The sequence below is a fragment of the Ruegeria sp. BF12 genome (genome assembly GCF_056538705.1).
In genome coordinates, this window is sequence record NZ_JBQFTP010000006.1 from 1 (window position 1) to 220,396 (window position 220,396).

A 220,396-nucleotide genomic window follows, 5' to 3' on the forward strand; every position below is an offset into this window, starting at 1 on the left:
CAGTCTCTCCTGAGCGTCTCAACCGTCTCTCCGGCCCGTCCCACCGTCTCCCCGGTGCGCCCCCAGCGCCTCAGCAGCGCCGGTGAAGGGGGTTCTAAGGATAACCGCATACCTCCGCAACCGAAAAATGACGTCTTGAACGATTTTTTTGCATTTTCCTAATTAGTTTAATGATTTCAAACAATTAAATAAGACCGATGACCACTTAGAAGCTCCAATTAGACCGCTCTCGGCCGAGGGCGCCTTTACCCTTACTGCGTCGCATTCAAGCCCCACGCTATATATAGTCCAACGCCCGCACTCGACCACAAGACTCAACCGAGTCGTCATTATCCCAATGAGTCGGATTTTGGGAAATTTCCGGTTCCGAGACGTGATTCAGGTTCACAGAGAAGACATCTCGTAACCCCGACTCTTGCGCATTCGCGCAGGATGCTGTGAGGTCGCCAATTAGAGATGCCCAGGCTTACCGCAATATGATATCCAAACACGCTGACACTTTTCCTCGCATTAGCACCGTTGGTTTTGACGGCCTTCTGATTTCCTTCGCCGATACGATGGCCGAACCGTCGAACCGTGCGGCGCTGGCTTTTCGCGGTGCAATCGATTCAGCCTCGTGGGACGGCATTCTCGAAACCTCCGCATCTCTGGCATCGGCCTATGTCCGGTTCGACCCGGACAAGTTAACCCACGCCGAGATCCGGGATCGCGTGCAGCGCCTATTGAAGCAACAAGACTGGTTTGAGGCATCACTGCCCTTGGGCCGCAGACTGTGGCGCGTCCCTACGGTTTATGGCGGTGAACTTGCGCCGCAACTGGATGAGGCCGCGGCAGCCGCAGGACTGGACCCGGCCGAGGCTGTAAGGCGCCTCGGTGAAACGAGGGTTCGCGTATTGACCATCGGCTTTGCGCCCGGTCAGCCGTATCTTGGCCCGCTTGGGCCGGAGTTCAACATTCCGCGGCTGAAGGAACTGACACCGATGGTGCCCGAGGGGGCTTTGGTTTTGGCCATTTCTCAATTCGTGCTGTTCTCGGGGCCCACGCCGACCGGATGGCGGCACGTGGGCCAAACGGCTTTTCGCTGTTTCCGTCCCGAGGCAGCGCAGAGTTTCGCGTTAAGACCGGGCGACGAGATGCAATTCCTGTCAGTGTCCCGCGACGAGTTGGAAGCCATCCGTGCCAATGACGCGGACGGATCAGGTGGGGCCACCTGCGAGGAGATCGTGTGATGAGCTTGATCGTCCACCGCATCGGTCCGGCTTGCACGATACAGGATCAGGGGCGCACCGGATATCTGGATCAAGGGCTTTCCCGTTCCGGGGCTGCAGATCTGCTCGCCTTGCATGAAGGCGCGGCGTTGTTGGGTCAAAGCCCCGAGCTTGCGGCGCTGGAGATGGCGGGCCTGGGTGGGGAGTTCGAGGCGACGCAACCGACGGGCATTGCCCTGACCGGCGCGACGATGCAGGCCAGCATTGACGGATCGCCAGTCGTTTGGAATGCGTCTCACCATATGGAAGCGGGGCAGCGGTTGACGATTGGCGCTGCGACGCGCGGGAACTATGGCTACCTGCATGTAGGCGGCGGAATTGCCTCGGAAGAATTCCTGGGGTCACGCTCGGCGCATTTGACGGCCAAAATTGGTCAGGCCGTTCAGGCCGGAGATACTTTGCCCGCCCACGGTGAACCCTGCACAACCGCCATGAAGCTTCCGCCCGATGACCGGTTTTCCGGCGGTGTTCTGCGTGTGGTCGCCAGCTTTCAGACCCCATTGTTCGACACGGACACTCTGAACCGCTTTACCCAGACCGAATTTCAGCGCGGCAGCAGAGCCAACCGAATGGGGATGCAGCTGGATAGTGATGGGAAAGGGTTCGCGGCCAAAGGGCAGCTGAACATATTGTCCGAAGTCATCACCCCTGGGGACATACAGATGACAGGCACAGGGAACCCGTTCATCCTGTTACCCGAATGCCAGACCACCGGCGGGTATCCTCGCATCGCGACCGTCCTGCCCTGCGACCTGCCGCGGGCGGCGCAGACACCGGTCGGCGTAAATGTCAGATTTCAGTTCGTGCCACTGGACGAAGCCACTGTGCTGCAAGCCGCCTACAAGGCAGAGCTGGCCAAGTTGCCCACGCGGATCGAACCATTGGTCCGTGACCCGCATGACATCCCGGACCTGTTGTCCTACCAATTGATAAGCGGAATGATCTCTGCCGCCGACTAAGGAGAGTTGCCGATGCCAAGCGTCGATCTGAATGCCGATATGGGAGAGAGCTTTGGCCCCTGGAATATGGGCGATGACGAAAGCCTGCTGAAGATCATCACTTCGGCCAATATCGCGTGCGGTTTCCACGCAGGGGACCCGGACGTCATGGCAAAGACAATGACTCTGGCCGCTGACAACGGTGTCGGCATAGGGGCACATCCCGGATTTCCAGACCTGCAGGGCTTTGGCCGGCGCAACATGAAAGTGCCGCACAATAGCCTGCGCAATCTCGTGCGTTATCAACTGGGCGCAGCCCAAGGTATGGCGGCAGCCGTCGGTACGAATTTACGGCATCTGAAACTGCATGGGGCGCTGGCTAATATGTGCTCGGTCGACATTGATATGGCGCGGGCCTGTTACCAGGGCGCTTTGGATGTCGACCCGGATATCATCATCATGGTTTTGGCTGTCACCAAACAGGAAGCGGCCGTACGCGACCTGGGATGCAAATGGGTCGGAGAGATTTTTGCCGACCGCGCCTATAACGACGACGGCACTCTGGTAGACCGCAGCCTGCCCGGCGCAATCATCCACGACCCGGAAGTCGCCGGACCCCGCATCCTGAACATGGTGCGAGAAGGCGCCATCATCACCGAAAGTGGGCAACGGCTGGACACATCCATCGACACAATTTGCCTTCACGGCGATGGCCCCACTGCAGTTCAAATTGCCCGTTCGGTCCGGGAGAACCTGATTGACGGCGGTGTCGAAGTGACAAAATTCACCCGTTAGACAGGCAATCGTAAGCTCAACGACCCACTTTCTTACTGTTGCCTGCACGGGATTCAGCCCCTAGCATGCCTGCAAGTGCATGTTCTGAATACCACAATTCCAAGCAACGCCATGCCGGATTGGTATGGGCAAGGAGGTTGGCCAATGTCTTTTGATCTGAAGTCTTACGAACCGCGCGGTGACAAGAAGAACTCGGAATTCTTCAACGAATACCTGCCGATGATCTATGAACGCCGCAACAGTTCGGGCGTGGCCGAACAGGTCGGCCCCATGAGGGCGATCGTGATACAGGTCGAGGCGGATGCGGTGTTCGACACCCTGCTCGAGCTTTATGTCATGACGCCCTATCGCCATACAGCCAGCTATCTGGGGCAGACCCACAGGTTTTCGGTGCTGCACTCACATGCCGACTATCCGGCAATGATCGTGATGGCACCGCTGAGCCCGACATTCGAGGACTTTATCCCTCGCATCAACCGCATGTACCCGCTGGCTCGAAACACGCCCCAGACCCGATATGTTGGAGAGGTGTTTGGCGCCAGGGACCTGAACACCCTCAGCAAAACGCTGGAAGATCAAAACATCCGGTTCGAGTATAAGGGCGACACTGAGAATCCATTCTACACGATGGAAGGGTTTCGCTTTACCACGCCGTCGGATTTCACGTGTAACCGGGTCGGCTATTCGACGCTGGACTTCAACGACCCCGATAGTTTGGGCCTTGGAGACCGGGTATTGTTGAGCGACGACGAACAGGCACGGCTGGATCAGGCGGCGGCGTTTGGGGCGGACAGCAAGATCGCACCCTTAATGCTGGGGATCGACCATCTGGCCACGCGGATTCTGGCGGGCGAGCGTGAGGACGCGATCCTCGAATTCCTGACAATGGTTCCTTATTATTTCTGGGGCGCGTACAACATCTTCGACATGAACTCGTCGACCAATGTGAACCGGAACGCGAATGTGGATGACGACAAGAAATCCCCTGCCAAGGTCTTCACCGCCAACAACACCCCATCCTTTGTGAACTCATTCGAACAGCTGCCCATGCCGACCGAGGATTTCGTGCGGAACTTTGGGCGCCGCCTGCATCATATGGCCGTCGAGATCCAGGACGGCGATCATGGCGCGGGCGAAAAGAACGTCGATTTCGTGGTCAACACGCTTAAGGACAAGGGCGTGCCGTTCCTGGCCCACGTGGTGGGTGAATGTAAGGACGACCCGAACCTCAAGCAGATTTTCTCGAAACACTCGAAATACACCCTGCTGATCACCGAGTATATCGAACGCTGCCACCACTATGACGGGTTCTTCACCAAGGACAACGTGGCGGCCCTGACTGCTGCGGCGGGTCAGGACGAACAGTACGAACACGGCCACGTCTTTGATTAAAAAAGGCTGCGAGTTGCCTCGCAGCCCAGATCCGTTCAGGAGAGTATGTCGAGCCTTATGACGGCCCGATCATGAAACAAGTGACGTTCCGGGCCTGAAGCCGGCGACAGGCCAGATCGGCCTGTTCACGGGTCATGCCCTGGAACGTCGCATCAAAGCCGCGCGAGCTTTGGTTCACCTTGCGCAGCGTGCCTTCCAGAGTGGTCATTTCCGATAGCGCGGTTTTCAGCAAAACCTTTTCCGCCTCATATCGGGTGGTATAGCGGCCCACATTGACGCCCCAGAGGCGTCCGCCTGATGTGGACAGTCGGGTTACAATCTCTTGTTCCGGCTCTGGTTGCGCTGCCGGGTCGGTTGAGGCCAGAACCAGGTCTTCCGGGCGTGCAGCCGGACGCGGTGCGTCCCCGTCGCCAGCCGGTTGGATGTCGGCGGCCGCAATGGCTGCGGCGATTCCATTCTGAATACGAGCACCGTTCTTGGCGGCGGTTTCCGCCACCGTGCCTGCCACCTGAACAGCTGCTCCCGGCCCGGGGCGTAGGACCGGCCGCAGGCTGTTCTTCGGTGCGCCGACCAGACTCGCGACTTTTACTGCGTCGCCCAGCCCTACATTTCCGGCATATGCCGGGCGCGCGGGTTTACGGATTGGCGCGCGCGACGGGGCGCGGCGGAATCCCATGTCCAGCAACTCTGCCACTTTGGCGTTGCGAGACGCACCGGATTGCCCGCCAAAAACCGTGGCGATGATGCGTTCGTCCTTACGCTTGGCCGATGCAACCAGGTTAAAGCCAGCGGCCCGCGTGTATCCGGTTTTGATTCCGTCCGCACCTTTGTAGGCAGCCAGAAGGCGACGATTTGTGTTGGGGACCGTCTTTATCCCTGCATGAGTCGATTGGCGCGAAAACAGGTTGTAATACTGCGGGTAATCATAAAGCAGATGCCGCCCCAGCGTGGTCATGTCCCGCGCGGTGGACAAATGGCCGGACTCGGTCAAGCCATGTGCGTTCTTGAAGGTCGTGCGGCTCATGCCCATTGCCTTGGCGGTACGTGTCATGCGGCGGGCGAATGCGGCCTCGGACCCGCTGATTGCAATCCCGATGGCCGTTGCCGCGTCATTTGCGGACTTCACCGCAGCCGCGCGGATCAGATAGCGGAACGCAATCGTCTGCCCGGTACGCAAGCCTAGTTTCGAGGGGGGTTCGGACGACGCCTTTTTTGTGATTCGAACCGGAGTGTCCAAGGTGATCTCGCCATTCCGCACCGCTTCGAACGCGATGTAGAGCGTCATCATCTTGGTCAGTGATGCCGGATGCAGCCTTGTGTCTGCGTTGCGCGAATGCAGAACCTCTCCGGTTCGTGCGTCGATGACCATCGCCGCATATGGTGCTGCTATCCCTTGCAACGGCGCAAAGGAGAGCAGCCACAAGAATGCTATAAGAAATAAGCCCATTCGGGCCGGAACTGTCCGCCGAACCTGCACGATCTTTGCCTCTGTCTACCTCTGGCCGCCGGGTTTTCCCGGTCAGCACCAATTTTGTTTTATTACCCTCAACGGTATCACAGAGACCCAATGAAATAAACCGAAAGCGTTCAATTTCGCTGTTTCGTTATTCCCCGCGCCGGACACCACATATGGGCCACAGGGCGCGGCGAACCACTAAATCCACAGGGTCGGCGCGCGGAAATCCCTGACCTCAAGTCGTTTTTCAAAAACTGCGGCCAATTGGCAACATCAACTCAGGCGCTGAACATACTCCGCCAGATCGCCCAAATCTCGAAGCTCTTTATAGCGTGGATGACCCGCCGGTATTTCGGCCTTCTCGATTTCCCAGACCAGCCCGTGCGGAACATAGACGCCCCAACACCCGGCCTGAATCGGGGCAACCACGTCGGATCGCATCGAATTGCCCACCATCATTGCAGTTTCCGGCCCCTCACCATGTCGCGCAAAGATATCGCGGTAGGTTTGTTCCGATTTCTCGGACACGATCTCGACCTCATCAAACAGATCGCCAAGGCCGGACTGCGCCAGCTTTCTTTCCTGATCGATCAGATCTCCCTTGGTGATCAGAATCACCCGATGCGTTTCCGCCACCGCCTCAACGGCGTCTCGCGCGTGCGGCAAAAGTTCAATCGGATGGGCCAGCATGTCCTGTCCGGCCTCGATCAATTGACGGATAACCGAGGATGGAACCCGGTCTTCGGTCACTTCGATCGCGGTTTCGATCATCGACAGAGTGAACCCTTTGATTCCGTACCCGTAGTGCCGAATATTGCGCTTTTCCGCCGCCAACAGCCGGTCCATCAGGTGGTCGCGATCGGCGTGATCAGCCAGCAATTCGGCGAAATGCGCTTGTGTCAGCTGGAAAAACCGTTCGTTATGCCATAAGGTATCATCCGCATCGAACCCAACCGTGGTCAGCGTTTTTTCCATTTCGATTACGTCCTGCTGGCTCTTTTCTCTGACCCCCTGCACGTTATATAACCGACCAGACAAACCGAAGCCTGAATCGGACAAAGGCGCGCAATGACTGAATACCAATGGATGATGTCTGACAAACCGGACGACGACGGTGACCCGTCGCTGTTGGTGCAGACGCGCCCCAAGACCAAGCGCCCGCCTTTGTACAAAGTGCTGCTGCTGAATGACGATTACACCCCAATGGAATTCGTGGTGCATGTGTTGGAGCGGTTCTTTGGCATGACCCATGCCGAGGCGTTTGAGATTATGCTGACTGTCCATAAAAAGGGCGTAGCCGTCGTAGGCGTCTTTAGCCACGAGATTGCCGAGACCAAAGTGGGCCAGGTCATGGATTTCGCCCGCAGACACCAGCACCCCCTGCAATGCACAATGGAACGTGAAGAGTAAGGTCATTGCGACCCTCTCTTGCGAAATTGCCGATGTCCCCTCGCCTAGACCTTGCCTTGCAAAGCGGCCTTGAGCTGTCGCAGCCACTGACCGTTTTGGGGCCGACGCTGGCCAGTGAACTGTCAACATTGCCACACGACACGCAGGTGGTGCAGCCGTTTAAGCCGTTTCACGACCACTTTGCCCAACAGGGTTTTGCGGCCACGCCGGAATCTCATGAGCCTTGTCAGGATGCCATCGTGATCCTACCTCGCGCCAAGGCTCTGGCGCGGAGCATGGTGTATCAGGCCTGTCAACGTGCAAGCGGGCAGATCATTATCGACGGGGCCAAAACCGATGGGGTGGACAGCCTGCTGAAAGACATCCGCAAACGCGTCGATGTCGAAGGGCCCATTGCCAAGGCGCATGGCAAGATCTTCTGGTTCCGATCCGCACCCGAAGCGTTTGCCGACTGGTCCGCGCCCGAAGTGCAGACCGTCGACGGATTTCGCACCGCGCCCGGTGTATTTTCTGCTGATGGAATCGATCCGGCTTCGGCGCTGTTGCTGAAATCACTGCCCGACAAGCTGGGTGCCCGGATCGCCGATCTGGGCGCAGGCTGGGGGTATCTGTCGGCCGGAGTGCTCAAGATAGCCAACCCACGCACACTGCACTTGGTCGAGGCTGACCACATCGCCCTGACCTGCGCACGCGCCAATCTGGCCGATACCTGTGCTCAGTTTCACTGGGCCGACGCCATTACCTGGACCGCGCCGGAACCGCTGGACACGGTGATCATGAACCCACCGTTTCATACCTCGCGCGCTGCCGACCCGGAATTGGGTCAGGGCTTTATCAAATCCGCCGCTCGAAACCTGACCCGCAGCGGCAACCTGTGGATGGTTGCTAACCGGCACCTGCCCTACGAGGTCACGCTGACCGAGAATTTTGCACAGGTTCACGAAGCGTCCGGCGACAATCGGTTCAAGGTGTTTCACGCCTCTCGCCCTCGACGGTGATCCCGGTTAATCTGCACCGCAAATCAGGAGGCAACGCATGTCCTTTTCCATCGCCGGCAAGACAGCCATCGTCACAGGCAGCGCCAACGGCGTCGGACTGGCAATCGGGCGCCATTTCGCGGAGGCAGGAGCCAACGTCATGTTCGCCGACATGGATGAAAAACGGCTGGCCGAAGAACTGGGCGAACAGGCGGACGACAGCAATATCAGGTTCTTCGCTGGCGATCTGCGGGAAAAGCTGACCATTGCGAACCTGCTGTCAGCTACGCTTGATGCCTTTGATCAGGTAGATATTTTGATCAATGGCGCACGACAGGTGATCCCGTCCGATCCGCTGGACACCGAGGATGACTCGGTCCGTTCGTTGCTTAACCAGAACCTAATGCCCGCCCTGCGTCTAAGCCAGGCGGTCGCCAAACGAATGATCAAACAGGCAGGTGACGATGACGAAGGCCCCGCCGGATCAATCATCAATTTGTCCTCGATTGCTGCGCGGCGTACGCACCCAGACCTGATGGCCTATTCCGTGTCCACGGCGGCACTGGATCAATTGACCCGATCGCTGGCAGTGGCTTTGGCCCCTAACCGAATTCGCGTCAACTCCATCGCGCTTGGATCGGTGATGAGTGCCTCGCTGCAGTCCACCTTGAAAGAGAACCGAGATTTTCGGGACGATATCGAAAAACACACACCACTCGCCCGGATCGCGGCTCCGAATGAACTGACCGAAACGGCGCAGTTCCTGGCCTCGGACGCCGCCGGGTTCATCACTGGCCAAATCCTGACAATTGACGGCGGCCGCACCCTGCTGGACCCCGTTGCAGCCCCTGCACACTAATCCCCATGTTTGATTCAGAAAAAGCAACCGCCGCCACCTGGTTCCGCCAATTGCGCGACGAAATCGTCACCGCCTTCGAGGCGCTTGAAGATACCCACAACACCGGGCCCTTCGCGGATGCCAAGCCCGGGCGGTTTGAGGTCAAGGAGACCAAACGCCAATCGGATGACGGCTCCGATGCGGGCGGCGGATTGATGTCTGTGATGCGCGGCGGACGGGTATTCGAAAAGGTCGGCGTCAATGTCTCGACCGTTTTCGGAACTCTTGGCGAACGCGCGCAGCATGCCATGGCGGCGCGCAAGGGTATCCCGGGGATGACGGAAGATCCGCGTTTCTGGGCCTCGGGCATTTCCCTTGTTGCGCATATGCGTAACCCGCATGTTCCAGCCGTTCACATGAATACCCGCATGTTCTGGACACCGCACGCATGGTGGTTCGGTGGTGGTTCAGATCTGAACCCGTGCATCGAATATGATGAGGACACGGCGCATTTCCACGCCACCCAAAAGGCGCATCTGGACCCGCATGGGTTAGGTCATTACCCCCGCCTGAAGGACTGGGCAGACGAGTACTTCTATATCCCGCACCGAAAGCGCGCCCGTGGCGTCGGCGGGATCTTTATGGATGACTATTGCACCGGAGACTGGGCAGCGGATTTCGCGCTGACTCAGGATATCGGCCGCGCGTTTCTGCCGGCCTTCCTGCCACTGGTCGAAAAACGCCGGGTGCAGGGCTTTGGAGAGGCCGAGAAAGACACGCAACTGGTGCACCGGGGCCTGTATGCGGAATACAACCTCGTTTACGATCGGGGCACGAAATTCGGGCTGGAAACCGGCCATGATCCGGATGCTGTACTGATGAGCCTGCCGCCATTGGCCAAATGGGTCTGATGACTTACCGGAAGCCAAAGTCCATGAAATTGTCCCAGCAATAACCTTGAGCGGACCCCGCAGACATGTTCTCGCCCACGCGTTTCACGGTGACCGAATAGCCCGGAGTGGTATCGACCCCTTCGGGCGGAGTTAAAGAGAACTGCACTGTGCGGGTCTGTTTTTCATAGGCACGGGTGATATAGATGCGCTGCGTTGCCTTGGTCCTGAGCGTGCGAATGGCAAAGTCGCCAATACCACACCAATAGGAAACCGGAGCGGACGACCCGCTAACAGAGACTTGGTAATCCCCATTTTTCAGTGGCGTGACGGTGGTTTGAAAAGCCGGATAAACACCAACACCAAACCCGATTCCCTGCGCGAATCCCGGCCACAGCATCACTGTTGCCACGGCGGCCATTTTCAAAACTCGCATAGTCGCAATACCCATTTTTTAAACAGAACTATCCAAAGATCATAGTCGGCCATTGGGCTGAGTAAAGCCGGGGCACATCGGTCTTGGATTTGACCATCAACGCCCCAGACTGTACCCACACGGCCAAAAAAGTATATTTCCGGGCAACAAGAAACTAAAATCCAGAGCTGTACTAGGCAGGGGATTGTATTGAGCAAAGCGTTTCCTAAAGACTGGTTTGACATCCCGCCCGAAAAATACGCGGATTTCGGTGCCATGTTCTATTTGGCGGGTCTGACCAAAGCCCATCAGAAACGCAGTCTCGCTCAGGTTCTTTATGCCTTCGAAACTCCGCTCCGGTTGGGGCAATACCACATCTTTCGGCAAAACGGCTTCCCACGCGGGTTCGTAACATTCGCTGGGCTCAGCGCAGAGGCAGAGTACAGATATGCGGTCGAGGAAAAACCTCTGACCGATAAAGACTTCACCAGTGGCAACTCATTCTGGATCGTAGATCTGGTTGCTCCGTTCGGACAAACCAATCAGATTGTAGATATGCTGAAGAAAAGCATCCCCCATCCGCGGGTTCGTACGAACCGGATGGACAGTGACATGTCGCGAAACCGGATCGTGGAATGGACCCGCGACGATGCGGGCGAAGTACACATGCAGTTGTATCGCAAGCAAGAGTTCGAGCGGATTCTGGCGGGAGAGGGCATGTAGAATGGTTTCAATCACTATCACTGGCGACACAACCGGCAATGTCACCGGCGACCCACCAAACCAGGAGACTGGCGACCTGGTTCTGGATAGCAACGTTACCATTCTTTCACAGGAATGGACTATCTCATCGCAACCAGCTTTCGGAACCGCCAGCATCCTTCCTAACGGAGAATGGACCTATACGGTCGACCCCACTTTCTTCGATAGTCTCGATTTTAACGAGACCGTCGAGGATACATTCACGGTTCAGGTAACGGGCGAATACAGTGGTTTTTTTGGGCCAGTAGGTTTCGTACGTGAGCAGAATATAACGATCACGATCGAAGGAGTCTGCTTTACAGCGGGTACCATAATCGACACAGAGGAAGGCGCGCGACGGATCGAGACCCTTTCGGTTGGCGACTATGTGCTTACCGAGGACAATGGCCCGCAACCGATCCGTTGGATCGAAAGCAGCGCCCTGCCCCCAGACCGGTTACGAGACAACCCCGCGATGCGTCCCGTTCGGATCAAATCGGGCAGCTTGGGAGCGGGGCGGCCAAAACGGGATCTGTTGGTGTCACAGCAACACCGCATTCTGGTCAGTGGGCCGAAAGTGGAGCTGCTGTTCGGCGCACCCGAAGCCTTGGTTGCGGCCAAGCATCTGTGTTCCTGGCCTGGTATCGCAATTGAAACCACAGACGATCCGGTCGAGTATTTTCACATCCTACTGGACAATCACGAGATACTGACGGCCGATGGAGCATTGGCCGAAAGCCTGTTTCTGGGTGAAGAATCCCTATACACCCTGTCATCAGACGCATTGCAGGAGCTTTCCGCCATCTTCCCCGACACACCTGCCCCAGACGGCATGGGTTTTGGACGCGCCGCCCGCCTGATCCTGCGTGAATTCGAGGTGCGTGCGCTGGCTTAGTGTCCGCCCAAGTGCCCGCCGACGTCCTGAGGCGCCAACGCAACCGTTTTGATAACCGCAAAACACGGTTTATCCGGGGCCAATCCCAGCGCGTCGACCGAACGCCGGGTAACACGCGCCAGAATGGTGCCAGCAGGCGTTTTCACCGACACAATCGCCCCCGGCCCCTCGCCCGCGCGGATTGTGTCGACGGTGCCCGGCAAAACGTTCAAGGCAGACAACCCTTCGGGGCGTTTGCTGGACAGGATGACCTCTTGCGCCGGAATACGGATGCGCAACTCTTCAGCAACCTCATGTGGAATGCGCGGCAGAAACAACTGGGCACCACCCGCGTCCAGTTCGGTCAGCCCGTCCGAATGGTGCTTGGCCACCCGAACCTGAAGCACAGCACCGACTGCCCGAACACCGGCCGGAGCGACCGATGGATCCGCCAGAACCTCCGAGGCAGGACCGTGCCTTAGCGCTTTGCCGTCCTGCAACGCCACAACCGACGTGGCCAGTCGCGCAACCTCGGCTGCCGAATGGGTGACGTAAAGAATCGGCACCGAGACTTCATCCCGCAACCGTTCGAAATAGGGCAAAATCTCAGCCTTTCGCGCGTCGTCCAAAGCTGCCAGCGGTTCATCCGCCAAGATCAGGCGCGGGCTGGCCAGAAGGGCGCGGCCAATGGCGACACGTTGCTTTTCGCCACCAGACAATCCCGCAGGACGGCGATCCAGAAGGTGCCCGATCCCCAGCATTTCGATCACCTTGTCCGGGTTTTCACGCCGCGCGCCCCTTGGCGCAAACCATTGCCCATAGAAAAGGTTCTGGCGAACGGTCAGATGCGGAAACAGACGGCCTTCCTGAAAGATGTAACCCAGTCGCCGTTTGTGCGGCGGCAACCAGAGGCCCCGATCCGTGTCGAACAGATCCCACCCGTCTACAGACACCCGCCCAGCCTTTGGCCTCAGCAGTCCGGCAACTGCGTTGACGACGGTTGTTTTTCCCGATCCCGAACGCCCGAACAGAACCGTCACGCCGGGAGGGGCGTCAAAGCTGAGATCCAGCTTGATGTCGGGCAGGTCATGCTGCAGGTGGACAGACAGGCTCATGATCCGGCCACCCGAGCCGCAACGCGCCTGCCGACGAACTCGGACAGTAATAACGCCCCCATGGCGATAACAATTGAGATCACAACCAGCCGGGTCGCCGCAGCTTCGCCACCCGGCACCTGCAGGAAAGCGTAGACGGCAGACGGCAACGTCTGGGTCTGGCCAGGTATGTTCGAGACAAATGTGATTGTGGCACCGAACTCTCCCATCGCCTTGGCAAAGGCAAGGATCGCACCCGCGATGACGCCGGGCAGGATCATGGGCAAGGTAACCGTAGCGAACACAAGCGGACGCGAGGCACCAAGCGTCGCGCCCGCTTGCTCAAGCTTGGGGTCGACGGCCTCAATAGACAGGCGGATAGCCCGCACCATAAGCGGGAAAGCCATAATCCCGGCAGCCAGCGCCGCCCCGGTCCAACGGAAAGCAACGACGATTCCGAATTCGGCTAGCAGCTTGCCCAACGGCCCCTGAATTCCGAAGGTCAGAAGCAGCAGATAACCGGTCACCACCGGCGGCAGAATCAAGGGCAAATGCACCAGCCCGTTCAACACCTGCCGACCTGGAAACCGCCAGCGGGCCAGCGCATAGGCAACGAACACTCCGAACGGCAATGTCACCAGGGTAGCCCAAAACGACACACGCAGCGACAGCTTCAGTGCTTCCAGCTCTGCAGGTCCCAGCCAACCCATGCAGTTACCCGTTCGGCAGGGCAAAACCCTGCTTTTCAAAAATGGCCCGGGCAACCTCAGATTGCAGATGTGTCAGAAAAACCTGCGCGTCCTGTGCGCCTACTTTCGTCACAGCCGCAGGGTAGACAATGGAAGGATGCAAATCTGATGGGAATTCCGCAACAACACGCACCCTGTCCTCGGCCTGCGCATCGGACCGATAAACGATCCCCAGCGGAGCGGCCCCCGCCGCAACAAGCGCAAGTGCTGCACGCACGTTGTCGGTCTGCGCGATCTGACCCTGCACGCCTTTCCACAGCCCCAGGCTTTCCAGCGCCGCCTTTCCGTAAATCCCGGCCGGAACAGCGTCGACCAGAGCCATAGCCAGATACCCTCCATCCAGTGCCGTGTTCAGATCGACCTCGGGGCTCATCTCGCCGAGATCCGAACGATCAGCGCCGCCGATGAGAACCAGCCCATTGCCCAGAAGGTCCACACGGGTGTCCGTGTCAATAAGGTCCTGTTCTTCCAGAACATCCATCCAGTCTTCATTGGCCGAGATGAACAGGTCCGCCGGAGCACCCAACTGAATCTGTCGTGCCAAAACAGACGAAGCCGCATATGAGACGATCACTTCGTGGCCCGTCTGCTGCTCGAAATTGGCGGCAACCTCGTCCAATGCGTTTTTCAGGCTGGCAGCGGCAAATACCAATATCCCCTCAGCCCCCGCGCGAAGCGGAGCCAGCGTCAATACGCCCAGGACCAGGGCCGCGATCAAAACTCGGCGCGCGTGGGACAGGATCTTTCTACTCCCAACCGGAAAGTTGCAGTCCCTCCGGGGATATCTGAGGCGGCAGGTGACACGCAAGCGACTTTGCAAACATCGGCAATGCTGAACTTGAGCCGAAAGCGCAGACCCCCGGTCAAACCGGGTTCAGGGATCATTTCAATCTCAAACAAAGAAATTGTGTCACACCCTCTTGCGCCCGGGCGCAGGCTTGGCTACATGCACCGTCACGGGTGATTAGCTCAGTTGGTAGAGCGCTTCGTTTACACCGAAGATGTCGGGAGTTCGAGTCTCTCATCACCCACCATTCTCCTCAGATGTATCGCAGGGCCTCGCGTCACACGGATTGCCACTTTGCAACCGATTGCAAGTCTGATGCAATAGTGCATAGTATTTTCACCATGAATTCACGTATCAGCCATACCCCGAACCGCGGGCGCCAATCATGAGTGTCACCTTAAAAGACGTCGCTGCATTGGCCGGTGTTTCGCGGTCTGCCGTTTCCAGAACATTCACCGAGGGTGCGTCCGTTTCAGCCAAAACACGGAGCAAGGTGGAAAAGGCCGCGCAAGAACTGGGGTATAGCCCGAATGCGCTGGCTTCTTCATTGACGACCGGCCGTACAAAGTTGATCGGGCTGATATCCAACAACTTCCACAACCCCATTTTCCTTGAGGTGTTCGACCAGTTCACTCGGGCTCTACAGGAACGGGGTCTGCGTCCCCTCATCGTGAATCTGACCGATGAAACGGAACCAGCCAACTCGGTTCGAATGCTGCGGCAATACTCGGTCGACGCCGCGATCGTTGCCTCGTCCACCCTGCCGCCCAGCTTTGCAAAAGCGTTCCACGACGCCGGAGTTCCTGTCGTGCACACGTTCGGACGCTCGGCCACGTCGCCAGAAGTCCACGTTGTGGGAATCGACAACGTCGAATGCGGTCGGATGGCAGCACGGGAACTACTGGCACGCGGGTATCGGCGCGTTGGGTATCTGGGCGGGCCCAAGGATGCGACCTCGTCCATGGATCGGTATCGCGGCTTCATGGAAGAGGTCGAGAAACATTCCGATCTCGAAGTGTCTCACTCTTTTGCAGGCGCGTATTCTTTCGAGGCCGGGCGCGAGGAAATGCTGAAGCTGTTAAAGGATGAACCGGCAGACGGGTACTTCTGCGGCGACGACATCCTGTCTATCGGGGCGCTATCCGCCCTGTCGGATCATGGCCTGAAGCCCGGCGAAGAAATCGGAATAATCGGCCTGAACGACATGGAAATGTCCCGCTGGGAGAGCGTGAATCTGACGACGATTCACCAGCCGATCAAGCAGATCATCACGTCTTCGGTCGATCTGGTCGAGGAAATGCTGAAAGACCCGCAGCGCTATCCTGAGGCACGGATCTTTCCCTGTCGCGTAATCGAGCGAGGCACGCTGCGGCCCCGCCCATAATCAACGAAACATCGGTGGGCGCGCGTCCGTCCAGGCGCCGTCGGCCTTGGACGAAGCGACCGCTGCATGGACCGCCGCAATCGAACGAACCCCATCGGATGGCGTTGGAAGACCGTCCCGGACCTCTCCTTGAATCGCGTCGGCCAGATCGCAATAGATGTTTGCAACTGCTAGCGGGAACCCTTCGGGATGCGCGATGGCGACACGGGACAGGCGCTGCGCTTCGTCGTGCAGCCCACCTTCGCCCTTTTCAATGATCTGCGTGCGGCCGCCAACGGGTGTGTGAATCAGCTGATTGGGTTGCTCGGACGCCCAGCGAAGACCACCAGTTTCACCAAACACCTGAATGTCAAAGCCGTGCTGACGCCCGATGGCCACGGAAGAGGTCCACAACCGGCCAACCGCGCCGCCTTCTGTGCGGAAGTTGATCATCGCATCATCTTCCAATTCACGGCTTGAGATGGTCGAAGCCATGTCGGCTGACAGGGTTTTCACCTCATCATCACTGATGAAGCTGGCCATGTGCAACGCGTGAATACCGCAGTCGGCGAACTGTCCCGATACACCCGCCATCGCCGGATCATAGCGCCAGCGGACGCGTGGATTGTCGGCGTCGGTTGCGTCGCCGTGGTGGCCGTGGCTGAAATTTGTCACAACCAGCCGGACTTTGCCGATTTCCCCGGCCCGCACCATTGCACGGGCCTGTCGGACCATCGGATAAGCGGAATAACAGTAGTTCACTGCACAAATCTTGCCCGAGGCTTCGGCCACGCGCACGATCTCTTCCCCTTCTTCCACTGTCATGGTCATGGGTTTTTCGCACAGCACGTTGAATCCGGCCTCAAGAAACGCCTTGGCGATCTCGAAATGAGTCGAGTTCGGCGTTGCAATCGTCACCAGATCAATCCGATCCGTGCGGTCTTTTTCGCCTGCCAGCATCTCTTGCCAGTCGCCATAGGCGCGGTCTGCCGCAACGCCCAGCCTTTGGGCATATTCGCGACCGACATCGGGCCGGTGATCCAGCGCACCGGCGGCGAATTCGAACATCCCGTCCGCCAATGCGCCCAATCGGTGCGCTGGTCCGATCTGGCTGCCTTCGCCACCACCAATCATTCCCCATTTCAACTTTGCCATGGTTCTCGTCTCTCTTAGGTGTATTCGTTTTTCAGTGTTCAGAGCCCGCTGACCTGTTGCCACTGGCGTTGCTCTGACGACTTCAAAGCCGCAGCTAGCACGCAGTTGACCTCATGCCCGTCGCGGAATGTGGGCCAGATCGCTTTTCCGGTATGGATGGCTTCAAGGAAGTCCTTGGCCTCAATGATGATCTGGTCCTGATATCCGGTCCCATGTCCGGGTCCCTGGCAGAACGGCTCATAATCCGGATGGGCCGGACCCGTCAGGATCTTGGTAAAGCCTCTTTCCGCCTCAGGCCCTTCGCAACGATAGAGCCACAGGGCATTCTGATCTTCCTGATCGAACCGGATGGCGCCTTTTGTACCTGATATTTCATAGGCATAGCCCATCTTTCGGCCCGTCGATATCCGGCTGACGTAAATGTTTCCCATCGCGCCACTGGCGAAGCGGCACATGATCTGGGCGTGGTCATCATTGGTCACCGGGCCGCCGGGACGCTCGTGGTGAACGGTTTCCACTTCGGCCATAACCTCGACAATCGGCCCGATCAGAGCCATGGCGCCATTGACCATATGCGGAGCCAGATCGCCAATCGTACCGTTGGCCATTCCGGTTGTGCGCCATGTGGCCGGAGCCTCAGGGTCTGCATAGAAATCCTCGGTATGCTCGCCGCGGAACCAGGTTATGTCCCCCAGCTCACCCTGCGCAATCAGCTGGCGCGCGAACTGGGTCGCCGGGGTACGCACATAGTTGAACCCGACCATGTTGGTGACACCGGCCGCCTCAGCCGCTGCAACCATGGCCTGACCGTCCTCCAGCGACGAACCAAGCGGCTTTTCACACAGGACTGGTTTGCCTAGCGCAAACGCCACCTCTGCGATCTGTCGATGCGTTGTTTGTGGCGAGGCAATCACCACAGCCTCGACCGCCGGGTCGTTGACCAGCACGCGCCAATCCTCGGTCGCGCGTCGGAAACCATAAGCCGCGCGATACCGCTCGGCGCTTTCCGGGCTGGACGCACAGATCATCTCAAGACGCGGTCGCAACGCAGTATTGAACACCGCGCCGACGGCAGACATCGCGACCGAATGAGCCTTGCCCATATAGCCGCCACCAACGATTCCAATTCCGATTTCAGGCATCTGTCACGGCTCCGAACAATGTATTTGCAACCGGTTGCAAAATCAGTATCGTGTGAATCGATTCAACGCAAGGACCAACGATCCTTGCCAGCCCCTTTTTGCCGGAGGTGACGACGTGAGCGCTTTGATAGACGGTATCAAAGGAAACCGGTTTGCGGTCTTTGGCCGTGCGGGCATGGACGTGTACGCAGACCCTGTTGGCGTCAAAAGCGAAGACGCCGACACGTTCCACGCCGATCTGGGTGGATCGTCTGCGAATATCTGCGCCGGGTTGGTCAAACTGGGCAGCCAGGCGTCGCTGATCACTTCGGTCTCAGATGACGCCGTAGGCCGGTTCTGCATGAACAAGCTGGCGCATTACGGCGTCGACACCTCTTACATCCGGGTCGTCGGTGGCGAATACCGTATGTCACTTGCCGTCTATGAAAGCCGGATCGAGAATTTCCAGAATGTTATCTATCGCAACGGTGCCGTCGACTTTCAGGTGACCGAGGGCGATATGGATAAGGTCGACTACGACAAGTTCTCGGCGGTGATCTCGGCCGGAACAGTGTTCGCCTCGGAACCGTCGCGCAGCGCCACGTTTCGCGCATTCGACAACGCCCGCAAGGCAGGCTTGCCGATCATATTCGACATCGACTACCGCCCCTACAGCTGGCCATCACCCGAAGTCGCAGCAGAGGTTCTATCGCGTGCGGGCGAGGCCAGCGACCTGATCGTCGGCAATGACGAAGAGTTCGGATTTATGGCCGGAGGCATCGAAAAGGGCTTGGACAAGGCAAAGGAACTGGCAGCAAAACCGGGGCGTATCGTCATCTACAAGATGGGCGAAAAAGGCGCAGTCACGTTGGTGGACGGACAGGAAATCGAAACCGGCATCTATCCGGTTACCGCCGTCAAACCCAATGGTGCTGGCGACAGCTTTATGGCTGGCCTGCTGGCCTCAATCGCCGCGGGCAGCCAGCTCAAAGACGCCGTCATGCGCGGCTCGGCCTGCGCATCAATTGTCGTATCAAAACCCGGGTGTGCCCCGGCCATGCCAACAATACCGGAACTGGACGCGTTTCTCGCCTCCCATCCCGGCCCTACGACATAGGAGACTCCCATGCATATCGCACCCTATGACAATCAGAACAAACCCATCGTCGATGCGGACGATCCCACGGTGCCGCTGAACTATTTCAACATCGTCAAACTGAAAAACGGCGAAGCGTTCGAGTATCAGGTGCCGGGTTATGAGACCTGCATCGTTCCCGCCACCGGCAGCGTCGATGTTGACGTCGAAGGGGTACACTTTGCCAAATTGGGCAACCGGGGCGAAGACGTTTGGGACGGCGACCCGGAAGGTGTTTACGTGCCGGTCGGTGCCAAGGTCCAACTGGTCTGCGTGTCAGATGAAACCGAAGTTTTCATTGCGGGCGCCAAGCACGACAAGGTGCTGGATCCGTTCGACGTGCGTGAACATGATTTGGTTCAATACGGCAGCGACGACACCAAAACTCATCGCAAGATCAAGCACATCCTCGGCCAGAAACAGCACGACAAGGTCGGTCGCCTGCTGGTCAGTGAGCTGTTCACCGTTGGTCAGGGCGGTTGGTCCGGCTTCCCTAGCCATAAGCACGACACCGACCGTCTGCCGGACGAAACCCGGCACGACGAGACCTATAACTTCCGCTTCAAACCCAACTGGGGGTCCGGCCTGCAGATGCTGCAGCGCGAGGACAACGAGCCAGGCGATGCGTATCACATCGTCGACGGCTCAACGATCTGCATCGACAAGGGATACCACCCCTGCTGCGTGTTGCCGGGGTACGAGATGTATTATTTCACCATCCTCGGCGGCCTGACGCAGCGCTCTCTGGTCCAGTTTTTCCAGCCCACCCATGCCTATCAGGTCGAAACGATCCCGGGCATCAAAGACATGATTGCCAAGTTCAAATGACCCTAGTCACTCTCAGAGACGTTCTGACCCCGGCATACGAACAAGGCTACGCCGTCGGGGGCCTCGTCACCCTTGGGTGGGAAGACATGCGAGCCTATGTGGCCGCAGCCGAGGCTGAAAACGCACCAGTGATCCTGCAGGCAGGCCCAAGCTGCCGCGAGCATACTCCGCTGCCCATTCTGGGTAAGATGTTTCGCCACCTGGCCGAGAACGCCTCGGTTCCGGTCGCGGCCCATCTGGACCACGGTTACACGTTCGAGGACTGCAAGATCGCGCTGGACAGCGGGTTCACATCGCTGATGTTCGACGGCTCGCGCAAGCCCCTGCAACAGAATATCGACGAAACCGCCGCCATTGCCGAAATGGCACATGCGGCCGGTATATCCTGCGAAGGCGAGATCGGGTTCGTGGGCTATTCCGGCGGTGAAGGGTCGAACGGGACCGATCCGTCCGAGGCCGCAAAGTTCGCCCGTGAAAGCGGCGTGGACGCAATGGCCATCTCGGTCGGCAACGTCCACCTACAGCAAAACAAAGAGGGCGGGCTGGACGAGGCTCGCATTGCAGAAATCGACGCCGCGACCGATGTGCCGCTGGTCATTCACGGCGGGTCTGGCGTGCCGGTAGAACAACGTAGCCGGTTGGCGCGCGAAACATCGATCTGCAAGTTCAACATCGGAACTGAGTTGCGTATGGCGTTTGGCAATGCCCTGCGCGAGGCGGTCAACCGAGATCCGGAACGGTTCGATCGCGTGACGATCCTGAAAGAAACCCATGACCCGGTTGAGGCCGCAGCCCGCATGGTGATCCGCGCCTTTGGAGCCCCGCCGCAAGGGTAAATCCTTGGGGCGGGATCGGTTTCGACTATCCGTCCCGCTCCATAATCCATTCGACTTCGGGGGCCGGGACGAACCGCCATTTCCGCAGCGGTCCGGCCATGACGTTCAGATAGTACATTTCGAACCCGTAAGGCGCACCGCAAGGGTGATGGCCGCGCGGGACAGTCACGACGTCTCCGTCCGAAACAGCCATGGTTTCATCCAGTTGGCCATCATCAGTGTAGACCCGCTGAATGCCAAAACCGTTGGCCGGGTTCAGACGGTGGTAATAGGTCTCTTCCAGATAGGTGATCCGGGGATAGTCGTCCTCGTCATGGCGGTGGCTTGGGTAGGACGACCAGTGACCGTTCGGCGTAAAGACTTCGGTCACGAGCAAACTGTCGGCGTAGTCCTCGGCTTCCATCGCAATGTTGTTGATGTAGCGCGTATTCACGCCCTTTCCCCGCTCGGTCAGGGTTATACCTTCCGGCCCGATCCGGCGCGCCTCGTGACCACCTTTGCCCGGCGCTGAACACACGGCGATCACACAATCGGTTTCGGCCACGGCCGTCCAGTCGGTGCCATTCGGAAAGTACAGGCAATGCGGCGGCGTCTTCTCGAACACATTCATCCGGTCACCCAGAACGCCCCAATCCTGCCCTGCTCCGGTGATCCTGGCCTTACCCTCGACCATGACCAGGATGACCTCACGATCACCGGTTACCTCACTGGCTGTGTCCCCCGGCTTCAGGTGGTAAAGACCGAAGCCGACATAGCGCCAGCCGGCGCTGGCCGGTGTAATGTCGTGCACCTTGCCCCGGGTTCCGAACGGTTTTTTCAGCAGGTCTGCCATGTGCATTCTCCTTATTGGGCGGGCCTGAATGGCCCACCGGGTCTTGAATTCAGGCAGCTTGCCTTGTTCGCAGGTCCGAGAGCGCCTCGGACAACCGCACCTCGGTCCAGCCTTCGGAAACGGCCCGACGCAGAATATCAGCCTGACTTTCCGGAGCGTTGCCATTGATCGGAGGATCTGTATCCAGATTGGTCGGGAAGGGGTAACCCTCTGCCGTGGCGGCAATGGCTGCGTCCAGCTCGGCTCCAGCCAGTTCACCACGCTGTTTCAACGCGACAAGCGAGGGGAAGACCGCCTCGGACATAGATCGCCGATCAACGGCTTCCATCGCGCGTCCAAAAGCGGATGAGATTTGCAACAGGTTGGCCATCCGGTCGATATCGACGCTGCGGTTTTCCCCCGCTGCGTGAAATAGCGCGGGGTTGAAAAAAACGGCATCTCCCTTATCCAGCGGCAACTGAATGCAGTTTTCTTCGAAATGGACCCGATGGCTCTCGTCGTGGAACGCAAGGTAGCCCGGCGGATACAATTGGGAAAACGGCAACAGCTTGGTTGGACCGCTTTCCACCGGCATGTCACAATGGGCAACGGCGCCTTGCAGCGTCAGTGATGCCGTAACCAGATGAGCCCGCGCAGGATAAAGCGCTGCCCTGTCCGCGCTCTGAAACCCCAGATGGTAATCCCTATGCGCCTGTTGCGCTTTACCGCCCGGACGCACCTGATTAATCTGAGCGGTGACCTGATAATTTGGCCCCAGCCACGCCTCACACGCCGCCGCGATCGCGGTGTTCCCGAAATAGAGCGCGAAACCTTCGGGGTCGCGTAGGCACTGCTTTTGCAGCGCATTCCAGATCCGGTCGTTCGCACCAGAGGCAGCAAAGTGATCACCTTCCCCGGCGCCGCTTTGACGTTCCTCTACGATGATCTGGCGAAAAACATCGCTTGCACGGTCGATTACGGATGTATCTGCGAACGCTCCCTTTAGCGCGATTACTCCGGCCGATTTGCCCAGAACACGGCCCCACTCCGCCAACAGAACTCTGCGCGAGCCTGCATCCTCCAGCGCGGGGCGCAACGCGTGCATGTCGTAAATCGGGACATTCTTCTTAATTGCGGCGGCATGTGGCACCGCCTCGGTTACCAGGCTCTGCGAGGTCAACACCTTGAATTCATCCAGATCACAGGATTCCCGGTCGAAATAACCGACGAAATCTAGTTCCTGACTTACCATGATACGTCTCCTATTTTCATGGCTTCGGTGTTGCCCCGCAGGGCTGGATGTTACGCTTGGACCTCCAATCCTGCTTTTGCGCAGACGTCGAGGATATGCTCGTAACCCTTCTTAGAATACTCGTGGGGCGGCGCCTTGGCGGGGTCCTGCTCGGCCTCGACGACGATCCAGCCGTCGTAATCCATGGATTTCAGGGCATTCGCTACCGCCTGAAAGTCGATGCAACCATCACCCGGAACTGTGAACGCACCTGCGACGACGGCGTCCAGAAAACTGAGGTCGTTTTCGCGCACATCCCGTACGACCGTCGGACGGATGTCCTTGAAATGAACATGATGTACCCGGTCCCCCCAACGGTTCAGGGTCGCCATGACATCGCCGCCGCCAAACAGCAGGTGGCCGGTGTCAAAGCACAGCTTTACCTCGGAGCCTGATCCTTCCATCACCCAGTTCACGTCATCTTCGGTTTCGATGATCGTGCCCATGTGGTGGTGGTAGGCCATTGTCATACCCTGATCACCCATCCATTTGGCCAACTCGGTAATCTTGGCGGCATAGGCCAAGATCTCGTCCCTGGACAGTTTGGGGCGGTTGTTGACCGGAGTACCGGCCTGCCCCTGAACGGTATTCGAACATTCGGCATAGACGATGCAGGGACTATTCAGTGCCACGAACTGCTCAACCTGCTCACGCACCGCTTCGCGTTCTGTGGCGAAGTCGTTGACCAGCGACGCGCCCGAGCACCACCCACCGCACAGCGCGATATCATTGCCTTCCAGATAGGCGCGCAACCCTTCAGTATCGCTGGGCATACGCTGCCCCCGCTCGACACCTACGTAACCGATCTCACGCGCCTCTTTCAGCGCCTGTTCCATGGTGTAAGCAGCCGTCAGATCCGGCAGATCATCATTCTGCCAGGCGATCGGAGAAATCCCGATTTTCACGCTCATTTCGTGTTTCTTTCCTTAATCGCCAGCTCATAGGCTGCGCGTTTTTCGTTCACTTCGGGGCGGATGCTGACTTCCGGAACGGCCACTTCCCACCACGTACCTCCGTATTCGGTCGAGGGGTACGGATCGGTGTCGATGACCACCACATAAGGCCCTTTGACATCGCCACGTTTAGAAAGCGCATCTTCGAGTTCGGCAATCGAGCTGACCTTGACCGAGGTCGCACCCATCGCCGCAGCGTGGGCCGCAAAATCGATGGCCGAGGGGTTCTCATGCACGGCATGATCCAGCAGGTTGTTAAACTCGGCTCCGCCGGTGCCCATCTGAAGACGGTTGATGCAGCCAAAGCCCCGGTTATCGGTGATAACCACGGTGAACGAGATGCCCATCATCGCCGCCGTCGCCATTTCCGAGTTCGCCATCATATAGGTGCCGTCGCCGGTAAAACAGATCACATCGCGATCCGGCTGCGCCATCTTGATGCCCATAGCGCCGGCAATTTCATAGCCCATACAGCTAAAGCCGTACTCCATGTGATAGGCGCCGGGACGCGGGGCTTTCCACAGCTTGTGCAGCTCTCCGGGCATGGTGCCCGCCGCGCACATGACGACAGTGTCATTGTTCGAAGCACGCTGAACTGCACCAACAACCTGCATATCTGTCGGCAATGCGTTCCCGTCGCCGGGGGCATCGGTCAACTTGTCGACCTTGCCGAACCAATCCGCTTTGGTCGTATCTGCAAAAGGATCGGCGCGGTATCCCTGCAAGGCCGCTCCCAGCTCCTCCAGCCCAACGCGGGCATCTGACTGCAGTGGCATCGCGCCGTGTTTTTCCGCGTCATAGGCAGCCGTATTCAGGCAGATCATCTCGCGTTCCGGGTTGGAAAACAGCCCCCAAGACCCGGTGGTGAAATCCTGCAAGCGCGAGCCAATGGCCAGCACCAGATCCGCTTCGGCACAGACCGAGTTGGCCGGTTCGCCACCGGTCACGCCGACGGGTCCAAGGTTCAGCGGATGATCCCATGCCAGCGCGGATTTGCCCGCCTGTGTCTCGGTAATCGGAATATTGTGCGTTTCCACGAAACTCTGCAGCGCGTCGGTTGCGCCCGAGTAATGCACCCCGCCCCCGGCCACGATGACCGGGCGCTTTGCCGCCTTGATGGCCGCCACGGCACGGGCCAACTCGCCCTCATCCGGACGGATACGGCGCTGATACCAGACACGCGGCTCAAAGAAGCTTTCAGGATAGTCATAGGCCTCGGCCTGTACGTCCTGACAAAAGGCTAAAGTCGCCGGCCCGCAATCAGCCGGGTCCGTCATGGTGCGGAACGCGCGCGGCAACGCGGTTAACAGGTGTTCGGGCCGCGAAATACGATCGAAGTACCGGCTGACGGGCTTGAAACAATCGTTGGCGCTGACCGTTCCATCGCCAAAGCTCTCGATTTGTTGCAGCACAGGATCAGGCCCACGCGTCGCAAAAACATCCCCAGGAATGATCAAAACCGGCAACCGGTTCACATGCGCCAGAGCGGCCGCCGTCACCATATTGGTCGCACCCGGCCCGATGGACGAAGTTACAGCCATAGCCCGCGTGCGTTGCATTTGCTTGGCATAGGCGATGGCAGAATGCGCCATGGTCTGTTCATTGTGGCCACGGTACGTCGGCAGGCTGTCCTTGACCGCGTGCAGCGCCTCGCCCAGCCCAGCCACGTTGCCGTGACCAAAAATAGCCCAGACACCTGCGATAAAGGGCTCTCCGGCCTCATTCATCTGCGCGCCCAGATAGCGGACCAGAGCTTGCGCTGCGGTCAGTCTGATAGTCTTGCCCATTGTGATCCCTTTCAACTTAAGGCCACCCCGGCCAGTCGGTTGAATTACAGTTTCTTCAATATGTCCGGTCCGCGCGGGAACGCGTCAGACCGTGCCGCCCAAAGACCCTTCCAGCTCGGCCAGTTCCTGACCACCTGCCATCAGATCCTGCAGTTCCTCGGGCGAGATTTCGCCGCGTTTGGCCGTGCCCAGCGTCTGGCCCCGGTTCAACACGGTAAAGCGATCGCCGACAGCCAGTGCGTGGCGTACGTTGTGACTGATGAATACCACGCCCACACCCTGACTGCGCACCTTGTCGATGGTCGCCAGAACGTTCGATGTCTGACGCACACCCAGCGCCGAAGTCGGCTCGTCCAGGATCAGGATTTTGGCGCCGAAATGCACCGCACGTGCAATCGCAACCGTCTGACGCTCACCACCGGACAAGGTCCCCACGGCCTGATCCGGCCCACGCAGGTTGATGCCCATCTTGCGCATCTCTTCCATGGTGATTTCGTCGGCCAGTTTCTTGTCGAAGAAGTTGATCCCGGCGACTTTGCGCGTGGGTTCATTGCCCATAAAGAAGTTCCGGCTGACACTCATCAGCGGGATCATCGCCAAGTGCTGGTGCACCGTCGCGATACCGGCTTCGATGGCATCGCGCGGGTCCTCGAAATGCATCGGTTTGTCTTCGAATATGATCTCACCCGAAGTCGGCTTATGCACCCCTGACATGGTCTTGATGAAAGTCGATTTGCCTGCACCATTGTCGCCCAGCAGGCAGTGACACTCCCCCGGTTTCAGATCAAAGCTGACCCCTGCCAGAGCGATCACCGAGCCAAAGTGCTTTTGGATGTCGATCATTTGAATGATCGGCTTCTGATTCTGAGCATCGCCATGATGGAATTTTGTATCTTCGGTCATCTCAGCGTTCTCCTGTGATGATGCGACGGATGTAGGTGTTCAGGATCACAGCACCCAGCAGGATCACGCCGAGGAACACCCGGAACAGAGAGCTTTCGACGCCGGCGAAGAACAGCCCCTGCTGCACCACACCAAAGATCAGCGCCCCGAGGGCCGCACCCAGCACCGAACCATACCCGCCGGTCAGCAACGCGCCACCGATCACCACGGCAATGATGGCCTCAAACTCTTTCAGCAGACCGCGATCCGCACCGGCCGAGCCAAACTCCATCACCTGACAGGTGGCGAAAACCGTTGCGCAGAAGGCCGTGAACATGAACATCAGGATTTTGACCCGGTTCACAGGAACACCTGAGTTCCTTGCGGCCTCGGCGTCTCCGCCCGAGGCAAAGATCCAGTTACCGAACTTGGTTTTGGTCAGCAGCACATGGCCAAAGATGATAATCAACAACGCCCAGATCAGCAGCATCGGAATCCCGTCGACCACAGGTTGGCCCTCGCGCGTGCCGCGTTCGAATGTTTCAATCAGGCCGTTGTCACCGAGCCAGACGAAAAAGCCCTGCCCAACCTTGCCGCCGAAAACCGACGCCAGCCAGTCGCCCTCGGCCACATCGCGGATGCCGCCGATGATGGTTTTCCGCTCGATCGTCTGGGGCAGGTAAATGGTGAAGCCGCGCAGAATGAACAGGAAAGCCAACGTCACGATAAAGCTGGGCAGGCCAGTGCGCACGACGATGTACCCGTTGACCGCCCCGATCGAGACGCAAAGTGCAAAGGTTACGATGATGGCCATCCAGACCGGCCAGCTGAGCGTGACCGAAAAGATTGCGATCATCATGCCGGCAAAGCCGATCATCGAACCAACGGACAAGTCGAACTCGCCTGCGATCATCAGCAAGCACGCACCAACGGCGATGATCATGAACTGTGCGGAAACCACGGACCAGTTCATCACGCCCTGTGCGGTGAACATGCCGCTGTCAAAGGCAAACAGCAGGAAAAACGTGAAGACTGCCACCGTGCCTACCATGCCGCCCAATTCCGGGCGGATCAGGGCTCGGCGCAGGGGTGAGATCTCTTTGATCCGCTCGTCGCCGCCACTTGCGGTTTGCGCTGACTCAGCCATTGTTGCCTCCTTCGCGCGTACTTCTGAATGCTTAAATCAGGGGGTGCGGACGCATGCAGGGCGTCCGCACCGTTATGAAGATCAGCGGTATTCGCCCGCGAATTCTTCGATCTTTTCCAACCCGTCTGCGGTCACGAAACCGGGGCCCGAGTTGATGTTGTTGCCCGGCAGAACGCCATACCGGTGGTAGTTGGCCATCACCACGACCGGCAGGTAGGCCTGCAGGAAGGGCTGCTGGTCGATGCCCCACTGGATCACGCCGCTTTTGATGCCTTTGACGATCTCGCCACCCAGGTCGAATGTGCCAAAATAGATGTCACCGGCCATGCCGTTTTCTTCCAGCGCCAGAATGGTCGGGTCGGCCGAGGTTGGGCCAAGCGTCAGAACGGCGTCGGTTTCAGGGTTGGCCGACAGGTAGGCCAGAACACGGTTCTTGATCTCCGCCGGGTCCTGACCTGCGTCGATCATCTGTTCACCCAGTTCGACACCCAGACCGTCTGCAAAACCCTGGCAACGCTCCTGGCTGGACGGCTGCACGATATAGTGGTTCACGCACAAGAATGACCCGATGCCGTCATCCTTGGCGCGCTGACCCGCTGCGAACCCGGCGTCATATTCCGGCTGACCCACATACATCAGCGCGCCAACTTCACGCGCCTTTTCCGGTGTGCCGGTGTTCATGATGATGACGTCGATCCCAGAGTCCACGGCCGCCTTGATCGGGCCTTCCAGAATGTCCGGGTCGGCCAAAGTTGTGATGATGCCGTTTGGCCCCGAAGCTGCAGCCTGATCAATGATCCGCGCCATGTCGGCAAGATCCCCGGTCGGCGGGTTGCGGTATTCGACCTCAACGCCCATCTGATCACCCGCCAACGCGATGCCGTTTTTGATGGTATTCCACCAGCTGTCGCTGTCCGGAGCGTGGCTGATCAGAATATACTTTTCGCCTTCTGCTGCCGCGCCAGTGGCGCCGGCGAACGCGACGGCGCTGGCCATCAGAACCCCTTTAACGAACGTTTTCATTTCCATTCCTCCCAATAGAACTGTCAATCGTATTGTCTGGGCGTCAGCCCCAGTCATTCGGCTCGGGCCGAATCTCCTCTGCCCCTAGGTAAACCGGGGCTTTCATTAGTTTCCGGAAATCCGATCATTTTGCAACCGGTTTCAAAACTTCATCCAATATGACCGGCCTTCCGGATTGCGATGACCGGGTCGCAGCCTCGGCCATCGCCAGCGCGGCAACACCGTCTTCCAGAGTGACCGGCATGTCTGAACCGGACTCGACAGCGTCAACAAATGCACTCCATTCCGCCCGATAGGCATTCATGTAGCGCTCCAGGAAGAAATAGGTCGGCTTGGCACCAACAACACCGTCGGCCGTGGACTTAACAACCGAGTTTTCCAGAACGTTATGCGCCTGGAGCAGTCCCTCTGACCCCAACAGTTCGACGCGCTGATCATATCCGTAAACTGCCCGTCGAGAGTTCTTGATGACCGCGATCCGACCATCCGCATAAGTCATTGTAACAACAGCCGTATCGACATCTCCAGCTTGACCAATCTCAGGATCGACAACGGAGGTTCCGACTGCCGAAATCACCGTAGGCAACTGCCCCATGAGATAGTTCGCCATATCGAAGTCATGGATCATCATATCCCGGAACAACCCGCCCGAGACCTTGACGTAGCTGACCGGAGGCGGCGCCGGGTCAAACGACGTGATCGACAGCAACTCAGCCTTGCCGATCTCATTGGCATTAAAGGATGCTTTCATCGCTGCAAAGTTAGGGTCGAACCGGCGGTTGAACCCGACCATGACCGGCCGACCCGTGTCCGACGCGACTTTCTGACAGGCGATGGCCCGTTCAAGGTCCAGATCGACAGGTTTCTCACACAGAACGGCCTTTCCGGCCCGAGTCGCGGCCTCGATAAGGTCAGAATGCGTGTCCGTAGGTGTGGCGATCAGAACCGCATCTATCGAGGAATCGGCTATGATGTCCTCGGAACCGCGCGTTTCGGCGTTGTATTCACCCGCCAGGCTTTCCGCAGCCTCTGAAACGGCATCGGAAACTGCGACCAGTTGGCTTTTGGAGTGCTCTGAAATGGCACGCGCATGCACACGACCGATACGTCCGGCCCCCAGTAGTCCAATCTTGAGCATACGGCTTCTCCGAATCCATTCTTTGCCGCGCAGAATGTTTCGCTTTGCAACCGGTTGCAAGAATTTTTTCACCAAGTTGGAAAATTAGCGAGTCACCGCCCCGATTACCTCGGGATGCCAAACGCACAGGTGCGCACCTGATACGGACCTTGGCCGTAACAAAACCAAAGGAATGCGTGAATTTTTCAGGCAATGGCGATCCCGGAAGAACAGTGCGTATTACTGGAATTCAACAGCTTAGCCTGTAAAACCCCTTGCCCCCTCCCCATTGATTTTCAATGATTTTTTTTGACCGTTGTAAAACTTTGTTTCTTTACTTTCCCGCTCTGCCGTTGCGAAAATCGTGTAGGTAATCATATCTGAAAAGAAGATTTTGAGGCAAAGCAGTATGGTTGAAGCAATTGTAAATTTCATTTTGGGTATTTTGGCCGATTCCGCGCTAGTGGCAGGAGTCTTAGCGGTTGTTGGGTTTCTGTTCAGAGAAGCAATCTCCAAATACCTTACTCAGGCAATCGAAAGCAAATTTTCCAGAAAATTGGAGGAAACCAAAGCCGAATTTAGGGCTAATGAGCGAAAGCTCGAGGGGGAGATCGCAGGTAAAGAAAGAGAACTCAGCCAAATAAATGATTTCCTAAGCTCGCTGAAATTGAGTCGCACAACTGCTATTCAAAACAAAAAAATGTTGGCCGCCGAAAGCACGTTCCAGGCATTGACGACACTGTCTTCCATGAGCATGGCCGTTGAAATGGTCAAAATCATGAAGTTGGATGTGATTGCAGTGGATGCCGATCGACCGGGAGTACAAAGTGCATTCCGTGAAATGACAGATTTGGTCGACAAGGATAACAAAAAACTGGCGTCTTTGGATGGTGAAGGCCTGATGTTACGAAAGCTTTACCTGGATCAAACCACTCAAGACAACTTTGATGCCTATCGCACGATAGTTACACACGCGTTCTTGACGCTGAAGTTTATCGCTATGGGCGCTCCGCATGACAGGTATCTTCTCTCCGATGCCCTCAGAAAGACAGTCACGAAGTTAGCTCCGGCGAGCAAAGACGGTTTTGAAAAGTATGGCCACGAATATGCTTTCTATTGGACCAACTTTTTTTATGATCGAACTCTACAAGGGCTGCGGGCGATTGCGAATGGTCTGGAGCAAGACGAAATGGATGCAGCTGCCGCGCGTGGCTTAGTTGTCGCAACGACTATTTCTCAGGGTGAAGCGCGGCAAAAACTGTTAGATATTGGGTTGCCCAAGCAGTACATTTCAGACGTTGAGCCAACGCCTGAGGTTCCTTGATAAAAGGATAAATGGAAGTCCCGAAGAGGCATATGAACTATAGCAGCCCTTTTTGCCGATCAAATGAGGATTGTGCGTGTTGGCGACGGCGAGCGGTCGGAACCCGTAGGATATCCGCTCCTGTTTGTCATCTCCAGGCCGCCAATGCGGTGGCGTCGGCGCAAGCTTCTCGCCACCTTCGGCCACCCTCCTTATTGCGAAATCTCCACGCCGATGGTCGAAGCGGTTTTTCTTTTGCAATACTCCAACACTGCGAGTGCGCTGGCAGCGCTGACAAAAAGTGGCTCAAGCTGCGGCGTGTTAGGATCAAAGTACCACTTCACGAGAACCATTCCCGCAATAATCCAATAACATATCTGGAGGCCATCCAGAAAAAAAACAAACCACTTGGACACCTCGATGGTTCTTTCGTTAAGGGTGATCATAGTTAACACCCGCATGACTCCGTACATGACTGCTATTGGGGTGATCATCCAATAAATTAGCCGCCCCCCCGGCTTTAGGTGACCAGCCATCGGCAAAATTTCCCAAATCAGCCAAACACCAAACATCAGGCCGATCAGAAACCACGCACCTCGCATTCCTACCTTACTCACAGACGCTTCTACTCCTTTTTGTGAACTTGGGCGGACAACTGCCCGCCCTACCAAAACTTCACACGGCTTCCCCGCTTTGTAGCGGGGTGATCACTCTTTTATCAGCAGTCCCCAGTCGATATTTGGATCATCCTTAACGACGATGTTGACCGAAGTGACATCCTTGCCAAGGGTAAACAGTCTGGAAGATACGACGCCCGTGAGTGTGTGCACCCCATCAAAATCCAAGAGGTGAACGTGGTCACCCACTTGCGGGAGCGCGGCCAACTCTTCGACCGTTGCCTCGTGTCGGTCAGCAAAAGAGCATGTTTCTCTGGGTCGAGCCGAGTCTGCTGCCCACTGCTGATAGAAAACTTGGTATTTCAATATGCTATCTCCTACTTGAGCTTGCGCGCAACGACAGCACTACCCTTCATTTCTGGTGTGCGCCATAGTGGAATTTCACAAATCCCTTTGCCTAAATTCCTTGGCGATCTGTCCCGGCCAGCGCAGCGGACTGTCCATCAAGACGGCGACAGCGAAGGCGATGATGAGCCAGGCCGGGTATTCATGCGTAACGACCGTTTCGATCCGCTCGGCCCGCACCTGACGTTCAGTGCGCTCCTGACGCACATCGCCTGTGACGTTTTTCACGGCCTGACGTTTGTCGGACTGCACACCCTGCACATTGTTCGCCCTGGCCTACACATTCGCGGCAACATTAGGCCTGACCCCCGTTAGTAAGTTCAGTAGCCACTTACAGCGGAAGTAGTTTGGCCAAATGACGGGTTAAGAGTTCAAAAACTGCGCTCAATAAGCCCAACTTAGAGCGGCTTTTCCCGATGCGGAACAATTGCGGAACATGTAGACCTATTTCGCTGAAAGTGTAAACTTTGTTACTTTTCAGATGGTTACACTTATTTTGGCGATCCCGGAAGGACTCGAACCCTCAACCTGCTGATTAGAAGTCAGCTGCTCTATCCAGTTGAGCTACGGGACCGCTGTGCCCTTCTTGCGGTTTTTATTCCCGGGGTTCAAGTGCCAAGCGCATGAAGGCGCTGTTCGGGTCGCTTTCATAACCGAATATCGGACCGCAATAGGAATAACCCAGACGCTCATAGAGTTTACGGGCGGCAGAGTATTCGGTCAGATGCTCTGCCCCCGTTTCCAGAATCAGGGCTGATACCCCCTCGGCGCGCGCGACGTCCGTCAGATGGTTCATCATCACTTGCGCCAACCCGCGTCCCCGGGCCCCAGACAGGATATGAACGGACTTCACTTCGGCCGTGCCATCGGGCAGAGCCTTCAACGCCCCACACCCAATGGGTTGCCCACTTTCATACATGGCCCAGAACCGAATCCCGTCTCCGGCCAGCGCATGGGCATCCATGGTGTGATTACTTTCCGCAGGTCCTGCCGTTTCGCTATGGGCAAAATGCGCCTCGACCACCGGGCGCAAATCATCCGCGGTCGGATCGGCCTCACGGATTTCGATCATTCAGTGCGTCCAGGGCGCGCGCCGGTCGGTGGCAAAGTTCTCGCCATAGCCACGCGCGCGCAGATTGGGTTTGCGCTTATGAGGCTCACTGACCTGAGCGTCGATGCCATTGTCCTTGGCATAGTCCAGCGCCTCTTCTTTGGTGTCGAATTTCAGGCGCACCTGAGTCTGTGTATCCGACGAAGACGTCCAGCCCATCAGCGGATCAACCTCACGCGCTGATGCGGGTGCGTATTCCAGAACCCACTTGCGGGTCTTGCCCATCCCCGAAGTCATCGCATTCCTTGCAGGCTGGTAAATCCGTGCGCGCATGTCGCCTCTCCATACTCACTTTGATGGGATTGTTTATGCGTCAGAGCGCGATCCGGAACAAGGTGGCAATTGTCGCGGCTGTTCACGCACCTGATGTCAGGAACTGTCATCAGGGCCGGTTATAGATTGCGAGACCCCACAATGAGGACAAGACGATGATCCACCACGAAAGAAGTTTGGAAATCGACGCTCGGCCCGACGCGCTGTGGGCCATCCTGAGCCGGTTCATGCATATCGACGAGTTTGCACCTCAGGTCGTTTCCGTAGACGCCTTGACGCACGGGGAAAACGGCATTGGGTCAATGCGGCGTTGCCACTTTGAAAACGGGACCTCTTTGGTTGAGGAAGTCACAGATTGGCATGTTGGCAAAGGCTATCGTGTCCGCTTGTCCGAGATGTCGGCTATGCCTTTGACTGAAGCATACGCAGCGATCGCCATTGAGCCACTTTCCGACTATCGCTCGCGTGTGATCTGGAGCATGGATTGCCAGATTATGTACGGTCCATTGGGCTGGATGATGGGGCAAACCCTGGTGAAAACCATGATGGGCCGGGTTCTGGATAGCAACCTGAAAGCTCTCGCCGAAAAGGCGCAAGCGGATGAAATCCCTTACATGCAGTTTGCCTACTACTGAAACTGAGTCTCCAGATCGGATCAGCCCTTGCAGTTGGACAAAATAAGAACAAATGTAGGGGCCTGACCCGGAGCCTGCCTATGCCCTACGCCCATTCCGACAAGACCCAACTGACCGCCGAAGACGTCCGCGCGCGCCTGAAACTCGAGGGCGGCAAGCAGTTCGTCATGCATACTGAGTTCGCCCCTGCAGGCGACCAGCCCACGGCGATCAAGGAACTCGCCGGAGGGGTTTTGGACGGCGAGCGCGATCAGGTTCTGCTGGGGGCGACCGGTACGGGTAAGACATTCACCATGGCTAAGGTGATCGAGGAAACCCAGCGCCCTGCCATCATCCTCGCGCCAAACAAGACACTCGCGGCGCAGCTGTATGGAGAGTTCAAGGGCTTCTTCCCGGAAAACTCGGTCGAATACTTCGTCTCGTACTATGACTACTATCAGCCCGAGGCCTATGTGCCGCGGTCGGACACGTATATCGAGAAAGAATCGCAGATCAACGAACAGATCGACCGGATGCGCCACTCGGCCACGCGGGCACTATTGGAACGCGATGACGTGATCATCGTGGCTTCGGTCTCGTGCATCTACGGTATCGGCTCGGTCGAAACCTACGGGGCAATGACCCAGGATCTGAAGGTCGGCAACGAATACGACCAGCGGCAGGTGATGGCCGATCTGGTCGCCCAGCAATACCGGCGCAACGATCAGGCGTTTCAACGTGGGTCGTTCCGGGTGCGGGGCGATTCCCTGGAAATCTGGCCCGCCCACCTTGAGGATCGCGCCTGGAAATTCTCGTTCTTCGGCGAAGAACTGGAACAGATCACCGAGTTCGACCCACTGACGGGCGAACGCGCCGCGACGATGGAGCAGGTGCGCGTTTACGCGAACTCGCACTACGTGACGCCGAAACCGACGATGCAGCAAGCGATCATCGGCATCAAAAAGGAACTGCGTATCCGGCTGGACCAACTGGTGGGCGAGGGCAAACTACTGGAGGCCCAACGTCTGGAACAGCGCACCAACTTTGACCTTGAGATGCTTGAGGCCACCGGCGTCTGCAACGGGATCGAGAACTACTCGCGCTATCTGACCGGGCGCGCTCCGGGTGAACCGCCCCCGACCCTATTCGAATTCATCCCTGACAATGCGATTGTTTTTGCCGACGAATCCCATGTCAGTGTCCCCCAGATCGGCGGCATGTACCGGGGCGACTATCGGCGTAAATTCACATTGGCCGAACACGGGTTCCGCCTGCCCTCCTGCATGGACAACCGCCCCCTGAAGTTCGAGGAATGGGACGCCATGCGCCCGCAATCGGTCTTTGTCTCGGCCACCCCGGCGAAGTGGGAGATCGAGCAGACCGGCGGTGTGTTCACCGAACAGGTGATCCGCCCCACTGGCCTCTTGGACCCCGAGGTCGAAATCCGACCCGTTTCGATGCAGGTGGACGATCTGCTGGACGAGGTGCGCAAAGTCGCCGCCGATGGCTATCGTACGCTGGTCACCACGCTGACTAAACGCATGGCCGAAGACCTGACCGAATACCTGCACGAACAGGGCATCAAGGTCCGCTACATGCACTCGGACATCGACACGCTGGAACGGATCGAAATCCTGCGCGACCTGCGGCTGGGGGCCTTCGACGTGCTGGTCGGGATCAACTTGCTGCGCGAGGGGCTCGACATCCCCGAATGCGGACTGGTCGCCATTCTGGACGCGGATAAAGAGGGCTTCCTGCGCTCGGAAACCTCGCTGATCCAGACCATCGGCCGCGCCGCGCGCAACGCCGATGGCCGGGTGATCATGTATGCCGACAAGATCACCGGCTCTATGGAACGCGCCCTGAACGAAACCAACCGCCGCCGGGCAAGGCAGATCGCCTATAACGAGGAGAACGGCATCACGCCTGCGACGGTGAAAAAGAATGTCGAGGATGTTCTGGCCGGTCTCTACGAAGGCGACGTCGACATGAACCGCGTCACCGCCACCATCGACAAACCGATGCACGGCGCGAACCTCGAAGCCCATCTGGACGGTCTGCGCGATCAGATGCGCAAAGCCGCCGAGAATCTGGAATTCGAAGAGGCCGCCAACATCCGCGATGAGATCAAACGTCTGGAAGCGGTCGATCTGGCCATCGCCGACGACCCCATGGCGCGCCAATGGGCGGTCGAGAAAGCCTCGGAAGACGCGGTGAAATCGCGCGGACGCTCAACGGCCGGCAGGCCGGGGCAGCGGGGTGGGAATGTGAAGAGGAGGAAGCGGTAGCTTGGTGTTGCCTTACGGGGATTGACAACCTTAAGAGGAAGTTCATTAGTGGCCGTCCAAGAAAAAGAGACGATAAACTTGTTGGATTTTAAAGACGAACTCCTACCCGACCTCCATTTTATGTTTGATCGGGCAATGGCTGAAGTATCTGAATTTGAAGAAAATATCTCCCCCGGGGACTTAAGCGCATCGGATGTTCTAAAATCCCATTTTTCGATTGTCGACTTTTTTTTTGAAACAAGGTGAAGGGGATGGCGTAGGTGGCTTCGGCCCCAAAGACGTAGGGCTTCTACTCTCAGCCCTAAGCCGGCAATTCGTCGGCTACAATGGTGAAACGAAGTGGAACACAATACCTGAAAAGGCAGCGACACTTTTGTATGGGCTCATTCAAAACCACCCATTCCACGATGCCAACAAGAGAACCGCGTATCTGAGCACTGTTCACTACTTGTACCAAAATGGGTTGATCATCACGGTCTCTGAAAAAGCTCTGGAAGACATGACCGTTAACGTTGCGAACGGCAAGCTCACTAAATTCCCAAGGTTTCGGGATTTGCAAAAAAAAGATGCCGATCCTGAAGTACGGTTCCTAGCGCATTGGTTAAGGCAAAATACTCGTAAAATCGATAGGCAACAGTACCTCATCACCTACCGCGAGTTGGACAAGATACTTAAACGATACGACGCTTGGCTGGAGAATCCGAACAACAACCAAATCAACGTTATGCGTTGGGAATGGGTAACCCAAAGACCCGGAACCTTCTTTCGGAAGGAAGTTAAAACAAAAGAAATTCGACGTGCTTGCGTCTTAGGGTTTCCCGGTTGGACCAAGCAAGTAGGTAAAGGAAGAATTCGACACGTTCGCGAAGCGCTTGGCCTGATGCCCGAGAACGGAATTGATTCACAGTCTTTTTTCAAAGACGTTGACGACATGAAAATTCTCATTGAGCTTTACGAAGGCGCGCTAAAACGGCTTGCTTTTCGATAAGCTGCAGCAACTCGCTATCGGGGTTTATGACCTTTGATTTATTGGTTTTTCTCTGTGCTGGTGAAATGAGAAACCATCCCAAATCCCAGTTTCACAAAGTATTTGCCACACACACTTCAAACTTGCAGCCCAGCGCCCTCTGCTTCACGTTTGAAATCACAAATTGTGATTCCAAACGGTTGCCATGACGAACCCCAACACCCTGCCCAGCACGCATGAGGTCCAAAGCGCCATTCACAGGGTGCTCGGTACCCGCGTGGTGCTGGCCGAGGATCTGGCGCAGTTTCTTTTGCAAAGAAAAGGGCGGGTCCATCCCCGCCCAAACCTTTACCCCTTATCCCAATGGGCAATCACATCGTATCCGACCGGTGAGGGCGGGCCTTCCATGAATTCGGCGAAATGGCCCCACAGTTCGGCCACTTTGGGCGCGTTTGCGTTCGAGGTTGCCTCGCTCTCGACGACTGAGATCACATAGCCCGAACCGTCCTCGTTCATCACGTTGGTAAAGCAGTGCATCCCGGGCATACCCATGATTTCGGATTTCAATGCATTCATCTTCGCCGTCGCCGCCTCCCGCGTACCGGGCTTCATTTTGTATTGAGTAATTCGCGCAAACATCACTTTCCTCCCTCGTCTGGCGAAATTGCCATGTAGCGGGCCGGAGCGGCCTCGCCGCGCGCACCCTAGCATGACAGCGCGAAATCTCGCATTGATACGAGGGATTTGTGGGCGTTTTCAACTAGACGCCTGACCGCATCCGGGCGGCTGACACTTCAAGGTTGCAGCCCAGCGCCCGCTGCTTCACTTTTGAAATCACAAATTGTGATTCCAGACGGTTGCCATGACGAACCCAAACACCCTGCCCAGCACACATGAGGTCCAAAGCGCCATCCACAGGGTGCGCGGTATCCGCGTGGTGCTGGCCGAGGATCTGGCGCAGTTTTATGGAAAGTCCGTCAGCGCCTTCAATCAGGCCGTGTCGCGCAACAAGGACCTGTTCGAGGGCTACCGCTTTCAGCTGACCGATGCTGAAGTCGCCGATTTGCAATCACAGAATGTGATCTCAAAACCCAAGGGTCGCGGCGGGCGGCGGGTCAATCCGTGGGTCTATACGGATTACGGTGTGGCCATCGCCTCGGCCCTGTTCAAGGACCCGCGCGCCATCAAGATCACAAGGATGATCACCGAAGCCTTCGTCGACGGCGCAAACGCTCTGGCTGAAACCCCGCGCAGCGTGCCGGAAATCCTGCCACCTGAGGACGCCCCTGCCCCGCTGCTGCCCAATGGCGATCAGCTGCGCAATTTGGCCGAAAACATCCTCGATTCCGGTCAACAGAGCCTTGTCGATTACATCGCCAACCCCACCACGAAACGGCAACAGGCGGTGGCGGTGATCATGAAAACCCTCGCCGAAACCGCAGGCGAAGAGGTGCGCACCCAGCATGAACGCCTGCGTCTGAATATCGCCCAGCGTCTGGCGACCGGAGATTACGCCAATGATGACGACCGCAAACGTCTGCTGGAGCTGCTGCAGGCGATGAAGGGTTAAACCCCCAGCTCGGCCCGCAACTTTTTGGTCAGCTTGGCCACGACCAGATCATAGGATGTCACGATGTGTTCACGCAGGGATGCGTCGGACATGCCGCGTTTCTCATGGACCTGCAGCCACTTCATCCCCCGCGAGGCCAGATAGGGCGCTGGGCGGATACCGGGTTCATCGCTGAGGACTTCAAACGCCAGATCGGTAGCCTTGAAGGTGAAGGCATCCTTCCCATCGTTCCAGCCGCAGATCGCGAACACTTTGCCACCCACTTTCCACACATCCGCATTTCCCCATTGGACAACATGGGTCGTTGCTGTGAGGCTGGCGCAGAATGTGTTGAACTCATTACGTGTCATGGACGTAACTGTGACGACCGGAGCAGAGTTAGGCAAGCACAGCATGTGCCATGATAGCCAACAACTTAGATTAGGGCCGCACGAATTTGGCTGTTCCAACCGTCCGCTGTCGCGGGGGCTCGGCCTGCTGCGGTGTTGCGACTTGAGGAGGGATGCCGCAGGCCACACCATCACCATCCGAGTCGTTGCGCGCGTGATATCCCGGCTCACCGTCCCGATACGGTCCCGGCACAAGGGATTCAGCCGCCTGGCAACCGGCCATTGCCACAAGGTGCAACAAGGCGTCCTCGCGTTTGAATTCAGATGTGCGCAGATAGACGCCGACCGCGATTCCTGCGGTTGAGATTGGCAGCATGAGGACCATCAGAATTATCCGAACGGGCGACAGTGCCCGTTTGCGCAATGCATCGGCACGCCGGTGCCGTGCCGCGGCTCTATTGCTTTTCCGTTGGGCAGTGGTCTCAGGATCTTTGGACGCCATGGTAGCCACTTACACGAGGTTTGTGGCGAAACCGAGACCTGAAAAACTGTGCGTTTGACATTGAGAGGGCTCGCGCATTGACCGCCATATGGTTAGGGTCCGGTCGTGTCTGCCCCAGAAGGGTATATTAGAAATGACCAAGACCGATCCTTACCGTCCCGTTGACAATACCGCCCGTGAAATGGCCCGTGACCTGATCGCAGGGGCAACGTACGGAGCCATGGCTGTTCTGCGCCCGGATACGGCACTGCCTTCGGTTTCACGTATCGCCCTGGCGACGGACGTACGTGGACTGCCAGTTACGTTGATCTCAACCCTGGCCGACCACACGCGCTCACTAAAGGCCAATTCAGCCTGTGCGCTACTGATCGGTGAGCCCGGCAGCGCGGGCGATCCGTTAACCCATCCCCGACTGACACTGCATGCCGACGCGCGATTTGTAGCGCGGGGGACTGACGACCATGATGCGCTACGCACACGCTACCTAAGCATCCGGCCCAAAGCCAAACTGTACGTGGATTTCACCGATTTCGGGTTCGTCACCTTTGACGTTTCCGACGCCGTTCTGAATGGCGGCTTTGGCAAGGCGTGGCGCCTTGCCCCAAGCGATATCTGGCCAGATCAACGTACGACGTGAACTGCGCAGGCGGCATGGCGAACCACGTGGTTCGCTGTGGATCCCAGCAACAAATCCTGCATACCCGGGCGGTGAGAGGCCATGATGATCAGGTCCGGTTTGTGCTCTTCCGCCCAATCGAGGATCGTACGGCCCGAATGCCCTTCGATCACGACACCCCTGGCGTTTGGCAGTTTTTCAGCAAGGCTGTCCAATTCGGTCTGCAACGCCTTACGGGCTTCGGTTAGATACTCGGGCGGCATGTAGGATATGGCGTAGTTCGGAATATGCTCGACCACGTGCAGCAACGTGACCTGCGCATCCGGTGTCGCGAGCACCTCGGCCAGTTTCAAAGGCCCTGAAATATCCCGTTCGGCATCAAAGGAAATGGGGACAAGAATGTTGTGATACATGACGCGCACCTCCGTTTTCACGTCATAAAATTGCACCAAGACAAACCGTTAGGCTTTGATCCAGATCACGACCCGCCAAACGTCTCGGCCACGTCGTACATCACCGGCTCGAAGCTTTTGCACAATTCGTTGATCTGACGGTTGCGGTCCCGCATTTCCGGGGTGCGCAACATGGCCAGGAAATCTTCGCGGCGCTGCCATTGCGAATAGTTGGCGATCCGGGTCTGAGCATCGTTCACATGCAGACCGGCAGAAACAAAGCCGGGTTGTTTCGAGATGAACTCAGCATAGGCGTCGGTCAACGCTTCAAGCAGGTCCTGACAGGTGCCGGGTGTCATTTCAAAGGTTGTAATAACTGTCTGGACGCTTGCATTCTTTGCGATCTTCGGCATCTGGATTCTCCTTTGTCTGTTACAAACTTAACATAGGTTTTGGAAAGGTCTTGCGTTTCCTTTGCATTTCAGCGGCATAGGTTTCTTACAGGAATTGAAAAAAATCCTAACGATCCGTTAACCAAGCTAACGGATGCTGCGCGCATGTGTCGGGCTGTCCCCATTCTGTTCTTGCTCTTGATGGCTTCTCCGGCCTGGCCCGGCGCGTGGTTGCGGGATAAGGGGACTGTTTTTGTTGCTGCTTCCCTGACGGCCTTCAAAGAACAGGGCGACGGTTACGACTATAAAACGTCTCTGTACGCCGAATGGGGGTTTCGGGACTACATCACCCTGGGTCTGGATGTCGAAGAACGTCGCGACCTGTACGGGCATGCCACGGTCTTTGCCCGCCTGCCCGTTGCCGATTTCAAAAGCGCAGGCCGCTTTGCGGCTGAAATTGCAATCGGAGCGCATCACCGCCAGATGCGCGTTGGGGCTTTGTACAAAGCGACCTTGTCGTATGGCAAAGGGTTTCAAACCGGGTGGGGCAACGGGTGGGTCGCCGTTGACGCTGCGTTGGAGTACCGAACGCACGAAGCCTTGTACCGCAAACTGGACATTACCGCAGGCCTGTCATCTGCGCGGTTGATGAACCCATTGCTGCAGATCGAAACCGCCTACCGGACAGGCCAACCTTTGCACTGGAGGATTAGGCCATCGGTCATGATTCGCGCGAAAGACAGCCCGACCACCTGGACACTTGGATTTGAGCGAAATGATGCCCGCGAAAACACGGGCATCAAACTGGCAATCTGGAACACTTTCTAAAGGAACTTTGCTGTCACAGCATCGTCGTTCAATACTCCATGCGCATGGTGGTCGACACAGAACCACTGACCGGTTGAGGCCATCGCAGTTGGATAGTTTCAGGATCAGAGCCCTGTTCCAAATCAACGTATGGAACTGTGTGAATTGTGTGTCCGTCCGTGTTTCGGAGCGGTCCCAATATGGTGATCGTATCACATCCGCGCGCCTTGCCGCCAAAGGGCAATCTACCCTGAGCGGAAATCACCCAGACCGAAGACGCCGATTCCTGGGCGCTTCGAATCCGCAACGGGTTTTCGACCTTTGCATCGATGCCGTTGAAGGTGTTGTTCTCAAAAATCACGTTCAGATGTGCGTAGTGGTTCAGGTCCGCAAAGGTGGTATCGACCCGCTCGGCCCGATCGATACGACCGCTGCTGGAACGAAACTTGTTGCCGGTAACGATCACACCATTCAAATAGTGCCCGGCACCATGTGGGCGGATGACGATCTGGCTGAACCACGGCGCTACTTCGCTGGCATAGAAGATGTTGTCCGAGATCGTCATCGAACTGAACGAATACCCGGAAGTATAGACCGGGTTTGCTTCCCGCTCGTTGGTCCATTCTACAAAGCAATTGTCGACATAGTTCTCTGATATGGTCGAACTATTATAGGTGGCTGTCATGATCAGCCCGGCGCTGCGGACGCCCTGCGGAATGCGATCCCCCTGGAAGAAGTGGTTGCCCAAGACTAGGTTGTTCGAGCCTGCCAGCACCGCAAAATGCAGGAAACGCACAGCGCGATTGTGGCGCAACTTGATGTCATTCGCATTGGCATTCAATGCAATGGAATTGCGATCGGGAACGTTCAAGGCTTCTTCGGTCGACAGAAACTGGCAGTTATCAATTAGCATCCCCTGACACCCGGTGCCGTGCGACGTGATACCGCGATCTTTCGGTCGGCTGATAAAGCAGTTCGTGACCGCGAATGTACTGCCCGACGGCGCAAGCCGGATCGCGCTGGAACGCCCGTTGCACTGGAATTCGATTTCTTCCATGCCAAATTTGCGCAACGTGCTGAAACCACTGAAATCCAGCAGGTATTTGAACGATTGGAAGGTGAAGGTCTGCGTACCCGCTGCATCGAAGAGCGGGTCGTTCAATGTGATCTCGCCAGCACCGACGTCCTTGGAACGCACATAGATTTCACGACCGACACCGTTGCCCTGTACCAGCGCTCCAACCGGGATGTTTGCGATGTTCTCCACATTGGTCAGCGTAGTCGAATTCGCCGGATCATACGTCGCCACCGAGGTGAAGGTTTCCGTGTCCCAGGCCGAGCTGCTTTTGACATCAAACTGCCCGTTGCGGATCACGCGCCGGGTCGAAAAACCGCCCTGTCGGTTAGGGACAGCAGCTGCCATGTCAATCGGCGCCGTGACCGAGATCTTTCGCCCGCCCATGTCCAGCGATTCATGGTCCGAATTGTTCAAAAGCGCCTGAAACGCCTTCTTGAACGCCAGCTCTTCATTTCCGAATGCGGCAATATAGGCTGGCAAATCAAAATTCTTGGTCAACAACAGCATTTTGTCGTCGGGCATTGTGATCGTGCCCTCAAAGTCCATCTCGGACGACATTGAGGTATTCTGCGCCAACAAATACGTGCCCTTGGGCACATAGATCCGGCGGCCGCTGGCGGCCTGATCCGCTGCTTCGAATGCAGCGGAATCGTCCACGACCCCATCCCCGATTGCACCATAGTCGCGCACATCGACGGTGCTGATCATTTCCCGCAGGAAGATACTGGTGACATCTGAAATCTCGATGTCATCGACACGAATGACCGAACCATTTGCGCCTTCGATGTTCAGGCCGAAATGCCCGTAAAGCGCCGCGACACCCCAGGGCATATCCACGCCCGAGCGTTTGCCAGTCCCCACAATGGCCTTGACTTCATGCACCGCGCCATAGCCCGAAAGCTGAGTGGCCGGCCCCTGATCGATCACGCCGGTCACTTGCTGGTCACCAGCTCCACCAGCCCAGGCCGCGACACGGACCTGAGGCAACGGTCCGCTGATTGCTTTTACGCGCGCCTTGATCTGCAGATAGCAGCCCGGGATCAGGGGCGTCTGCCCCATGTAACGCAATTTCTGCGTTGCCTGCACTTTCAGGATTTCAAGGCAACCGCTGAAATCCGGGTCCGCCGGAACATATGCTCCTGTGCCCGAGCCACCATAGGTGGGCGAACCCGGTGTTCCGTCGCCGCTGGACCAGACGTTCAAACCGTTCGCAAATGCGGGTGGCATGAAAACGATGCCGTCGGTGATTGCCTTGTTCATAGAAATCCCTTTCCCAATCGCGCAGCAGACCACCGCGCGCATAAACCCATTGCTCGGGGTCGCCCCGAACGCAAAAGCCTGAGTATCGAAGAGGGATTAACCGCCGCTCATACCACCGTGACGGTGGTGTTGCGTCACGCCGCCGGGTCCGAGTTACCCAGCAGTTGCACGCCATTGATCTTCCAGCCGTTCTGTTGTTGCACCATCTGATAGTCCAGGATGTGAACCTGCCCTTTGCCGTCGGTGATCATGACCTTTTGCCACAAGGCGCCTGCGACCTCGCGCAGTTCGAGAAAGCGAACCTCGGAAGGTCGCCAGACCATAGGATAGCCATTGCGGACCATGGCTCCAAAATTCTCGGGCGTCCGGAACAGGTTCTGGATGTTTGGGCTGGCGAAGGTAAAGGCTGTGACAAAGTCATCCGCCTTGAACGCCTGTATCTGCGCCGCAATGTTGGCTTCGATCTCATCACTCTGGGCAAACGCACCCGAGGCCAGTCCGGCGCTGAGTGATATGGCAAGCAGTAATCGACGCATGGGGCCACCTCCTGCTTAAAGGGTAGCCCCACACAGTATCGGGTCAAATCAGACCAGTTCTCCGGCCAGCGCCTTGTCAATCAACGCGATGGTTTCCGGCACGCCATACAGCGCGATAAAACCACCAAACCGCGGACCTTGCGACGCGCCCAGCAACACCTCGTAAAGTGCCGTGAACCAGCCACGCATAGGATCGAACCGCTCGCGCCCGATCGAATAGACCACCGATTGCAGCGCCTCATCCTCAATTGGGCCATCATAGACCTCAAGGGCGGCTTTGAGCGCTTCCAGAGCTTCACGTTCCTGATCGGTCGGCGCGCGGTGCTGGCGGGTGGGCTTCACAAAGTCGTTGAAGTACCGCACTGCAAAACCAGCCGCCTCATCCAGATCGGGATGCGTTTCCGGCGTGGCTTCGGGCGCGTACCGACGGATAAAGCCCCACAGAGCCTCTTTGTCCTCGGCCCCCGACACGGACGCCAGGTTCAAGAGCATTGCGAACGGTACGATCAGTGTAGATTCCGGAACGTTTCCGCCATGAATATGCCAGACCGGGTTGTTCAGTTGTGCTTTCAAATCCTGCCCCGGATACGCCCGCAATTGCTGATGATACTCATCATAGGCTTTCGGGATGACGTCGAAATGCATCCGCTTGGCCGTCTTGGGTTTCTGGTACATGAAATATGCCAGAGACTCGGTCGGCGCATAGGTCAGCCATTCGTCAATCGACACGCCATTGCCGGACGATTTCGAAATCTTCTGCCCGTTTTCATCCAGGAACAGTTCATACGAGAAATGCTCGGGCGCACGCCCGCCCAGCGCACGACAGATCGCGTCATAAATCTTTTCGTTGGTCGCGTGTTCCTTGCCATACATCTCGAAATCGACGCCCAGTGCCGCCCAGCGCGCACCGAAATCCGGTTTCCACTGCAGCTTCACGTTGCCGCCGGTGACAGGTAGCGTCCATTCCTTACCGTCTTCGTCGTCGAACGTGATCGTGTAGGTTTCGGCGCAGACCTTCTTCATCGGGACATAAAGAACACGGCCGGTCTCGGGGTGGATCGGCAGGAAAATCGAATAGGTCTGCTGACGCTCTTCGCGCAGACTTTTCAGCATGATGGCCATCACGTCATCATACCTTTCAACTGCCCGCTTCAGGATCTCGTCGAATTGACCCGAGCGATAGAAATCGCGCGCCGAATAGAATTCGTACTCGAACCCGAAAGTATCGAGGAACCGCCGCAGCATAGCGTTGTTATGCTCGCCAAAGCTGGGGTATTCGCCAAACGGGTCCGGCACCGAGGTCAATGGGCGCTGCAGATGCTCCTCCAGCACCTCGGGGTTCGGTACGTTGCTGGGCACTTTGCGCATTCCGTCCAGATCGTCCGAGAAACAGATCAGCTTGGTCGGGATATCCGACAGCGCCTCGAATGCGCGCTTGACCATTGTGGTCCGCGCGACCTCGCCAAAGGTTCCGATATGCGGCAGCCCCGACGGACCATAGCCAGTCTCGAACAGCACATATCCCTTTTCCGGAGCCGCTTTCTGATAGCGTTTGAGCAACCGGCGCGCCTCTTCAAAAGGCCAGGCCTTGGACGTCATAGCGGTTTCACGCAGTTCAGACATTTGATTTACAGCTCCATCGGGAAAAAACAGCGCCGATCACCTCATGCAACCGACCGACCCCTCCTATTGTGCCGGTGCAGCATGAGTCAATAAAGCGCGCTGTTTTTCCTGACGGGAAACCGCAATTGCGACGGTTCAGGCAGTCAACTGATCGAGTTTTGCCGCCCAGATAAAATCGTTTTCGCTGAGCCCACCTATTTCGTGCGTGGTCAGCTTAACATCCACATATCCCCACCCGAACGAGACATCAGGGTGATGCCCCTGTTGATCGGCAAGCCACGCGCAAAGGTTTGCAAGATAGGTGGCCTTTGCAAACCCTTTGAACTTGTAATGCCGGCTTAACATCTTTGCGTCCGCATCCAACGTCCAGTCTGATGAAAGTTCGGCCATGTGAGTGTTGGCCTCTTCGCGAGTCAAAGCCGGGACACCGCCGGAACAGGGCACACAGGTTCGATCCGATAGGCTGCAGGTTTCTCCTGAAAGTGTCATGATCCGTTCACTCCGCTGCGGTTGCTTTTTCCGGAAACTTGTTCGGCAGCAACCCAAGTGACTGCGCCTGACGAACATCTGCCAACAGGTCTCGCTCGGCGGCTGCAAACAGCTCCTCCGGCGAGTTTAGCACGAAATAACCCATCTGGTGCATGTCGATCCGATACGGCGTCCGCAGGATCGTCATGATATCAAACGGATCCCGATCAGGAACGTCGCATTCGACGGCATACACAAGCTCGGTCGGTGACGATGCAAGACCCGACCCAAGCGCTTTGATCTCACCATCCTGACGTCGCAGTCCGAATTCAATCGAGAACCAATACAGCCGGATCAGCCAGGAATAGTCTTTGTCACCGGCCTGGACCCCGGCCTTCCCGATAGCGTGACTGAAGGCCGCGAACCGAGGATCACTCAACAAAGGCGTGTGCCCGAAAATCTCATGAAAGATGTCCGGTTCCTCGATATAGTCGAAATCTTCGCGCGATCGGATAAAGGAAGCGGCAGGAAAAACCCGGTCTGCCAACATCCCGAAGAAGGTCTTGAACCCGATCAAAGCAGGAACCGGCTGAACTCGCCAACCGGTCATATCCAACAACCGCTCAGAGATGTCAGCGCAGGAGGGAACGCTCGTTTTTGGCAAATCCAGACGCGCCAGCCCATCCAGATAATCCCTGGCCATGTAGCGTTGAACATTCGCCTCCTGAGCAGCGTAGAGATCCGCCCAGACGGCATCCTCCTCTGGCGTGTATGCAATATGGCCGCGCTCATCGGCAACTTTGGCGACGTATTTGGTCGACTTGGGCATTACTTCTCCTCCTCAGGAAAAGTATAACCGCGCGCGCCGAGAATTTTGGTTTGGATTACCGGCACTTTCCCAGTAATTTGGCAAATATATATCATTGGATCACCTTTTATGAAACAAACCCTTCAACCCGCTGATATCGCCATATTGCAAGAGCTTCAGACCGATGGCCGGTTGTCCATGCAGGATCTCGCAGACCGCACCGGGCTGTCTGCCTCACAATGCTGGCGACGCGTGCGCGATCTGGAGGCCGCAAAAATAGTGTCGGGATACGCCGCGCAGGTGCGCGCCAAATCGGTTGGCCTGAACGCCATCGCCTATGTCCACGTGGCCCTCCGTGATCATCAGGAAGAAAGCATCAACGCCTTTCTCCGCCTGATCGAGACCGAGCCTCAGATCGTCGAATGCGCCTCGATCACCGGGGATCATGATTTCATTCTTAAGGTCTATGCCAAAACCCCCGAGGCGCTTGAGCATTTCATCATGCAGCGGCTATTAAAGTCGGGCCTTGTGCGTGACACACGCAGCAATTTCGTGCTGCGACAGACCAAAACACGAGGCCCTCTGCCCATTCTCTGACCGCAATCTAGGCAAAATCCGTTGAACCTGCCCGGCAGCCCTCCTATCGTGCGCTTTCAAAACAGCCCAATCAGGACGACACCATGACCGAACAAGTTCCACACCCGATGTCCCCGCAGGATTGCCTTGTTGCGATCATGGTTGCGGTATCCGCGTCTGATGAAACGATCCGCACGGCCGAGCTGGTCAAAATCGAAGGCGCCGTGAACATGCTGCCGGTTTTTGCCGAATACGATATCGACCGGACTCGCCGCGTTTCGCAAACCGTGTTCGATCTGTTCGAACAAGAGGACGGGTTGGACGCACTATTCGGATTGATCCGGGAGAACCTGCCGGAACGGCTGAACGAGACCGCCTATGCGCTGGCTTGTGACGTCGCTGCTGCAGACGGTTCCCTTGCTGAATCCGAGCTGCGACTGCTTGAAGAAATCCGTTACGAACTGAACATAGACCGGCTGCACGCCGCCGCGATCGAGCGTGGCGCTAGGGCACGCCACACAACCTGATCTCAGCTACCGGCCAACGATCCCCAGCGCTCGATCAGGGCGCGCTGCAACTTACGCGACCGATTGTTCCAGCTGCGCGCACCTTCCGGCCGCTCGCGATGCGCGCGCGGGATGGTCGCGCGGTGGTCGACATCGGCGGTAAAGATGGCAAACGCAAGGTCCGATCCGCCCGGTGTGGTGATAAACCCGCCCAGACCGGATACGAAATTCAGCGTGCCGGTCTTTGCATCCACCTTGATCGGGTGATCCTTGACCGGCCGCCCCTGACTGTCCGCTAGCGTGAATTTCTTCAGCAACGGCCGCAACGTGCCCGCCTTTTTCGCAGCGACCAGGGCCGTCACCAGATCGCCGGGCGCCATGCGGGATGCATCCCCCAGCCCCGAGTGATCCACCATCGCGATCCCTGTCACACCATAAGCCTCTAGCGCCCAACGATTCATCTCGGCCGCTGAATCAGCCAACGATTCCAACGTTGCGCCACGAGCGCGTGAGGCCGCCATACCGACCATTTCCGCCGTCAAATTGGTCGAATACTTCAACATGCCGCGTAGAATGCTATCCAACGGATCGCTTTGATGCAGCACAAGCACTGTTCCCTGCGGCGCTTCGCGTGTGACTTGCACCCGCCCCAGCACGATTCCGTTCGCGCGTGCCAGGGTTTTAAAGACATCGCCCGCGTACAGCGCAGGCTTGCGCACGGGCAACCACCGCGCACCGCCACTTCCCAACGCTCCTTTGGCCACCGTCCATCGGTCCTGCCGCGCGCTGGGTTCATATGTGTAGATCGGTAGCTTGCGGTTCTCGACGCGCATAGACGCCATATCGACCGAGGGCGTGTAACGCGAGCTGCGCGCATCCATGGTCACGTCGTAACGGGTGCCGTCGCGTTTCCATTCAAAATGCACACGGTTAAAATTCAGCGAAATGCCACTGATCGACGGGCTATAGCCCAAATGATCAGGTTGCCCCGGGTCGATGCTGAACACGTAGGGCAGCGCCCCCTCATAAACTTTGAACGCGCCCTGCACCTCGGCAATCCCAGCCTCGCGCAAGTTGGCCGCCATTGTGGCCAAGGCGTCCGTGTCCAGCAACGGATCACCACCGCCCACAAGGATCAGGTCGCCTTTGAGGATTCCGTTTTCGATGGGACCATCCGCCATCAGCGCCGTTTCGAACCGGTAGTCGGCACCAAGAACATCCAACGCATATAGCGCGGTCAACGCCTTGGCGACACTGGCCGGAGGTAATCCCTGACCGCCTCCGTACTCCTCGACCTGCGCACCAGTCTCAGCGTCGGCCACTGCGAACACCACCTCACCGCGCAGCCCTGCCGCCTGAACCAGCCGTTCGGCCCCAGAGGGCAGATCTCCGCGCAAATGCGGTCGCAGCGACACCAGAGGTGCCTCGGCCAAAACCACGCCGGGGATCAAAGCCGCCCCCAGCCCTCCTAGAAATCCACGTCGAGAAAACCGATCAGCCATGGGTCAAATAAAATCTCACAGATCAAATGCGCACAACCATTGATATGGATTATGCGCGCTTTGGGGCTATTCCGGCAACACCTTGCCGCCCCATCCGCCGCGCGCCCGGATCTGACTGGAGCTGACATCGACCATTGGCACGTTCACAAAACACCACGCCGGCGCCTCTGCCCTACCCAACAGGTGGCGCGCCTGCCCATCGATCCGGTACTTTCCGTACAACCGCGCCGCCGGGGACATCCGCGCCGAAATTCGGTCACCCGGCCGCGCGATCACGCCTACCGGTATGCTGTCCATTATCGTCCGCCAGTCTTTCCATTTGTGGAACTGTGCCAAATTGTCCGCGCCCATCAACCACACGAATTTCACCTGGGGGTACAGACGTCGCAATGCGACCAGAGTATCCGCCGTCGCGCGTGTCCCGGTTAGTGCTTCTATGTTGGTCACCTCGACCCGCGGATGCGAAATCATGCGCCTCGCCGCTTCCAGCCGCTGCTCCAACGGCGCAGGTCCTCGTGCCTTCAGCGGATTGCCCGGCGATACCAACCACCAGACGCGATCCAGCCCAAAGGCTTTCATCGCCTCAAGCGTCACATGCACATGGCCCCGATGCGGCGGATCAAAAGATCCACCGAAAAGCCCGATGACCTGCCCCGGCCGCGCATATGGAATGTCGTGTCGCTCCATTCCTCGCTGATGTTCAGAACTGTGCGGGGATGTCAATCAACAGGTTGCACCGAATCACCTAGCTGAACTCGTCCCGGCGTGACAACTTCGGCGCACCACCCGCCATGCCCGCGCACGGCGGAATAGCCGCCCTTACCCAGCGCTTCCTCCATCCGGCTGCACGGCGCGCAGATCACGGTAAATCGCAGAATGGCCCCACCCACCTGCACCTCACGCCCCTTGAGCGCCGCCAGATTGATCCCCGAAACCACCAGATTGCGCCGCAGGGTTTCCGGTGCTATCGACCCTTGCCCAAGATAAGAGCCAATCGCCGCCAGATGTTCCTGCTGCATCATAGTCACGGCCCGTTTGCCTGCGCGGCTGCGGTCACCTTCGAAGCCGTCGGGTGAAATCAGAGCGGTTTCAACCGACCGCATCTCTTCTCGCCGTGCTGGCCGTAGTGCGATCCAGTCAACACGACCCGGCTGCGCCCAACCAGCAATGAGATCTTTCAATGACATCAAAGGCTCCGAGATTTTCACACCTCCACTCATCTAGCAGTCTGACCGTTCCCGAGGCAGCCGCTAATAGTAGCGCTGATTGATTTGTGAATTGCAGCCAAACATGCGCCTGACCATACCCGAACCCAAAATCAAGCTCTACAAAGATGGGTTTGACGAGCACGACAAACTCTCACGCAAGCCCACCGGCGACAAACTGTCGGAACTGGTGGAGCGCATCGACGATCCATTGGTGATCGCTTTGGACGGAGCGTGGGGATCAGGAAAATCGTTGTTCCTAAAGTGTTGGGTTGGTGAACATCTGAAACGCGAAGAGAACACGACACAGACCGTCTATTTCGATGCGTTCAAGTATGACTATCTGGATGATCCGCTTGTTGCCTTGACCGGAGCAATTGCTGATCGGTTTCGAACACCAGAAAATCAACAGCATGTAGAAAGCGAAAAGCGGGCACAAAACCTTAAGAAGACTGCGTGGGCTGTAAGCAAGGCCGCGGGGCGAATTGGGCTATCTGCAGTCACTTTCGGTGCAACCGAAATTCTCAGCGATTTGGGTGATGAAATTGCTTCGGCCGTAGGCGAAGAAGCTAAGGCATTCCTCAACAAAGAAACCGGCAACGAACAAGCTGAGCATTTTTGGGACGCGCATAGAGCGAAAATGGCAGCGATGGAGGCCTTTCGTCTCGCACTGATCGAATTAACCGAACCCGAGACAAAAGATAGCGAGGAAAGACCCGCAAAGAAGCTTGTGATTATAGTAGACGAACTGGACCGCTGCCGCCCAGATTTTGCTCTTTCTTTACTGGAAGTTATCAAGCACTTCTTTAATGTCGATGGCGTTCACTTTATTTTGGGTGTTAACCTTAGCGAGTTACGAAACAGTGTGATTGCTCGGTATGGCAACAAATCCGATGCACAGACCTACCTGCAAAAATTCGTAACTTTGACGCTTCGCCTACCAGAAAAAAACACATATTTGCAGCCGATCCCGATTTGGGTCGAGCACTTTCAAAAAGCAAGCGAACAAATGCAGTTTCCCGATAGGGCAAAACCGCTGTTGGAACCCGTCGAAGTTATTCTAATAAGCTTAAGAATGGACAGGCCTGTTTCACTTCGGGACGCCGAAAGAGTTCTAACAACCTTAGCTACGATCCCAAGGCTTCAAGAGGGATTTAATGCCATATTCCTTGCCGGTTTAGCGACCATGGCAGTATTTAAGGTGTTCTTGCCGGAAACCTATTACCGATTTCGGGACAACGAAGACGCAAACTTTCGATACTTAGATTACTTTGACAAAGAAAAGATTTTAAGCACTCACACCGGTGGTCGTGTCGAGCTGACGTGGCGGGCCATCCAAGACTTCTCGACGTTGACCGAGGAAGATAAAACAACGATTAGGCAGACAGATTTTATGTATGGGGAAAACCTCATTAAAGATTTGCTAGCTAAAGTATCTAAAGACCTGCTCGAAACCTTTCAGTTTTATGATACTTGACGTCCATTGCCCCCACCCACCGCATCCGCTATCACACCGCCCAACTTGATTTCCCCGACCCAGAGGACGCGACATGGCCGCCTATCAATATGTCTACCACATGCAGGGTGTCTCCAAGACCTATCCCGGTGGCAAGAAGTGCTTTGAAAACATCCACCTCAGCTTTCTGCCCGGCGTAAAAATCGGTGTCGTCGGCGTCAACGGCGCCGGTAAATCCACGCTGATGAAGATCATGGCGGGCCTCGACACCGATTTCACTGGTGAGGCATGGGCGGCTGAGGGCGCCAAGGTCGGCTATCTGCCGCAGGAACCGCAGCTGGATGAATCGCTGACCGTCCGCGAAAACGTCATGCTGGGCGTGGCGGCGAAGAAGGCCAAGGTCGACCGGTTTAATGAGATCGCCATGGAGATCGCCGAAAACTACTCGGACGAGCTGATGGAGGAGATGACCACCCTGCAGGACGCCATCGACGCCGAGAACCTTTGGGACCTAGACAGCCAGATCGACGTTAGCATGGAGGCGCTGCGCTGCCCACCGGATGAGGCCAACATCGCCAACCTCTCAGGTGGTGAGAAACGCCGCGTGGCGCTCTGCAAACTGCTGCTCGAAGCGCCCGACATGCTGCTCTTGGACGAACCGACCAACCACCTGGACGCCGAGACCATCGCCTGGTTGCAACAGCACCTGATCGACTACAAGGGCACCATCCTGATCGTCACCCACGACCGCTATTTCCTGGATGACATCACCGGCTGGATTCTGGAACTCGACCGCGGCCGCGGTATTCCTTACGAGGGCAACTATTCCGCATGGCTGGAACAAAAGGCCAAACGGCTTGAGCAGGAAGCCCGCGAGGACAAGTCCAAGCAGAAGACCCTGCAACGTGAATTGGAATGGATGCGTCAGGGCCAGAAAGCCCGTCAGGCCAAATCCAAAGCCCGGATCAACGCCTATAACGAACTGGCCGAGCAGTCCGAGCGCGAAAAGCTGACCCGCGCCCAGATCGTCATCCCCAACGGCCAGCGCCTTGGTGGCAAGGTGATCGAGGTTGAGGGCCTATCGAAACACATGGGCGACAAGCAACTGATCGAAGGGCTGGACTTCGCCCTGCCCCCCGGCGGCATTGTCGGCGTCATCGGCCCGAACGGTGCCGGTAAATCGACCCTGTTCAAGATGCTGACTGGCCAAGAACAGCCCGACGGCGGCACCATCACGCTGGGCGACACGGTTGAGCTGTCTTATGTCGACCAGTCCCGCGACGACCTGAAAGACAACGACACCGTGTGGGAAGCGATCACCGGCGGCGCCGAGATAATCCAGCTGGGTGACGCGCAGGTCAATTCCCGCGCCTATTGCTCGTCCTTCAACTTCAAGGGCGGCGATCAGCAGAAGAAGGTCTCGCTGCTGTCAGGCGGTGAGCGCAACCGCGTCCACATGGCCCGTCTGCTGAAAGAGGGCGGCAACGTCCTGCTGCTCGACGAACCGACCAACGATTTGGACGTCGAAACCCTGCGCGCGCTGGAAGACGCGCTGGTCGATTTCGCTGGCTGCGCCGTGGTCATCTCGCACGACCGCTTCTTCCTCGACCGGATCTGCACGCATATTCTGGCCTTTGAGGGCGATGCCCATGTAGAGTGGTTCGAGGGCAACTTCGAAGATTACGAAGAGGACAAAAAGCGCCGTCTGGGACCGGACGCGCTGGAGCCCAAGCGGTTGAAGCATAAGAAATTTGCACGGTGAGCAATTGCGCCAACGATTCGGCAGTGAATTCTCCTTTTCGCAGTCTTGATACTTAAGAGCACAACTTGGAGTATTTTGCTTGCCGTCTAAGACTATCGCAAAAGCGCTGACATTCCTATTCTTAGCATCCTCGGGACGGGCGGAAACGTTGCTCGTTCCGGCGATTCCGGACGGTCTGGCGAATGCGACTGCGGTGTTTGACTCTTTAGTATTATATAACGGCGAGGCTGTAGGAAAATCCCCGCAGCTTTACTGGGGAGAAGTGCTTGGGAAGAGATTCATGGCACAGTTCGGAGCGCCGCCTGCCAAACGCATGTTTCCAATGACCATCGCGGTCGATGAGTTGCCTGAGCCGGTGGTTCACTTGCTCGCAAATACACTGACTGCAGATCATTGCTCAAAAGCTGAACTCAGTGGAATCAACGTTGACTGGGCGGATACTGCAATTCGTTTTGAGGGTGAACCGTTCGACGGTGGCTGGTCAGTGAAAACAGCGTGTAGAGAAAAGTTAGAATTGGAATGAGGGGCATGGGCTAGGAAATCCTTAACAAACTTCCCCTTGCCACATCCCCACCCCGATGCCATATCAATGGCGCTTACGTTTTTCTATTTCGACCCACTGTCCCCGATTCCGGCGCTCAGTCTATCGATCCAGACAACGACGCCGGGCTGCCGCAACACCGTGGGCAGCGCTAAACAGGAGACAACGGATATGCCCGCAGGCACCGTAAAATGGTTCAACACCACCAAAGGCTACGGCTTTATCGCACCCGAAGATGGCGGCAAGGACGTGTTCGTACACATCTCGTCCGTCGAGCGTTCGGGCCTGACCGGTCTGGCCGACAACCAGAAAGTCACATACGAGCTGCGCTCGGGTCGTGACGGCCGCGAAAGCGCGGACAATATCGAACTGGCATAAGTTCATGAAAGGGCAGAGGTTTCCTCTGCCCTTTTCTTTTTAGGCAGGGCACAGCTGCAACAGAAGTGTGTCCCCACGATTACATCACAAATCAGTTACTCTCCCCCAATGATTGACCAGATCGGTTATCATTCCGACACTGGTTTACGATTTTTCTGTTGTCCTCAAGAGAACCGATATGTTCACACGCCGCACTTTCCTTGCAGCTTCCGCAGTAGCGGGCCTGACGCCCGGCATCGCTCTGGCGAAGACGAAAGCTGTTGAATACGACCCCACACCGCAGTTTGTCCGGGTCAAAAAGCAGTTCCAGCCGGGACAGCTCCTCGTGGCACCCCGGTCGTTTTACCTCTACCTGATTACCGAACCTCGCAAGGCAATCCGGTACGGATGCGGCGTTGGAAAGGCCGGATTGGAGTTCACCGGCACGGCCACGATCGACGTCAAGAAAGAGTGGCCGACATGGCGGCCTACCGACGAGATGATCGAGCGGGAGCCGATCACCTATGCCCGATTCAAGGACAATGACTATGTCCAGCCCGGCGGAGATGATAACCCACTCGGAGCGCGTGCGCTGTACCTGTTTCAGAATGGCGTCGATACCTATTTCCGCATCCATGGAACAACGCAGCCGCAGACCATCGGACGCGCAGCCTCAAACGGGTGTATTCGAATGCTGAACGCGCATGTGATTGACCTTTACGCGCGGGTGCCGATCGGAACGGTTGTCACGGTGGTCTGACGCCCTCAGGGTCCGGACCAGTCGACGTCTGTCGCCTCTTCGATATGCAGCAATCCGTCAGGCCAGGGCAGTGTCAATGCCTTGGCCTGTTCTTCGGAACCGGTAAGCCAGGTCTGAACACCAGCGCGGTCCAGCAGGACTCCCATCCGGTGATGAATGGGTTCCACATCTGCATTCGGGGCGCATGTTACGGCAGCGAACTGGTCGACGTGCAGACCACCCGGAGCGTTCCATCTGTCGGTAATCGCCGCAAAGAACAGAGGTGAGCCATCTGCCGCTTTGATCCGCCACGCGGTTTTGCGGCGTTTGTCACCGGTCCACTCATACCACCCGTCCACCGGCACCACCGCGCGGCCAACGCCCTCGAAGGCCGTCTTGTCAAAGACAGTCTCGGATCGGGCATTGATGATGGTTTCCATCACGGGTCGCCCGCGGGCATTTACGCGGCCGACGGGGATCATACCCCAGCGCATTGGTTTAAACCCAGCCTCCGTCAGTACAATCACTTCCTGGCCTGGCTGTATGTTTCGACGCGGTGGTTGAGGGCCGATACCGTTCGGGATGTTCAGCATTTGGGCAATCTCGGACATGGGTCGTGTCAGGAAAAATCGCCCCGGCATTGCTCAATCCTGCCCGGCAGACGCATCGACCAGCTCCAATACAGAAGGGCCGAGCGCTTCTACGATCAGCGCGACACCTGCTTTGTTCGGGTGGATACCGTCAGGTTGCATGAAAGGCCTTACTGCGCTGGGATCACCGTTCGATTGTAACCCTTCGAAGAAGCTTTCCGCAAACAGCACCTGAAACTCTTGTGCTAACTCCGGGTACATCGCATCAAAGGCTTGTTTGTAATCGGTGCCATAGTTTCCCGGTGCCTGCATTCCGATCAACAGAACCTCAACATCAGCCATACGCGCAGTTTTGACGATTGTCTGCAGGTTGGCGCGCGATAGGGCTGGATCTATCCCCCTCAGCAGATCGTTCCCGCCCAGCGCCACGATCATTCCATCCACATCGGGCGTCAGTGTCCAGTCCACACGCGCAGCGCCACCGGCAGTTGTATCCCCGGAAACGCCGGCATTGATCAGGCGTACATCCGCACCCTGATCTTTCAGCCATTGATCCAACTGAGGGACAAAACCATCCTGTTCCGGTAGTCCGTAGCCCTGAGTGAGCGAATCTCCAAGTGCCGCAATGACCACTGGCTCCGCTGTGGCGGCAAAGCCGCAACACACAAACAGTACCGACATCAAGGCCTTGCGCATTTTGCGAACCGCTCCATATCCCAATTGACCGCCCCCTCTTGGAAAGATCTATGACGACACCTGTTCTTTCGCTTAAAAATGCCGCTTTGTCGCTGGATGGCAATGCTGGTCGGGTGAATATCCTGCATGACATTACCCTGACCGTGCAAAAGGGCGAAACGCTGGGGCTGGTCGGGCCGTCAGGATCGGGCAAATCCTCGCTATTGATGCTGATGGGCGGTTTGGAACAGGCGACCGGTGGCAAGATCACAGCCCTTGGTCACAACCTGACCGAAATGGACGAAGACGCTCTGGCGCGTTTCCGGCGCAACGCGATGGGGGTGGTGTTCCAGAATTTCCACCTGATCCCAACCATGACCGCGCTTGAAAACGTGGCCACACCGTTGGAACTGGCCGGACACAAGGATGCGTTTCAACGCGCCGAGGCCGAATTGGATGCTGTAGGCCTTTCCCACCGGCGCGACCACTACCCGGCGCAATTGTCGGGTGGCGAACAACAACGTGTGGCGCTTGCCCGCGCCGCGGCGCCGCGCCCGCAGATTTTGCTGGCGGACGAGCCCACAGGAAACCTCGACGAAGCGAACGGCGCGGCCATCGTGGATTTGCTGTTTGGCCTGCGCGACAGACACGGGGCCACGCTGGTTCTGGTGACGCACAGCCACAGCCTTGCTCGCAAATGCGACCGGGTGGTCCGGTTGCGGGATGGGCGTATCGCGGAAGAAACACATCAAGAGGCTGCGGAATGAGCCTCCGCCTCGCCGGGCGTCTGGCACGCCGGGAACTGCGTGGAGGGTTGCGCGGGTTTCGCGTTTTTCTGGCCTGTCTCGCGCTTGGTGTAGCCGCGATTGCCGCCGTTGGGTCAGTCCGCCATGCGATCCAGGCGGGTTTGACCAAGGAAGGCGCGGCCCTGCTGGGCGGGGACGCTCAATTGGAGTTCACCTACCGGTTCGCAACGGATGACGAACGCGCATGGATGGACCGGACCGGGACCGATGTGTCCGAGGTGGTTGATTTCCGGTCCATGGCTGTTTTCGAACAAGGCGCCGAAGCGCAACGCGCGCTCACCCAGGTCAAGTCGGTGGATGACACATACCCCTTGTTGGGATCACCCGTTCTTGAACCTGCAATGCCGCTTTCGGACGCACTGGGCACGCATCAGGGCCTTCCCGGGGCGATTATGGACCCGTCGCTGATTGATCGGCTTGGCCTTACGGTCGGAGATCGCTTTGCCCTCGGCACGCAGGAGTTCGTTTTGACGGCGGCTCTGATCCATGAACCGGACGGGGCCGCGGACGGTTTTGGACTGGGTCCGCGCACGCTGGTCAGAACTGAGGACTTGGAGGCATCGGGTTTGTTGGCACCGGGAACGTTGTTTTCCACGAAGTACCGGTTGAACCTGTCTTCGGACACCAATCTTGAACGCCTGTCGGTTGAGGCGCAGCAGAATTTTGATGGCACCGGCATGCGCTGGACCGATGCACGAAACGGCGCGCCGGGGATCGCGGAGTTTGTTGGACGGCTCAGCGCCTTTTTGGTGCTGGTTGGACTGTCCGGTCTGGCTGTCGGCGGCATCGGCGTATCTGCCGCTGTGCGCGCCTATTTGTCTCAGAAGACGGAAACCATTGCGACGCTGCGCACTTTGGGGGCAGACAAGGCGACTATTTTTCAGACCTATATGATCCAGATCGGTGTTTTGTCGGGGATCGGCATCCTGCTTGGCGTGGCCTTGGGCGGAGCTCTGCCCCTGTTGCTCGCACCGCTGATTGAAGCCAGCCTTCCGGTACCTGCTGTATTTTCGCTGTATCCTGCGCCTCTGGCAGAAGCCGCGCTTTACGGGCTGCTTACGGCCTTTCTGTTCACGCTCTGGCCTCTCGCCCGCACCGAAGAGGTGCGCGCAGCGACCTTGTTCCGCGACGCGCTGACTTCGGCCCAGGCGCTCCCCCGAGGCGTCTATGTCATTGCGACCGGAGCGGGCTTAATCCTGCTGGTCCTATCGGCCGCCTGGTTCAGCGGCTCGGCGCGTCTGACCCTCTGGACCGCCGGCGGGCTGGCAGGCGCGCTGCTGTTGCTGTCTGTTGCCGCCTTTGCGGTGCGCAGGCTAGCGCGCATAAGCACCCCATCGGCGCGCGGACGCCCGGCCCTGCGGTGGGCTTTGTCAGCCATTTCCGACCCGCGTGAAGGCGCTGCATCTGTCGTGCTGTCTTTGGGGCTTGGGCTTTCGGTCCTGGCCGTCGTCGGTCAGATTGACGGCACCCTGCGCAACGCAATTTCCGGAAATCTACCGGATGTCGCCCCCTCTTATTTCTTCGTCGACATACAAAAGGACCAGATGCCGGGCTTTTCCGAGCGTCTGACGTCCGACCCGGCAGTCAGCCGGATCGAAAGCGCGCCGATGCTGCGCGGGATCATCACACAGATCAACGGCCGACCCGCGCGCGAGGTAGCAGGCGACCACTGGGTTCTGGATGGTGACCGGGGTGTCACCTATTCGGTCCAACCGCCCGCAAACACGCGCATTACCGCCGGAGAATGGTGGGACGAAGACTATTCAGGCGCGCCGCAAGTAAGCTTTGCGGCCGAAGAAGCTGAGGAAATGGGTCTGAAACTTGGCGACCAGCTGACAGTCAACATATTGGGGCGGGACATAACCGCAGAACTTACGTCCTTGCGCGAGGTGGATTTCTCGAACGCTGGCATGGGCTTTATCATGTCATTGAACCCGTCGGCATTGGCCGGTGCTCCGCACAGCTTCATCGCGACGGTCTATGCCGAGGAACAGGCCGAAGCCGCGATACTGCGCGATTTGGCAGGGCAATTCCCCAACATAACCGCGATCCGGGTTCGCGACGCCATTGACCGTGTGTCCGGCCTGCTGGCAGGGATAGCGGCCGCCACCTCCTATGGCGCGGGCATTTCCCTGCTGACGGGTTTCCTGGTCCTGATCGGCGCAGCCGCCGCCGGAGAGCCCGCCCGCCGGTACGAAGCCGCGATCCTCAAGACACTCGGCGCGGATCGGCGTAGAATTCTGCTCAGCTTTGCGTTGCGCGCCCTATTTCTGGGCGCTGCCGCAGGTGGCGTTGCCCTGCTTACAGGCATTCTGGGGGGCTGGGCGGTAGCCACCTATATCTTCGACACCGGGTTTTCCGTCATCTGGACGTCCGCGATCGGTATCGTATTGGCAGGCATCATCGTGACGCTCGGCGCAGGGCTGATCTTTGCATTGCGCCCCTTAGCCGTTCGTCCTGCAACTATCCTGCGCGCCAGCGATTAAGCGACGCGCGCGCAGGCGACCGGTTGCAGGATTTGCAGCAGATGATCGTTGTCGCACACAAGGGCGTCCAGGGTGATCTCGTCCAGCGAGGCGTAGAACACCTCTGCCGCGTCCTGCAGCGCCAATCGCAGACGGCAGGCGTCCGTCAACGGGCATGTGTTGTCTGCATCCGCAAAACACTCGGCCAAGGGCAGATCGCCTTCGACATGACGGAACACCGACCCGATGCGTATCTGATCAGCCGACCGGCCAAGCATCATGCCACCATTGCGTCCGCGCTGGGTGCTGAGATAGCCTAGTTGGCTAAGCTGATTGATCACTTGGGCCAGATGGTTCTCGGAAATATTGCACACTTCGGCAATTTCAGATTTCGTGACCAACCTGTCCTGATGCGCCGCGCAGTACATCAGCAAGCGCACTGCAATGTTCGTTCGTTTGGTAATCCGCATAGGGGCCTCCCTAAAATCAAGATGCGACCTTATTGCATGTCCGGCAAAAAAGCGGTTTGACATACATCAATCGTCAGGAAAGGACCGAACGGCGCATGGCAGACCCCTATTTCTTTGGTTACGGCAGCCTCGTGAACCTTGCGACCCACGACTTTCCCGACGCGCGTCCAGCCCGGTTAAAAGGATGGCGGCGCGCCTGGCGGCATACCGACCTGCGCCCGGTTGCCTTTCTGACGGCCGTGCCGGACGCAGAGTCAGAGATCGAAGGCATGATCGCCCACGTCCCCAAAAACGACTGGGCCGCATTGGACGAGCGGGAATGGGCGTATGACCGGGTCCCCGCGACTCAGTCGGTTACACACCCGTTGAAGCATGAGGTCGAAATTGCCGTCTACGCGGTGCCGCACGGCCGCCACAACGCTCCGACCAATCGCCACCCGCTTTTGCTGAGTTACATCGACGTGGTCGTTCAAGGCTATCTCCGCGCGTTTGGCGAGGACGGAGCGGATCGTTTCTTTGCCACCACCGATGGTTGGGAATCCCCGATCCTGAACGACCGCGCCGAGCCCAGATACCCGCGCCACCAGCAGTTGAAACCGACCGAGGTCGAGTACGTGGATGACCGCCTCAACCGTATCGCTGCGCGGATCGTGCAGACGGCATAGAAAAAGGCGGGATCGTTTGACCCCGCCCTTCAGCTCAATATCATTGGACGCTTAGCCGCGCGCGCGGATCACCTGCAGCAATGGCAACAAGGTAGCCATCTCAGGCCCACGCTCCATACCGGTCAGCGCCTTGCGCAGCGGCATGAACAGGCCTTTGCCTTTACGGCCCGTGGCCTCTTTCACGGCGCTGGTCCATTTGCCCCAGGTTTCGCCATCGAACGGATCGTCGGGCAGCAGGGTCATTGCCTCGGCGATAAAGTCACGATCCTCATCCGCAATCAGAGGCTCGGCCCCGTCACGGCACAGCTCCCACCAGCCCTTGAGATCGGCCAGAGTGGTGATGTTCTCACGCGCCATCGCCCAGAACGACTCGGCCAGATCAGCTGGAACGCCCGCCTCTGCCACAGCCTCGGCCACATCGGCCAGCGGTAGGGACTGCAGGTGCTTCGCGGTCAGCGGGAACAGGTCCTGAACGTCAAACTTAGTCGGCGCCGCGCCAAAGCGGTTCACGTCGAAGCCTTCGATCAGTTCTGCCATGTCGGACCGCAGCTCGACCGGATCGGACGAGCCCAAACGTGCCATCAGGCTCAGCAGCGCCATTGGCTGCACGCCCTGTTCGCGCAGATCGCGTAGGGCCAGCGTGCCAAGACGTTTCGATAGCGCCTCACCTTGCGGGCCGGTCAGCAAGGAATGGTGGGCAAAACGCGGGCAGTTGCCGCCCAGCGCTTCGATGATCTGAATCTGCGTCGCGGTGTTGGTCACGTGATCCGAGCCACGCACCACATCCGTCACGCCCATCTCGGTATCGTCAACCACGGAGGCAATCGTATAGAGAACCTGACCGTCGCCGCGGATCAGCACAGGATCAGATACCGATGCGGCGTCGATCGAGATGTCGCCCAGAATGCCGTCATTCCATTCGATCCGCTCGTGATCCAGCTTGAAGCGCCAGACACCATTGCCACGCTCGGCGCGCAGGGCCTCTTTCTCAGCGTCCGACAGGTTCAGCGCAGCCCGGTCATAAACCGGCGGCTTGCCCATGTTCAATTGCTTCTTGCGCTTCAGGTCCAGCTCGGTTGGCGTCTCGAACGCCTCATAAAACCGACCCATCTCGCGCAGCTTGTCAGCGGCTTCGGCATAGCGGTCCAGTCGATCCGACTGCCGCTCAACCCGGTCCCAGTGCAGGCCCAGCCACTCCATATCCTGTTTGATGGCGTCGACATATTCTTCCTTCGACCGTTCAGGATCGGTGTCGTCGATGCGCAGGATGAACGTGCCGCCTGCTTTGCGGGCGATCAGATAGTTCATCAGGGCGGTGCGCAGGTTGCCCACATGGATGTAACCGGTGGGCGACGGGGCAAAACGGGTGGTTGTCATAGGTGTCTCCTGTTGGCGCGGCTCTTGTCACAAAGGCGCGTTTTTGTCCAGCAGGGGTTTCAGGTCGGCTCGACGGGCCAATGTTGGTTGAGGTCTTTCAACCCGGCTCGGATCAGTTCGGAAAGAACGTCCATATCGATATCCGCCAGCTTGTTCACGTAGAGACAGGATTTGCCCAGCTTGTGCTTGCCCAATCGGGACAGGATATCCCCGAAGTCCGCGTATCCGGGCATGATATAGATCGACAATGCCGTTTTGCGCGGGGAAAAGCCAGTTGCCAGAAAGTCGCCTTCGCGCCCGGTTTTGTACCGATAGTGGTAACGGCCGTACCCAACGATTGATGTCCCCCACATCACAGGTTCAAACCCGGTGGTTTTTCGAAACAGCAAGTTTAAAGCGCACGCATCTTCCGCTTTTTTCGCGGGCTGAACGGCAGAAAGAAAGCTGTCGACACTTTGTCCGGTAGGGACGGTCTTATTCACAGATCGCGACATAAACAAAAATTAACACGTAATGTTCATCCACGCAGCCCATTTGAAAGATGTATAAACTGGCAAGAGACTTGCGCTGACCTAACTCACCTATTGGTGTTCTGACAGGGAGAACCAAAATGACCATCAAAATGACACGCCGCGCAGCCCTAGGCACCGCGGCAGCTTTGCCGTTTGCCGCAGCCGCCGCACCGGTTCTGGCGGCCGGAACTGAGACCAAGGCAAACTCGACCATCGCCAAGTCCTTTAAGCTGGGCGATTTTACCGTAACCACTCTGCTGGATGGCAGCCTGCCCCGCGACGGAGCGCAGGAGATCTTTGGTGGTGGCGCTTCGGACGAAGACTTTGCGAAAGTGTCGGCGGATAACTTTATCACACCGGATGTCGCGCAATTCTTCTTTACCCCGACACTCGTCAACACCGGGTCAGAGCTGGTTCTGTTCGACACAGGGCTGGGACAAGGCGGTATCCAGGCAGCACTGGCGGATGCCGGTGTCACCCCGGATCAGATTAATGTTGTCGTCATCACCCATATGCATCCCGATCATATTGGCGGCATGACCACCAATGATGCGCCGACCTTCCCGAATGCGCGCTATGTGACAGCGTCTCCGGAATACGATTTCTGGGCAGCGCAGGACGCGGGCAATCGTGTCGGCGATCTGGTCGCAGCCAAGGTGACGCCGTTGGCCGAGAAAATGACCTTTGTGGAAGACGGTGGCGAAGTGGCATCCGGGATTACCGCTACTGCAGCTTACGGGCACACGCCGGGTCACACCGTCTATCACCTGGAAAGCAACGGTCAACGCCTGGTGCTGACAGCAGACCTAGCAAACCACTATGTCTGGTCCTTTGCCCATCCGGAATGGGAGGTTCGCTTTGACATGGACAAGGCCGCAGCCACCGCATCCCGCCGCAACGTCCTGGGTATGTTGGCGGCAGACAAAGTCCCGATGATCGGCTATCACATGCCGTTCCCGGCGGCTGGCTTTGTCGAGACACGCGGCGATGGGTTCCGCTTTGTCCCGGTCAGCTATCAGATGATGGGCTGATACATCAGTAACCCGCGTCCGGCCGTACTTTTGACCCATCCGTGAAACGGGACAGGCGAAAGGCGGCCGGATCTACGCATGGCGTGGTTCCACAAACCAGATCGGCCATCAATCGGCCCGCGCCGGGACCGATGCCAAAGCCGTGACCTGAAAATCCTGTGGCAATGAACATCCCCGGAATTTCATCGACGCCAGATACGACAGGGATTGCGTCTGGCGTGACGTCGATTAAACCTGCCCAACTTTGGACAATCTCAGCCTGATCAAGTGCCGGGAAACCTTTGCGTGCATGAGCCCAAGCTTGCCTCAGGGCCTTGGCAGAGGGCTCCGGATCGAGAACGCGGCAATGCTCGAACGGTGTTACGTCAGTGGGCAGCCACGAACGGTCCTGCCCTGCCTCCGCCGCCCAGCGTTTTGAGAACCTGAAACGCAGGGATCGCCATTCCTGTCGGAATGCCGGCAGAAACTGCAACCCGAGCCGGAAACTGTCCGGCACGATGTCCACTGTGTTTTCATGTCCCGACGCAATGGTATAGCCGCCATCGGCCCTCTTCCGTATCGCGAAATCGCTGGACCACAGGGCTGTTTCGGGTCCGTCCGCTGGCGAGGTGCGCAGAACCGTATTAAGCACCTTGAGCTGCGGTAGTTCGATCCCGGCATTCCCGGCAAACAAGCGAGACCACGCGCCGCCGGCCAGAACAACACGCTCACAGGCGACCCGGCCGCGCTCGGTAAACACACCCGCGATATGACCGGCCTGAACGTCCACGCTGCGCACCGCGCAGTTGGTGACCAAAGATGCACCCTTGTCACGCGCAGCCTCGGCGATTGCGGGGGCCGCCCATTGCGGCTCAGCCCTACCGTCCTGAGGCATAAACAGGGCACAGTCCAATTCAGTTCGGTTCCCGGGCAGCAGAGCCTCCAACTCAGCGCCTGACACCATCTTCGCACCGGTTTGCAACCCGTCCACGTGACACGCCCAGCGCTCCAAGTTTTTCTGATCTCGTGCGCCAGAGGCCCCGAATAATATACCAGAGCGTCTAAAGCCGGTCTTTCGGCCGATGCGGTGATCCAGGTTTTCCCAAATGTTCTGGGCCTCAAGAACCAATGGAATTTCACGCGGGTCACGCATACCCAAACGGACCCAGCCCCAATTCCTGGAACTCTGCTCGCCCGCAATCTGGCCCTTTTCGCACAAAAGAACGGACGCGCCCCGTTCTGACAGTTCCAGCGCGGTGGCGGCACCAATAATTCCCCCGCCGATAACAACGACATCAACAGCTTTGGGCAGGTGAAGATCAGGTTCTACGGGGGTTGGCTTTGGGCCGGGCATCTACCGCTCTTACTTCATTGCTCGGACCGCAATGAATGCCCGGTATCCGCCCTTAGGCAACACGTCAGACGACGTGAGTTTCACAATTTTCAGAAGCTGTGGCCATAGTGCCAGAATGGACCCGAACACTATTTGGCCAACTGAGTCGGGCCGTTATGCGGCACCGCACAGTTCAGCCCATTTTTGGCGCAGAGTGGCTGCAAGCCCAGCCTCATTGCCCGAGGTTTCTTCGTTCAAGCTTTCCTGTGAAGGTAGTTCCGGAAGAACCGAAGAGGTTGCCGGTTCGCGCTGCGTCTTTTGCGGCTCTGACGGCGCCTCGGCCCCCATCAGATCGGCAATCGCAGAATCGAGTTTGCTTTCGTTCAGTTCGCGTCCCTCAGACTCCATGGTTTTCCACGGCAATGGCGAGTGGAGAGACCTATCGTATTGCTCACGCATTTTCACACCAAATCGTTAACACAGACACCCAGCTACTGATGCGACACACGCGACCCGGAACAGGGGCACCGAGCCATTTCAAATGCGCCGCATCTGCCCCACTTGAGGCGGCAATTAAGCCAAAATGTGGCAGAAAAATGTCATACTTTCAAGCGCGTTGCGCCGCGGGCGGTCAATTCACAAAAGCATTGTACGCACATCAAAAACAATGCGCACACACAGGATCATTTTGCGAATTTCAGAAACTTAGAAAAACTCTGCGCTGCCGCGTCCGGATTCGGTTCAGGATCGGTCCCGCCAACGGTTTACGATCGGGTATCTGCGGTCCAGCCAGAACGCCCGCTTGGTCAGACGTGTCCCGGGCGCGGACTGAAAGCGTTTGTACTCGCTGATATAAATCAGGTGTTCAACGCGGCGGGCAACATCGGCGTCGAACCCGGCCGCTTCGCAATCAGCAATCGAACCGTCGCGGTCGACCAGAATTTCCAAAATGGCGTCCAGCTCGGGATAATCCGGAAGGCTATCGCTGTCCTTCTGATCTTCGCGCAGTTCGGCACTGGGTGGCTTGTCGATGACCGAAGGGCGGATCACCTCGCCTTCAGGGCCCATCATCCAGTCGCGGTGATTGGCGTTGCGCCAGCGGCAAGTTTCAAACACGCGAGTCTTGTACAGGTCCTTAATCGGGTTATAGCCGCCATTCATGTCGCCATAAATCGTGGCATACCCGACTGCGACCTCGGATTTGTTGCCCGTGGTCAGCAGCATCTCGCCGAATTTGTTGGAGATCGCCATCAACAGCAATCCGCGCAGGCGGGACTGGATGTTTTCCTCGGTCAAGTCCGCGTCACGCCCGGCGAACAGGCTGGCCAGAGTGTCGGTAACCGCCGCTCGGCTGTCCGAGATCGGCACGTAGTCGTAATGCACGCCCAGCGCCTTCGCGACAGCCTCAGCGTCATCCAACGAGGCCTGGCTAGTATACTCCGACGGCAGCATCACGCAGCGGACGTTTTCAGCGCCGATGGCATCCACGGCAATGGTTGCAACCAAAGCCGAATCCACGCCACCCGACAGCCCCAACAGTGCCTTTTTGAACCCGGTTTTACCCATATAGTCGCGCAGCGATTGGACCATTGCGCGATAGTCCTGCTCCCATTCATCGGGTTGCGGCACGATCTCGGTCGGCACAATGCGCCAGCCACCATCACCGCGTTCCAGGTCAATCTGAGTAACGGCCTCGTCGAAAACCGGCATCCGGAACGCCATTTCACCGCCGGGGTTGAGGCCAAACGTTGCCCCATCAAAAACCTGATCGTCCTGCCCGCCAACCATGTTCAGGTAGATCAGCGGCAAGCCGGTTTCGACCACACGGGCGACCATATGGTTCAGACGCACATCGTATTTATTGCGAAAGTAAGGCGAGCCATTCGGGATCAGCAGAAATTCTGCCCCGGTCTCTTCCAGCGTCTCTGCAACGTCCGGGTGCCAGCTATCTTCGCAGATCGGGCTGCCGATCCGGGAGTTCCCGACCGAGTAGGGCCCGCCCAGCGGCCCGGCATCATACAGGCGCACTTCATCGAACACTGTTTCATTCGGCAGGTGGTGCTTCAGAACCTTGCTGCCGATGCGGCCACCTTTGAGGATGAGGTAAGCATTAAAAAGATCACCGTTTTCCGCCCAGGGACCTCCAATGGCAATCGCCGGGCCATCCGCACATTGCGCCGCCAGGTTCTGAACCGCTGCCATGGCCGCCTGGTGAAACACCGGCTTCATTATCAGGTCCTGCGTATTGTAGCCGGTGATGAACATTTCCGGGAAAGCCACCAGATCAGCGCCAGCTTCTTTCCCTTGTTTCCAGGTCGCCAACGCCTTGGCCGCATTCCCTTCGATATCCCCAACAGTGGGGTTGAGTTGCGCCAGAGTGATGCGGAAACGGTTGGTCATGCTGCCCTCTTGCCCTCGTCAGTCCTATTGCCATTTAGCAGATCGCACCGCGAGTAAAAGGCAAATGCGGCAAAACACGTTGCTCTGTCCGCACGGGTATCTTAGTTTTGCGCGAACAGGTGACAACCGGGCAACGCAGGAACAACCATGAACGCTATCCGCATTTCTTTTGCCGCCACGGCGCTGGCTTTTCTGGCCGCATCCGCCTTTGCGCAGGACGGGCAGGTGATCGTTGCGGATGACGATGTCGGTGGTGTGTACGAAGGTACATTCCTGAACGGCCTGCGCCACGGCGAAGGCACCTATCGCTTGCCGAACGGGTTCGAATATGTCGGCGAGTGGGTCGAAGGCGAAATTCAGGGCAAGGGCATCGCGCGCTACGTCAATGGCTCGGTCTATGAGGGGATGTTCGCGCAGGGGCAACCCGAAGGTCAGGGCAAGATTATCTACCCGGATGGCGGCAGCTACGAAGGTGAATGGTCCAACGGCTCAATCAACGGAACCGGCGTCGCGACGTACTCGAACGGCGTCCGCTACGAAGGCAACTTCAAGGACGCGCGCTATCACGGCAAGGGTGTTCTGACCGATCCCAGCGGGTACAGCTACGATGGCGATTGGGTCGATGGCGTTAAGCATGGCAAAGGTAAAATCACCTCGGCGCAGGGCAGCGTTTACGAAGGCGACATCAAGGACGGAATGCGCGACGGACAGGGTACCCTGACTGTATCCGATGGAATGACATACACCGGCGATTGGTCCCAGGACAGCATGACCGGAAAAGGTCGCCTGTTGCAAGCCAATGGTGACCTCTACGAAGGCGATCTGATCGATGGTCGCCGACAGGGAAATGGCAAGGCCACCTATGCCAATGGCGCGACCTATGAAGGCGAGTATTTGGATGACCGCCGCCACGGCAAAGGGCGCTTTCTGGGGACCGACGGGTTTGACTACACCGGAGAATGGAAAGACGGGCAAATCGAAGGGCTGGGTGAGGTCACCTACCCCGACGGCGCGACCTATACCGGAGATTTCAGCGCGGATCTGCCTCATGGCAAGGGCGTCCAGACCTATCCAGACGGAACAGTCTACGACGGTGAATGGACCGCCGGTATCTTTGAAGGCAATGGCAAGGCCACCTACCCCAACGGTGTCGTTTACCAAGGGCAGTTCAGAAACGGGCTGAGCCATGGCACCGGCGTTCTGACCTTTGCAAATGGCTATCGTTACGAGGGCGATTGGGTTGAAGGCGCGCGCCAGGGCAAAGGCAAAGCCAACTTCCCTGATGGAACGGTCTATGAGGGCGACTTCAAAGACGGCCAGCGCCATGGTCAGGGAACCATAAAAACGCTGCGCGGCTTCACCTATACCGGTGCTTGGGCCGAAGGGAAGATCAGCGGTGAAGGGACCGCGACCTATGCCACCGGTGACGTTTATGAGGGAACCTTCCTGGATAACAAGCGGCACGGGAACGGCACAATGCGGTACGCGAATGGTCAGGAAGAAACCGGCGTTTGGGAAAACGGCGTCCTTCCGAGAGAAAACGTTACTGCACCTGAGGAAAACAACACCGAAAGCGAGCCGGAAACCCCGCCCTCTGACGGCTGACCTACTTCACCACGGTACCGGTCGACCGGCCCAGTCGAAAAACCCACCCGTATCGGCCGGACTCAGGGCCTTTGCTACAGCTAACAGGTGTTCCGCTGCTTCATCCGGCTCAACGGCCGGGTGCCGCCCCACATATTTTTCAGTGAAAGCTGTCTGTACCGTGCCCGGATGCAGGGCCACGCAAATTGATTGCTTGTGAGTTCGGGCCAGCTCAATCGCGGATGTCCGGACAATCTGGTTCACCGCTGCCTTGGACGCCCGATAGCTGATCCAACCTCCGAGGCGGTTGTCACCAATAGACCCGACACGAGCCGACAGAACAGCAAAAACCGACCGCCGGTCACGGGGCAACAGGCGCGCGGCGTGGCCCAAGACCAAAGCAGGACCTACGGCGTTTAACGCGAACTGATCCATCATCGCCTGTGCAGATACTGATTTGATGGTCTTTTCCGGCGGCGCTCCGTTGACCTCCAAAGCTCCGGACGCAATCAGGATCAAGTCAAAAGGCCCAGCCGTCTCTGTAAGCGTCTGGTTAACGTCCTCGGGGTTGGTCAGGTCAAAGCTGTCCTGCGATCTCGACAAGCGAGTGACCGCAACCGACTGCCGGTCGAGGTTTTCACTAATTGCGCCCCCTATTCCGCCCGATGCTCCGATGATGAGTGCAGTTTTCATACAGAATGAACTAGCCGCCGGGATGTCGCGATCAACGCCCGCACAAGAGAAAAGGAAACAGCGGCAAACGGAAGGTGCAAATTGGTTCTTTTCATTCCTGTCCCGCGATGTATAACCTCAATCCCATGATCAACCGCGCAGATATCCTTGTTGCCGACACCGCCATTCGCGGTGCGTCTCTGCGTGGCCTACTGATCCTAATCCGCCTCTGAGCGTGCCATCCGGCGCGCCCGCTCAGAGGAGGACGCCCGCGCGCCACAGGCTTTAGGACAGAAGAAGAAAGAGATTCCCATGAACAACGTGACCGACCAAGACCGTGTCTTGATCTTTGACACAACCCTGCGCGACGGCGAGCAAAGCCCCGGCGCGACCATGACCCATGACGAAAAGCTCGAGATTGCCGAGCTGCTGGACGACATGGGCGTCGATATCATCGAGGCCGGGTTCCCCATCGCATCCGAAGGTGATTTCAAGGCGGTATCCGAGATTGCCCAACGGTCGAAAAACAGCCGTATCTGTGGTCTGGCCCGCGCCAATTTCGCGGATATCGACCGCTGCTGGGAGGCTGTGAAACACGCAGGCAAAAGCCGGATTCACACCTTCATCGGCACATCGCCGCTGCACCGCGCCATTCCGAACCTCACACAGGATGAGATGGCCGAGAAAATCCACGAAACGGTCAGCCACGCCCGCAACCTGTGCGAAAACGTGCAGTGGTCGCCAATGGATGCGACCCGGACCGAGTGGGACTATCTGTGCCGCGTGATCGAGATCGCGATCAAGGCCGGTGCGACGACGATCAACATTCCTGACACCGTGGGCTACACGGCACCGATGGAGTCCGCCGACCTGATCAAACGCCTGATTGAAACGGTTCCGGGCGCGGATGAGGTGGTCTTCGCGACCCACTGCCATAACGACCTTGGCATGGCGACCGCGAACTCGCTGGCTGCGGTCGCGGGTGGTGCGCGTCAAATCGAATGCACCATTAACGGTCTGGGTGAACGCGCAGGCAACACCGCATTGGAAGAGGTTGTGATGGCGCTGCGCACGCGCAACGATATCATGCCGTGGAAAACGGGTATCGACACCACCAAGATCATGCATATCTCGCGGCGTGTCGCGACGGTGTCCGGCTTCAACGTGCAGTTCAACAAAGCGATCGTCGGCAAGAACGCGTTCGCGCATGAAAGCGGCATCCATCAGGACGGGATGCTGAAGAACCGCGAAAACTTTGAGATCATGCGCCCCGAAGATATCGGTCTGTCCGGCACCTCATTGCCCCTGGGCAAGCATTCGGGCCGCGCGGCGCTGCGCGACAAACTGAACACTCTGGGCTATGAGGTTGGCGACAACCAGCTCAAGGATATCTTCGTTCGGTTCAAGGAATTGGCTGACCGCAAGAAAGAAGTGTTCGACGACGACATCATCGCCCTGATGACGCTGGACGATGATGACGGCGACGATCACCTGCAGCTTGTATCCATGAAGGTCACCTGCGGCACCGTCGGCAAGGCCGAAGCCACGCTCGAAATGGAAGTGGACGGCAAAGAGGTCATCGCCACAGAATCCGGCGATGGCCCTGTCGATGCCGCGTTCCGCGCCATTCGCGTGGTGCATCCGAACACAGCACATCTGCAGCTGTATCAGGTTCATGCGGTAACTGCCGGAACGGACGCACAGGCCACGGTATCGGTACGACTGGAAGAAGACGGCATGATCGCAACCGGACAGTCCGCCAATACGGATACGGTCGTGGCCTCGGCCAAGGCGTATATCCACGCGCTGAATCGCCTGATCGTGCGCCGCGAAAAGGCCGGCCCCGGCGCAGATGCGCGCGAGATCAGCTACAAAGACCTGACCTAAACACACAGTGTTCAAAACAGACGGCCCGAGATTTCGGGCCGTTTTTTTGGTCAAGACGTAGGCTCTCAGGAAAGGCCTGCCTTCTCTAGCCCCTGAACCAGGTGCTGTACGGCATCTTCGGTGTCATAGTGCAGCGTGGCAATTAAATCCGCGATTTTGAACTCAGGATTTTCGGCATAAATAGCCCGAGCATACCTTTTTGCCTTATCCGAATTTCCCAGCCATCCGTGGCACGCGGCGACATAGGCGTTCTGAGCCAAGTCCAACAGTGGCAGACGGGCAAAGTCGTCCAGCGCCTGCTCATACTGTTTGGCGGTGAAGCGGGCGCGGCCCAGATGGCTCCAGAATCGCGCTGGGTGGTGGGGGTTGAGGCGCATCGCCTTCTGAATCCACTCGGCCCCTTCCTCGGGTCGGCCCACCCAGGTCAAAAGCTCGCCCATCTGGACCACAACCAGATCATAGTTCGGGTTCAAAGACAGGGCGCGTTCCTGATGATACCGGGCGCGCGCCAGCTTGTTGCGCAGGATTGCAACGGCGGCCATCAACCGATGCACGTCTGCGTCATTGTCATCCAGGGACGCGGCTTTGTGGATTGCCTCCTCACACTCTGCCAGCATCTCTTCCGGATCATCGCACCAGCCATATCCCCAGGCCTGCCCGCGGATACACCCGCTCCAGGCATGCGCATGCGCGTATTCGGGGTCCAGCTCGATCGCCCGGTCTATCAGATTGGTGGCCTCGGCATTATCCTCGCGCGTGCTGCGATGATGCAGGACTTTTGCCGCCAGAACACATTCATATGCCGCCAGGTTGGACGGCTGCTTTCGTGTCAAACCTTCTTGCTGCGATGCCTCAATACGTCCCGGCAGGGTGGCGACAACTGCCGATGTAACCTCATCCTGTATCGAGAATATGTCGTCCAGATCGCGGTCATATTTTTCGGCCCAGATATGCCCGTCACTCTGACTGTCGATCAACTGCACGGTCACTCGCAATCGGTTGCCAGCCTTGCGAACGCTGCCTTCGACGATGTACCGCGCGCCCAAAGCCTCGCCTACCTCGCGCAGGTTCACGGCCTGCCCCTTGTAGACAAAACTCGAATTGCGCGAGATCACAAACAGCTCGTGCCGACGGCTGAGTTCGGTCAGCAGATCTTCAGTCAGGCCGTCGACAAAGAACTCCTGCTCCGGGTCGCCGCTCATGTTCTCGAACGGCAAGACCGCAATCGAAGGTTTAACGACTTTGGTCGAACCCTCGCCCGCCACACTTTCATCTGCAGCCTCGGCCGGTGCGTCCAATTCGACGCGAAAGGCGCGTACAGGCTGGGTCAGATTCTTGAGCGAAAGATCCCCCAAATCCTGATAGCCCAAGTCCAGACGGTTGGTGACCTGATCATGAACGGTGCCGGAAATCAGCACCTCTCCGGCATTGGCGGATTGCTCAAGGCGGGCGGCCACGTTGACCCCGCTGCCAAAGATATCGTCGTCTTCAAAGATAATCTCATCAAGGTTGATGCCAATCCGGAATTGGATGCGCTGATCCTTTGGCACGTCGGCATTGCGGCGAAACATCCGGTTTTGGACCTCGACCGCACACAGAACGGCATCGCTGGCGCTGGGAAATTCGACCAGCATTCCGTCGCCCGTCGTTTTGATGATTTTGCCGCCGTTTTTTTCAATCGACGGATCAATGAGTTCGATCCGGTGTGTGCGCAGACGGGCAAGCGTGCCCTGCTCATCGGTTTCCATCAACCGGCTGTAACCAACCATATCGGCTGCCAAAACTGCGGCAAGTCGGCGATCCATCGCACCCCCCCTGCGGCAATTCTAGTGCCGGGCGGCACACCCTAACAAGGAAATTCGCGGATATGGGCGGTTCAGGCAGCTTGGCGAATGATGTCCATAGCCCCAGTTCGCTGCCTGAAAACCGAGTTATTCAGACAAATAAGCGCAGCCTTCGTCAGGCCGCCCCCATCGTGTGATCGAACTGTGAAAGCTCTACGGCCAGTAAAACAAGGTCAGGTCCGCTGGCTTTTCCGCCCCGACCAGCGAGTACTCATACACCGGCGAGTCGTTGAGGTCATTCATCCCCGACACCGCGTACCCCTCGGTCGGCATGTAATTTGCGTCATAGTTCAAGTCATAATCCCCGTTCTCGTCGTGAAAGGCGATTATGGCAAAGTAACCGCTATCGAGATCGGGGAAGTCGAACCGGAGCGGTGTCTCGGAAGCCGGAGCCTCAAGATAGCCGGCGGCCTTGGTGTAATCCATATTGTCAAACGCCGTCTGCTGGTCAAAGGCCATGACGATCACGTTGCCCTTGGTGCTGCGTGCGCCGTGCAGATTGACGGTCAGGCCCTCGTTTTGCGAAGCTCCGGTGGTCGAGGCTGCGGCGTCGTCAATGTTGGCACTAAAGCCCGAGGCGACCCAGGCCCCTCCGACGAACAGCCCTGCTGTCACGATGGCCGCGACGATGCGTTGTGTGTTGCTTGGCATCTTTTGCGCTCTTTCGTGCTACTCTGCTGGTTTACGTTGCTTACGGCTGTTCTTTGGCTGCCAGCCCGGTGGCCCGAAGAAGACACCCAGCTTGTTGCCGAACCCCGGCATGTTCCATACGTCCTTGAACAGGCGGGCAAAGCCATGAAGGAAGGCGACGAAGGGATTGATCGAGTCGATTGGCTTGACCAGACCATAGACCACCTTTTCGTTTTCCTCTTCAAAGGTTCCGAACATGCGATCCCAGATGATCAGGATGCCGGCATAGTTCTTGTCCAGATATTTGCGGTTGGACCCGTGGTGCACACGGTGATGCGAGGGCGTGTTGAAGATATACTCGATCGGGCGCCACAGCTTCTTGATCACCTCGGTATGCAGGGCCGTCTGATACAGCTGCACCAGCAGTTCCGCGACCAGAACCATGAACGGGTTGAAGCCCAGAAGAACCAGCGGCAGGTGGAAAAACAGCGGCCAGAAACCGTCCAGCGGACCATGGCGGTAGGCCACCGAGATATTGAAGAAGGGCGAGCTGTGGTGGACCGAGTGCGTGGCCCAGAGGAAGTTGATCCGGTGAAGAATCCGGTGCTCCCAATAGTAAGCAAGGTCCGCAAGGATCAGCACGATGATGAACGAGGCCCAGATGGTTGGTATGTCGAACACTGCGAATTGCGACGCCCAGACATAGGCACCGATGTAAAAACCGGCCAGCAGAACAAAGCTGATACCGATGAAGAAAACCAGCGTGATGAAATTGGTGACGGTGTCACCCATCATCTGCCAGTTCAGTTTTTTGACGACGGCATAGCGGATCAGCTCGAAGGCCAGAAAGGCCATGGCGAAGACGAAAAACCAGTCGTCGATCAAGGTTTCCCAGTAACTCAGATGAAAGTCACTGATATGGCGGCTTAGGAAGTCCATCGAAGCGTTCCGATTCCCGTTCTCTGTCACAGATGACAGTTTATTTACGGAGCCGCAGTCAGAATTCAAGGTCCCGTCTTTAAAAAACAGGGAATCTCCCGCAGTGTCATTACTGTCACAAGTGGTTTCATGCCGGACGACGCTACTGTTCGGAAAAGAAAACCCTTGAGCTCGTGGAAAATGTACCTGTGCAAGCTTAGGCAGACAGCCTGCCGAACAAGTTACGCAGCGTTCTGGCGGAATCGCTCAGACCATGGGGCGCGTTCACAATGAACATGCCGGATCCCACCATCCCGTGCCCCTTACGCGCGGCTGGGAACCGCACTTCGTGATGCAGAACCTTGGGAAATTCTCGCTTTGCCAATGCGTCGCGCATCGCCTGATGCCGCCCATTGGCCAGGATCGGATACCACAGCGCAATCACACCCACATTCCATTTTCGGTTCAATGAGGCGATGATACCAGGCAACCGGTCATAATCGGATTTGATCTCATAGCTTGGATCAATCAGCAAAACGCCTCGGCGCGGTGTCGGCGGCAGCAGGGATTGCGCCAGCTCAAAGCCATCCTGACGATAGGTTCGGGCATCGGTCGTGACCAATGCATCAGAAAGCGCGCGGTATTCCTGTGGATGCAACTCGGCCAGATGCATCCTGTCCTGCGGACGCAACAGGTTCGCTGCGATCAACGGTGACCCCGGATAGGCGGACTGGCCGTATCGCGCCTGAACGGCGGCAATGGCCCGGCTCAGCGGATGGTCCGCAGAAAACCAGTCTTCGGTCAATGCGCGTTCGATACCGGCTGCAGCTTCACCGGTCTGAACGGCCTGATCCGAGTCCAGATGGTACAGCCCGCGCCCCGAATGGGTTTCGATGTAGCTCAGCGGTTTGTCCTTCTTGGTCATATAAGCCAGCGTTTCCGCCAAAATTGCGTGCTTGTGGACGTCCGCGAGGTTACCAGCGTGGTAAATATGTTGATATGAGAGCATGTTGCCTTCTAAAGTCCCTACCAATTAAGGCGGAAAGGTGCTGATTGCCGTGGAATCAACCCTTTTACCGGGCGTGTTGGCACCCTATAAGTCATCCGTCCCGGAACCGTCGAGTCGCGGGCAGTAGAAAAAACCGACATACAGGATCAGGGGAAACATGGGGATCTTTGGCAATCTGGGCGGCCTGTTCACAGCGGACATGGCTATCGACCTTGGGACAGCGAACACGCTGGTTTACGTCAAGGGGCGCGGTGTGATCCTGTCTGAACCCTCTGTTGTCGCTTACCACGTCAAGGACGGTGTGAAAAAAGTTCTGGCCGTTGGTGAAGACGCCAAGCTGATGCTGGGGCGGACGCCGGGCTCGATCGAAGCCATCCGCCCAATGCGCGAAGGCGTGATCGCCGACTTTGATACTGCCGAAGAAATGATCAAGCACTTCATCCGCAAGGTGCACAAGCGCTCGACCTTCTCGAAACCCAAGATCATCGTCTGCGTCCCCCATGGCGCAACTCCGGTCGAAAAGCGGGCAATCCGTCAGTCGGTTCTGTCAGCAGGTGCGCGCCGCGCTGGCCTGATTGCCGAGCCGATTGCCGCTGCGATTGGCGCTGGCATGCCGATCACCGACCCGACCGGTAACATGGTCGTCGATATCGGCGGCGGCACCACCGAGGTCGCCGTTCTGTCACTGGGCGACATCGTTTACGCCCGCTCGGTTCGCGTCGGTGGAGACCGGATGGACGAAGCCATCATCTCGTACCTGCGCCGTCAGCAAAACCTGCTGGTCGGTGAATCCACCGCCGAACGGATCAAGACTACTATTGGCACCGCGCGTATGCCCGATGATGGACGCGGTCAGTCGATGCATATCCGCGGCCGCGACCTGCTGAACGGCGTGCCGAAGGAAATCGAGATCAGCCAAGCTCAGGTGGCCGAAGCCCTGTCCGAACCGGTGCAACAAATTTGCGAAGCAGTGATGACCGCGCTGGAAACCACTCCGCCCGATCTGGCTGCGGACATCGTGGACCGCGGCGTAATGCTGACCGGCGGCGGTGCGCTGTTGGGAGATCTGGACCTGGCGCTGCGCGAACAGACTGGTCTGGCCGTGTCGATTGCTGATGAAAGCCTGAATTGTGTGGCTTTGGGTACCGGCAAGGCGCTGGAATACGAAAAACAACTGCGCCACGCGATTGACTACGAAAGCTAAGGCGCGCACCCTTTAAGATATAGGGTAAATTCGGCACGAGCAGCACGGGAAGGTAACCTGTGGCAAAAGACCGATCACAGCGCGATGAATACACGACCCCCTTGCGCCGCTTGCTGCTGGGGATCGTTGTGTTGTGCCTGTTGGCCATCTTTCTAATATGGCGGATCGACAGTCCTCGTGTTGAACGCTTTCGCGCGCAGGTCGTGGACCGCGTCGTGCCGTCTATGGAATGGGCCATGGTTCCGGTCACGGCTGCCGTCAATCTGGTGCGCGACTTCCAAAGTTATCAACGGCTGAGCGCCCAGAACCAGGAGTTGCGCAGCGAATTGCGCATCATGCGCGCCTGGAAAGAGGCGGCCCTGCAGCTGGAACAGGAAAACGCCCGACTGCTAGACCTGAACAACGTGCGTCTGGACCCCCGCCTGACTTACATTACCGGCGTTGTGATGGCTGACAGCGGCTCGCCGTTTCGTCAGTCCGTCCTGCTGAACGTGGGTGAGCGTGACGGCATCCGCGACGGTTGGGCCACTATGGACGGGATCGGCGTCGTGGGCCGTATCTCGGGCGTTGGTCCGGATACGGCGCGGGTTATTCTGATGACGGATGCGTCCAGCGCTATTCCCGCAACGATTCAGCCCTCCGGTCAAACCGCCCTGATCGCTGGCGACAACACCCCCTCACCGTCGGTAGAGTTCCTTGAGAACCGTGAGCTCGTGCGACCGGGCGACCGCGTTGTGACTTCGGGTGACGGCGGTGTGTTTCCCGGCGGGCTGCTGATCGGACAGATCACCGAGGACCCCGGCGGGCGATTGCGGGTGCGTCTGTCGGCAGACTTTGAACGCCTCGAATTCCTACGGGTGCTGCGGTATCATTCCGCCCCAACAATTAACGATCCCGGCGGTATCGTAGGACCACGACAACCAGCGGCCGCCCTGACGCCGTCGGAGGTCGGCGATGGATAGGCAGGTCTCGCATCTTTGGATCAAGCGCAGTTTGTACCTGTTCCTGGCGGTGTTAATCATGTTCCTGCATCTTCTTCCGCTGGACACGCAACCGAATCGTTGGCCGTTTCCGGATTTACTGCTCGCTTTGACCTTCGCCTGGGTTCTGCGGCGACCGGAATATGTTCCAATCCTTTTGGTCGCGGCGGTCATGCTGATGGCCGACCTACTTCTTCAACGGCCACCCGGCCTGCTGGCGGCGCTGGTGGTTCTGGGAAGCGCATATCTGCGCTCAGCGGGCGCCGGAATGCGTGATGCGGGGTTTGTAACAGAGTGGACAACCGCCGCAGTCGTGATCACGGGGGTTTTTGTTTTGAACCGTGTTATTCTTGCTATTCTATCAGTACAGCAAGCGGCATTGGGTCCTGTGGTGATACAAGTGGTTCTGACAATTGCGGTGTATCCCTTGATCGTTCTTCTCAGCCAAAATGTTTTTGGCGTCCGACGCGTGTCGGTTGCTGACCCCAGTCCCGGAGGGGTGCGGGCATGAAACAACGCATCCCCAAGTCACGAGGTCTGGCCTATAAACGCCTGCCCCGCAGGGCCCTGATTTTGGGCGGGCTGCAGGCGGCCTTTATCGGCGGGCTGGCGGCTCGGATGCGCTTTATGCAGGTGGATCAGGCCGACGAATACCGCCTGCTGGCCGAGGAAAACCGCATCAACATTCGCCTGATCCCGCCGACACGCGGGCGCATCTACGACCGCAATGGGCAGATCATCGGTCAAAACACGCAATCCTATCGGATTGTAATGGTCCGCGAAGATGCAGGCGATGTTGACGAGGTGATTTCCAAACTCTCGGACCTGATCCCCTTGACGCAGGACGAGATCGACCGCGCCAAAGCTGAAATGCGCCGATCTGCGCCGTTCCTGCCGGTCACGTTGGCCGATCAGGTCACGTGGGAAGATATCTCGAAGGTCGCCGTAAATGCCCCGGCCCTGCCCGGTGTCACGCCCGAGGTGGGCACGGCTCGTCTGTACCCTAGGTACGAGGATTTCGCCCATGTAGTCGGCTATGTCGGCCCGGTCAGTGACTATGACCTCAGTCAGATCGAAGACCCCGAACCGGTATTGCGCATCCCCCGTTTCCAGATCGGCAAGGTTGGGCTTGAGGCCAAGCAAGAAATCACGCTGCGCGGCAAAGCGGGCGCTAAACGGGTCGAGGTTAACGCAACGGGCCGGGTGATGCGCGAGCTTGACCGGCAAGAGGGCGAGGCCGGCGCCGATCTGCAATTGTCGGTCGACGCCGATCTGCAGCAATACGCGCAGGCCCGGCTGGCCGGGGAAAGCGCTGCCGCCGTCGTAATCGACTGCGAAACCGGGGATATCCGGGCCATTAGCTCTGCCCCGAGTTTCGACCCAAACCTGTTCGTACGTGGGATATCGGTTGCCGATTACCGAACGCTAACGCAGGATAATTATCGCCCGCTGGCTAACAAGACCGTGCAAGGCACTTACCCGCCGGGCTCAACGTTCAAAATGATCACGGCGATGGCTGCGCTTGAGGCCGGAGTGGTTGCCCCCGGTAGCACCGTGTATTGCCCCGGCCACCTGAAAGTCGGTAGCCGCCGCTTCCACTGCTGGAAACGTGGCGGGCACGGTACGGTTGATCTGAATTTGTCGCTGAAACGCAGCTGCGATGTCTACTACTACGACGTGGCCCTGCGCACCGGAATCGACAAGATTTCCGACATGGCCCGCACCTTCGGACTGGGCGTGAAACACGATATCCCGATGTCAGCCGTTGCCGCCGGGTTGGCTCCGAACCAAGCGTGGAAGGAACGTGTTCACGGTGAAAGCTGGCTGGTCGGTGACACGGCGAACGCCTCTATCGGTCAGGGCTTCATGCTGGCCTCGCCCTTGCAACTTGCGGTTATGACGGCGCGGATCGCAACGGGGCGCGCGGTCAAGCCGCGTTTGGTTCGGTCCGTGAACGGGGTCGAGCAACCCTCGGGCGCCGGGAAGCCACTGGCGGTCAATCCGGCTAATCTGGACCACATCCGCAAAGCCATGTTCTCGGTTTCCAACGATCGGGGCGGCACCGCCTATCGCAGCCGCATCATAGCGGACGACCTGCGCATGGCTGGCAAAACCGGAACAAGTCAGGTGCGAAACATCACCAAGGCCGAACGCGCCGCTGGTGTGATCCGGAACGAGGACCTGCCCTGGGAACGCCGCGACCATGCGCTGTTCGTCAGCTTCGCGCCCTATGACAACCCAAAATACGCCGTGGCGGTGGTGGTGGAACACGGCGGTGGCGGCTCCAAGGCCGCAGCTCCGGTCGCGCGGGACATCATGTTGCAGGCGCTTTACAACGGCACCCCTCCGCTGGAGGCTTACCCGGTTGCCGATCGAGATCGCATAAAAGAACAACAGAAACGGCTTGAGGGCGACCGCCGCCCCAAAGCGCGTCCGACCGAGAAGGACCGCGCATGAGCTATCTTGAATACGCCGTCAAATCCACGCCAACGGGGTTTCGCAAGTTCCTGTACATGAACTGGCCACTGACGCTGTTGCTGATCAGCGTGGCCAGCGCCGGTTTCCTGATGCTGTATTCCGTGGCCGGCGGGTCGTGGATGCCTTGGGCCGAGCCGCAGATGGAACGGTTTGGACTGGGTCTGACCGTAATGTTCATCATCGCGCTGGTGCCGATCTGGTTCTGGCGCAACATGTCCGTCCTAGCCTATCTCGGCTCGATCGTTCTTCTGGTGTTTGTGGAACTGTTTGGCACCATCGGCATGGGGGCGCAGCGGTGGATTGACCTTGGCTTCATGAGGCTTCAGCCGTCCGAAGTCATGAAGGTCGCATTGGTCATGGTTCTGGCCGCCTATTATGACTGGCTGCCTTCGCACAAGACATCACGCCCGCTATGGGTTTTGATCCCGGTTGTCCTGATCCTGATCCCAACTGCCATGGTACTGAAACAACCAGACCTCGGCACTTCGATCCTGTTGTTGGCTGCGGGCGGAGGGCTGATGTTTCTGGCGGGTGTCCACTGGGCCTATTTCGCCGCCGTGATCGCGGCCGTGGTCGGCTTGATCGCGACCGTTTTCAACAGTCGCGGGACCGAGTGGCAATTGCTCAAGGATTACCAGTTCCGCCGCATCGACACTTTCCTTGATCCATCCACCGATCCGCTGGGGGCTGGTTATCACATTACGCAGTCCAAAATCGCGCTGGGATCAGGCGGCTGGAACGGGCGTGGGTTCATGCAGGGAACGCAGTCGCGCCTCAACTTTCTGCCGGAAAAGCACACCGACTTTATCTTCACCACACTGGCTGAGGAGTTCGGCTTTGTCGGCGGCATCACCCTGTTGACCCTTTATGGTCTGATCCTGATTTTCTGCCTGGTCACCGCCCTGTCGACCAAGGACCGGTTTTCGTCGCTGGTCACACTGGGCATCGCGCTGAACTTCTTCCTGTTCTTTGCCGTCAACATGTCGATGGTCATGGGCCTCGCCCCTGTTGTGGGTGTTCCGCTGCCGATGGTCAGCTATGGCGGCTCTGCCATGCTGGTTCTCATGGCTGCCTTTGGTATCGTTCAAAGCGCACATATCCATCGTCCCCGTTAATTTGAAAGGCCCCTCATGCCCGTGAACGTCCTGTTTTCCGCGCGCCCTGAACAATGGCCCGTGTACGAACCCTTGCTGTCCAAAGGCCTTTCCGAAGCGGGGCTGGATTTCCGTCTGGCAACTGAGTTCGAGCCTGATCAGGTCGATTACGTTGTTTACGCCCCCACCAGCGGTTTGCTGGATTTCTCACCCTATACACATCTGAAAGCGGTTCTCAGCCTTTGGGCCGGTGTCGAGAAGATTGCCGGCAACGAAACGCTGACTGTTCCATTGGCGCGGATGGTGGATCACGGGCTGATGCAAGGTATGACCGAATGGGTGGTCGGCCAGGTGCTGCGATATCATCTGGGTATGGACCGCTATATCACTGTACAAGATGGCGTCTGGACCCCCGACGCCCCGCCGTTGGCTACCGAACGAAATGTTTGTGTACTCGGATTGGGTGCGTTGGGTGAAGCGGCGGCGCGTGCCCTTGCCGCCCTCAACTTTCAGGTCACAGGTTGGAGTCGAACCGCAAAAGACATCCCCGGAGTGAGCTGCCTGCACGGTGCAGACGGCCTGCGCACCGCCTTGTCCAACGCCGAGATCGTGGTGCTGCTACTGCCAGATACTCCGGCGACCGTGAACGCGCTGAATGCGGGAACCTTGGCGTTGCTGCCCAAAGGCGCGCGGATCATCAACCCGGGACGGGGGCCGCTGATCGACGATGATGCACTGCTGGCCGCCTTGGATTCGGGCCAGATTGGCCATGCGACATTGGACGTGTTCCGCGTCGAGCCCCTGCCACCGGAACACCCGTATTGGGCGCATCCCAAAGTGACTGTCACGCCGCATATCGCATCAGAAACCCGCCCGGTAACCGCAGCGCAGGTTATTTGTCAGAACATCATCCGAGGTGAGAAGGGAAAGCCCTTTCTGCACCTCGTTGATCGAAATCTGGGCTACTGACCCGTCAGGCCGCGACCAAACCGCGGCCTTTCAACAGCGCCTCAACGCCCGGCAAACGGCCACGGAACGCCAGATACAGATCTTCGGCCTCGCGTGAGCCGCCGGTGGACAGTATATTCTCTTCCAGTGCTTTGGCACGGTCGGGGTCGAATGCTCCGCCAGCCTCTTCAAAGGCGGCAAAAGCGTCGGCGTCCATGACCTCGGACCACATGTAGCTGTAATAACCCGCACTATAACCGTCGCCTGCAAACACGTGTGCGAAATGCGGTGTGGCGTGGCGCATACCAATGGCCTGCGGCATCCCGATGCTGGTCAGAACCTCGGCCTGTTTAGCCATCGGATCGGCCGGCGCTGCGCTCTCGTGGAACGCCAAATCGACCAGAGCCGAGGCCACGTATTCCACCGTCTGGAACCCCTGATCAAAATTTGCAGCCTTCAGAACCTTCTTCAGCATCTCTTGAGGCATCGGCTCGCCGGTTTCGGCATGCGTGGCAAATTCGGCCAGCACTTCGGGCACTTCCAACCAGTGTTCATAAAGCTGACTGGGCAGTTCCACAAAATCGCGCGCAACGCTGGTGCCCGAGATGCTTTCATAGGTCACGTTAGACAACATCTGGTGCAATGCGTGACCGAATTCGTGGAACAAAGTCCGCGCATCATCATAGGACAGCAACGCCGGATCGCCCTTGGCGAAGTTGCAAACATTGATCACGATCGGCGCCTGCACCTTTGGAAACTTCGCCTGAGACCGCATCGCACTGCACCAAGCGCCCGAGCGCTTCGAACCACGCGCGAAGTAGTCCCCAATGAACACCGCGATATGTTGCCCGTTGCGTGTCACTTCCCAAGCCCGGCAGTCCGGATGATAGAGCGGCACGTCTAATGGCGCGAATTCCAACCCGAACAACCGGTTGGCACAAGCAAAAGACGCCTCAATCATGCGGTCCAACTGCAGGTAGGGTTTCAGTGCCGCCTCATCCAGATCATGTTCGGCTTTGCGGCGCTTTTCGGCGTAGTAGCGCCAGTCCCACGCCTCCAGCGGACCGTTGACGCCATCCTCCTGCATCATAGCGGTCAGGATTTCCGCATCGACATCAGCCCGCGCCTTTGCCGGCTGCCAAACCTGCAACAGCAGATCGCGAACGCGATCCGGCGTTCGGGCCATTTCGGTTTCCAGTTTGTAGTCGGCGAAACTGAAATACCCTAACAGCTTTGCGCGTTCCTCGCGCAGTTTGAGAATTTCAGCCGCAATCTCGCGGTTGTCCGTTTCCCCGCCATTGGCGCCCCGCGCAGTCCAGGCCCGATACGCTGTCTCACGCAGATCGCGGCGGGGTGAGAATTGCAGGAACGGTACGATCAGCGAACGGGACAAAGTCACCACAGGACCGTCCACGCCTTTCTCTTCCCCGGCGGCACGGGCCGCGCTTACGACGAAATCCGGCAGGCCCTCCAGGTCATCTTCGGACAGGTCCATGAACCAATCGCGTTCGTCGGCCAGCAGGTTCTGGGTGAAGGATGTCCCCAGTGAGGCCAAGCGCGCCTTGATCTCCTGCATGCGGGAATCCTCGTCCCCCTCAAGCGCGGAACCAGCGCGGACGAACCCGCGGTGGGTCAGCATAAGAACGCGCGCCTGCTCGTCGGTCAAACCCAGCTCATCCTTGCGAGACCACAAATCCGCAACACGGCGGAACAGTGCCTTGTTTGACGAAATCCCCGAGAAATGCGCCGACAGTTTAGGCGAGAACTCACGCTGCAGTTCTTCACGTTTGGGATTGCTGTCCGCCCCTGCGACCGTGAAAAAGACCGACAGCACCTTGTCCATCTGCTCTCCGGCGGCCTCAAGTGCCTCGATCGTGTTGGCGAAACTTGGCGGCTCGGCGTTGTCTGCAATCGCGTCGATCTGAGCGTTATGGGCTTGCATCGCCTGCTCTAGCGCGGGCGAGAAATCATCGTCCGAAATCTCAGCAAACGGTGCGATTTCAAACGGAGTGGTCCAGTCGGACAGGATCGGGTTGGTCATGCGGATCTCCTTTGCTGGTCAAGCTAGGGAGAGCGGGTGGAATGGTCCAGAGGTGGCGCCCTTGATGCGTCCAATTTCTCTTGCGCAATAGGACAGCCGCGCGCAGGGTCGCGACGAGGAGGACACAGGACATGAGTAAACCAAACCTAACCGCAGGGATCATGACCACCGCCATTCATGCAGGCGATCCGCCTGATGCCTCGACTAATGCATCCGCGCCGCCGATCCATATGAGTTCAACCTACGTTACCGAGGATTTGGCAGGGTTCTCTGCCCATGACCTGACACCCGACAGTCCCTATGTCTATTCTCGCTGGGCGAACCCGACCGTCGCGGGGCTAGAGGCAAAGATCGCCGCTTTACAGGGCACCGAAGCATGCCTTGCTACTGCCTCAGGCATGGCTGCGGCCTCGGCGATCTTTTTCACGTTTCTGTCCGCCGGGGATCATCTGATTGTTTCGGATGTGTCCTATGCCGGCGTTGCCGAACTGGCGCGTGAAACTCTGCCACGGATGGGCATTGCCGTGTCGGCCGTGAACATGTCCGACCTTGAGGCGGTCGCTGCTGCAATTCGACCCAACACACGATTGATCCATACTGAAACTCCGGTCAATCCGATCAACCGCCTGACGGACTTGGCCGAGATCTCAAAACTTGCGCGGCAGGCAAGTGCGCTGCTCAGTTGCGATGCAACGTTTGCCTCACTTTTGGGAATGGACACGGTCGGGCTGGGCGTCGACCTGACCATGCATTCGATCACCAAATACATCGGCGGCCACGGAGATGCTATTGGCGGTGCCGTGGCTGGCTCTGCCGAACTGGTGGCCAAAATGCGCGCCGAGGCGGCTATTCATCACGGCGGAATTCTGTCACCGTTCAATGCTTGGCTCATAGCGCGCGGCGCTTCGACCCTGCCGCTGCGCATGAAGGCGCACGAAGCCGGGGCTATGGCCGTCGCGGATTGGCTGGAGGCGGACCCGCGCGTGTCCCGAGTCATTTATCCTGGTCTCGCTTCGCATCCGCAGGCAGAATTGGCCCAGCGACAGATGTCGAACATGTCCGGGATGATTTCCTTTCAGGTCGGCAACGCGGCGGACGGTGAGCGCGTTGCCCAACAGATGATCGAACGCCTGAAAGTCATTCACTATGCAGTGTCATTGGGTCATCACCGCAGCCTGATCTTTTGGATGGGAACAGAAGGCCTCATGGAAACCTCGTTCAAACTGCAGGGCGCGCAGTTGGAAGACTATCGGCGTTATGCGGGGGATGGAATCTTCAGGCTGTCCGTCGGACTTGAGGATGCCGAAGATTTGATAGCCGATCTTGATTGCGCGTTGGGCTAAGTACTCCCGCCCCTGCAGCGCGCATCAAGGATGCGCCTTGGCAGAGTTGGGCCAAGCCGCGCGCAATTGCGCGCGGCGGTTGCCTTATTCCCCTGACGCACCGCAGATCGGGCAATCTGCACGTCGTGACAGCTTGATTTTGCGGCTCTCTCCGTAGAGGGCGTCATAGATCAACATCTCGCCACGCAGGGCCTGGCCAGCCCCCGTAATGACCTTGATCGCCTCAACGGCCATCATGGACCCCACCACGCCGGGCAGCGGGCCTATGACCCCGGCCTCAGCACAAGACGGGGCCAGACCAGGGGCCGGAGCTTCGGGAAAGATACACTGGTAGCAGGGTGCGCCATTGGTCGGGTCAAAGACACTTAGCTGCCCCTCCCATTGCGACAGCGCGCCCGAGATCAGCGGTTTGCCCAGTGCAACCGCGGTGCGGTTGGCCAAATAGCGAGTATCGAAATTGTCGGTGCCGTCCAGGATGAGGTCAAAATCGGCGAACAGATCCGCCGCAATCTCTTCAGTCAGACGGCGATGATAGGGCAGGACGACCACATTAGGATTCTGCGCCTCCATGGCCTGTTGGGCCGAGAACACCTTGGGCATGCCGATATCGGCGTCACGGTGGATCACCTGCCGTTGCAGGTTGGCGTTCTCGACAACATCGTCATCAATCACACCGATTGTACCGACGCCCGCCGCCGCCAGATACTGCAGCGCTGGCGCACCAAGCCCTCCGGCACCAATCACCAAAACGCGGGCCTTTTTCATCTTTTTTTGCCCCGGTCCGCCCAGCTCACGCAAGACGATATGACGGGCGTAACGCTCCAGTTCAGCCTCGGAGAACTTGTCGGACGGCATGGCGGGTTCCTCGGCAGGCGTTGGCGCGGCGCGGTTTCGCAACGCCTTGAGCATCCTGCCATAGATCAGAACCAGAACCGCGACACCACCCAGTATCAGCCACAGGGCTGCAGAGCCGCCGGTTGCTTCGCGCAGCGGGTGCCCATCCGGCAATGTCAGTTGAATAATCAACACGCCGACCAGCAAAACCCCTACCGAAACGGAACGGGCCGTCCGGGAAACCCCCGCCAGATATCCAATGCCCCACAGAGCGGCGGCGAGGATCAATACCAAAAACATCAGCCGCGTCCGGTCGAGCCGAAACCACCCGCACCGCGATCCGTGTTGCTCAGTGCTTCAACCGGCTCGAAAGTCGCCTGTACAACCGGCGCTACAACCAACTGCGCGATGCGCTCACCATGGGCAATCTCGAACGCCTCCTGACCCGCATTCAAAAGGATCACGCCCAACGGCCCACGATAATCGCTGTCGATTGTGCCGGGTGTATTGGGCAGTGTGATCCCATGTTTCAGGGCCAGTCCCGAGCGGGGCCGCACCTGCACCTCGTACCCATTGGGAATTTCTATCCTCAGGCCCGTGGGAACCAAAGCGCGTTGCCCCGGCTGCAATACAATAGAATCCCCACCCGGCAGGTTTGCGCGGACGTCAGCACCGGCCGCGCCCGTCGATTCGTAAGACGGCAAGGCAATGGCCGGATCAGCCCCCTCTTCGCGGATCACACGAATTGCTACCATCACTGTTCCTCTTGTTCAGCTTGTCAGAGCGTCGGCGATCTTCTGCGCCAGACGTTTGGCCACGGTATCCTTGCCCATCCGCGGCCATTTTTCGGCCCCATCGTCCGAGATCAGGATGACTGCGTTTTCGGATCCGCCCATGATGCCCGTTGCCGGGCTGACGTCATTTGCCACGATCCAGTCACAGCCCTTTCGGGCGCGTTTCGCGGTTGCATGCTCGACCACGTTGTCGGTTTCGGCTGCAAAGCCAACGACAAGCGATGGCCGTCCCTCCTCCAGCCTTGCTACCCTTTTCAGAATGTCCGGGTTCTCGGCAAACTCCAGAGTTGGCAGGCCATCGCGGCTTTTCTTCAGTTTCTTGTCTGAGGCAGTCGCCATACGCCAGTCTGCGACCGCTGCGGCAAAGACGCCGGCGTCGACGGGCAGTTCGGCATCCACCGCGTCAGACATTTGCCGCGCGGTTTCAACGCGGATGACCTGAACACCTTCGGGCGGAGGAACATCGGCGGGCCCGGTAACAAAGACCACATCAGCGCCCAGCGCTGACAACGCCCTTGCCACCGCTGCGCCTTGAGCGCCGGATGACCGGTTGGCGATGTACCGAACCGGGTCGATCGGTTCATGCGTCGGACCGGACGTGACCAAGATGCGCTTGCCTTTCAAAGGGCCGTCGCCAAGCTGTGACTCGACCGCCCCCAAAATCTCGAGCGGCTCTGACATCCGACCTGGGCCGTACTCGCCACAGGCCATGTCACCTTCGTTCGGGCCGACAAAACGGATGCCATCTGCTTGCAACTGCTTCAGATTGCGTTGCGTCGCTGGATGATCCCACATTCGGACATTCATGGCAGGTGCGCACAAAACCGGCGTATCGGTGGCCATGAGCAGGGTCGAGGCCAGATCGTTGGCCAGCCCGCCAGCCATCTTGCCCATCAGGTCCGCCGTCGCCGGGGCGACAACGATCAGGTCGGCCGAACGCGACAGCTGTATGTGCCCCATCTCGGCTTCATCCGTCAGATCGAACATATCGCGATAGACTTTTTCGCCCGCCAACGCTGAAACCGAAAGCGGCGTCACGAATTCCTCGGCCGCGCGCGTCAGAACAGGCGTCACAGTCGCGCCGCGTTCTTTGAGACGCCGGATCAGATCCAGAGATTTATAGGCCGCGATCCCTCCGCCGATGATCAAGAGAATGCGTTTCGATGCCAGCATGTTTTGCCCTTCCCGTCCCGGTCGGCCTGACATTAGGCAAGGCCAAGGGACAGTTCCAGCGGTTAATTCTGCGTCTCAAACGCCAGACACGGGTCTTCGCGCTCGATGCTTGGACTGTCAATCACGGCGTCAAACTCACCTTCAACGATCCCGTCTTCGGATTGACCCAGCACAAAGACATTCAAACCCGGGCTCATTCGGGACAGAAAGGTCGGGATACCCCGGTCCTTTCGGGCATGGCCGTTGCCTGTGATCACCGCAACAGGCCCGCCGGTTTCATCCGTCGCACGCAATATCGCCCGCGTCAGCACCGCGTCTCGCAATCTTTGAATCGCGACAAGCTGCGGCAGGGCACTCTCTGGTAACGCATTGCAATGAGCCGCCATTTGATCGGCCTCTCGCGCGGTCTGTTCCTCCTTCGGCAACGGAACCGTCAGGCCATACCGGGCCGCGTCTGCGCCCAAGGCGGTGGCAGCGCCGCGTTCCATTGCCGCCCGGGCCGCTGCTCGTGGAACCATCGCTCCGTAAACCGGTGCGTCCGAAGCCTGAAACACCGGGTAATACATGCTTAGTGGAGGCCATCCGGATTCAAGCCACTTCAGAATTCTTGAAAGCTCTTCCGGGTCGGAAACGGCCTTGTCCGCAAGACGCTGAGCACCCTCTTCGGTCACCATTTCCCAAACCACGGCTGACGGCCCGATCGCCTTCAGCGCTTCGGCCTGGATAACATGGTGCTGCGGGTTGTCGTGGATTTCGCCCAATATCACAACGTCCGCCGCGTTCATCGCGGTTAGCACATCGTCAGGTATCAGGTCATCGGCCCGGGCAGCGTTGGCCGTAACCACAAGTGTACAAAGCAGAATCGCAAGCTGTCTCATGCGATGAAGTGTTGCACCTCACGCGATTGAGCTTCAAGGTTCTTCCGCATTTTCACGAAGGCCGCGGCCTCAAGCTGACGGACGCGTTCCTTCGACAGGCCAAGTTCCTGTCCAAGACTCTCCAGTGTCCGCGCTGGTTCACGAAGCTTTCGTTCGCGTACAATAAACCGTTCCCGGTCGTTCAGCGCCTGCATCGCGGTCAGCAGCCATTCGCGCAATTGCTCGGTATCATGGCTGTTTTCGACCGCCTCGGCCGCCTGTTCACGTTCATCTTCAAGGGCATCGATCCATTCGCGCCCATCCTCGTCCGCCGATTGAACAGCATTCAATGAAAAATCCGACCCCGATAGGCGACCCTCCATCATTTCCACATCACGAAGTGGAACACCGATTTCCGCCGCGATCATCTGATGAAGCTGATGACGGTCCAGTTCCATTCCTTCGGTCGCAGCCTCACGCTCTAGCCGCGCCTGCACACGCCTCATGTTAAAAAACAGGGATTTCTGCGACGACGTCGAACCGGTCCGGACCATGGACCAGTTGCGCATGACGTAATCCTGAATGCTCGCCTTGATCCACCAGACAGCATAGGTCGAAAACCGCACACCACGATCAGGATCGAATTTGTCTGCGGCTTTCATCAAACCCAGCCCTGCTTCCTGGATCAGGTCATTCATCGGCGCGCCATAGCGTTTGAACTTGGCGGCCATTGAAATCGCCAGCCTCATATAAGCTGTAATCAGTCGGTGCAGGGCTTGTTCATCGCGGTCGTCCCGCCATGCGTATGCCAGTTGCAATTCGGTTTCCGCGTCCAGAAGCTCGGCCTTCATTGCCTTCCGGGACATCGAAAAATCGTTTGCGTTGTCCAGTGCCATGGAAATCTCCCCTTTTCACAGGCGCGAGCCGGGCTTGCTTTGCCGACATATGGTCGATACGCAGAACAAGACCGGGTGGATCACATGAAAGGTAATTATCGTGGGTCCGGATTTAACCTTTGTGCTGGGAGGCGCGGCCTCGGGCAAGTCGGCTTTCGCCGAGCAACTTGTTGTTTCGTCAGCAAAAAAGAAGACTTATCTCGCAACATCACAAGTGTTTGATGACGAGATGAAACAGAAGGTTCAGCGCCACATATCCCAACGCGGCGAAGGATGGAAAACCATCGAAGCCCCATATGACCTTGGCCCGGCACTGGCCAATCTGACGCCCGACGACGTTTGCCTGATCGACTGTGCGACCATGTGGCTGACAAATCACCTGTTGGCTGAAAGCGATCTGCAACAGGCGCAAGGCGCGCTTTTGCAATCCCTGCGCCTTTGTCGCGCGCAGGTCGTCGTCGTTTCGAACGAGGTGGGGCATGGTATTGTCCCGGATAACGCCCTGTCCCGTCAGTTTCGCGAGGCGCAGGGGCGGTTGAACATCGCTTTGGCAGCCGAGGCCGATTTGGTTGTTCAGGTAACTGCTGGCCTTCCATTGGTTTTGAAGGGGCGATTGGATTGACACGTTTGCATCTCGTACGCCACGGCCCGACCCACGCCAAAACCATGGTTGGCTGGTCCGATCTGCCCGCCGACCTGAGCGATCGCGACGCCGTTGCCCGATTGCACGATCACTTGCCTGCAAATGCCGTTGTCGTATCCTCTGACCTATGCCGCGCCGCCGATACCGCCACGGCCATTCAGGGCGCACGTCCGCGCCTTCCGCATTTGCCCGACCTGCGCGAGATCAACTTCGGCGCTTGGGAGTTGCGTGGTTTCAAAGAAATCGAGGCTGAAGACCCCGAGCTTGCCTTCTCCTACTGGGACAACCCCGGCGATGTACGACCCCCGAATGGGGAAAGCTGGAACGAGGTCCGAGCCCGCGTAGACACCGCCGTTGACCGGTTGATCGCACAGTACACCGGACACGACCTCGTGGTTGTTGCGCATTTTGGCGTGATCCTGACGCAAGTCCAACGGGCGCTCGATGTCGACGCGAACGAAGCGCTAAGCCACCGCATCGACAATCTCTCGGTCACCGAAATCACTCATCACGGTGCCCATTGGTCAGTTGGGCGGATCAATCACCTTCCGTGATGCAACCTCGCACAAATCACTGATTTACTGAACGGCGCAGCCACGCCATCGTTTAGTCATGACTTATGATTTGTTTATCGGAGACCGCCTGTTTTCCAGCTGGTCCATGCGCGGGTGGCTGATGCTCGAGAAGTTCGGCCTGCCCTATCGGTCCCACATGATCGGGCTGTATTCCGGCACCATGACCGAAGATATGAAACCCCTTGCCCCTGCCCGCCTCGTACCGGCGTTGCGGCTGCCTGACGGTACGGTCGTCGGTGAAAGCCTGGCGATGGCGGAAACTTTGGCCGAGTTGCATCCAGATGCTGGCATGTGGCCCTCAGATCCTGCGGCAAGGGCGACGGCAAGGTGGCTTTGCAGCGAAATGGTGGCCGGATTCACCGCATTGCGCGGCCAGTGCCCAATGCAGTTGAAGCACTGCTGGCAGGGGTTCGAACCATCACCGGAAACCCGGGCTGATTTGCAGCGGATTGAGACACTTTGGGCCCATGCGCGTGACATGTCCGGATCGGCATCAGGCCCCCTTTTCGGCACCTATTCGTTGGCGGACGTGTTTTATACACCAGTCGCGGCACGGATTATTGGCTACGGATTGCCGGTCTCTGACGCCAATCGCGAATACTGTCTTGAACTGCTGTCGGATACCCCGGTCCGCCAGTGGCGCGCGATGGGGCTGACGGTCCGCTACGACCCTTTCCCATACGCAGAAGACCTGCCGTCAGCCCGATGGCCAGTCGGCGGAATCTCAACGGCAAAGCCCGTTGAAGGCACGGAATCAATCAACGATACCTGCCCTTATTCCGGGAAGCCGGTCACAACCGTCCTTGAGTTGGATGGCCAACGCTGGGGGTTCTGCAACCGATTCTGCCGCGACAAAACCGTCGCAGACCCGGGTGCCTGGTCAAAATTCATGGACATGGTGGACGCTGTTAACGATTCTTAAACCGCAACTGTGGCAGCAACGACCTGTTAACCAAAAAGGTCGTTCATGGTCGCCCGCGCCCACACTGTTGCATTCCAAGGGGTCGATGCCCGCCCGGTCGAGGTGCAATGCGCCGTCTCGCCGGGCCTGCCTGCCTTTTCCATCGTTGGCCTGCCCGACAAAGCTGTGTCCGAGGCGCGGGATCGCGTGCGCAGCGCGCTGAGTTCGATGGCGATCGCCTTGCCGTCAAAACGGATCACGATCAACTTGTCTCCGGCGGATTTACCCAAGGAAGGCAGCCATTTCGACCTGCCTATCGCCGTTGCGTTACTGTCAGCGTTAGAGATCATCCCTGCTGACGCCGCCGAAGGCTCGGTATCGCTGGGCGAGTTGTCTTTGGATGGCTCATTGGTGCCAGTGGTTGGCGCCCTGCCCGCCGCAATGACCGCTGCAGCCGAGGATAGGGCTTTGCTCTGCCCACGCGCCTCCAGCGCCGAGGCGGCATGGGTCGATGCGACACAAGTGATCGGGGCCAGCTCATTAGGTGACGTCGTGCGGCATTTCTCAGGACAGTCTCCGCTGCCCGCCGCGCAACCCGGTGAAGTCAAACTTGAGCCCAGCTCGCGTGATCTGCGCGACGTAAAGGGGCAGGAGCGCGCCAAGCGTGCTTTGGAAATCGCCGCGGCCGGGCGGCACCACCTGATCATGATCGGCACGCCTGGTTCGGGCAAATCCATGCTGGCTGCCCGCCTGCCTGGAATTCTACCGCCTCTGACACCGGCCGAGGCGCTGGAAACCTCAATGATCCAATCTCTTTGCGGTCTATTGGACGAGGGTGGCATCAGCCGCAGCCGCCCATTTCGCGAACCGCACCACACCGCATCCATGGCCGCTATTGTCGGCGGTGGCCGGGGGGCGAAGCCGGGCGAGATTTCATTGGCCCATAACGGCGTTCTGTTCATGGACGAATTCCCCGAATTTCCCCGCACGGTTCTCGAAACCCTGCGCCAACCCATCGAAACCGGAGAAGTCATGGTCGCGCGTGCGAACGCGCATGTGAAGTACCCCTGCCGGTTCATGCTAGTGGCAGCCGCCAACCCCTGCAAATGCGGCTACCTGACCGACCCCGGACGCGCCTGCTCCCGCGCGCCTGTATGCGGAGAGGACTATCTGGGGCGTATATCCGGACCTCTGATGGACAGGTTTGATCTGCGGATCGAGGTGCCGCCGGTTGGATTTACCGATCTGGATTTACCGCCATCCGGTGACAGTTCGGCCACGGTGGCTGCACGCGTTGAACAAGCCCGCATAATTCAGGCCGAGCGGTTCCGCGAAACCCCTTCGACACGCCAAAACGCCGATGTCGAAGGCAAACAGCTGGAAGAAATCGCCGCTCCGGATGCCGAAGGCAAGGAACTGTTGCTGAGGGCCGCCAAACGCTTTGGCCTGTCGGCGCGGGCCTTTCACCGCATCTTGCGGGTCGCCCGTACGATCGCCGACTTGGACGGGGCACCGGATGTCCGGCGCCCTCATGTGGCCGAGGCGCTCAGCTTTCGCATCAGCGCCAAAGCTGCATCTTAGATTTTGGCTTCAATCGCCTGCCAGATTTTTTCGGCAATGTTCACACCGTTGAACCGTTCCAACTCCTGAATACCGGTTGGTGAGGTCACGTTGATCTCGGTCAGGTAATCCCCGATCACGTCAATTCCGACAAAAACCTGACCTTTTTCTTTCAGCAACGGTCCAATCGCAGCGCAGATTTCCAGATCGCGCTCGGACAGGTCAATTTTTTCCGGACGACCACCGACATGCATGTTCGAACGGGTCTCACCGGCGGCTGGCACGCGGTTGATCGCGCCTACGGCCTCACCGTCGACGAGAATGATACGTTTGTCGCCATTGCTGACATCCGGCAGAAATTTCTGAACGATCAGAGGCTCGCGCGAGAACCCGGTGAACAACTCATGCAACGAGGTCAGGTTGCGGTCATTAGCATCCAACCGGAAAACTCCGGCACCGCCATTGCCATAGAGCGGCTTGAGAATGACGTCGCCGTGCTTTTCCTTGAACACTTTGATGGTCTGCAGGTCGCGCGCAATTGTTGTCGGCGGGGTCAGGTCCGGGAAATCCAGAACCAGCAGCTTTTCAGGGTAGTTGCGTACCCAGAACGGGTCATTGACCACCAGAACCTGCCCCTTAAGGCGGTCCAACAGGTGGGTCGACGTGATATAGTGCATATCGAACGGAGGGTCCTGGCGCAGCCAGATCACATCAAACTCAGAAAGGTCCACTTCGCGCTCGGATCCAAGTTCGGCTGGATTACCTGCCACGCGCTGGACCTTCATGTCCTGACCACGCGCAGTGATCCGCCCTTCCTGATAGGCTAACTGATCCGGGCTGTAGAAAAACAGCGTGTGCCCACGCGCCTGTGCCTCTTCGGCCAGCCGGAATGAACTGTCGGCATTGATATCCACGGCCCCGATCGGGTCCATCTGAAAGGCGATTTTCATGGCGTGTCCCTCAGTTTCACGCCAGATACATGGCCCAGCAGGGCTGGGGGATCAATGGGGATCAGCCCAGATCGAACGCGTTTTCGATGATTTGAACGGTACCTGAGGCATCGACTAAAGCTGCGTCAAATCGCACATTCGTTAGTTGGCCGTTTGGTTCCGTCTTCAGGAACTGGGCGGCAGAGGCGCAAATCCTGTCCATTTGCCGCCGGTTGATCCGCCTTGCCGCCGCTTCAAAACTGCTGCTTTTCTTTACCTCGACGAAAACGACGCCCTCTGCATCGCGCGCAATCAGGTCGATCTCTCCGCCCGCCCCGCGCCAGCGTTGGTGAGCTATGGAAAAGCCTCGTCGTTCGTACTCTGCCGCGACCTGTTGCTCGGCCGCCTGCCCGGCATGATAAGAAACCGAGCTTCGAACGGATCGCGCGGTCATGTCATCCCTTTCCCAGCTTCAGAGCCTTCTGATAGATCGGACGACGCGGCAGCTTGAACATCTCTGACACCAGATCGGCCGCATCCCGAACCGAGTGGGTCTCCAAGGCTCGTTTCAAAGCCTCTTCTATGTCGGATTCGTTAACAGTTTCCGAATGCCCCCGGTCCACCAGCAGGACGATCTCGCCCTTGACGGTCTTCCCCTGCAACTCTGCGGCCAATTCCTCCAATGACCCTCGCCGGACCTCTTCGAACTTCTTGGTAAGCTCGCGGCACATCGCAGCCTGGCGGTTTTCACCCAGCACATCGGCCAGATCGGACAAACACGCCGCCACGCGCTTGGGCGACTCGTAAAAGACCAGAGTGCCCGGCACATCCCGCAACGCTTCGATCCGGGACCGGCGTGCGCCGGATGCGTTGGGCAGGAACCCGGCAAAAAAGAACGCATCCGTGGGCAACCCCGCCAGCGTCAGCGCCATCAGCGCCGCGGAAGGCCCCGGCGCACAAGTCACCATATAGCCCGCCTCGGCTGCTTGCCGTCCCAGATCATAACCCGGATCGGCGATCAGCGGCATTCCGGCCTCGGACGCATAAGCGACGGACTTCCCCTCGCTTAGCGCGTCCAGAATTTTCCCTCGCGCGCCCGCGCCACTGTGGTCGTGATAGGCCAAGATTCGGCGTCCATCCAAGGGCACGCCATGTATCTCCATCAACCGACGCAGGCTGCGCGTGTCTTCTGCAGCGATCACATCTGCTGACGCCAGCACGTCCAGCGCTCTGAGCGTGATATCGCGCGCCGTTCCAATCGGAGTGGCAATAAAATACAGGCCAGCGCCCAATCTTACTTTTTGGAAATTCAAAGCTGGACCCTCACAGCGTGACGTTTATTATCGCAACCTAACAGATTGGCGGCATCCCAAGTCGCCGGGACAGGGAGTTTTCATTTAGATGTTTACCGTTTGCAAGCCCGTTCGCAAGCTGGCGAAATCCGCCGCTATCTTGGCAACCGCCGCATTGCTGGCCGCGTGTGAGCCCGGTGGCCTGGGTGGAGGACCATCGATCAACACGTCCAAACCCGTTCCGGTCGCCCTGTTGGTGCCTGCGGGATCGGGAAATTCCGGTGATGCAGCATTGGCGCGGAGCCTTGAAAACGCGGCCCGCCTAGCCATGGCTGACTTGCAAAACGTACAGATCGACCTTCGCGTTTACGACACGAGGGGCAGCTCGAATACCGCTGCGACGGTTGCACAGCAGGCGGTTGCGGACGGTGCGAAGATTATTCTTGGACCGGTCTATGCACAGGCGGCAAACTCTGCCGGTCTGTCCGTCCTCAACAACAACGTCAACGTTCTGTCCTTCTCGAATAATACCAGCATCGCGGGCGGCAACGTCTTCGTTTTGGGTCCGACTTTCCAGAACACGGCCAACCGCCTGGTCAATTTCGCCGGATCACAGGGCAAGTCCGGTATGGTCATCGTCCACAGTAATGATGCCGCCGGTCAGCTTGGCCAGTCGGCGATTGCAAACGCACTTAGCAGCAGCCGCGTGAACAATGCAGGGACGGTCGGCTATGACCGTTCGCAGCAGGGCGTTATCAATTCCGTCCCGACAATCAAGGCGACCGTGGATTCCTCCGGCGCGGACTCGCTATTTTTGACGGCCACGACAGCAGGCGCGCTGCCGCTGTACACCCAATTGCTGCCCGAGGCGGGTGTTTCACCGGCAACAACCCAGTTCATCGGCCTGACACGTTGGGACATCCCGGCGCAAACGTTGGAGCTGCCCGGTGTACAGGGCGGCTGGTTCGCCCTGCCCGACCCGGCCAAAGCGCAAGCCTATCGTCAGCGGTACAACAACACCTATGGCGAGGCACCACATCCGATCAGCGGGCTGGCCTATGACGGCATCGCAGCAATTGCGGCTTTGGTCAGCCAGGGCAAATCCGATGCGCTGACCGCTTCAGCCCTGACACAGAACGCCGGGTTCCAGGGCGTCGGCGGTATTTTCCGCCTGCGGTCCGACGGCACGAACGAACGCGGTCTGGCCGTTGCCACGATCCAGAACAAACAGGTAGTAGTGATTGACTCCGCCCCTCAAAGCTTCTCCGGCGCCGGTTTCTGATCAGCCGGTGCTGATGCTCACCCCCAAGGGTGAGCTGATCTGCCCGGCCGATGAAATTTTCGATAGTAACGCCATCATGGCGCAGCTGTCGGAAGCCTTTAAAGACACACAGGACAATGGCGCACGGCGGAATGAGACCGTGCGCATTCTTCGTGACGCCCAAAAGGCTGGGCGCAAGGCTATTGCGGACGCGTTTGCCAAGCGCCCCTTTGACGCAAGGCCCCTGACCCGGTCGTACACCTATCTGACCGATGGGCTTGTTTGCACCGCCATGCAGGTGGCCAGCCTGCACCTGCATCCCCTGGCCACACCGACGCAGGGCGAAAGGATCGCTGTTCTGGCCGTCGGCGGGTATGGGCGCGGTGAGATGGCTCCGGCCTCAGACGTGGATCTGCTGTTTCTGACGCCTTATAAGATTACCGCCTGGGCCGAGAGCGTCATCGAATCCATGCTCTACATCCTTTGGGACTTGCGTCTGAAGGTGGGCCATTCGTCCCGAACCATCAAGGATTGCCTGCGTTTGGGTGCCGATGATTTCACCATCCGCACCGCCATGCTTGAGCAACGATACCTAGCCGGAGACGCCGCGCTTGCCGAAGAGCTGGATAACCGCCTGAAGACCGACCTGTTCAAAGGCAGCGAACGCCAGTTCATTGAGGCCAAGCTGCAGGAGCGCGACGAGCGCCACCACAAACAGGGCGAGCGCTATATGGTCGAGCCCAATGTAAAAGAGGGCAAAGGCGGGTTGCGCGATCTGCAGTCGCTCTATTGGATCGCAAAGTACATCTACGGCGTACAGGATGTGGCCGAACTGGTTCCGCTGGGCCTGTTTACCTCTGACGAATTCAATACTTTCTTGCAGGCCGAGGAGTTTCTGTGGGCCGTCCGATCACACCTTCATCTGGTGACCGGACGTGCGACAGAACAACTGACCTTTGACCTGCAGGTCGAGGTTGCCGACCGGATGGGCTATGAGGATCGGGCCGGACGCCGCGCGGTTGAAGTGTTCATGCAGCGCTATTTCCGCGAAGCCACAAAGGTTGGAGAGCTGACCCGAATATTCCTGACCAAGCTTGAAGCGGCTCATGTAAAGGGTGAAGCCCTGCTGGAACGAATCTTCCGGCGCCGGCCACGCGTTAAAGCGGGATACAGGGTCGTACACGGCCGCCTGGATGTGGCCGACCCGAAGAAGTTCCTTGCCGACAAACTGAACCTTTTGCGCCTATTCGATGAAGGGCTGCGTACCGGGATGCTGATCCATCCGGATGCAATGCGGCTGGTAACCGCCAACCTGAACCTGATCGACGAAGACATGCGCCACGACAAAGAGGCGCAGCGCATCTTTCTGGATCTGATGCTGAAGCACGGCAACCCGGAACGTGCCCTGCGTCGTATGAACGAACTGGGTGTATTGTCGGCGTTTCTACCCGAATTCGAACACATCGTGGCGATGATGCAGTTCAACATGTATCACAGCTATACGGTGGACGAACACACGATCCAGACCATCGTCAACCTGGCCCAGATTGAACGCGGCGAATTGGTCGAGTCACTGCCGTTGGCCTCATCAATCCTGAAGCGCGGAGTCAATCGCAAGGTTCTCTACGTCGCCCTGCTGCTGCACGATATCGCCAAGGGGCGGCCTGAAGATCATTCCATTCTGGGAGCGCAGATCGCGCGGAAAGTGGCGCCGCGTCTGGGTTTGAACAAATCCGATTCTGAAACTGTCGAGTGGCTGGTGCGGTATCACCTGTTGATGTCGGACATGGCACAGAAGCGTGATATCTCGGACCCGCGGACCGTGCGTGACTTTGCAAAAGCGGTGAAAACGGTCAAACGGCTGGATCTGCTGACGGTTCTGACGGTGTGTGACATTCGCGGTGTCGGCCCGAACACGTGGAACAACTGGAAAGCCACTTTGCTGCGGGCCTTGCACGCCGAAACCAAGCGGGCGCTGGAAACCGGTATGGAGGACCTCAACCGGGCCAACCGTGGCGCGGAAGCCAAAAAGGCGCTTCGCTCGGCATTGTCCGAATGGACCAAGGTCGATCTGAAGGCCGAGACAGGACGGCACTATGCACCCTACTGGCAGGGTCTGAACCTCTCGACACATATTGAGTTCGCGGAAATGCTGCGGGCGCTGGAACACAGCGGCGACCCCGGTGCGATGGAAATCCGTCTGCACCCGGACGAGGACCGTGACGCGACGCGCGCCTGCTTTGCGATGGCAGACCACCCTGGAATTTTCGCGCGCATCGCTGGCGCGCTCGCCTTGGTGGGCGCCAACGTGGTGGATGCCCGCAGCTATACCACCAAGGATGGCTATGTGACAGACGCATTCTGGATTCAGGATGCCGAAGGCCACCCGTTCGAAGCCAGCCGTCTGCCGCGCCTGACCCAGATGATCCACAAAACGCTCAAGGGTGAGGTCGTGGCGCGCGATGCCCTTAAATCGCGCGACAAGATCAAGAAGCGGGAACGCGCTTTCAACGTGCCGACGCATATCATCTTCGACAATGACGGATCAGAGATCTACACCATCATCGAGGTTGACACACGCGATCGTCCGGGCCTGTTGTATGACCTGACCAGAACGCTGGCGGCGGCCAATGTCTATATCGCCAACGCCGTAATCGCGACCTATGGCGAGCAGGTTGTCGATACCTTCTACGTCAAGGACATGTTCGGCCTGAAATACCACTCCGAAAGCAAGCAACGCGGTCTTGAGGCCAAGCTGCGCAAAGCCATCACCGAAGGGGCGGAGCGCGCGATCTCATGAAACAGATCCAGTTGTTTTCAGGCCTGTTTACGGTCGGATTCTGGACGCTCGCCAGCCGGATTTTGGGCTTTCTGCGAGAGATCCTACTGACCGCCTTTATTGGGCCCGGGCCAGTAATGGACGCCTTTGTCGCCGCGTTCCGCCTGCCCAACATGTTCCGCCGCTTCTTTGCCGAAGGCGCGTTCAACGCCGCGTTCGTGCCGATGTTTTCCAAACGTCTGGAAGGTGAGGAAAACGCGCAGGGATTCGCGCAGGACGCCTTTAACCTGCTGGCGGCAGCCGTAATGGCGTTGGTCGGGCTGGCGATGATCTTCATGCCGGGGCTGGTCTGGCTGACCGCAGAAGGGTTTTATGGCGACGAGCGGTTCGATATGGCCGTGGACTACGGGTATGTGGTTTTTCCCTACATCCTGTTCATGTCGCTGGCGGCCCTGTTTTCCGGCGTTCTGAACGCGACGGGCCGATTTGCCGCCGCCGCTGCCGCACCCGTGTTGCTGAACATCTTTGCCTGCACCGCCCTGATCGCAGGTGCACTATCCGGTGGCGAGGTGATCCGGTGGCTGATCGCCGTCATCCCACTGGCCGGAATCGCGCAGCTGGCGCTGGTTTGGGTCGCGACGGAACGTGCGGGCATCCGCATCCGACCGGGCATGCCGAAACTGAGCCCCGAAATGCGCCGCATGGTTCGCATCGCCGTGCCGGCAGCGTTGGCGATGGGTGTTACGCAAGTCAATTTGGTCGTTGGCCAATTGGTCGCCTCAAAGACAGAAAAAGCCGTTAGCTGGCTGTTCGCTGCTGACCGTCTGTACCAGCTGCCTTTGGGCGTTGTCGGCATCGCGGTGGGGATCGTCCTGCTGCCTGATCTGTCGCGCCGCCTCAGGGCCGATGATAAGGATGGTGCTCGCAATGCATACTCCCGCGCCGGGGAGTTCACACTGTTGCTGACCCTGCCGTCGACTGTGGCCTTCCTTATTATTCCCGTACCCTTGGTTTCTGTCCTGTTCGAACGCGGCCAATTCAGCGCCGAGGATACGACGGCCACGGCTCTGGCGGTGGCGGTCTACGGTATTGGCCTGCCTGCTTTCATGCTGCAAAAGCTGCTACAACCTCTGTTCTTTGCGCGCGAAGACACACGGTCGCCCTTTCGCTATGCCGTGGTTGCTATGGTCGTGAATGCCGGGCTGGCCTTTGGTTTGTATCCGCTGGTGGGATGGATCGCCCCGGCAATTGCGGCTTCGGCGGCGGGCTGGGCCATGGTCGCCCTATTGGCGATCGGAGCACGACGTTTCGGCGAAGAGGCGCGATTTGACGATCGGTTCAAGCGACGCGCATGGCGTATCGTTGCGGCTTCGTTGGGTATGGGTGCCGTACTCTATGCGGCCATTTATCTTTTTGGCTGGACCTTCCAGCTCCCCGGATGGCGCTATGTTGCGCTGTTTACCCTGATCGTCGTCGCCGCTGCATCCTATTTCATGCTGGGTCATCTCTTCAAAGCGTTCGAGGTGTCTGACTTTAGGAAGGCCTTGCGACGGTCCTGATCAGTCGCGGCGGATACGTCTGACGATCCGTGCCCATCCACCGGGCGCCAGGAAGAATGACAAGCCAAAACCGGTGGCAAAACCGCCGAGGTCTGCGACCCAGTCGGAGGTGCCGCCGAACAACAGCCCGAACAACAGCTGTATCCCCATCAGAACCGCAATCAGGCTGAAAGCGCGAGACTGATTTTCACCCACAAGCGACAGCTTGCGCCACAACAGCCATGTAAACGCGCCGATCAGGCCATAAACCGGGGGAAACCCTCCGACCAGCGGATAGTTCGGGTTCAGCAGAAGCGCGTAGACCAACGCTCCGCCGACGCCGGACAAAACGAAAATGATCAGCATCTGAAAGCCGCCAAACACTTCGGCCACCATTTTCCCCATGGCCAGAACAAAGACGCTGACGAACACTGCCTGGGTAAAGCTGCCCGAGACAAACGGGTAGGTCACGAAGCGGATCACATGCTCAAATGGCCAGCGCCCGTTCTCGATCATCCAGTGGAAAATGTCCGGGGAAAAAGAATAGTTCTGCAACGCGTCCAACCTCCACCCGACTGCCGTCGGCCCGCCGATCAGCCCGCGTGTGCCCAGCGTAAACGCCAATTCGATCCCCATGATGAACAACACCAACGCCACCACCACGGGCGGCAGAGGGTTCACGGCTGGTGTATAATGCTCACTGCTCATTGGGGTGGCCTTTCGCGGCTGTTGACGTCCCTTGACCTCATGGGTAAGCGACGGGGGCTTATTTTTCCAGACGGGAGTTCCCTTCGATGACCGAAACTCAATTCACGCCGCGCGTGTTTTCCGGCATCCAGCCTTCGGGAAACCTGCACCTTGGCAACTACCTGGGTGCGCTGAAGCGTTTTGTGGATATGCAGGGCGAAGACTACGAGACCATTTATTGCATGGTCGACCTGCACGCGATAACCGTCTGGCAAGACCCGTCGCGCTTGCGTGAAAAGACCCGCGAGGTTTGCGCGGGTTTCATCGCCGCCGGTCTGGACCCTGAAAAGTCCATCCTCTTCAACCAAAGCCAGGTGGCCGAACACACGCAGCTGGCGTGGATTTTCAACTGCGTCGCCCGCATGGGCTGGATGCAGCGGATGACGCAGTTCAAGGACAAGGCGGGCAAAAACGCGCAAAACGCCTCGCTGGGTCTGTTTGCTTATCCGGCGCTGATGGCCGCAGACATCCTGACCTACCACGCGACGCATGTGCCGGTGGGCGAGGATCAGAAACAGCATCTGGAACTGACCCGCGACATCGCGATCAAGTTCAACCATGACTACGGCGTGGATTTCTTCCCGGTGACCGAACCCGTCATCGGCGGCCCTGCGCCGCGCGTGATGAACCTGCGCGATGGTACGCGGAAAATGTCGTCCTCGGATCCGTCCGACATGACCCGGATCAACATGACCGACGATGCCGACGCAATCGCCAAGAAGATCCGCAAGGCAAAAACCGACCCCGACGCCCTGCCGTCCGAAGTTGACGGCCTGTCCGAACGCCCCGAGGCACGTAATCTGGTCAATATCTACGCCGCGCTCAGCGATCAGACGGCGGAGCAGGTACTGGCCGAGGTCGGCGGTAAGCAGTTCGGTGAGTTCAAACCGATGCTGGCCGAACTGGCCGTTGCCAAACTGTCCCCGATCTCGACCGAGATGGCCCGTTTGATGGGTGAACAGGCCGAGATTGACCGGATTCTTGCCCAAGGCGCGGAAAAAGCGCGCGCGATTGCCGCTCCGATCTTGCAACAGACCTACGAAATCGTGGGCATGGTTGGCGCGAAACACGGCTGATTGCGCTGGACCTTCCTGTGACGCCTTCCTAGGTTGCCCCAAGGGCAAAGGAGGGCGTCATGGCAGTTGGCAAAAATATCCGCACCTATTTCGATGGTCAGTGGCACAACGGGGACGCCCCCATCATGCGGGCGGCGGATCACGGCGCTTGGCTGGGATCCTCGGTTTTTGACGGGGCGCGATTCTTCGACGGGCTGACCCCTGATCTGGAGGCCCATTGCGAACGGGTTAACCGCTCGGCCGAAGCGCTCATGCTGACGCCGACAGTCACAACCGAGCAGATGGTTGAGATCGTCCGCGAAGGACTGGAAAGCTATCCCAAAGGCTCGGCAGTTTATATCCGGCCCATGTATTGGGGAATCGACGGCGATGCCACAGCCATTGTTCCTCAGCAGGACAGCACGGGCTTTGCTATCTGTCTGGAAGAAATTCCGATGGCCCCTGAAACGGCATCAGTCACACTGACTACCACCCGATTCCGCCGACCGGTTCTGGAATCAGCCGTCGTGAACGCCAAAGCCGGATGCCTTTACCCCAACAACGCGCGCATGCTGCAGGAGGCCCGTTCGAAAGGGTTCTCGAATGCTCTGGTTGCGGACGCTCTGGGCCACGTCGCGGAAACCGCCACCGCAAACATCTTCATGGTCCGCGACGGAGAGGTTTTCACACCTACTCCGAACGGCACATTCTTGGCGGGAATCACCCGCGCCCGCCATATCAAAAACCTGAGGGCCGACGGCGTGACGGTACACGAAGCCGTCCTCAGCTTTGAAGAATTTCACGAGGCAGACGAGGTGTTTATGACCGGCAACATGAACAAGATTACCCCGGTCACTGCCCTTGAGGACACACAATATCAGGTCGGACCGATTGCCCGTCGCGCACGTGAGCTGTATTGGGATTGGGCTGCAAGCAGGCAGTAGGCACGCACCGTGTTGCCAGCCCGCATCTGGTCGGGCATGATCCCCCTAAATACACGAGGACACCCATGCGTAAGTTTCTAGTCATTCTGGATGACAGTCGTGAATGCCTGAACGCGATGCGTTTCGCGGCAATGCGTGCAGCCCATACTGGTGGTGGAGTGACGATCCTGTCGGTCATCCCCCCGGATGAGTTCAATCACTGGATCGGTGTCGCCGAAGTGATGCGAGAAGAAGCGCGCGAGCGTATCCACGCCCATTACGAAGTTTTCGCCAAATGGATGCGCGACAAACAGAACGTTGATCCGGAACTGTCTATTCGTGAGGGTGAGCCCGTTCCGCAGATCATCGAACATGTTCAGTCCGACCCGGATATCGGCGTTCTTGTTCTGGGTGCGGGCATCGACAAAAAAGGCCCTGGCCCTCTTGTGACGCAACTGACCAAAAACTCGGGCAGCTTGCCGATTCCGATCACAATTGTGCCCGGGGATCTAAGCAAGGAAAAGCTGGAAGCCATCACCTGAGGCTTGGTCATGCAGCGCAGCATCCAGTTCTGGTTCGAATTCGCGTCGACTTACTCTTATCTCAGCGCTATGCGTATTGAGGAGGCTGCGGCAAGGCGGAACGTTGCGGTGGAATGGCATCCCTTTCTTTTGGGCCCCATTTTCGCGGCGCAGGGGTGGGACAACTCTCCGTTCAACATCTACCCTGCCAAAGGTCGCTATATGTGGAGGGACATGGAGCGCCTGACGGCCCAGCGCGGCCTGGTGTTTCGCCGACCCGAACAATTCCCGCAAAACGGCCTGAAAGCTGCTCGGCTGACGCTGGCCATTGAAGAACAGGAGCAAAAAGGCCGTTTTGTTCGCGCGGTCTACTCAGCCGAGTTCGCGAATGGTCAGGATGTTTCGGACGATTCAGTCCTGCGTGAATGTCTAAGCACCGCCGGTTTGCCAGAAAGCCTGATGGGCAAAACCAAAGACCCCGAGATCAAGTCCGCCTTGATTGAACAGACCAAAACCGCTCAGGCCAAAGACCTGTTCGGAGCACCCAGTTTTCTAGTCGGAGATGAGCTGTTTTGGGGAGACGATCGGTTGGACGATGCCCTCGAACTGGCTGCTGGAATTTAGAACCGTTCCAAATCTTGACTTATCAGGCCCGGACCCGCATATCAGGTACAACTGAAACGGAGCCGTGACATGTTCATCCAGACCGAATCCACGCCGAACCCCGCGACACTGAAATTCCTGCCCGGCCAGCCGGTGCTGGAAGCTGGTACTGCGGATTTCCCATCGGCTGAGGCCGGTGAGAAATCGCCGCTGGCCAAACGGATTTTTGCCGTCAACGGGGTAACTGGTGTTTTCCTCGGCAATGACTTCGTAACCGTCACCAAATCGGACGACGTACAGTGGGATCACATCAAACCCGCAATCCTTGGCGCCGTGATGGAGCATTACCAGTCCGGCCAACCGGTTATCGGCGCGGACGCAAACGCCGCGTCGGGTCATGCCGAACACACAGGCGAAGATGCAGAGGTTGTCAACCAGATCAAGGACTTGCTGGACAGCCGCGTCCGGCCGGCCGTTGCGCAGGATGGCGGTGACATCACATTCCACGGTTTTGACCGGGGCATCGTTTACCTGCACATGCAGGGGGCCTGCGCAGGCTGCCCCTCTTCGACCCTGACGCTCAAGATGGGCATCGAAAACCTGCTGCGTCACTACATCCCAGAGGTGACCGAGGTTCGCCCCGTTGCCGTCTGACCCGATCATTCTGGCGATTGACACATCGGCCGCGCATTGCGCGGCCGCTTTGCTGCGCGGCGACCAGATTCTCTCGTCCCGCGTCGAATCCATGTCGCGCGGTCAGGCCGAGCGTCTGATGCCTTTGTTGGAAGAGGTGCTGACCGAAGCAGGATGTACTTGGCGTGACTTGTCTGCAGTCGGTGTTGGCATCGGCCCCGGCAACTTTACGGGCATCCGGATCTCTGTTTCCGCAGCACGCGGGCTGGCTCTGGGCCTGGGAATTCCAGCTGTGGGCGTGTCCGGATTCGATGCTCTGGCCTTGGATACTGCGGATGCGTTGCCTGCAATCCGTGCTCCGCGCGAGCAGGTTTACGTCACGTTTCCCATCCAAGGCCCGGCCTTGATGCCACAGGCCGAGGCAGAATCACTCGGAACCCTGATCCTGAACGATGACCCGGATGCGCAGGTTCGAGCCATCGCCCGGATCGCCGCGCAGAGGTGGCAAACCTCGCCCGAGCGGCCTGCGCCGCTCTATGTCCGTCCGGCCGACGCCGCGCCGTCCAAAGACACCCCCCCTGTTTTGCTCGACGGATGACACCTCAGAACCTTGCCGAAACCCACGCAGCGGCGTTCACTCGATCGCGCCCTTGGACTGCGGAAGAGTTCGCCGATCTTCTGAGCAACAGATTCACGCATGTCGTTGGCAACGCTAAATCTTTCGCGCTGTTTCAGGTCATCGCCGATGAGGCGGAGTTGCTGACGATCGCCACACATCCCGATGCTCAGCGGCAGGGATTGGCCAGTAAGCGGATGCAGGAGTGGCATTCGCAAGCGAAGGCCCTTGGTGCGACCCGCTCCTTTCTGGACGTCGCGGCAGACAACCTGCCCGCGATTGCCTTGTACACCCGCTTCGGATACCGGTCCTGTGGATCGCGCAAGGGCTATTATCTTCGCGGAAACAATCAGAAAATTGATGCGATTTTGATGGATTTGCCGCTGGAGTGACCTACCGCCGCGTGTTTTTTTCGACCAGTTGGTCAAAATTCTGTTGACCACGGCGGTTGCAAACGGCCTTAATTCCCGCCATCACAACAGTTATGCTCGCTCACAGTGGGTGAACGGGGCTATCTTGGCCCCGACCGACAATAACAAACGGGAGTATGAAATGACCCTGATGAAATCTTTGATGGGCGCCGCCGCCGCTGTCGCACTGACCGCAGGTGCAGCCTTGGCCGAACCGGCCCTGATCTTTGACCTTGGTGGCAAGTTCGACAAGTCGTTCAACGAAGCCGCGCATAACGGCGCGCAGCGTTGGGCCGATGAAACTGGCGGCACCTACCGTGAGATCGAACTTCAGTCCGAAGCACAGCGCGAGCAGGCCCTGCGCCGCTTTGCCGAGGCTGGCGCCAACCCGATCATCACCATGGGTTTCGCAATGGCCGATCCGCTGTCCGCGGTTGCAGGTGACTATCCGGACACAAAGTTCGTCGCGGTTGACGTGAACTGGCTGGACGCGCCGAACATCCGTCAGGTCAGCTTTGCCGAGCATGAAGGCTCGTATCTGGTTGGCATGATGGCCGCGATGGCGTCCGAGTCGGGCACTGTTGGTTTCATCGGTGGCATGGACATCCCGCTGATCCGTCACTTTGGCTGCGGCTATGCGCAAGGCGCGAAGGCTGTGAACCCGGACGTCAATGTTGTTGCCAACATGACCGGCACCACTCCGGCCGCCTGGAACGACCCGGTAAAAGGTTCGGAACTGACCAAGGCCCAGATCAGCCAGGGCGCTGACGTGATTTATGCAGCCGCTGGCGGCACCGGCGTTGGCGTTTTGCAAACCGCAGCTGACGAAGGCATCCTGTCGATCGGCGTGGACAGCAACCAGAACCACCTGCACCCGGGCAAGGTTCTGACCTCGATGCTTAAGCGTGTGGATGTCGCAGTTTATGACGCGATGAAAGCAGGTGAAGGTCTTGAAACCGGCGTATTCGCCATGGGCCTGGCAGAAGACGGAGTTGGCGTTGCAATCGACGACAACAACCGCGAGCTGGTTGACCCCCAAATGGCGGACGCTGTTGAAGCTGCCCGCCGTGGCATCATCGATGGGGACATCTCTGTCGTCAGCTACTACGAGAACGACAGCTGCCCGGCACTGCAGTTCTGATATCGCGTGGGATGGGGGGCGGCCTCCATCCCACTTCCACTCTGCCGCATGAAGCGCAAATACTGCGCCGGCGGCCCTTCGGCAATTGAGGGCAAGATATGACCGTCCCCGCCATTGAGCTCAAAGGGATTTCCAAAGCCTTTGGGCCGGTTCAGGCCAACAAAGACATTTCCATCAGCGTCGCCCCCGGTACGATCCATGGGATCATCGGAGAAAACGGTGCGGGCAAGTCCACGCTGATGAGCATTCTCTACGGCTTTTACAAAGCCGACAAAGGCGAAATCTGGATCAACGGCACAAAAACCGACATCCCGGACAGTCAGGCGGCAATTGCCGCAGGCATCGGGATGGTGTTCCAGCACTTCAAGCTTGTTGAGAATTTCACCGTTCTGGAAAACATCGTTCTGGGCGCCGAGGATGGCGGGCTTTTGGCCCCGTCTCTGGCCAAAGCCCGCAAGGAACTGAAGGCGCTGGAAGAGGAGTACGAGCTGTTCGTGGACCCCGACAAGCGCATCGATGAAATTGGCGTTGGCATGCAGCAGCGTGTCGAAATCCTCAAGGCGCTGTATCGGCGGGCCGAGATCCTGATTCTGGACGAGCCCACCGGCGTTCTGACACCAGCCGAGGCGGATCAGCTGTTCCGGATTCTTGACCGTTTGCGCAGCGAAGGAAAGACAATCATCCTGATCACGCACAAGCTGCGCGAGATTATGGAATACACCGACACCGTGTCGGTGATGCGCCGCGGTCAGATGACGGCGACCGTCAAGACGGCAGAAACCAACCCGCAGGAACTGGCCGAGCTGATGGTTGGCCGCAAGGTCTTGCTACAGGTGGACAAAGTCCCTGCGCAGCCCGGCAAACCCATTCTGGAAATCGAGAACCTGCGCGTCATCGACGAGGCCGGTGTCGAGCGTGTCAAAGGCATCGATCTTACCGTGCGCGCAGGCGAAATCGTCGGCATCGCGGGTGTGGCCGGTAACGGCCAATCCGAGTTGCTGGAAGTTCTGGGCGGGATGCGTACCGGTCTTGGTTCGATCAAATTGAACGGCGAGCCGCTGGCCCTCAGCGGTCACGGCTCTGACGGTCAGGCCCGGCGTGCTCAGCATATCGCGCACGTGCCGGAAGATCGGCAGCGCGAAGGCCTGATCATGGACTTCCATGCCTGGGAGAACGTGGCCTTTGGCTATCACCGGGACCCAGCTTATAAGCGCGGCATCTTCATGGATAACGCTGCTCTGCGCGCCGACACCGAGCGCAAGATCGAAAAATTCGACGTCCGCCCGCCAGATGGCTGGCTGGCCGCCAAGAACTTTTCCGGCGGCAACCAGCAGAAGATCGTGGTCGCCCGCGAGATCGAGCGTAATCCGGACCTGCTGCTGGTCGGCCAACCGACGCGCGGCGTGGACATCGGTGCGATCGAGTTCATTCACAAACAGATCGTTGCCCTGCGTGACCAAGGCAAGGCAATCTTGCTGGTCTCGGTCGAGTTGGAAGAGATCTTCTCGCTGTCTGACCGGATCGCGGTGATGTTTGACGGACATATCATGGGTGAGCGTCTGCCCCATGAAACAGATGAAAAAGAACTGGGCCTGCTGATGGCCGGTGTTGCGGGAGAGGCCGCGTAACATGGAAAAAATGCCCAAATGGGCCGACGTCGTTCTGATCCCGCTGATCAGTCTGCTTTTGGCCGCTATTCTTTCTGCGCTGGTGATCCTCGCCATCGGCGAAAACCCGGTCGAGGCCGTGAACCTGATGGTCACGGGCGCGCTGGGGTCGACCTATGGCTGGGGCTATACGCTCTACTACGCGACCAACTTCATGTTCACCGGATTGGCCGTTGCCGTTGCCTTCCACGCCCGCCTGTTCAACATCGGTGGCGAAGGTCAGGCGATGCTGGGCGGTCTTGGTGTTGCCATGGTCTGTCTTTATGTACCCTGGCCGCATTGGAGCATTGCCCTGCTGGCCGCCTGTGCGGCATCCATGCTGTTCGGGGCCGCGTGGGCCGCGATCCCGGCCTATCTGCAGGCCAAACGCGGCAGCCATATTGTGATCACCACGATCATGTTCAACTTCATCGCCGCGGCCTTCCTGAACTACATGCTGGTCAATGTGATGCGCCCGCAAGGCTCGCAAGACCCGGCAACAGCCCGCTTCTCGGAAACGGTGCACTTGCCGACCTTCCAGTCAATGTTCTCGACCGCCGAGAATGTGGTCTTCCGTGGGGCACCGGCGAATATCTCGTTCTTTGTGGCGCTGCTTGCGTGCGTCGTAGTTTGGGCTCTGATCTGGCGGACCCGGCTGGGTTATGAAATCCGGGCCTATGGGCATTCGGAAACCGGTGCGGTCTATGCCGGGATTTCGCCCGTGCGTATCACCATCATCGCCATGCTGATCTCGGGCGCGCTGGCAGGCCTGATGGCCATCAACAACGTGATGGGTGAGGCGGAACGACTGGTTCTCAACTCGACGGAAGGTGCGGGTTTCATCGGGATTGCGGTGGCTTTGATGGGCCGTTCGCATCCGTTCGGTGTGTTCCTAGCCGCGATCCTGTTCGGGTTCCTTTATCAAGGCGGCGCCGAACTGGCTTTGTGGACGTCGATCCCACGCGAATTGATCGTCGTCATTCAGGCGCTGGTCATCCTCTTCACAGGAGCGCTGGATAACATGGTCCGGATGCCGCTTGAAAAGCTGTTCCTGGGTATGCGGAAGGGAGCCAAGTGATGGAGTTCTTCATAACGCTTATCCAGGTCCTCGATTCGACCATCCGTCTGGCAACACCTCTGCTGTTGGCCTGTCTGGCAGGTCTCTATTCGGAACGCGCAGGCATTTTCGACATCGGCCTTGAGGGCAAGATGCTGATGGCGGCCTTCTTTTCGGCCGCAGTCGCAGCAGTGACCGGCTCAGTTTGGCTGGGTCTTCTGGCAGGGATTGCGTCCTCACTGGTCCTTTCCGGGCTACATGGGCTGGCCTCGATTACCTTCCGGGGCAACCAGTTGATTTCGGGGGTCGCGATCAACTTCCTTGCGGCGGGTATGACTGTTCTGGTCGCTCAAAGCTGGTTCCAGCAAGGTGGCCGCACGCCATCCCTGTTCGGAGGCGGGCGCTTCGTTCCAATCGAGTTTCCCTTTGCCGAATCCCTGAGCGGCGTGCCGATCTTCGGGCCGATTTACTCCGAATTGCTCTCGGGGCATTCGATTCTGGTCTATGTCGCATTCCTGATGGTCCCAGCGACCTGGTGGATTTTGTTCCGGACCCGATTTGGCCTGCGTTTGCGCGCCGTGGGTGAAAACCCGGCCGCGGTCGACACGGCAGGTGTATCGGTCGTTGGTCTGCGCTATGCCGCCGTCGCTATCTGTGGCGTCTTGTGCGGTATCGCCGGTGCCTACCTGGCCACCGCGCTGCAAGCCGGGTTCGTCAAGGACATGACCGCTGGTCGTGGTTTCATCGCGCTGGCCGCGCTGATCTTTGCGAAATGGCGGCCGTGGCATGCCATGGGTGCCTGCCTGCTGTTCGGTTTGCTACAGGCGATTGCACTGCGGTTCCAGAACATCGATCTGGGCGGCGTAGTCATCCCGGTACAGGTTATGGACGCCCTGCCCTACATCCTGACGGTCGTCATTCTGGCCGGCTTCGTTGGCAAGGCCATCCCTCCGCGGGCCGGTGGCGAACCCTATGTAAAAGAACGCTGATAAGTCCAGTTTCGGACTCAGTTCAGTCCTGTTCGCTGCAGAGCGGCATGCAGAGTTGATTTTGCATGCCGCAACCGTTCTAAAGGGGTATGCATGTGCTTCCCTTTATAAACCACGACTCGGACCCAGCCCTAACCGGGCTGAGGGGACCGCATATGCGCCTCAAAAGTGGGGCAATCCAGGTTTTCCAGCCTTATCAAGCGGCTGGCACTGCGCCCAGCGCACCGATATTCGCCATGTGGCCGCGGGGCTTCACCACCGCACGTCGCATTAAATCTACACCACTTTGCCTTGGGGCGGACCACGTCACTCATCGTGATGGGCCGAGCCTCATCCAGTAGCTCGATATGCAAATTTACCTTCCTATCGCCGAAGTCTCAGTCAACGCCTTCCTGCTTTTGGGGCTTGGGGGGATGGTCGGCATTCTTTCGGGCATGTTCGGTGTCGGCGGAGGGTTCCTGATGACCCCCCTGCTGTTCTTCATCGGCATTCCACCAGCCGTCGCTGTTGCTACCGAAGCCAACCAGATCGTTGCATCTTCGTTCTCGGGGGTTCTGGCCCACTTCCGACGAAAGACGGTGGACCTGAAAATGGGGACGGTCTTATTGATAGGGGGCTTAACCGGGGCTGCGCTTGGGGTGGTGATATTCAACTATCTCAAAAGCCTTGGGCAGGTCGATCTGCTTGTCACGTTGTGCTACGTCGTATTCCTTGGTGTTGTCGGCGGCTTGATGTTCATCGAAAGCCTGAACGCCCTGCGCAAATCCAAGAAAGGTGTATCTGCACCGCCAAAACGTCGTCAGCGCGGCTGGGTGCACGCGATGCCGTTCAAGATGCGTTTTCGGACGTCGGGCCTGTATATTTCGGTCATTCCACCGGCATTGGTCGGCCTGTTCGTTGGTGTATTGTCGGCGATCATGGGCGTTGGCGGCGGTTTCATCATGGTCCCCGCGATGATCTACCTTTTGGGAATGCCGACCAAGGTTGTTGTTGGCACGTCCCTGTTCCAGATCATCTTTGTCACCGGCTTTACCACCATGCTGCACGCAACCACGAACTATACGGTCGATGTCGTTCTGGCTGTACTACTGCTGGTTGGCGGCGTTGTCGGCGCACAGATCGGAACAGTGATCGGTGCGCGTATGCCTGCCGAACAGTTGCGCGTGTTGCTGGCCGCGCTTGTTTTGGCCGTGTGCGGGAAACTGGCATTGGATCTTTTGCTTGAACCGTCCGAGCTTTACTCGCTTGGCACTGGCGGAGGGCACTGATCATGCTGAAACGCTTGCTTGTTTTGCTTGCTTTTTGCGCCAGCCCAGCACTTGCCGTTGACGAAGAGGTCGTGCTTGGCCTCAGCCAGGATCGCGTGGCGATTACGGCCAATTTCGACGGTTCTGAGATTCTGGTCTTTGGCGCTGTCAAACGCGAGGCGCCCATTCCGCCTGGACCGCCTCTTGAGGTGATCGTGGCAGTTGCCGGCCCGTCCAGCCCGATCACCGTTAGGCGAAAAGAGCGTAAGCTTGGCATCTGGGTTAATACGGACAGTGTTCTGGTCGACTTGGCCCCCAGTTTCTACGCAGTTGCGACCAGCGCGCCTTTGAATGAAATCCTGTCGGATACCGAAGACCTCCGCTATCGCATTTCCATCGAACGGGCCATCCGATCCGTTGGTGCAGCGATGAACATTCGCGGGGCGCAGGATTTTGCAGACGCCGTGGTTCGCATTCGCGAAGACGAAGGTCTGTATTCCATTCGCGAAGACACCGTGGCCGTCGATGAACAGACCCTGTTTCGCACATCGATTGAGATGCCGGCGGACCTGACCGAAGGGGAGTATGCGGCGCGCATCTTCCTGACCCGGGACGGTGAGGTCGTTTCGCAACTCGAGACCACCATCGATGTTCGCAAAGTGGGGCTCGAGCGGTTTTTGTACAACATGTCCCGCCAGCAACCGGTCTGGTATGGCCTGATGTCTCTGGTCATTGCCATCGCGGCTGGTTGGGGCGCGTCGACTGCGTTCCGGTTGCTGCGCGAGTAACTGATCGCTACCCGCGGCCGATATAGGGCATCGTCGTGGCCATCACGGTCATAAACTGAACATTGGCCTCCGGCGGCAAGTTAGCCATGTGCAGAACCGACCGCGCTGCGTCTTCAACGGCCATTGTCGGGTCGGGCACTTGCCCATCGGCAATGGCCGCGTCGACCAGCCCCTGGACCATCTGCGTGCGCGCATTGCCGATGTCGATCTGCCCGCAGGCAATGCCAAACGCGCGTCCGTCAAGGGACAAGCTGCGGGTCAGGCCCGTTATCGCGTGTTTGGTCGCCGAGTAGTGCACCGAGTTCGGGCGTGGCACATGCGCGGCAATCGAGCCGTTGTTGATGATACGCCCGCCTTGCGGTGACTGATGGCGCATGATCCGAAAAGCCTCGCGGGCACACAGGAACATACCGTTCAGGTTGACGTTGACGCTCTGATACCAATCGTCCAGTGCGATCTGGTCAATCGTGCCGCCCGGCGCGAAAATTCCGGCGTTGTTGAAAAGAATGTCCAGATTGCCAGCCTTTTCCTGAAAGGCACTGAAGGCAGTCGCGACCGCATCGGCATCGGTCACATCCGCGATCAAGGGTATTGCGTTGGATTGCCCCTCGGCCATTTTGTTCAACGTATCGGCTGAGCGCGCCAGAAGGCCAACAGTCCACCCTTCGTCCAGAAACAACTCTGCCGTAGCCCGTCCAATACCCGAACTTGCGCCAGTCACGATTATGGATGTCATGTTTCTTCTGCCTCCAATGTCAGCGATGCCGCCGGCACCGCGCGCAAATCATCCACACGCAGCGGATAGGTCGGCTTGGCCAGGCGGTTGCGCACCACCCAGATCAGTCGCTCCTGGGCACGTGTGATGGCCACATAGGCCAGACGCTTCCAGAGCGGCTGCCCGGCTTCTGTGCGGCCCATGCGGGCTGCGGCGTAGATGTCCGGGGCAAAGACTTGCACCGTATCCCATTGCGACCCCTGCGCCTTGTGAATGGTGACCGCCGCACCGTGCAGGAAAGTGGCCCCCATTCGGGCAGCAAAGGGAATGAAGGGCTCTTCCTCGTCCGGTTTTTCGATCTTGACGATGGATGCGGCGCTGACCTGAGGGTCTTCGGCCCCCATCACATGCAACCGTGAAAATCCCGGTTTGCGGCCTGGCCCCAGATAGATGACCTGAGCCCCCTTTATGAGCCCACGCGCCTCAAGGTCCAGTCGCTTTTTGCGGTGTTTCAAAGGCAGTTCGATGCCGTCGCAAATCAGCGGCTCGCCCTCCAGCAGTTCGGTATCGGGTGCGCTGTGCACGTTTCGGAAGGCCTGAATCAACCGAATGCGCGTCGCGTTGCGCCAGACAAGAACCGGGCTTCGGGCCATTAGGTCAACTTCGACCCGTTGGCCCCAGACAACCCGATGGTCCTGCCGGGCAGTCTGTTCGATCAGACGTTCGAAATCCTCGAACCCCATCTGAGGATCAGCCAACGCATGTGCGAGGTCCAGAATGGGGTTGTCTGCATCCTGCCGGTGGACGCGGTGCAGGATCTGCTTGCGCGGTTCCGGTAAGCTTTCAAACACCATGCTGCCCGACTGATTGACCGGAGCCAGCTGCGCAGGGTCACCAAACAGCAGCAGCGTCGGGAAAATCTCTTGCAGATCTTCGAACTGGCGATCATCCAACATCGAAGCCTCGTCCACAAACCCAATATCCAGCGGTTCGTCCCGTCGTTTCCAGCCGGTGATGAAGTCGGATCCACGCAGGCCAGCTGCCGCCAAAGCACCGGGAATGGATTTGTTGTTCTCATAAAACGCTGCCGCGCGATCCAGCGCTTCGTCGGTCAGACCTTCGATCTCCGGCCGCTCATCATTGCCTGCCAGCCATTCCGCGATCCGCTCGTACTCCGGGTCGTAGACGGGCGTATAGAGAATGCGGTGAATCGTCGTCGCCGGAACCCCGCGCAGCCGCAAAACGCTGGCGGCCTTGTTGGTAGGGGCAAGGATGGCGAGGCTGCGTTTCTCTTTGGCTTTGCGGCTTTCAAAGTCCCCGGACACAATCTGAACGCCGGTCTCCGCCAGGGCTTTGTAAAGTTCGGCCAGCAACAGAGTTTTACCAGACCCCGCCTTACCGATCACTGCCATCACACCGGACTTACCAGCCCCCGGCAGTTTCAGCAGGGCATCATCATCAAGGTCAACACCTGCGGACTTCAACATCTCTGAGATGTTGTCATAAGCGGCGGCCTGGTCGTCGGAAAAGGTCACGGGGGGCAAAGGCATGGCGCGACCCTACAAGGCCGCGCCGTCTATCGCCAGATACGGATTTCGGTTTTCGCGCGATCAGGCCGTCATGGCAAACCGATGCTGCCTGCCGACACCAAACGCCGTCTTGAACCACAGCCGTGACAATTCGCGCGGGATCCCGGCACGCTCAGCCACCCGATTGCAGTCATCCGCCGAATAAGGCCACAGCCCGACAGAGATCTGATCGCGCCCTGTCCCTTGCGTACCCAGCACTTTCGGAGACGACCCGATCAGACGGTAGATCCGAATCATGCGTGCATCGAATACACCCGCGATGTGGGTCAGACCGAACCCTTCCATCATTTCACCGCCGCTAAGCATAATGGCCCCGGCGGTATGGGGGCTTGCGGTGCGTGACAGGCAAAAGCGGGTCACTTCCCAGATCAACGGGCTGCAAATTGGGCTGCCCCCGTTCAGATGACCAAAGACCTCGTTAATCATAACTGGACCCGTCGTCGGCAGCACCCGCATAGAGCCTCCGTGGCTGCCATCCGTTTCCTCCCAAATGACATACAGCGGGTTCAGGTCATCGTATTGATCCCGCTCCTCTCCTTTTTCGTTCACGTGAACGTCCCAACCCAGCCGCGTTTTGAACTGGTCGGCGCGGTCCCGGAACATCCCTTCGGCCAATTTCGGAAATTTGTGCAATTCGTCCGCATAAACATAGCGCAACATGACTTTTCCCCTTGTCGTCCTGTGCAAGAACGAAGGGGGTACAAAGTTGTGGTTAATTTCCCGTTCGGAGGGCGCGCGTGCCTTAAACCACTATTAACCCTCGGCTTAACGCCGTGGCTATGGCGTGGGTCGTGTTTTGCGCACCGAGCTTGGCGCGAGCACTCTCGATATATACCCGCAGGGTATGCTCGGAGATCGACAGCGAATGAGCAACCTGCGCCCGGCTGTAACCCAGGGCGAGCAAGGTTATGGCATCCACTTCACGCGGGGACAATCCCCGTGAGGATTCGGGTTGGCGGTCACTTTCGAATTCCAATGCCTTACGGTTGAAGTAATGTGCAATCAGGATCAGCTCGCGCCCATGTGTTTCGATGAAACTCTGCCATGCTTCATCGTTGCAGGTATGATTCACCGTGAATAAGGCGAACTGACCATTCGGGCCGCGGATCGGAATCGAGTAACCTTGATTTCCGACCCCGTGTTCCAAAGCATCTTTCAGAAACGTCTTGGCAACTTTGCCCGACCAATCCAGCGTCTTCCAATCCACCGGGTGAAACCGCTGGAAACAGCCCAGAATAACCGGATCAATCCTGTGGTAGTTTCGTTCGAGGTATCGTTCCGCCCAAGTGTCGGGATAGGTGGTATAGCCGTATTGATCACCGGCCCCGTCAACCCAATGGTAAATGAGGTGTTCGATCTGCAGCCTGTCCCGCAGACGAATGGCAACATCGCTTAGCTGATCAAGCGTGCTGGTGTTTTCCAAGTCCTCCAGAACCTGGCTCATATCGAGTTTTGTTCCCATCCGCGGGCGCCCGAACCTCATTCTTTCTGGACGTGATCTCGGCTGCGGCGATCAGCTTGGTGTCATCCAACTGTTCGGCCAACGCGGTCAAACCGTTTTCAACAGCAAAGGCGCTGAGGTCCGACAGAACGTCCAGTATCCACTCATTTTGCGCCATCAGCGTCTCTCCGAAACGGTTAACGAAGGGTTAACACAACCATAGCATGTAAGTGTTTTTTTGGCCTATTCACTGGTTTCTACTCCCCAAAAACAGTGAGGGCGTCTGGGATAACCCACTGAAAATGCTAAATTTATACTTAAAATAGGATCGCCCGCGAACCGGTAACGCGATTCGCGGGCGATCTCGAAAAAAATAGGAATTGATTAGCCGCGCGCGGCCAGAACCTCTTCCAATGTGCGCATTCCAGTCTGCGGTGCCTGTACCAGAACCGACATGTTGCCCGGTTTATGTTCGTTACGCATCATCTTCATATGCGCTTCGGGCAGATCCTGCCAGGTGAACACTTCGGACATGCACGGGTCCAGACGACGCTCAACCATCAGCTGGTTTGCCGCCGAAGCTTGCTTGAGGTGCGCAAAATGCGAACCCTGCAGGCGCTTCTGGTGCATCCACATGTAACGCACGTCAAAGGTCAGGTTGTAGCCGGTGGTACCAGCGCAGATCACAACCATACCGCCTTTTTTCACAACGAAGGTCGAAACCGGGAAGGTACTTTCGCCCGGGTGCTCGAACACCATGTCGACGTTCACGCCTTTACCGGTGATATCCCAGATGGCTTTGCCGAACTTACGCGCTTCTTTGAACCACTCGGCATATTCCGGCGTGTTCACCGTGGGCAACTGACCCCAGCAGTTGAAGTCTTTGCGGTTCAGAACGCCCTTGGCGCCAAGCCCCATGACAAAGTCACGCTTGCTTTCATCCGAGATCACGCCGATCGCATTCGCGCCCGCGGTGTTGATCAGCTGGATCGCATAGGAGCCCAGACCACCCGATGCGCCCCAAACCAGAACGTTCTGGCCCGGCTTCAGATCGTGCGGCTCGTGGCCGAACAACATGCGGTACGCAGTCGCCAGCGTCAGCGTGTAGCAGGCGCTTTCTTCCCAAGTCAGGTGCTTGGGGCGCGGCATCAGCTGCTGTGCCTGAACATTGGTGAACTGCGCGAACGAACCGTCGGGGGTCTCGTAACCCCAGATACGCTGCGAATCCGAGTACATCGGGTCGCCGCCGTTACAGGCTTCATCGTCGCCGTCATCCTGGTTGCAGTGGATTACAACTTCGTCGCCGACTTTCCAGCGCTTCACCTTGTCGCCAACAGCCCAAACGATACCCGAGGCATCGGAACCGGCGATGTGGAAAGGCTGACCATGGCCATCAAACGGGCTGATCGGTTTGCCCAGCGAGGCCCAGACGCCATTGTAGTTGACGCCGGCCGCCATCACGAGAACCAGAACCTCATGGCTGTCCAGTTTCGGGACATCAACCACTTCCAGCTGCATGGCCGTGTTTGGTTCGCCGTGGCGTTCCTTGCGGATGGCCCATGCATACATTTGTTTCGGGACATATCCCATCGGGGGAATTTCACCCATCTCATAGAGGTCTTTTTCCGGTGCCTCGTACGACGCGATGCCGCTGTCGGTGTCCAGAGCCATGTTGGCCTCCTTTATTCAAAACCATTGCCGCGATGCAGAATCGCTTGCATTAACCGATGGAATATTGGCCTTCGGGAAATAATGCAACATATTTTGGCGCTATTTTGTAATTTTATGACCCAGCGGATGCAGAAATCTCCTTTGCGGTCGCAGCATCATCCCCACCTGAACTCAGCGGGGCCGAGGCCGCGTAGTACTGCAACAGATCAACCCTTTGGCCGGATTGAGAAATCTTCCCGGCATTTCGCTTGAGTATCCGTCTCTCGACCAGTTGGTCCATGGCATCCTTGATTGAGGTTCGATTTTCGTCGTCTGAAATTCCGTTGCGTCGCATGAGATCGGTAATCAGTTCTATGGCGTCGGCCTCGGCCATTTCTCCGTGCTCTTGCACCAGCCAACACGCAGCGGGTGCCGGAACCAGTGGGATTGCTTCACTGATCCGCGCCATCAGGTCTCGCGCCAAATCGGTCATCAAATCGCGCTTATGTGTCGCGCGAAATGCTTGCAGCGAAATTGGCTCGCCATATCTGACAGACGCCAAGCCGAAACGCTTGTAACGGCCAATAACGCGCCGCCAAATCTGTTTGAGAATCCACCGGGTGATCACGCCGATTCTGGCGCGAAACCGGCGCTCATTGCCAAGCGCAGCCCGAGTCAGGATCGTATCTTCCAACACCCGGTCATAATTCAGCGCCACCGGCACGAACACCACGTCGCGCCCGTCTTCCGTGGTTCCGTCGATTATGTACTTGAGCAGCCCAAGCTTCGGGCGCCCCAAACCACCCGTCAGGCTCAACCCGCCTTCGGGAAACATGGCCTGAGTGACGCCGGCTTCGGTTGCATGGCGCACATAACAGGACAGAACCTGCCGGTACAAATCGCTGCCCGACCTGCGGCGGATAAAGTATGCCCCCATCGCACGGATCAACCGGCTCAGTGGCCAGACACGGGCCCACTCGCCCACCGCATATGACAAGGCGGACTGTTCCGCGGCAAGATACGTGACCAACACGTAGTCCATGTTGCTGCGATGGTTCATGACAAAGACAACCGTTGCATCCGGATCAATGTTCTTGACCGCGCTTTCGTCCTGATAGCTGAGTCGCACATGATAGAACGCATTGCTCAACAACCGGGCTACGCGGATCGCAAAACTGAAATAGGCAACGGCCGAGAACGAGGGGACAATCTCGCGCGCGTAACGCCGGGCCATCTCGAACGCCACCGCCTCGGGGACCCCTGTTTCGCGCGCATGCTCTTGAACCGCCTGGCCCACTTGCGGGTCATAAATCAGGCGCTGGATCATGTCGTGACGGTGCGCCAGTTTGAATGGTTGTATCGGCCGCTGCAGCCGAGTGTTCAATTGTTTGACGGCCCGTTCCAGGCGGCGTCGAAAGAACCACCGCACTGATGGAAAAAGAAAATGCGAAGCCAGAGTGACCATGGCAAACACCACGATCAGCAAAAACAGCCAAAGCGGAAGTTCCACGGTCTGAGTCATGCACGCACCCTGCCACCAAATAGAATGGGCTACAATCTGAAGAACCAGATATGCCGCGACGCAGCGAATTGACATATCCCGAAAATTGCGCTTTAGAGGCCGAGAACGTAATTTTGTTGCCCACTCAACTCATGAGGCCCAGCTATGACGCAGACGCAGAAAGATCGCCCCTGGCTCATCCGAACCTATGCCGGTCATTCAACCGCCAAAGCGTCGAATGCACTTTATCGCGGGAACCTCGCAAAGGGTCAGACGGGTCTTTCCGTGGCGTTCGATCTGCCGACTCAGACCGGATATGACAGCGATCACACACTGGCGCGCGGTGAGGTCGGCAAAGTGGGCGTGCCAGTTTGCCATCTGGGCGACATGCGGGTGCTGTTTGACGAGATTCCTCTGGAACAGATGAACACGTCGATGACGATCAACGCGACAGCCCCTTGGCTGCTTGCCCTTTATATCGCCGTGGCAGAGGAACAAGGCGCGGATGTCTCCAAACTGCAGGGCACTGTTCAGAACGACCTGATCAAGGAGTACCTGAGCCGTGGCACCTATGTCTGCCCGCCGAAGCCGTCGCTGAAGATGATCGCGGACGTGGCCGAGTATTGCTATACTAACGTGCCGAAATGGAACCCGATGAACGTGTGTTCCTATCACCTGCAAGAGGCTGGCGCGACACCGGAACAGGAACTGGCTTATGCGCTGGCCACCGCCATCGCTGTGCTGGACGAGCTGCGCCCCCGTGTCCCTGCCGAGGATTTTCCGGCGCTCTGCGGGCGGATTTCGTTTTTTGTGAACGCAGGCATCCGGTTTGTCACCGAAATGTGCAAAATGCGCGCCTTTGTCGACCTTTGGGACGAAATCCTGCAAGAACGCTACGGCGTCGAGGACCCAAAGTTCCGCCGGTTCCGCTATGGCGTTCAGGTCAACTCGCTGGGCCTGACCGAGCAGCAGCCGGAGAACAACGTCTATCGCATCCTGATCGAAATGCTGGCTGTTACTTTGTCGAAAAAAGCACGCGCACGTGCGGTGCAGTTGCCTGCATGGAATGAAGCGCTCGGTTTGCCGCGCCCATGGGATCAGCAATGGTCCATGCGGATGCAGCAGATTCTGGCCTATGAAACCGACCTTTTGGAATACGGCGACTTGTTCGACGGCAACCCGGCCGTGGACGCCAAGGTTGAAGAACTGAAAGAGGGCGCGCGCGCCGAACTGGCCAACCTGGATTCCATGGGTGGCGCGGTTGCCTCTATCGAGTACATGAAATCCCGCCTGGTCGATTCGAATGCGGAACGCCTAAATCGAATCGAGCGGAATGAAACCGTTGTCGTTGGCGTAAACAAGTGGATCGAAGGCGAACCCTCGCCACTGCAAACCGACGATGGCGGCATCATGGTCGTTGACCCGGCCGTTGAGCAGGAACAGATCGACCGCCTCAATGAATGGCGCACCGATCGCGACGATGCAGCCGTCGCGGCTGCGCTGTCTGCACTGCGCGAAGCGGCGCAGACCGGAGCAAACGTCATGGAGCCCTCGATCGCGGCAGCCAAGGCTGGCGTCACCACCGGTGAGTGGGCCGAGGAAATGCGCAAGGTCTACGGCACCTATCGGGGACCGACAGGCGTATCCGGGTCGGTTTCAAACAAGACCGAAGGGTTGGATGACCTGCGCGCCGCCGTGGATGCGGTCAGCGACAAGCTGGGTCGCCGCCTGAAATTCCTGGTGGGGAAACCTGGTCTGGATGGTCACTCGAACGGCGCCGAACAGATCGCATTCCGCGCACGCGATTGCGGCATGGACATCAGTTATGAAGGCATCCGCCTGACGCCTGAGGAAATTGTGACTGCCGCTGCCGAAGACGATGCCCACGTGATTGGCCTGTCGATCCTGTCCGGAAGTCATATTCCGTTAGTGCAGGATGTCATGACCCGCCTGCGCGACGCAGGTCTGGACCATATCCCGGTCGTTGTCGGCGGTATCATTCCCGATGACGATGCGGCAAAACTCAAATCCATGGGTGTCGCGAAAATTTATACGCCCAAGAATTTTGAGTTGAATGCGATCATGGGCGACATTGTTACCCTGGTCGATCCTCAAAACCTCGCTGCTGAATAACAATTCGGCATTTTTTCTTCCTGTTTCTATCCCCTGAATAAAAGGGGATAGATAATCCCTTTCTTTGGAATTACGGTGTGCCATCGGGGACACCGTCAATTTACCAATGGAGAAGAATGGTGGGGACAAATCTTGAAAAACTGTCGCGCAAGGAATTGCTGGAATTACGCGATCAGGTCGAAAAAGCACTGGTAAACGCCGAAAAACGCGAACGGAAAGAAGCATTACAGGCCGCAGAAAAAGCGGCGGCGGAATTCGGGTTTTCTTTGTCAGAACTGGCAAAAGACTCACCGCTTTCCACCAAGGGCCAGAAATCAAATGCGAAATACCGCAATCCGGCTAATCCAAAACAAACATGGTCGGGTCGGGGACGTAAACCGCAATGGATTCACGATGCGTTGAAATCCGGCGCTGATATCTCGGATTTGGAAATCTGAGATCTAATTGGAACTGATCCCAAAATGACAATTCATATTGGCGCCGAAAAAGGCGATATCGCAGAAACAGTTCTTTTGCCCGGCGATCCTTACCGGGCAAAATGGGCGGCCGAAACGTTTTTGGAAGACGTAAAGCAGGTCAACGACGTGCGGGGCATGCTTGGCTTTACCGGAAACTGGAAAGGTAATCCCGTCACAATTCAGGGCAGCGGTATGGGAATGCCGTCCTTGTCGATTTACGTTAACGAGCTGATCCGGGATTTCGGAGCTAAAACGCTGATTCGCATCGGCTCTTGCGGCGGAATGCAAGACAGCGTCAATGTCCGAGATGTCATCCTTGCGATGACCTCGACCACGCTCAGCACGCCGTCACGCGGTATCATGAAAGAGCTGAATTTTGCGCCCTGTGCCGATTGGGGCCTGCTACAGGCCGCGGCTCAGGCTGCGGCTGCCAAAGGTACGCCAACCCATGTCGGCGGCATCTATTCGTCTGATGTGTTCTACGATGAGCGCCCCGACCTGAACGAGCAAATGGTGCGGCACGGCATTCTAGGGGTCGAGATGGAAGCTGCCGAGTTGTATATCCTCGCGGCACGCCACAAGTGCCGGGCACTGGCGGTTCTGACCGTTTCCGATCACTTGCTGACCGGAGAAGCGTTGCCCTCCTCTGAGCGCGAGCGCAGCTTTGGGGATATGGTTGAAATCGCCCTTCAGGCGGCCTTTCCAGCGTTGCAGTAAGATCGCGCAGGGTGGGAAACCACCCTGTCCACATCCTACTTGTCCTTCAGACAACGTTTTGGCGTGTCAGCTCCCTGTTGCTGCGCGCCGCAAAACGCACAGACCCAAACACCTTCTTTCCGGTGTTGCCGCCAGCGGCAATCGCGGGTCAATGTTGACGTGCGAGACCGCCACAAAAAGTAAACGAATACACCGCCAGCCAGGATGAGAAGCAAAATGGGCATGCCAAATGCATGGCCCATTATTATTGCTTACCGCAAGCCTAACGTCGCTTTAAGCAGCGTTTGCGTATTCGAACAGTTCTGCTTCGCGCTGATCTTCCATCGCCGCAGGGGCGGGCGAGTAGTAAGCCCAAGCTTGATTCAGCAGCTCCAGCGCTTCGGCAGGGCTTGTCTTGGATTGTGGTTCTTGATTTTGCATCGGAGCGGTTCCGTTTTCGGTAACATCACTCCTCCCTGATCAATAGATAGCTCGGATCGGGGGGCGTCGCATTGCATAAATTTGCAATCTCGGCATGCGCTCGCCGCAAGGCGGCAAGCGCATGATTTCAAATCGCTTTAGACTGCGCGATCGACCATCATTTTTTTGATTTCGGCAATCGCCTTGGCCGGGTTCAAGCCCTTTGGACAGGTCTTGGCGCAGTTCATGATCGTATGGCAGCGATAAAGTTTGAAGGGATCTTCCAACTCATCCAAACGCTCGCCCGTTGCTTCATCCCGGCTGTCGATGATCCAGCGATAGGCATGCAGCAGCGCTGCGGGGCCAAGGTAACGATCCCCGTTCCACCAATAGCTCGGGCACGAGGTCGAGCAGCTGGCGCACATTACACATTCATACAGACCATCCAGCTTTCTGCGATCCTCTATGGATTGCTTCCACTCTTTTGCGGGACGGTTCGTCTTGGTTTCCAGCCACGGCATGATGCTTGCATGCTGTGCATAAAAATGGGTCAGGTCGGGAATCAGGTCCTTAACCACCGGCATGTGTGGCAACGGATAGATCTTCACGTCTCCCTTGATCTCATCCATCCCGTAGATGCAGGCCAAGGTGTTGATCCCGTCGATATTCATCGCGCAGGATCCGCAGATCCCCTCGCGACAGGAGCGCCGGAACGTCAGCGTCGGGTCGATCTCATTCTTGATTTTGATCAGCGCATCCAGAACCATCGGGCCGCAGCTGTCCATATCGACAAAGTAGGTGTCTACGCGAGGGTTTTGGCCATCGTCCGGGTTCCAGCGATAAATCTGAAACTTGCGAACGTTGGTCGCGCCTTCAGGCTTGGGCCAGGTTTTTCCGGTCGTGATCCGGGAGTTCTTTGGCAGGGTGAGTTGTACCATTTCCGACCTCGCTAAAATCCCGCTAATAGATATACTCCGCAGCGCAGAAAGCCAACCTTTAACCTTGAAAACACCCAAGAAAATTAGGCAAATTCACCTTTACAATCCCGCTGAGCGCAAAGAACGTGCAGGCTTAGAGAATGGCAGGGTACAGGACCGCAAATGCCGACAAAAATCGTCAACATACCCTACGGAAAAAAGAACCCATATCAGGATATGATGTATTCGGCTTGCGGGCCGGAATTCAGCCTGACTGCTCCCCGAAATGCACCTCTTTCCGAGTTTGCGAAGGCTGACTTTCAGCCCGAGAACGGAATAATTCACATTCATTGGGACGACCGCCTGTTTCCTGAGCCAGAATTCGGGAGGCCCGAAACTTCATTCCATGCTGCTCGCATCGGCCTGAAGCAATACCAGGCAAATGGCGGCCGCCTGATCTGGACCATTCACAACCAGTTTGCGCATTCTGAAGAAGGAGAAACGATCCATTTTCGAGAAAACCGCCGGCAACTGGCGCAGATTGTCGATCTGATTCACGTCCACACTCCCCATGCCGGCCAACATATGGTTTCCGAATATGGTGCCGACCCGGACAAGCTGCGGCTGATCCCGCACCCCAGCTATTTGAGTGTTTACGAGCCGGCGGTGCAGACTCTGCAGCGGCCAATGGCCATTCGTGATCACACCCGGTTTTTGACTTTTGGCACTATGCGCAGCAGCCGTGAACTGGACAGGCTTCAGCATGCGTCTAAAAAGCTGACCAATCGCGGTTACGAATTTCACTTGTCGGTCGTTGGGAGGGTTTTTCCATCTGGGCGGCGATTGATGCGTCGCATGCAAGCGAATCCCAATATATCGGTCGTACCAGATCGTATTCCCGACGATAAAATTCCCAGCGTGTTTTCCCAGGCGCATGCCTACATGCTGCCGTCGACCACAACGTTTACTTCCGGCACAGCCATGCTGGCCCAGACTTTTGGCCTGCCGATAATTGGCCCCGACATCGAACCGCACAAGCAGACAACTCCGGAAGCTTGTCATGACCTGCTTTACCCAGTCGAAAATCCAAGAGGTTTGATCCGGACCATGATCCGAGTAATCGGAATGTCGGAAGAAGAACTTGCAGAAAAGAGGCAGGCGTGTCTCGATTTCGCTGAGAAACGGCACCCTGATCGGGTGTCCAATGACTTAAAGCGCGCCTTGTCGGAACTGGTTTGATTTCACTGAATTCTCACTCGACGGCTTAAATTGCGCGACCGGCAAAACAGTAGATTCACACAGAACCGCATGAGGTGAACCCGGTATTCTGCTGGTACTTCACCCGTTCGTTCGGAAAAAATGACGGGTATCAACCTGATCAATGAGGGATCTCGCTGCCTGCTGCAACATCTCTTCCCGCATTGGGTTTGACGCCATTTTAACTCTGATCATCGTCGTATTTCTCTTCGATGCCGTCGAAACTGACACAATCCTTTCAGTTTTTGCCCGTTTCGAAACGCTTGTTTTAATCAAGCTGCCAAAGAATGCAGGAAGGCCGCAGACAAGAAATCTGCGGCCTTCAGTTTTAGTCGATTAGCACACCGAGCACTCAATTTGCGTGAGGCTCAATCCAATGCTTCCGCTTTGTCAGAACGTCCGCGCCTTGGGAGCGATTTTCTTCAGGCTGATACCGCCTTCATCCTCGGTTGTCAGCGGATCAACAATGACCGGGCGATAGCTGAGCTCGACCTTGTTGCCATCAACGCGGGATACTGTGTGAACGCGCCAGTTTTCGTCGTCGCGCTCGGTGTAATCCTCATGCGCGTGGGCACCGCGGGATTCCTTGCGCGCTTCGGCACCAACAATGGTGGCCAGAGCACTCGGCATCAGGTTGGTCAGTTCCAGCGTTTCCATCAGGTCGCTGTTCCAGACCAACGAACGATCGCTGACTTTCAGATCGTCCATCTTGGCGGCGATCGCCGTCATTTTCTCGACGCCTTCAGCCATGGTCTTGGCAGTCCGGAAGACGGCGGCGTCTTCCTGCATGGTCCGCTGCATCTCAAGCCGCAGGTCGGCGGTCGCGATTGCGCCGCTGGCGTTGCGAACAGCGTCGAAGCGATCAAATGCCTTGTCGACCGAGGCCTGGTTCAGCACAGGGTTCGGTGCGTCGGCATCAACAACCTTACCGGCCCGGATCGCGGCCGCACGGCCAAACACCACGAGGTCGATCAGCGAGTTCGATCCCAGACGGTTCGCACCGTGCACCGAGGCGCAGCCAGCTTCACCCACAGCCATAAGGCCGGGAACCACGGCCGTCGGATTTTCGGGGGTTGGGTTCAGAACTTCGCCCCAATAGTTCGTCGGGATACCACCCATGTTGTAGTGAACAGTCGGCAGAACCGGGATCGGCTCTTTGGTGACGTCGACGCCCGCAAAAACGCGCGCCGATTCCGAAATACCCGGCAGACGTTCGGCAAGTGCTTCGGCCGGCAGGTGGCTGAGGTTCAGGTGGATGTGGTCACCGTTGTCACCATGCCCACGACCTTCGCGGATTTCCATGGTCATCGAACGAGAGACATAATCGCGGGGCGCAAGGTCCTTGTACTGGGGCGCGTAGCGCTCCATGAACCGTTCGCCTTCCGAGTTGGTCAGGTATCCGCCCTCACCCCGGGCACCTTCGGTGATCAGGCAGCCAGACCCGTAGATACCGGTCGGGTGGAACTGAACGAATTCCATGTCCTGCAGGGCCAGACCGGCGCGGGCTACCATGCCACCGCCGTCGCCAGTGCAGGTATGAGCCGAGGTGGCGCTGAAATAGGCTCGGCCATAACCGCCGGTCGCCAGCACCACCATCTTGGCGTTGAAGACATGCATTGTGCCGTCGTCCAGCTTCCAGCAGACGACACCCTGACACTGCCCGTCTTCGGACATGATCAGATCAATGGCGAAGTACTCGATGTAAAACTCGGCGTTGTTCTTCAGCGACTGACCATACAGCGTGTGCAGGATTGCGTGGCCAGTTCGGTCGGCAGCCGCGCAGGTCCGCTGTACCGCAGGACCTTCACCGAACTCGGTGGTGTGGCCGCCAAAGGGGCGCTGATAAATTTTGCCTTCTTCGGTCCGGCTGAAGGGCACGCCGTAGTGCTCCAGCTCGTAAACCGCCTTGGGCGCCTCACGCGCGAGGTACTCCATTGCGTCGGTGTCACCGAGCCAGTCCGAGCCCTTGACGGTGTCATACATGTGCCACTGCCAGTGGTCCGGACCCATGTTCGACAAGGACGCGGCGATACCGCCCTGTGCGGCAACGGTGTGTGATCGTGTCGGAAAAACCTTGGTTACACATGCCGTGCGCAAACCCTGCTCGGCCATGCCCAGAGTTGCCCGCAGACCTGCCCCGCCGGCACCTACGACGACCACGTCGTATTCATGCGTTTCGTATTCGTATGCAGCTGTCATTTATCTATTTCCTTACCGCGCGTTTCACAGAGCCAGCTTGATCAGGGCGAACAGCCCGGCAGCTATCAATGTGTAGCCAAACGCCGCGACGGCCATGAGGCTCAGCTTTTCTGCAACACCGTGGACATAGTCTTCGATCGCAACCTGCGTCTCACGTACCAGGTGGATGATGACGACGACCATTGTCAGTCCCGTCACAATCGCCGGGAAGGGACGGCTGTAATAGGCCAGAACTTCCTCGTAGGATCTGCCCAACCCGTTTGCGAAGACGAAAACAAACAGCGGTACAAGAAAGACAAGAGCCGCCGAGCTGACCATCATCTGCCAGTGGTGATGTGTGCCTTCTCCGCCGGCACCGGTTCCCTGCGCGCGTTTGCGGTCAGTGAGATAATTCATCGCCATTCTCCTTAAACCGCAATTGCCGTGATGAATGCGAGGACGGTTGCCAGCACCAACATGCCGATCCCCAGCTTTTCGGAGATCCGGACATCTACGCAATATCCCAGATCCCAGATCACGTGGCGCAAGCGGCCCAGCATGTGATAGAAGATCGCCCAGGTCGCGGCGAACATCACCAGATCACCCAACCAGCTTCTCATCAGCCCGTCGATGAAGTTGAATGCCGTCTCGGATGTTGCGGCTGCCAGGAACCACCAGACGACAAAGAATGCGATCACAAGTGACGCAATGCCGGTGATCCGCACAAGGATCGACGTCACCGAGGTCAGCTGCGGGCGATAGATCGTAAGATGAGGTGAAAGAGGGCGATTGCCCCGATTTACATCGGCCATGTTGGCTCCTTTACGGTTGGCTTCCGAAGGTTTTACCGTTTTTTGCGGTTCTGTCACGTGCTGCAGATGCAAAAAAGCCGATAATTGACGCAAAATGACGGATATTTGCAAATTGTGATCACACAAAATAAACACGTGATCACAAATACAATCCACCCCCAGGAATGTTAGCGCCTGCAGTTCCGAATCTGCAATGCGACTACTTTAATTCAGCGGTTTGCTGGGTCACTTCCCTCAACAATTTCTTACGAATACGTTCGGGATAGTCGGCGAATCCCGAGGCTGAAACGACAAAGGCACCCTCACCAACGATGACGTTTTCAAAGAAATACGCGGTCAGATCCGGTTCGCTTTCCTCGATTGCGATTGCGTTCACCGTCACCCCCCGCGTCCGCAGAATTCTGTGCACTTCCGATGGCTCGACCCCTTCGTTGGACACCCCATCGCCCGATATATCAATCAGGTGCCTTGTGCAGTGAGAGACCTCATCGAAGCTGGACATGGTCATTTCCAGCGCCTCGCCAATCGCAGTGGAGAAGTTGCGCCAGACCCTTGGATCGCGGGCCACTTTGTCGGCAAACTGATCAATCGCCTCGAAACTGTCGATACGCGTCCACGGGACCGTGACTTTTTGCCGAGACGACCCGGTCCATTGCACGAGCATCACGTGGGCCTGCCCACGCACAAGCGCCTCGGACACGATCGGATCGCGCAACCCGGCAGCAAGGCCGTCCATCTGGATCCGATATTCGGTGGAATCAACTGAGCCGGAAACATCCACGGCCAAGGCCAAAGCCAGATCGCACGCATAAGCAGGTGGCGTCAGGCAAAGGCAGGCAGCTATTGAGCGAAACAGGTCCATGAACGCAGCCTAGCACGATTGTCACTGGCTGCGTTCAAATGAATGTCAGCGCGGGCGTCAGATCGGCATCAAAGCCCAATAATCCAGATCAAGCAAAACGTTCGGCAGGTATCGACCTTCCTCGTTTTTAAGCTCGAATGGCTCTCCGCCCTTGGTGGCAACCAGCCGCAGTCGCACCGCGCCAACGCCCGGCACATTGGTTTCCGCTTTGTCCAGAACCTCGGACCAGGCCTTGATAGTGTCGCCCGAAAAGCAGGGGTTGGCGTGTGCGCCGCCGTTCAGGCCGACGATCATTTGCGCATTTGCCAGACCGTTGAACGACAGGGTCCGCGCCATTGAAATCACATGACCGCCATAGATCAGGCGACCATCCGGGCGGAAGGTCAGGTCGAAATGCACCTTGGCAGTGTTCTGCCACAAGCGTGTGGCTAGCATATGCTCGGCTTCTTCGACGGTGACGCCATCGACGTGATCAATGGTCTCTCCGATCTCGTAGTCGCCCCAGCGATGCGCGTCACCCGCCTGCGCATAGTCGTACTGCGAGAAATCGAGCCCCTCCGGCACCACCAGATCCTGTGGGGCCAATACTTTTTTCAACTCGGGCACAACGGTTTCGGGCGCAGGCGCATCCACTTCCGATTTCCGCACCATGACCCAGCGCACGTACTCGATAACAACCTCATCACGTTGGTTCAGACCGCGCGTACGGACCCAAACAACACCCGTCTTTCCGTTCGAGTTCTGTTTCAGGCCAATGACCTCGGATTCCGAGCGCAGCGTGTCGCCGGGATAGACCGGCTTAAGCCAGCGGCCCTCGGCATAGCCCAGATTGGCCACCGCATTCAGCGAGACATCTGGTACGGTCTTGCCAAACACGACATGAAACGCCGCCAGATCATCAATCGGGCTCTGCGGCAGACCACAATTCCGGGCGAACTCGTCCGAGGAGTAAAGCGCGTGTCGCGCTGGGTAGAGCGCATGGTACAGCGCCCGCTCGCCATTGGTCACCGTCCGCGGCACCGCATGGTGCAGGACCTGACCTATGGAGTAATCCTCGAAAAAGCGGCCCGGATTGGTTTTTGCCATTATTGCTGTCCCAGTTTCATGTCAGGTGAATAGTCGGCCTCGACCTCTTTGGTCACAGCCTGTGCGCAGCGCATCATGCGGCTGTTTTCGTCATAAGCGTAGGATGGGTCGCCATACAGCTCCCACCCTTTTGCCAGCGCATCTGACACTTTGTGGCAGAAAGCGGATGTGTCTTCCTCGGTCAACAGACGATAAAGTTTTGCCATGATGTCAAATCCTTACGAAGGGAACGGAGACGGACCGACCAACCCGTGAATGTATCCGATAACGCCCAGCAGCACGATCGAGGCCACAAAGAACATTGCGTCCTTGCCATAGGTTCCGGCTTCGCCGGGCGTCCAGTCGGGCTCGGCGCGGTTGATTGTGATCACCTCGACCACGGCCCAAGCCAGAAGGCCACCAAAGAGGATGATCGAGGCCAGATCGCCATTAACCAGCAAATGCGCGAAAGCCCACAACTTAAACCCGCCCAGCATTGGGTGGCGGACTTTGTTCAGCAATCGTCCTTTGGTTCCGGCGGGGCTCATCATGAAGATCGCGATCAACACCAGCAGGTTGTTGATGTGAATCATGAAGCTCGGCGGTGCCCAGACGTAGATGAAATCGGTCATACGATAACCGAAGATCATCAACAGGATCGACGCCACCAGCGCCAGCGCGACCGCGCCCTTGCCTGCGTCGCCCATTGCCGCGCGCTGCGCTGGCATCACGCGTTTGAACAGATGTGCGGCCCACCATAGTGCCACACCAAGAATGAGAAGAACAAAGCCCATGCTGGCTTACCCCGCTTGCAAAGCTGTAATCGCCTCCGCTTTTGCCAGAATTTCTCGGGCAGTTACAACGTGCAGGTTTTCAACGATTTTGCCGTCGACCACGGCAACGCCCTGCCCTTGCGCTTCGACCTCTTCGAACGCGGCGATCTGGCGGCGGGCCAGATCAATCTCAGTCTCGGAGGGCGCATAGGCTGCGTTGGTCACGTCGACCTGCGCGGGGTGGATCAACGTTTTGCCGTCAAAGCCCATGTCGCGGCCCTGCGCGCATTCGGCGGCCAGACCTTCAGCGTCTTTAAATGCATTATATACGCCGTCGACGATGATCAGCCCCTCGGCCTTCGCAGCCAGCAGGCACAGGCCCAACGAGGTCATCAGCGGCAGGCGATCCGGACGGAAGCGCGTTTGCAGTTCCTTGGCCAGATCGTTGGTTCCCATGACAAAGCCTGCCATTAACGGATGGGCGGCGATCTCGGCGGCGTTCAGCATCCCGCGCGGGGTTTCCATCATCGCCCAGATCGGCAGGTCTCTGGTAATGGCAGCCAACGCGTCCACATCCGCAGCAGAATTCACCTTAGGCAGCAGAACAACGTCGGCGTCCATCTCACGCACAGCCTCGGCATCGGCGCGGCCCCACTCGGTGTCCAGCCCGTTGATGCGGACAATCTTAACCCGCTCGCCATAGCCACCCGCAGCCAGAGCCGCCTTGAGCGTTTCACGCGCATTATCCTTTTCGTCAGCGGCCACCGCGTCTTCGAGGTCAAAGATGATTGCGTCCACAGGCAAAGAGCGGGCCTTATCCAGCGCCCGGTCTTTTGAACCGGGGATATACAAAACAGAGCGATAGGGGCGCTGGCGCGGGTCCATTGGCTTCTCCCAGAGAAATAAAGTTGCGCGGAATGGGGCATTTTTTGTCGGAAAGTTCAAGCGCAAAATCGCCGCATTGCAGCATTTACGACGCAACGTGCGCTCACTTAACCGAATTTCGGCCTCCGGTCTCCACCCTGATCGCAGGTGGAATCGGAAAGGTTCAGAGATGAAAAAGACGCTGTACAAGATGACAATGGGCCTGGGAATCATGGTTTTGGCCGCGCAACAGGTTCACGCTCGCAACTGTGCGCCGCGTCATGAGGTTGTAAAACGGCTGACCGAGACCTACGGCGAAACGCGTCAAGGTATGGGCATCGCACGCCAGGGCGCCGTGATGGAGGTCTACGCTTCGAAACAAAGTGGTAGCTGGACCATCACGGTGACGCTCCCCGACGGGATGACATGCCTTGTGGCATTGGGACAGACCTATCAAGCGATGGCTGAAGCCTTACCGGCAAATGTCTGATCAGGTCAGCGCGTCCCAGATCAGTTTGCTGCCAGTCAGGGTCAGCAGAACATAGGCAATGCCGAAGAACACGCGTTCGGGCAGCATGAAATGCGCCCGGACGCCCAGCCAGGCACCAAGAACTGCGAAGGGTGCCAACAATAGATCAGCCCACGCAGTGTGCCATGTGAACATGCCGAGATACGCATAGGGCACAAATTTCGCGATGTTGATGACCCAAAAGACCAGAACTGTACTGGCCTGAAACTCGGTTTTCGACAGGCGCTGCGACAGTAGATACACGGCGGCGGGCGGACCGCCCGCATGGCTGACAAAGCTGGTGAACCCGGCGACAAGGCCCGCAAACAACCCGGCAGGCGGCGGAAGGCGATTAGCAAAACCACGAACCCAGCCGTTAGTCTGGGCGACATGCCACACGACAAAACCTACTGAAATGCAGCCAATAAGCAGGCGCAGCAGATCGTCATCCGTGGCGCGGAACAACCACGCCCCCAGAACTACGCCCGGAATGGCACCCAGCATCAGAAGGCGTGAATCCGGCCAGCTCCAGCGTTTCCAGTAGGGTCCAAGGGTGGCGACATCGATCACCATGAGGATTGGCAACATCAGGGCAAGCGCCTGCCCGGGATCCAATATCAAAGCCAGAATCGAAGAGGACGCAAAGGCCACGCCCGAGCCAAACCCGCCCTTAGAGATACCAGCAAAGATCACCGCCGGGATCGCCACAGCAAAAAACATCAGGTTCAATTCGAACATGCGGCGTCCCGGTTTAGGCTTGTGTCACTGGCCGTTTAGCGCAATCAGACCGGCCTGCGCAAACTGTATGCGGTTGCATGCCGCGCCGCTGAACCCTTGCGCGAACGCCATTTACCGAATAGCACAACCGCGATTCCAATTCCGACCGGAGATTTTCCAAATGGCCAGACCCAAGATTGCGCTGATCGGCGCGGGGAACATCGGCGGCACGCTTGCGCACCTCGCAGCTGTCAAAGAACTGGGTGACGTTGTCCTGTTCGACATCGCAGACGGACTGCCGCAGGGCAAGGCGCTCGACATCGCTGAATCCGGCCCTTCGGAAGGGTTCGACGCCGCTATGTCCGGCACCAGTGACTATGCCGATATCGCAGGCGCGGACGTCTGCATCGTGACCGCTGGCGTAGCCCGCAAACCGGGCATGAGCCGCGATGACCTGCTGGGCATTAACCTGAAAGTCATGAAGTCGGTTGGCGAAGGCATCGCAGCCCACGCACCCGACGCGTTCGTGATCTGCATCACCAACCCGCTGGACGCGATGGTGTGGGCTCTGCGCGAATTCTCGGGCCTGCCGCACAACAAAGTCTGCGGCATGGCAGGCGTTCTGGACTCGGCTCGTTTCGCACACTTCCTGTCGGAAGAGTTCAACGTTTCTATGCGCGACGTCACCGCCTTCGTTCTGGGCGGCCACGGCGATACCATGGTTCCTTCGGTTCGTTACTCGACCGTTGCTGGTATCCCGCTGCCCGATCTGGTCGAGATGGGCTGGACCACGCAGGACAAGCTGGACGCTATCGTTCAGCGTACCCGTGACGGCGGCGCCGAGATCGTTGGCCTGCTGAAAACCGGTTCTGCCTACTACGCGCCTGCGACTTCGGCGATCGAAATGGCCGAAGCGTATCTGAAAGACCAGAAACGCGTTCTGCCTTGCGCCGCCTATTGCAGCGGCGAGCTGGGAGTCGACGGCCTCTATGTCGGCGTTCCAACCGTGATCGGCGCCGGTGGTGTTGAGCGTATCGTCGACATCAAGCTGAACGAAGACGAACAGGCTGGCTTCGACAACTCGGTCAACGCCGTTAAGGGCCTGATCGAAGCTTGCAAGGGCATCGACGCCTCTCTGGCCTGATCTACCTGTTGCCAAACAATGGAACCCGGTTCACCGTAAGGTGGGCTGGGTTTTGTTTTGGATAATTGCTATGTCGCCTCAGGGTTTTGTAATTGCTGCTAGCGGTGAGCAGTACATAGAAACCGCGGTTGAAGCAGCGGTGTCGCTGAAGGCTGCGATGCCCGATGTTCTGGTCGACCTGTTCACCGATATCGAAGGCGCACCCGGAACCGAAGTGTTCGACCAGACCCACTTGCTGGAGAAAAGTTGGTTCCGCCCCAAGTTCGAAAGCCTCGTGCGGTCACGGTTCGACAAAACGGTCTATCTGGATGCCGATGTCCGGTGCCTGGCCGATATGTCCGACATCTTCACTGTTCTCGACCGCTTCGACATTGCGATGGTGCACGATCCTCTGCGTAATTCACCGCATGCGCAACGCATTTGGAAAACCGCCCTGCCCAACGCCTTTCCGCATCTGAACGGTGGCCTCGTTGGTATTCAGGCGTCAGACAGCGTTCTGGAGTTTCTGAGCGACGTGCAGGAGACGATCATCGCCGAAGATCTGAATTCCGATCAGGCTCTGATCCGTGAGAAACTCTTCGACAGCGACCTTCGTCTGGCCGTTTTGCCTCCGGAATACAATTTCCTCGACTACCGGCAAGCCGAGATGTTCGGTTTTTTGCACAGCGCCCCGCGCCTGCTGCACCACTACAAATTTCACAGCCGACATGACAAACGTCTCGATAGCGCGCGCTCGGTTGTTGGACTGGTTGGGCCCGATCTCGAACGCCACTTGCGCGCGTTGATCGCGGCAGATGCCCAATTGACACCGGGAACGACGAAAAAGGTGCGCCCATTGGTCGACAAAGGCGTGCTGGGCAAGTTGCGTAAACTGATTATGGCGGTCAAAAAGGGAATCGTGCGCTTGCGACGCAGCTAGGATTTAGTTTAGCGCTAGCTGAAATCTGTCTTTATTCTAAAGGGCGTTGACCGCAACGAATCAAGAGACGGTCCCCTCACGCATTTTGTGATCACACGCGAAAAAACTGTGATCACAAACAGTGAAAATCTTCGTGAAATACCGCTCTCCTTTCAAAAAAGCCTTTAAACTTGCCCCCTACAAACCCCTATAACGGTTTAATCGTAGTCAGACAGGACAGTTTCGATGAACATTCACGAATATCAGGCCAAAGCGCTTCTTCGCAGCTATGGCGCTCCGGTCTCCGAAGGTCGCGCGGTTCTGCGCGCCGAGGAAGCCAAAACCGCAGCCGGTGAACTGGATGGCCCTCTGTGGGTTGTCAAAGCACAGATCCACGCAGGTGGCCGCGGCAAAGGCTCGTTCAAAGAGGCCGACGCCGGTGAAAAGGGCGGTGTCCGTCTGACGAAATCGGTCGAAGAGGCCGCCCAAGAAGCCAAGAAGATGCTGGGCCGCACTCTAGTCACCCATCAGACCGGCCCCGCAGGCAAGCAGGTTAACCGTATCTATATCGAGGCCGGTTCGGGTATCGAGCGCGAGCTGTACCTGGCTCTGCTGGTTGACCGCCAGACCAGCCGCATCTCGTTCGTGTGCTCGACCGAGGGCGGCATGGACATCGAAGAAGTGGCCGCAGCGACGCCCGAGAAAATCCTGTCCTTCTCGGTCGATCCCGCGACAGGCTATCAGCCCTATCACGGCCGCCGCATCGCGTTCTCGCTGGGTCTGGAAGGCGCGCAGGTCAAGCAATGCGTCAAACTGATGAGCCAGCTCTATGCAGCCTTCGTCGAGAAGGACATGGAAATGCTGGAGATCAACCCTCTGATCATTTCGGACAAGGGCGACCTCAAGGTGCTGGACGCCAAGGTCGGCTTTGACGGCAACGCGGTTTACCGCCACCCCGACATCGCCGAACTGCGCGACACGACCGAGGAAGACCCCAAGGAACTGGAAGCCAGCAAATACGACCTGAACTACATCGCGCTGGATGGTGAGATCGGCTGCATGGTCAACGGTGCGGGTCTTGCAATGGCGACGATGGACATCATCAAGCTGTATGGTGCCGAGCCTGCCAACTTCCTCGACGTGGGCGGCGGCGCCACCAAAGAGAAAGTGACCGAGGCGTTCAAGATCATCACCTCGGACCCACAGGTCAAAGGCATTCTGGTCAACATCTTCGGCGGCATCATGCGCTGTGACGTCATCGCCGAGGGCGTTGTCGCCGCGGTGAAAGAGGTCGGTCTCAAGGTTCCGCTGGTCGTGCGCCTGGAAGGCACAAATGTCGAGAAAGGCAAAGAGATCATCAACACCTCTGGCCTGGACGTGATCGCGGCGGACAACCTGAAAGACGGTGCCGAGAAGATCGTGAAGGCCGTGAAGGGCTAAGCCCAATTCCGTGGAGTGGGTTTCGCCCCACTATTCCGAAGAATTCTGGCAGGCCTTGGCCCGCCTAAAACAGGAGAACGCCAAATGGCAGTCCTCATCGACGAAAATACCAAAGTGATCTGTCAGGGCTTTACCGGCTCGCAGGGCACATTCCACAGCGAACAGGCCATCGCCTATGGCACCAAGATGGTTGGCGGTGTGACCCCAGGCAAAGGCGGGATGACCCATCTCGACCTACCCGTGTTCAACTCGGTTCACGAAGCCAAGCATGTGACCGAAGCCAACGCGAGCGTGATCTATGTGCCACCGCCCTTCGCAGCGGACTCGATCCTCGAAGCGATCGATGCCGAGATGGAAGTGATCGTCTGCATCACCGAAGGCATCCCGGTTCTGGACATGATGAAAGTGAAGCGCGCGCTGGAAGACAGCAAATCGCGCCTAATCGGCCCGAACTGCCCCGGTGTCATCACGCCCGACGCCTGCAAGATCGGCATCATGCCCGGCCACATCCACAAGCGCGGCTCGGTCGGCGTTGTCTCGCGCTCGGGTACCCTGACCTATGAGGCCGTCAAGCAGACCACCGATGTGGGTCTGGGCCAGTCCACCTGCGTCGGCATCGGTGGCGACCCGATCAAGGGCACCGAGCATATCGACGTGCTGGAATGGTTCCTGGCCGATGACGAAACCGAGTCGATCATCATGATCGGTGAAATCGGTGGCTCGGCCGAGGAAGAAGCCGCACAGTTCCTAGCGGATGAGGCCAAGAAGGGTCGCAAGAAGCCGACCGCCGGTTTCATCGCAGGCCGCACAGCCCCTCCGGGCCGCCGCATGGGCCACGCGGGCGCGATCGTCGCCGGTGGCAAAGGTGGTGCCGAGGACAAGATCGAAGCCATGCGCTCGGCTGGTATCGTCGTGGCCGAAAGCCCGGCGCAGCTGGGTGAGGCTGTGTTGGAAGCGATTGGGTAAACACTCAATGCCAAAGAGTACGCAAGCATTCAATTTGACGAGGGCAGCCTTTGGGTCGGCCTTTGGATGCTTGCGTACAGTTTTCTTTTCTGCATTTTTTTCAGCGTTGAGCAGCGTTGCAACGGCTGAAGAGTTTTCGCTATCCGAACTAGAAACCTTGATCGACCTTTGCGTCGATGAAACCGATCTAAACTTTGAAAATCGTCCCGGTCTGCGGTCGCTAGACAGCAACTCCAAGTTTTCGGAAGTGCTATTGGACGAAGCCGAGCAATTCGCTGAAACGAGTAAAGCAAAATTATTGTTTCCAGAGGTAAGATGGCTCTTTGATCCTGAAGTCAGCAACAGTCTTCGGGCAGATATTCCCGAAGCAATGGCCAGAAAACTCCAACTTGATCTGGCTTTGGAGTACAACCTCAAAAATGTTAGGCGGCAGATTGAAGCCCACGCCAAGCTGAAAAGCTCTAATTCGCGCGATGGAGAGTGGAATGACTTTGGCATCGTTGGAGGCAGCGCTTGGTGGTATTCGAAAGAGGTCTCCGTCATTTGGAAAGACAGCGGGTTTATTGTCCCCGGCTCAGTTTGCGAAATTTTTGGCGTACCTGCTCAAATTGCGCGAAAATTTGTGGATGGCACAGAATGGCGCTTCGAAACCGAGAACCGGGGGCCTTTCACCTTATATACCGCGACAAAGAAGGCGTTCGCTCCCACGTCTCGAACGCTTGTCAGGTTAATTACTGGTGTTGGGAAGAAGCACCGTCTTCCTTCAGCCATAGTTGCGGCGATAGAGATCGAACCGGGGTTCGCGTCGGAAACGGATTCGGGCGAATGGGTTATCATAGTATCGGACAGCAGATATCATGACCTTCTCTGACGCCATACGCACCTGTTTCTCCAAGTTCTTCACCTTCTCGGGTCGTGCCTCGCGGCCCGAATACTGGTTCTTTTTCCTGTTCATCGTGATCTGGAACATCATCGCCGGGATCATTGACTGGCAGTTTTTCACGCAAGTCTCGGTCAGCCCGAGCGATGAGGTGAAATCCGTCACTGCCACGTCCTCTGCGCCGGTGCAAAGCATCGTCGGCCTGATCGTCTTTTTCCCGCATCTGGCCGTCGCGTGGCGGCGGATGCATGATACCGGGCGCAGCGGGCTTTACGCTCTGTTGCCGATCCTGCTGATCGTCGGGGCCGCTGGTGTTCTGATCTTTGGCATTGGCCTTGCCTCCAGTTTTCAGCACGGCGGCAATCTGGACATCCTGTTCACCCGCGCCACTTTGCTGGTCGTCCTTCCGACACTGCTTGTTTTGTTTGTGTCGCCCCTCCTGGTTCTGTGGTGGCTGACCCGCCCCAGCCAACCAGGCACCAACCAATACGGTCCCAACCCACATGAGGTAGCCCAATGACCGAACATACGCCCAACTCTGCCTTTCATGCCTCAAGCTTTATGCAGGGGCACAATGCGGAATATCTGGAGCAGCTCTATGCCCAGTATACCAAGGACCCGAACGCGGTGGATGCCGCCTGGGTCGAATTCTTTCGGGCGATGGGTGACGCCACACCGGATGTGCAGCGCGAGGCTGAAGGGCCGTCCTGGGCGCGGAGCGACTGGCCTCCGATGCCAGCGGATGACCTGACGGGCGCGTTGACGGGCGAATGGGCCGAGATTGACGCCAAGGCGGCGGGCAAGAAGATCAAGGACAAAGCGGCGGACAAAGGCGTCGCGGTCAGCGAAGATCAGGTCAAACGCGCAGTGCTGGACAGCCTGCGGGCCCTGATGCTGATCCGGGCTTATCGGATCCGCGGCCATCTGGCCGCCAATCTGGATCCGCTGGGTATGCGCGCCGCCAGCACACACCCCGAGCTGGACCCCAAGACCTATGGCTTTACCGAAGCCGACATGGACCGGCCGATCTTTATCGACAACGTGCTGGGCTTACAGATGGCCAGTATGCGCCAGATCGTCGAGATCGTGAAGCGGACCTACTGCGGTACATTTGCGCTGCAATACATGCATATCTCTGATCCCGAACAGGCCGCGTGGCTGAAAGAGCGGATCGAAGGCTACGGCAAGGAAATCGCCTTCACCAAGGAAGGCCGCAAGGCGATCCTGAACAAGATGGTCGAGGCCGAAGGTTTCGAAAAGTTCCTGCACGTCAAATATATGGGCACCAAGCGGTTCGGTCTGGACGGCGGTGAGGCCCTGATCCCCGCGATGGAGCAGATCATCAAGCGCGGCGGCGCCTTGGGGATCAAGGACATCGTCATCGGGATGCCGCACCGGGGCCGTCTGAATATCCTGGCCAACGTGATGAGCAAACCTTACCGCGCGATCTTCAACGAATTCCAGGGCGGCAGCTTCAAGCCCGAGGATGTGGACGGGTCGGGCGACGTAAAATACCACCTTGGCGCGTCCAGCGATCGCGAATTCGACGGCAATAGCGTGCACCTATCTCTGACTGCGAACCCCTCGCACCTTGAGGCGGTGAACCCGGTGGTTCTGGGCAAGGTCCGCGCCAAGCAGGATCAGCTGAACGACACGGACCGTACCGCGGTGATGGGCATCCTGCTGCATGGCGACGCGGCCTTTGCCGGCCAAGGTGTAGTGGCCGAAGGCTTCGGCCTGTCGGGTTTGCGCGGTCACAAGACCGGTGGCACCATGCATATCGTGGTCAACAACCAGATCGGTTTCACCACCGCGCCGCACTTCTCGCGCTCCAGCCCGTATCCCACCGATATCGCGCTGATGGTCGAGGCACCGATCTTCCACGTGAACGGCGACGACCCCGAGGCCGTGGTCCACGCCGCCAAGGTCGCGACCGAGTTCCGTCAGAAGTTCCACAAGGACGTGGTCATCGACATCTTCTGCTATCGCCGGTTTGGTCACAACGAGGGCGACGAGCCCATGTTCACCAACCCGATCATGTACAAGAAGATCAAGACACATAAGACTACGCTGTCTCTGTACACCGAACGCCTGGTCAAGGATGGCCTGATTCCGGAAGGTGAGATCGAGGACATGAAAGCCGCCTTCCAAGCGCATCTGAACGATGAGTTCGAAGCCGGCAAGGATTACAAGCCCAATAAGGCCGACTGGCTGGACGGGCGCTGGTCGCATTTGGACAAGAACAAAGAAGAATACGTGCGCGGCGAAACCGCGATCACTCCTGACACTCTGGCCGAGATCGGCAAGGCTCTGACGCACGCGCCTGAGGACGTTGCCTTGCACAAGACTGTGGGTCGTCTGCTGGATCACAAGAAACAGATGTTCGACAACGGAAAGGGCTTTGACTGGGCGACCGGTGAAGCGCTGGCCTTTGGCTCTTTGCTGACCGAAGGCTTCCCGGTTCGCCTGTCCGGTCAGGACGCGACACGCGGCACGTTCAGCCAACGCCACTCGGGCTTTGTGCACCAGGAAAACGAAGAGCGGTATTACCCACTGAACAACATCCGCGAAGGTCAGTCGAAGTACGAAGTCATCGACTCGATGCTGTCCGAGTATGCAGTGTTGGGCTTCGAATACGGCTACTCACTGGCAGAACCCAATGCACTGACCCTGTGGGAGGCGCAGTTCGGCGACTTCGCCAACGGCGCACAGATCATGTTCGACCAGTTCATCAGTTCGGGCGAAAGCAAGTGGCTGCGGATGTCCGGTCTGGTCACCCTGCTGCCGCACGGTTTCGAAGGGCAAGGCCCCGAGCACAGCTCGGCCCGTCTGGAACGGTTCCTGCAGATGTGCGGTCAGGACAACTGGATCGTGGCAAACTGTACGACGCCTGCGAACTACTTCCACATCCTGCGCCGTCAGCTGCATCGCACGTTCCGTAAGCCGCTGATTCTGGTGACTCCAAAATCGCTGCTGCGTCACAAATTGGCGGTCAGCACGGCCGACGATTTTACCACCGGCTCCAGTTTCCACCGGGTGTTGTGGGATGACGCGCAAAAGGGCAATTCGGACACCAAGCTGGTCAAGGATGACAAGATCAAGCGCGTCGTAATGTGTTCCGGCAAGGTCTATTATGACCTTCTGGAAGAACGTGACGCACGTGGTATCGACGACGTCTATCTGCTGCGGATCGAGCAGTTTTATCCCTTCCCGGCGCATTCGCTGATCAACGAACTTGAACGTTTCAAGGGCGCAGAGATGATCTGGTGTCAGGAAGAACCCAAGAACCAGGGTGCCTGGACCTTTATCGAGCCGAACATCGAGTGGGTTCTGACGCGCATCGGTGCCAAGCATACACGGCCGCACTATGTCGGCCGCGCCACATCGGCTTCACCCGCGACGGGTCTGGCCAGCCAACACAAAGCCCAACAAGAAGCGCTGGTCGACGAAGCGCTGAGCATTGAAGGAAAATAATCGATGTCCATTGAAGTTCGAGTTCCCACGCTTGGCGAATCGGTCACCGAAGCCACGGTTGCGACATGGTTCAAGAAACCCGGCGACGCCGTTGCCGTGGACGAAATGCTCTGTGAGTTGGAGACCGACAAGGTCACCGTCGAAGTCCCCTCGCCCACCGCTGGCGTGATGGGCGAGATCGTCGCCGCCGAAGGTGAAACCGTTGGTGTTGATGCGCTGCTGGCGACCATTGCTGCTGGTGAAGGCGCCGCGCCCACCCCTGCAGCTGCCCCGGCCCCGGCGGCTGCGGCGGAACCAGCCGCCTCCGGCGGAAGTGTCGACGTTATGGTGCCTACGCTAGGCGAATCCGTGACCGAGGCCACCGTTTCAACATGGTTCAAGCAAGTTGGCGACAGCGTCGCGCAGGACGAAATGCTATGCGAACTGGAAACCGACAAGGTTTCGGTCGAAGTTCCTTCTCCGGCTGCGGGCGTACTGGCTGAAATCGTGGCACCCGAAGGAGCCACAGTGGATGCGACGGCCAAGCTGGCTGTCATCTCCGACGCGGCGGCAGGAGCAGCAGCGGCCCCGGCGGCCGCTTCAGCAGCACCGGCAACGGCGGCCAGCACCGGCAAGGACGTTGCCAACGCGCCGTCCGCCGAGAAAGCCATGGCAGAGGCTGGTCTTTCGGCAGATCAGGTTACCGGCACTGGTCGCGATGGCCGCATCATGAAAGAAGACGTGGCCCGCGCGGTTGCAACGGCAGCGGCCCCGGCGCCTGCTGCAGCAGCACCCGCGCCCGCCGCACCGACACCGCGCGCTCCGGTCGCGGCAGAAGATGCATCGCGTGAGGAACGCGTGCGCATGACCCGTCTGCGCCAGACCATCGCTAAGCGTCTGAAAGATGCTCAAAACACCGCCGCGATCCTGACCACCTATAACGAGGTGGACATGACTGAAGTGATGGCTTTGCGCAATCAGTACAAGGACCAGTTCGAGAAGAAGCACGGCGTCCGTCTGGGCTTTATGTCCTTCTTCACCAAGGCTTGCTGCCACGCGCTGAAAGAGGTTCCCGAGGTCAACGCTGAGATTGACGGCACCGACATCGTCTACAAGAACTTCGTACACATGGGCGTTGCTGCCGGTACACCGCAGGGTCTGGTGGTTCCCGTCATCCGTGACGCCGACAGCATGTCCTTTGCCGCCATCGAAAAAGCGATCGCCGAAAAGGGCAGACGTGCCCGCGACGGCAAATTGTCCATGGCGGAAATGCAGGGCGGCACCTTCACCATCTCGAACGGTGGTGTCTATGGCTCGCTGATGTCCTCGCCGATTCTGAACCCCCCGCAGTCGGGTATTCTGGGCATGCACAAGATTCAGGACCGTCCGATGGTCATCAATGGTGAGATCAAGATCCGCCCGATGATGTATCTGGCGCTGTCCTATGACCACCGGATCGTGGACGGCAAAGGCGCCGTGACGTTCCTTGTCCGTGTAAAAGAGGCGCTGGAAGACCCGCGCCGCTTGCTGATGGATCTGTAATCATGGCGACACATGTACTCTGGCAGGCCGATGTGGCCGATTTCGATGCCTGGCTGAAAGTGTTCCGCGAGGACAAGCCGATGAGAGAGGCCGCGGGCATCCGCGACCTCCACATCTGGAAAGACCCGGATCAGAAAGATCACGCGGTTGCCATGTTCGAAGTTGCGGATCTGGACCGGGCCCAGGACTTTATGGAGTCTGAAGAGCTGGCCATGCACCACGAACGCGGTGGTGTGGCGCATATCCAGGTCAAGGTACTTCAACCTGTTTGATATTGGGTTCTGCGCCCCGGCTGGGGGGCGCAGAACCTACTGGTAACCTGATGCCTTTGGCGAACTCAAAGGAACCCCCCGGATGAACACGGAATTGACCGTCTTGTCCCTTGCCGCATTGCTTTGGGTCGCACAATTCGTGGCCTATCTGGTTGCCGGGCATGGGAAGATTGACCTTGGTCATGCCATCGGCCCCCGCGATGTACCTTTTGACAAGCCGGGGGTTTCCGGACGCTTGCACCGCGCTCTTTGCAATCACACCGAAGGCTTGGTTCTTTTTGGAATTGCTGCGCTTGTTCTGACGGTTTCCGGCCAGTCGAATAGTTTCACCGCCACCTGCAGCTGGGTCTATCTGATTGCCCGGCTTCTCTACGCTCCCGCCTACGCATTCGGATGGACGCCTTGGCGGACCGTAATCTGGATCGTCGGACTGGCGGCTACCACTGCAATGCTGCTGGCTACGCTTCTTTGATTCCGTCGCCAGCATAGATTAACAAAATGGGGAACGGCCCCGGCGCAAATAAAAACTGTCGCCATCCCCGCAAACGATAAGGACCTGACATATGGCAAACTATGACGTTATCGTAATCGGATCCGGCCCCGGCGGCTATGTCTGCGCCATCCGTTGCGCTCAGCTGGGCCTGAAAACCGCCTGTGTCGAAGGACGTGACACGCTTGGCGGCACCTGCCTGAACGTGGGCTGCATCCCCTCAAAGGCACTGTTGCACGCGTCGCATCAGCTGCATGAGGCCGAGCATAACTTTGCCAAGATGGGCCTGAAAGGCAAAAGCCCCTCGGTCGATTGGAAGCAGATGCAGGCCTACAAGCAGGAAACGATCGACGGCAACACCAAGGGTATCGAATTCCTGTTCAAAAAGAACAAGATCGACTGGTTGAAGGGCTGGGGTTCGATTCCTGCCGCCGGTCAGGTCAAGGTGGGGGATGAGATCCACACTGCTAAGAACATCATCATCGCTTCCGGGTCCGAGCCGTCCTCACTGCCCGGTGTTGAAGTCGACGAAAAGGTCGTCGTGACCTCGACCGGTGCGCTGTCGCTGGGCAAGATCCCGAAGAAGATGGTGGTCATCGGCGCGGGCGTGATCGGGCTGGAACTGGGCTCAGTCTATCAGCGATTGGGGGCCGAGGTTACGGTGATCGAATTCCTCGACGCAATCACTCCGGGCATGGACCCCGAAGTGCAGAAGACCTTCCAGCGTATTCTCAAGAAGCAGGGCCTGAAATTCGTCATGGGCGCGGCGGTTCAAAAGACCGAGGCGACCAAGACAAAGGCAAAAGTGACTTACAAGCTGCGTAAAGATGACAGCGAGCATGTGATAGACGCCGATACCGTGCTGGTCGCAACGGGCCGCAAACCCTACTCGGACGGTCTGGGTCTTGAGGCTCTGGGCGTCGAGATGTCGCCGCGAGGTCAGATCAAGGTTGGTGCCGACTGGCAAACCAACGTTCCGGGTATCTATGCAATTGGTGACGTAATTGACGGCCCGATGCTCGCCCATAAGGCCGAAGATGAAGGTATGGCCGCAGCCGAGCAAGTGGCAGGCAAGCATGGCCATGTGAACTATGGCGTCATCCCGGGTGTGATCTACACGTGGCCCGAGGTCGCCAATGTCGGCGAAACCGAAGAGACGCTGAAAGAACAAGGCCGCGCCTACAAGGTCGGCAAGTTCATGTTCATGGGCAACGGCCGCGCCAAGGCGAACTTGATGACGGACGGGTTTGTGAAAATCCTGGCCGACAAAGAGACGGACCGCATTCTGGGCTGTCACATTATCGGCCCAGCTGCGGGTGAACTGATCCACGAGGTCTGTGTGGCAATGGAGTTCGGTGCCTCGGCCGAAGATCTGGCTCTGACCTGTCATGCCCACCCAACCTATTCCGAGGCCGTACGCGAGGCCGCTTTGGCCTGTGGTGATGGGCCAATCCACAGCTGATAAGTTGACCCCGGCGGCCTTCAGCTGGCCGGGGTCAACCACGCATCAAGATAGATTTCCAATCTGTCCTTAAAGCTCTGGGATTCGTGCAGGGCGCAAAATTTCAACGACATCGACTGAATGGCGAAAGCCTGAACGCCCTCGGCCAGCAGGTCGGTGGAAATGTCTTTGCGGACTTTGGCGGTTTCCAGCCAGCCGGCGACCATGCGCACGTAACGTTCAAAGCACTGCGCGATCGGACCCACTTCGACGATTGCCGCAGCGCCTGAATAGCGAATGATCAGGTCAAACACGTATCGCTCCGAAGTCATGAATGTATGGATTGGTTCCAGCGCGGTTGCGATTTCCGGTGCCGTATGCGGAACTGGCCCCTGCTCGACCTGGTCAAAGCAGGCAACCAGCTTTTCTCCAATCAGGCGCTCCATCAAAGCGTCCTTGTCGCGAAAATGCGCGAAGAAGGTACCTTTGGCGACACCTGCTGCCTGAACCACTTCTTCTACCCGAAGCGCCTGATAGCCGTTCTTACGAATAACGTCCTCTGCAGCTTCGATCAGACGTGCGCGCGTTTTGAGGGTTCGTTTTTGAATTGTCTTTTGCATACACCCTGTTCGCATATTTTTTGACCACGGTCAAATTTGATATTGACCGTGGTCATTTTTTTAGCCTACAAAATGACCACGGTCACTTTTAGGAGATTCCCGATGCAAACTAAGAAAATACTGATCCTCGACGGACACCCCGGCGAAACCAGCCTGTCCCGTACTTTTGCCGAAACCTATGCCGATGCCGCGCGACAAAAGGGGCATGATGTACGCATGATCCATCTGAGCGAATTGCAGTTCGACCATGACTTTGGTCAGGGCAACTACGAAGATTTCAAACCGCTGGAGCCGGTGTTGGAGCACGTGCTTCAGGACCTGGAATGGAGCGAACACCTGGTTCTGACAGCACCGATGTGGTGGGGTGGCCTGCCCGCCAAACTGAAAGGTTTGATCGACCGGACATTCATCCCCGGGCGAACCTTCGACACACGGAACACGACCAAGATCGGCTTTCCGGCACCAATGCTGACCGGGCGCACGGCCCGGGTCATCCTGACATCGGACACGCCCGGCTGGTTCATGCGTCTGATTTACCGGCAAGCTCTGATCCGGCAGGTTCGCGACCAGATTCTGGGATTTGTCGGCTTCAAACCAACGCGGTTCACCTATTTCGCAGGTGCCAGCTATCCAAAACCCGGCAGCGTGGAGCGTTGGATTTCAAAGGTGGCCAAGATCGGCGCTGCGGCGGCCTGATCGCGGTGCTTACCACATTGTCTTCTCGGCGCGCGCGCCCCATTCCCGATCATAGCGCGCGCCACCTTCCTCACCATCGGACGCCTCGGCAAGGATTTCACCCACGGTGGGCAGATGTTCCGTCTCATCCCCGCTCGTCCAGGTGCGCGCTCGCATCAGCGCGCGAGCGCATTGCGTGTAAACCTCAGAGATCTCTATGACGATGACAGTAGCCGGGCGTTTGCCCTGCTTTTCAAACCGGGCTCGCAAGGAATCGTCGGTAGTAACGCGAGCGGCTCCATTCAGGCGCACCACATTGTTCGAACCCGGCACCATGAACATCAGCGACACTCGCGGATCGCGCACGATATTCCGCAAGCTGTCCAGCCGGTTGTTTCCGCGCCAATCCGGCATCGCCAGCGTTTGCGGATCAAGCTCCAGAACAACCGGGCCGTCATCGCCGCGCGGGCTGCTATCAACGCCCTCGGGGCCCACGGTAGAAAGCACGCACAGACGCGAGGCCATAATCCATTTGCGATAAAGCGGCGTCAGATGCCGCGCCACCTTTCGCAGCGAAGGCGCACCGGGCTTGCCGTACAGAGCTTCGAGCGTTTCGATGTCCTTAACGAATTCCATCCGGATCAAACCCCACTTCGCGCATCAACTCATTGGACCGCGTTTCGATAACGTCTTCGAGGCGCCCAAGAAATGCATTCCGTGCGATCCCCGGTTCGATTGGATCCAAAAAATCGACGATCGCCAGACCGGGTTTGCGCATCACCCCCGTCCGGGGCCAGAACACACCGGCGTTTGTGGCAACAGGAACGCAGGGAAAACCCAACCCCTCGTACAGAACCGCAGTCCCGACCTTGTACGGTTTATTCACCCCGGGCGCGACGCGCGTACCCTGCGGATAAATCACCAACTGACCAGGTTCCGAAAACTCTTTGGCCACGTCCTTGACCATCTTGGCCACTGCTGCACCCTTTTTGCCGCGATCGACCGGAATGCAGCCAAGGCGGCGGGCATAGAGGCCGATGATCGGCGTCCACAGCAACTCCTTCTTCATGATGAATTTACCGTGTGGAATGGCGTCGAAGATCATGATGATATCGAGGAACGACTGATGCTTGGCTCCGATCACGACCTCGTCGACAGGTGCCGTTCCACGCACTTCGCATCGGATACCCACCATCCATCCAGCCATCCAGATCGTCGTGCGCGCATATGTCTTGCAGGCCTGCAAGGCCCCGCGTTTGTTGAACAACGCATAAGGAGCAAACACGATACCCAGTATCAGCATCCACGCATAAATCACGATCATGAAGATCAATGAGCGGACCCATTGGATCGCTGTAGCCATCAGGAAAGCTCCTTTAATTTACGCGCTGCGGCTGTCCATGTGGCCAAAAACGCCACCGCAGCCCCCAGCAGGGGTATCAGCGCAGGCAACAGCCAGCCACCCCCCTGAAATCCCAACCCGGTCAGAAAGCCGCCCTCTTCCGCGGCTTCGGGCAATAGCAAAACGCCGGTCATGCCGAACAGCACCCCAACCAGAGAGCCAAAGAACGCACGGTAGGTGAAACGACGTACAAATGCACTGGCGATAAAACGGTCACGGGCTCCGACAAGGCGCAGCACCTCGATAATCTGCGCGTTGGCGGCAAGGGATGCATTGGCGGCTAGCGTGATCATGGCCGCCGTTGCGCCACCGATCAGCAGAATGGACACCCAGCCCAACCGCCGCAGTGAGGTCGCCGCATCCACCAGCGGTTCGCGCCAGCGCGAATGGTCGTCCAGCACGGCCCCCGGCACCTCTGCCCCCAGTCGCAGGCGCAGACCTGCAGCATCCAGACCCGGCGCACCCTCTACGATTTCAATCAGTTGTGGAACCGGCAGCGTGTCCAAGGGCAGATCGGGACCAAACCACGGAGACAGCAGGGCGACCTGTTCTTCCGCGCTTAACGCGCGGGCCGAAGCGACACCGGGCGTTTGGGCCAGAACTGTCAGCGCGGCCTCGGTCTGGGCGGCAAGCTGTTCAGCTGGCGCATTGATACGCAGTGTGGCGGCCCCGGCCAGTTCCGATGCCCAGCGGTCCGCAAGACGGCCCGACGCCAATGACAACGCAAGCGCAAAAACGGCCAGAAACGCCATCGCGCCCGCCACGAATAATGTCAGTTGCGCCGTATAGCCCGACGGCGGCACAACCCTGTCGGCGCGCTTGTCCCGGGTTAGCATGCTGCGGATGGTTCCCTTGCTCATAGGTCCGCCCCCGCCAGTTGAATCTGGCGCTGCGAAATACGCAAGACGCGGGCCTGAACCTGACTTTTTGTGGCTCGGATCAGGCTGAGGTCATGGGTCGCGATCAACACGGTCTTACCCATCTTGTTCAGTTCGACCAGCAGCCGCAGAAGGCGCTGAGACATCTCCCAATCGACATTGCCGGTCGGTTCATCTGCCAACACAACGTCCGGTGACAGGATCACCGCACGCGCCAGCGCCGCGCGTTGACGTTCGCCGCCAGACAGCTCGGGTGGGAGCGCATCAAGCCGTGTGCCCAGCCCCACCCAGCTCAGCAACTCCAGCAGGTCCTCTTTCTGGGCGTTCTCACCTTTTCCTGAAACCATCAGCGGCAGAGAGACGTTTTCGGCCAGGGTCATGTGATCCAGGAAACGACAATCCTGATGCACGACCCCGATCCGGCGTCGCAGCAATGCCATCTGGTCGCGGTCAAGGCGCGCAATGTCCTGTTCAAAGGCATTCAACCGCCCCGACGTGGGCAACAACGCACCGTAGCACAGCTTGAGCAGAGTGGTCTTTCCCGCACCGGACGGCCCGGTCAGAAAGTGGAACGAACCCGGCTGCAACTGAAGCGACACATCGCTCAGCAATTCACCATCACCATAGGTGTAGCTGACGTTTTCCAGCTCGATCACAGGGCCCCCCGTTCTTGTTGCCGCTCTTCTTGCCCGAGCGCGGTCGTGGTTTCAATGCCTGCACCGGGTCGAATTGGTGACACTTGCCGTGTGAAACCGAAAACACCCTTTGCGGTCAGGTCTTAACGGAATATCATCCCTGAAAAAACTATTATCAGGTCGACACCCCGACCGGGAGGCAGCATGCGTCTTACTTGTCCGAATTGTGGCGCTCAGTACGAAGTACCAGACGAGGTCATTCCCGAGGAAGGCCGCGATGTGCAGTGTTCCAACTGCGAAAAGACCTGGTTCCAGGCAAAGCATCCCGAAACTGAGGCTGAACCGGTAAAAACGGAACCTGCAGCGCCAGTTGCTGAACCCGCGGAAAAGGCTGCAAAGCAGGAACCAGAAGAAAAGCCCGCTGAAGACCCCAAACCAGCGCCCGAGCCCGCCGAGGCATCCTCGACCGGGAATGTCGATCCCGCTGTCGCCAATATCCTCAAAGAGGAAGCCGAACGTGAGGCTGGCCTGCGCGCGCAAGAGGGCGGTAGCCTTGAGACGCAGACAGATTTGGCCCTGGACGCTCCGCCCGAAGCGGAAAAAGTCGCCAAGGACCTGATCGCCACAGAAACCGCCAAGGATTCAGGTCAGAAGGACGCGTTGCCGGATGTCGAGGCGATCAATTCCAGCCTGCGCAGCGACGAACCCATATCGGAAGTGGAAGAGGATGAGCCTCTGCCGCGTAAATCCGGAGGCTTCCGGCGCGGATTTCTTTTGGTCCTGATTATCGGTGTGGTCCTGTTTCTGATCTACGGCAATGCCCAAAAGATCTCCGAAGCGGTTCCGCAGGCCGATCCAGTGCTGAACAGCTATGTCTCGCTGGTCGATCAGGCGCGCGTCTGGCTTGAGACGCAGGCCGGTACCAGCACGACATCGAACTGACGGAAGCGATCAGAACCGCTCCAGCAAGCGTTTGAGGTATTCCAACTCGATCTGGGGGCGATCCGTTTCACCGGTACGGCGGCGGATTTCATCCAGCAATTCGCGCGCACGGCGATAGACGTCTTCGCCCTGCAGCAGGTTTTCATCGGTTGAGATTGACCCGTTCGCGCCCGGGCTGCGTCCCAGAGGGTCGCGGTTGTTGGCCTGCATATCGCCGTCCTGTGATCCCTGGCCCGGCTGGTTTTGCTGGTTTTGCGCCAGCGCTTCGCCCAATGAGCGCATACCTTCACGCAGGGCCTCCATCGCCTCGGATTGGCGGTCGATGGCTTCGGCCAGATCGTCACTTCGCAACGCCTCTTCGGCACCATCCATGGCCCGTCCCGCACGGTCCAGCGCGTCGCGTGCGGCATCACCTTCGGGGGTTCCGGCGCCAGGCAGACCTTGTTGCTGGCGGCTCAGCTCATCGCGCAAGGCCTGTTGGCGATCCGCCAGTGATCCCTGACCCTGCTGACCGCCACCGCCTTGTTCCGATCCCTGACCCTGATTGCCCTGTCCTTCATGGCTTTGCCCACGGCCCTGACCGCCCGAGCGCCCTTCGTTGCCCTGGCTTTCACCAGCCTGCGCACCGGGGTTGAACTGTTCCTGCAAGTCGCGGAACGCCTGATCGCTCAGACCCTGCTGTTCGCGCAGAGTTTCGGCCAACCCCTCCATCGCCTGCTGGCCTTCTGATTGCTGGCCCTGGCCCTGACCTTGGGTGACGCGCATGTTTTCCATCATCTGCTGGAACTCTTCCAGCGCCTGCTGCGCCTCGGCCATGCGACCCTGTTCCATCAGCTCTTGAATGCGGTCCATCATGCGTTGCAGATCATCCTGCGTCATCTGAATGGACTCGCCATTCTGGCCCTGTTGGTTCTCGTCGAATTCGCCGTTCTCCTGTGCCAGGCGCTGCAGTTGGCGCATATAGTCCTGCGTTGCCTCACGAAGTTCCTGCATCAGTTCGGCGATCTCTTCGTCACTTGCACCGTTCTTCATCGCTTCGGACAGACGTTCCTGCGCACGGCGCATCCGTTCAAGCGCATCCGCAAGCGTGCCGTCTTCGATCAGAACGCCAAGCTCCCACAGGGCTTCTGCGATCTCCGCCTGTTGCTCTGGCTTAAGGCCGTAGTCGTTGAACGTCTCCAACCGGCGCAGGATCACGCGCAGACGCAGATAGGCGGTATCGGAACGGAAAAGGTCTTCGGGCAGATGCGAAACCGCGCGCAGGATCTGAGCAACCCGAGTGGCGTTATCGCGCGTCCACAGAAGATCCCGGCGCTGTTCAATCACGGCCGCCGCCAGCGGGTCAAAGAAGCGACGTGCGGGCAGCGCGGTCATATAAGGTTCGGATTGCCCTTCCTGATCAGCGGCATCGCGAGTCAACAGGGTGATTTTTACAGGCAGATGCGCCCATGGGTGCTGAGAAAAGTCTTCGATCAGGTCCTCGCTGAAATCAGCCCGGTCGCCCGTAATGGGCATCGGCAGCTCGACCTCGATCACCTCGCGCGACTCAGGGGCGGTGGTCAGACCATAACGGCGGTCCACAGATGGCAGATCAAGCTCAATCAGTGCGGAACCGGACACAACGCCATAATCGTCGCTGGCGGCAAAGGGCAGTTTCATTTGTCCACCGGCTTCAGCCTCGGCCACACCGGCGACACCGACTTTAGGCGGCATATCCGCCATCACGTTCAGCGCCCAGTTGCGGCCGGATGGGCCATCGATCGTCAACTGCCCGGTCTGTTCGGCGACAAAGTCCTGTTCCGGCTGGGTCGCGCCATCAGTTCCCAGAGGCGTAATTGTTTCCGTCAGGCTGTGCGCGCCGACCTCGCCGTAGAACCGCAAAGTAATTCGGCTGCCTTGCGGGACCGTCAACGTCGGATCGGATTGATCAGCCAGATAGAGCGTCGGCAACCCGGTATATCTGGGTGGCTCGACCCAGCCTTCCCAGCTTGGCCCCTGCCCTGCCACTGCAGCGCCCGGAGTCATTTCAGCCACCGAACCAATCCGCCAGAACGAGCCGAACATCGCGGCGATCACCAACGCCAACAAAGCTGAATAGCGCAGTGCGTAAGGATCGCGACTGGCCAGCCGCAGGTCCGGTTTGACCGGTTCGGCCTTAGCGACACGCTGCGCCATTCGGTTCTGATGCGCATGCCACAATGCCACCGAATCCGCGTCCATCGCGCCGATGGCCTGTTCATCCATCAAGGCCTGAATGGGCCGCCCCGGAAGGGCCGCATCCAGCCGCATCAGCGCCTCGGCCCGCGTGGGGAAATGGAATCGCCTTGCGCCGACGAACAGCGCGGCGACCAAGCCCAACAGCGCCAACGCCCCGAAACCCCAAACGATTTCAACCCTGACTTCGTCCTGCAAGCCCAGCATCAAAGCCGCCAGAATTGCCATCAAAACCGAGAAAAACGGCCAAAATGCGCGCAAAACCTGCTCGGCCAGCATCCCTGCGTGCGTCAGCCACAGGGACAGTCTTGGGATCGGCAGGTTCTGTCTTGCGCTCAAGGCGGGCCTCCTGACCGGGCCCGCGCGCCTATCGCGTCAAAGCCACGTAGGTATGGTATCGCGGTTTATGATTTCGTCAAAGCTTGGGCGTTCACGAATAACTGCAAATTGATCCCCATGCACCAGAACCTCGGGGATCAGGGGGCGCGTGTTGTATTCGCTTGCCATCACCGCGCCATAGGCCCCGGCACTGCGGAAAGCGACCAGATCGCCTGGTTCCAGCGGTGGCATATTGCGTTGTTTGGCGAAGGTATCGCCGGTTTCGCAGACCGGACCCACAATGTCATAAGGCTGTTGTTCCGCGCCCGGTGCGGGTTCCTGCACGGCGACGATGTCGTGATGCGCCTCGTACATGGCAGGACGGATCAAGTCGTTCATCGCGCCGTCGAGGATCAGGAAATCGCGACCTTCGCCTGATTTCACATATATAACCTTGCTGACCATCAATCCGGCATTGCCGGCGATCAGACGGCCGGGTTCGATCTCGATCTCGCAATCCAGATGACCCAGCGTTTTCTTGATCAGCGCTCCGTACTCAACGGGCAGCGGCGGCGCATCATTCGAACGCGTGTAGGGAATCCCCAAACCGCCGCCCAGATCAAGTCGACGGATATTGTGCCCTTCTGAGCGCAGCTTTTCGGTCAGTTCGGCCACTTTGGTATAGGCCAGCTCGAACGGCTCCAGCTCAGTCAATTGTGAGCCGATATGGACGTCGATCCCGATCACTTCCAAACCCGGCAGGCTGGCAGCGTGGGCGTACACCTCGGACGCGCGGGCGATGGGGATGCCGAACTTGTTCTCGGACTTGCCGGTCGCGATCTTGGCGTGGGTCTTGGCATCCACGTCCGGGTTCACCCGCACGGTGATCGGGGCAACCACGCCCAGCTCCAAGGCAACGGCATTGATCACTTCCATCTCGGGCTCAGATTCCACGTTGAACTGGCGGATACCGCCAGTCAGCGCGGTGCGGATTTCGTCCGCCGTTTTGCCAACGCCCGAGAACACGATCTTTTCGCCAGGTACTCCGGCGGCCTTGGCGCGCAGGTATTCCCCACCCGACACCACATCCATCCCCGCGCCCGCCTGTGCGAGCGTTTTCAGGATCGCCTGATTGCTGGCCGCCTTCATCGCATAGCAGACAAGATGATCGGTGCCCTCCAGCGCATCGTCGAACAGCTGAAAGTGCCGCGACAACGTCGCGGTGGAATAGACATAGAACGGAGTTCCGACCGCGGCTGCGATTTCGGAAATCGGGACATCCTCGGCGTAAAGCGCGCCGTCGCGGTAGAGAAAGTGATCCATGACTGCGCGCTTAGACCAAAATGGCCTCGCGGATCAATGGATTCTGCGCGAGTCGCGGTGTTGCATCAGTTGGACGTTGAGACGCCAACGCGGCCATAGCCCGATACTTTGATGCCGGATCCGCTTGATGTGTCCGAAGGTTCAGGACTGGGTTTGTACGAAGGGTCGCAAGCCGCCAGAACAGCAAGGGAAAGAATCAGGCCGATGATTTTCATTTTTTGGTCTTCTTTTCAGAACTTGGCGCAACGCCGTTACGCCCGGTAAATGGGCATAACCACAGCGAAATGCAAATTTTCGATTACAGCCCCAGGAAAACGCCAAACCCGCCACGCTGCAGGCCCACGCCGACGCCGCCATAGGTGCCGCTGCTGCCGACACCGATATTGGCGCTCATCGAGGGCTGAATGGGTTCGCCATCCACACCGCACCCGGCCAGGGCAATCCCGGCCGAGATCAGAAGGACCACACGTAGTAATTGCATCACACCAGCGCCTTCCATCGCTCAATCTGGGCGCGGACCTGATCGGGTGCCGTGCCACCATAGGATTGGCGGGAGTTTACTGAATTTTCCACGGTAAGGACAGAATAGACATCATCGGTGATGTCCGCATGAACCGATTGCATGTCTTCCAGCGTCAGATCCGGCAGATCGCAGCCCTTGCTTTCGGCCATCGCCACCAATGATCCGGTGACATGGTGCGCATCGCGGAACGGCAGCCCCAGCACCCGCACCAGCCAGTCGGCCAGATCGGTCGCGGTCGAGAAACCCGAGCCCGCTGCCGCAGCAAGACTGTCGCGGTTGGCGGTCATGTCCTTAACCATGCCTTCCATCGCCGCCAGCGCCAGCATCCAGTTGTCGGCCGCATCAAAGACCTGTTCCTTGTCTTCCTGCATGTCCTTGGAATAGGCTAGCGGCAGGCCCTTCATTACCATCATCAGCGCGGTATTCGCACCGTAGATCCGGCCCACCTTGGCGCGGATCAGTTCCGCCGCATCGGGGTTTTTCTTCTGCGGCATGATCGACGACCCGGTTGAGAATCGATCGGATAGCGTCACAAACCGGAACTGGGCCGAGGACCAGATCACCAGTTCTTCGGCGAAGCGCGACAGGTGCACGGCACAGATCGAAGCCGTCGACAGGAACTCCAACGCAAAATCGCGGTCGCTGACCGCATCCAGCGAGTTCGCGGCGGGGCGGTCAAAGCCCAGCGCTTCGGCTGTCATCTGACGGTCGATTGGGAAAGACGTTCCGGCCAACGCCGCAGCACCCAACGGGGATTCGTTCATCCGAGCGCGAGCATCGCGGACGCGGCTCAGGTCACGACCAAACATCTCGACATAAGCCATCATGTGGTGGCCCCATGTCACCGGCTGCGCCGTCTGCAGGTGGGTAAAGCCAGGCATGACCCAATCGGCGCCTGCTTCGGCCTGCGCCAAAAGCGCGCGGATCAGGGCCAAAAGGCCTGATTCCGCCGCGTCCAACTGATCACGCACCCACAGTTTGAAATCGGTCGCAACCTGGTCATTCCGCGACCGACCTGTGTGCAAACGGCCTGCCGGCTCGCCAATGACCTCTTTTAGCCGCGCCTCGACATTCATATGGATGTCTTCCAGCGCGGTCGAAAACTGAAATTCTCCGTTCTGGATTTCTGACAAAACGGTGAGCAGCCCTTCCCGAATAGCCTGCGCATCACTATCAGTTATAACGCCTGTGGCCGCGAGCATGGCGGCATGGGCGCGCGAGCCTGCGATGTCCTGGGCTGCCATCCGCTGATCGAACCCGATCGAGGCATTGATCGCCTCCATGATCGCGTCTGGACCAGCGGCAAAGCGGCCGCCCCACATCTGGTTCGAGGATTGATCGGTCATGTTGGAAAACCCGGAGTTGATATGCGCCTATTTCGTCTGATCCCCCTTTATATGGCCCTTGCGCTGGGTGCAAACGCGGCTTTGGCCACGGATGCCGAAACTCTGGCCCCGCTGCGCGACGGCACACTGAAGCGGCTGATCCTGCACAAAGAGCCCAAACCCGTCGAAGCGGTAGATTTCCAGCTTGAAGATGATGGCGGCGTTGCGACGCTGGAGGATTACAAGGGTAAGTATGTCCTGCTGAACTTCTGGGCCACATGGTGCGCACCCTGCCGCAAGGAAATGCCTCAGATTGCGGAACTTCAGGAGGAATTCGGCGGCGACAAGTTCGAAGTTCTGACGCTGGCAACCGGGCGCAATTCGCCAGCCGGGATCAAGAAGTTCTTCGAGGAAAACGGCATCGACAACCTGCCGCGTCATCAGGACCCCAAATCGGCCGTCGCGCGGGAAATGGGTGTTATCGCCTTGCCCATCACGGTCATTCTGGACCCCGATGGCAATGAAATCGCACGCCTGATCGGCGACGCCGAGTGGAATTCGGACAGTGCCAAGGCAATCGTGGCGACCCTCGTGGGCGCTGAAAGCTAACCTACCAGCGAAACACGGCGAATGGTGGTATCCTCCTGGCGTTTTAACCAGGAGGATTTTTATGAGACGCTTGAGCGCTGTGGTCGTGCTGGCCAGCCTTTCTTTGATCGCTGCCGGATCTGCCGGGGCGAAAGATCTTCGCAAAGAAAATCAGTTTATGGAGGCTGTTGCCGGGAAAAAACTGGTCAGTGGCGACACCTGGCTGGTCATTACCCCTGACGGGAAAATTGACGGTGTTGGCCGCAACAATGCCAAGCGTACCGGTGCGTGGGTGTGGAACAAGAGGTTCTTTTGTCGAAACGTTGTGGTCGGTCAAAAGGCGTTTCCCCAAGACTGCCTGACAGTTTCGGTCGACGGCAACCAGATGCAGTTCAAAAGGAACAAGGGCAAAGGTGACGCCATTGTCTATACCGTCTCCAACTAAGGCGGCGGCACAGTTTCTTTTTTTGTGATACTCTGAAACCGGCCCCAACGGGCCGGTTTTCGTTTGCGACTTGAAGGAAGGGAGAGTGCGATGAAACCGGTAGTTCTGTTGATTGGGAAACTGCCCAATGTAATTGGAGATGTCGCGCGCCAACTGGATCACCTGCCGATTCAATGGCTTGGTGCGCACGATCAGGAAGAAGTCAGGCGACAATTGGACGAAGAACCACGCATTTCCTGTGCGATCATGGGCGCCGGACTTGACGACAAGGTCCGCGGAGAGATGGTGGGTATCATTGCGGCACGCAGGCCAGATATCTGCATCCACCTCAAGGATCGCGCCTCGGGCCCGGATGGGTTGGTGCCCTTTGTCCAGCGCGTTGTTCAGTATGAGATTTTGGACAGTCTCGAACATAGCTGACGCCACGCCACCTTTGACAGTTTGCCTGCTGCTTTGCACTCTGCCGGGCGGGAGGACGGAATGCCGCTTGAAATTCTATTGGTTCTGGTGGTCGGAGGTATCGCCGGGATAACAGTGATGTTGCATCTGACGGGCAAATCGCGCTTACGCGTGCTGACACCCGAAAGTGCGCGGTCGGAATGGCTGCGACACGCGCCCGATGACGCAGTCATCGACGTCACTGTTTCGCATGACGGTCATGCGGCATTGATCCGAACCGATGCCGGTAACGGGCTGCTGTGGTCTTTCGGCGCGGACACCGTCGCCCGGCACCTTCTGGATTTTGATTTGCTGGAGCATCCGCAAGGTTTTGAGGTTCAGTTCCACGAATTCGGAACGCCCAAAGCGATCATCCACCTCGACGAACTCGAACGCCGCCATTGGCAGCACCTGATGGAGCCCGCATGACGGACCAAGTGACTTTCCCGGACGCCGTGCAGTGGGCTGTCCCTTTCTTCATTGCTGCCATTCTGGCCGAGTTTCTGTGGATCGCCGTCAAAGGCAAAGGCGGGCGGTATGAGACGCGGGACGCCGTAACTTCTCTGATTATGGGCGCAGGCAACATCGCCTCGGGCTTTCTGCTGGGCTTTATCGCCTACGCGTTCTTCATGTGGCTATGGCAGATCACGCCTCTGAACCTGGGCACGTCGATCCCCGTCATCATCTTGTGCTTTGTACTGGACGATCTGCGCTATTACTGGGTGCATCGCTTTGGCCACCGGATCCGCTGGGTCTGGGCCAGCCATGTGAACCACCACAGTTCGCAGCATTACAACCTGACCACGGCGCTGCGGCAGACATGGACCTATACGTTCACATTCATGATGGTTGTCCGCGCGCCGTTGATTCTGTTGGGTTTTCACCCCGCGATGGTGCTATTCTGCGGTGGCCTGAACCTGATCTACCAGTTCTGGATCCACACCGAGGCCATTGGCAAGATGCCCCGCTGGTTCGAGGCTGTGATGAATACCCCCAGCCATCACCGCGCCCATCATGGTCGCAACGCCCGGTATCTGGACTGCAACTATGCCGGCGTGTTCATCATCTGGGACAAGATGTTCGGAACTTTTGTACCCGAACAGGAAGATGACCGCGTCGACTATGGCCTGGTACACAATATCGGCTCGTTCAACCCGCTGCGTGTGGCCTTCCACGAATGGGTCGGTATCTGGCATGATGCGACGCAGCCGGGTCTGACACTGCGTCAGCGGCTGGCCTATTGTTTTGCGCCTCCGGGCTACAGCCACGATGGCAGCAGGGACAATTCCAAGCAGATCAAAGCCAAGCATCTGGCCCGCCACCCCGAAGATCGCGGAACGCCCGGATTCGAGCAATGTGAGGCCAAACAGCCCAATACACAGGCAAAACAGGCCTGATCCCGCCGAGCCGTCCGACCCGATTCTTGAAATCCGGCCCTCACGCCCCATATCCACCCGATGTGCAAAGTGTGAGTAACCGGAGGCCCAGATGACCAGATTGACAACCCTGTCCACCGTTATGGGTCTGACTGGTATGGTGCTGGCCATGCTGACGGCTCTGGCCAGCGGCGCGGCTGCAATTGTCGCATTGGGCTTTGGCATGATGCTTTTAGGCTTCATGGGCGCAGTTGTCGGCGGGTTCGCCGCACTCGGACGAATTTGGGAAACATCCCGCTAATCCGACGCATCCACCTGCAACTGAGTTTGTCTTAACCGCAGATTCATACCTTTCCCCTGAAATCGTCACCGAACCGGCGACATATAGGGAAACGGGTTGCGCATGCGGAAAAAGGAACTGGCAGATTTGCCCGAAGGTGGGGACAGCCCGCTGAACGCGGCCGTCAAATCCCGCGACGCATCCACAGTCGATATGGCGACCGAGGCCGTAAAGCACAAACAGTGCAAACTGGCCTTCCAACCGGTCATGCAAGCCAACGCTCCACATGAGGTCGCCTTTTATGAGGGCTTCATACGCGTTCTCGACGAAACCGGTCGGGTCATCCCCGCGCGTGAGTTCATGCCGCAGCTGGAAAATACGCCCATCGGTCGCGAGCTGGACTGCGTAGCGCTTGAAATGGGTCTCCGCACACTCACCAAAAACCCGGACATTCGCCTGTCGATCAACATGTCTGCCCGCTCGATCGGGTATGCCCGCTGGTCGCGGGTTCTGGAACGGTTTCTGAAAAAGGACGCCGGAATAGGCGAAAGGCTTATTTTGGAAATCTCGGAAAGTTCGGCCATGACGGTGCCGGAATTGGTTATCGATTTCATGGATCGCCTGCAGCCGCGCGGCATCGCCTTTGCTCTGGACGACTTTGGCGCCAGCAATTTCAGCTTTCGCCACTTCCGCGAGTTTTTCTTTGATGCCGCCAAGATCGACGGCCAGTTCATCCACGGTATCAGCGAAAACCCGGACAATCAGGCTCTGGTCCGGGCTCTGATCGCCGTAGCGCGCGAATTCGAAATTCTTGTCACCGCCGAATCAGTCGAATCCCGACAGGATGCCGAATTCCTGATCGCCAACGGTGTAGACTGCCTGCAGGGCTTCCTGTTCGGCGCCCCAACTGTATCTGCCCCGTGGAAGGCGGAAAACCGCAAGCGTACAGCCAGTTAGAGTGAATTTCCCGGTCCACAACCCGCCTGAGACAAGCTGACCGTTGCTGCAACTGCAGCGTTGCGTTATTCCATGAGGAGTTGGAGCGGGGAACATGAGGCGCTCTTGCTATCACAGGGCTCTCTCTGTGCGATCCGCGCCGTCGAATATCCCGCAGGACCTTGACGGTAAAGGATTGTCTAAATGACCAACGTAGTAATCGCATCCGCCGCGCGTACCGGTGTCGGCAGCTTTGGCGGCTCGTTTGCAAACACACCCGCGCATGATCTGGGCGCCGCCGTGCTGGAGGCCGTGGTCGAACGCGCAGGCGTGGACAAGGGCGAAGTCAGCGAAACCATTATGGGCCAGGTGCTGACGGCCGCTCAGGGTCAGAACCCCGCCCGTCAGGCACATATCAATGCAGGTCTGCCGCAGGAAAGCGCGGCCTGGGGCATCAATCAGGTTTGCGGTTCGGGTCTGCGCGCTGTGGCTTTGGGCGCACAGCACATCCAGTTAGGCGATGCCGACATCGTCGCTGCGGGCGGTCAGGAAAACATGACGCTCTCGCCCCATGCCGCTGCTCTGCGCGCGGGTCACAAGATGGGCGACATGAAGTACATCGACACGATGATCCGCGACGGTTTGTGGGATGCATTCAACGGCTATCACATGGGCCAGACCGCCGAGAACGTCGCCGAGAAGTGGCAGATCAGCCGCGACATGCAGGACGAATTCGCCGTTGCATCGCAGAACAAAGCCGAAGCCGCACAAAAAGCCGGCAAATTCGCAGATGAGATCGTGCCCTTCACCATCAAAACCCGCAAGGGCGACATCGTGATGGACAGCGACGAATACATCCGCCACGGCGCGACCATCGAAGCAATGGGTAAACTGCGTCCGGCCTTCGCCAAGGACGGCTCGGTCACGGCCGCAAACGCTTCTGGCCTGAACGACGGCGCCGCGGCAACTTTGCTGATGTCCGCCGAGAACGCTGAAAAGCGCGGTATTGAACCTCTGGCCCGCATCGCATCTTACGCCACCGCCGGTCTGGACCCGTCGATTATGGGTGTTGGCCCGATCTACGCGTCGCGCAAAGCGCTGGAAAAAGCAGGTTGGTCGGTTGACGATCTGGATCTGGTTGAAGCCAACGAAGCCTTTGCAGCACAGGCCTGTGCTGTGAACAAGGACATGGGCTGGGACCCGTCGATCGTGAACGTGAACGGCGGCGCTATCGCCATCGGTCACCCGATTGGTGCTTCGGGTTGCCGCGTTCTGAACACGCTTCTGTTCGAAATGAAGCGCCGCGACGCTAAGAAAGGTCTGGCGACCCTCTGCATCGGTGGCGGCATGGGCGTTGCCCTGTGCGTGGAGCGCGACTAAGTGCTTTGACAACCAAATAGAAAAGGGCGTCCGCTGGGCGCCCTTTTTTGTTACATTGGGGTTCCACCCCTTAGATGCGACGATATTGCTAACTGGAATTTTTAGATTCATGACGAAACAATATTGCGCACGATCACCTCTCAAAGTAACAGCATTACCAAGACGACTTAAATTGGAGGATTCCTAAATGGCACGTACAGCACTCGTTACCGGCGGCTCCCGGGGCATCGGCGCAGCAATTTCCAAGGCGCTCAAGGCCGAAGGGTACAACGTTGCAGCCACCTATGCGGGGAACGACGAAGCCGCCGCGAAGTTCACCGAAGAGACCGGCATCGCGACCTACAAGTGGAACGTCGCCGACTATGACGAGTCCAAGGCCGGAATCGAAAAGGTTGAGGCCGAGGTGGGCCCGATCGACATCGTCGTGGCAAATGCCGGCATCACACGCGACGCGCCGTTCCACAAGATGACACCGGAACAGTGGCATCAGGTGATCGACACCAACCTGACCGGCGTGTTCAACACCGTGCACCCCGTCTGGAACGGCATGCGCGAGCGTAAGTTTGGCCGCGTCATCGTCATCAGCTCGATCAACGGTCAGAAAGGCCAGTTCGCGCAGGTGAACTATGCCGCGACCAAAGCGGGCGATCTGGGCATCGTGAAATCGCTGGCGCAGGAAGGTGCGCGTGCAGGCATCACCGCAAACGCCATCTGCCCCGGCTACATCGCGACCGAGATGGTCATGGCGGTTCCGGAAAAAGTCCGCGAATCCATCATCGGCCAAATCCCGGCTGGCCGTTTGGGTGAGCCGGAAGAAATCGCCCGCTGTGTGGCGTTCCTGGCGTCCGATGATTCTCAGTTCATCAACGGTTCGACGATCTCGGCCAACGGCGCGCAGTTCTTCGTCTGATCCAAGGCGCAGTAAAGACAACGGGCCGGTCCTTGCGGACCGGCCCTTTTTTATCCCGTAAGAACGCGCGCGCTGCGCTCAGCGGGAACCGAAAAGCCAATTCAGGGCTTGTTTGATCATCTTTCCGCGTTCGGCATGGGCCCGCTGAAAGGCGCGGGCGGCGGCTGGGTTGGTCGTCATCTCGATCATCGCAGTCCTCCTTTCAGTTCAGCTTTGTTTGACTTGCACCCAATATGAAGCTTATCAATTAAGGCGGCAAACGAGCTTTTTTCCGACTTCAGTTAAGAAAAATTTACGCAACATGAGCGACTATCTCCCCCCTCTTACCGCCTTGCGCGCCTTTGATGCCGCTGCGCGCCATATGTCCTTTGCCAAGGCTGCGGAAGAGCTGCACGTAACCCCCGCCGCACTTTCATTCCAGATCAAATCGCTTGAGGAACATCTAGGCCGCCCTTTGTTTCGTCGCCTGAATCGGGCGGTGGAATTGACCGAAGCCGGCCGCGCCCTTGCCCCCGGAGCAGCAGAGGGTTTCGGCGCGCTGCAGACGGCCTGGCAAGCCGCAAGGCGTCAGGGCAACGACACCAGCCTGACCGTTACCGCAGGGCCTGCGCTAACGGCGAAGTGGCTGGCTCCGCGTCTGTATGAGTTTGCGAGGGCGCATCCCGAGATCGACCTCAAGTTCTCGGCAACGTTGCGAATCATGGACCTTGAACGGGACGATGTGGATGTCGCCATCCGGTTCGGCTATGGCGGCGATGAGGGGCTGTATTCCCTTCCGGTCCGCAAAGAGTGGCTGACCCCTGTGATGACCCCGGAACTTGCCGCCCAGTTCCCAACTCCGGAGAGCCTGAAAGAAGCCCCCCTGATCTTTGACGATTCGATCGCTTTCCTGCAGCCCCCCAGCGACTGGCCAACTTGGTTCCGGGCCGTGGGGGTGGACTTTGCGCCCACGCACGGTGCGCATTTCTCGAACGCGGATCATGCCATTGACGCCGCTGTCGCAGGCGTTGGGGCGGTGCTGGGCCGTCGGGCGATGATCATCAAGGACTTGACCGAAGGTCGCCTTGTCGCCCCCTTCAAAACGGCTATCGAAACGCAGGGCCGGTTTCGCTTTCTGTGCCTGCCGGGTGCGGAAAACCGGCCACAGATCGCGGCATTCCGTAACTGGTTCATGTCCGAGATTGAAAAGACCGCACATATCTCGGATGAGTTCGACATTATCCCGGTGGAACAGGTTCCGGCCCCATGACCAGAACGCGCGCTACCGCCATCGGATTTGTCGCCGTTTTGCTGTGGTCTCTGCTGGCGCTGTTTACTGTTGGTTCCTCGCCAACGCCGCCGCTGTTGTTGAATGCCATCTGCTTCTCAATCGGAGGCACACTGGGTCTGATTTGGACCTGGAATACCGGCGGCCTGCGCAAGTTGCGCGAGGTTCCGTGGACCACCTATCTGTTTGGCACTGTTGGCCTGTTTGGATACCACGCGCTGTATTTTTCTGCGCTGCGAATGGCTCCGGCAGCTGAGGCCGGATTGATCGCCTATCTCTGGCCCCTGTTGATCGTGCTGTTTTCGGGGCTACTGCCGGGAGAGCACTTGCGCATCGGACATTTGATCGGCGCATGCCTGGGTTTCGCCGGAGCTGCCGTAATCATCGCCGGTGGCGGCACAGGGTTTCAGATCCAGCATCTGCCGGGATATGCGTTGGCCTTGCTGTGCGCCCTAACGTGGTCTGGCTACTCGGTCCTGTCGCGCCGTCTGGGCGATACACCGACCAGCTCTGTAGCTGTATTCTGCATTGCCACGGCAGTCGCATCCGGTGCACTACACCTTGCCATCGAAGACACCGTATGGCCCGACAGCGCCTTCGGCTGGGCATCGGTCATTGCATTGGGGCTGGGGCCTGTTGGGCTGGCGTTCTATGTCTGGGATATCGGGGTAAAGCAGGGTGACATACAGGTCTTGGGCACGGCTTCTTACGCGGCACCCCTGTTGTCTACGCTTGCTTTGGTTTTGGCCGGGATCGCCGCCCCGTCGTGGGGTCTGGCGATCGCGGCCTTATTGATAACTGGCGGCGCGGCGATTGCCGCGCGGGCTAGTATGGAACGCTAGTTAGACAGGCGCTCGATCTCTTCCTTCAGCTTTAGTTTTTGCTTTTTGAGTTGAGCGATATGGAGATCATCGATGCCTGGCGAGCGTTGGGCTTGTTCAACTTCAAGACCGAGATTTTCGTGCTTTTTCTTCAGTTCGGTCAGGTGTGCGCTCACGCTCATGGCGATACTCCTTTGTTGGTGTCTGAGTTTCACGTAGGAAGTTGACCACATCGTTTCCACCCTGTCACGCCGCAGACGCACAGAATCTGTTATAAATCCGACAATTTCGGCTGGTTAATGCCTATTGGTTGAAAAAACCGGGTAACGCTGCCCCCTCACGTAGTACAGCCGATACCCGTGGCGCATAGCTTTCGCCGTCTTTTTCATGCCGGTCCCCGCTGTGCAAAATCAACGGCGCGTGCAACTGAAACGCCGCTTTTCCCCCTTTTTTGGCGCGTAAAATCACCAATTCAGCCTTTCGACCGGTCCGGGCAGCAAGAGGCAAGACCTCGACCGACCCCAAGCGCCCGTCGCATGCTGTTATCATATCGGGCAGACGGTCGGCTTTTTGAATCATGTGCAGATACCCACGCGGCGCGAGACGTTTGGCCGCAGCGTCGAACCACTGACCCAGCGGCGTTTGTTCGCCCAAAGCAACACTGCGCCCTGTGTCAGAGGCTGAACTGTGCGCCCCCGCACGATAATAGGGGGGGTTGGCAATCACATGGTCGAATTGCCGCTGTTTGAGGTCTGCAGGCAGGGCACTAAGGTTCGCCTCGACCACCTCCAGATGTGCTGTATTCTCAGCAGCGTTTCGACGCGCCAGATCGGCATAGTCCTCCTGAAGTTCGACCCCGACACCATGCAGCCCCGGAACGCGGGCCATCAGGCACAGGATTGCGGCACCGGCACCACAGCCCAGCTCCAGTATGGTGTGACCACGTGTCGCCGGGACCGCAGCCGCCAGCAAGACCGGATCGACTCCGGCACGATATCCCGATCGCGGCTGCAGCAGTCGGACGCGCCCGCCCAAAAAGTCGTTTCGGGTCAGTTCATTGTCGGAAAACAGGCTCATCTGCCCAACGGGATGTCGTTGTCGCGCATCACCCTTTCCGCGCGGGTCAAGTCATCCGCTCGCACCATCAGGCGCCGCGGGAAGATTCCGATGCCTCCTTCGAGGATGCTCATATTTACGTCCATCTGAAAGCAGTCTATATCCTCGCCTTCAAGAAGGGCGGATGCAAAGGCCAGGATCGTCGGATCGGTGCTGCGCAAAAGTTCTTTCATGGGGATGGATGTAAGGGCAAGGTGCGCAGGAAGTCGAGCCTTGTATCAGGAGTGTGATGAATATCGACACGATCTCGAAACCGCATGAACGACTGGCAGAAATTCTGGCTGGCGAAATGGATGCAGTTAATGAACTGATCCGCACGCGGATGGCCTCGGAGCATGCGCCGCGCATTCCTGAAGTGACTGCGCATCTGGTCGAGGCGGGCGGCAAGCGCCTGCGCCCCATGCTGACGTTGGCTGCTGCACGTCTGTTTGGATACGCGGGCGATCACCACGTACGTCTGGCCGCGACTGTCGAGTTCATTCACACAGCGACCCTTTTGCATGATGACGTGGTCGACGAAAGCGCCCAGAGGCGCGGTCGACCGACGGCCAATCTGTTGTGGGACAACAAATCCAGCGTTCTGGTGGGCGACTACCTGTTTTCCCGTAGTTTCCAGCTGATGGTTGAAACCGGATCCTTGCGCGTTCTGGACATCCTGGCCAATGCGTCGGCCACGATCGCCGAGGGCGAAGTACTGCAGATGACCGCAGCCACCGATCTGGGCACGACCGAAGCGATCTATCTGCAGGTTGTGCGCGGCAAGACCGCAGCGTTGTTCTCTGCCGCGACCGAGGTGGGCGGCGTGATCGCCGGTGCCTCAGAGCCTCAGGTCAAGGCACTGTACGACTATGGCGATGCTTTGGGTATCGCGTTCCAGATTGCCGATGACCTGTTGGATTATCAGGGTGACAGCAAGGCGACCGGAAAGAATGTCGGCGACGACTTCCGTGAACGCAAACTGACACTGCCGGTGATCAAGGCCATTGCTCAGGCAACTCCGGACGAGCACGCGTTCTGGGAACGCACAATCGGTCGGGGGCGTCAGGAGGATGGCGATCTGGACCATGCGCTGAGCCTGATGAACAAGTACGGCACGCTTGAAGCCACTCGGTCAGATGCGTTCGGCTGGGCAGCCAAGGCCAAGGTCGCATTGGACGGGTTGCCGGACCACGAAATCCGCACCCTGCTAAGCGATCTGGCAGATTACGTGGTTTCGCGCCTCAATTAAGCTGCGTCGCGCGGCACCACCAATCCGGATGGGCCGCGCCAATCTCATAGGCGGCAAAATGCGCCGCCTTAATCGTCGGATATAGCGCGAAACAGGTTGAGCCTGAACCGGACATGCGGGCCAGCAAAGCGTCCTTTGTATCCGTCAATTCATCCAGCACACTGGCCACCTCTGGGGCGAGACCTTTTGTTGGGGGCTCTAGATCGTTACGCTGCTCCCGTAGCCAATCCGCGCAGGTTTGTGGCGTCTCAATAGGCGGAATATCGTCGGGCATGGGCGGGTTGTCGCGGCACTTCAATGCCGAAAAAACCGCTCCGGTCGGAACTTCGACACCCGGATTGACCAGCAGCGCGGGCAATTTCGGCAAACCAACCGGCTCCAGTCGTTCGCCAATTCCGCGCATTCGGGTGGCACGCGCAGCCATACATACGGGGATGTCCGCCCCCAGAGACAGGGCGGCCCCCTCTGGAATCGCAATACTCTGATCCGCAATCATACGCAGCGTGGCGGCTGCATCGGAAGAACCGCCACCTATCCCCCCGCCATGCGGCAGAACTTTGTTCAGGTTGATATGCCCTGCCCAGCCGGCTAACTCAGCCGCCTTCCAGACCAGATTTCGGTCATCTGCCGGGACGCCGGCCGCATGCTCACCCGTGACGGTCATCGATAGCTCTGACCCCGGCGCAAAATCCAGCGTGTCACCGACATCCGCAAAGGCCACCAGGGAATCCAACAGATGATAACCGTCATCGCGTCGACCGGTCACATGCAGGGTCAGGTTGATCTTGGCGGGCGCGAAGGCCTTAATTGCCATCGGCGACCTTCAGCGGCTCGGCCCCTTCCTCGGCCAGAACCGCGTCCAGCCCAATCTCAAGCTTGCGGCGGATGCGGTCCGGGTCGGCCTCGCCGTCGGTATCCGAGGGGTCGACGAAGGAAAGCGCACGTTTCCACTGGAATTCAGCCTCACGCGCGCGGCCTACAGCCCAGTACACGTCGCCCAGATGATCGTTGACCACCGGGTCGACGGGCATCAGTTCAACCGCGCGTTCCATATGGCCCACGGCCTCGTCATAGCGGCCCAGACGGAACAAAACCCAGCCAAGACTGTCGACGATGTACCCACTGTCAGGGCGCGTCGCGACGGCCCGTTCAATCATGTTCAGGGCTTCATCCAGTTTTTCCTGACGCTCGACCAGCGAATAGCCCAGGTAATTCAGCACCTGTGGCTGATCGGGATTCAACTCCAGCGCGCGTCGGAAATCAGCCTCGGCCAATTCCCAATTCTTAAGACGCTCATGCGAGATTCCGCGGGCATAATACAGAAACCAATTGCCGCTGACCCCTTGTTCGGTCAGTTCGATGGCAGTGTCATAGGTCGCCACTGCAGCGGTGTAGTTTTCCTCACGCCTTTGCAGATCGGCCAACGCCACATGGACGCTAGGCAAATTGGGGCTTTGCGCTGCAAGGTTCTGCAGAACTTCCGCCGCAGCATCCGTTTTGCCGGAACGACCGAGAACCTCGGCCCGGCCCAGTTCGGCCGCGTGATAATCAGTGCTGGTATTGGGCACCATCCGATAGGCTTCCACGGCCAGATCATATTGTTCCAGCGCATCCAAAAGCTCTGCGCTCAGAAGGATTGCGTCCACATGGTCCGGTCGCAAGAATGCGGCAATCCGGGCGTAGAGGAGAACATAATCCTGGGACGCCTCGCTGCTGAGCGCGGCACCGACGGAAAAAAACACCTCAGCCATGCCATCCCGCGCCGACTGAACATGCGTAAAGGGCAGCGTTTCGCCAGCCTGCAGACGGGCTACATAGCCTTCGATGGACGGGTCACTGCCTGCCGCGAACACGTCATCGAGGTATTGCAGCGCATCTTCGTTGCGGTCCAGCTGGGACAGGACCTCGGTCCGGGCCAAAGCGGCGCGGCGCGAGAACCGGGAAACGGCACCATTGTTGGCCGCAAAAATCTCTTCGGCGCCTTCGAAGTCACCAATCGAAGCCAATGCCAACGCCTTGTGGAACATGGCGAATTCACGCAGCCCCTCTTGCGTGCTGACCTCGTCGAACTTTTCCATCGCTTTGGTCATGGCACCCTGCGCCACGTGAACCCAGCCCAGGATCAACCCGTCGACCAACGGCCCGACGCCTTGTGTTTCCGGATCGCGCGCCAGCAATTCATCCAGCTTATCGTCAGCGATCAGGTTGGCCATGATGATCATTTTCGCCGCCTGACTTGGCAGCTCGAGCGCTTCGATCGATTGGGCGACCGGCAGCGCACGTTCAATCTCGCCTAGCGCAAGACGTGCGACGACGACGTTTTCAAGCAACTTGCCATTTTCAGGGTCGGCACTCAGGGCCTGCGCATAGTATTTCTCAGCGGAAATATAGTCGCTCTGGTAGATCGCCTGACGTCCAGCCAGATAAGCCCCAGATCCAGTATCCGACAGGACCGGGAGTGCAAATGACGAGGTTAACAGCACAGCCAATGCCGTGCGACGAACGAGGGAAGCCACCAAAATCCTGCCTTGCTATCGTTGACTGGGCAACAAGCTAGGGCTTTGACCACAAAGAGGCAATGGCAGAGCCTTCACGACCCTGCCATTGCCCATGATTTCGCTTACATGTTGGGGTAGTTCGGTCCATCCCCACCCTGCGGCGTGGTCCAGGTGATGTTCTGGCTGGGATCCTTGATATCGCAGGTTTTGCAGTGGACACAGTTCTGGAAGTTGATGACGAATCGCGGACCGTCTTCGTCCTCGACCATCTCGTACACGCCTGCCGGGCAATAGCGCTGCGCCGGTTCGTCGTACTTGGGCAGATTCACTTTGACCGGGATTTCCGGGTCCGCTAGCTTCAGGTGGCAGGGCTGGCTTTCCTCGTGGTTGGTCATCGCGAAGGACACGTTGGTCAGGCGGTCAAAGGACAGCGTGCCATCGGGTTTCGGATAGTCGATGGGCTGATGCTTGCTGGCCTCTTCGGTCGCCTCGGCATCGTTCTTGCCATGGCCCAGCGTGCCCAGCAGCGAGAAGCCCAGCGTGTTGGTCCACATATCCATTCCGCCCAACACCAACGAGGCGGTCAGGCCGTATTTCGACCACAGCGGTTTGACGTTGCGCACCTTTTTCAGGTCGTCGCCGATGGCACCGTCGCGCACGTCGACTTCGTAGGCGGTCAGTTCGTCACCCGAACGGTCTGCCTTAATTGCGTCGTAAGCGGCCTCGGCTGCTGCCTTACCCGACAGCATCGCGTTGTGGTTGCCTTTGATGCGCGGCACGTTGACCATGCCCGCTGAACAACCCAGCAGCGCCACACCGGGCGCGACCAGTTTCGGCATCGACTGCCAGCCACCTTCGGTGATTGCACGCGCGCCATAGGCCACACGCTTACCGCCTTTCAGCAGGTCGGCCACCACCGGGTGGTGCTTGAAGCGCTGGAATTCCATGTAGGGATACAGGTGCGGGTTCTTATAGTTCAGGTGAACCACGAAGCCGACATAGACCTGATTGTTTTCAAGGTGATAGATAAACGATCCACCGCCCGCGTTGCTGCCCAGCGGCCAGCCCATCGTGTGCGTGACGCTGCCTTCCTTGTGCTTGGCCGGGTCGATCTCCCAGATCTCTTTCATGCCAACGCCGTATTTCTGCGGCTCTTTACCGGCAGACAGGTCGTACTTGGCAATGACTTCCTTTGACAGCGAACCGCGTACACCTTCCGACAGGAAGACGTATTTGCCGTGCAACTCCATGCCCGGCTCGGTCTGCGGACCATATGATCCGTCGGGCTCCAGACCGAAGACACCAGCGACAACGCCTTTGACTTCGCCATTGTCGCCATAGACCAGTTCGGAACAAGCCATGCCGGGGAAGATTTCCACGCCCAGCTCTTCGGCCTGCTCGGCCATCCAGCGGCAGACATTCCCCATAGAGACAATGTAGTTTCCGTGGTTGTTCATCAGCGGCGGCATCGGGAAGTTGGGGATGCGGATCTTGCCCGCCTCGCCCAGCATGTAGAAGTTATCTTCATGCACCGGCACGTTTAGCGGCGCACCTTTTTCCTTCCAATCCGGGATCAGAGCGTCCAGACCGCAGGGATCCAGAACCGCGCCCGAAAGGATATGCGCGCCCACTTCCGAGCCCTTTTCCAGAACCACGACATTCAGGTCGGCATCCAGCTGTTTCAGACGGATGGCCGCCGACAGGCCCGCGGGGCCTGCCCCCACGATCACCACATCGTATTCCATCGCTTCGCGTTCAATCTCGGCCATCGCGGGCTCCTTAGCTAACTTTCCGAATTGGCGCTTTCACTGCGTGGTCTGCGCAATATTGTTTCACGGCTGATTACATGGTCACAAAGACCTTGGTCAATCAAAACACGGCGTAACATTGCTGCAATGCGGCAGTTATGTATCCGGAGCGTCACCCATCAGGTATCTGGGACCGCTACCATGCGACTTGGCGCGGTCATCGGGGTTGTAAAGGGCGCATTTCGGCAGGCTAAGGCACCCGCAGCCGATGCAGCCGTCCAGATTGTCGCGCAACCGCATCAGGGTGTCGATTCGCTGGTCCAGATGCGCCCTCAGCCCTTTGCTGATATCTTGCCAATCCCGCGGTGTGGGTGTGCGGTTACCGGGCAGTCCTGAGAGCACTTCGCGAATCTCGGGCAGGGTCAGACCGAATTGCTGCGCGATCATGACAAAACTCAGCCGCCGGATGTCGGCGCGCTGATAGCGCCTTTGCCCGCCTGCATTACGCCAGGGCGCGATCAGACCCTGCGCCTCATAGTATCGAATGGCTGAAACCGCCAATCCGGTACGTTTTGCTAATGCGCCGATTGCCAGTCCTTCGGAAGCCGCCATTTCAACCTCGTAGAAAATTACCTTGACCTAAAGTTAGGTTTAGAAATTACGGTGAGTCGGGACAAGCCTCAAGACCGAAAAGGAGATCCCATGATGGCGACACTTGAACATACCAATTTCACCGTACGCGACCCCAAGGCTTCGGCGGCCTGGATGCAACAGGTGTTCGGATGGAAAACACGTTGGGAGGGCCCCGCCATCGCAGGCGGCTATACGGTCCATGTCGGCAGCCAACACACCTATCTGGCGCTTTATGCTCCCAGTGATCCGCAGCCATCCGGCGAAAGCAGTTATGATATCGTCGGCGGGCTGAACCATGTGGGCGTTCTGGTCGAAGATATCGACGCGACTGAGGACAAAGTGAAAAAGGCCGGGTTTACCCCTAAGTCCCATGCGGATTATGAACCAGGGCGGCGGTTTTACTTCAATGACGACAATGACATCGAATTCGAAGTGATTAGCTACGACTAGGCCGTAATCCGCGCGTCGCGCGACCAAGCCCCCTTGCAATTCACGCCTCATTTGGGTCAGGTATTTGACGACCCATCAAATCGCCCCGACGCTTGTCTCATGCGGCGGGGCGAAACAATTTATGCGTGGACGACAAGAACATGGAAAAAATTCCAATGACGCCTGCGGGCAATGCCGCTCTTGCGGCGGAGCTGAAAAACCTCAAGTCGGTCGAGCGCCCGGCGATCATCGAAGCTATTGCCACAGCGCGCGAACTGGGCGACCTGAAGGAAAACGCCGAGTATCACTCGGCCCGTGAAAAGCAGGGCTTCATCGAAGGTCGTATCAAAGAGCTGGAAGGCATACTGTCACTGGCTGACGTGATCGACCCCGCCAAGCTGACCGGCGCGATCAAGTTCGGTGCCAAGGTCACGTTGGTGGACGAGGACACGGACGAGGAAAAAACCTGGCAAATCGTTGGAGAGTACGAGGCCAATATTGAAAACGGCCTGCTCAACATCAAATCACCAATTGCACGCGCCCTGATCGGCAAGGAAGAGGGTGACAGCGTCGAAGTGCGCACTCCAGGTGGTGTGCGTTCTTATGAAGTTCTAAGTATCGAGTACGCCTGACCGGAGCGTTGACAATGTCAGAGCCCAAGCCAGAACAGGAGCCCGAACGGCCGACACCGCTGGGCATATATGATAAGCCAGCACAGCCTTCGGTGACCGCGATCGAGATCGTAGCCATTGCGCTCAGCCTGGTGTGGCTGATCGTGTCGGTCGTGTTTCTGGTACTGCCTGACAACGTCGATGGCGGAGGGTTCGTCGTGACCCTGCTGGCCGTGTTCATGCCAGTGGCGATGATCTGGGTCGCCGCTACCGCCATGCGCGCCAGCCGCGTCATGCGCGAGGAAAGCGCCCGGTTGCAAACCGCGATCGACGCGATCCGTCAGGCCTATGTCATCCAGCAACAGCGCTCGGCCAGTTTTCAGGAACCGGGCGTCAGCAAAAAGCTGGACGAAATCGCCGAAGCCACCAAAAAGACCGAAAGCGCACTGGCGACGTTTTCTTCGAAACGCACCGAGCCCGTACGCGATGGCGTTCCTGTCGAAGCCGGCAACCAAACATCTTTGGAGTTGGGAACCCCGGCTGAAGACATTGCGCCGCCCCTGACGACCGACATCTTTATCCGCGCGCTGAACTTTCCGGAAACGCAGGATGATACTGAAGGGTTCGACGCATTGCGGCTGGCGCTTCAGGATCGCAAGGTTGCGCAACTGGTGCAGGCCTCACAGGATGTTCTGACACTGCTGAGCCAGGAAGGTATCTATATGGACGATTTGCGCCCGGATATGGCCCGCCCGGAGATCTGGCGGCAGTTCGCGCAAGGTGGCCGGGGACGCGCTGTCGCAGCGCTGGGTGGGATCAGGGACCGGTCCTCGCTGGCGCTGACGGCGGCACGGATGAAGCAGGACCCGATCTTCCGGGACGCGGCGCATCATTTCCTGCGCCGCTTTGACCATATGATCGTCGAGTTCGAACCGGATGCCAGCGATGCCGACCTGACGGCCTTGGGCGACACAAGAACTGCGCGGGCCTTCATGCTTTTGGGGCGGGTCGCCGGGACCTTCGACTAACTAAAGCCCAAAGCTGCCGTACGGAATGAACCGGACCGGATCACCCGGCTGTATGTGACGCGCGCCATCCTCAATCTCGACCAACCCCTCGGCCCAACTGAGGCCGCTGATCCGGCCCGATCCTTCTGAAGCGAATACCTCGACCCGCCCATCGCGGACACGAGCACGCAGGTATTCGCGCCGCCCCGGTTTCTTACGCTTTTCGAAATTGGCCGGCAGGTCGAAGCCCATCGGTTCGGACCACCCTTCCCCCGCCATCAGGCCCAGTGCCGGGCGGGCAAAGATCAACGTGCAGACTTTGGCGGCCACCGGGTTCCCTGGCAGGCCGAAAACGGGCGTGCCATCCCACATTCCAAGTGCCAGCGGTCGACCAGGTTTCAGCGCAATCCGCCATTCCTGCATTGCTCCCGCTTCGCGCAATAGGGCCGAGACGTGGTCTTCATCCCCAGCTGACGCTCCGCCACTGGTCAGGATCACATCCGCCAGTTCCGCCGCTTTGTTCAATCTGTTGCGCAGGTCCTCTCGGTCATCCGAGACCCGCCCCATATCCACGGGCTGGAACCCCATCCGCTCCACCAAAGACAGCAACATCGGGCGGTTCGCGTCGAATATCTGACCGGGTCCAGCGGCGTCACCGGGCTCGACCAGTTCGTCTCCGGTCGAAACCACGGCGACCCGCAGCGTTTTGCGCAAAGGTACGTCAGAAATCCCCGTCGCTGAAAGCAACGCCAGATCGGCCGGGGTCAGCCTGCGCCCGGCTGGCAGAACCAAATCACCCATCGAGACATCCTCGCCCGCCTTGCGGGTGTTGGCGCCTTGTTTCAAAGGTCCGTGAAAGGCGATGTGACCGTCCTGCACCGTCACGTCCTCTTCCAGTATCACCGTGTCCACCCCAGGAGGCAGTGCCGCGCCGGTCAACACGCGCAATGCCGCACCCTGCAGCACGACACCGTCAAAAGGAATCCCTGCGGCTGCGCGACCTTCCTGCAAGGGCATTACCTGCGGACCACACGGGGCAGCCCCGGCAAAGCCATAGCCATCAACTGCGGTGTTCGGCTGCGGAGGATTCGACCGTTTGGCAAAAACATCTTCCGCCAATATTCGCCCCGTCGCCTGCGCCAGAGGTGCGGTTTCGACGGGCGTCACCACCGTCAGCCGATCCCGCAACAAGGCCAACGCATCGTCCACAGGTGTCCAGTTCACCCCAGCGGGCAAAGCGAAGCAGTCATTGCGCAGTGGCGGAGGAGAGATGTCCGGTTTGCTCATAATCCGACCTCTTGCAGGATGAAGTCCGCAATCGCCGCTGTATCATTCAGATCAAACACCGGAATATTCAGCTCCAGTGGCGTATCGCTGGCAACCGCTCGAACCGAGTCGTTTTCGTTGGCGATCAGCGGGTTGTTTGCTACGGCCCGAAATGCCTCGACCTTGGGGTGAGGTTCTCGTTTGAACCCTTCTATCAGCACCATATCGACCGGAGACAGACGAGACAGAAGTTCACTCAGAGACGGCTCAGGGGCACCGCGCAGCTCTTGCATCAGGGCGATGCGCTGACCCGAGGCCAAAAGCACCTCGGACGCGCCGGCCGCCCGATGGCGATAACTGTCCGTGCCGGGCTGGTCGACATCAACGGCGTGATGCGCATGCTTGACTGTCGAAACCGTATAGCCGCGCTCCGTGATTTCCGTTACCAGCCGCTCCATCAAACCGGTCTTGCCCGCGTTCTTCCAACCGGTGACGCCGTAAACCCTCATGCCTGCTCCAGCAGTTCTTGCGCCCGTGCCAGATCGTCGGGTGTGTTCACGTTGAAGAATGGGTCGAACGGCTCGGCATCAAACAATGCCTCGCGCCCGTCATGCTTGTCGGTCCACAGCACAACCTTGCGCAGCCCGTGGTTCAAAGCCGCCCGCAAATCAGCGCGCAGAGCAACGGGCCACAGGCCAAAGGTCGGGTGCCGGTTGACCCGTTTGCCGCCGCCCGATTTCAGCGCCTCGTCACCGGTACGAGGTGTGGTCGCCAGAACCAATGGATGTACCTGCCCCTCGGCGGCCTGCATCAATCGCTCGGTCAGGTCGCACGGGAAAAAAGGCGTATCGGCGGCGGCGGTTACGATGCTGTCGGCCCCCTGCTCAGCCGCCCAGTCCAGCCCGGCCAAAACGCCAGCCAGTGGTCCAGCGAACCCTTCTATCGTGTCAGGCAGGACAGGCAGGTTCAGGTCTGCGAACCGCTCAGGGTCGCCATTGGCGTTCAACGCCAGCCTACCCACCTGCGGGCTCAAACGATCGATCACATGCGACAGCAGGCTTTGCCCGCCGATAGTCAGCAGGCCTTTATCCCCTCCGCCCATTCGGGTGGCGAGACCGCCAGCGAGGATTACTCCGAGAGGGGTAGTCATTGCTGCACCATGTTGCTTGCATCCAAGTGATCAATTGTTCGCAACTTTGTAGATCGAACTCAATTCAATTGGAACGCGGTTGGGTGCAGATGATGCAGGACAAACAGCCACAGGATCAACGTCCCTACCGCCAGGAACGACGTCGCGGACACTATGTGAGCTGCTAGCTGAGGCTCCTGATCGTAATGCTTGGCCAAAAGGAAAATGCTCTTCGCCGTGGGCGCTGCCGCAGAGACAGTCGCCGCAATGGTCCAAAGCGGATCCAGCCCAATCAGATGTGCCGCAAGCAGCACGAGCCCTGGAACAACGAGAAGTTTCATTACCGTCAGAAACAGGATCATCGGACCCGTCTGAACGATTGTGCGCACACTTGTCGTGAACCCGATCGCGAACAAAGCGACAGCTGCCAGCGCCTGACTCATCAGCTCCAGATAGTCAGACACAGCCTCAGAAAACCCAATGCCCGTGAAGGAATATAAAACCCCCAACAAAGTCGCTGCGATAATCGGGTTCTTCAGGACATTGAGAACGATCTTGTAGATGGGCGTCTTGGCACTTGCCTTGTGCCCCGCCGAGGTTTCGAGAACGGTGGTCATGATCAACAGCAGAATGGCGACAACAAGGTTCGCCAATACCGCCGGAAGCGCGCCCTTTGACCCGAAAATCGCGTGGAGGATCGGCAACGCAACCAACGCAGTATTCGAGGCCACACCGGCGAATGCCATAACGGTGGCCGATCCGACCTGAAAACTTGTCAGCGCTTTCAGACCGATAAACAAGACAGCGAAGAGTGCCAGTATCGTACCACCGTAGGACAAGTAGAAACCGTAGTTCAGAAGGTTCTCAAATTCCTCCTGACCAATCAGGTAAAACATGATGGCGGGGATCAGGACGTAAACCGCGAATTGCACCAGGGCATCCGACGTGTCCTCGCTCAGAAGTTTCGTCCACGAAAACACATACCCTGTCAGGATCACCGCGAAGACCGGTGCAATTAGGCTGATTAACTCCATAGCGTCCTTAGGTTGCTGACACCCGATGTTGCACTTCGATTTCCATCACCTTAGGGCATATCTTTTGGAATTCGCAGAGTTTTTTGAGAAAGACCGCGAGTTGAACGGAATTCAGGACTGAGAGCTTTTCCGTTTGTGCTTTTTATCTTCCACAGCAACGGTAGACGGATCCACATCGCGCACCAGACGATCTTCGCCTGACAAACACACAAATCGCTGCCCCCGCATGCGACCGATTAGGGTCAACCCGACTTCGCGCGCGATCTCGACACCCCACGCGGTGAAACCCGATCGAGAAGCCAGCACAGGAATACCCATCATCGCCGTTTTGATCACCATTTCCGATGTCAGACGGCCGGTCGTGTAAAGGATTTTGTCCTCGGCCCCCTCGCCTTCGGACAGCATCCAGCCTGCGATCTTGTCGACTGCGTTGTGACGGCCAACATCCTCCATATAGACCAGAGGACGGCTTTCGCGGCACAGCACCGTGCCATGGATCGCACCGGCCTCAAGATACAGCGACGGGGTGCGATTGATCTTGGCGGCCAGATCATAGAGCCACGAGGTGCGAACCTGAACCTGCGGCAGGCGCACGTCCTCAAGGCCCTCCATCATATCTCCGAATACGGTGCCCACGGCGCAGCCGCTGGTGCGGGTCTTTTTCTTCAGCTTGTCCTCATACGAGGTCTCGCGCGCGGTGCGAACGATCACGGTTTCCAGATCGTCATCGTAATCGACGCGCGTGATCTCATCATCGGCCAGCAGCATCCCCTGATTGCGCAGGAACCCCAGCGCCAGGTATTCGGGATAGTCCCCAATTGTCATTGCCGTCACGATTTCCTGCGAATTCAGAAAGATCGTCAGCGGGCGCTCCTCAACCACCGAAATCTGGCTGATTTCGCCATTCTGATCGACACCTTCGACTGCGCGGGTCAGGCGGGCTGCGCCGGGATCGGGGGCGATGATGTAGTCTGACAGGTTCAGTTCCGTGGCCAATTGCAACCCTTTCCCAAGACGGCTACTGCTGCGGGGATCACCATAGGATTTTGCCATGGCAGACACCACATCCAAGTCATACTTCTGGAGGGGATTTCGCGACGGGACCCCGTTCATTTTTGTAGCGATCCCCTTTGGCACCCTGTTCGGCGTCTTCGCAACCGAGGCCGGTCTGAACATCGTGCAAACTATGGCATTCACGTCGACCGTCTTTGCAGGAGCCGCCCAGTTTGCCGCCCTGCAACTGCTGCAGGATCAGACACCCACGGCGATCATCCTTGTTTCTGCGCTGGCGGTGAACCTGCGGATGGCGATGTACTCGGCATCGCTGACGCCCTATCTGGGGGCCGCCCCGATGTGGCAACGGGCGTTCGCCGCTTATCTGACCGTCGATCAATCCTACGCCTGCTCGATCGTGCAGTTCGAAAAAGAACCCAAGATGACCGTACCGCAACGCATGGCTTATTTCGTGGGCTCCGTCACGCCCATCACGCCGCTGTGGATACTCGCCACATATCTGGGGGCAGTGCTGGGGACTCGAATCCCGGAAAGCTGGGCACTGGATTTTGCTTTGCCGATCACGTTTCTGGCCATGATCGGCCCAATGATGCGAACCATGCCGCATGTCGTGGCTGCGCTGGTTGCCATTGTCGTGTCGTTGCTGACCGTCGCCATCCCTTACAATCTGGGCCTGCTGATCGCAGGGTGCGCGGGCATGATGGCCGGCGCACAGGCCGAATTGTTCGTCGAACGCAGAAAGGCCACAGCATGACTCCTGTTGATCCAGTCACAATCTGGACCATCATCATCGGGCTTGCCATTGGCAGCTATGGCCTGCGCTTTGTCTTCATCGGCCTGGTCGGAGATCGTCCGATGCCACCATGGCTGCTGCGCCATCTGCGCTATACCGCCGTGGCAATCCTGCCCGCTTTGATTGCGCCATTGGTTGTGTGGCCGACGGCAACCGAAGGCCAACCCGACATTCCCCGCATGGCTGCAGCAGCCGTGGCACTGACCATCGGACTGACCACAAAGAATGTCTTGGCGGCAATCTTTAGCGGTGCTGGAACCTTGTACGGGTTGCTGTACTTACTGGGTTAGGGCCGTATCCAGTTGATTCAGGCGCGCGTTGTTGAAGGCCAAGCCTTTTTGCAGGTCGGCGTCGTCGTTTTCACGATACTCGGTTGTAACAACACCCGGCAACTGACCGAACTGTTCTGACAGTTTGTTCGGGAAAAAAGTCACGTCGATCTGTTCAAGCCCCGGAACCTGTTGCAGCAAACTGGCGGTAGAGTTCGCACAGAACGACCCCGCAACCGGGCCGGATTGCTTGGCCAGCTGCAACGCAATCTCAGCCTGCTGAGGGCTCACTTCAATCGTTTGAATACGTGCGAAATGCGTTTCGCGCGCGTGCGAGCTGCGATAAGCGCGTTCAACAGCCGGCGTGATGCCGTACAACACGTCGTCCTTGACGGGCACGATATCCGCGCGGAATGACCCCGCAGGGTCAAAGATCACGCGCTCGCTGCCGCTGATCATCAGCGATGTATGCGCACCTGACCCGCTACGCGTATTGACCATCGTATATAGCGTCAGCGTCGAGGGTCCCGGATCACGATAGGATCGGGAAATAATCTCTGCCTTGTCGGCCTGTGGACGCTGCGAGCCTGTGCAGCCAGTAACAGTTGCTGCCAGCAGGCAGGCAATCAGAATCCGGATCACGGTGAACCCCGTTTTGGATTAAGAGGCGAAGACCGCCAGGAACAGGCAAAGGAAGACAATAGCAACCACGCACCATGTGGTGGCCTTGATGAACCCTTCAAAGGTCTTGGTTTGAACGGTGATGTCCATTTCGCCGTGCTTGTATTCAGCCATGAGTCTCAGATTCCCAGTTCGCGTATTTCAAATGTTGGATAATGGAAAATCCGAGGCCTGTCACCACGTCATTCGCGCGCAGGGGACAAAGCTTGAAACACCGAACAGCCCGGATAGCCGAAACCCCACCGCCAGGGCAGGCCCGAGCAGGGCGCGCCGCCGAATCGGACGGCGGTATACATCGCCTCGGCTGTGACGGAATGCGCAGTGCGAATCTGCGCGGCTGTCATGTCATAGCGTTCCGCATATTCCTCGGCATGGTCTTCTCCGTGCTGCGTGACACAGGCGCGCAACGTCTCATCTGCGGAAAGACGCGCGTCATAGCTGTCTTCTGCTCGCAACCCTCCGCCCGCGTGGTGATAGGCGCGATCATGGATCACGCAGCAGTATTCCCAAGGTGGGTGCGCCTCGTAGAGCGCCTGAAAGCTGGGAAAGGTGTCTGCAACAAATCGCCAACTGGTCGACAGCCCGCCTGAACAGCCATCCGTTTCGAACGGGGTCAGCTCCGCGTCACCGCGCTGTGCCATCAAAGCCCGATGCGCCGGCAGCTCGAAACTGCGCATAAAGTCCTGCGCAACTGCCGGGTCAGCCATCAGCAAGAGGATGACCGCAAGATTAAGGGCTTTCATCGCGCATAACCTCGGTATCAACGGACATGCCGAAGGTGGTCGCCATCCACAGCAGCAACCGCTCTGCCGGTCCCATTTCCGCACGCACACGCAGAACTTCATTTGCCATCGCAGGGCGGTCGGTGATCAACCCATCCACCCCCATCGAGGCCATGGCGGACATTTGCAGCGGATCGTTCACCGTCCAGACATAGATATCCTTGCCTGCCGCGTGGACCGAATTCACCAAACCCGGCGTCGCCATCGCTGCGTTCACAGCAACGAAATCGCCCTCTAACCCCGACAAATCACCCACGGCCGTTGCGGCCAGAACCCCGGCCCGCCAGTCGGGGCGAATTGACTTCATCTTTTGTACCGCAGGGTACTTCAGCGACATCGTGGCAATGTCGTCCTGCATGCCAAGCTCCTCGACGATGGCGACAACGCGGTTCTCCAGATCGACGTCGTGACCATAATACTTGAGCTCGATGATGACCTTTGCCTTGCCTTTGGCGGCCTCCAGAACATCGCGCAGGGTTGGCGTCCGTTCATCCGCATATTCGGGGCCAAACCAACTGCCGATATCGATCTCCGCCACGTCCTCCATAGTCGCGTCCCAGACCTTGAGGTTCACGCCTGCCAGCTTCATGAAATCGCTGTCATGGGCGACAATCACCACACCATCCACCGTTTCCTGAACATCAATCTCGACCCAATCCGCCCCGTCCTCAATCGCCTTGAGGACCGCGGCCATGGTGTTTTCTGGCCGTAACGCCGCTGCTCCGCGATGGCCGATGACCTCGGCCCGGTCGGGGGCTTGCACCCGTTCCAAGAGGTGCTGACCGGACCACAACCCGATCAAGACCGCGACGGCTGCCGCGCCAACGGCCGCGAACAATGGGATTCGCAGACTGCCCGGCTCAGGATGGGGCGGTTCCGATGTTTCAGTCTCGAAGAACCCATCCAGCAACACGGCCAGTGCGCCAAGCGCTGTGGCCGCCAGAACCAAACCGGCCAGCGACCAGATTCCGGCAACGCCAAGGCTGTAGATCAACGCCAGCCTTAGGTTTGCCGCCCCCTGAAGCGGCACCAGCGCGAACAAAAGCCCCGCCACCCAGGCGATCAGCGCGGCAATGACAAGGCGCATCCCCAGCCATATGGCCAATTCTGTTTTGAGACGACCGCGTTTGCCCTCCATCCGGTTGGCGCTGATGTTGAACGCATGCCCCGGATGGACGCTTTCGAACAGAACCAGATGCAGGGACAGAGCCCAGGCCGACAATCTGCGGATCAGCACCCAAGCCATCAGCAGCACAACGACACCGATCAGGATAACTGCCACCCAGAATGAGGGTGGATGGAAAGTGAGGTAGTAGTTGATGTCGTATTCGGTCAGCGTCCACCAGGCGATGACCGCAGAAACAACCGCGAAGGGTAGGATCAACAGCAAAACGCGCAGGACAAAGCGTACAGCGAACCCAAACAGCGCAGGCAGGCGTGACAGGATCAGTCCGATGGCGGAACTGCCCGCCCGCCATGGATCGGATTCGCCCATACGCAATGAGCCCGCCATGACCGAGAACACAAAGACCTCGGCCAGCAGGAACAGGCTGAGGACGGCAATGGCCGCGATGAAACCGGCCGGCGACAGGATGAACGCTGCAATGGCCTGATCCGTCAGCGCGGTTTGATTGGATAAGCTCACCGCCAGGTTCACGGCAATGGCCACACCTGGTGCGATCAGGGCAACCAGCAGCAGGCGCACGACGATATAGATCGGCACAAAGACGCGACGGCGCGCCCATGCCCGTCTGTAGGCAGTTGAAACGGCTGAGAAATGTGTCACGCGCTGCGCCCCCTCGAATGGTGCGCTCATTCAAGGCTGCGCAGACGTGAATTGCAAGTCAGGCGATCAGCTTTCTTCCAGATCGGCCGCCAGCCGGAAACCGATACGATTTGCGGGCTTGTCCTCGACCGATTTGGGCAAGGCCCGCAGCATCACGTTCAACTGGCTGACATGCTGCACCAGCTGGGTTCGCGCACCCGTCGCATCCGATCCGTAAAAGGTGATGATATCGGGGTCGAAATACCCCATGCCTTCGATCCGCATGACCCCGGCATCGCCGCCGGTGAACCCCATGGCGACCTCTTGATCGCCGGTCAGGGTCTTTTCGAAATTCTGGATATAGAGGATCAGGCGTTCATATGCCCATTGAGCCGGGCTTTTGGTCTCAACCGGTTTTTGCAGCGGACCGGGTAAGTCCTTGGCACCAGACGGCGATTCAGGGTTCGCATGCACCTCGTAGCAACGCGGCAAGGCCGCTGCTTCGGCGGCTTCGGCCGATGTTTCGATCTGATCCTGCATGGCTTTACCCTTTGCGTTGAAACTCCCACGCCCCGTCCGCGCGGCGCGTCCGGGTGACAGTGTCAATGTGGTAAAGATGGTTCAGATGTGCAACCGCTTCGACCAGCGCGAGGCCATACTCGCCCTCGCTGATCTGGCGTTTGAACAAGGGCATAAAGCATTCGGCAGCGGTTTTGGGCTGATCCAGATAGTTCTGCAAACGATCCAGCGCGCCATGGTGGTTGGCGATCAGTTGCTTCATCCGCGTAGGCAATCCGGTGAACGGCAGTTTGTGCCCGCCCAGCGCCAGATGATCCGGTCGCGCCAAACCCTGCAGCCGCTCGCAGGCCTCAAGCCATTCGGCAACAGGGTCGGCCAGAGGTTCAGTGACATAGACACCCAGGTTCGGACTGATCGAGCTGAGAATCTGGTCGCCAGTGATCACAAGATTGTCGTCACGGCTCCAGAAGGTCGCGTGTTCGGGCGCGTGGCCATTGCCCATGTGCACATCCCAGTCGCGACCGCCCATGCGGATGACACTGCCCTGTTTGATCCGGGTAAAGCCCAGCGGCATGGGATAGACCGTATCGCAGTAGTTGAATGGGCGCTCGGCCATCCGCTTGGCCAGAACTTCGGGTGCCATACCGGCGCTGCGGTAATAGTCCAGCGTTTCCTGCGGCCAGCTTTCCTGAACGTCCAGTTGCAGCATGCGGGAAAACAACCAAGACGTCCGCGACGCGACCAGTTCTACGCCGTGCTCGGACTGAAACCAGCCCGCATTTCCCACATGGTCGGGATGGTGATGCGTCACCACAACCCGGTTGATCGGCTTGCCGCCAAGTGGGCTCGACATCAGCCTTTCCCAGATGCGCCGGGTCTTGTTCGACGACATGCCCGTATCGATCACGGTCCAGCCGTCGCCATCGTCCAGCGCGTAGATATTGACGTGATCCAGCGCCATAGGCAGCGGCAACCGCATCCAAAGCACACCTTCGGCGATTTCGATCGCCTCCCCCTCGGCCGGAGGTTCGGGCCACGGGTACCGGATCGCCAGAGGTGTATCGCCGTCCATCAGCCTGCAAGCTCCTCGGCGCTGAGGCCATAGACATCGTCAGCCCCGTTCTGCGCCTGCGCGAGCAGACCGGCATATTCGGGCAACAACGCGTTGATGTAAAAGCGCGCCAGCTTGAAACGTGAGCCGCTCGGTTCGGCCAATGCCGCTTTGAGGTGGTAATGCGCCCCCAACACCCGGGCAAACGCATTCAGATACGGCACCGCGCCAGCAAATCTGTTGTTCATCTCGGATTGCGCGACCATCCACTCAGTGGTCTCGCGCAAGCTCTCCGTGGCTTCCCAAACCGGACCCGCCAGTTCGGGCATGGTGGCCCGAGCCTCTTCGGCGTGATCCTCGATCTCATCCAACAGACGCGAGGCCGCTTCACCACCATCCATCATCTTGCGCGCCACAAGGTCCATCGCCTGAATGCCGTTGGTTCCTTCGTAAATCGCGGTCACGCGGACGTCGCGGTAGTACTGGGCCGCACCGGTTTCCTCGATAAAGCCCATGCCACCGTGCACCTGAACGCCGGTCTCGGATACGCGCATACCTGTCTCGGTACCGAAGGCCTTGCCGATCGGCGTCAAAAGGGCGGCGCGAGCGACCCAATCCGCGTCTCCGGTTGCGTTTGCCATATCGATTGCGGCGGCGTTGGCCAGCATGATGGAACGCGCGGCGAACGTGTCCGCGCGCATGCTCATAAGCATGCGACGCACGTCTGCGTGGTCGATGATCGTGCCAGAGGGCGTCTTGCCCTGCTTGCGCTCTAGCGCATAGGCCAGCGCATGCTGATAAGCACCTTCGGCTGCACCCACGCCCTGACCTCCAACGCCCAGACGCGCGTTGTTCATCATTGTGAACATCGCAGCCATCCCGCCATGTTCCTTTCCGATAAGCCAGCCTTTGGCCCCGTCATACTGCATCACGCATGTCGGTGAGCCGTGCAGGCCCATCTTGTGCTCCAGCGAGACGACCTTCAGATCATTGGCCACGCCGGGATATCCGTTCTCATCCGGCAGGTACTTGGGCACCAGGAACAGCGAAATCCCCTTGGTTCCCGGTACTCCGTCCGGCAACCGCGCCAGAACGAGATGGCAGACGTTTTCAGCGAAATCATTGTCGCCCCAGGAGATGTATATTTTCTGCCCCGAGACAGAATAGGTTCCATCGCCATTCGGTTGCGCTTTCGAGGTCAGCGCACCCACGTCCGACCCGGCCTGCGGCTCGGTCAGGTTCATGGTGCCCGACCACTCGCCCGCCATCATCTTGGGCAGATACAGCGCCTTAAGCTCATCGCTGGCGTGATGTTCCAGCGCCTCGATCTGGCCCTGAGTCATCAGCGGCGCGAGTTGCAGCGACAGGCAGGCCGCCGACATCATCTCGTTCACGGCAGTCGTGACGGTCATCGGCAGGCCCATGCCTCCGTATTCCGGATCACCGCTCATCCCGATCCAGCCGCCTTCGGCAATGGCTTTCCAGCCATCGGCATACCCGGGCGAGGTGCGCAGAACGCCGTTTTCCAGCCGCGCGGGTTCAAGATCACCAGGGCGTTGCAGAGGGGCCATCACCTCTTCGCACATTTTCCCGGCTTCGGTCAGAATGGCACTGACCACGTCCTCGCTGGCTTCCGAGAATTTCTCGGTCGCGGCGATCTGGTCAAAGCCGATCGCGTGGCGGAACAGGAACTCATAATCAGAAATTGGCGCGCGATATGGCATGTCTTCCCTCGGGGCTGTCTGAGTGGCGTTTACGCCGGCGGGCTTGGAATTTCCAGCGCCCGCGTTTATGCATCTGGGTTCAGTCGATTACGTATCGGTCCACATGCTACACGCAATCAAAACGCGGCGTCACCACCCATGATCCCTAACGGCACAATGAGTTTATCCGCCGATCCGGCTGGAATCGCAGAGGCTGCGGACCTTCTTCGTCAGGGGCTTCTGGTCGCCATCCCGACAGAGACGGTTTACGGCCTTGGTGGGGATGCGCGGAATGGGGAAGCTGTGGCCAGCATCTATGCCGCCAAGGGGCGTCCCAGTTTCAATCCGCTAATCGCACATGTCGCCTCAGTTGAGGCCGCCCAACGTTTCGTAACATGGTCCGTTCAGGCCGAAGCGCTGGCCAATGCGTTCTGGCCCGGTCCGCTAACGTTGGTCCTGCCGCTGCGCCCGGGTCACGGGATTTCGTCTTTGGTGACTGCCGGACTGGAAACTCTGGCAGTCCGCGTTCCGGCCCATCCGGCAGCGCGTGCCCTGTTGACCGAGTTCGACGGGCCTGTCGCCGCCCCGTCGGCCAATCCGTCGGGTCAGATCAGCCCGACAACCGCAGAACACGTGTTATCTGGCCTGAACGGGCGCATTGCGGCGGTATTGGATGACGGCCCCTGCGGCGTTGGCCTTGAGAGCACAATCGTCGGCCTGTCCTGTGAGCCTGCGCTGCTGCGCCCTGGTGGTGTCGCACTGGAACAGATCGAAACTGTTCTGAACACACAACTGCATATCCACAAAGCCGGGGATGCGCTGAACGCGCCCGGGCAATTGCAATCGCATTATGCTCCGGACGCACCTGTCCGTCTTAACGCAAAATCCGCTCAGGGAGACGAAGTTGTGCTGGGGTTTGGAGCGGTGGATTGCGATCTGAACCTGTCTGCGACCGGCGACCTTACCGAGGCGGCCGCAAATCTGTTTGCCGCCCTGCACACATTGAATGACACTGGTCGACCCATCGCCGTCACGCCAATTCCGGATCACGGGTTGGGCGCGGCCATCAATGACCGGTTGCGCCGCGCTGCGGCCCCGCGGCACACCTGATCAGGCGCGCCCTGACTCGGCCGACAGGATCAGCGGGTCGACACCCAGAGTGGCCAGCGCGGCCTCCCATTTCTCATCGTCGGGAACATCGAAGACCAGCTTGGACGACGCTTCGGTTGTCAGCCAGCCGTTCATGCCGATCTCATCCTCAAGCTGCCCCGGACCCCAGCCCGAATAGCCCAGCACCAGTGTCGAGTTCAAAGGACCCCTTCCCGACGCCAGATCCTCGAGGATGTCCAGCGTCGCAGTCATGCTGAACTCATCTGTGATGTGCATGGAATGCAGGTTCGCCTCGTAATCCGAGCTGTGCAGGACGAACCCTCGCGACATCTCGACCGGTCCACCGAAGTGTACAAGGCGTTCACCCACGACCGGTATTCGGCAAGGGATATTGAGCTGGCCCAAAAGGGTCTTGATCCGCAGGTCCGAAGGCTTGTTGATTATCAGCCCCATGGCGCCATCTTCACCATAGCTGCACAGGTACACCACCGAATGGTCAAAGCGTGGATCGCCCATTCCGGGCATCGCAATCAACAGTTTACCGGTAAGATCCATAGGCCGACATCTCTTGCTGGGTCTTATTCAACAATGACCCTTGGTCACCGGTAATGGCAAGGGATCAGCGCATATTTCCGCAGATTTCATTCGGGTGACCGGAACGTGACTTGGAATCCCGGTCCTTACAGCGCATTTATAGGGAATGAGCATGAAAATGACATTTTCGGCGATTGCCGTAGCCTTGGGCGTGGGTTTCGCCCAGCCTGTAACTGCACAAGTGACCGGGTCCGTTGCTGAGTTGCAGATTCTGGACGGCGGGCGAACGGCCCAGGGCACTTATCTGGGTGCCGTGCGTGTGACGCTGAAGGATGGATGGAAAACCTACTGGCGCGCGCCCGGTGATGCCGGGATTCCGCCGGAATTCGACTGGAACCGCTCGGACAATGTGGGTGACGTGTCGATTACATGGCCTGCACCGGATGTCTTTGACCAAAACGGATTGCAGTCCATCGGGTATGAAAACCAACTTGTTCTGCCGGTAGAAATAACGCCCAGAAACCCCGCCAAACCGGTCCGGCTGAAGGGAACGATGGATTTGGGTGTCTGCAAGGACGTTTGTATTCCTGAGCAACTAGATTTCGATCACACCTTGGATGCGGAGGCTGGGCGTAACCCGGCCATCGCTGCAGCACTTGCCCAGCGTCCGTATTCGGCGCAGGAAGCCAGCGTGGTCCATACCAGCTGCCATTTGACGCCGACATCTGACGGAATGCGGATTGAGGCGCGCGTGACGATGCCTTCGGCCGGTGGCCAGGAAGTTGCCGTGATCGAGCCGGGAAACCCCGCGCTCTGGGCCTCGCAGACGGATACTAAGCGGCAAGGCAACACCTTGGTCGCAACGTCCGAGGTGATCAACGCCGCTGGTGGACCGTTTGCGCTGGATCGCTCGGAGATTCGCATCACAGTGCTTGGTTCCAATCACGCAGTTGACATTCAGGGGTGCAGCGCAGGCTGAACCCGGTGGTCCCATGACACAAACCCCGAAAATCGGCGCATTGGCGGTAGTTCTGCATGAGGATCGCGTGCTGCTGGTGAAACGCAGCAAGCAACCCGATGCAGGTCTATGGGGGTTTCCCGGTGGGCATGTCGAATGGGGAGAAACCGTTCTGCGCGCCGCACAACGCGAACTGCGCGAGGAAACCTCGGTAATCGCCGAACCGCTGCATTATCTGGACAACCTGGACCTTCTGCGCCGGGGCGACAGCGGCGAAACCCTGTCGCATTATCTGCTGGTGGGCGTGGCTTGCCGTTATCAGGCGGGCGACCCCGTGGCAGGCGATGATGCACTGGATGCGGGATGGTTCCCCGTAGATCAGATTCGCAGGGGCGAACTGCCGATGAGCGACCGTGTCGTCGACCTGCTGGAAACCGCCCTGCGCCGGGCTTAGGCAGCAGGCCCTCTGAGCCGCGCAAACAGAAGACCCGAGAGTGCGACGCTGAGGACAAGGATCAGCACTGCGCCGGCGGCAAATGCGCCCAACCCCATCTGCAGAGCCGCAAGTCCGTCTTCGCCTCCATAGAAGCCAGAAAGCACGCCGATGGGGGCGCCATTTATCGCCGGCCAAACCATTGTCATCCCGAACCACAAGATCAACACGAAACCAGTGCACGCCACGGCACCTTGCACAACGCGGTCCGGAGCACGGGCGGCGCGGCGCATTGCAGTCATCGGCCGCGACAGGTCATTCAGGATGGCCAGCAACGCGGGCACCAGAAGCAGAACCAACAGCATCCCGAAGCCAAGCCCGTAAACCAGCGTAATAACGGTGGGTTTAAGGAATTGCGCCTGCTGCGATCCTTCATACAGCAATGGGGTCAGCCCCAGAACCGTGGTCAGTGTCGTCAACATCACCGGTCGCAGACGGTCCGCTGTGCCCTCGACGATCGAAGGCACAAGCCCCCGCTCTTGTTGATAGCCGTCAATGGTCGTCACCAACACGATCGAATCGTTGATGATGATTCCGGTCATCCCCAACAGGCCCACGACGGTGAACATGCTTAGCGGGACATCCCAAAGGTAGTGACCCCAGATCGCGCCCACCAATCCAAACGGAATGATTGCCATCACCACAAGCGGCCGCGTCCAGCTGGCAAACACCCAGGCCAGCACAAGATAGATGCCCGTCAGGCACAGGATCAGACCGGTTCGGGCCTCGGACAGGAACTCGTCCTCTTGTTCGCTCAGCCCTGCCATGCGCCATTCGACTTGCCGTTCCGAGGCGATTTTGGGCAGGATTTCATCATTCATTGCTCTGGCAATTTCTTCCGCCCGTTTTGGATCATCCTCGGAGATATCGCCGTTCACCGAAATCACCCGCAGACCATTTTCACGACGAACGGTCGAGAAACCGGATTTTCGCTCGACCGAGACGATATCGGCCAGTGGCACATACACCCCCTCGGGGGTTCGCATCAGGGTGCGTTCAAGGAAATCAGCTGTCAGTTCGCCTTCGGGCAGTTCCACGCGGATCTCGGCGCTGCGCGGACCATCGGGGAAGGTCGCGGCCTCGATCCCATTCAACCGGTCACGCAACACGCGGCCCAGCGTTTCAATGCGGAAGCCCAACGCCTGACCCTGTGCCGTTAGGTCCAGAATGTACTCTTCCTTGTCATAGGCAAGGTTGTCTTCCAGTGCCGAAACCTCGGGGTATTTCGAAAGTTCACTCTGCAGGTCCTCGGATGCAGCCTTGAGCGTATTCACATCCGCGCCATAGAACTGAACATCGATGGCGTCGCCACCAGGTCCAGACCGCCAGCCGCGGAAGCTGAGCAGTTCGACCTTTGGATGGCGCGGGACGAATTCCTGCAACTCGCCGACAAATTCAAAGCTGGAATAGGGGCGCAGATCGGCGTCTATCAGTTCGATCGAAATACCGCCCAGCAAGTCAGTATCCTTGCCATCAGCAGCAGACAGTCCCCACCCGGCAGACCCGCCCACCTCGGCCAGAACATAGTCGATAGGGTTGCGACCATGACGTTCTTCATAGATCTGCCCCAGCTCTTCGGTCGCGCGCTGCAGCTCGTGCATCATGGCCAGCGTATCGGCGCGTGTGGCCCCCTCGACCATGATGAAATTGCCGGTGACCGAGCCACGTTCGGGCGCATTGAAGAACCGCCAGTTTACGTCACCTTTAAGGAAAAGGGCGATCTGGCTGGCCAGGATTACGATCATAATCGCCACGACCACGTAGCGCGCCCAGACGACCCAGGCGATCAACGGTCGGAAAAGGGTGTCCCGCACCCACCGGAACCCGCGATTGACCACCCGGTTCGGAAAGTCATACCAGTGCTCTTTGGTGGAATGCGCGATGGCATGCGCCATGTGATTCGGCAAGATCAGGAAGCATTCGATCAACGAGGCAATCAGCACCGCGATCACCGTAAATGGGATGTCGCGGATCAACTCGCCAAACCGACCGCCAACCAGGGTCAGACCAAAAAAGGCAATCACCGTCGTCAAGGTCGCTGCAAAAACCGGCATCGCCATACGCCGCGCGGCGCGTTCGGCGGCGATCATAGGCGCCTCGCCCAATCTGCGCGCGCGGAAATCAGCGTGTTCGCCCACGACGATTGCGTCATCTACAACGATGCCCAACGTGATGATCAACCCGAACAGCGACACCATGTTGATCGACAACCCGCCGATATACATGAACGCGATCGCGGCGGACATGGCGACAGGTATCCCGGCGGCGACCCAAAAAGCGATGCGTGCATTCAGGAACAGAAACAGTAGGCAGACCACAAGGCCCAACCCGACAAGGCCATTGTCGACCAGAATATCCAAACGGTCGGTGATTGCCTGGGCGCGAGTTCGGATCAGCTCGACCGTGACGCCTTCGGGCAGGCTGGCCTGCATTTCGCGCACGACATCTTCGACCGTGTGCTGGATTTCAATCGCATCCCCAAGGTTCGAGCGGTCGACCCGCACGGACATCGCCGGGTTTTCGCCGACAAAGTAGCTGCGATCGCGATTGACCCCTTCCACGCGGATATTCGCTACGTCGCCCACCAGCAACTTGGACCCATCAGCAAAGTTGCGTAGGGCGATGCCTTCGATTTCTTCTGGCGTGCGTTTTTCCGTTCCTGTGCGGATGCGCGCGTTCGCTCCGGTCACATCGCCTGCAGGGTTGGCGTTGACCTCTGCTGCGACGGCCGAGGCGACCTCGGACAGCGTGATATCATTGGCAATCAGCTGGGCGGTGGGCACTTCGACCACAATGCGCGGCGCTGCAAGGCCGCGGATCGTGGTGCGAGTGACACCAACGGCAAACAGACGGTTGATCAATTCGTCCGTGAACTTGGCCAGATGATCCGGATCGACCGGTCCCGTAACAACCACGTCCGTGACCCGATCCCGCCACGCCCCACGACGGATTGTTGGCTCCTCTGCATCATCTGGCAGGCTGGTGACACTATCGACGGCGGTTCGGACCTCTTCAACAGCGCGGGACATGTCCCAGTTGGGCTCGAACTCCAACTGGATACTGGCCCGCCCCTCGCGTGAGGTCGATTCCGTGCTTGCAACACCTTCGACAGCCAGCAGGGCGGGTTCAAGAACCTGAACGATACCGTTGTCCACATCCTCCGGACCGGCGCCATCCCAATCAACGCTGACGTCCACACGTTCAAGGATTACATCGGGAAAGAACTGTGCCCGCATGTTCGGGATGGCCGCCGCGCCCAGAACCAGCATGACCAGCAGCAACAGGTTTGCCACCGTCCGGTGACGCGTGAAGTAGCTAAGGATACCGCCTGCCGCGCCGGGGATTTCGCGCATCATGGCGCCTAACCTCCTGCCCGGTTTTCAATTCTCTGGACCAGCGATGCGGGCACTTTCGCCTCGCCCAACTGCCCCAGAACCCGATCCTTGACGTCCTTTGGCATGCGCGTGCTGGCCTCAACCTGCGCCATAAGCTGCGCGCGGCGTTCTTCGGACAGTTCAACCATGTCGGGCGTTGCTTCAGCGCTGTCATCGATCCGCAATGGGCGCACACGCACACCAGACCCCAGCAACGGCGTCCGGCCGATCACAACCTCTCGCCCCACCAGCCCTTCACCGCGCAGCAGCACCTCGTCGCCCTGGCGTCTGATCAGTTGAACCGGCAGAGCCTCAAGCCGATCATCTGCGTCCAGCACCAGAACTGTTCCAACTGCATCGAGAACCGAGGATGGAAGGCGTACCACGTTATCCAGCGGCTGCTCCTGCACAGTAACCGTCACGAAATCGCCCGGCTTGAACCCCGACGCATCATCGAGGCGGGCATAGATCAAACGTCCGGTCTGCCCTTCGCCCGCCGATCCGCTGTCACGGCTTATCCGCCCTTCTGCGGTCAGATCGGTGCCCGTCACTTCAAGCGAGACCGTCACCGACGCATCAATCAGTTTGCCGTTTGCGTCCAGCAACCGAACGTATTGCGCGGTCGAGACCCGAAAGGCGACCTCAAGCGCATTCGGATCGACCAGTTCCGCCAGTTTTTCGTTCGCGGACACCAGCCGCCCTTCGACCAGCGTCACATCGGTTAGAGTACCACCAAAGCCGGCGCGGATGGTCATGTCATCCAGATCACGTTCGGCCGCTTCTAGTGCGATACGGGCGCGGGCCAAAAGCGTAGTCGCCTGATCAACTCGGGACTCGGCTTGGGCCAGCGCAATCCGGCGTGCCAGAACCGCCTGTTGCGCGGCAGCTTCGGCCAGTTCAGCCTCTTCCACAGCCGCGGCAGCACCCACTCCGCGGGCCTGCAAATCCTGTTGACGCTGCAAGGCGCGCCCGCGCAGTTCAGCCTGCGCTTCGGCCGAGTTCAGCTCATCCTGCGCCAGTAACAGGGACCGCTCCGCGTCACGCTCTTCGAATTGGGCATCCAGCAGATCCGACTTTGCCCGATCCAGCGCGGATTGGGTGTCTGCCGGATCAAGTTCGACCAGAACTTCGCCAGCGGAAACAACTCCGCCATCTTCGAAATCTTCGGCCAAAGAGACAACGCGACCGCCCAGCGCCGCCCGCAATTCCAACCTGCGGCGGCTTTGAACCTCACCAAATGCTTCCAGATACGGGGTGACCGTTTCCAGTTCCGCTGGCCGCACCGTCACTGCAAACACCCGCTCACGGGCTTGCGGCGCGGCCTGTTCCCGCGTCAGGACGTCCTGCACCGCGCCCGCGATCATCTGTGCCGCCACGAACAACAGGGCCAGCGTCAGGGACGCCAGAAAGACTCCTACAAGGCTTTGCCTCAGAAATCGCATTAATATTCACCCCGGTTGCATCAGGCTGCCATTTGCAAATGGTAGCTGGGCAACAAAAAATGCCAAGCCACAAAGCGGTTATGAACAGTTTAACGTGCGACCAGTCTACTTCCGTCGCAAATGTTCGTCCAATCTGGGCATTATTTCCACGAAATTGCAGGGGCGGTGACGGTAATCGAATTGTTTTTCCAAAATACCGTCCCACGCGTCCTTGCAGGCCCCCGGACTGCCGGGCAAGGCAAACAGATAGGTTCCTCCTGCAACACCACCCGTGGCACGTGATTGCACGGCTGAGGTGCCGATCTTTTCCATTGAGACGATCGTGAAAACAGTGCCGAACGCCTCGATTTCCTTCTCATAGACATCGCGATGCGCCTCGACTGTCACATCGCGACCCGTCAGGCCCGTGCCGCCGGTTGAGATCACCACGTCAATTTCTGGGTCAGCAACCCAGGCCCGCAGCTGATCGGCGATTTGGTTGCGCTCATCCCGGATGATTTTTCGATCAGCAACCGCGTGCCCAGCCGCTTCGATCCGGTCCACCAGCGTCTGACCTGAACGGTCGTCATCCGGCGAACGTGTGTCCGAGACAGTCAGAACGGCGATCCGAACCGGGATGAATTCCATGGTTTCATCAATGCGCGACATGTGGCGTCAGGCCCTTTCCATTACAGCAAGCCGGACGGCGAGGGCCGCGAAAATGCCCCCTGTCACCCAGCCCATAATTCGCGAGGCGCGCGGGTTCGAGATCAGAACCTTACCCGCGCCTCCGGCAAAGATTCCCACCAGCCCGTTCACCACAAACCCACCCAGCGCAATTACCGAGCCGAAAATCAGGAATTGCAGCAGGATCGAGCCTGCCGCCGGGTTCACGAATTGCGGGATGAAGGCCAGTACAAACAGGATGACCTTGGGGTTTGTCAGGTTAACCACCAAACCGTCCCGGAACGCAAATCGGGTGGGTCTGGTTGACGCATCCGCCGAGACTGCCCCATGTCGAAACACACCCCAGGCGAGATAGAGCAGATAGGCCACACCCATCCAGCGGGTTACGTCAAACAGCCATGGCATGGTCGCGACAGCGGCCCCCAAACCAAGGCCTGCCACCAGAACGTGGACCATCGCACCAACAGAAATACCCGCGCTGGCGGCGATTGCCGGTTTTGCACCGGACCGCAATCCCTGCCCAAAACAGAACATCATATCCGCACCGGGCGTAAGGTTCAGGGCAATGGCCGCCGGAATAAACGCCAGAAGAGTAACGGTTTCGATCATGTGGCTGCCTCGAACCAGTTTATGGTGGGGCCGAGATTGGCGATCTGGGTGACACCGATGGTTCCTCGGTAGCCCCAGCTGTCGTGGATATGGCCGCAAAGGGCAAATTTCGGTTGCAGCCGCTCGATAGCGTCCCGAACAGCAACCGATCCAACAGCGTCCCCCATCGACGTGGTATCGCCATACCCTTTGGGCGGAGAATGCGAAATCAGGATGTCGGCGGCTTCGCATCGGTTCAGCAACTCCGCCGCCTCGGGATCGCTCAGGTCGCACGACCAACCGCCGAAAGGCGTGACCGGTACGCCATATCCAAGACCGAATAGACGCAACCCGTCGACGGTCATGCCCGTGCCATGCAGAACATGGACGCCGTCTGGCGCGGCATCGGTCAATTCACCGGCACTTTCTGCGTTGCCGGGCACCAACACCAGTGGCGCGTTGATCCCGGACAGCATCGCCATCGCCTGATCCAACCCTTGCCGCGAGTTGCAATAATCTCCGGCGCCGATAACCAGATCGGCTTCGTCGCTTGCAGCCACTATTTCAGCAGCGCGGTTACGCGCCATATGCAGGTCCGAGAATGCGAGGATCTTCATGCCTTGCCCTCCAGCCGCGCTTTCAGTTCAAGCAAATCTGCCCATGCCTGCCGTTTCATCTGTGGCTGTCGCAACAGGTAGGCAGGGTGGAACATCGGGATGACCGGCAGGTTCATCGCCTGATCCCACTGACCGCGCAGACGCGTGATACCGCGTTTGCCCAGAACGGCCTGACAGCTGATATTACCCATAACCACCAAGACCTCTGGCTTGGCCAGTGCCACATGCCGTTCAAGGAACGGCTTCATCATACCGATTTCTTCGGGTTTGGGGTCGCGGTTCTGCGGCGGGCGCCACGGAAGGACATTGGTGATATAGACGTTCTCGGACCGGTTCAGATCAATTGCGGCCAGCATCCTGTCAAGCAGCTGACCAGCGCGACCGACAAAGGGCTTGCCTTCCCGGTCCTCATCACGGCCCGGAGCCTCTCCGATGATCATCACCCGGGCTCCCGGCGTACCATCGGCAAAGACCAACTGGCGCGCACCGCGTTTTAGCTCGCAATGGTCAAACATACCCATCGCCGCTTGCAACTGCTCCAACGACCCGGCGGCCTGAGCCGTGGACTTCGCAACCGCAACCGGATCAACCTGCTTGGGTTTTGGCGGCGCAGTCTGCGCTTGCGCAGGCTTTTTGGCCTTGGGCGTGATGTCGGGCAACGCATAGCGATCGACCGGTGCGTCACCGATCGCATCCGTTGCGCCCAGTTCGATCTGCCATTCCAGCAGAGCCCGCGCGGTATGATAATCCAGGGCCGATTCCATAACCCTCAATCTAACCACCTTTTGAACGAGGGAAAGCAGATAGAACTTGATCGGGCGGTCCGTCGCACCGACCATTGGCACATTCATGTTGTGCGTATTGCGATTCCTTTTCTTCAGCTTGCTGCTGACCATGCTCAGCGGTCCGGCTTTTGCGCACTTTCACGACAAGTATGGCCAATGCCGCGCCGGCCAGTTCAAGTGCGGAAACACGTGCTGTTCAGGTGGGCAGCGATGCAGCTTTGACGGCCACTGCATTCCCTTGGGTGGCACTTATTGCGGTGGTGGCAGAACCTGCGGACCGTTCGAACGGTGCGTTGCGGGCGGCACGCGATGCGCTCCGGCCGGCTTGAACAAATGCACGTCGCGTCTGGACTGCCCTGGCGGCAGCTTCTGCAATGCTCGCGGAGAATGCGAGAAGAACACGCCCGACATTTTGGAATTGCCCTCTCTGACATGCGACGACGGGAGAATCTGTGGCTCCGGATCGTCTTGCTTGCCGGGCGGCGGATGCTCGCGCCCCGGCTGGTTTATTTGCGAAAAAACCGGGTCGCAGTGCCGTCAGGGTTTCAAATGTTCCCGCAATCAGGGCTGTGTTCCCGTCAAAGCCATCGACTGCGGATATGGCAAGTGGTGCAAGCCTGGCGAGCAATGTTTGCCCAAAGGCGGGTGCGAGAAATTGCCCGAGTGAACCGAACCTTAGGTTGCCTCGGCGCGCGGACCTTCCTATAAGCGGCGCGATTGTCAGACAGGAGCCCGCCCATGCGTTTCGCCCATCGTCACCTTCTTGGCATCGAGCATCTGTCGCAGTCCGATATCACCGCCATCCTCGATCTGGCCGAGAAATACGTCGACATGAACCGCCAGTCGACCAAGCATTCGGACGTGCTGTCGGGCCTGACCCAGATCAACATGTTCTTCGAAAACTCCACCCGGACGCAGGCCAGTTTCGAACTGGCGGGCAAGCGGCTGGGCGCGGACGTGATGAATATGGCGATGCAGGCGAGCTCGATCAAAAAGGGCGAGACGCTGATCGACACGGCGATGACGCTGAACGCGATGCACCCCGATCTTCTGGTGGTTCGGCACCCGCATTCCGGCGCTGTCGACCTTCTGGCGCAGAAAGTGAATTGCGCGGTGCTGAACGCAGGTGACGGCAAGCATGAACACCCGACTCAGGCCCTGCTGGACGCTCTGACCATCCGCCGCGCCAAAGGTCGTCTGCATCGTTTGAACATCGCAATCTGCGGCGACGTCGCTCATTCCCGCGTGGCCCGGTCGAACCTGATCCTGCTGGGCAAGATGGAAAACCGCATCCGCCTGATCGGCCCCCCGACACTGGTCCCAAGCCAGTTCGCCGAATTCGGCGCCGAGGTTTACGACGACATGAACGAAGGTCTGAAAGACGTCGACGTCGTCATGATGCTGCGCCTTCAGAAAGAGCGGATGGATGGCGGGTTCATCCCATCGGAACGCGAATACTACCACCGCTATGGCCTGGACGCCGCCAAACTGGCACAGGCCAAGCCGGACGCCATCGTCATGCACCCCGGCCCGATGAACCGCGGGGTCGAGATTGACGGAACGCTAGCAGACGACATCAACCGGTCAGTCATTCAGGAGCAGGTCGAAATGGGCGTCGCCGTCCGTATGGCCGCTATGGAACTGCTGGCCCGCAACCTGCGCGAGGCCGCATGAGTGATCTGACCGTCGCCCCCCACGAACTTGGCGTCCTGCGCCTGTTTCAGCTCGACATGCGTCCGAAAGAAGCGAAGTTCCTGCGCGAACCCGGTGCCGCCGATCAGGCATTGGGCGTCGACGGTTTGGACCGGGACCAGATCGACATTTTCCCGGTATCCGACCTCGAGGATTTGGGGCTTTACGGCTATCTCAACGAAGGGTGCGGCGTGTCCCAAGACCAACTGGATCGGGACATGCTGGAAGCCATTGAAGGCTGGGTCATGGTCCTGCGCAGTGCGGCGTTCAAAGGCCGCGCCGTCACGATAAAACCGGACCCGAAGGTCCGCCTCATCGGCCTGTACACCGAAGAAACAACGAATTGGACCGGCGGAAAAATCGAAACCGAAAGCGCGAAACCATTCTCGGCTCCGCAAACGCCGCCGCAAGACGACAGCCCCCGACGCATTGGGTCGGCCATGTTGGCGGTTGTTGCGCTGGTGGTCATCGGAGGCATCCTGTGGCTGATCCTGTGACCTTTGCCCCCGACAAGGGCGCCTATATCCGCACGAATACATGGCTGGCCGCCGGGGCGATGGCCGCCGCAATGGTAATACTCTGGCTGATCGGTAACCCCTATGTCTGGACCGGTGCACCGGCCGGCCTCGCCGCTGTTGGCGTACGTGCATGGTATCTGGCCTCGGAAGAACTGAAGGCCAACTGGCAAATGTCCAAAACCAATCTCACCGGCCCCGGCCCACGCGTTGTACCGCTGAACCAGATCACGGCGGTCAACATCTTGGGCAGTTTTGTCCAGATCGTCACCAAGGGCGGTGACAAGCACCTGATCAAGTATCAAGCCGACCCCGCTGCCACCAAAGCGGCCATCGAAAGGGCGATTGGATGACCGCCGCCGACGACGATTGGTGGCACGAGCGGATTCCCGATGGGGAAGAGGTACTGTGGGCAGGCCGCCCGGATCAGGGGTATTTTCCACCTCGGTTTGCATGGGCGTACAAAGGCGTGCTCGTTCTGATCGCTGCCATTTGGCTGGCAAGCCCCTGGCTTTTTGACACCGTTCGGGATTATTGGAAGTTGTTTTTCTGCACTATCGCGTTTGGTTTTGTGTTGTGGGTCGATCGGTTTGCCCGGTCACAACGGATCTATGTCGTGACCTCGGAAAATGCATGGAAACTCAACAAGGACCTCAAGTCAAAGTCCCTGAATATCGACCGGTTTCTGAATTTCCGCTCCGGTCGTCGAGCAGTGATGTTTTCCCGCCACCCGTTTTTCGCATTTGAACATCTGTCCGACCCCGATGCCGCATTGAAGGCACTGACCCAAGCCCGCGAGGCCTCGAAATGACTGCTGTACTGTTTTCAAACGCCCGCCTGATCGACCCGGAAACCGGTACGGACAGCCTCGGCTGGCTCCAAGTGAACGACGGACGGATTACCGCGCGCGGTGAAGGTGATGCTCCGGCCTCGGACGCGCAGGTCATTGACTGTAACGGCCAATGCCTTGCCCCCGGTATCGTTGATATCGGCGTCAAGGTCTGCGAACCGGGTGAGCGGCACAAGGAAAGCTATAAATCCGCAGGTCTGGCCGCCGCTGCCGGGGGGGTGACCACTATCGTCACCCGACCCGATACCAGCCCTGCCATCGACACGCCGGAAAGCCTGGAGTTCGTCACCCGCCGCGCGCAGGCCGACACACCCGTCAACGTCCTGCCCATGGCTGCACTGACCAAAGGCCGTGACGGGCGCGAAATGACCGAGATCGGGTTTCTGCAGGATGCCGGGGCCGTCGCCTTTACCGATTGCGACCATGTCATTGCCAATACCAAGGTGTTTTCCCGCGCTCTGACCTATGCCCGCGCCTGCGGTGCGCTGGTTATCGCACACCCGCAGGAACCCATTCTCAGCAACGGAGCTGCGGCGACCAGCGGCAAGTTCGCCGTGTTGCGGGGCTTGCCAGCCGTTTCGCCCATGGCCGAGCGGATGGGGCTGGACCGCGACATCGCCTTGCTTGAAATGACCGGGGCCGCTTATCACGCCGACCAGATCACCACTGCCCGCGCCCTGCCCGCACTGGAACGGGCCAAGCGAAACGGGTTGGACATCACCGCCGGCACCTCGATCCACCATCTGACGCTGAACGAACTGGACGTGGCCGACTATCGTACCTTCTTCAAGGTCAAACCGCCGCTGCGGTCCGAAGAAGACCGGCAAGCGGTGATCGAAGCGGTACGGACCGGCTTGATCGACACGATCAGCTCGATGCACACGCCGCAGGACGAGGAAAGCAAACGCCTGCCGTTTGAAGAGGCCGCATCGGGTGCGGTGGCGCTTGAAACGCTGCTGCCTGCGTCGCTGCGTCTGTACCACGCGGGGCAGCTGGACTTGCCTACGCTGTTCCGTGCTATGGCCCTGAACCCGGCCAAACGCCTTGGTCTGGACAGCGGACGCCTGTCCGAAGGAACCCCAGCGGATCTGGTGTTGTTCGACCCGGATGTGCCCTTTGTGCTTGACCGGTTCTCGTTAAAATCGAAATCGCAGAACACGCCGTTTGACGGCCAGCGGATGCAGGGTAAGGTCACCGCAACTTTCGTTGCAGGACAAGAAGTTTACCGGAGACCCTGATGCCCATAATTGACAGTTCCACGGACCAGCTAATCCTCTGGGCCGCTCTCGGGTATCTTATGGGCTCGATCCCGTTTGGCATGGTCGTCGCCAAGGTGATGGGGCTGGGCAACCTGCGCAACATCGGGTCAGGAAACATCGGCGCAACAAATGTGCTGCGCACAGGCAACAAGGCCGCCGCTGCCTTGACCCTTGTTTTTGATGCTGCAAAAGGCGCGGTCGCCGTGCTTGTGGCACGTGCGTTGGCCGGAGAAGACGCTGCACAAATCGCCGCGCTGGCCGCATTTCTGGGCCATTGCTTTCCAATTTGGCTGGGGTTCAAAGGCGGAAAAGGCGTTGCCACGTTTTTGGGTCTTTGGCTCGCATTGGACTGGCGCGTCGGCGTTGCCTGCTGCCTGACTTGGCTGGTGGTCGCAGTGATCTGGCGCATCTCGTCCCTCGCTGCATTGGTGGCTGCAGCCATGTCGACGATCTGGGTTATGGTGCTGACAGACACGAGAACTCTGGTGCTGGGCGCTATTCTGACACTGCTCGTCTACTGGCGCCACAGCGCCAATATCGCCCGTATCCGTGCCGGGACCGAACCAAAAATCGGACAGTCTTGAGCGCCTCGGAGTCCTTTCTGAGCGCATTTTTTGCCATCCCGACGGGGTCATCAACCGGGCACGTCGGTGGCAGGCGATACATTGTCAGCCGAACGGAACTGGCCGGGGGCAAATCCCACAAACTGGTCGCGCATGAGTTGGGCGGCGGGGATTACATCAGCTTGAACCTTTATCTGACCAGGAACACTGGCGCCCTGCTGCGCCCCTGCGAAATGTCGGTGCAGAAAGTCACAGACTTTGTCCTGAGTATTAAGCCCGATCGCTAATCTGATCTCTGCATTTCTGAACAGCACCTATTCACCTCCGCACAATCACAATTGATTGCTTTGAACGTGATTGACGGTCTGCCCACTTGGGTTCCGTGACGACCAATTACAGGTCTCATGGACAAAAAAACACTTGGGTTGTCTGGGCGCAATTTTCTGCGTCGCGTGGCCGCCCCTTTCACGAAAGGTGAAAACAATGAACAAGTTCAAATCCATCATCGGCGGCGTCGCGCTGTCTGTTGCCATCGCAAGCTCGGCTCTGGCTGCAGGTGTAGAACTGAACGCAAGCTCGACCGGTCTGGCGATGCAGGGTTACGACCCGGTTGCTTATTTCACTGCAGGTGAGCCGACCAAAGGCGACTACCGCATCACCACCCTGCACAACGACGCGCTGTATCGTTTTGCCAATGAAGAAAACAAAGCCGCGTTTGAAGCCAATCCAGAAGCCTACCTGCCCGCATATGGCGGCTACTGCGCATTTGGTGCGGCGATGGGCTTCAAGTTTGACGGTGACCCGACCTATTGGAAGATCGTTGACAACAAATTGTACCTGAACCTGTCGCAGGACATTCAGGAACGCTGGGAAGGCGACATTCCGGGCTTTATCGAGCAGGCCAGCACCAACTGGGAAACCATTGCCGACAAGACCCCCGCAGAACTGCAGCAGTAACGCGCGGACACTATTAAAGAAGGCGGCGGCAGATCACTCTGCCGCCGTTTTTTGTCAAAACTCTCGATTTCCATGTGTGTCCTAGGGTTCCAGAACGGTACTACCCGTGGTTTGGCGGGCCTCAAGTACCCGGTGGGCCTCGGCCACCTGATCCAGAGAGAAACGTTGGTCGATGTGGATCTTGACCTCTCCGCCCTCGACCTTGCCAAACAGACGCCTTGCCATCGCCTGACAGACAGCATGATCAGCGATATGGGTAAACAAGGTCGGCCGGGTGATTTTCAGCGACCCTTTCTTGCCCAGAATACCGATATCCATCAATGGCACTGGTCCTGAGGCGTTGCCAAAGGAAATCATCATTCCCAAGGGCTTCAAACAATCCAGAGAGCCGTTGAACGTATCCGCCCCGATGGAATCCATGACCACGTCCACGCCTTTGCCACCTGTGATCTCGGCCACTCGTTCGGCAAAGTTCTCAGTCCGATAGTTGATGCAATGCGCGGCCCCATTGAACTGGGCAAGGCTGCATTTTTCGTCGGTTCCCGCCGTCCCGATCAAGGTGATCCCCTCAGACTTGGCCCATTGACAGGCGATCAAACCAACGCCACCGGCAGCCGCGTGGAATAACACGGTATCGCCCCGTTTCAGGGGGGTTGTGCGGTGAAACAGATACTCGACCGTCATCCCCTTGAGCATCATCGCCGCCGCCGCATCAAAGGAAATCCCGTCTGGCAGCGGGCATACCTGTGCTGCGGGCATCACGCGCGCCTCGCAATAGGCACCTGACGGGGCTGCGGCGTAAGCGGCGCGCTGTCCCGGTTCCAAATGGGTAACGCCTTCGCCAACAGCCTCGATCACGCCAGCGGCTTCCATACCCAGCGCATGCGGCAATTCCAGCGGGTACAGCCCCGTTCGCTGATAGACATCGATGAAGTTCAGCCCGCAGGCGCGGTGGCTGATGCGAACCTCTCCGGGTCCTGGGTCGCCCAATAGCCGGTCTTCGATCTTTAGAACTTCGGGGCCGCCGTGTTCGTGAATGACGACGGTTCGTGCCGTTTGCTGCATGCTGACCTCCTGTTGCCTGATGCCAAGCTAACACGACTGTGAAACAGGGCAATCGGCACGATTGCACCGGACGCAACCGCAACGCGAAAAAATGTGCTATACTGGGATCCGAGCGTTGCCGGCTGGTCCGGCCAAGGGCAACTCATGCCGGATTCACTCTGCTGCGCTGTTGGCAAAGGGAGGGGATGATGATGGCTAAAACCATTGGGAATCCAATTAGCTGGGCCGCCCGGAACCTTGGCGCGACCGGCGATCACATTGCAGAAAGCGTGAACCGTATCGGCAGCGCCGATACGCGACATCTGCCAAAGGTGCAGACTCTGACAATGCAGGATTTGCGCGAGTGTCTGTCGGCGGGATATCACGACTTTCTTGAAACACGGGCGGACGCGATTTTTGTCATCCTGATCTACCCGATCGCCGGACTGTTGATGTTCGGGTTCGGTCTGAACAGGAATATGGTGCCACTGTTGGCGCCATTGGTTATGGGGTTTGCCCTGATCGGCCCGATTGCAGCAGTTGGTTTATACGAAATCAGCCGCAAACGCGAAATGGGCGGAGAAGTCCACTGGCTGGACGCGTTCGGAGTGTTCCGATCCCCGTCATTTGGAGCAATTCTGGCGCTGGGGTTTTATCTGGTCATGCTTTTGCTGGTCTGGCTGATGGTCGCGCAGGCCATCTATGTCCATACGCTTGGTCCGGATCTGCCGACCTCATTTGGCGCGTTCGTTACCGAAGTGTTCACCACCGGCGCAGGCTGGACCATGATCATCTTCGGCAACGCCGTCGGTTTCCTGTTTGCATTGGTCGCACTGGCCGTCAGCGTTGTCAGCTTTCCCCTGTTGCTGGACCGCAAGGTCGGACTGCCAGTGGCGGTCGTGACCTCGGTACGGGTGTTACGGCACAACCCCGGTGTCATTCTGGCATGGGGTTTCATCGTAGCGGCCCTGCTGGTCATCGGAGCCATCCCGATGCTGCTGGGCCTGATCGTCGTGATGCCGGTCCTGGGCCACGCGACCTGGCATTTGTATCGCCGCGCGGTGGCCTGAGGGCAAAACGCGCGGGATAGACCCGCGCACCGAACTCTTAGCCTGCGACCTTCAGGACGATCTTGCCAATATGCCCCGAGCTTTCCATCCGCGTATGTGCCGCGGCAGCATCAGCCAGATCGAACTCGCTGTCCATGACGGGGGCAACCTTCCCGGCCTCCAGCAATGGCCAGACCGCCTCGCGCAGATCCTGCGCAATCTTCGCCTTGGCCAGATCGCTTTGCGGGCGCAGGGTGCTGCCAGTCAGGGTCAGGCGCTTGACCATCATCATTGCAAAGTTCAGCTCGACCTTCGGCCCCTGCAGGAAGGCGATCTGAACCAGACGCCCATCCTCGGCCAGTGCCTTGACGTTGCGCGGGATGTAATCGCCACCCACCATGTCGAGGATCAGGTTTGCACCACCTTCGGCCCGCATGACCCCAACGAAATCCTCGTCGCGGTAGTTGATCGCTTTCTCGGCCCCTAGCTTCTCGCAGGCCTCGCATTTTTCAGCGGAGCCGGCGGTCGCAAAGACGCGCGCTCCAAACGCGTTGGCCAGTTGGATCGCCGTTGTGCCGATACCGCTGGACCCGCCATGAACCAGAAATCGTTCGCCCGCCTTCAGGCCACCACGTGTGAACACATTGGACCAAACCGTAAAGAAGGTCTCGGGCAGACAGGCGGCCTCTTTCATTCCCATGCCCTTGGGCACAGGCAGGCAGTGCACCGCAGGAGTCGCCACGTATTCCGCGTACCCGCCGCCGGGCAGCAAAGCACAGACCTGATCACCAACCGAAAGCCCCTCAACCCCGGCACCGACGGCAACCACCTCGCCCGAGGCTTCAAGCCCGGGCAGATCGCTGGCACCCGGAGGCGGATCATAAGCCCCCGCGCGCTGCAGAGCGTCGGGGCGGTTCACGCCTGCATAGGCCACCTTGAGGATCACCTGACCGGTTTGCGGTTCTGGCACCGGGCGTTCGGTCAACTGCAAAACATCGGGGCCGCCGGGTTCGGTGATTTCGACAGCACGCATCATCTGGGTCATTGGCAAATCTCCTTTGCCCAATGCCTAACAGGCAATTTCCGGAACGCCCAGATGCTTACTTGCGCGGGTTCAGCATCCCTGGCAGATCGGCCCGCATTTTCATCGGCGGCTTTACCTGACCGGCCAGCCAGTTCGGAACCGCTAGGAACGGCTTGAACAATGGATTGTCGTTGACCTGCGCCTTGATCTTTTCGATCTGCATCACGTCCGAGATGCGCCGATCCAGAAACTCCCACGTTTTCTGATGATCGGGGGAATCGTCACCCAGCCAGTACAGCAATGTCGAGGAATACACGCCCGACAGTGTCGCCCGCTTGGTATACCAGTTCACGTCATCCGACGTGTCTCCCAACGTGTCCCAGATTTGATCGCAGGTCTGCCACAGAGCCTTTGCCCCGTCCGCCGCATGGGTTGGCAGGGAAAACAGGGTCATGCCGCGACGAACCAATTCCTTATCCGAAACAGCCTCAAGCCGAAAGCGAACAGCGGCAGCGATGCGGTCGCGAAATTTCAACTCGCTCAGGTCCGTGGATTTCAGGCGATCCACCATGGCCTCATCCCCACGTGCGTGAAATGCCAGCGCCAGATCGACCGCCCCGCGCGGGCAGATCGCACGGGCCAGAACCTCGTCCATATCGCAATCCGTGACAGCCATGCGAAAGCTGGTCTCGGACCAGCCGTCAAAGGGCACATGGTTCAGCATCGCGTCCAGCAACTGTTGCTTGGCATCTTCGTAGGTGGTGGTCATGGCGGTTCTCCGGTTCTCGGGGCCAGTACTAGACAAGATAGAGGCGCTTTGCTATACGGCCAACTCCTGCAATTTCCTTGCAACTCTATCTAGAAAGGTGGTGACAACCACATGCAGGTTAGTGTTCGCGACAATAACGTCGATCAGGCGCTTCGTGCCCTGAAGAAAAAGCTGCAGCGCGAAGGCGTGTTCCGTGAAATGAAGCTGAAGCAACATTTCGAGAAACCGTCCGAGAAAAAAGCGCGCGAGAAAGCTGAAGCGATTCGCCGTGCCCGTAAACTGGCACGCAAGAAAGCCCAGCGCGAAGGTCTGCTCTAAGATCTCACTCGTCCAGCTTTGGATGACACTATTTGACGACCCCCGAGGCATCGCCCGGGGGTTTGTCGTTTTCTGGGCCTGCGCGAATCCGCCGATCAGGCGGACGCATGTGCGACAAGCCGCCAATTCCGTGCTGGCAGGACTTTGCCCAGCATAATACAGCGTACGAATCACCCTCTGAAAGCACTGTCCCGCCGAATCCCGACCGGATTTCTCAACGCCCTGTCGGACCCGTCAGATGATTCATTAATTGGCGACGTCCACTCAAAGACAATCCCCCACGGAGGCAAAATGTCGACTGCAAGTTCTTTCGAGCGAGAAATGCTAGCGCTCATCAACCAAGAGCGCACATCCCGCGGTTTAGAGCCGCTACAACTTGAAACCCACCTGAACGCGTCATCCGAAGACCACAGCGAATGGATGTTGAACACGGACTCGTTCAGCCACACCGGTGCTGGCGGGTCATCGGCGACAGAGCGTATGCGCGACGCTGGCTTTGATTTTTCAGGCGGCTGGCGTTCCGGCGAAAACATCGCCTGGCAATCCGAACGCGGCGCACCCGGGATCAGCGATGATGTTGCCCAGCTTCATCAGAACCTGATGGACAGCCCTGGCCACCGCGCAAACATCCTGAATCCCGATTTCAAATACATCGGTATCGGGATCGAAACGGGGAATATGCAGGGCTATGACGCCGTAGTGGTCACCCAGAATTTCGCGACGACCGATGGCGAAGTTGTACTGGATACTGGCGATGCGCCGGCCACTCCGGTACCCACCCCGCCGCTTGTTGTTGAGGAACCTACCGAGTCTGAGCCCGAAACGCCGGTCGTTGTGGTCGAGGAACCCGTCGAGCCGGATCCGGAAACACCACCAGTTGTTGTCGAGGCGCCAGCTGAGCCGGAACCCGAAGCGCCAGTTGTTGTGGACGAGCCGACCGAGCCGGAAGCTGAAACACCTGAGACTGTTGTGACCGACACCACCACGCCAGTCGTCGAAGAACCGGATGCAGGCGTTGTGCAGCCAGAGGAACCTGTAACTCTGACACCCGGCACAGAGGTCGCTGAAACCGAAACACCCGAACCCGAGATGCCGGAACCAACCCCGGTTGACGCAGGCGATTCCTGGGGTGGTGGCTTTGACGCAGCAGCCCTTCTGGCGCAGCTCGAAACCATCTTCAACGAGTGGCAGACGAAATTCGATAACTTTTATTGGAAGCAATCGGCCGACACCGCCGACACCTCCAATTCAGAAATCTTCGATTTCGTGTCTGTCAGATCCAAAGACAGGGACACAGCCACTCCGGAACCTGCGCCGGAAAACAACGCGTCTTGGGGCTTTGACTGGGTCGATGAATTCGACTTCAACTGCAATGTCGAAATCGCCTGATTTACCAACTGAAACGAGGCCGGTCATGACCGGCCTCGTTTTCTTTCATCAATAGATCTTTGGAACGTAGAGCTCGTCGGGCAGAATCCGACGCTCGTATTCCGGGTTGTACTTGCGATCTGGCAGATTGACCTTTTCCTGCGGCACATCCGTGTACGGAATTTTTGTCAGCAGATGCTCGATACAATTCAGGCGCTCACGCTTTTTGTCATTCCCTTCGACGATGTACCAAGGTGCTTCGGGGATGTTCGTGCGAAAGAACATGTCCTCTTTGGCCTTGGTGTAGGACTCCCAGCGGATACGCGACTCCAGATCCATCGGAGACAGCTTCCACTGTTTCATCGGGTCGTGAATGCGCATCAGGAATCGCAGTTGCTGCTCTTCGTCGGTGATCGAGAACCAGTATTTCAGCAGGATGATACCCGAGCGTACCAGCATCCGTTCGAATTCGGGAACGTCCTGAAAAAACTGTTCCACCTGATCTTCGCTGGCAAAGCCCATCACACGTTCAACACCCGCACGGTTATACCAGGACCGGTCAAACAGAACGATCTCACCGGCGGCCGGCAGGTGTGGCACGTAACGCTGGAAATACCACTGGCTTTGTTCCCGGCGGCTGGGTGCCGGCAGGGCGACCACACGGGCAACCCGCGGGTTCAGGCGCTGCGTGATCCGCTTGATCACGCCCCCCTTGCCGGCGCTGTCGCGGCCTTCGAATAGAATGCAGACCTTGGCTCCGGTGTGCTGAACCCAGTCCTGGACCTTGATGAGCTCGGCCTGCAACCGCAGCAAGTTTCGAAAATAGACCTTACGGTCCAGCATATCCGGATGCTGATCCTTATAAATCTTGCGGACTTCCATCGAGAGCATCGGTTCGCTGAATTCGATCTCAAAATCTTCGTCCAGCGTGTCTTCCAACTCGGCTTCCAGCCAATCTTTGGGGGCATCATTGTGTTCGTAAGCCAAGGTCTGCTCCTTATCAGTCAACGGGTTCCGACCGTACCGGGGGAGTGTAACTGCCTGATGTCATCAGAAGAATTGATGAATGTCTTGCGCCAAAATGCGGCCGCCAGCAACAAGGCGAGTGCGAAGACATAGGCAGAAGATACGGTCTTTACCCATATTTGGACCTACCTGCATCGGGATACAAGCGTCAGTATTGACGCAATGCCAGCAAGTTGGTGTTGGCGGACCTGCTTTGGCCTTGCCATTCGGCAGTGCCCGGCCGCATCAATGGCCATATCAACACATGAGAAAGCCGTGGCACATTTTGTTTCCCTTCTGCCCTTGATCTGGCCCTGGTTCATCTTGATCACCGGTATGGTCAGTGCTGTGTCGGGCAGGCGGCAGCTTAGCCTGACATTGCTGATGGTGTTTGGTGTTGCCGCGCTAGCAATGGGACTGGTCACGCCTCTGGCCGTGGGCATTGTCATAGTCGGCCTCATCGGCGCGGCGGGCCTGCACCATCTGTCCGGTGTCCCGGCCACCTTGGGGCACACTGCCCTGACACTCTGGTGCCTGGCGTTGGGTGCGCATCTGATACCCGGCTTTCACAACTTGCTGGTTCTGGACAAGGTGCATGCCGGGCCCGAAAGTTCGGCGTTTACCATGTACCTGAACCTCGACAAGCCAATGGTGCTGTTCGCGGTTCTACTGGCCTGGCCCGGAATGATTGGTAGTGCTGCGCCCATCAGGAAAACGCCTTTGTTCGTTGGCCTTGCAGCCCTGCCCGCCCTGTTTGTCCTTGGGTTGGCCACAGAAGCAATCCGGCCAGAGATCGGCCTGCCGCCATGGTGGCTGATCTTCGCGCTGTCCAACCTGTTTCTGACCAGCCTGACCGAGGAGGCCTTTTTCCGCGGGTACCTACAGTCGATCATCGCGTCAAAACTTGGCACGGCGCTTGGAATTGCTCTGGCCAGTCTGTTGTTTGGTCTGGCTCATTTTGCGGGCGGTCCGGCCCTTGTCGCTTATGCGGCAATCCTTGGGGCGGCCTGTGGTCTGGGGTATTACGCCACTGGTCGTCTTTGGGTCCCGGTTATGATGCATTTCGGCTTTAACGCCCTGCATCTGGCCCTGTTCACCTACCCAGCACCCGCCTGACTGTCACACGGGCAGGGCAGTCGTCTTGAACACGGTACGCAGCGCAAAAGAGCTTTGCATCTGTGCTACTCCGGGCAAGCGAGACAGGTATTGGCGGTGAATACGCGCAAAATCCTCGGTATTTTCGGCCACAACTTTCAGAATATAGTCGGCCGTTCCCGCCATCAGGTGGCATTCCAACACGTCCGGAATACGCGCCACTGCCTTTTCGAACGCATCCAATAGTTCTTCGGCCTGCCCCTGCAGAGTGATTTCGACAAACACGGTGGTCGGGACGTTCATCTTGCGGGCATCCAAAAGCGCCACGTAGTTGCGAATATACCCCTCGGCCTCAAGCCTCTGGACACGTCGGTGACAGGCGGACGGGGACAGATTCACCTGTTCCGACAGCTCTGCATTCGACATTCTGCCGTTTCGCTGTAGGGCCGCCAGAATCTTTCTATCAGTCGTGTCCAGGCTCATTCACGCAATTCCTTTGCAACATTTATCCATTATACTGAACAATCTCCTAAAGAAAATCCAAAACGCGGGCAGAGTTTCACAGAAATTGCGTCCCAGAATGCTCATAATTTAGGCAGTTTATGAACGGAGGAGCAAAACATGAAGATCGGTTGCCCCAAGGAAATCAAACCCCAGGAATTCCGCGTCGGCATGACGCCCAACGCAGCACAAGAAGCGGTTGCGCGTGGCCATGAGGTCATCATTGAAACCAACGCCGGCATGGGTTCCGGCTTTGACAACGATTCGTATATCGCCGCAGGCGCGCGCATCGTCGACACTGCGGAAGAGGTGTTCGCCACCGCAGACATGATCGTAAAGGTGAAAGAACCGCAGGCCGTTGAGCGCAAGATGCTGCGCGAAGGCCAGCTGCTGTTCACCTACCTGCACCTGGCGCCGGACCCAGAGCAGACCCACGACCTGATCGAATCCGGCTGTACCGCAATCGCTTATGAAACCGTGACCGACGCCAATGGCGGCCTGCCTCTGCTGGCGCCAATGTCCGAGGTTGCCGGTCGTCTGGCACCCCAGGTCGGTTCCTGGACGCTGCAGAAGGCCAATGGCGGCCGTGGCGTTCTGATGGGCGGCGTGCCTGGCGTAGGCCCGGCAAAAGTCATCGTCATCGGTGGCGGCGTCGTTGGTACGCACGCAGCCAAGATCGCTGCGGGTATGGGTGCTGATGTAACTGTACTGGACCGGTCGCTGCCGCGTCTGCGTTATCTGGATGACGTATTCGGCCGCACGTTCAAGAGCCAGTACTCGACAGCTGGTGCCACCGCTGAACTGATCCAGGATGCCGACATGGTCATCGGCGCGGTTCTGATCCCCGGTGCCGCAGCGCCCAAGCTGATCAGCCGCGAGCAGCTTTCGACCATGAAACCAGGTGCAGTTCTGGTGGACGTTGCGATCGACCAGGGCGGCTGCTTTGAAACGTCCAAAGCAACTACCCATGCCGAGCCGATCTACGAAGTAGACGGTGTGATGCACTATTGCGTTGCCAACATGCCGGGTGCCGTTGCACGCACTTCGACCATCGCACTGGGCAACGCAACGATGCCGTTCATGCTGGCACTGGCCGACAAAGGCTGGAAGCAAGCCTGCCAGGACGACCCGCATCTGCTGAACGGTCTCAACGTACATGCCGGTCAGCTGACCTACTACGCGGTCGGCAAAGCTCTGGGCATCGACGTGGTTTCCCCCAACGTGGTGATCAAGTCCTGATCTCTCCCGTCTCTGAAAGCGCCCTCTGACAAGGACGCTATACAGCGTTGGGCCAAGCGCCGCGTCTTTGACGCGGCGCGGTTGTTTTGGGCACAACGGTTTCGCAAGAAAAACGGCGCCGCGCGATCAGCGCGGCGCCGGGCCCAACCGGAGGAGGGCATGTAAATGCCCGCTCGACGGGCGGGAGGGCTTAACCCTGCTTTTGGATTTCGACCGAATGCGGATACGGAATCGATACGCCTTTCGCATCGAATGCTTCTTTCACGGCTTTGGTGATCTCGAACTTCAGATCCCAGTAATCCGCCGCGTTGCACCACAGGCGCGCAGTCAGATCGACCGAACTGTCGCCCAGATTGGTCACACGCACCCAAGGCTCGGGATCGCTGTGAATACGATCATCGGCCTTGGCGACATCCAAAATAATTTTCATCGCCTCATCAGCGCTGTCCCCGTAATCGATGCCGAACACCAGATCCACGCGACGCGTATCGTGGGCTGAATAGTTGGTGATGATTGAACCCCAGGATTGTCCATTGGGAACAATGATCTGAACGTTGTCCGGCGTCACCAGCTCAGTCGTGAACAGGTTCAGGTCCTTGACCGTGCCTGCGGTCCCGCCGATGTCCACATACTGACCCAGTTTGTATGGGCGGAACACAACCAGCATGACACCAGCCGCAAGATCACTGAGTGTCCCCTGCAGCGCCAGACCGATGGCAAGCGAGGCTGCACCCAAAATAGCAACGATGCTTGTCGCCTGAATTCCAAAGATGCCAAGCACGGCGACCAGCACCATGGCCAGTATCGCCCACTTCACCAGGCTGGCCATAAAATTCCCAAGCGTCTGGTCAATATGCGGCGTCGCATTGATCCGGCGCCGGACCATGCCGCCGATAGCACCTGCGACGATCCACCCAAGGATCAGTACGATCAGCGCCTTGACCGCGCTTACGATCAGCGGGGCAAAGGCACCCACCTGTGTTACGACCTCATCCACGCGTATCTCCTTTCGATTCACGACAAACCCGCGTCACCAGCGCGGGATTCGCGGAATAGTGAGCTATTCGCGTGCTTTGGTCTAGGTGTGAGATCCGCAGGTTTTCCCCGTTGTTCCAAAATACACAGGAGCTGACCGGGTATGCACAGCACAGATACTGGTATGCCGGCGTAACGCTGCCTAACTATTGTACTCAGGTAACAAGGAGCCCCTCATGCTGGACACCGCCTCACACCCGATTACGACCCGTTGGCCCGCGAAGTATCCGGACAGGATTCAGCTTTACTCCTTTCCCACCCCGAACGGCGTCAAAGCGTCTATCATGCTTGAGGAAACCGGCCTGCCGTATGAGCCTCATCTGGTGACCCTGTCGGATACGGACGTCAAAAGCCCCGAGTTCCTTTCGCTGAACCCGAACAACAAGATCCCAGCGATCATCGACCCAAATGGTCCGGACGGCGAGCCGCTTGGGTTGTTCGAAAGCGGAGCGATCCTGATCTACCTCGCCGAGAAAAGCGGGAAGTTCCTGGGTCAGACCAAAGCCGACAAGTATCGCGTGATCCAATGGGTGATGTTCCAGATGGGAGGCATCGGCCCGATGTTCGGACAGCTTGGCTATTTCCACAAATTCGCAGGCAGCGAAATCGAAGACCCGCGCCCGCGCGAGCGATACATCAACGAAGCCAAGCGCCTTTTGAACGTTGTGAACCAGCAGTTGGAAGGTCGGGACTGGATCGCGGGCGAGTATTCGATTGCCGATATTGCCATCGCGCCGTGGCTGCGCGGGCTGGAGTATTACGGTGCCCGTGATCTCGTTGGCTGGGATGACCATGCCAATGTTACGGCTTATCTGGACCGGTTCCTTGAACGGCCCGCCGTACAAAAAGGGCTTATCACGCCTGCGCGGGACTGATTGCGTCGGCGATCTTTTCAGCAATCATGATGGTGGGCGCGTTGGTATTGCCGCCGATCAGGGTCGGCATGACCGACGCGTCCACCACGCGCAGCCCTTCCGTTCCATGCACGCGTCCCTCGAGATCAACGACGGCCATATCATCGACGCCCATCTTGCAGGTCCCTACCGGGTGGTAAATCGTGTCGGCGCGGTTGCGAATATCCGCCTCGAGCGCCTGATCGCTGCCATCATGCGCATACAACCGTTTGGCCCGCCACGGCTTCAACGGCGGTGCTTCGAGGATCGACTCCATAATCCGCGCGCCCTGCTTCAGCAGGTCTAGATCCCGGTCATCGCTTAGATATGCCGGATCAATGCGCGGCGGTTCCCCGGCGCGGTCCGAGCTCAACCCGACGTTGCCCCGGCTGAATGGACGTAAAACGCAGACATGGCAGGAGAACCCGTGTTTCAGGTGCATCTTGCGCATGTGATCGTCGACGATACCGACGACAAAGTGCAGTTGAAGATCCGGCTTGGACACCACAGGTTCGGACTTGAAGAACGCGCCACCTTCGGCGAAGGGGGTCGAGAACAGGCCCGCTCCGGTCCGGCGCCAATCCATACCTGCCTTTGCCAAATCCCATAATCCGCCCGGTGTCAGCCCGATCACATCCTTGCGTTTGGAATGATAGCTCAGCACGTAGTCCAGATGGTCCTGAAGGTTTTGACCAACGCCCGGCAGGTCATGCAAAACCGGGATACCATGCTGTGCCAATTCCGCCTCGGGCCCGATTCCCGACAACATCAACAATTGCGGTGAACCAAAAGCACCGCTGGAAACGATCACTTCCTTGCGCGCGCGTGCTTCAACAACCTTGCCCTTTCGGCGCAGTTGCACTCCAGTGGCGCGCTTTTCCTCAAACAGGATTTTCTGCACCTCGGCCCCGGTCATTATCGTAAGGTTTGGTCGCGATTTGATACTACGCAGATAGGCCGCCGAGGCAGAACACCGCTCGCCCTTGTGAGCGCCGTCGTGGAACTGAGTGACCTGATACAGCCCCGCCCCTTCCTGATCGGGCCCGTTGAAATCTTCCGTTTTTCGTATCTGCTGCTGGCCGCAAGCCTCAACAAATGCATGCGAGATGGCGCGCGGCTCGGACTGATCCGCAACCTGCAAAGGACCTTCCGCGCCGTGAAACTCATCCGCCCCGCGTACATTGCCTTCCGCCTTGCGGAAATAGGGCAGGACACTGTTCCAGTCCCACCCATTACAGCCCAGCTCAGCCCACTCGTCGTAGTCGCTGGGATGCCCCCGCACATAGAGCATTGCATTGATCGCGGACGATCCGCCAAGCGCCTTGCCGCGTGGCTGAAACCCTTTCCGGCCGTTCAGCCCGGGTTGTGGCACCGTGTGAAAAGCCCAGTTGTTCAACTTTGGCCGTCCGGAAATCATCGCCGCCACAAGGGCCGGCGCCCGGATCACCAGGTCTTCCCCCGCGCCGCCGGCCTCAAGCAAACAAACAGTCGTGTCAGGACGTTCGCTGAGGCGTGAGGCCATGACACAACCGGCGGAACCGCCCCCCACAATGACATAGTCAAATTCCACGACTGCCTCCCCGTTACTGCCTGACGCAACGGTAGAAAGCACCCAATACTCGGGCAAGAAGAACGTAACGTGAGTTACTGCGGCAGCTTGCCTGTCAGAACATAACGCAAAACCTCAACCACCTGCGAGGGATGCTCAGCCACAGCTAGGGCAGCAGCATCAACCTCTTTTAGCGCATGCTGGTGGTCAGGACCGTGCAGAACGATCAGTGATTTTCCCAACGCCGCCGCGTATCCCGCATCAAAGGCCGCGTTCCACTGTTTGTATTTCTCACCAAACCGCACGACGACCACATCCGCCTCTGAAATCCCCTTTCGGGTACGAATCGCATTGACCATCGCGCCCTTGTGGTCGTGCCAGTACTTGTTTGGCTCTGCACCCAGAATGGCTACACCGCAATCGTCGCTGGCATCGTGATCGGTCACGGGGCTGTTGAAGGTAATGTCCAAACCCTGTGCACCGTCGATAATCTGTTCGCGCCAGTCGGTGTGGATTTCACCAGAGAGGTATACGTTCAGGCCCATAGCAAACTCCGAATTTGTTTCAGAGCATGCATAGGGCACAATGGGCGCTGGCCCAATGCGGAAAGTGCCGGTTCGGGCTTAAATCTTGCGCGCCACCAAAAACCGTCTTGCATCGCGTGCCGGGAAACTGTCGCATTCGACGATTTCGAACCCGGCCCTTTCAACGGCTGCATCCAGCTCTGCTTCGGACAGGAACCGCACAAATGGCGCCTTTCCCAGCAATTGCATAAGCGGCAAAGCCAACCGTATGGCTTGAAACCGCAGGTTTATGCCGCGTTGTGGCGGGCAGAAGGTTTTTGAGATGAACAAACCACCCGGCTTCATCACCTCATGAACAGAGGCCAGAGCCGCATTCAGGTCTTCGACCAGATGCAACACGTTGAATGCCAGCACCACATCGTAGGACCAGGAGGGAGGACGGCTTGCATCAGCCTGAACAAAGGCCACGTTTTCGATCTGTTGCTTTGCCGCGTTCTTCTGACCGACCGCCAGCATGCAGGGGGAAACATCGCTGGCGGTAATCGTGTCGGCATAGGGGGACAGGCGCAGCGCGGTCATTCCCGTGCCACATCCCAGTTCCAATACGTCGTCGGTTTTCTTGAGATAGGAAGCTGTCCGTTCGAGCGTATGCTCATAGGAATCCATATCCTTTATTGGAGTTCGGGCATATTTTTCAGCCACTCCGTCCCAGAATTTCGCGGCGGTCGTCATGAGGGGGTCTCCTTTGCAGGCAAACTACTCATGCACATACAGAATAAAAATTGCCGAAATTTGCAGATTACTTATACATATTTGTATGAAACAACTCGGCGACTTTGACTGGAATCACATCCGCGCCTTTCTGGCGACGGCCGAGACCGGGTCGTTTTCTGCAGCCGCCCGTAAA

Annotated in this window: 236 protein-coding genes and 2 tRNA genes (1 of these 238 cut by a window edge); 116 read left to right on the plus strand and 122 right to left on the minus strand. The window is 58.3% G+C overall.

Annotated elements, in window-relative coordinates:
- Nucleotides 1–476 precede the first annotated feature (476 nt).
- From ACR0J0_RS11020 to ACR0J0_RS11035, 4 genes are all read left to right on the plus strand, one after another.
- Complete coding sequence (locus ACR0J0_RS11020) at nt 477–1,229, plus strand: 5-oxoprolinase subunit B family protein (protein WP_480663883.1); 753 nt, start codon at nt 477–479, stop codon at nt 1,227–1,229.
- Complete coding sequence (locus ACR0J0_RS11025; RefSeq protein WP_480663885.1) at nt 1,229–2,227, plus strand: 5-oxoprolinase subunit C family protein; 999 nt, start codon at nt 1,229–1,231, stop codon at nt 2,225–2,227. Before ACR0J0_RS11020 ends, ACR0J0_RS11025 begins: the two co-directional genes overlap by 1 nt.
- A 12-nt stretch (nt 2,228–2,239) precedes the next feature.
- Nucleotides 2,240–3,001, plus strand: a complete 762-nt coding sequence (locus ACR0J0_RS11030; protein ID WP_480663887.1) for a LamB/YcsF family protein — start codon at nt 2,240–2,242, stop codon at nt 2,999–3,001.
- A 144-nt stretch (nt 3,002–3,145) separates the two neighbouring features.
- Nucleotides 3,146–4,393, plus strand: a complete 1,248-nt coding sequence (locus ACR0J0_RS11035) for a hypothetical protein (protein ID WP_480663889.1) — start codon at nt 3,146–3,148, stop codon at nt 4,391–4,393.
- 55 nt (nt 4,394–4,448) lie between these two features.
- On the opposite strand, the gene ACR0J0_RS11040 is transcribed toward ACR0J0_RS11035, so the two are convergent.
- Both ACR0J0_RS11040 and ACR0J0_RS11045 read right to left on the minus strand, forming a co-directional pair.
- Nucleotides 4,449–5,840: a D-alanyl-D-alanine carboxypeptidase family protein gene (locus ACR0J0_RS11040; RefSeq protein WP_480663891.1), complete on the minus strand. Its 1,392-nt coding sequence runs from the start codon at nt 5,838–5,840 to the stop codon at nt 4,449–4,451.
- A 282-nt stretch (nt 5,841–6,122) separates the two neighbouring features.
- Nucleotides 6,123–6,824, minus strand: coding sequence for an HAD family hydrolase (locus tag ACR0J0_RS11045; protein ID WP_480663893.1), 702 nt, complete (start codon nt 6,822–6,824; stop codon nt 6,123–6,125).
- Nucleotides 6,825–6,917: 93 nt separating this feature from the next.
- Between ACR0J0_RS11045 and clpS the strand changes: the two genes are divergently transcribed.
- The 4 genes from clpS to hemF are packed head-to-tail and all read left to right on the plus strand — an operon-like array spanning nt 6,918 to nt 9,985.
- Nucleotides 6,918–7,259, plus strand: coding sequence for an ATP-dependent Clp protease adapter ClpS (gene clpS / locus ACR0J0_RS11050; protein ID WP_480663895.1), 342 nt, complete (start codon nt 6,918–6,920; stop codon nt 7,257–7,259).
- Between the two features lie 32 nt (nt 7,260–7,291).
- Entirely contained in the window at nt 7,292–8,257 is a 966-nt protein-coding gene (locus tag ACR0J0_RS11055; RefSeq protein WP_480663897.1) for a class I SAM-dependent methyltransferase, read from the plus strand.
- A gap of 37 nt (nt 8,258–8,294) precedes the next feature.
- Nucleotides 8,295–9,095: an SDR family NAD(P)-dependent oxidoreductase gene (locus tag ACR0J0_RS11060; RefSeq protein ID WP_480663899.1), complete on the plus strand. Its 801-nt coding sequence runs from the start codon at nt 8,295–8,297 to the stop codon at nt 9,093–9,095.
- A 5-nt stretch (nt 9,096–9,100) separates the two neighbouring features.
- Nucleotides 9,101–9,985, plus strand: a complete 885-nt coding sequence (gene hemF, locus ACR0J0_RS11065) for an oxygen-dependent coproporphyrinogen oxidase (protein ID WP_480663901.1) — start codon at nt 9,101–9,103, stop codon at nt 9,983–9,985.
- A 4-nt stretch (nt 9,986–9,989) separates the two neighbouring features.
- Here the strand turns inward: hemF and ACR0J0_RS11070 are convergent, their stop codons facing one another.
- The gene (locus tag ACR0J0_RS11070; RefSeq protein ID WP_480663903.1) at nt 9,990–10,400 is read right to left on the minus strand and encodes a hypothetical protein; all 411 of its coding nucleotides are present in this window, start codon (nt 10,398–10,400) and stop codon (nt 9,990–9,992) included.
- Nucleotides 10,401–10,589: 189 nt separating this feature from the next.
- Between ACR0J0_RS11070 and ACR0J0_RS11075 the strand changes: the two genes are divergently transcribed.
- Nucleotides 10,590–11,102, plus strand: coding sequence for a toxin-activating lysine-acyltransferase (locus ACR0J0_RS11075; protein WP_480663905.1), 513 nt, complete (start codon nt 10,590–10,592; stop codon nt 11,100–11,102).
- Nucleotide 11,103: 1 nt separating this feature from the next.
- Nucleotides 11,104–12,015: a Hint domain-containing protein gene (locus tag ACR0J0_RS11080; RefSeq protein ID WP_480663907.1), complete on the plus strand. Its 912-nt coding sequence runs from the start codon at nt 11,104–11,106 to the stop codon at nt 12,013–12,015.
- Here the strand turns inward: ACR0J0_RS11080 and modC are convergent.
- From modC to modA, 3 genes are read right to left on the minus strand one after another with little or no spacing between them, the layout of a single operon-like run.
- A complete protein-coding gene (modC, locus tag ACR0J0_RS11085; protein WP_480663909.1) occupies nt 12,012–13,109 on the minus strand; it encodes a molybdenum ABC transporter ATP-binding protein in 1,098 nt (365 codons plus the stop codon). The genes ACR0J0_RS11080 and modC overlap by 4 nt on opposite strands.
- Nucleotides 13,106–13,798, minus strand: coding sequence for a molybdate ABC transporter permease subunit (modB, locus tag ACR0J0_RS11090; protein ID WP_239338730.1), 693 nt, complete (start codon nt 13,796–13,798; stop codon nt 13,106–13,108). Before modB ends, modC begins: the two co-directional genes overlap by 4 nt.
- 4 nt (nt 13,799–13,802) lie before the next feature.
- On the minus strand, nt 13,803–14,555 hold the full coding sequence (gene modA, locus ACR0J0_RS11095; RefSeq protein WP_480663911.1) for a molybdate ABC transporter substrate-binding protein: 753 nt from the start codon (nt 14,553–14,555) through the stop codon (nt 13,803–13,805).
- Between the two features lie 240 nt (nt 14,556–14,795).
- Here modA and ACR0J0_RS11100 point away from each other — a divergent pair.
- Both ACR0J0_RS11100 and ACR0J0_RS11105 read left to right on the plus strand, forming a co-directional pair.
- A tRNA-Val gene (locus tag ACR0J0_RS11100) sits at nt 14,796–14,871 on the plus strand.
- Nucleotides 14,872–15,009: 138 nt separating this feature from the next.
- Entirely contained in the window at nt 15,010–16,008 is a 999-nt protein-coding gene (locus ACR0J0_RS11105; RefSeq protein ID WP_480663913.1) for a LacI family DNA-binding transcriptional regulator, read from the plus strand.
- On the opposite strand, the gene ACR0J0_RS11110 is transcribed toward ACR0J0_RS11105, so the two are convergent.
- Together ACR0J0_RS11110 and ACR0J0_RS11115 are read right to left on the minus strand one after the other, a co-directional pair.
- A complete protein-coding gene (locus tag ACR0J0_RS11110) occupies nt 16,009–17,142 on the minus strand; it encodes a Gfo/Idh/MocA family protein (RefSeq protein WP_480663915.1) in 1,134 nt (377 codons plus the stop codon). It lies immediately after the preceding gene.
- Between the two features lie 38 nt (nt 17,143–17,180).
- Nucleotides 17,181–18,284: a Gfo/Idh/MocA family protein gene (locus ACR0J0_RS11115; protein ID WP_480663917.1), complete on the minus strand. Its 1,104-nt coding sequence runs from the start codon at nt 18,282–18,284 to the stop codon at nt 17,181–17,183.
- 115 nt (nt 18,285–18,399) lie between these two features.
- Here ACR0J0_RS11115 and iolC point away from each other — a divergent pair, with 115 nt between their 5' ends.
- The 3 genes from iolC to ACR0J0_RS11130 are packed head-to-tail and all read left to right on the plus strand — an operon-like array spanning nt 18,400 to nt 21,062.
- Nucleotides 18,400–19,380 (plus strand): 5-dehydro-2-deoxygluconokinase, encoded by a 981-nt coding sequence (gene iolC, locus ACR0J0_RS11120; protein ID WP_480663919.1) that lies wholly within the window; start codon nt 18,400–18,402, stop codon nt 19,378–19,380.
- A 9-nt stretch (nt 19,381–19,389) separates the two neighbouring features.
- Nucleotides 19,390–20,226, plus strand: a complete 837-nt coding sequence (locus ACR0J0_RS11125) for a 5-deoxy-glucuronate isomerase (RefSeq protein ID WP_480663921.1) — start codon at nt 19,390–19,392, stop codon at nt 20,224–20,226.
- Nucleotides 20,223–21,062: a class II fructose-bisphosphate aldolase gene (locus ACR0J0_RS11130; protein ID WP_480663923.1), complete on the plus strand. Its 840-nt coding sequence runs from the start codon at nt 20,223–20,225 to the stop codon at nt 21,060–21,062. The genes ACR0J0_RS11125 and ACR0J0_RS11130 overlap by 4 nt, the downstream gene beginning before the upstream one ends.
- Before the next feature lie 25 nt (nt 21,063–21,087).
- Here ACR0J0_RS11130 and iolB read toward each other — a convergent pair whose 3' ends face one another.
- From iolB to iolG, 8 genes are all read right to left on the minus strand, one after another.
- A complete protein-coding gene (iolB, locus tag ACR0J0_RS11135) occupies nt 21,088–21,894 on the minus strand; it encodes a 5-deoxy-glucuronate isomerase (protein WP_480663925.1) in 807 nt (268 codons plus the stop codon).
- A 49-nt stretch (nt 21,895–21,943) separates the two neighbouring features.
- Complete coding sequence (locus tag ACR0J0_RS11140) at nt 21,944–23,125, minus strand: phytanoyl-CoA dioxygenase family protein (protein ID WP_480663927.1); 1,182 nt, start codon at nt 23,123–23,125, stop codon at nt 21,944–21,946.
- A 50-nt stretch (nt 23,126–23,175) separates the two neighbouring features.
- Nucleotides 23,176–24,075, minus strand: coding sequence for a myo-inosose-2 dehydratase (iolE, locus tag ACR0J0_RS11145; RefSeq protein WP_480663928.1), 900 nt, complete (start codon nt 24,073–24,075; stop codon nt 23,176–23,178).
- Nucleotides 24,072–25,904, minus strand: a complete 1,833-nt coding sequence (gene iolD / locus ACR0J0_RS11150; protein WP_480663930.1) for a 3D-(3,5/4)-trihydroxycyclohexane-1,2-dione acylhydrolase (decyclizing) — start codon at nt 25,902–25,904, stop codon at nt 24,072–24,074. The genes iolE and iolD overlap by 4 nt, the downstream gene beginning before the upstream one ends.
- 84 nt (nt 25,905–25,988) lie before the next feature.
- The gene (locus tag ACR0J0_RS11155) at nt 25,989–26,807 is read right to left on the minus strand and encodes an ATP-binding cassette domain-containing protein (protein WP_209223955.1); all 819 of its coding nucleotides are present in this window, start codon (nt 26,805–26,807) and stop codon (nt 25,989–25,991) included.
- Between the two features lies 1 nt (nt 26,808).
- Nucleotides 26,809–27,933 (minus strand): ABC transporter permease, encoded by a 1,125-nt coding sequence (locus ACR0J0_RS11160; protein ID WP_480663933.1) that lies wholly within the window; start codon nt 27,931–27,933, stop codon nt 26,809–26,811.
- 81 nt (nt 27,934–28,014) lie between these two features.
- Nucleotides 28,015–28,956, minus strand: coding sequence for a sugar ABC transporter substrate-binding protein (locus ACR0J0_RS11165; protein WP_480663934.1), 942 nt, complete (start codon nt 28,954–28,956; stop codon nt 28,015–28,017).
- A gap of 124 nt (nt 28,957–29,080) precedes the next feature.
- Nucleotides 29,081–30,094, minus strand: a complete 1,014-nt coding sequence (gene iolG, locus ACR0J0_RS11170) for an inositol 2-dehydrogenase (protein WP_480663936.1) — start codon at nt 30,092–30,094, stop codon at nt 29,081–29,083.
- 388 nt (nt 30,095–30,482) lie between these two features.
- On the opposite strand from iolG, the gene ACR0J0_RS11175 reads away from it, so the two are divergent.
- Nucleotides 30,483–31,397, plus strand: coding sequence for a hypothetical protein (locus ACR0J0_RS11175; protein ID WP_480663938.1), 915 nt, complete (start codon nt 30,483–30,485; stop codon nt 31,395–31,397).
- A 191-nt stretch (nt 31,398–31,588) separates the two neighbouring features.
- Here the strand turns inward: ACR0J0_RS11175 and ACR0J0_RS11180 are convergent, their stop codons facing one another.
- The 6 genes from ACR0J0_RS11180 to ACR0J0_RS11205 all read right to left on the minus strand — a co-directional run bounded on the left by ACR0J0_RS11180 (nt 31,589) and on the right by ACR0J0_RS11205 (nt 33,782).
- On the minus strand, nt 31,589–31,993 hold the full coding sequence (locus tag ACR0J0_RS11180) for a hypothetical protein (RefSeq protein WP_480663940.1): 405 nt from the start codon (nt 31,991–31,993) through the stop codon (nt 31,589–31,591).
- A gap of 90 nt (nt 31,994–32,083) precedes the next feature.
- Entirely contained in the window at nt 32,084–32,359 is a 276-nt protein-coding gene (locus ACR0J0_RS11185) for a hypothetical protein (RefSeq protein WP_480663942.1), read from the minus strand.
- Between the two features lie 75 nt (nt 32,360–32,434).
- A complete protein-coding gene (locus ACR0J0_RS11190; RefSeq protein ID WP_480663944.1) occupies nt 32,435–32,650 on the minus strand; it encodes a hypothetical protein in 216 nt (71 codons plus the stop codon).
- 245 nt (nt 32,651–32,895) lie between these two features.
- Nucleotides 32,896–32,972: transfer RNA gene (locus tag ACR0J0_RS11195), tRNA-Arg, on the minus strand.
- 21 nt (nt 32,973–32,993) lie between these two features.
- Entirely contained in the window at nt 32,994–33,470 is a 477-nt protein-coding gene (locus ACR0J0_RS11200) for a GNAT family N-acetyltransferase (protein ID WP_480663946.1), read from the minus strand.
- Complete coding sequence (locus ACR0J0_RS11205; protein WP_480663948.1) at nt 33,471–33,782, minus strand: ETC complex I subunit; 312 nt, start codon at nt 33,780–33,782, stop codon at nt 33,471–33,473. It abuts the gene before it with no gap.
- A 155-nt stretch (nt 33,783–33,937) separates the two neighbouring features.
- On the opposite strand from ACR0J0_RS11205, the gene ACR0J0_RS11210 reads away from it, so the two are divergent.
- The 4 genes from ACR0J0_RS11210 to ACR0J0_RS11225 all read left to right on the plus strand — a co-directional run bounded on the left by ACR0J0_RS11210 (nt 33,938) and on the right by ACR0J0_RS11225 (nt 37,672).
- A complete protein-coding gene (locus ACR0J0_RS11210; RefSeq protein ID WP_480663950.1) occupies nt 33,938–34,417 on the plus strand; it encodes an SRPBCC family protein in 480 nt (159 codons plus the stop codon).
- 80 nt (nt 34,418–34,497) lie between these two features.
- A complete protein-coding gene (uvrB, locus tag ACR0J0_RS11215; protein ID WP_480663952.1) occupies nt 34,498–36,684 on the plus strand; it encodes an excinuclease ABC subunit UvrB in 2,187 nt (728 codons plus the stop codon).
- 48 nt (nt 36,685–36,732) lie between these two features.
- Nucleotides 36,733–36,930, plus strand: coding sequence for a hypothetical protein (locus tag ACR0J0_RS11220; protein ID WP_480663953.1), 198 nt, complete (start codon nt 36,733–36,735; stop codon nt 36,928–36,930).
- Complete coding sequence (locus ACR0J0_RS11225; protein ID WP_480663955.1) at nt 36,917–37,672, plus strand: type II toxin-antitoxin system death-on-curing family toxin; 756 nt, start codon at nt 36,917–36,919, stop codon at nt 37,670–37,672. Before ACR0J0_RS11220 ends, ACR0J0_RS11225 begins: the two co-directional genes overlap by 14 nt.
- 91 nt (nt 37,673–37,763) lie before the next feature.
- Here ACR0J0_RS11225 and ACR0J0_RS11230 read toward each other — a convergent pair whose 3' ends face one another.
- Both ACR0J0_RS11230 and ACR0J0_RS11235 read right to left on the minus strand, forming a co-directional pair.
- Nucleotides 37,764–37,985: a hypothetical protein gene (locus ACR0J0_RS11230; protein ID WP_480663957.1), complete on the minus strand. Its 222-nt coding sequence runs from the start codon at nt 37,983–37,985 to the stop codon at nt 37,764–37,766.
- A gap of 14 nt (nt 37,986–37,999) precedes the next feature.
- Nucleotides 38,000–38,290, minus strand: coding sequence for a hypothetical protein (locus ACR0J0_RS11235; RefSeq protein WP_480596449.1), 291 nt, complete (start codon nt 38,288–38,290; stop codon nt 38,000–38,002).
- A 223-nt stretch (nt 38,291–38,513) separates the two neighbouring features.
- Here ACR0J0_RS11235 and ACR0J0_RS11240 point away from each other — a divergent pair, with 223 nt between their 5' ends.
- The gene (locus tag ACR0J0_RS11240; protein ID WP_480663958.1) at nt 38,514–39,221 is read left to right on the plus strand and encodes an ORF6N domain-containing protein; all 708 of its coding nucleotides are present in this window, start codon (nt 38,514–38,516) and stop codon (nt 39,219–39,221) included.
- Here the strand turns inward: ACR0J0_RS11240 and ACR0J0_RS11245 are convergent.
- Nucleotides 39,218–39,571 (minus strand): MmcQ/YjbR family DNA-binding protein, encoded by a 354-nt coding sequence (locus ACR0J0_RS11245; protein ID WP_480663960.1) that lies wholly within the window; start codon nt 39,569–39,571, stop codon nt 39,218–39,220. The two genes, ACR0J0_RS11240 and ACR0J0_RS11245, sit on opposite strands and share 4 nt — an antisense overlap.
- A gap of 70 nt (nt 39,572–39,641) precedes the next feature.
- The gene (locus tag ACR0J0_RS11250; RefSeq protein WP_480663962.1) at nt 39,642–39,935 is read right to left on the minus strand and encodes an excalibur calcium-binding domain-containing protein; all 294 of its coding nucleotides are present in this window, start codon (nt 39,933–39,935) and stop codon (nt 39,642–39,644) included.
- 250 nt (nt 39,936–40,185) lie between these two features.
- On the opposite strand from ACR0J0_RS11250, the gene ACR0J0_RS11255 reads away from it, so the two are divergent.
- Nucleotides 40,186–40,689 carry a HugZ family pyridoxamine 5'-phosphate oxidase gene (locus ACR0J0_RS11255; RefSeq protein WP_480663964.1) on the plus strand — a complete coding sequence of 168 codons (504 nt, stop codon included), beginning with the start codon at nt 40,186–40,188 and terminating at the stop codon, nt 40,687–40,689.
- Here ACR0J0_RS11255 and ACR0J0_RS11260 read toward each other — a convergent pair.
- Nucleotides 40,674–41,081 (minus strand): universal stress protein, encoded by a 408-nt coding sequence (locus ACR0J0_RS11260; RefSeq protein WP_480663965.1) that lies wholly within the window; start codon nt 41,079–41,081, stop codon nt 40,674–40,676. The two genes, ACR0J0_RS11255 and ACR0J0_RS11260, sit on opposite strands and share 16 nt — an antisense overlap.
- Nucleotides 41,082–41,146: 65 nt before the next feature.
- A complete protein-coding gene (locus ACR0J0_RS11265; protein WP_239338784.1) occupies nt 41,147–41,473 on the minus strand; it encodes an antibiotic biosynthesis monooxygenase family protein in 327 nt (108 codons plus the stop codon).
- A gap of 144 nt (nt 41,474–41,617) precedes the next feature.
- On the opposite strand from ACR0J0_RS11265, the gene ACR0J0_RS11270 reads away from it, so the two are divergent.
- Nucleotides 41,618–42,280: a hypothetical protein gene (locus ACR0J0_RS11270; protein ID WP_480663968.1), complete on the plus strand. Its 663-nt coding sequence runs from the start codon at nt 41,618–41,620 to the stop codon at nt 42,278–42,280.
- 28 nt (nt 42,281–42,308) lie between these two features.
- On the opposite strand, the gene ACR0J0_RS11275 is transcribed toward ACR0J0_RS11270, so the two are convergent.
- From ACR0J0_RS11275 to ACR0J0_RS11295, 5 genes are all read right to left on the minus strand, one after another.
- Complete coding sequence (locus ACR0J0_RS11275; protein WP_480663970.1) at nt 42,309–44,597, minus strand: glycosyl hydrolase family 28-related protein; 2,289 nt, start codon at nt 44,595–44,597, stop codon at nt 42,309–42,311.
- Nucleotides 44,598–44,731: 134 nt separating this feature from the next.
- Nucleotides 44,732–45,133 carry a DUF4864 domain-containing protein gene (locus ACR0J0_RS11280; RefSeq protein ID WP_480663972.1) on the minus strand — a complete coding sequence of 134 codons (402 nt, stop codon included), beginning with the start codon at nt 45,131–45,133 and terminating at the stop codon, nt 44,732–44,734.
- Between the two features lie 48 nt (nt 45,134–45,181).
- Nucleotides 45,182–46,756, minus strand: coding sequence for a lysine--tRNA ligase (locus ACR0J0_RS11285; protein ID WP_480663974.1), 1,575 nt, complete (start codon nt 46,754–46,756; stop codon nt 45,182–45,184).
- A gap of 135 nt (nt 46,757–46,891) precedes the next feature.
- Complete coding sequence (locus ACR0J0_RS11290; RefSeq protein WP_480663976.1) at nt 46,892–47,245, minus strand: 4a-hydroxytetrahydrobiopterin dehydratase; 354 nt, start codon at nt 47,243–47,245, stop codon at nt 46,892–46,894.
- 7 nt (nt 47,246–47,252) lie between these two features.
- Nucleotides 47,253–48,053 carry a phenylalanine 4-monooxygenase gene (locus tag ACR0J0_RS11295; RefSeq protein ID WP_480663978.1) on the minus strand — a complete coding sequence of 267 codons (801 nt, stop codon included), beginning with the start codon at nt 48,051–48,053 and terminating at the stop codon, nt 47,253–47,255.
- 108 nt (nt 48,054–48,161) lie between these two features.
- On the opposite strand from ACR0J0_RS11295, the gene ACR0J0_RS11300 reads away from it, so the two are divergent.
- Entirely contained in the window at nt 48,162–48,629 is a 468-nt protein-coding gene (locus ACR0J0_RS11300) for an Lrp/AsnC family transcriptional regulator (protein WP_480663980.1), read from the plus strand.
- 83 nt (nt 48,630–48,712) lie between these two features.
- A complete protein-coding gene (locus tag ACR0J0_RS11305) occupies nt 48,713–49,135 on the plus strand; it encodes a tellurite resistance TerB family protein (protein ID WP_480663982.1) in 423 nt (140 codons plus the stop codon).
- A gap of 2 nt (nt 49,136–49,137) precedes the next feature.
- Here ACR0J0_RS11305 and dacB read toward each other — a convergent pair whose 3' ends face one another.
- The 3 genes from dacB to ACR0J0_RS11320 form a co-directional block, all read right to left on the minus strand.
- The gene (gene dacB, locus ACR0J0_RS11310) at nt 49,138–50,616 is read right to left on the minus strand and encodes a D-alanyl-D-alanine carboxypeptidase/D-alanyl-D-alanine endopeptidase (RefSeq protein ID WP_480663984.1); all 1,479 of its coding nucleotides are present in this window, start codon (nt 50,614–50,616) and stop codon (nt 49,138–49,140) included.
- 66 nt (nt 50,617–50,682) lie between these two features.
- The gene (locus tag ACR0J0_RS11315; RefSeq protein ID WP_480663986.1) at nt 50,683–51,303 is read right to left on the minus strand and encodes a nicotinate-nucleotide adenylyltransferase; all 621 of its coding nucleotides are present in this window, start codon (nt 51,301–51,303) and stop codon (nt 50,683–50,685) included.
- Between the two features lie 32 nt (nt 51,304–51,335).
- A complete protein-coding gene (locus tag ACR0J0_RS11320; RefSeq protein ID WP_480663988.1) occupies nt 51,336–51,803 on the minus strand; it encodes an MOSC domain-containing protein in 468 nt (155 codons plus the stop codon).
- 103 nt (nt 51,804–51,906) lie between these two features.
- Between ACR0J0_RS11320 and ACR0J0_RS11325 the strand changes: the two genes are divergently transcribed.
- The 5 genes from ACR0J0_RS11325 (at nt 51,907) to ACR0J0_RS11345 (ending at nt 56,697) form a co-directional block, all read left to right on the plus strand.
- The gene (locus ACR0J0_RS11325; protein WP_480663989.1) at nt 51,907–53,298 is read left to right on the plus strand and encodes a KAP family P-loop NTPase fold protein; all 1,392 of its coding nucleotides are present in this window, start codon (nt 51,907–51,909) and stop codon (nt 53,296–53,298) included.
- 73 nt (nt 53,299–53,371) lie between these two features.
- Nucleotides 53,372–55,039 carry an energy-dependent translational throttle protein EttA gene (gene ettA, locus ACR0J0_RS11330; RefSeq protein ID WP_480663991.1) on the plus strand — a complete coding sequence of 556 codons (1,668 nt, stop codon included), beginning with the start codon at nt 53,372–53,374 and terminating at the stop codon, nt 55,037–55,039.
- A 79-nt stretch (nt 55,040–55,118) separates the two neighbouring features.
- Nucleotides 55,119–55,562 (plus strand): hypothetical protein, encoded by a 444-nt coding sequence (locus ACR0J0_RS11335; RefSeq protein ID WP_480663993.1) that lies wholly within the window; start codon nt 55,119–55,121, stop codon nt 55,560–55,562.
- Nucleotides 55,563–55,751: 189 nt separating this feature from the next.
- Nucleotides 55,752–55,958, plus strand: a complete 207-nt coding sequence (locus ACR0J0_RS11340; protein ID WP_155149991.1) for a cold-shock protein — start codon at nt 55,752–55,754, stop codon at nt 55,956–55,958.
- A 178-nt stretch (nt 55,959–56,136) separates the two neighbouring features.
- On the plus strand, nt 56,137–56,697 hold the full coding sequence (locus ACR0J0_RS11345; protein WP_480663995.1) for a L,D-transpeptidase: 561 nt from the start codon (nt 56,137–56,139) through the stop codon (nt 56,695–56,697).
- A gap of 5 nt (nt 56,698–56,702) precedes the next feature.
- Here the strand turns inward: ACR0J0_RS11345 and ACR0J0_RS11350 are convergent, their stop codons facing one another.
- Both ACR0J0_RS11350 and ACR0J0_RS11355 read right to left on the minus strand, forming a co-directional pair.
- A complete protein-coding gene (locus ACR0J0_RS11350; protein WP_480663997.1) occupies nt 56,703–57,317 on the minus strand; it encodes an SOS response-associated peptidase in 615 nt (204 codons plus the stop codon).
- A gap of 3 nt (nt 57,318–57,320) precedes the next feature.
- The gene (locus ACR0J0_RS11355) at nt 57,321–57,962 is read right to left on the minus strand and encodes an arylesterase (protein ID WP_480663999.1); all 642 of its coding nucleotides are present in this window, start codon (nt 57,960–57,962) and stop codon (nt 57,321–57,323) included.
- Nucleotides 57,963–58,012: 50 nt separating this feature from the next.
- On the opposite strand from ACR0J0_RS11355, the gene ACR0J0_RS11360 reads away from it, so the two are divergent.
- The gene (locus tag ACR0J0_RS11360; RefSeq protein ID WP_480664001.1) at nt 58,013–58,708 is read left to right on the plus strand and encodes an ABC transporter ATP-binding protein; all 696 of its coding nucleotides are present in this window, start codon (nt 58,013–58,015) and stop codon (nt 58,706–58,708) included.
- The gene (locus tag ACR0J0_RS11365) at nt 58,705–61,233 is read left to right on the plus strand and encodes an ABC transporter permease (RefSeq protein WP_480664003.1); all 2,529 of its coding nucleotides are present in this window, start codon (nt 58,705–58,707) and stop codon (nt 61,231–61,233) included. Before ACR0J0_RS11360 ends, ACR0J0_RS11365 begins: the two co-directional genes overlap by 4 nt.
- Here ACR0J0_RS11365 and ACR0J0_RS11370 read toward each other — a convergent pair.
- Nucleotides 61,230–61,682, minus strand: a complete 453-nt coding sequence (locus ACR0J0_RS11370; protein ID WP_480664005.1) for an RrF2 family transcriptional regulator — start codon at nt 61,680–61,682, stop codon at nt 61,230–61,232. The two genes, ACR0J0_RS11365 and ACR0J0_RS11370, sit on opposite strands and share 4 nt — an antisense overlap.
- 95 nt (nt 61,683–61,777) lie before the next feature.
- On the opposite strand from ACR0J0_RS11370, the gene ACR0J0_RS11375 reads away from it, so the two are divergent.
- Nucleotides 61,778–62,347, plus strand: coding sequence for a gamma-glutamylcyclotransferase family protein (locus ACR0J0_RS11375; RefSeq protein ID WP_480664007.1), 570 nt, complete (start codon nt 61,778–61,780; stop codon nt 62,345–62,347).
- 51 nt (nt 62,348–62,398) lie between these two features.
- Here the strand turns inward: ACR0J0_RS11375 and gltX are convergent, their stop codons facing one another.
- Both gltX and ACR0J0_RS11385 read right to left on the minus strand, forming a co-directional pair.
- Nucleotides 62,399–63,724, minus strand: a complete 1,326-nt coding sequence (gltX, locus tag ACR0J0_RS11380) for a glutamate--tRNA ligase (RefSeq protein WP_480664009.1) — start codon at nt 63,722–63,724, stop codon at nt 62,399–62,401.
- A 59-nt stretch (nt 63,725–63,783) separates the two neighbouring features.
- On the minus strand, nt 63,784–64,218 hold the full coding sequence (locus ACR0J0_RS11385; protein ID WP_480664011.1) for a DUF1801 domain-containing protein: 435 nt from the start codon (nt 64,216–64,218) through the stop codon (nt 63,784–63,786).
- 116 nt (nt 64,219–64,334) lie between these two features.
- On the opposite strand from ACR0J0_RS11385, the gene ACR0J0_RS11390 reads away from it, so the two are divergent.
- Nucleotides 64,335–65,267 carry an MBL fold metallo-hydrolase gene (locus tag ACR0J0_RS11390; RefSeq protein WP_480664013.1) on the plus strand — a complete coding sequence of 311 codons (933 nt, stop codon included), beginning with the start codon at nt 64,335–64,337 and terminating at the stop codon, nt 65,265–65,267.
- 4 nt (nt 65,268–65,271) lie between these two features.
- Here ACR0J0_RS11390 and ACR0J0_RS11395 read toward each other — a convergent pair whose 3' ends face one another.
- The 3 genes from ACR0J0_RS11395 to ACR0J0_RS11405 form a co-directional block, all read right to left on the minus strand.
- The gene (locus ACR0J0_RS11395; protein WP_480664015.1) at nt 65,272–66,600 is read right to left on the minus strand and encodes an NAD(P)/FAD-dependent oxidoreductase; all 1,329 of its coding nucleotides are present in this window, start codon (nt 66,598–66,600) and stop codon (nt 65,272–65,274) included.
- A gap of 153 nt (nt 66,601–66,753) precedes the next feature.
- Nucleotides 66,754–66,987, minus strand: a complete 234-nt coding sequence (locus ACR0J0_RS11400; protein WP_480664017.1) for a hypothetical protein — start codon at nt 66,985–66,987, stop codon at nt 66,754–66,756.
- A gap of 333 nt (nt 66,988–67,320) precedes the next feature.
- Nucleotides 67,321–68,979, minus strand: coding sequence for an NAD+ synthase (locus tag ACR0J0_RS11405; protein ID WP_480664018.1), 1,659 nt, complete (start codon nt 68,977–68,979; stop codon nt 67,321–67,323).
- A 147-nt stretch (nt 68,980–69,126) separates the two neighbouring features.
- On the opposite strand from ACR0J0_RS11405, the gene ACR0J0_RS11410 reads away from it, so the two are divergent.
- Nucleotides 69,127–70,584: an MORN repeat-containing protein gene (locus ACR0J0_RS11410; protein WP_480664020.1), complete on the plus strand. Its 1,458-nt coding sequence runs from the start codon at nt 69,127–69,129 to the stop codon at nt 70,582–70,584.
- 6 nt (nt 70,585–70,590) lie between these two features.
- Here ACR0J0_RS11410 and ACR0J0_RS11415 read toward each other — a convergent pair whose 3' ends face one another.
- A complete protein-coding gene (locus tag ACR0J0_RS11415) occupies nt 70,591–71,256 on the minus strand; it encodes an SDR family NAD(P)-dependent oxidoreductase (RefSeq protein WP_480664022.1) in 666 nt (221 codons plus the stop codon).
- 291 nt (nt 71,257–71,547) lie between these two features.
- Here ACR0J0_RS11415 and ACR0J0_RS11420 point away from each other — a divergent pair, with 291 nt between their 5' ends.
- Nucleotides 71,548–73,122 (plus strand): 2-isopropylmalate synthase, encoded by a 1,575-nt coding sequence (locus tag ACR0J0_RS11420; RefSeq protein WP_480664024.1) that lies wholly within the window; start codon nt 71,548–71,550, stop codon nt 73,120–73,122.
- Nucleotides 73,123–73,187: 65 nt separating this feature from the next.
- Here the strand turns inward: ACR0J0_RS11420 and ACR0J0_RS11425 are convergent, their stop codons facing one another.
- The 4 genes from ACR0J0_RS11425 to ACR0J0_RS11440 all read right to left on the minus strand — a co-directional run bounded on the left by ACR0J0_RS11425 (nt 73,188) and on the right by ACR0J0_RS11440 (nt 77,523).
- Nucleotides 73,188–74,927, minus strand: a complete 1,740-nt coding sequence (locus ACR0J0_RS11425) for an adenylate/guanylate cyclase domain-containing protein (protein ID WP_480664026.1) — start codon at nt 74,925–74,927, stop codon at nt 73,188–73,190.
- 192 nt (nt 74,928–75,119) lie between these two features.
- Entirely contained in the window at nt 75,120–75,617 is a 498-nt protein-coding gene (locus tag ACR0J0_RS11430) for a DUF2141 domain-containing protein (RefSeq protein WP_480664028.1), read from the minus strand.
- A gap of 18 nt (nt 75,618–75,635) precedes the next feature.
- Nucleotides 75,636–76,535: a sterol desaturase family protein gene (locus ACR0J0_RS11435; protein ID WP_480664030.1), complete on the minus strand. Its 900-nt coding sequence runs from the start codon at nt 76,533–76,535 to the stop codon at nt 75,636–75,638.
- 196 nt (nt 76,536–76,731) lie between these two features.
- The gene (locus ACR0J0_RS11440) at nt 76,732–77,523 is read right to left on the minus strand and encodes a 23S rRNA (adenine(2030)-N(6))-methyltransferase RlmJ (RefSeq protein WP_480664032.1); all 792 of its coding nucleotides are present in this window, start codon (nt 77,521–77,523) and stop codon (nt 76,732–76,734) included.
- A gap of 157 nt (nt 77,524–77,680) precedes the next feature.
- On the opposite strand from ACR0J0_RS11440, the gene ACR0J0_RS11445 reads away from it, so the two are divergent.
- From ACR0J0_RS11445 to ACR0J0_RS11470, 6 genes are read left to right on the plus strand one after another with little or no spacing between them, the layout of a single operon-like run.
- Entirely contained in the window at nt 77,681–78,727 is a 1,047-nt protein-coding gene (locus tag ACR0J0_RS11445) for a rod shape-determining protein (RefSeq protein WP_039523195.1), read from the plus strand.
- Between the two features lie 59 nt (nt 78,728–78,786).
- Nucleotides 78,787–79,689, plus strand: a complete 903-nt coding sequence (mreC, locus tag ACR0J0_RS11450; RefSeq protein WP_480664034.1) for a rod shape-determining protein MreC — start codon at nt 78,787–78,789, stop codon at nt 79,687–79,689.
- A complete protein-coding gene (locus ACR0J0_RS11455; protein ID WP_480664036.1) occupies nt 79,682–80,218 on the plus strand; it encodes a rod shape-determining protein MreD in 537 nt (178 codons plus the stop codon). Before mreC ends, ACR0J0_RS11455 begins: the two co-directional genes overlap by 8 nt.
- On the plus strand, nt 80,215–82,164 hold the full coding sequence (gene mrdA, locus ACR0J0_RS11460) for a penicillin-binding protein 2 (protein WP_480664037.1): 1,950 nt from the start codon (nt 80,215–80,217) through the stop codon (nt 82,162–82,164). Before ACR0J0_RS11455 ends, mrdA begins: the two co-directional genes overlap by 4 nt.
- Nucleotides 82,161–83,300: a rod shape-determining protein RodA gene (rodA, locus tag ACR0J0_RS11465; protein ID WP_480664039.1), complete on the plus strand. Its 1,140-nt coding sequence runs from the start codon at nt 82,161–82,163 to the stop codon at nt 83,298–83,300. The genes mrdA and rodA overlap by 4 nt, the downstream gene beginning before the upstream one ends.
- Before the next feature lie 15 nt (nt 83,301–83,315).
- Nucleotides 83,316–84,248: a 2-hydroxyacid dehydrogenase gene (locus ACR0J0_RS11470; protein WP_480664041.1), complete on the plus strand. Its 933-nt coding sequence runs from the start codon at nt 83,316–83,318 to the stop codon at nt 84,246–84,248.
- Nucleotides 84,249–84,252: 4 nt separating this feature from the next.
- On the opposite strand, the gene ACR0J0_RS11475 is transcribed toward ACR0J0_RS11470, so the two are convergent.
- Entirely contained in the window at nt 84,253–86,268 is a 2,016-nt protein-coding gene (locus ACR0J0_RS11475) for a M3 family metallopeptidase (RefSeq protein ID WP_480664042.1), read from the minus strand.
- A 131-nt stretch (nt 86,269–86,399) separates the two neighbouring features.
- Between ACR0J0_RS11475 and ACR0J0_RS11480 the strand changes: the two genes are divergently transcribed.
- A complete protein-coding gene (locus ACR0J0_RS11480) occupies nt 86,400–87,611 on the plus strand; it encodes a trans-sulfuration enzyme family protein (protein ID WP_480664044.1) in 1,212 nt (403 codons plus the stop codon).
- 84 nt (nt 87,612–87,695) lie between these two features.
- Here ACR0J0_RS11480 and ACR0J0_RS11485 read toward each other — a convergent pair whose 3' ends face one another.
- The 5 genes from ACR0J0_RS11485 to ACR0J0_RS11505 all read right to left on the minus strand — a co-directional run bounded on the left by ACR0J0_RS11485 (nt 87,696) and on the right by ACR0J0_RS11505 (nt 92,165).
- Nucleotides 87,696–88,745, minus strand: coding sequence for a HesA/MoeB/ThiF family protein (locus ACR0J0_RS11485; RefSeq protein ID WP_480664046.1), 1,050 nt, complete (start codon nt 88,743–88,745; stop codon nt 87,696–87,698).
- Nucleotides 88,745–89,200 carry a dUTP diphosphatase gene (dut, locus tag ACR0J0_RS11490; protein WP_480664048.1) on the minus strand — a complete coding sequence of 152 codons (456 nt, stop codon included), beginning with the start codon at nt 89,198–89,200 and terminating at the stop codon, nt 88,745–88,747. Before dut ends, ACR0J0_RS11485 begins: the two co-directional genes overlap by 1 nt.
- 15 nt (nt 89,201–89,215) lie before the next feature.
- Nucleotides 89,216–90,412 (minus strand): bifunctional phosphopantothenoylcysteine decarboxylase/phosphopantothenate--cysteine ligase CoaBC, encoded by a 1,197-nt coding sequence (coaBC, locus tag ACR0J0_RS11495; protein ID WP_480664050.1) that lies wholly within the window; start codon nt 90,410–90,412, stop codon nt 89,216–89,218.
- Between the two features lie 62 nt (nt 90,413–90,474).
- Complete coding sequence (locus tag ACR0J0_RS11500) at nt 90,475–91,290, minus strand: ChaN family lipoprotein (protein ID WP_480664052.1); 816 nt, start codon at nt 91,288–91,290, stop codon at nt 90,475–90,477.
- A complete protein-coding gene (locus ACR0J0_RS11505) occupies nt 91,287–92,165 on the minus strand; it encodes an RNA polymerase factor sigma-32 (RefSeq protein ID WP_480664054.1) in 879 nt (292 codons plus the stop codon). Before ACR0J0_RS11505 ends, ACR0J0_RS11500 begins: the two co-directional genes overlap by 4 nt.
- 100 nt (nt 92,166–92,265) lie before the next feature.
- On the opposite strand from ACR0J0_RS11505, the gene cobU reads away from it, so the two are divergent.
- From cobU to ACR0J0_RS11525, 4 genes are read left to right on the plus strand one after another with little or no spacing between them, the layout of a single operon-like run.
- Nucleotides 92,266–92,787, plus strand: coding sequence for a bifunctional adenosylcobinamide kinase/adenosylcobinamide-phosphate guanylyltransferase (gene cobU / locus ACR0J0_RS11510; RefSeq protein ID WP_480664056.1), 522 nt, complete (start codon nt 92,266–92,268; stop codon nt 92,785–92,787).
- On the plus strand, nt 92,784–93,362 hold the full coding sequence (locus ACR0J0_RS11515) for a histidine phosphatase family protein (protein WP_480664058.1): 579 nt from the start codon (nt 92,784–92,786) through the stop codon (nt 93,360–93,362). Before cobU ends, ACR0J0_RS11515 begins: the two co-directional genes overlap by 4 nt.
- 58 nt (nt 93,363–93,420) lie before the next feature.
- Nucleotides 93,421–94,305, plus strand: coding sequence for a glutathione S-transferase (locus ACR0J0_RS11520; protein WP_480664060.1), 885 nt, complete (start codon nt 93,421–93,423; stop codon nt 94,303–94,305).
- Between the two features lie 45 nt (nt 94,306–94,350).
- Entirely contained in the window at nt 94,351–95,865 is a 1,515-nt protein-coding gene (locus ACR0J0_RS11525; protein WP_480664062.1) for a YifB family Mg chelatase-like AAA ATPase, read from the plus strand.
- Here the strand turns inward: ACR0J0_RS11525 and gshB are convergent.
- From gshB to rsmI, 3 genes are all read right to left on the minus strand, one after another.
- Nucleotides 95,862–96,794 carry a glutathione synthase gene (gshB, locus tag ACR0J0_RS11530; protein ID WP_480664064.1) on the minus strand — a complete coding sequence of 311 codons (933 nt, stop codon included), beginning with the start codon at nt 96,792–96,794 and terminating at the stop codon, nt 95,862–95,864. The genes ACR0J0_RS11525 and gshB overlap by 4 nt on opposite strands.
- Nucleotides 96,795–96,855: 61 nt before the next feature.
- Nucleotides 96,856–97,227, minus strand: coding sequence for a YraN family protein (locus ACR0J0_RS11535; RefSeq protein ID WP_480664066.1), 372 nt, complete (start codon nt 97,225–97,227; stop codon nt 96,856–96,858).
- Nucleotide 97,228: 1 nt separating this feature from the next.
- Nucleotides 97,229–98,086 carry a 16S rRNA (cytidine(1402)-2'-O)-methyltransferase gene (gene rsmI / locus ACR0J0_RS11540; RefSeq protein WP_480664068.1) on the minus strand — a complete coding sequence of 286 codons (858 nt, stop codon included), beginning with the start codon at nt 98,084–98,086 and terminating at the stop codon, nt 97,229–97,231.
- 88 nt (nt 98,087–98,174) lie between these two features.
- On the opposite strand from rsmI, the gene ACR0J0_RS11545 reads away from it, so the two are divergent.
- Genes ACR0J0_RS11545 through murJ form a run of 3 tightly spaced genes read left to right on the plus strand, consistent with a single transcriptional unit; the run spans nt 98,175 to nt 103,664 of the window.
- Nucleotides 98,175–99,347 carry a penicillin-binding protein activator gene (locus ACR0J0_RS11545; protein WP_480664070.1) on the plus strand — a complete coding sequence of 391 codons (1,173 nt, stop codon included), beginning with the start codon at nt 98,175–98,177 and terminating at the stop codon, nt 99,345–99,347.
- On the plus strand, nt 99,307–102,126 hold the full coding sequence (locus ACR0J0_RS11550) for a [protein-PII] uridylyltransferase (protein WP_480664071.1): 2,820 nt from the start codon (nt 99,307–99,309) through the stop codon (nt 102,124–102,126). Before ACR0J0_RS11545 ends, ACR0J0_RS11550 begins: the two co-directional genes overlap by 41 nt.
- On the plus strand, nt 102,123–103,664 hold the full coding sequence (murJ, locus tag ACR0J0_RS11555) for a murein biosynthesis integral membrane protein MurJ (RefSeq protein WP_480664072.1): 1,542 nt from the start codon (nt 102,123–102,125) through the stop codon (nt 103,662–103,664). Before ACR0J0_RS11550 ends, murJ begins: the two co-directional genes overlap by 4 nt.
- Here murJ and ACR0J0_RS11560 read toward each other — a convergent pair whose 3' ends face one another.
- Nucleotides 103,665–104,351, minus strand: coding sequence for a rhomboid family intramembrane serine protease (locus ACR0J0_RS11560; RefSeq protein WP_480664073.1), 687 nt, complete (start codon nt 104,349–104,351; stop codon nt 103,665–103,667).
- 86 nt (nt 104,352–104,437) lie between these two features.
- Between ACR0J0_RS11560 and trpS the strand changes: the two genes are divergently transcribed.
- The 13 genes from trpS (at nt 104,438) to ACR0J0_RS11625 (ending at nt 116,019) form a co-directional block, all read left to right on the plus strand.
- Nucleotides 104,438–105,466, plus strand: a complete 1,029-nt coding sequence (gene trpS, locus ACR0J0_RS11565) for a tryptophan--tRNA ligase (protein WP_480664075.1) — start codon at nt 104,438–104,440, stop codon at nt 105,464–105,466.
- A gap of 59 nt (nt 105,467–105,525) precedes the next feature.
- The gene (locus tag ACR0J0_RS11570; RefSeq protein ID WP_480664077.1) at nt 105,526–106,389 is read left to right on the plus strand and encodes a branched-chain amino acid aminotransferase; all 864 of its coding nucleotides are present in this window, start codon (nt 105,526–105,528) and stop codon (nt 106,387–106,389) included.
- A 65-nt stretch (nt 106,390–106,454) separates the two neighbouring features.
- The gene (locus tag ACR0J0_RS11575; protein WP_480664079.1) at nt 106,455–106,910 is read left to right on the plus strand and encodes a universal stress protein; all 456 of its coding nucleotides are present in this window, start codon (nt 106,455–106,457) and stop codon (nt 106,908–106,910) included.
- A 9-nt stretch (nt 106,911–106,919) separates the two neighbouring features.
- Nucleotides 106,920–107,513, plus strand: a complete 594-nt coding sequence (locus tag ACR0J0_RS11580) for a DsbA family protein (RefSeq protein ID WP_480664081.1) — start codon at nt 106,920–106,922, stop codon at nt 107,511–107,513.
- Between the two features lie 69 nt (nt 107,514–107,582).
- Nucleotides 107,583–108,146 (plus strand): NifU family protein, encoded by a 564-nt coding sequence (locus tag ACR0J0_RS11585; protein WP_480664083.1) that lies wholly within the window; start codon nt 107,583–107,585, stop codon nt 108,144–108,146.
- Nucleotides 108,136–108,723 carry a tRNA (adenosine(37)-N6)-threonylcarbamoyltransferase complex dimerization subunit type 1 TsaB gene (gene tsaB / locus ACR0J0_RS11590; protein ID WP_480664085.1) on the plus strand — a complete coding sequence of 196 codons (588 nt, stop codon included), beginning with the start codon at nt 108,136–108,138 and terminating at the stop codon, nt 108,721–108,723. Before ACR0J0_RS11585 ends, tsaB begins: the two co-directional genes overlap by 11 nt.
- A complete protein-coding gene (locus ACR0J0_RS11595) occupies nt 108,720–109,133 on the plus strand; it encodes a GNAT family N-acetyltransferase (protein ID WP_480664087.1) in 414 nt (137 codons plus the stop codon). Before tsaB ends, ACR0J0_RS11595 begins: the two co-directional genes overlap by 4 nt.
- A gap of 160 nt (nt 109,134–109,293) precedes the next feature.
- Complete coding sequence (locus ACR0J0_RS11600; RefSeq protein WP_480664089.1) at nt 109,294–110,292, plus strand: BMP family lipoprotein; 999 nt, start codon at nt 109,294–109,296, stop codon at nt 110,290–110,292.
- A 98-nt stretch (nt 110,293–110,390) separates the two neighbouring features.
- Complete coding sequence (locus ACR0J0_RS11605; RefSeq protein WP_480664091.1) at nt 110,391–111,920, plus strand: ABC transporter ATP-binding protein; 1,530 nt, start codon at nt 110,391–110,393, stop codon at nt 111,918–111,920.
- 1 nt (nt 111,921) lies between these two features.
- Nucleotides 111,922–113,016 carry an ABC transporter permease gene (locus ACR0J0_RS11610; RefSeq protein WP_480664093.1) on the plus strand — a complete coding sequence of 365 codons (1,095 nt, stop codon included), beginning with the start codon at nt 111,922–111,924 and terminating at the stop codon, nt 113,014–113,016.
- The gene (locus ACR0J0_RS11615; RefSeq protein ID WP_480664095.1) at nt 113,016–113,984 is read left to right on the plus strand and encodes an ABC transporter permease; all 969 of its coding nucleotides are present in this window, start codon (nt 113,016–113,018) and stop codon (nt 113,982–113,984) included. Before ACR0J0_RS11610 ends, ACR0J0_RS11615 begins: the two co-directional genes overlap by 1 nt.
- A 347-nt stretch (nt 113,985–114,331) precedes the next feature.
- Nucleotides 114,332–115,252 carry a sulfite exporter TauE/SafE family protein gene (locus ACR0J0_RS11620; protein ID WP_480664097.1) on the plus strand — a complete coding sequence of 307 codons (921 nt, stop codon included), beginning with the start codon at nt 114,332–114,334 and terminating at the stop codon, nt 115,250–115,252.
- Between the two features lie 2 nt (nt 115,253–115,254).
- The gene (locus tag ACR0J0_RS11625; protein WP_480664099.1) at nt 115,255–116,019 is read left to right on the plus strand and encodes a TIGR02186 family protein; all 765 of its coding nucleotides are present in this window, start codon (nt 115,255–115,257) and stop codon (nt 116,017–116,019) included.
- A 7-nt stretch (nt 116,020–116,026) separates the two neighbouring features.
- Here ACR0J0_RS11625 and ACR0J0_RS11630 read toward each other — a convergent pair whose 3' ends face one another.
- From ACR0J0_RS11630 to ACR0J0_RS11660, 7 genes are all read right to left on the minus strand, one after another.
- The gene (locus tag ACR0J0_RS11630; RefSeq protein WP_480664101.1) at nt 116,027–116,755 is read right to left on the minus strand and encodes an SDR family oxidoreductase; all 729 of its coding nucleotides are present in this window, start codon (nt 116,753–116,755) and stop codon (nt 116,027–116,029) included.
- On the minus strand, nt 116,752–118,284 hold the full coding sequence (locus ACR0J0_RS11635; RefSeq protein WP_480664103.1) for an ATP-dependent DNA helicase: 1,533 nt from the start codon (nt 118,282–118,284) through the stop codon (nt 116,752–116,754). Before ACR0J0_RS11635 ends, ACR0J0_RS11630 begins: the two co-directional genes overlap by 4 nt.
- A gap of 60 nt (nt 118,285–118,344) precedes the next feature.
- Nucleotides 118,345–118,983 carry an acyl-homoserine-lactone synthase gene (locus tag ACR0J0_RS11640; protein ID WP_480664105.1) on the minus strand — a complete coding sequence of 213 codons (639 nt, stop codon included), beginning with the start codon at nt 118,981–118,983 and terminating at the stop codon, nt 118,345–118,347.
- Between the two features lie 82 nt (nt 118,984–119,065).
- Nucleotides 119,066–119,785: a helix-turn-helix transcriptional regulator gene (locus ACR0J0_RS11645; RefSeq protein WP_480664107.1), complete on the minus strand. Its 720-nt coding sequence runs from the start codon at nt 119,783–119,785 to the stop codon at nt 119,066–119,068.
- Entirely contained in the window at nt 119,724–119,942 is a 219-nt protein-coding gene (locus ACR0J0_RS11650) for a hypothetical protein (RefSeq protein ID WP_480664109.1), read from the minus strand. The genes ACR0J0_RS11645 and ACR0J0_RS11650 overlap by 62 nt, the downstream gene beginning before the upstream one ends.
- Before the next feature lie 206 nt (nt 119,943–120,148).
- Entirely contained in the window at nt 120,149–121,435 is a 1,287-nt protein-coding gene (gene ccrA / locus ACR0J0_RS11655; protein ID WP_239338949.1) for a crotonyl-CoA carboxylase/reductase, read from the minus strand.
- 112 nt (nt 121,436–121,547) lie between these two features.
- Nucleotides 121,548–122,936 (minus strand): 1-acyl-sn-glycerol-3-phosphate acyltransferase, encoded by a 1,389-nt coding sequence (locus ACR0J0_RS11660; protein WP_480664111.1) that lies wholly within the window; start codon nt 122,934–122,936, stop codon nt 121,548–121,550.
- Nucleotides 122,937–123,080: 144 nt separating this feature from the next.
- On the opposite strand from ACR0J0_RS11660, the gene ACR0J0_RS11665 reads away from it, so the two are divergent.
- The 3 genes from ACR0J0_RS11665 (at nt 123,081) to deoD (ending at nt 126,223) form a co-directional block, all read left to right on the plus strand.
- Nucleotides 123,081–125,048 carry a methylmalonyl-CoA mutase family protein gene (locus ACR0J0_RS11665; RefSeq protein ID WP_480664114.1) on the plus strand — a complete coding sequence of 656 codons (1,968 nt, stop codon included), beginning with the start codon at nt 123,081–123,083 and terminating at the stop codon, nt 125,046–125,048.
- A 116-nt stretch (nt 125,049–125,164) separates the two neighbouring features.
- Entirely contained in the window at nt 125,165–125,485 is a 321-nt protein-coding gene (locus ACR0J0_RS11670; protein ID WP_480664393.1) for an H-NS histone family protein, read from the plus strand.
- 24 nt (nt 125,486–125,509) lie between these two features.
- A complete protein-coding gene (gene deoD / locus ACR0J0_RS11675; protein WP_480664115.1) occupies nt 125,510–126,223 on the plus strand; it encodes a purine-nucleoside phosphorylase in 714 nt (237 codons plus the stop codon).
- A 273-nt stretch (nt 126,224–126,496) separates the two neighbouring features.
- Here deoD and ACR0J0_RS11680 read toward each other — a convergent pair whose 3' ends face one another.
- Nucleotides 126,497–126,643, minus strand: a complete 147-nt coding sequence (locus ACR0J0_RS11680; protein WP_480664117.1) for a hypothetical protein — start codon at nt 126,641–126,643, stop codon at nt 126,497–126,499.
- Nucleotides 126,644–126,780: 137 nt separating this feature from the next.
- Entirely contained in the window at nt 126,781–127,560 is a 780-nt protein-coding gene (locus ACR0J0_RS11685; RefSeq protein WP_480664119.1) for a succinate dehydrogenase iron-sulfur subunit, read from the minus strand.
- Nucleotides 127,561–127,722: 162 nt separating this feature from the next.
- On the opposite strand from ACR0J0_RS11685, the gene ACR0J0_RS11690 reads away from it, so the two are divergent.
- The gene (locus ACR0J0_RS11690; RefSeq protein ID WP_480664121.1) at nt 127,723–128,778 is read left to right on the plus strand and encodes a glycosyltransferase family 4 protein; all 1,056 of its coding nucleotides are present in this window, start codon (nt 127,723–127,725) and stop codon (nt 128,776–128,778) included.
- A gap of 408 nt (nt 128,779–129,186) precedes the next feature.
- On the opposite strand, the gene sdhA is transcribed toward ACR0J0_RS11690, so the two are convergent.
- From sdhA to ACR0J0_RS11730, 8 genes are all read right to left on the minus strand, one after another.
- Entirely contained in the window at nt 129,187–130,995 is a 1,809-nt protein-coding gene (gene sdhA, locus ACR0J0_RS11695) for a succinate dehydrogenase flavoprotein subunit (protein WP_480664123.1), read from the minus strand.
- Nucleotides 130,996–131,019: 24 nt separating this feature from the next.
- Complete coding sequence (gene sdhD / locus ACR0J0_RS11700) at nt 131,020–131,391, minus strand: succinate dehydrogenase, hydrophobic membrane anchor protein (protein WP_480664124.1); 372 nt, start codon at nt 131,389–131,391, stop codon at nt 131,020–131,022.
- An 11-nt stretch (nt 131,392–131,402) separates the two neighbouring features.
- The gene (sdhC, locus tag ACR0J0_RS11705) at nt 131,403–131,786 is read right to left on the minus strand and encodes a succinate dehydrogenase, cytochrome b556 subunit (protein WP_480664126.1); all 384 of its coding nucleotides are present in this window, start codon (nt 131,784–131,786) and stop codon (nt 131,403–131,405) included.
- 199 nt (nt 131,787–131,985) lie between these two features.
- Nucleotides 131,986–132,648, minus strand: a complete 663-nt coding sequence (locus ACR0J0_RS11710; RefSeq protein ID WP_480664128.1) for a DUF1194 domain-containing protein — start codon at nt 132,646–132,648, stop codon at nt 131,986–131,988.
- 57 nt (nt 132,649–132,705) lie between these two features.
- Complete coding sequence (locus tag ACR0J0_RS11715; protein ID WP_480664130.1) at nt 132,706–133,734, minus strand: MaoC family dehydratase; 1,029 nt, start codon at nt 133,732–133,734, stop codon at nt 132,706–132,708.
- The gene (locus tag ACR0J0_RS11720; protein WP_170332370.1) at nt 133,734–133,940 is read right to left on the minus strand and encodes a DUF1737 domain-containing protein; all 207 of its coding nucleotides are present in this window, start codon (nt 133,938–133,940) and stop codon (nt 133,734–133,736) included. The genes ACR0J0_RS11715 and ACR0J0_RS11720 overlap by 1 nt, the downstream gene beginning before the upstream one ends.
- Nucleotides 133,941–133,952: 12 nt before the next feature.
- Entirely contained in the window at nt 133,953–134,507 is a 555-nt protein-coding gene (locus tag ACR0J0_RS11725; protein ID WP_480664133.1) for an NnrU family protein, read from the minus strand.
- 6 nt (nt 134,508–134,513) lie between these two features.
- Nucleotides 134,514–135,371, minus strand: a complete 858-nt coding sequence (locus ACR0J0_RS11730; protein ID WP_480664135.1) for an HpcH/HpaI aldolase/citrate lyase family protein — start codon at nt 135,369–135,371, stop codon at nt 134,514–134,516.
- A gap of 169 nt (nt 135,372–135,540) precedes the next feature.
- On the opposite strand from ACR0J0_RS11730, the gene ACR0J0_RS11735 reads away from it, so the two are divergent.
- Nucleotides 135,541–135,840, plus strand: a complete 300-nt coding sequence (locus ACR0J0_RS11735) for a hypothetical protein (protein WP_480664137.1) — start codon at nt 135,541–135,543, stop codon at nt 135,838–135,840.
- Here the strand turns inward: ACR0J0_RS11735 and ACR0J0_RS11740 are convergent, their stop codons facing one another.
- Nucleotides 135,841–136,596, minus strand: coding sequence for a sulfite exporter TauE/SafE family protein (locus tag ACR0J0_RS11740; protein WP_480664139.1), 756 nt, complete (start codon nt 136,594–136,596; stop codon nt 135,841–135,843).
- A 160-nt stretch (nt 136,597–136,756) separates the two neighbouring features.
- Between ACR0J0_RS11740 and mdh the strand changes: the two genes are divergently transcribed.
- From mdh to lpdA, 11 genes are all read left to right on the plus strand, one after another.
- Nucleotides 136,757–137,719 (plus strand): malate dehydrogenase, encoded by a 963-nt coding sequence (gene mdh / locus ACR0J0_RS11745; RefSeq protein ID WP_170427021.1) that lies wholly within the window; start codon nt 136,757–136,759, stop codon nt 137,717–137,719.
- A gap of 70 nt (nt 137,720–137,789) precedes the next feature.
- The gene (locus ACR0J0_RS11750) at nt 137,790–138,638 is read left to right on the plus strand and encodes a hypothetical protein (RefSeq protein ID WP_480664141.1); all 849 of its coding nucleotides are present in this window, start codon (nt 137,790–137,792) and stop codon (nt 138,636–138,638) included.
- A gap of 225 nt (nt 138,639–138,863) precedes the next feature.
- Nucleotides 138,864–140,057 carry an ADP-forming succinate--CoA ligase subunit beta gene (gene sucC, locus ACR0J0_RS11755; protein ID WP_480664143.1) on the plus strand — a complete coding sequence of 398 codons (1,194 nt, stop codon included), beginning with the start codon at nt 138,864–138,866 and terminating at the stop codon, nt 140,055–140,057.
- Nucleotides 140,058–140,141: 84 nt separating this feature from the next.
- On the plus strand, nt 140,142–141,023 hold the full coding sequence (sucD, locus tag ACR0J0_RS11760; RefSeq protein WP_480664145.1) for a succinate--CoA ligase subunit alpha: 882 nt from the start codon (nt 140,142–140,144) through the stop codon (nt 141,021–141,023).
- A 7-nt stretch (nt 141,024–141,030) separates the two neighbouring features.
- On the plus strand, nt 141,031–141,894 hold the full coding sequence (locus tag ACR0J0_RS11765) for a hypothetical protein (RefSeq protein WP_480664147.1): 864 nt from the start codon (nt 141,031–141,033) through the stop codon (nt 141,892–141,894).
- On the plus strand, nt 141,881–142,423 hold the full coding sequence (locus ACR0J0_RS11770; RefSeq protein WP_480664149.1) for a DUF805 domain-containing protein: 543 nt from the start codon (nt 141,881–141,883) through the stop codon (nt 142,421–142,423). Before ACR0J0_RS11765 ends, ACR0J0_RS11770 begins: the two co-directional genes overlap by 14 nt.
- The gene (locus tag ACR0J0_RS11775; protein WP_480664151.1) at nt 142,420–145,377 is read left to right on the plus strand and encodes a 2-oxoglutarate dehydrogenase E1 component; all 2,958 of its coding nucleotides are present in this window, start codon (nt 142,420–142,422) and stop codon (nt 145,375–145,377) included. The genes ACR0J0_RS11770 and ACR0J0_RS11775 overlap by 4 nt, the downstream gene beginning before the upstream one ends.
- Before the next feature lie 3 nt (nt 145,378–145,380).
- Entirely contained in the window at nt 145,381–146,898 is a 1,518-nt protein-coding gene (odhB, locus tag ACR0J0_RS11780; protein WP_480664153.1) for a 2-oxoglutarate dehydrogenase complex dihydrolipoyllysine-residue succinyltransferase, read from the plus strand.
- A gap of 2 nt (nt 146,899–146,900) precedes the next feature.
- Nucleotides 146,901–147,170 (plus strand): hypothetical protein, encoded by a 270-nt coding sequence (locus ACR0J0_RS11785; protein ID WP_480664155.1) that lies wholly within the window; start codon nt 146,901–146,903, stop codon nt 147,168–147,170.
- An 82-nt stretch (nt 147,171–147,252) separates the two neighbouring features.
- Entirely contained in the window at nt 147,253–147,642 is a 390-nt protein-coding gene (locus tag ACR0J0_RS11790; RefSeq protein ID WP_480664157.1) for an MAPEG family protein, read from the plus strand.
- A gap of 91 nt (nt 147,643–147,733) precedes the next feature.
- The gene (lpdA, locus tag ACR0J0_RS11795) at nt 147,734–149,122 is read left to right on the plus strand and encodes a dihydrolipoyl dehydrogenase (protein ID WP_480664159.1); all 1,389 of its coding nucleotides are present in this window, start codon (nt 147,734–147,736) and stop codon (nt 149,120–149,122) included.
- A 20-nt stretch (nt 149,123–149,142) separates the two neighbouring features.
- Here lpdA and ACR0J0_RS11800 read toward each other — a convergent pair whose 3' ends face one another.
- Complete coding sequence (locus ACR0J0_RS11800; RefSeq protein WP_480664161.1) at nt 149,143–149,721, minus strand: TetR/AcrR family transcriptional regulator; 579 nt, start codon at nt 149,719–149,721, stop codon at nt 149,143–149,145.
- Nucleotides 149,722–149,823: 102 nt separating this feature from the next.
- Between ACR0J0_RS11800 and ACR0J0_RS11805 the strand changes: the two genes are divergently transcribed.
- Nucleotides 149,824–150,417: an NAD(P)H-dependent oxidoreductase gene (locus tag ACR0J0_RS11805; RefSeq protein WP_480664163.1), complete on the plus strand. Its 594-nt coding sequence runs from the start codon at nt 149,824–149,826 to the stop codon at nt 150,415–150,417.
- A gap of 9 nt (nt 150,418–150,426) precedes the next feature.
- Here the strand turns inward: ACR0J0_RS11805 and ACR0J0_RS11810 are convergent, their stop codons facing one another.
- The 4 genes from ACR0J0_RS11810 to ACR0J0_RS11825 are packed head-to-tail and all read right to left on the minus strand — an operon-like array spanning nt 150,427 to nt 153,332.
- Nucleotides 150,427–151,032, minus strand: a complete 606-nt coding sequence (locus ACR0J0_RS11810; RefSeq protein ID WP_480664165.1) for a pyridoxamine 5'-phosphate oxidase family protein — start codon at nt 151,030–151,032, stop codon at nt 150,427–150,429.
- Nucleotides 151,019–151,759 carry a lysophospholipid acyltransferase family protein gene (locus ACR0J0_RS11815; RefSeq protein WP_480664167.1) on the minus strand — a complete coding sequence of 247 codons (741 nt, stop codon included), beginning with the start codon at nt 151,757–151,759 and terminating at the stop codon, nt 151,019–151,021. Before ACR0J0_RS11815 ends, ACR0J0_RS11810 begins: the two co-directional genes overlap by 14 nt.
- Complete coding sequence (locus ACR0J0_RS11820; protein WP_480664169.1) at nt 151,759–152,658, minus strand: cell division protein FtsX; 900 nt, start codon at nt 152,656–152,658, stop codon at nt 151,759–151,761. Before ACR0J0_RS11820 ends, ACR0J0_RS11815 begins: the two co-directional genes overlap by 1 nt.
- Nucleotides 152,655–153,332, minus strand: a complete 678-nt coding sequence (locus ACR0J0_RS11825) for a cell division ATP-binding protein FtsE (RefSeq protein ID WP_480664171.1) — start codon at nt 153,330–153,332, stop codon at nt 152,655–152,657. The genes ACR0J0_RS11820 and ACR0J0_RS11825 overlap by 4 nt, the downstream gene beginning before the upstream one ends.
- Nucleotides 153,333–153,515: 183 nt before the next feature.
- Between ACR0J0_RS11825 and ACR0J0_RS11830 the strand changes: the two genes are divergently transcribed.
- Nucleotides 153,516–154,253, plus strand: a complete 738-nt coding sequence (locus ACR0J0_RS11830; RefSeq protein ID WP_480664173.1) for a zinc-ribbon domain-containing protein — start codon at nt 153,516–153,518, stop codon at nt 154,251–154,253.
- 9 nt (nt 154,254–154,262) lie between these two features.
- On the opposite strand, the gene ACR0J0_RS11835 is transcribed toward ACR0J0_RS11830, so the two are convergent.
- The 5 genes from ACR0J0_RS11835 to argH all read right to left on the minus strand — a co-directional run bounded on the left by ACR0J0_RS11835 (nt 154,263) and on the right by argH (nt 159,977).
- Nucleotides 154,263–156,806, minus strand: a complete 2,544-nt coding sequence (locus ACR0J0_RS11835) for a TIGR02302 family protein (RefSeq protein WP_480664175.1) — start codon at nt 156,804–156,806, stop codon at nt 154,263–154,265.
- A 36-nt stretch (nt 156,807–156,842) separates the two neighbouring features.
- On the minus strand, nt 156,843–158,108 hold the full coding sequence (gene lysA / locus ACR0J0_RS11840) for a diaminopimelate decarboxylase (protein WP_480664177.1): 1,266 nt from the start codon (nt 158,106–158,108) through the stop codon (nt 156,843–156,845).
- 65 nt (nt 158,109–158,173) lie between these two features.
- Nucleotides 158,174–158,323 (minus strand): hypothetical protein, encoded by a 150-nt coding sequence (locus tag ACR0J0_RS11845; protein WP_480664179.1) that lies wholly within the window; start codon nt 158,321–158,323, stop codon nt 158,174–158,176.
- An 83-nt stretch (nt 158,324–158,406) separates the two neighbouring features.
- Nucleotides 158,407–158,589, minus strand: a complete 183-nt coding sequence (locus tag ACR0J0_RS11850) for an argininosuccinate lyase (protein WP_480664181.1) — start codon at nt 158,587–158,589, stop codon at nt 158,407–158,409.
- Nucleotides 158,589–159,977, minus strand: a complete 1,389-nt coding sequence (gene argH, locus ACR0J0_RS11855; RefSeq protein ID WP_480664183.1) for an argininosuccinate lyase — start codon at nt 159,975–159,977, stop codon at nt 158,589–158,591. The genes ACR0J0_RS11850 and argH overlap by 1 nt, the downstream gene beginning before the upstream one ends.
- Nucleotides 159,978–159,998: 21 nt before the next feature.
- Between argH and ACR0J0_RS11860 the strand changes: the two genes are divergently transcribed.
- The 11 genes from ACR0J0_RS11860 (at nt 159,999) to yddG (ending at nt 168,418) form a co-directional block, all read left to right on the plus strand.
- Complete coding sequence (locus ACR0J0_RS11860; RefSeq protein WP_480664185.1) at nt 159,999–160,565, plus strand: TlpA disulfide reductase family protein; 567 nt, start codon at nt 159,999–160,001, stop codon at nt 160,563–160,565.
- A 61-nt stretch (nt 160,566–160,626) separates the two neighbouring features.
- Entirely contained in the window at nt 160,627–160,989 is a 363-nt protein-coding gene (locus ACR0J0_RS11865; protein WP_480664188.1) for a hypothetical protein, read from the plus strand.
- Nucleotides 160,990–161,079: 90 nt separating this feature from the next.
- The gene (locus ACR0J0_RS11870; protein WP_239339030.1) at nt 161,080–161,409 is read left to right on the plus strand and encodes a hypothetical protein; all 330 of its coding nucleotides are present in this window, start codon (nt 161,080–161,082) and stop codon (nt 161,407–161,409) included.
- A 60-nt stretch (nt 161,410–161,469) separates the two neighbouring features.
- Nucleotides 161,470–161,856 (plus strand): hypothetical protein, encoded by a 387-nt coding sequence (locus ACR0J0_RS11875; RefSeq protein ID WP_480664190.1) that lies wholly within the window; start codon nt 161,470–161,472, stop codon nt 161,854–161,856.
- Nucleotides 161,853–162,824: a sterol desaturase family protein gene (locus tag ACR0J0_RS11880; RefSeq protein WP_480664192.1), complete on the plus strand. Its 972-nt coding sequence runs from the start codon at nt 161,853–161,855 to the stop codon at nt 162,822–162,824. Before ACR0J0_RS11875 ends, ACR0J0_RS11880 begins: the two co-directional genes overlap by 4 nt.
- A 91-nt stretch (nt 162,825–162,915) precedes the next feature.
- Entirely contained in the window at nt 162,916–163,104 is a 189-nt protein-coding gene (locus ACR0J0_RS11885; RefSeq protein ID WP_480664193.1) for a hypothetical protein, read from the plus strand.
- A gap of 102 nt (nt 163,105–163,206) precedes the next feature.
- A complete protein-coding gene (locus tag ACR0J0_RS11890; protein WP_480664195.1) occupies nt 163,207–164,040 on the plus strand; it encodes an EAL domain-containing protein in 834 nt (277 codons plus the stop codon).
- A 183-nt stretch (nt 164,041–164,223) separates the two neighbouring features.
- Nucleotides 164,224–165,399, plus strand: coding sequence for an acetyl-CoA C-acetyltransferase (locus ACR0J0_RS11895; RefSeq protein WP_480664197.1), 1,176 nt, complete (start codon nt 164,224–164,226; stop codon nt 165,397–165,399).
- A 187-nt stretch (nt 165,400–165,586) separates the two neighbouring features.
- Nucleotides 165,587–166,309 carry an acetoacetyl-CoA reductase gene (gene phbB / locus ACR0J0_RS11900; RefSeq protein ID WP_155149791.1) on the plus strand — a complete coding sequence of 241 codons (723 nt, stop codon included), beginning with the start codon at nt 165,587–165,589 and terminating at the stop codon, nt 166,307–166,309.
- Between the two features lie 301 nt (nt 166,310–166,610).
- Nucleotides 166,611–167,558: a transcriptional regulator GcvA gene (locus ACR0J0_RS11905; protein ID WP_480664199.1), complete on the plus strand. Its 948-nt coding sequence runs from the start codon at nt 166,611–166,613 to the stop codon at nt 167,556–167,558.
- Nucleotides 167,555–168,418, plus strand: a complete 864-nt coding sequence (gene yddG / locus ACR0J0_RS11910) for an aromatic amino acid exporter YddG (RefSeq protein ID WP_480664201.1) — start codon at nt 167,555–167,557, stop codon at nt 168,416–168,418. The genes ACR0J0_RS11905 and yddG overlap by 4 nt, the downstream gene beginning before the upstream one ends.
- On the opposite strand, the gene ACR0J0_RS11915 is transcribed toward yddG, so the two are convergent.
- From ACR0J0_RS11915 to ACR0J0_RS11925, 3 genes are all read right to left on the minus strand, one after another.
- The gene (locus ACR0J0_RS11915) at nt 168,415–168,579 is read right to left on the minus strand and encodes a YdcH family protein (RefSeq protein ID WP_170742008.1); all 165 of its coding nucleotides are present in this window, start codon (nt 168,577–168,579) and stop codon (nt 168,415–168,417) included. The two genes, yddG and ACR0J0_RS11915, sit on opposite strands and share 4 nt — an antisense overlap.
- Nucleotides 168,580–168,700: 121 nt before the next feature.
- Nucleotides 168,701–169,474 carry a tRNA1(Val) (adenine(37)-N6)-methyltransferase gene (locus ACR0J0_RS11920; protein ID WP_480664203.1) on the minus strand — a complete coding sequence of 258 codons (774 nt, stop codon included), beginning with the start codon at nt 169,472–169,474 and terminating at the stop codon, nt 168,701–168,703.
- Entirely contained in the window at nt 169,471–169,686 is a 216-nt protein-coding gene (locus ACR0J0_RS11925) for a putative signal transducing protein (protein WP_170387439.1), read from the minus strand. The genes ACR0J0_RS11920 and ACR0J0_RS11925 overlap by 4 nt, the downstream gene beginning before the upstream one ends.
- Before the next feature lie 56 nt (nt 169,687–169,742).
- Here ACR0J0_RS11925 and ACR0J0_RS11930 point away from each other — a divergent pair, with 56 nt between their 5' ends.
- On the plus strand, nt 169,743–170,741 hold the full coding sequence (locus ACR0J0_RS11930; RefSeq protein WP_480664205.1) for a polyprenyl synthetase family protein: 999 nt from the start codon (nt 169,743–169,745) through the stop codon (nt 170,739–170,741).
- Here ACR0J0_RS11930 and ACR0J0_RS11935 read toward each other — a convergent pair.
- The 4 genes from ACR0J0_RS11935 to soxR all read right to left on the minus strand — a co-directional run bounded on the left by ACR0J0_RS11935 (nt 170,734) and on the right by soxR (nt 175,599).
- The gene (locus ACR0J0_RS11935; protein WP_480664207.1) at nt 170,734–171,555 is read right to left on the minus strand and encodes a 4-(cytidine 5'-diphospho)-2-C-methyl-D-erythritol kinase; all 822 of its coding nucleotides are present in this window, start codon (nt 171,553–171,555) and stop codon (nt 170,734–170,736) included. The two genes, ACR0J0_RS11930 and ACR0J0_RS11935, sit on opposite strands and share 8 nt — an antisense overlap.
- Nucleotides 171,545–173,257 (minus strand): tetratricopeptide repeat protein, encoded by a 1,713-nt coding sequence (locus tag ACR0J0_RS11940; RefSeq protein ID WP_480664209.1) that lies wholly within the window; start codon nt 173,255–173,257, stop codon nt 171,545–171,547. The genes ACR0J0_RS11935 and ACR0J0_RS11940 overlap by 11 nt, the downstream gene beginning before the upstream one ends.
- Nucleotides 173,258–173,361: 104 nt before the next feature.
- A complete protein-coding gene (locus ACR0J0_RS11945; RefSeq protein ID WP_480664211.1) occupies nt 173,362–175,008 on the minus strand; it encodes an electron transfer flavoprotein-ubiquinone oxidoreductase in 1,647 nt (548 codons plus the stop codon).
- A 135-nt stretch (nt 175,009–175,143) separates the two neighbouring features.
- Nucleotides 175,144–175,599 carry a redox-sensitive transcriptional activator SoxR gene (gene soxR / locus ACR0J0_RS11950; RefSeq protein WP_480664213.1) on the minus strand — a complete coding sequence of 152 codons (456 nt, stop codon included), beginning with the start codon at nt 175,597–175,599 and terminating at the stop codon, nt 175,144–175,146.
- Nucleotides 175,600–175,689: 90 nt separating this feature from the next.
- On the opposite strand from soxR, the gene ACR0J0_RS11955 reads away from it, so the two are divergent.
- The 3 genes from ACR0J0_RS11955 (at nt 175,690) to ACR0J0_RS11965 (ending at nt 177,688) form a co-directional block, all read left to right on the plus strand.
- Entirely contained in the window at nt 175,690–176,070 is a 381-nt protein-coding gene (locus ACR0J0_RS11955; RefSeq protein ID WP_480664215.1) for a VOC family protein, read from the plus strand.
- Nucleotides 176,071–176,210: 140 nt separating this feature from the next.
- The gene (gene greA / locus ACR0J0_RS11960) at nt 176,211–176,681 is read left to right on the plus strand and encodes a transcription elongation factor GreA (protein WP_480664217.1); all 471 of its coding nucleotides are present in this window, start codon (nt 176,211–176,213) and stop codon (nt 176,679–176,681) included.
- Nucleotides 176,682–176,695: 14 nt separating this feature from the next.
- Nucleotides 176,696–177,688: a hypothetical protein gene (locus ACR0J0_RS11965; protein WP_480664219.1), complete on the plus strand. Its 993-nt coding sequence runs from the start codon at nt 176,696–176,698 to the stop codon at nt 177,686–177,688.
- On the opposite strand, the gene ACR0J0_RS11970 is transcribed toward ACR0J0_RS11965, so the two are convergent.
- From ACR0J0_RS11970 to ACR0J0_RS11990, 5 genes are all read right to left on the minus strand, one after another.
- Nucleotides 177,689–178,954, minus strand: a complete 1,266-nt coding sequence (locus tag ACR0J0_RS11970; protein ID WP_480664221.1) for a molybdenum cofactor synthesis domain-containing protein — start codon at nt 178,952–178,954, stop codon at nt 177,689–177,691.
- Nucleotides 178,951–179,442 carry a molybdopterin-guanine dinucleotide biosynthesis protein B gene (gene mobB, locus ACR0J0_RS11975; protein WP_480664223.1) on the minus strand — a complete coding sequence of 164 codons (492 nt, stop codon included), beginning with the start codon at nt 179,440–179,442 and terminating at the stop codon, nt 178,951–178,953. Before mobB ends, ACR0J0_RS11970 begins: the two co-directional genes overlap by 4 nt.
- Nucleotides 179,439–180,083 (minus strand): molybdenum cofactor guanylyltransferase MobA, encoded by a 645-nt coding sequence (gene mobA / locus ACR0J0_RS11980; RefSeq protein ID WP_480664225.1) that lies wholly within the window; start codon nt 180,081–180,083, stop codon nt 179,439–179,441. The genes mobB and mobA overlap by 4 nt, the downstream gene beginning before the upstream one ends.
- A gap of 59 nt (nt 180,084–180,142) precedes the next feature.
- A complete protein-coding gene (locus tag ACR0J0_RS11985) occupies nt 180,143–181,096 on the minus strand; it encodes an AEC family transporter (RefSeq protein ID WP_480664227.1) in 954 nt (317 codons plus the stop codon).
- Nucleotides 181,097–181,207: 111 nt separating this feature from the next.
- Nucleotides 181,208–182,149, minus strand: coding sequence for a formate dehydrogenase accessory sulfurtransferase FdhD (locus ACR0J0_RS11990; protein WP_480664229.1), 942 nt, complete (start codon nt 182,147–182,149; stop codon nt 181,208–181,210).
- On the opposite strand from ACR0J0_RS11990, the gene ACR0J0_RS11995 reads away from it, so the two are divergent.
- Entirely contained in the window at nt 182,148–182,864 is a 717-nt protein-coding gene (locus ACR0J0_RS11995; RefSeq protein ID WP_480664231.1) for an AzlC family ABC transporter permease, read from the plus strand. The genes ACR0J0_RS11990 and ACR0J0_RS11995 overlap by 2 nt on opposite strands.
- The gene (locus tag ACR0J0_RS12000) at nt 182,861–183,193 is read left to right on the plus strand and encodes an AzlD domain-containing protein (RefSeq protein ID WP_480664233.1); all 333 of its coding nucleotides are present in this window, start codon (nt 182,861–182,863) and stop codon (nt 183,191–183,193) included. The genes ACR0J0_RS11995 and ACR0J0_RS12000 overlap by 4 nt, the downstream gene beginning before the upstream one ends.
- Here the strand turns inward: ACR0J0_RS12000 and ACR0J0_RS12005 are convergent.
- The 7 genes from ACR0J0_RS12005 to ACR0J0_RS12035 form a co-directional block, all read right to left on the minus strand.
- A complete protein-coding gene (locus ACR0J0_RS12005) occupies nt 183,182–183,814 on the minus strand; it encodes a hypothetical protein (protein ID WP_480664234.1) in 633 nt (210 codons plus the stop codon). The genes ACR0J0_RS12000 and ACR0J0_RS12005 overlap by 12 nt on opposite strands.
- Nucleotides 183,815–183,832: 18 nt before the next feature.
- The gene (locus tag ACR0J0_RS12010; RefSeq protein ID WP_480664236.1) at nt 183,833–183,967 is read right to left on the minus strand and encodes an aa3-type cytochrome c oxidase subunit IV; all 135 of its coding nucleotides are present in this window, start codon (nt 183,965–183,967) and stop codon (nt 183,833–183,835) included.
- Nucleotides 183,968–184,035: 68 nt separating this feature from the next.
- Nucleotides 184,036–184,596 carry a hypothetical protein gene (locus ACR0J0_RS12015; RefSeq protein WP_480664238.1) on the minus strand — a complete coding sequence of 187 codons (561 nt, stop codon included), beginning with the start codon at nt 184,594–184,596 and terminating at the stop codon, nt 184,036–184,038.
- Nucleotides 184,583–186,451: a glycerophosphodiester phosphodiesterase family protein gene (locus tag ACR0J0_RS12020; RefSeq protein ID WP_480664241.1), complete on the minus strand. Its 1,869-nt coding sequence runs from the start codon at nt 186,449–186,451 to the stop codon at nt 184,583–184,585. Before ACR0J0_RS12020 ends, ACR0J0_RS12015 begins: the two co-directional genes overlap by 14 nt.
- Nucleotides 186,452–186,487: 36 nt before the next feature.
- Nucleotides 186,488–186,940 carry a DUF6173 family protein gene (locus ACR0J0_RS12025; RefSeq protein WP_480664243.1) on the minus strand — a complete coding sequence of 151 codons (453 nt, stop codon included), beginning with the start codon at nt 186,938–186,940 and terminating at the stop codon, nt 186,488–186,490.
- A gap of 4 nt (nt 186,941–186,944) precedes the next feature.
- Complete coding sequence (locus ACR0J0_RS12030; protein ID WP_480664245.1) at nt 186,945–187,991, minus strand: MBL fold metallo-hydrolase; 1,047 nt, start codon at nt 187,989–187,991, stop codon at nt 186,945–186,947.
- The gene (locus tag ACR0J0_RS12035) at nt 187,991–189,694 is read right to left on the minus strand and encodes an acyl-CoA dehydrogenase family protein (protein ID WP_480664247.1); all 1,704 of its coding nucleotides are present in this window, start codon (nt 189,692–189,694) and stop codon (nt 187,991–187,993) included. Before ACR0J0_RS12035 ends, ACR0J0_RS12030 begins: the two co-directional genes overlap by 1 nt.
- Nucleotides 189,695–189,850: 156 nt before the next feature.
- Between ACR0J0_RS12035 and ACR0J0_RS12040 the strand changes: the two genes are divergently transcribed.
- Nucleotides 189,851–190,783, plus strand: a complete 933-nt coding sequence (locus ACR0J0_RS12040; protein ID WP_480664249.1) for an L-threonylcarbamoyladenylate synthase — start codon at nt 189,851–189,853, stop codon at nt 190,781–190,783.
- On the opposite strand, the gene ACR0J0_RS12045 is transcribed toward ACR0J0_RS12040, so the two are convergent.
- On the minus strand, nt 190,784–191,338 hold the full coding sequence (locus ACR0J0_RS12045; RefSeq protein WP_480664251.1) for a YqgE/AlgH family protein: 555 nt from the start codon (nt 191,336–191,338) through the stop codon (nt 190,784–190,786).
- Between the two features lie 145 nt (nt 191,339–191,483).
- Here ACR0J0_RS12045 and ACR0J0_RS12050 point away from each other — a divergent pair, with 145 nt between their 5' ends.
- Nucleotides 191,484–192,296: a protein-disulfide reductase DsbD domain-containing protein gene (locus tag ACR0J0_RS12050; RefSeq protein WP_480664253.1), complete on the plus strand. Its 813-nt coding sequence runs from the start codon at nt 191,484–191,486 to the stop codon at nt 192,294–192,296.
- Nucleotides 192,297–192,309: 13 nt separating this feature from the next.
- Nucleotides 192,310–192,729: an NUDIX hydrolase gene (locus tag ACR0J0_RS12055; RefSeq protein WP_480664254.1), complete on the plus strand. Its 420-nt coding sequence runs from the start codon at nt 192,310–192,312 to the stop codon at nt 192,727–192,729.
- Here ACR0J0_RS12055 and ACR0J0_RS12060 read toward each other — a convergent pair.
- The 6 genes from ACR0J0_RS12060 to ACR0J0_RS12085 all read right to left on the minus strand — a co-directional run bounded on the left by ACR0J0_RS12060 (nt 192,726) and on the right by ACR0J0_RS12085 (nt 200,219).
- Nucleotides 192,726–196,124, minus strand: a complete 3,399-nt coding sequence (locus ACR0J0_RS12060; RefSeq protein ID WP_480664256.1) for an efflux RND transporter permease subunit — start codon at nt 196,122–196,124, stop codon at nt 192,726–192,728. The two genes, ACR0J0_RS12055 and ACR0J0_RS12060, sit on opposite strands and share 4 nt — an antisense overlap.
- A 5-nt stretch (nt 196,125–196,129) precedes the next feature.
- On the minus strand, nt 196,130–197,584 hold the full coding sequence (locus ACR0J0_RS12065; protein ID WP_480664258.1) for an efflux RND transporter periplasmic adaptor subunit: 1,455 nt from the start codon (nt 197,582–197,584) through the stop codon (nt 196,130–196,132).
- A gap of 105 nt (nt 197,585–197,689) precedes the next feature.
- Nucleotides 197,690–198,232, minus strand: a complete 543-nt coding sequence (moaB, locus tag ACR0J0_RS12070) for a molybdenum cofactor biosynthesis protein B (protein WP_480664260.1) — start codon at nt 198,230–198,232, stop codon at nt 197,690–197,692.
- Between the two features lie 6 nt (nt 198,233–198,238).
- The gene (locus ACR0J0_RS12075; RefSeq protein WP_480664262.1) at nt 198,239–198,859 is read right to left on the minus strand and encodes a LysE family translocator; all 621 of its coding nucleotides are present in this window, start codon (nt 198,857–198,859) and stop codon (nt 198,239–198,241) included.
- Nucleotides 198,856–199,455: a metallophosphoesterase family protein gene (locus tag ACR0J0_RS12080; RefSeq protein WP_480664264.1), complete on the minus strand. Its 600-nt coding sequence runs from the start codon at nt 199,453–199,455 to the stop codon at nt 198,856–198,858. The genes ACR0J0_RS12075 and ACR0J0_RS12080 overlap by 4 nt, the downstream gene beginning before the upstream one ends.
- Nucleotides 199,452–200,219 (minus strand): uracil-DNA glycosylase, encoded by a 768-nt coding sequence (locus ACR0J0_RS12085; protein ID WP_480664395.1) that lies wholly within the window; start codon nt 200,217–200,219, stop codon nt 199,452–199,454. Before ACR0J0_RS12085 ends, ACR0J0_RS12080 begins: the two co-directional genes overlap by 4 nt.
- A 759-nt stretch (nt 200,220–200,978) precedes the next feature.
- On the opposite strand from ACR0J0_RS12085, the gene ACR0J0_RS12090 reads away from it, so the two are divergent.
- The 8 genes from ACR0J0_RS12090 (at nt 200,979) to ACR0J0_RS12125 (ending at nt 206,076) form a co-directional block, all read left to right on the plus strand.
- Nucleotides 200,979–201,914 (plus strand): aspartate carbamoyltransferase catalytic subunit, encoded by a 936-nt coding sequence (locus tag ACR0J0_RS12090; RefSeq protein ID WP_480664265.1) that lies wholly within the window; start codon nt 200,979–200,981, stop codon nt 201,912–201,914.
- Nucleotides 201,911–202,429 carry a hypothetical protein gene (locus ACR0J0_RS12095; RefSeq protein ID WP_480664267.1) on the plus strand — a complete coding sequence of 173 codons (519 nt, stop codon included), beginning with the start codon at nt 201,911–201,913 and terminating at the stop codon, nt 202,427–202,429. The genes ACR0J0_RS12090 and ACR0J0_RS12095 overlap by 4 nt, the downstream gene beginning before the upstream one ends.
- A complete protein-coding gene (locus tag ACR0J0_RS12100) occupies nt 202,414–202,800 on the plus strand; it encodes a hypothetical protein (protein WP_480664269.1) in 387 nt (128 codons plus the stop codon). Before ACR0J0_RS12095 ends, ACR0J0_RS12100 begins: the two co-directional genes overlap by 16 nt.
- Nucleotides 202,797–203,258, plus strand: coding sequence for a hypothetical protein (locus ACR0J0_RS12105; protein WP_480664271.1), 462 nt, complete (start codon nt 202,797–202,799; stop codon nt 203,256–203,258). Before ACR0J0_RS12100 ends, ACR0J0_RS12105 begins: the two co-directional genes overlap by 4 nt.
- Complete coding sequence (gene pyrC / locus ACR0J0_RS12110) at nt 203,255–204,535, plus strand: dihydroorotase (RefSeq protein ID WP_480664273.1); 1,281 nt, start codon at nt 203,255–203,257, stop codon at nt 204,533–204,535. The genes ACR0J0_RS12105 and pyrC overlap by 4 nt, the downstream gene beginning before the upstream one ends.
- Nucleotides 204,535–205,140: a glycerol-3-phosphate 1-O-acyltransferase PlsY gene (plsY, locus tag ACR0J0_RS12115; protein WP_480664275.1), complete on the plus strand. Its 606-nt coding sequence runs from the start codon at nt 204,535–204,537 to the stop codon at nt 205,138–205,140. Before pyrC ends, plsY begins: the two co-directional genes overlap by 1 nt.
- Nucleotides 205,137–205,406: a hypothetical protein gene (locus ACR0J0_RS12120; protein WP_480664277.1), complete on the plus strand. Its 270-nt coding sequence runs from the start codon at nt 205,137–205,139 to the stop codon at nt 205,404–205,406. Before plsY ends, ACR0J0_RS12120 begins: the two co-directional genes overlap by 4 nt.
- Before the next feature lie 196 nt (nt 205,407–205,602).
- A complete protein-coding gene (locus ACR0J0_RS12125; RefSeq protein ID WP_480664280.1) occupies nt 205,603–206,076 on the plus strand; it encodes a YHS domain-containing (seleno)protein in 474 nt (157 codons plus the stop codon).
- Between the two features lie 81 nt (nt 206,077–206,157).
- Here the strand turns inward: ACR0J0_RS12125 and ACR0J0_RS12130 are convergent, their stop codons facing one another.
- Nucleotides 206,158–207,141: a quinone oxidoreductase family protein gene (locus tag ACR0J0_RS12130; RefSeq protein WP_480664282.1), complete on the minus strand. Its 984-nt coding sequence runs from the start codon at nt 207,139–207,141 to the stop codon at nt 206,158–206,160.
- Between the two features lie 191 nt (nt 207,142–207,332).
- On the opposite strand from ACR0J0_RS12130, the gene ACR0J0_RS12135 reads away from it, so the two are divergent.
- On the plus strand, nt 207,333–208,190 hold the full coding sequence (locus tag ACR0J0_RS12135) for a DUF2189 domain-containing protein (protein WP_480664284.1): 858 nt from the start codon (nt 207,333–207,335) through the stop codon (nt 208,188–208,190).
- Between the two features lie 37 nt (nt 208,191–208,227).
- Here ACR0J0_RS12135 and ACR0J0_RS12140 read toward each other — a convergent pair whose 3' ends face one another.
- Nucleotides 208,228–209,214 carry an NAD(P)H-quinone oxidoreductase gene (locus tag ACR0J0_RS12140; protein ID WP_480664286.1) on the minus strand — a complete coding sequence of 329 codons (987 nt, stop codon included), beginning with the start codon at nt 209,212–209,214 and terminating at the stop codon, nt 208,228–208,230.
- Nucleotides 209,215–209,269: 55 nt separating this feature from the next.
- On the minus strand, nt 209,270–209,962 hold the full coding sequence (locus ACR0J0_RS12145) for a COQ9 family protein (RefSeq protein WP_480664288.1): 693 nt from the start codon (nt 209,960–209,962) through the stop codon (nt 209,270–209,272).
- Nucleotides 209,963–210,073: 111 nt separating this feature from the next.
- Between ACR0J0_RS12145 and rpsU the strand changes: the two genes are divergently transcribed.
- Together rpsU and ACR0J0_RS12155 are read left to right on the plus strand one after the other, a co-directional pair.
- Nucleotides 210,074–210,280, plus strand: coding sequence for a 30S ribosomal protein S21 (gene rpsU / locus ACR0J0_RS12150; protein WP_005614280.1), 207 nt, complete (start codon nt 210,074–210,076; stop codon nt 210,278–210,280).
- A gap of 291 nt (nt 210,281–210,571) precedes the next feature.
- Nucleotides 210,572–211,669 carry a CAP domain-containing protein gene (locus tag ACR0J0_RS12155; protein ID WP_480664290.1) on the plus strand — a complete coding sequence of 366 codons (1,098 nt, stop codon included), beginning with the start codon at nt 210,572–210,574 and terminating at the stop codon, nt 211,667–211,669.
- Between the two features lie 48 nt (nt 211,670–211,717).
- Here the strand turns inward: ACR0J0_RS12155 and ppk2 are convergent, their stop codons facing one another.
- Entirely contained in the window at nt 211,718–212,635 is a 918-nt protein-coding gene (gene ppk2, locus ACR0J0_RS12160) for a polyphosphate kinase 2 (RefSeq protein WP_480664292.1), read from the minus strand.
- A 294-nt stretch (nt 212,636–212,929) separates the two neighbouring features.
- On the opposite strand from ppk2, the gene ACR0J0_RS12165 reads away from it, so the two are divergent.
- Nucleotides 212,930–213,769, plus strand: a complete 840-nt coding sequence (locus ACR0J0_RS12165; protein WP_480664294.1) for a CPBP family intramembrane glutamic endopeptidase — start codon at nt 212,930–212,932, stop codon at nt 213,767–213,769.
- Nucleotides 213,770–213,772: 3 nt separating this feature from the next.
- On the opposite strand, the gene ACR0J0_RS12170 is transcribed toward ACR0J0_RS12165, so the two are convergent.
- Entirely contained in the window at nt 213,773–214,231 is a 459-nt protein-coding gene (locus ACR0J0_RS12170) for an Lrp/AsnC family transcriptional regulator (protein ID WP_480664296.1), read from the minus strand.
- Between the two features lie 138 nt (nt 214,232–214,369).
- On the opposite strand from ACR0J0_RS12170, the gene ald reads away from it, so the two are divergent.
- On the plus strand, nt 214,370–215,488 hold the full coding sequence (gene ald / locus ACR0J0_RS12175; RefSeq protein WP_480664298.1) for an alanine dehydrogenase: 1,119 nt from the start codon (nt 214,370–214,372) through the stop codon (nt 215,486–215,488).
- Between the two features lie 190 nt (nt 215,489–215,678).
- Here the strand turns inward: ald and ACR0J0_RS12180 are convergent, their stop codons facing one another.
- Nucleotides 215,679–216,485, minus strand: a complete 807-nt coding sequence (locus ACR0J0_RS12180; RefSeq protein ID WP_480664300.1) for a mechanosensitive ion channel family protein — start codon at nt 216,483–216,485, stop codon at nt 215,679–215,681.
- Between the two features lie 214 nt (nt 216,486–216,699).
- Between ACR0J0_RS12180 and ACR0J0_RS12185 the strand changes: the two genes are divergently transcribed.
- Nucleotides 216,700–217,398: a glutathione S-transferase family protein gene (locus ACR0J0_RS12185; protein ID WP_480664302.1), complete on the plus strand. Its 699-nt coding sequence runs from the start codon at nt 216,700–216,702 to the stop codon at nt 217,396–217,398.
- On the opposite strand, the gene ACR0J0_RS12190 is transcribed toward ACR0J0_RS12185, so the two are convergent.
- From ACR0J0_RS12190 to ACR0J0_RS12200, 3 genes are all read right to left on the minus strand, one after another.
- Nucleotides 217,379–218,986, minus strand: a complete 1,608-nt coding sequence (locus ACR0J0_RS12190) for a GMC family oxidoreductase (RefSeq protein WP_480664304.1) — start codon at nt 218,984–218,986, stop codon at nt 217,379–217,381. The two genes, ACR0J0_RS12185 and ACR0J0_RS12190, sit on opposite strands and share 20 nt — an antisense overlap.
- A gap of 74 nt (nt 218,987–219,060) precedes the next feature.
- Complete coding sequence (locus ACR0J0_RS12195) at nt 219,061–219,510, minus strand: YtoQ family protein (RefSeq protein ID WP_480664306.1); 450 nt, start codon at nt 219,508–219,510, stop codon at nt 219,061–219,063.
- Nucleotides 219,511–219,588: 78 nt separating this feature from the next.
- Nucleotides 219,589–220,221, minus strand: coding sequence for a class I SAM-dependent methyltransferase (locus tag ACR0J0_RS12200; protein WP_480664308.1), 633 nt, complete (start codon nt 220,219–220,221; stop codon nt 219,589–219,591).
- A gap of 85 nt (nt 220,222–220,306) precedes the next feature.
- Between ACR0J0_RS12200 and ACR0J0_RS12205 the strand changes: the two genes are divergently transcribed.
- Nucleotides 220,307–220,396 carry the 5' end (the start) of a LysR family transcriptional regulator gene (locus ACR0J0_RS12205; protein ID WP_480664310.1) on the plus strand. 795 nt of this gene lie beyond the right edge of the window, so the window shows 90 of its 885 coding nt (coding positions 1–90); it begins with the start codon at nt 220,307–220,309; the stop codon falls past the right edge of the window.

What these genes read in the sequence shown, in the direction of transcription:
- plsY (WP_480664275.1), top strand. Translation starts at nt 204,535, where the DNA reads ATGCCCATAATTGACAGTTCCACGGACCAGCTAATCCTCTGGGCCGCT.
- ACR0J0_RS11735 (WP_480664137.1), top strand. Translation starts at nt 135,541, where the DNA reads ATGAAAAAGACGCTGTACAAGATGACAATGGGCCTGGGAATCATGGTT.
- coaBC (WP_480664050.1), bottom strand. Translation starts at nt 90,412, where the DNA reads ATGCTGGCATCGAAACGCATTCTCTTGATCATCGGCGGAGGGATCGCG.
- ACR0J0_RS11935 (WP_480664207.1), bottom strand. Translation starts at nt 171,555, where the DNA reads ATGGCAATTAAGGCCTTCGCGCCCGCCAAGATCAACCTGACCCTGCAT.
- ACR0J0_RS11255 (WP_480663964.1), top strand. Translation starts at nt 40,186, where the DNA reads ATGACCAAGACCGATCCTTACCGTCCCGTTGACAATACCGCCCGTGAA.
- ACR0J0_RS11355 (WP_480663999.1), bottom strand. Translation starts at nt 57,962, where the DNA reads ATGCGCAAGGCCTTGATGTCGGTACTGTTTGTGTGTTGCGGCTTTGCC.
- ACR0J0_RS11265 (WP_239338784.1), bottom strand. Translation starts at nt 41,473, where the DNA reads ATGCCGAAGATCGCAAAGAATGCAAGCGTCCAGACAGTTATTACAACC.
- hemF (WP_480663901.1), top strand. Translation starts at nt 9,101, where the DNA reads ATGTTTGATTCAGAAAAAGCAACCGCCGCCACCTGGTTCCGCCAATTG.
- ACR0J0_RS11440 (WP_480664032.1), bottom strand. Translation starts at nt 77,523, where the DNA reads ATGCTCTCATATCAACATATTTACCACGCTGGTAACCTCGCGGACGTC.
- ACR0J0_RS11610 (WP_480664093.1), top strand. Translation starts at nt 111,922, where the DNA reads ATGGAAAAAATGCCCAAATGGGCCGACGTCGTTCTGATCCCGCTGATC.
- ACR0J0_RS11930 (WP_480664205.1), top strand. Translation starts at nt 169,743, where the DNA reads ATGAATATCGACACGATCTCGAAACCGCATGAACGACTGGCAGAAATT.
- ACR0J0_RS11985 (WP_480664227.1), bottom strand. Translation starts at nt 181,096, where the DNA reads ATGGAGTTAATCAGCCTAATTGCACCGGTCTTCGCGGTGATCCTGACA.
- ACR0J0_RS11110 (WP_480663915.1), bottom strand. Translation starts at nt 17,142, where the DNA reads ATGGCAAAGTTGAAATGGGGAATGATTGGTGGTGGCGAAGGCAGCCAG.
- ACR0J0_RS12035 (WP_480664247.1), bottom strand. Translation starts at nt 189,694, where the DNA reads ATGCCATATCGCGCGCCAATTTCTGATTATGAGTTCCTGTTCCGCCAC.
- ACR0J0_RS11970 (WP_480664221.1), bottom strand. Translation starts at nt 178,954, where the DNA reads ATGAGCAAACCGGACATCTCTCCTCCGCCACTGCGCAATGACTGCTTC.
- ACR0J0_RS11765 (WP_480664147.1), top strand. Translation starts at nt 141,031, where the DNA reads ATGCCAAAGAGTACGCAAGCATTCAATTTGACGAGGGCAGCCTTTGGG.
- ACR0J0_RS11290 (WP_480663976.1), bottom strand. Translation starts at nt 47,245, where the DNA reads ATGACACTTTCAGGAGAAACCTGCAGCCTATCGGATCGAACCTGTGTG.
- ACR0J0_RS11230 (WP_480663957.1), bottom strand. Translation starts at nt 37,985, where the DNA reads ATGGACCCGCCCTTTTCTTTGCAAAAGAAACTGCGCCAGATCCTCGGC.
- ACR0J0_RS11990 (WP_480664229.1), bottom strand. Translation starts at nt 182,149, where the DNA reads ATGGCAAAATCCTATGGTGATCCCCGCAGCAGTAGCCGTCTTGGGAAA.
- ald (WP_480664298.1), top strand. Translation starts at nt 214,370, where the DNA reads ATGAAGATCGGTTGCCCCAAGGAAATCAAACCCCAGGAATTCCGCGTC.
- clpS (WP_480663895.1), top strand. Translation starts at nt 6,918, where the DNA reads ATGACTGAATACCAATGGATGATGTCTGACAAACCGGACGACGACGGT.
- ACR0J0_RS11040 (WP_480663891.1), bottom strand. Translation starts at nt 5,840, where the DNA reads ATGGGCTTATTTCTTATAGCATTCTTGTGGCTGCTCTCCTTTGCGCCG.
- ACR0J0_RS11420 (WP_480664024.1), top strand. Translation starts at nt 71,548, where the DNA reads ATGAACAACGTGACCGACCAAGACCGTGTCTTGATCTTTGACACAACC.
- ACR0J0_RS11295 (WP_480663978.1), bottom strand. Translation starts at nt 48,053, where the DNA reads ATGCCCAAGTCGACCAAATACGTCGCCAAAGTTGCCGATGAGCGCGGC.
- iolD (WP_480663930.1), bottom strand. Translation starts at nt 25,904, where the DNA reads ATGGGCAAGACTATCAGACTGACCGCAGCGCAAGCTCTGGTCCGCTAT.
- ACR0J0_RS11605 (WP_480664091.1), top strand. Translation starts at nt 110,391, where the DNA reads ATGACCGTCCCCGCCATTGAGCTCAAAGGGATTTCCAAAGCCTTTGGG.
- rodA (WP_480664039.1), top strand. Translation starts at nt 82,161, where the DNA reads ATGAGCTATCTTGAATACGCCGTCAAATCCACGCCAACGGGGTTTCGC.
- ACR0J0_RS11205 (WP_480663948.1), bottom strand. Translation starts at nt 33,782, where the DNA reads ATGCGCGCACGGATTTACCAGCCTGCAAGGAATGCGATGACTTCGGGG.
- ACR0J0_RS12095 (WP_480664267.1), top strand. Translation starts at nt 201,911, where the DNA reads ATGAGTGATCTGACCGTCGCCCCCCACGAACTTGGCGTCCTGCGCCTG.
- ACR0J0_RS11035 (WP_480663889.1), top strand. Translation starts at nt 3,146, where the DNA reads ATGTCTTTTGATCTGAAGTCTTACGAACCGCGCGGTGACAAGAAGAAC.
- ACR0J0_RS11575 (WP_480664079.1), top strand. Translation starts at nt 106,455, where the DNA reads ATGCGTAAGTTTCTAGTCATTCTGGATGACAGTCGTGAATGCCTGAAC.
- ACR0J0_RS11400 (WP_480664017.1), bottom strand. Translation starts at nt 66,987, where the DNA reads ATGGAGTCTGAGGGACGCGAACTGAACGAAAGCAAACTCGATTCTGCG.
- ACR0J0_RS12065 (WP_480664258.1), bottom strand. Translation starts at nt 197,584, where the DNA reads ATGCGATTTCTGAGGCAAAGCCTTGTAGGAGTCTTTCTGGCGTCCCTG.
- lysA (WP_480664177.1), bottom strand. Translation starts at nt 158,108, where the DNA reads ATGGATCACTTTCTCTACCGCGACGGCGCGCTTTACGCCGAGGATGTC.
- mobA (WP_480664225.1), bottom strand. Translation starts at nt 180,083, where the DNA reads ATGACTACCCCTCTCGGAGTAATCCTCGCTGGCGGTCTCGCCACCCGA.
- ACR0J0_RS12195 (WP_480664306.1), bottom strand. Translation starts at nt 219,510, where the DNA reads ATGGGCCTGAACGTATACCTCTCTGGTGAAATCCACACCGACTGGCGC.
- ACR0J0_RS11770 (WP_480664149.1), top strand. Translation starts at nt 141,881, where the DNA reads ATGACCTTCTCTGACGCCATACGCACCTGTTTCTCCAAGTTCTTCACC.
- ACR0J0_RS11405 (WP_480664018.1), bottom strand. Translation starts at nt 68,979, where the DNA reads ATGACCAACCGTTTCCGCATCACTCTGGCGCAACTCAACCCCACTGTT.
- ACR0J0_RS11730 (WP_480664135.1), bottom strand. Translation starts at nt 135,371, where the DNA reads ATGGACCCGCGCCAGCGCCCCTATCGCTCTGTTTTGTATATCCCCGGT.
- ACR0J0_RS11875 (WP_480664190.1), top strand. Translation starts at nt 161,470, where the DNA reads ATGCCGCTTGAAATTCTATTGGTTCTGGTGGTCGGAGGTATCGCCGGG.
- ACR0J0_RS11790 (WP_480664157.1), top strand. Translation starts at nt 147,253, where the DNA reads ATGAACACGGAATTGACCGTCTTGTCCCTTGCCGCATTGCTTTGGGTC.
- ACR0J0_RS11060 (WP_480663899.1), top strand. Translation starts at nt 8,295, where the DNA reads ATGTCCTTTTCCATCGCCGGCAAGACAGCCATCGTCACAGGCAGCGCC.
- ACR0J0_RS11430 (WP_480664028.1), bottom strand. Translation starts at nt 75,617, where the DNA reads ATGCCAAGCAACACACAACGCATCGTCGCGGCCATCGTGACAGCAGGG.
- ACR0J0_RS11905 (WP_480664199.1), top strand. Translation starts at nt 166,611, where the DNA reads ATGAGCGACTATCTCCCCCCTCTTACCGCCTTGCGCGCCTTTGATGCC.
- ACR0J0_RS11750 (WP_480664141.1), top strand. Translation starts at nt 137,790, where the DNA reads ATGTCGCCTCAGGGTTTTGTAATTGCTGCTAGCGGTGAGCAGTACATA.
- ACR0J0_RS12050 (WP_480664253.1), top strand. Translation starts at nt 191,484, where the DNA reads ATGAGCATGAAAATGACATTTTCGGCGATTGCCGTAGCCTTGGGCGTG.
- ACR0J0_RS11870 (WP_239339030.1), top strand. Translation starts at nt 161,080, where the DNA reads ATGAAACCGGTAGTTCTGTTGATTGGGAAACTGCCCAATGTAATTGGA.
- ACR0J0_RS12080 (WP_480664264.1), bottom strand. Translation starts at nt 199,455, where the DNA reads ATGAAGATCCTCGCATTCTCGGACCTGCATATGGCGCGTAACCGCGCT.
- ACR0J0_RS11370 (WP_480664005.1), bottom strand. Translation starts at nt 61,682, where the DNA reads ATGCGGATTACCAAACGAACGAACATTGCAGTGCGCTTGCTGATGTAC.
- gltX (WP_480664009.1), bottom strand. Translation starts at nt 63,724, where the DNA reads ATGACAACCACCCGTTTTGCCCCGTCGCCCACCGGTTACATCCATGTG.
- ACR0J0_RS11165 (WP_480663934.1), bottom strand. Translation starts at nt 28,956, where the DNA reads ATGAAAACGTTCGTTAAAGGGGTTCTGATGGCCAGCGCCGTCGCGTTC.
- mdh (WP_170427021.1), top strand. Translation starts at nt 136,757, where the DNA reads ATGGCCAGACCCAAGATTGCGCTGATCGGCGCGGGGAACATCGGCGGC.
- ACR0J0_RS11285 (WP_480663974.1), bottom strand. Translation starts at nt 46,756, where the DNA reads ATGTCTGAACTGCGTGAAACCGCTATGACGTCCAAGGCCTGGCCTTTT.
- ACR0J0_RS11475 (WP_480664042.1), bottom strand. Translation starts at nt 86,268, where the DNA reads ATGACCAACCCGATCCTGTCCGACTGGACCACTCCGTTTGAAATCGCA.
- ACR0J0_RS11410 (WP_480664020.1), top strand. Translation starts at nt 69,127, where the DNA reads ATGAACGCTATCCGCATTTCTTTTGCCGCCACGGCGCTGGCTTTTCTG.
- ACR0J0_RS11660 (WP_480664111.1), bottom strand. Translation starts at nt 122,936, where the DNA reads ATGACTCAGACCGTGGAACTTCCGCTTTGGCTGTTTTTGCTGATCGTG.
- ACR0J0_RS11595 (WP_480664087.1), top strand. Translation starts at nt 108,720, where the DNA reads ATGACACCTCAGAACCTTGCCGAAACCCACGCAGCGGCGTTCACTCGA.
- ACR0J0_RS11880 (WP_480664192.1), top strand. Translation starts at nt 161,853, where the DNA reads ATGACGGACCAAGTGACTTTCCCGGACGCCGTGCAGTGGGCTGTCCCT.
- ACR0J0_RS11815 (WP_480664167.1), bottom strand. Translation starts at nt 151,759, where the DNA reads ATGGCTACAGCGATCCAATGGGTCCGCTCATTGATCTTCATGATCGTG.
- iolG (WP_480663936.1), bottom strand. Translation starts at nt 30,094, where the DNA reads ATGCTCAAGATTGGACTACTGGGGGCCGGACGTATCGGTCGTGTGCAT.
- ACR0J0_RS11720 (WP_170332370.1), bottom strand. Translation starts at nt 133,940, where the DNA reads ATGGCAAAACTTTATCGTCTGTTGACCGAGGAAGACACATCCGCTTTC.
- ACR0J0_RS11645 (WP_480664107.1), bottom strand. Translation starts at nt 119,785, where the DNA reads ATGGGAACAAAACTCGATATGAGCCAGGTTCTGGAGGACTTGGAAAAC.
- lpdA (WP_480664159.1), top strand. Translation starts at nt 147,734, where the DNA reads ATGGCAAACTATGACGTTATCGTAATCGGATCCGGCCCCGGCGGCTAT.
- ACR0J0_RS11945 (WP_480664211.1), bottom strand. Translation starts at nt 175,008, where the DNA reads ATGGCCGAGATTGAACGCGAAGCGATGGAATACGATGTGGTGATCGTG.
- ACR0J0_RS11830 (WP_480664173.1), top strand. Translation starts at nt 153,516, where the DNA reads ATGCGTCTTACTTGTCCGAATTGTGGCGCTCAGTACGAAGTACCAGAC.
- ACR0J0_RS11580 (WP_480664081.1), top strand. Translation starts at nt 106,920, where the DNA reads ATGCAGCGCAGCATCCAGTTCTGGTTCGAATTCGCGTCGACTTACTCT.
- ACR0J0_RS11725 (WP_480664133.1), bottom strand. Translation starts at nt 134,507, where the DNA reads ATGGGCTTTGTTCTTCTCATTCTTGGTGTGGCACTATGGTGGGCCGCA.
- ACR0J0_RS11105 (WP_480663913.1), top strand. Translation starts at nt 15,010, where the DNA reads ATGAGTGTCACCTTAAAAGACGTCGCTGCATTGGCCGGTGTTTCGCGG.
- ACR0J0_RS12020 (WP_480664241.1), bottom strand. Translation starts at nt 186,451, where the DNA reads ATGAGCGCACCATTCGAGGGGGCGCAGCGCGTGACACATTTCTCAGCC.
- ACR0J0_RS11585 (WP_480664083.1), top strand. Translation starts at nt 107,583, where the DNA reads ATGTTCATCCAGACCGAATCCACGCCGAACCCCGCGACACTGAAATTC.
- ACR0J0_RS12185 (WP_480664302.1), top strand. Translation starts at nt 216,700, where the DNA reads ATGCTGGACACCGCCTCACACCCGATTACGACCCGTTGGCCCGCGAAG.
- ACR0J0_RS11055 (WP_480663897.1), top strand. Translation starts at nt 7,292, where the DNA reads ATGTCCCCTCGCCTAGACCTTGCCTTGCAAAGCGGCCTTGAGCTGTCG.
- ACR0J0_RS11915 (WP_170742008.1), bottom strand. Translation starts at nt 168,579, where the DNA reads ATGAGCGTGAGCGCACACCTGACCGAACTGAAGAAAAAGCACGAAAAT.
- ACR0J0_RS11485 (WP_480664046.1), bottom strand. Translation starts at nt 88,745, where the DNA reads ATGTTTTTGGTATTGATCCTCGCCGCCGCTCTGTGGGGCATTGGATAT.
- ACR0J0_RS11375 (WP_480664007.1), top strand. Translation starts at nt 61,778, where the DNA reads ATGGCAGACCCCTATTTCTTTGGTTACGGCAGCCTCGTGAACCTTGCG.
- ACR0J0_RS11240 (WP_480663958.1), top strand. Translation starts at nt 38,514, where the DNA reads ATGACGAACCCAAACACCCTGCCCAGCACACATGAGGTCCAAAGCGCC.
- moaB (WP_480664260.1), bottom strand. Translation starts at nt 198,232, where the DNA reads ATGTCGCGCATTGATGAAACCATGGAATTCATCCCGGTTCGGATCGCC.
- ACR0J0_RS11600 (WP_480664089.1), top strand. Translation starts at nt 109,294, where the DNA reads ATGACCCTGATGAAATCTTTGATGGGCGCCGCCGCCGCTGTCGCACTG.
- ACR0J0_RS11125 (WP_480663921.1), top strand. Translation starts at nt 19,390, where the DNA reads ATGCATATCGCACCCTATGACAATCAGAACAAACCCATCGTCGATGCG.
- iolB (WP_480663925.1), bottom strand. Translation starts at nt 21,894, where the DNA reads ATGGCAGACCTGCTGAAAAAACCGTTCGGAACCCGGGGCAAGGTGCAC.
- rpsU (WP_005614280.1), top strand. Translation starts at nt 210,074, where the DNA reads ATGCAGGTTAGTGTTCGCGACAATAACGTCGATCAGGCGCTTCGTGCC.
- murJ (WP_480664072.1), top strand. Translation starts at nt 102,123, where the DNA reads ATGAAACAGATCCAGTTGTTTTCAGGCCTGTTTACGGTCGGATTCTGG.
- ACR0J0_RS12085 (WP_480664395.1), bottom strand. Translation starts at nt 200,219, where the DNA reads ATGGAATCGGCCCTGGATTATCATACCGCGCGGGCTCTGCTGGAATGG.
- ACR0J0_RS11995 (WP_480664231.1), top strand. Translation starts at nt 182,148, where the DNA reads ATGGCAGACACCACATCCAAGTCATACTTCTGGAGGGGATTTCGCGAC.
- ACR0J0_RS11020 (WP_480663883.1), top strand. Translation starts at nt 477, where the DNA reads ATGATATCCAAACACGCTGACACTTTTCCTCGCATTAGCACCGTTGGT.
- deoD (WP_480664115.1), top strand. Translation starts at nt 125,510, where the DNA reads ATGACAATTCATATTGGCGCCGAAAAAGGCGATATCGCAGAAACAGTT.
- sdhD (WP_480664124.1), bottom strand. Translation starts at nt 131,391, where the DNA reads ATGAATTATCTCACTGACCGCAAACGCGCGCAGGGAACCGGTGCCGGC.
- ACR0J0_RS11140 (WP_480663927.1), bottom strand. Translation starts at nt 23,125, where the DNA reads ATGGTAAGTCAGGAACTAGATTTCGTCGGTTATTTCGACCGGGAATCC.
- ACR0J0_RS11425 (WP_480664026.1), bottom strand. Translation starts at nt 74,927, where the DNA reads ATGGATCGCCGACTTGCCGCAGTTTTGGCAGCCGATATGGTTGGTTAC.
- ACR0J0_RS11690 (WP_480664121.1), top strand. Translation starts at nt 127,723, where the DNA reads ATGCCGACAAAAATCGTCAACATACCCTACGGAAAAAAGAACCCATAT.
- ACR0J0_RS11395 (WP_480664015.1), bottom strand. Translation starts at nt 66,600, where the DNA reads ATGCCCGGCCCAAAGCCAACCCCCGTAGAACCTGATCTTCACCTGCCC.
- ACR0J0_RS11235 (WP_480596449.1), bottom strand. Translation starts at nt 38,290, where the DNA reads ATGTTTGCGCGAATTACTCAATACAAAATGAAGCCCGGTACGCGGGAG.
- greA (WP_480664217.1), top strand. Translation starts at nt 176,211, where the DNA reads ATGGAAAAAATTCCAATGACGCCTGCGGGCAATGCCGCTCTTGCGGCG.
- ACR0J0_RS11860 (WP_480664185.1), top strand. Translation starts at nt 159,999, where the DNA reads ATGCGCCTATTTCGTCTGATCCCCCTTTATATGGCCCTTGCGCTGGGT.
- ACR0J0_RS12000 (WP_480664233.1), top strand. Translation starts at nt 182,861, where the DNA reads ATGACTCCTGTTGATCCAGTCACAATCTGGACCATCATCATCGGGCTT.
- ACR0J0_RS12040 (WP_480664249.1), top strand. Translation starts at nt 189,851, where the DNA reads ATGAGTTTATCCGCCGATCCGGCTGGAATCGCAGAGGCTGCGGACCTT.
- ACR0J0_RS11685 (WP_480664119.1), bottom strand. Translation starts at nt 127,560, where the DNA reads ATGGTACAACTCACCCTGCCAAAGAACTCCCGGATCACGACCGGAAAA.
- ACR0J0_RS12055 (WP_480664254.1), top strand. Translation starts at nt 192,310, where the DNA reads ATGACACAAACCCCGAAAATCGGCGCATTGGCGGTAGTTCTGCATGAG.
- ACR0J0_RS11390 (WP_480664013.1), top strand. Translation starts at nt 64,335, where the DNA reads ATGACCATCAAAATGACACGCCGCGCAGCCCTAGGCACCGCGGCAGCT.
- ACR0J0_RS11305 (WP_480663982.1), top strand. Translation starts at nt 48,713, where the DNA reads ATGACCGAACAAGTTCCACACCCGATGTCCCCGCAGGATTGCCTTGTT.
- ACR0J0_RS11175 (WP_480663938.1), top strand. Translation starts at nt 30,483, where the DNA reads ATGGTTGAAGCAATTGTAAATTTCATTTTGGGTATTTTGGCCGATTCC.
- gshB (WP_480664064.1), bottom strand. Translation starts at nt 96,794, where the DNA reads ATGAAAATCGCCTTTCAGATGGACCCGATCGGGGCCGTGGATATCAAT.
- sdhC (WP_480664126.1), bottom strand. Translation starts at nt 131,786, where the DNA reads ATGGCCGATGTAAATCGGGGCAATCGCCCTCTTTCACCTCATCTTACG.
- ACR0J0_RS11025 (WP_480663885.1), top strand. Translation starts at nt 1,229, where the DNA reads ATGAGCTTGATCGTCCACCGCATCGGTCCGGCTTGCACGATACAGGAT.
- ACR0J0_RS11845 (WP_480664179.1), bottom strand. Translation starts at nt 158,323, where the DNA reads ATGAAAATCATCGGCCTGATTCTTTCCCTTGCTGTTCTGGCGGCTTGC.
- ACR0J0_RS11435 (WP_480664030.1), bottom strand. Translation starts at nt 76,535, where the DNA reads ATGGACTTCCTAAGCCGCCATATCAGTGACTTTCATCTGAGTTACTGG.
- modC (WP_480663909.1), bottom strand. Translation starts at nt 13,109, where the DNA reads ATGAGCCTGTCTGTCCACCTGCAGCATGACCTGCCCGACATCAAGCTG.
- ACR0J0_RS11210 (WP_480663950.1), top strand. Translation starts at nt 33,938, where the DNA reads ATGATCCACCACGAAAGAAGTTTGGAAATCGACGCTCGGCCCGACGCG.
- ACR0J0_RS11470 (WP_480664041.1), top strand. Translation starts at nt 83,316, where the DNA reads ATGCCCGTGAACGTCCTGTTTTCCGCGCGCCCTGAACAATGGCCCGTG.
- ACR0J0_RS11740 (WP_480664139.1), bottom strand. Translation starts at nt 136,596, where the DNA reads ATGTTCGAATTGAACCTGATGTTTTTTGCTGTGGCGATCCCGGCGGTG.
- ACR0J0_RS11640 (WP_480664105.1), bottom strand. Translation starts at nt 118,983, where the DNA reads ATGTTGCGCTATGTTTATGCGGACGAATTGCACAAATTTCCGAAATTG.
- ACR0J0_RS11820 (WP_480664169.1), bottom strand. Translation starts at nt 152,658, where the DNA reads ATGAGCAAGGGAACCATCCGCAGCATGCTAACCCGGGACAAGCGCGCC.
- ACR0J0_RS11275 (WP_480663970.1), bottom strand. Translation starts at nt 44,597, where the DNA reads ATGAACAAGGCAATCACCGACGGCATCGTTTTCATGCCACCCGCATTT.
- ACR0J0_RS12125 (WP_480664280.1), top strand. Translation starts at nt 205,603, where the DNA reads ATGAACAAGTTCAAATCCATCATCGGCGGCGTCGCGCTGTCTGTTGCC.
- ACR0J0_RS11130 (WP_480663923.1), top strand. Translation starts at nt 20,223, where the DNA reads ATGACCCTAGTCACTCTCAGAGACGTTCTGACCCCGGCATACGAACAA.
- ACR0J0_RS11270 (WP_480663968.1), top strand. Translation starts at nt 41,618, where the DNA reads ATGTGTCGGGCTGTCCCCATTCTGTTCTTGCTCTTGATGGCTTCTCCG.
- ACR0J0_RS11630 (WP_480664101.1), bottom strand. Translation starts at nt 116,755, where the DNA reads ATGACATCCATAATCGTGACTGGCGCAAGTTCGGGTATTGGACGGGCT.
- ACR0J0_RS11680 (WP_480664117.1), bottom strand. Translation starts at nt 126,643, where the DNA reads ATGCAAAATCAAGAACCACAATCCAAGACAAGCCCTGCCGAAGCGCTG.
- ACR0J0_RS12130 (WP_480664282.1), bottom strand. Translation starts at nt 207,141, where the DNA reads ATGCAGCAAACGGCACGAACCGTCGTCATTCACGAACACGGCGGCCCC.
- ACR0J0_RS11955 (WP_480664215.1), top strand. Translation starts at nt 175,690, where the DNA reads ATGATGGCGACACTTGAACATACCAATTTCACCGTACGCGACCCCAAG.
- ACR0J0_RS11615 (WP_480664095.1), top strand. Translation starts at nt 113,016, where the DNA reads ATGGAGTTCTTCATAACGCTTATCCAGGTCCTCGATTCGACCATCCGT.
- ACR0J0_RS11805 (WP_480664163.1), top strand. Translation starts at nt 149,824, where the DNA reads ATGCAAACTAAGAAAATACTGATCCTCGACGGACACCCCGGCGAAACC.
- ACR0J0_RS11775 (WP_480664151.1), top strand. Translation starts at nt 142,420, where the DNA reads ATGACCGAACATACGCCCAACTCTGCCTTTCATGCCTCAAGCTTTATG.
- ACR0J0_RS11445 (WP_039523195.1), top strand. Translation starts at nt 77,681, where the DNA reads ATGGGGATCTTTGGCAATCTGGGCGGCCTGTTCACAGCGGACATGGCT.
- uvrB (WP_480663952.1), top strand. Translation starts at nt 34,498, where the DNA reads ATGCCCTACGCCCATTCCGACAAGACCCAACTGACCGCCGAAGACGTC.
- ACR0J0_RS11895 (WP_480664197.1), top strand. Translation starts at nt 164,224, where the DNA reads ATGACCAACGTAGTAATCGCATCCGCCGCGCGTACCGGTGTCGGCAGC.
- ACR0J0_RS12010 (WP_480664236.1), bottom strand. Translation starts at nt 183,967, where the DNA reads ATGGCTGAATACAAGCACGGCGAAATGGACATCACCGTTCAAACCAAG.
- ACR0J0_RS11365 (WP_480664003.1), top strand. Translation starts at nt 58,705, where the DNA reads ATGAGCCTCCGCCTCGCCGGGCGTCTGGCACGCCGGGAACTGCGTGGA.
- ACR0J0_RS11625 (WP_480664099.1), top strand. Translation starts at nt 115,255, where the DNA reads ATGCTGAAACGCTTGCTTGTTTTGCTTGCTTTTTGCGCCAGCCCAGCA.
- ACR0J0_RS12045 (WP_480664251.1), bottom strand. Translation starts at nt 191,338, where the DNA reads ATGGATCTTACCGGTAAACTGTTGATTGCGATGCCCGGAATGGGCGAT.
- ACR0J0_RS11850 (WP_480664181.1), bottom strand. Translation starts at nt 158,589, where the DNA reads ATGCAATTACTACGTGTGGTCCTTCTGATCTCGGCCGGGATTGCCCTG.
- ACR0J0_RS11670 (WP_480664393.1), top strand. Translation starts at nt 125,165, where the DNA reads ATGGTGGGGACAAATCTTGAAAAACTGTCGCGCAAGGAATTGCTGGAA.
- dut (WP_480664048.1), bottom strand. Translation starts at nt 89,200, where the DNA reads ATGGTAGCAATTCGTGTGATCCGCGAAGAGGGGGCTGATCCGGCCATT.
- ACR0J0_RS11080 (WP_480663907.1), top strand. Translation starts at nt 11,104, where the DNA reads ATGGTTTCAATCACTATCACTGGCGACACAACCGGCAATGTCACCGGC.
- dacB (WP_480663984.1), bottom strand. Translation starts at nt 50,616, where the DNA reads ATGGCTGATCGGTTTTCTCGACGTGGATTTCTAGGAGGGCTGGGGGCG.
- ACR0J0_RS11865 (WP_480664188.1), top strand. Translation starts at nt 160,627, where the DNA reads ATGAGACGCTTGAGCGCTGTGGTCGTGCTGGCCAGCCTTTCTTTGATC.
- ACR0J0_RS11070 (WP_480663903.1), bottom strand. Translation starts at nt 10,400, where the DNA reads ATGCGAGTTTTGAAAATGGCCGCCGTGGCAACAGTGATGCTGTGGCCG.
- iolE (WP_480663928.1), bottom strand. Translation starts at nt 24,075, where the DNA reads ATGAGCGTGAAAATCGGGATTTCTCCGATCGCCTGGCAGAATGATGAT.
- ACR0J0_RS12075 (WP_480664262.1), bottom strand. Translation starts at nt 198,859, where the DNA reads ATGATCGAAACCGTTACTCTTCTGGCGTTTATTCCGGCGGCCATTGCC.
- ACR0J0_RS12105 (WP_480664271.1), top strand. Translation starts at nt 202,797, where the DNA reads ATGACCGCCGCCGACGACGATTGGTGGCACGAGCGGATTCCCGATGGG.
- ACR0J0_RS11925 (WP_170387439.1), bottom strand. Translation starts at nt 169,686, where the DNA reads ATGAAAGAACTTTTGCGCAGCACCGATCCGACGATCCTGGCCTTTGCA.
- ACR0J0_RS11560 (WP_480664073.1), bottom strand. Translation starts at nt 104,351, where the DNA reads ATGAGCAGTGAGCATTATACACCAGCCGTGAACCCTCTGCCGCCCGTG.
- ACR0J0_RS11505 (WP_480664054.1), bottom strand. Translation starts at nt 92,165, where the DNA reads ATGGCACTGGACAACGCAAACGATTTTTCGATGTCCCGGAAGGCAATG.
- ACR0J0_RS11665 (WP_480664114.1), top strand. Translation starts at nt 123,081, where the DNA reads ATGACGCAGACGCAGAAAGATCGCCCCTGGCTCATCCGAACCTATGCC.
- ACR0J0_RS11300 (WP_480663980.1), top strand. Translation starts at nt 48,162, where the DNA reads ATGAAACAAACCCTTCAACCCGCTGATATCGCCATATTGCAAGAGCTT.
- ACR0J0_RS12090 (WP_480664265.1), top strand. Translation starts at nt 200,979, where the DNA reads ATGCGTTTCGCCCATCGTCACCTTCTTGGCATCGAGCATCTGTCGCAG.
- ACR0J0_RS11810 (WP_480664165.1), bottom strand. Translation starts at nt 151,032, where the DNA reads ATGGAATTCGTTAAGGACATCGAAACGCTCGAAGCTCTGTACGGCAAG.
- ACR0J0_RS12200 (WP_480664308.1), bottom strand. Translation starts at nt 220,221, where the DNA reads ATGACGACCGCCGCGAAATTCTGGGACGGAGTGGCTGAAAAATATGCC.
- ACR0J0_RS11045 (WP_480663893.1), bottom strand. Translation starts at nt 6,824, where the DNA reads ATGGAAAAAACGCTGACCACGGTTGGGTTCGATGCGGATGATACCTTA.
- ACR0J0_RS11535 (WP_480664066.1), bottom strand. Translation starts at nt 97,227, where the DNA reads ATGACCGCGCGATCCGTTCGAAGCTCGGTTTCTTATCATGCCGGGCAG.
- ACR0J0_RS11250 (WP_480663962.1), bottom strand. Translation starts at nt 39,935, where the DNA reads ATGGTCCTCATGCTGCCAATCTCAACCGCAGGAATCGCGGTCGGCGTC.
- ACR0J0_RS12030 (WP_480664245.1), bottom strand. Translation starts at nt 187,991, where the DNA reads ATGGACGGCGATACACCTCTGGCGATCCGGTACCCGTGGCCCGAACCT.
- ACR0J0_RS11340 (WP_155149991.1), top strand. Translation starts at nt 55,752, where the DNA reads ATGCCCGCAGGCACCGTAAAATGGTTCAACACCACCAAAGGCTACGGC.
- ACR0J0_RS11360 (WP_480664001.1), top strand. Translation starts at nt 58,013, where the DNA reads ATGACGACACCTGTTCTTTCGCTTAAAAATGCCGCTTTGTCGCTGGAT.
- ACR0J0_RS11115 (WP_480663917.1), bottom strand. Translation starts at nt 18,284, where the DNA reads ATGCCTGAAATCGGAATTGGAATCGTTGGTGGCGGCTATATGGGCAAG.
- ACR0J0_RS11385 (WP_480664011.1), bottom strand. Translation starts at nt 64,218, where the DNA reads ATGTCGCGATCTGTGAATAAGACCGTCCCTACCGGACAAAGTGTCGAC.
- argH (WP_480664183.1), bottom strand. Translation starts at nt 159,977, where the DNA reads ATGACCGATCAATCCTCGAACCAGATGTGGGGCGGCCGCTTTGCCGCT.
- ccrA (WP_239338949.1), bottom strand. Translation starts at nt 121,435, where the DNA reads ATGGCTCTGGACACCGACAGCGGCATCGCGTCGTACGAGGCACCGGAA.
- ACR0J0_RS11415 (WP_480664022.1), bottom strand. Translation starts at nt 71,256, where the DNA reads ATGAAAACTGCACTCATCATCGGAGCATCGGGCGGAATAGGGGGCGCA.
- ACR0J0_RS11570 (WP_480664077.1), top strand. Translation starts at nt 105,526, where the DNA reads ATGGCAGTTGGCAAAAATATCCGCACCTATTTCGATGGTCAGTGGCAC.
- ACR0J0_RS11455 (WP_480664036.1), top strand. Translation starts at nt 79,682, where the DNA reads ATGGATAGGCAGGTCTCGCATCTTTGGATCAAGCGCAGTTTGTACCTG.
- ACR0J0_RS11800 (WP_480664161.1), bottom strand. Translation starts at nt 149,721, where the DNA reads ATGCAAAAGACAATTCAAAAACGAACCCTCAAAACGCGCGCACGTCTG.
- sucD (WP_480664145.1), top strand. Translation starts at nt 140,142, where the DNA reads ATGGCAGTCCTCATCGACGAAAATACCAAAGTGATCTGTCAGGGCTTT.
- mobB (WP_480664223.1), bottom strand. Translation starts at nt 179,442, where the DNA reads ATGAGGGTTTACGGCGTCACCGGTTGGAAGAACGCGGGCAAGACCGGT.
- ACR0J0_RS11650 (WP_480664109.1), bottom strand. Translation starts at nt 119,942, where the DNA reads ATGGCGCAAAATGAGTGGATACTGGACGTTCTGTCGGACCTCAGCGCC.
- ACR0J0_RS11635 (WP_480664103.1), bottom strand. Translation starts at nt 118,284, where the DNA reads ATGCCTTTGCCCCCCGTGACCTTTTCCGACGACCAGGCCGCCGCTTAT.
- ACR0J0_RS11920 (WP_480664203.1), bottom strand. Translation starts at nt 169,474, where the DNA reads ATGAGCCTGTTTTCCGACAATGAACTGACCCGAAACGACTTTTTGGGC.
- ACR0J0_RS12145 (WP_480664288.1), bottom strand. Translation starts at nt 209,962, where the DNA reads ATGACCACCACCTACGAAGATGCCAAGCAACAGTTGCTGGACGCGATG.
- ACR0J0_RS11345 (WP_480663995.1), top strand. Translation starts at nt 56,137, where the DNA reads ATGTTCACACGCCGCACTTTCCTTGCAGCTTCCGCAGTAGCGGGCCTG.
- ACR0J0_RS12135 (WP_480664284.1), top strand. Translation starts at nt 207,333, where the DNA reads ATGGCTAAAACCATTGGGAATCCAATTAGCTGGGCCGCCCGGAACCTT.
- ACR0J0_RS11315 (WP_480663986.1), bottom strand. Translation starts at nt 51,303, where the DNA reads ATGGAGCGACACGACATTCCATATGCGCGGCCGGGGCAGGTCATCGGG.
- ACR0J0_RS11520 (WP_480664060.1), top strand. Translation starts at nt 93,421, where the DNA reads ATGACTTATGATTTGTTTATCGGAGACCGCCTGTTTTCCAGCTGGTCC.
- ACR0J0_RS11715 (WP_480664130.1), bottom strand. Translation starts at nt 133,734, where the DNA reads ATGGCAAAAACCAATCCGGGCCGCTTTTTCGAGGATTACTCCATAGGT.
- ACR0J0_RS11200 (WP_480663946.1), bottom strand. Translation starts at nt 33,470, where the DNA reads ATGATCGAAATCCGTGAGGCCGATCCGACCGCGGATGATTTGCGCCCG.
- ACR0J0_RS11785 (WP_480664155.1), top strand. Translation starts at nt 146,901, where the DNA reads ATGGCGACACATGTACTCTGGCAGGCCGATGTGGCCGATTTCGATGCC.
- ACR0J0_RS11030 (WP_480663887.1), top strand. Translation starts at nt 2,240, where the DNA reads ATGCCAAGCGTCGATCTGAATGCCGATATGGGAGAGAGCTTTGGCCCC.
- ACR0J0_RS11965 (WP_480664219.1), top strand. Translation starts at nt 176,696, where the DNA reads ATGTCAGAGCCCAAGCCAGAACAGGAGCCCGAACGGCCGACACCGCTG.
- ACR0J0_RS12025 (WP_480664243.1), bottom strand. Translation starts at nt 186,940, where the DNA reads ATGCAGGATCAGATCGAAACATCGGCCGAAGCCGCCGAAGCAGCGGCC.
- ACR0J0_RS11245 (WP_480663960.1), bottom strand. Translation starts at nt 39,571, where the DNA reads ATGACACGTAATGAGTTCAACACATTCTGCGCCAGCCTCACAGCAACG.
- ACR0J0_RS11890 (WP_480664195.1), top strand. Translation starts at nt 163,207, where the DNA reads ATGCGGAAAAAGGAACTGGCAGATTTGCCCGAAGGTGGGGACAGCCCG.
- ACR0J0_RS12015 (WP_480664238.1), bottom strand. Translation starts at nt 184,596, where the DNA reads ATGAAAGCCCTTAATCTTGCGGTCATCCTCTTGCTGATGGCTGACCCG.
- sdhA (WP_480664123.1), bottom strand. Translation starts at nt 130,995, where the DNA reads ATGACAGCTGCATACGAATACGAAACGCATGAATACGACGTGGTCGTC.
- yddG (WP_480664201.1), top strand. Translation starts at nt 167,555, where the DNA reads ATGACCAGAACGCGCGCTACCGCCATCGGATTTGTCGCCGTTTTGCTG.
- ACR0J0_RS12060 (WP_480664256.1), bottom strand. Translation starts at nt 196,124, where the DNA reads ATGATGCGCGAAATCCCCGGCGCGGCAGGCGGTATCCTTAGCTACTTC.
- ACR0J0_RS11500 (WP_480664052.1), bottom strand. Translation starts at nt 91,290, where the DNA reads ATGAGACAGCTTGCGATTCTGCTTTGTACACTTGTGGTTACGGCCAAC.
- ACR0J0_RS11280 (WP_480663972.1), bottom strand. Translation starts at nt 45,133, where the DNA reads ATGCGTCGATTACTGCTTGCCATATCACTCAGCGCCGGACTGGCCTCG.
- ACR0J0_RS11325 (WP_480663989.1), top strand. Translation starts at nt 51,907, where the DNA reads ATGCGCCTGACCATACCCGAACCCAAAATCAAGCTCTACAAAGATGGG.
- ACR0J0_RS12155 (WP_480664290.1), top strand. Translation starts at nt 210,572, where the DNA reads ATGTCGACTGCAAGTTCTTTCGAGCGAGAAATGCTAGCGCTCATCAAC.
- ACR0J0_RS11160 (WP_480663933.1), bottom strand. Translation starts at nt 27,933, where the DNA reads ATGGCTGAGTCAGCGCAAACCGCAAGTGGCGGCGACGAGCGGATCAAA.
- ACR0J0_RS12170 (WP_480664296.1), bottom strand. Translation starts at nt 214,231, where the DNA reads ATGAGCCTGGACACGACTGATAGAAAGATTCTGGCGGCCCTACAGCGA.
- mrdA (WP_480664037.1), top strand. Translation starts at nt 80,215, where the DNA reads ATGAAACAACGCATCCCCAAGTCACGAGGTCTGGCCTATAAACGCCTG.
- pyrC (WP_480664273.1), top strand. Translation starts at nt 203,255, where the DNA reads ATGACTGCTGTACTGTTTTCAAACGCCCGCCTGATCGACCCGGAAACC.
- ettA (WP_480663991.1), top strand. Translation starts at nt 53,372, where the DNA reads ATGGCCGCCTATCAATATGTCTACCACATGCAGGGTGTCTCCAAGACC.
- ACR0J0_RS11545 (WP_480664070.1), top strand. Translation starts at nt 98,175, where the DNA reads ATGTTTACCGTTTGCAAGCCCGTTCGCAAGCTGGCGAAATCCGCCGCT.
- soxR (WP_480664213.1), bottom strand. Translation starts at nt 175,599, where the DNA reads ATGGCGGCTTCCGAAGGACTGGCAATCGGCGCATTAGCAAAACGTACC.
- ACR0J0_RS11620 (WP_480664097.1), top strand. Translation starts at nt 114,332, where the DNA reads ATGCAAATTTACCTTCCTATCGCCGAAGTCTCAGTCAACGCCTTCCTG.
- ACR0J0_RS12140 (WP_480664286.1), bottom strand. Translation starts at nt 209,214, where the DNA reads ATGACCCAGATGATGCGTGCTGTCGAAATCACCGAACCCGGCGGCCCC.
- ACR0J0_RS11885 (WP_480664193.1), top strand. Translation starts at nt 162,916, where the DNA reads ATGACCAGATTGACAACCCTGTCCACCGTTATGGGTCTGACTGGTATG.
- ACR0J0_RS11260 (WP_480663965.1), bottom strand. Translation starts at nt 41,081, where the DNA reads ATGTATCACAACATTCTTGTCCCCATTTCCTTTGATGCCGAACGGGAT.
- ACR0J0_RS11710 (WP_480664128.1), bottom strand. Translation starts at nt 132,648, where the DNA reads ATGGACCTGTTTCGCTCAATAGCTGCCTGCCTTTGCCTGACGCCACCT.
- trpS (WP_480664075.1), top strand. Translation starts at nt 104,438, where the DNA reads ATGACCGAAACTCAATTCACGCCGCGCGTGTTTTCCGGCATCCAGCCT.
- ACR0J0_RS11320 (WP_480663988.1), bottom strand. Translation starts at nt 51,803, where the DNA reads ATGTCATTGAAAGATCTCATTGCTGGTTGGGCGCAGCCGGGTCGTGTT.
- modB (WP_239338730.1), bottom strand. Translation starts at nt 13,798, where the DNA reads ATGGGTTGGCTGGGACCTGCAGAGCTGGAAGCACTGAAGCTGTCGCTG.
- ACR0J0_RS11480 (WP_480664044.1), top strand. Translation starts at nt 86,400, where the DNA reads ATGAGTAAACCAAACCTAACCGCAGGGATCATGACCACCGCCATTCAT.
- phbB (WP_155149791.1), top strand. Translation starts at nt 165,587, where the DNA reads ATGGCACGTACAGCACTCGTTACCGGCGGCTCCCGGGGCATCGGCGCA.
- ACR0J0_RS11525 (WP_480664062.1), top strand. Translation starts at nt 94,351, where the DNA reads ATGGTCGCCCGCGCCCACACTGTTGCATTCCAAGGGGTCGATGCCCGC.
- odhB (WP_480664153.1), top strand. Translation starts at nt 145,381, where the DNA reads ATGTCCATTGAAGTTCGAGTTCCCACGCTTGGCGAATCGGTCACCGAA.
- sucC (WP_480664143.1), top strand. Translation starts at nt 138,864, where the DNA reads ATGAACATTCACGAATATCAGGCCAAAGCGCTTCTTCGCAGCTATGGC.
- ACR0J0_RS11155 (WP_209223955.1), bottom strand. Translation starts at nt 26,807, where the DNA reads ATGACCGAAGATACAAAATTCCATCATGGCGATGCTCAGAATCAGAAG.
- ACR0J0_RS11350 (WP_480663997.1), bottom strand. Translation starts at nt 57,317, where the DNA reads ATGCCGGGGCGATTTTTCCTGACACGACCCATGTCCGAGATTGCCCAA.